Raw genomic sequence first — 230,686 nt, forward strand, 5'->3', positions numbered from 1 at the left:
AAAAGGTGCTGGTCGTTCATAGGCCATGTCATAATGCATCACCCTTTGGTGCGAATTGAAGAAAGAAACAACATCTCCAGTAATCCAAATAAAGGTAAACAAGACCACAGGAATTAAAACATACTTTGCATACCTATAACTGTCCTTAAAATTAACCGCTTCAGCGAAAGGAACAGGTCCTAAATTAGAAGCGCGTTGTTCAATACTGGCCATCAACAAATCGGACTTCTTTTGGTTTTCGGACAACTCCAATAGATTAAGCAACTTGTCATCAACATTCGGAAAATGTTTACCTATTAGTTGCGAAGCAGCTCTATTATCGATTCCGTCACGAATCTTAAATAGATATAACAAAGGAACAGCGATATATCTATATAAGAGATAGAGTTCCACAACAAGAAACAGGATGAAAAGGGTAAGCCTCCAAGACTCATTCAACCACAAAACATATTCAAAGTACGTAATGACCATCCAAAATACCGTTCCCATGGTCAAAAACAGAAAGATCCCCTTTATCAATTGTTTGGTGTAAAACCGTTTGATAAATTGCTCTAGTTTCTCTATTATGTTCTGATATGCGCTCAAAATGGGGTATAATTACCGCCAAATTACCTGATCCGTTGGAAATCAACAGAAAAATTTTGTTAAACCTTGATATATCTACCATTGGCCACTAAACAAAAGACAGTTGAGAAAGACTTTTCAGTTCATTGGCGGCAATGTATCTTTGCGAGATAATCAAACCCTATTATGAGTCAAAAAGTACGTGTTCGATTTGCACCCAGCCCAACAGGCCCCCTACATATTGGTGGTCTCCGAACCGCCCTGTTCAACTATTTGTTTGCCAAGAAAAATGGTGGTGATTTTGTACTTCGCATTGAAGATACGGATCAAAACCGTTTTGTAGAAGGTGCAGAAGAATATATTATCGAAGCCTTGAACTGGTGTGGAATTCCTTTTGATGAAGGACCTGGCAAAGAAGGTGATTTTGGACCATACCGACAAAGTGAGCGCAAACAATTGTACAAATCCTACGCCCTGGACCTTATAGAAAAAGGCAAAGCTTATTACGCTTTTGATTCCGCAGAAACTTTAGACCATCATAGAAAAGATCACGAAGCCAAAGGGAAAACATTTATATACAATTGGCACAACCGATTAAAGTTGACCAACTCCCTCTCACTTTCCAACGAAGAAGTCAAAGAAAAAATAGCTGCGGGCGAAGATTACGTAATTCGTTTTAAATCTCCTGAAAATGAAGAGTTGATTTTAAATGACATCATCCGTGGCGAAATAAAAATAGATACCAATATTCTTGATGACAAGGTTCTCTTTAAAAGTGATGGGATGCCCACTTACCACCTGGCCAATATTGTGGATGACCATCAAATGCAGATTACCCACGTTATCCGTGGTGAAGAATGGTTACCGTCTTTAGCTTTGCACAAATTGCTTTATGATGCATTTGGATGGGATGCGCCCGAATTTGCACACCTACCATTGATAATGAAACCTGTTGGAAAAGGAAAACTGAGCAAACGTGATGGCGAAAGAGGAGGCTTTCCCGTATTTCCGCTCACGTGGAACCAATCCGAAGGCTATCGTGAAGCAGGGTTTTTCCCTGAGGCCGTCGTGAACTTCTTAGCACTATTGGGGTGGAACCCAGGTACGGAACAAGAGATTTTTAGTCTGGAAGAATTGGTGGACACCTTTACCTTGGAACGTGTAAACAAGTCCGGTGCCCGTTTTGACCCAGAAAAAAACAATTGGTATAATCAGCAGTGGCTTCAAAGAAAAAGCGATGTCGAACTTGCCACAATGTTTGCTGCTGAACTCAAAAAGGAAGAGGTTTCTGCAGGGCCTGATTACATAGAAAAGGTAGTGTCGGCCATTAAAGAACGTGCAACTTTCGTAAAAGACTTTTGGGATTTATCCGATTACTTTTTCCAAGCACCTTCGACTTACAACGAAAAGGCTGTAAAAAAACAATGGAAAGAAGGTACTCCCGAAATTATGGAGGAAGTGGCATCAATCCTAACAACTATTGATGACTTTGACTCCGAAAAAATAGAGGAAACGGTAAAGGCGTGGATTGGGGAAAAAGAACTTTCCTTTGGAAAAGTAATGCCTCCGCTCCGTTTGGTCATCGTTGGAGATATGAAGGGTCCCCACCTATTCGATATCATGGGTCTTATCGGTAAAGAAGAAAGTATAAACCGCATTAAAACCGCCATTGCCCAGCTTTAGAAATTTATAGAAGTGTAACATTATTTGACGAATGGCTACTAATACTATGGCCAAGTTTCGTAATTTCCATTTCTAACATAAAATCTAAACACTATGGGCAACTATCTTTTTATACCGATTGCGTTTATAGCACTCGTTATCCTTTTCAAGTTCTTTTTTATTGTAAAACAACAAACGGCTGTTGCGGTTGAACGTTTTGGTCGGTTCCACAGTATTCGAAATTCCGGTCTGCAAATGAAAATTCCGATTGTTGATCGTATCGCTGGTCGATTAAGTCTTAAAATTCAGCAACTTGATGTAATCGTTGAGACCAAAACTTTGGACGATGTATTCGTTAAACTCAAAGTATCTGTGCAATATGTGGTTATTCGCGAGAAGGTTTATGAAGCATTCTACCAATTAGAATATCCGCATGATCAGATTACCTCTTATGTTTTTGATGTGGTCCGTGCCGAAGTCCCAAAAATGAAATTGGATGATGTATTCGTTAAGAAAGATGACATCGCTATTGCCGTTAAGGCAGAGTTACAAGATGCCATGCTAGATTATGGTTTTGATATTATAAAAACATTGGTGACGGATATTGATCCCGACTCCCAGGTAAAAGCCGCCATGAACCGCATTAATGCTTCGGAAAGGGAAAAAATTGCGGCCCAGTTCGAAGGTGATGCACAACGAATCCTAATTGTAGAAAAAGCAAAGGCCGAAGCTGAGAGCAAAAGATTACAAGGACAGGGTATTGCAGATCAGCGTAGGGAAATTGCACGTGGTCTGGAAGAATCTGTAGAGGTTTTGAACAAGGTTGGCATTAATTCCCAAGAAGCTTCGGCCCTGATTGTGGTTACTCAACACTATGACACCTTGCAAGCCATTGGTGAAGAAACTGATACAAATCTAATTTTGCTGCCTAACTCTCCACAAGCTGGTAGCGATATGTTGAACAATATGGTAGCCTCCTTTACGGCAAGTAATCAAATTGGCGAAGCGATGAGGCGCAAACAGAATGAAAAGGATTCTGAGGCTTAGACCAATAATTAATAAAAAAAAGGCTCCTTTTTGAGGAGCCTTTTAACTTTAAATTAGTTTGAAAACAGTGTGCTAATCCAGTTTCTTAATCAATTTTTTTTGCGATTAACGAAATAGCAACTTTTTGAAGCAAAGGCGCCAGACCCCCAAGAATATTGCTTGGATATAGTTCCTCTTTGGTATTCTGGAACGCCAACTTTACCTTTTCCTCTTCAATTTGTCTTTGCAATTTCAAAATTTTGAGGTCGCGGTCAATTTCTTTGAATGATGTGTATTGTGCTTGAATCATAGTTCATCAAAATAAAATTTAGAAAACTTCTTTAAGAGCGGCTTTTCAATTTTGCTCCGTAACAAGAAGAGTGTTATACCCATCGGTACATAAAAGCCTCCTACAATTAAAAAGCCTTCTGCCGTATTGCCCAGCATTGTACCAAACCAAAAAGCGGCGCTTAATGAAAGTAACAGTAGGGTGATAGATACAATTCCACCAATTATAAGAACCTTGGTGGCCATGGTTATGCCCTTCATCATGGATCGAAAACTTTGGAGCTTATAAATATCCAAACTGTTTTTTACGTAGGACCTTACCCCTTCTTCCACATGATATATCTGTTCTTTAATTTCTTCAAAGGCCATATGTTACTTCTGTAGTTGGCCGTTCTTTTCTCTTAAATCTTCAGCCTTGTAGCTCATGTTGGATAATGTATCTTCAAGCTTTTCCTCAAACTCTACTTTTTTGGCATCGGCACTTTTTTTAATTTTCTTTCTTGTTTTCTTTCCCTTATCAGGTGCGTAGAGAATTCCAATTCCAGCCCCTACAACTGCCCCAGTTAATAATGCGGTTAATACGTTTCCAGTGTTATTTGACATAATATTTTGCTTTTGATTAAACTTCAGTTAAAAATCAAACAGGTCACATATTAATCGCTCCGACTGCATAACCTAATTGATTTACTCCAATGTAAGGGAAGGAAAACGCAATGGTCGATTCAATCGCTCTAAACCTTGACGCGTTAGCTAAATTTTGAACAAATATTGCGTTTTAGCCCTTTAAAAGGTGTTTTGTAGTCGAACAGGGCTAACTGGTCCCAAAGAATAAAAAGTGTGGGGATAGCGTCCCTAAAGAACCCTTTCTTAATAAGATTTTCCAATGGTCACAACAATTAAAATAAGAAAATATTATGCTAGCTTTTTTGCTCTAACTTCGCCCAAGTATCCCTTAAAGTCACAGTTCTGTTGAACACAAAATTTTCGGAAGTAGAATCCTTGTCAACATTAAAATAACCCAATCGTTGAAACTGTACTCGATCACCAACTTTGGAATCCTTTAAGCTCGGTTCTAAATAACCAGTAACCTTTTGTAGAGAATCAGGATTAACAAAATCCATAAATTCCTTATCCTTATGACTGTCTGGAGTGGGATCAGAAAACAATCGATCGTACAATCTAACCTCAGCGGTAATGGCGTGTGAAATGGAAACCCAATGTAGCGTTCCTTTTACTTTTCGCAAACTTTCCTCTGTTCCCGAACCACTTTTACTTTTAGGGTCGTACGTACATTGCACTTCTATAATATTCCCCTCATCATCTTTAGTACAGCTTTCTGCCTTGATGATGTACCCGTTTTTCAAACGGACTTCGCCTCCAAGTTTTAGCCTAAAGAACTTTCTATTGGCCTCTTCTCTAAAATCTTCTTGTTCGATATAAAGCTCACGCGAAAATGGAACCTTTCTACTTCCTGCAGACGGGTCTTCAGGATTGTTCTCTGCCTCCAGCCATTCTTCTTCTCCTTCTTCATAATTGGTAAGCACAACCTTCAAAGGATTAAGTACGCCCATTACACGTGGTGCAATTTTATTAAGGTGTTCCCTAACATGGAAATCCAATAAAGAAACATCCACAACATTCTCTCGTTTCGCAATTCCAATTGTATCCGCAAAATTTCTGATAGATTCAGGGGTAAATCCTCTTCTTCGCAATCCAGAGATTGTAGGCATTCTGGGGTCGTCCCAACCATCGACCACATTTTTTTCAACCAATTGAAGCAATTTACGCTTGCTCACAACGGTATGACTAAGGTTCCTGCGAGCGAATTCACGTTGTTTTGGGCGTAATTTATCAGAAGATACCACTTGGTCCAAAAACCAATCATAAAGCTCTCTGTGAGGCAAGAACTCCAATGTACACAAGGAGTGAGAGACTTGTTCTATATAATCACTTTCCCCATGAGTCCAATCGTACATGGGATAAATACACCAATCGGTATTTGTTCTGTGGTGTGCCTTGTGCAATATTCGATACATAACCGGGTCGCGCATCAACATGTTGGATGAAGCCATATCGATCTTGGCCCTCAACACATGTTCCCCGTCCTTAAACTCCCCTTCTTTCATCCCTTTAAAAAGCTTTAAATTCTCCTCAATGGAGCGACCTCTATAGGGGCTTTCCTTTCCTGGTTCTGTTGGTGTACCTTTTTGGCTAGCTATTTCTTCTGAAGATTGGCTATCCACATAGGCTTTGCCATTTTTTATGAGCTTTACCGCCCACTCATATAATTGTTGAAAGTAGTCTGAAGCATAACATTCCGTATCCCACTCAAAACCAAGCCATTCAACATCACTTTTGATGGCCTCAACATACTCCTTTTCCTCTTTTGCCGGGTTGGTATCATCAAAACGAAGATTAACTGGCGCATTATACCGGAGTCCCAGACCAAAATTGAGACATATTGAACTTGCGTGTCCAATATGCAAGTAGCCATTTGGTTCTGGAGGAAAACGGAACCTCAAGTCATTCTGTGTGTAACCCTTTGTAAGGTCCTCCTCAACAATGTGTTCTATAAAATTGAGCGATCTAGCTTCTTCTGACATACCAGTTATTTGATGCGCAAATGTAGTAAAATCCCATGTTGATAGCTATTTTTAGGGCTTCTGTGTATACAAAGTAGGCGATTTCACAACACTTTTCCCTTAGCCTACAACAATATCTTTCCATTCGTCGAAATTAGAGACATATTTGTTATTGGAATACTATATGAAAAAGAGACGCCTGAACAACGTCTTTTGAACGAATTACAATTAAGGGGCACAAACTAACAGGGCTATATGGCCCATAACCTCTTAAAAACTAACGGTGATGAAAAGTAATTCAACGTATAGCATTCTGGTTCTTGCCTTGGCTTTTGTGCTGCTTGGCGCCTTTGGCGTACAAGCTCAAGTACTAAATCAGCCAACGCCAGCAGATAACCCCAACCTTGCGGGAAACTCCGCATGGACCGCAGTATGCGCTTCGGGTGGCTTTAACGAATATTTTGTAAACTTTACGTGGGATCCTCCATTGGTGGCGAGTGATAATGAATTTATCCTTGAACTATCGGATGCTAACGGCTATTTCGCCTCTCCCACCGAACTTGCAAAGGTCAGCGATAAGAATACTGTCTTTGACTTTGAATTTAAGTTTGCTCTTCCCTCAGATATGAGAGGAGATAACTTTAAAATGAGGGTTCGAAGTACGAATCCTGCCAAAACAAGTCCGGCTTCCGAGGCATTCTCGATGTACTTTATCGACTACAATTCACCGTTATTGATCAGCGAAAACGGAAGTGGAACAATTCCGTCTGGGGGCCTAATACAATTGTGTGGCGGAGGTTCTGTAACCCTTAAACCCCACAACATTCCAAATGCCGAAAGTTATATCTATAACTGGTACCGCAGTGGAACATTGCTGGCAACAAAATCAGAAAGCATCACCGTATCTGAGCCAGGCATGTACTATGTGGAATTGGATTATGGGGATTGTTCCGGTTCTGCAAACACCTTGTCCAATACCATAGAAATCTCTACCGGGACCAGCTCTGGCCTAACCATCAATGGTGAAAATAACATTGAGGTCTGTCCAGGAGAAACCTACCAACTGGAAGCCAGCATTACCGGTCTGGGATTGACATACACTTGGTATAAGGATGGAGCCATAATAAGCGGCCCAACCGTGGATGGAAGCACCTATACCGTGGATGCAAGCACTGCTGGATTTGAAGGCTCTTATGAAGTTGAAGTAAGCGGCTCAGGAATTTGTAAGGAATTATCAGCACCCGTAACCGTATCAAGTTCAGGCTCTTTCGAAATTAGCCTAAACAATGCGGAAAATATAGTGCTGCTTCCTTCTCAAACCAAAACCTTATCTGTTAGTACTACCGCAACCAGCGCTACATACCAGTGGTTCAAGGATGGTTCGGTTGTCGCGGAGGCCACAAGCAGCTCCCTAAATATTAATCAGGTAGGAGAGTACCATGTAGAAGTTACCGAAAATGGCGGGCCATGTACCCCCGCCCCTTTAGCTTCAGCAACAACCACAGTTGTTTCCCCAGACTCATTTGGGTTTGTAGTGGATTATGTTGGCAACTATTCCTCCTGTGAGAGTGTTGATGCAACTCTAAGCCTAACAACCATAAATGCGATAAGCAACAACGGAGCCACAACCGATGTGACTGCAGATTTACAAAACTCCTTTAACTATCAATGGAAATTGAATGGTAGTGATGTTTCAGGAGAAACGTCGAAAACCATTACGATATCCAATCAAGAAGATAATGGTGACTATGCTTTATATGGTACTATTGATGCTTTCGAGGCATCATCCATTAGTCTACAAGTAAAGCTTGCATCCAACGAATCGCTTCAAATAACCGCCAATGGTAGTATTTTGTGTGAAGGAGGAGAAGCCATTGTTCTTGAGAGCACTACAGACTTAACCAATGAATCTTTCGAATGGAAGAAAGATGGAACAGTCGTTGATTCATCATCTGAAATCTTATCTATTAGCGAAACAGGTGTTTATCAGCTCGTTATCACTTCCAACGAATGTCCATTGGTATCCAACGAAATAACCATTAGCGACTTCGATGAATCACTATTGGTGCTGGACAAATCCAAAGACCTCATTATTATTGAGGGAGAGACCCAAACTCTTACCGCAAGTGGTGCAGATTCCTATGAATGGTTTGATGCCGGTAACAACCTAATTTCTTCAAGCAGTTATTACGACTTTACAGAAGAAGGGGAGTACCTGTTGATCGCCAGTTTCGGAACGTGTACCGTTAGCAAGGTGATTACTGTTACCTACAGGGATATGTTCGCCATACCTAATGTTATTACCGCCAATGGCGACGGTATCAACGATTTATGGGTATTGCCAAACACATATTCCAGAGATCCAAATGTTCTTATCACCATATTCAATGAGCGGGGAGAACAGGTATTTAGCCAGGCCGGCTATGAAAACAATTGGCCACAATCCACCACATCTTTTAACAAGCAAAGTATGATTTTCTATTACAAGATCACTCGCGGTGGAAAAAGTCTAAAACAAGGAACCATCACTGTTATTAAATAAGCAGCAATGCAGACCACAAAACCTCTACTACTACTTACCATCTTGCTACTTGCCTTCTCCGGAATGAGAGGACAGGAAGAAGGAAACTATGTGCCTTATAATGTGCCTTCACAAAACCTTTTAAAGTTTAACAGGTTTTTATTGAACCCAACGTTTTCCACGGTAAGGGAGGACAAGTCGTACATTAACCTTTTTCATAGAAACCAGTCGGTATCTTTTGATGACAACAATCAGGTTTACTTCTTGAGCTATAGTGGTAGAGTGAGCGATAGAAGTGGAGTTGGTATAAGCTTATTTACCAATCGAGAAGGGTTGTTCAACAACTTTGGTGTACACGCCAACTATGCTTATGGCGTGAGGTTGAGCCCAAAAAGCACCTTCACTTTTGGAGCAAATGTTAGTTACTATCAAAGTGCCTTTAATCAAGACAGGGCAAACTCCGTTGAGGTAGATCCTTTTTTAAACACTTTAGAGAGTAGTTCCCTAGTAAGCTTTCAACCTGGTTTCAACTTATCCATAGGTAAATTCGATATTGGAGGATTTGCAGAAAATCTTTTTGACTACAACTTAAAAACCAGTGAATCGGTTACCGATTTTAACGAAAAAACATATTCTGGACACCTACAATATACCCATCAGTTTGAAAATGGAAGGGGAATCATGGAAAGTGCTCGCTTGATGCCCTTGGCAAGAGTGCGCAAGGTAGGCGAGGAAAATATAACCCTTGGCGGAAATCTTATCCTTGACTTGCCCAAACTAGGCTGGGTTCAAGCCGGCTACGACGACTTCTATGGGGCATCTGCAGGCCTAGGGTTCAACCTTACCAAAAACATCTCCCTGGGATATACTGTGGAAAAGGGCTTGTCCAACGAGTTTGAAAACTTTGGTGTAACCCACGAAATCTCATTGGCATACTCCTTTACACCCAACCTAACCGAAGATCGAGTAATGCTGGAAAAAGAAGGTGAAGAATTGGTTTCGAATGAGGAAGATGTACCACAAGATAGCGTAAACATTACTAAAAAAGACATAGAAATTGCTCAATTAAAAGATAAACTGGCCGAGAACGACGCTATTTTGGATGAATTGTTAATGCGTCAAGATTCCATAGAATCAACCCGCAAACAAGACTTGGAAAGACGCTTTGAAACCGTCATGAAAATGGTTCAGCGTGAAACAAGGGGTCAAAATCCTGCTCTGGAGCAAAAAGCCAAGGAGGTCTACTTTGCCAATATGGATAGTGCCGATATCGTTTCTAGAAGAAAACAGCCTTTGGCCAACCACGGATTGTCCAACAATACATCCACCAAAAAAGTAATTAAGATTAACGAAGCTAAGGACAATACCACAACAACGTATGCATCCAATTCCAAGGTCAAAAAAGATAAGACCTATAGGCCCATAAAAAACAAAAGAGCTCAGTTTAAATCCCATACAGTCCCCAATGTGGAAAGTGGGCATTACCTAATTGCGAATGTGTTCAAAAACCCTGACAATGTAGATGCGTTTATTGAAAAATTGCGCGCTCAGGGCATCGAAGCAAACTACTTTGTAAACCCTAAAAATGGTCTTAATTACGTTTATATAGGCGATTTCAACACTAAAAATGATGCATTAAAGGCCTACCACACCAAAATGGATGGCAAATATCAAGGAGATGCTTGGGTGATGAATGTAAGCGGTAGTGCATCACCTATTGCCGGTTATACGAATACGGCAATCGCATCCAACTCAAAATACAACAACAATATCCTTTCCAAAAATGTGGCAAACAACCTCATGGACAAAGGAAACAAACATGTAGTAATCAGTACCCAATCTGGAAACGGACTGCCAGAAGGATACTACATTATTGCCAACGTATTCGATAACTCGAAAAGCGCAAAAGAGTTTGTTAAAGAACTTAACGCAAGAGGTTTGCACGCAAGCTACTTTATTAGTCCACAAGACAAACACAGGTATGTGTACTTAAAAAAACATGAAACCTGGAACAATGCCTTGACCTCTTATTACACCAAACTAAACGCTTCGTATAACGACGATATGTGGATTATGCGAATTAAATCAAACACAACCATTTAACCACCATGCTTATGAAAACATCACTACTCAGGTGGGGCACAACAATTTGTATATTCTTATTTGCATATACAGGTATATCTCAGATAAAAAACAACTTTGATGTTCGTTACGAGAACAAACTCAAAGGAGATCTCACTTTTATTGCCAACAATATTGTAAATAGGGATGAGGGCGGATATTCGCCAGAAGATCCTTATAACGCAACAGGTTCTTCTTCGGAGTACAATGACAGGTTGAACATGCAGTATATTGACATTGATGGAGATGCTTCTACCTTCAGTTCAAGTAGTGCAACCTTATCAGTACCAGACCCTAGTTGTTCTCAAATTAGATATGCCGGGCTATATTGGTCTGCCGTATATAATGAAAGTGATCGAAGTGACTTCAATCAAGTAAAATTTAGAATGCCCGGCGGTTCTTATGTGGATTTGACCGCTGACGAAATTTTGTTTGATGGCTATAATGACGCTGATTTCGGATATTATAGTCCATATGCTTGCTATAAAGATGTTACGTCCATGGTAACCTCACTTGCCAACCCTGACGGTGAATACTTTGTGGCAAATGTAAGGGCCAGTTCAGGAGAGAGCATCCAAGGTGGTGTTTCCGGTGGTTGGACCATGGTCGTGGTTTATGAAAACCCAACGTATCCAGGTAAGTTCATTACGACCTTTGATGGTTATGCCGGTATTAAGTCGGGACAAACTGTAGATATTCCGTTCAGCGGATTTACAACACTTCCTTCACCATTTCCAGTAAATGCCAAATTAGGCGTTGCAACACTTGAGGGTGATAACAAAATAGAAGGAGATCAATTGTCCATCAAGGCAGATAGTAATGCTTCCTTTACAACACTATCGAATACCGTGAACCCTTCGGATAACTTTTTCAATAGTAATATTACCATTGAGGAAAATATCATAACAACCAGAAACCCAAACAGTACCAACACTTTGGGATGGGATGTGGATCTTTTTACGATTCTTAACCCCAGTAATTCTGTCATTCCCAATGATGAGACTGGGGCTACTTTTAGAGCTTCTTCTACACAAGACAAGTACGATATCTTCTTTACCTCATTGGATGTAGAAATCATAGAACCCAAGATAAACCTAGCTAAAACAATCGAAGATATTGCGGGTAACGACATTACGGGACAAGGAGTACATCTTGGTCAATATTTGGACTATGTGCTTACTTTCGAAAATGTGGGTAACGATGATGCCGTAAACTATACCATTAGGGACGTACTTCCTATTAATGTGACCCTTGATGAATCGAGTATCACCATGCCGGCCGGTGTAACTTATACTTTCGACCCGGCAACCCGTACTATTATATTCACTATACCAGATAGTATTGTAGAAGAGAATGACCCAGCTTCAACCATACGTATGCGGGTACAAGTAGCTGAAAACTGTTTTGATTTTATCGACGCATGTACCGATATCATTCAGAATTTGGCCTATTCTACATACAGCGGTGAATTAAATACTGCTTCAATAACCGACGACCCCAGTGTTTATGATTTTGATGGTTGTGGATTTCCTTCTCCGGGAGCTACTAACTTTCTTTTAGATGACCTTAGCGCCTGTAACTTCTCAAGAACGGTACAATTGTGCGGTGATGACGTATTACTTGACGCCGGAGATAATTTTGACAACTACATTTGGTATAGGGATGTAAACGGAAACAATACTATCGATGTTGGTACCGATACCGTAATCACCGACAGTGATTCCGACAACGACCCAAGTACTATTTTGGTAAGCGAAACAGGAACTTATTTGGTAGACAAGCAAGTGGCCGATCCCTGTAAAGATTTCATGGAAATCATTATAGTTGAGTTGTTTGGTTCTGTACAATCCAACCCGATTACGGCATTGATCAACGACACCTCCAACACCATTGACGGCGCCATAGAAATATGTCCCAACGATGGTAGTGAGCTTCCGGAAATATTCTTGTGCGGACTTAACGATACCGAACTTATCCAAATAAACATCCCAGATGCAACAAGCATCGTTTGGGAACAATTGGATGAAGCAAGTTGCGGTGCAGCCACAGACGGCTGTGCCAATACCAATGCCAGTTGTACATGGAACACGGTGGACACGGGCAACGACTTTTTAGCATCAAATACAGGTCAATACAGATTGGTAATCAACTATCAAAATGGATGTTTTAGTAGGTTCTACTTCAATATCTACAAAAATCCTTTAGATCCCCAATACACCTCTAGGGATATTATTTGTGATACAGATGGTAACATTACCGTAACCAATGTACCCTTAACTTATGAGTTCCAGCTTGTAGATCAAGTTACCGGAAATGTACTTGTTCCTTATGGTCCAAGTCCAAGTTTTGATATTGCCAACAATGGCGCCTACATGGTGGAAATAAGACAACAAGGTGTTACGGACGGTTGTGTCTTTGTATTGGACAATATTGGTATTTTGGAAAGGGATTTTCAAGTGGATATTACCTCCCAAGATTTGTACAACTGTACAGGTTTGGGAGAAATAGCGATCTCTGTTCTAAATGTTGAAGCCCAATACTATTATGAAATATCCTCTGGCGGAGTTGTTGTGGACACTCACGGGCCATCAATCGATAACAACTATACCTTCGAAAATTTAAACGATGGAACTTACGATGTTACGGTTACCACAGACGACGGATGTACTTATACAGAACAAGTTATTATTGAAGACTTAGTGGATTTGGAGCTAACCGCCAGAGTTTCCCAACATATTACCTGTAAAGAAGGTAATATATTAATGGAATCCACAGGTGGTAAAACCCCTCACCTATATGCCATTTGGTCTTACATTGACGAAGATGGTAATACCGTGACGTCCTATCCTTCAGTTACAGATATTCCCGCTTCAGAATTTCAAACTAGTCAAATCTTTGATATTTATGATCCAGGACAGTACACTTTTGCAGTAATCGACAGATACAACTGTTATGACATTTCCAATACAGTTACGATTGAATTTAGACCTGCTGCGGATTTTGATCCAACCACGGTTACCGATGTTTTGTGTAACGGTGATGCTACAGGTTCAATTTCCTTTAACCTAATCAACAGTAACGGTTATCAATTAACCTTTTATCTCTTTGACGCCACAGGATTTGACGAGGAAAATTACGATTATGCTGATGCGCTGGCAACCAACGCCTCAGGAAACTTTCCTTCTTTGGCAGATGGGGATTATGTTGTGGTAATCAACCAACGCAAAGGAAGTGCGTCTTGTGATTACTTTGAATACCACACAGTATCCGCACCGGGCACAACTTTGGATGGCGATGCTGTTTTGGTTCAGGAATACTCCTGTTCAGATGGCGGAATTATAGAAGCACAGAATGTAACGGGAGGAACCGCTCCCTACGAATACAGTATTGATGGGGTAAACTTTGTTAGTTCCCCAAACTTTTCCAACTTAACTGATGGAACATACACTATTACCATAAGAGATGACAATGGTTGTACTTTCACAGATTCAGTTACCATTGATCCGTTGAATCCACCAACGGATATCGATTTTTCAACTACGGACCCGCTTTGTCCAACCTTTACCTCGGATGTTACCTTGACCGTAACAGGAGGAGAGCCTGACTTGGTATACGAAATAGTTTCTCCTGCAGGAAGTGCAGTAAACAATGGAACCAACAACACATTTACCGACTTGGCTCCAGGAACTTATCTCTTCAGGGTAACGGATGATAGTGATTGTTTCTATGAGGAAAGCTTTACCCTTGCGCCAGTAACCGAAATTTCGGTTACCGCTCAAGTAGTGAGCAACATATCTTGTTTTAACGATCCTAATCCAAATGGTGAATTACAATTCAATATAGGTAACTTCAATACAGATTACAATTACACGGTTACCGGTCCAGCGAACTTTTCGGGAACAAACGAAACCAACAATACTATTTCTCTTACTGGATTGGCCGAAGGAACATACACCATTACAGTAACTGACAACCTTACCAATTGTACGGACACCACCGATGTAACTATTGCTGCGCCGACAGCTGCCCTTGATGCAACACCAACAGTTGTACAACCAACTTGTTTAGTTGATGGTTCAGTAAACATAGTAGCTACAGGAGGATGGGGAAGTTATACTTACGAAATTACAGCAGGTCCAGCCACTTTTGGTCCACAAAACAATGGATTGTTCACAGGATTGACCCTTGGCGGAACCTATACATATACCGTTACCGATGCCAATGAATGTGAATTCACGGACACCTTTACCATTATTGAGGCCGTAGCTCCAGAATTGACAATTGATCCCAACAATGTTTGCTATGATGATGCCACAGGCTTGACCTTGACCGCCAATGTTACTGCTGGTGGCGACGGAAACTTTGAATACAGTTTGAATGGAGGCCCATTCGGAACAAGCAATGTGTTTACAGGTCTGGCACCTGGGGATTATACCATTGATGTTAGGGATGGCAACGATTGTACCGATACTGCATCCATTACCATTGACCCAGAGCTTAGTGTTGTGGCTTCTGCCCCGAATATTACCGCCTGTGCTACAGATACCGACGTGACCATTACCGCTGCCGGTGGCGATGGAAATTATGTGTATGCCGTCGTTGCAGATGGTGTAACGCCAATTGATTCAGACTTTGGAGCAACAAACCCAATTACGGTTACAGGTGCAGGTGATTACGATGTGTATGTAAGAGATAATGGTGGTGCTTCCGGATATTGTGAAGCTACTTACGACATTACTATCATTCAAGATGACCCACTGGCCATCACACCAAATATCACCGATGTTAGTTGTAATGGAGGTTCCGATGGAAGCATTGTATTGAATATGACCGGAGGAGAAGCTCCCTATATGTACAGCATTGATAACGGTGCAACGTATCAAACGTCAAATACTTTTGTTAACCTACCAGCTGGCACTTACGATATTAGTGTAACCGATATCAACAATTGTCCGGTTACAACTCAGGTTACTATTACAGAACCGGATCCTATTGTTGCCGAGGCAGAAATTACCCAAGATTACACCTGTACACAATTGGGTGAAATTACTATAGGAAGCATTACACCGACCACAGGTGGTTCAGGAAGTTATGAGTACAGTTTAAATGGAGGTGCATGGACCACTTCTACCGTATTTACCGGCTTGGAAGATGGCACTTATACTATTCGTGTACGGGATGCCAATCAAGTGGATTGTTTTATCACTCTTCCAGATGAAATTATTGTTCCTCTTCCCACAGAACCAACCTTGAGCACAACCGTTGCTTACAATTGTGATGGAACAGCTGACGTTACCGTGCTTCCTTTGGATGCATCGTATACCTATAGTTTAGATGCTGGTGCCCCACAAGCAAGCAATGTTTTCAGTGGAGTTGCTCCAGGAACACACACTGTTGAGGTAGATTATGGAAGCGACTGTACAGTTACAACCACTGTAATTGTTGAACCAGGATATGCTTTTGATGGTGCCATCACATCTTATACAGATTTAACTTGTAACAGTGCCGGTGATGGAAGCATCACTTTTGAAGTTGAAAACTTTGATTCTGGAATTGGATTTACATATCAAGTGAACGGTGGAACCGTTTCTGGTACCCAAACAACCAGTCCAATTACCATTTCTGGTCTTGCAGCAGGTGATTATGAAATTGTCATTGTTGACCTTAGAGATCCTGCATGTTCCGTTACATTGAACCAAACATTGACACAGCCTGATGTGTTGGATGTTATTGCTTCTATTACTAATGAGCTTACATGTACCAATGGAGGAGCAACCATTACTGCTACCGCTACGGGAGGTACACCAGCCTATGAATATCAATTGGAAGATACTATAGGAACAGTTATAACTGCCTACCAATCATCCAATGTGTTTACTGGATTGGCCGATGGTAACTACGTAATCAGGGCAAGGGATGTAAACCTTTGCGAGGATACAACACCTATTACCGTTGATCCTACTGAAATCATTGCGTTTGACTTAACACCAACCGTGTGCTATAGTGGAAACAATGATGGAAGCATTCAAGTGGATGTTACCAGTGGAAACGGTAACTATCAATTCAGTATAAATGGTGGTGCTTGGATTACTCCTTCACCAGTAAATGCAACAACATATACGTTCAACAACCTAACTGCTGGAACATATACCATTGATGTACGCGACCAATATGGTTGTGCAGTTCAGGATACAGCAACAATCAACCCCGCTTTAACAGCTTCAGCTTTCCTTGATAGCGATTTAACTTGTTTGGACGATGCAACAATTACCATTAACGCAAGTGGTGGTAGTGGTTCATATTCCTATGAATGGTCCGATGATGGAGGTGCTACGTACAGTTCAACTGGATTCACAGGAAATGTGTTCAATACTAATACCGATGGAACCTATATCTTCCAAGTAACTGACACGGAAGGTTGTACTATAACCACCAACAGTATTATAGTGACTCCGGCCACTCAACCCGTAATAAGCAGTGTTACACCAACAGATATCTTGTGTAATGGCGAAAGTACCGGTGCATTGGATGTTGTAATTGATACCTCCGTTGGAGTTCCACCTTATACCATTAATGTATACGAGACAATTAGTGGTACAGATTATGGAACACAAACCACAGGATTGCCTGCAGGAAATTATGAGGTAACAGTTACGGATTCCAAAGGTTGTGTGTCGGATCCATTCCCAGTAGTAATTTCTGAGCCAACACCAATAACATACACCACTTCAGATGTTCCAATTACTTGTGATGACGTATTTGGAGTAACCAATCCTGGTTCCATTACGGTGTCAGGAGTGTCAGGGGGTACAGCAGAATACACCTATATTCTAACAGCTAACAATGGTATTGCTCCACAAACATATACTACCACATCTGGTGCTAGAGACCACACATTTACGGTATTGGAGTTTGGTATCTATCAAGTGGATGTAGTGGATGCCAATGGATGTGCTTCATATACAACAGAAATTATTTCATCTCCACCAGATGATTTGGATATTGATGTAAGTACACTTACCGCTGATTGTGTTACGGGAGGTACGGCCATAGTTACTGTGGACGCTGCCGTAGGAAGTGGCAACTACGAGTTTGCCATCCTAGAACAATATACAGCTCCTTATGTAGATGATCCTGCAAATGACTATGTAGGACCCGATATTGTAGGAGGGTATACACGAACTTTTACAGGACTTACGCCAGGTATTACATACACCTTCGTAGTGTATGACACCACAACAAACTGTTATTATTTTGAAGAAGCAGATGCGCCTATAGATACGCCATCTTCCATGACGGCCAACTTGGATGCCATAAACAATGTAAGTTGTACTGGTGCTGATAATGGTAATATATCTTTTACTTTCACAGGATTTGATAGTGGCGCAACTGATGTTCAATATGAAATTTTCAACAGGCAGTCCAATACAAGTACAGGATATTCCGGTAACGCTACCGTAAACCCTCCTACTTCGGTAACCATTGACAATTTTGGTTCTTTGCCTCCTGGTGAATATTATTTGTTGCTCACAGAAATTGGAGGTTCAAACCCAGGATGTTCCGTAAGTGGTGGGGAATTCACCATCCGTGAATCTGCCAATCCTTTGGATTTGGATGTGGCCAGTCCACAAAATGATAACTGTAACCCAGATGCGGGTGTAATTACTGCTTCAGGCCGTTATGGTACAGCTCCCTATACCTATCAATATTTATTGAGCACAGACCCTGCACCAACAGCTTCAAGCGCGGGTTGGACAAGCGATACCAGTGCCAATGTAGAAGCTGGGGATTACATTGTTTATGTGATGGATGCCTATGGATGTATCGTTCAAAAACCTATTACGGTTGATGAAGATCCAAGCCCTGAAATATCCATTGCAATTGTAGATGAGTGTGTAGATGAAGGCTTATTTGAAGTAATGGTAACTTTGGATAATCCAGCCCTTGCCATGGCACCTTTCCAAATCAGTGTAAATGGTTCGGCATTCCAGAATTTTACCTTTGATGGAAGTAATCAATATCTGATTTCTGGATTAAGTTCAGGATTGGGTCAAACTGTTGCCGTAAGAGACCTAAACGGATGTATTGATACCGAAACCTTCGATATTCACCCACCACTAGAATTCAACGTAATTCAAACCGTTGCTTTGGATTGCGAGCCTGGTACTAATGCCTATGCCGAACTAGAAATAGAAGTGATTTCAGGATCAGGAAGTTATGAGTATATAATAGATGGACCGGGAACTGCATATGATGAAACAAGGGCGGTACTTGTTCTGGATGCTGACAACAAATTTGTTTGGACTGGAGCCGGTGTAGCTGGAAGCTACGATGTAATCGTGTTCGATATGGGCACTGCACCACCTAACTGTCCCAAAACAATTACGATAGATGTGCCTGAGGCACCTCAGCCATCCTTTACATCTACTTTCACAGATGTTACATGCTTTGGGGCTGATGACGGAACCATTTCTGTACAAGCAGTGGACAACGGTATCGGACCATATACATTTGAAATCATTGCAGCTTCTGATGGGTCTATTAGCGTGCCAATTGCACCCACTAGTACTACGGCCACTACGGCCACCTTTACAGGTTTAGAAGGTTCCGCTGTAGGTGTTGATTATGATATTCAAGTAACCGCTGCAAATTATTGTACGGATACTGAAACCATAACAATCACAGAACCCGACCCAATTGCTTTAACAGCAGATGTGTTGGAATTCAGTTGTACAGTAGGTAACAACTCCAACAACGCTACCATTACTGTAGATACTGCTACCATAAGTGGAGGCAGCGGAAACTATGTCATTTATGAATTTATCAACGATGCTGGTTCCGTTGTGGTTCAATCAGGAAATAATCCTGTTTATACATCAACCGATACAGCAGGTGGAAATTATACCATCAATGTGTATGATGACAATGGTTGTTTGGGAACAACAACTGCGGTTATTGCACCATATGACCAAATTACCAATGCTGTAGCGGCCATTTCAAATCCTTTGAGCTGTACTCCAGGAATGGATGGTGAAATTACCATTACGGTAACTTCGACCTTAGCCGACCCATCACGCTTTGAATATAGTGTGGATAATGGTACTACTTGGGTAAACTCCAATGTGTTCAGTGGTTTGGATGCCGGAACCTATAATTTCATTGTTCGTCATATAGATACTGGCTGTACAGTTTCTACAAGCCAAACCATTACAGACCCTAATACATTCGATATTGATGTAAATGTAGTAAGTGATGTAATCTGTTATGGTACCGCCACTGGCGAAGTAACATTCGAACTTATAGATGCAACTTATACCGGTGGATTCAATTGGACCGTTTACGATGACGGTGGAAATCCAGTAAATAATGGTACTTCTGCTACTACAGGTCCAACTGCACCAATTTCATTGCCTGCAGGAATCTACACCGTTGAAATTTCACAGGATGCATTCCCAGAATGTACCAATGTGGAAGCCTTCAACATTGCAGGACCTAATGCAGCTATCGCCGGTTCCAGAACTGTTACGGACATTACCTGTGTAGAAGATGGTATTATTGAAGTAATCGCTTCAGGTGGATGGGGAGGATATGCTTACTATGTAAGCACAACACCAAACCCCGATCCAAACGATCCATCCAATTATGTACCCACTTCTAGGTTCGAGAACCTTACCGCAGGTACTTATGAAGTTTGGATTATAGATCAAGAAGGGTGTGCTTTACAATTACCCGATGTTGACTTATCCATTCCAGACCCAATTACGGCCACACTACAAGTCAACCAGTCCAATTGTGTGGATTTGCAAGGCGAAATCCAAGTAATGGGTACAACCGGTGGTCAAGGAAGCAACTATAGCTACCAATTGATTAAGGACGGAACCAACTTTGGAGCTCCTCAAACCAGTACTGTTTTCTCTGGATTGGGCGCAGGTTCTTACACCGTAGAAATTACCGATCAGTGGGGTTGTTCCGTAATACTTCCGGGTATCGTGGAATTGACCGATGCCATGACAGCCAATGCTAACGTGGTAAAACAAATTGATTGTACGGTAGATCCAGGTGGACAAATCACTATCAATGTAACTGGTGGTTCCTCTAATTTGGAATACAGTGTTACCTATCCTATCTCAGGAACAACCGTAACCAATACTGATGGTATTTTTACAGACCTTACCGAAGCGGGAGAATACGTATTTACAATCACAGATTTGGATACTTCCGAGCCATGTATCTATGAAGTACGCCAAACATTGGATGATAGAGTTATTCCAGAATTAGTGGATGCATCTATTGTTGATGTAAGCTGTGCGGGAGGTAGCGATGGTAGTATTTTGGCCCAACTAAATCCTGCCACGGCCGTAAACCCACCATACCGATATGCATTGGTTGGGTTGAGCCCTGGTACCTCAAGCAGACCTCTTCAAGATAGTCCCTTGTTCGAGAATCTTCCGGCCGGAGACTATCAGGTACGTGTGGTTTCTGATAGGGAGTGTGAGGACATCAAAACCGAAACCGTTGATGAACCCAATCCCCTGGGTGCTACGGCTACGGCTACGGCCTTTGAATGTACTCCAAGCAATTCTGTGGATGAATCGACCATTACCGTAACTCCTAGTGGAGGCACACCATTTATAGGTCCAGATTCTTATTTGTACAGTTTTGAAGGTAATGGATTCACTTCTGATGCTACATTTGATATAGTGGACGATGGTACAGTACAGACTATCAACTACATTGTAAGGGATGCCAACGGCTGTGAATATCATGATAGTATTACGGTACAACCATTGAATACCTTTACTTTGGATATTGCACAGGATTTAGCCATAACCTGTAACAACCCCGAAAGAGTAATCTTGACCGTTACAGAAACCACTCCTGGTGATACCTATACCATTGAATTATTGCCTGTTGGTAATCCTTATGGATCAATGACGGCTTCAACAACCACAACAGCAACATTTGAGTTGACCGAAGCTGGTACGTATACATTCCGTGCTACCAACGATGTCACAGGATGCTATGTAGAGGAAATCTATACAATTGTTCCATACGACACAATTGACGTAGACATCATAGCGACATCACCTGCAATATGTTTTGATGATGCAGGCGACTTAACAATCGAAGTTACTGGATATAACGTTCCAGGAGCTTATGACTATGATGTATACAGGACGGATGGTACACTTATCGTATCAGGAAGTGAAAACACTTCATCTGGTTCATTAACCATAACCCATCCTGATTTGGTTGGTGGTAATTATTATGTTCAGGTAGAAGCTACCGAAGCACCTTTCTGTACGGCTACTTCCGGTACAGCAACCATAATATCTCCAAGCAGTGAATTGGCGGTTGTTCCAGAGCAAGTGGCCAGTGTTACCTGTACCGATGATATGGGAGAGGTACTGATTGCCCCAACGGGTGGTTATGCTCCGTACGATATCGTATTGACCAATATGACTACAACTCAGTCGTACACCATGAACGATGTAAATAGCTATGTGTTCACTGGATTGTCCGCTGGATCATATGAGGTAAGGGTAACCGATAGTGAAGGTTGTGAGGTCGTTGATAATACTTCTTTGATCTTAGATCCTGTAGATCCAATCACTGCAGATATTGATGCTGCCCCAATTGACCTATTGTGCTATGGTGCCGAAAGTGCGTCTGTTTGGGCACATTCCGTTAGCGGAGGTAGTGGTTCCTATAACTACCAGTTGAATATTTACGAAGACGATACTCCTAGTGCTAATATTATTTTCACTTCTGGTGAACAAGGAAACCCAAGATTCGATAATCTAGGTGCCGGAACTTATAGCATTACCGTTACCGACGGTTGGAACTGTGGTGTGGAAACCCCTAAAGTGACCATTACCGAACCAACTGAGGTTGAGGCTTCCCTTGTTCAAGTAAGCGGAATGACATGTGTCGATGATGCACAGATTATGTTGACTGCAACTGGTGGAACAGCACCTTACTTCTATAGTGCGGATGGAGTCAATTTCTTTGCCATGAACGGTGGGGATACCCATACATTCAATGTTGGCGCAGGGCCATATCAATATTATGTTCGTGATGCCAATGGTTGTGATGCCATGATATCCAACCAAGTTACTGTAGATGAAGTTCCGGAATTAACACTTAATATAGACGAATCGGCAGCATTGATCAACTGTACAGGTGAATCATCCGCAACCATTATTGCACAGGCAACAGGTGGTTTGGGCAACTATAATTATGAATTGTTCAGCGATGCAGCATTGACCAATTTAGTTGATGGTCCACAAGCCAGTGGAACCTTTAACGGTCTTATGGCCGGTGAGTACTATGTAAGAGTAACCAGTGAAGACTGCGTTGAGGTATCACCCGTGATTACCATAGTCGACCCAGAACCATTGGTGGTTGAAAGAGAAGAGTTTACAGATATTACATGTTCAGGAATGAACGACGGTACTATTACTGTTGAAGTGTCGGGTGGAACAGGTGAGATTCTTTACGCAATTTCACCAAATCTAGATCAGTTTGATACGACGAACACATTTACTGATCTAGAACCCGGCATCTATGATGTAATCGCCCAAGATGTGAATGGATGTTTCATCACTTTCCAATTTGAGATTACCCAACCTGAACCTATTGTGGCTGAAGCGATAAACATTTTGGACGAAGTATGTTATGAAAGTGGTGATGGTTCTTTTGAAGTACAGATCTCCGGGGGTACCGCTCCTTACCAAACAAGCTTAAATTCCAGCGCCGATGCAAACTTTGTTCAAGACCAGTTCTTGTTCCAAGATCTAACCGCAGGAACACATGTGGTATTTGTAAGGGATGCCCAAGGTTGTGAAACCAATGTAATTGTTGAGATAGAGCCAGGAGTGAACCTAGCTGCTACCGTAACACCAATTTATGAGTGTACAGGTAACATTCCAGACAATTACTTGGAAATTATATTGGAGGATGAAACTATTGCAAGTGACCTTATCTATGCCTTGGATTCGACAGATCCAGCAGATATGCAATTAACTGCAGACTTTACCAATATGACACCAGGTGATCATTATCTGACCATTGCACATGCCAATGGATGTATGACCACTTATGACTTTAGTATTGAAGCATACGAACCACTTACATTGACGTTGGAGAACAACAACATTAACCAAATAACAGCAATAGCTGAAGGTGGTGTAGAAGATTATACCTTCTATTTCAATGATATCGACAATGGCACGGACAATGTATTCTACATCAACAGAACTGATACATATATTGTAACAGTGGTTGACCAGAACGGTTGTGAAGCTACTGCTGAAATATTTATGGAGTTTATAGATATTGAATTCCCGAACTTCTTTACTCCAGATGGAGATGGATTGAACGATCGATGGATCCCAGATAACATTGAAGGCTTCCCTGACGTACTAATTAAGATTTATGATCGTTATGGTAGAGTAGTGGAAGAGATGACCCGAAACGTTCAAGGTTGGGATGGAAATTATGATGGAAAACCATTGCCAACTGGAGACTACTGGTACGTTGTTCAACTCCAAGGAGCACAGGACGACAGAGAGTTTGTTGGACACTTTACACTGTATCGACAATAACACTTAACCTACTTTGGCCCCATGTTAAAAAAAGTATACTCAACTATCCTATTTGTTTCCTTGGCACTTTGTGCCAGGGGACAGGAGTTGACAGTGCCCCAGTTATCCCAATACATAGCGGATAATCCATTTTTGATGTCTCCAACCTATGCAGGTATAGGAGACCATATAAAAGTCCGTTTAAACGGCTTAACACAATGGGTGGGGATTGAAGATGCTCCAGATACCCAGACCTTGGCCGCTGATGCTAGGATTGGCAATAGGTCGGGAATAGGTATGCTTCTTTATAACGATAGTAACGGATACACAAGGCAAAGAGGTGCCAGGGTTTCTTTTGCGCACCATTTAACATTGGACAGATACGATGATATTTTCCTTTCCTTTGGTATTTCCTATAACTTTAACCAGTTTAGGATAGATGTAGAACAATTTGAAGCTAATAATGGTCAGTTGCCAACAGATGACAAGGCCACTACAAACCACAACTTCGATTTAGGTGTACTTTATAGATATGATAAATTCTTTTTTAGTTTAAATGCCGGTAACGTATTAAACAAAGATTTATCCAATTTCAATACAGATATCATTCGTATTGAGCCAAATAAACTAAGAAACTACTACGTGTATTCTGGTTATAGTTTTTCCAAGAGCAAGAACAGTAAATTGGAAATAGAGCCCTCAGTATTCTTTCAATGGTTTGAAAGTGATGGCCGTTCTGTGACCGATTTGAATGCCAAATTCCGCTTTCGTGATTTTGAAGACTATTATTACGTAGGTTTAACCTATCGTTTTTTGAACGATCAATTGGGATCACCATTGTATATAGCTCCAATTGCCGGATTCAAAAAAAGCAATTTTTATTTTGGTTACTCTTATCAAGTAATTACCAACGAAATTTTAGGTTATAGTACCGGTACCCACGTACTTACTGTGGGCATGGATCTTTTCCAAGGGATAAGTAACTGTAGATGTATGTACTAATGCCATTTTTTTATAGGCAAACCTCTAAGTAATCAAACAAAAACAACCACAACTCTTTTCGATTCAGAGCATCAGTGAATTAAACCCGTTTAGTGGGATTTAAAAGGTTTTACCCTATTTTTGCCCTTTCTTAATACAAGGGCTTTGGGAAAGATTAGGTTAAAGAACGTTAGGATACATTCCAACCATGGGTGTTTAAAGGAAGAAATGCTCATTGGGAGCGATTACAGAGTTGATCTTGAGGTTACCACTGATCTTTCCAAACCTGCCATTTCCGACCAGCTTAACGAAACCGTGGACTATGTCCAACTCAATAATATCATAAAAGAAGAAATGACGGTACGTTCCAATCTTCTGGAACATGTGGCCAAAAGAATCATTGATCGCATATTTGATGAAATTTCTGAAGTAACTGAAGTAGAAGTGGAAGTTTCTAAAATAAACCCGCCTATCGGTGGTGATGTGGAAAGTGTTTCGGTAAAACTCGGAATTACTCGATAAACCGATAGGTCCAACTAATTGATACTGTTAATCTTTTTATAATTTTGTAGACAACAATTTAAACGGCATTGTGGTCGAATTGGATAGACAAAGTCCCGCAAGGATTTTTATGGTGGTTCGAGTCCACCCGATGCCTCTAAGATATACTTATCACAAAAATTACACTCAATTCCATTTAGATTATTTTTCAATCTAAATATTCATAAAATATTTTTAGCTTTGCGATCCAATTGGCATCGTGGCCGAGTGGCTAGGCAGAGCTCTGCAAAAGCTTGTACAGCGGTTCGAATCCGCTCGATGCCTCAAAACCCAGTACTTAGTGCTGGGTTTTTTGTTTACAGCTTCTCAATTTTTTCTATTTCTTCTTGAATATCAAACTTATCCTTGGGTAAAAATCCTTTGGTAATCAATACTATACCACAAATAATCAATACAATACCCAATCCCTTTTTTATTAGTACAATACGTTCCTGGGTTAAATAGCGCTTCAATTGTTTGGCTAAAATTATCTTGAGGAGATCAGTTCCAAAATAAACAAGTAAAACGGTACTAAAGAAAACTAGCATCCTATTGGGATTGTTCTCCAAACTGGGACCTACCACAATAATCAACCCCAACCAAAAAGCAAGTACACCAATATTTATAAAGTTTAAAAGAAAACCTTTTACCGCTAAACCTAGATAAGTTCCTTTTGAAGCCTTTACATTGGCTTTCTTTTTGGCCTTTTTTACAAATAGAACAATACCATAAACTAAAAGAATCATTCCCCCGAACACAAAAAGCCCCGGTTCGTTGCTTAAATTCTCCAATAGCTGAAAACTACTGAAGTACGCTATCAACAAGAAAACAATATCGGCAATAATAACACCTATATCCAAGCATACACCAGCCCTAAAGCCTTTAGTGGCACTGGTTTCCAATAAAACAAAGAAAACAGGACCAATCATAAAGCTCAACAAAAATCCCAAAGGGATCGCTGCTTGGATATCCTCAATCATTTTAATTACATTCTTTTTATTTTTCCACCAAAAAGGGTGTGCTCATCCATTTTTTTTGGATCGCCATACACTAGCACTTCACCTCCTGCCTTTACATTGGCCTTTACATAATCTGCCGCATAAATTTCGGCATTTCCACCTGCATTAACGCTTATAGTGGTGAATTTTGTTTTAAAAGTTCCTCCATTATAGGTGCCTCCAGTATTGATAATAACATCCTGGGTATTGGAAAATCCGCCGGTAAAGATTTTCCCTCCGGAAACAGCCTTTATTAACAATTGGTCCACTTCGCAATTAATTTCCAGTTCTCCACCTTCTTGCGCTTTAAGTTCCAAAACTTCTTGCACATAGATATCATCCGATGATATTCTTGCATCTTCGTTAACATCAATGACTACCAACTCTTCAGAATGATATAAATCCACATACGTTCTATATCCGCTAAAGATTTTAACGATTTCCATCCTAATCTTCAATACGCCATTATTATTAACAATGGCGACATTATCGGTATTGGCTCCGGTAATCACCGCTTTGTTTTGGTTGGACTTGATTAAATTAATAGAAATGCCATCAAACCCTTTTATTTCGGTAAACTTTTGTAGGTCTTGGGTTATGGCTCCATCCTGGGCTTCAATAAATTGAAGGGACAGGAACAAAATAACAATCGTAATTATTCTCATGTTATAAAAATTTGGTTCTCAATAGGATAACAAATTTTATTCCAAAATAGTATTATTTCTTTTTACCGATCAACGAAAAGTCCAAATGTCGTTTGACCAAATCCGTGCTCTTTACCATCACATAAACCTCGTCACCCAACTGATACATTCGCTTGGTTCTTTCCCCTATTATAGCATATTGGCGTTCATCAAAAATGTAATAATCATCTTTGATATCACGGATACGAATCATCCCCTCACATTTGTTTTCCACAATCTCCACGTAAATTCCCCATTCTGTAACCCCAGATATTACGCCCAAAAACTCTTGGTCCTTATGGTCTTCCATAAACTTGATCTGCATGTACTTAATAGAATCACGTTCTGCATTGGCAGCTAACAGTTCCATATCAGATGAGTGTTTACACTTTTCCTCGAACGGTTCAGCTTTTGGTGTCTTCTCCTTATCCAAATAATGTTGCAGCAAACGATGCACCATCACATCGGGATAACGTCTAATAGGCGAAGTAAAATGGGTGTAATATTCAAATCCCAGTCCGTAATGTCCAATGTTTTCGGTAGTATAAATGGCCTTGCTCATACTTCGAATAGCCAAAGTATCCACAAGGTTTTGTTCTTTTTTACCTTTTACATCTTCCAATAACTTATTCAGAGATTGATTAATGGTCTTACTATCCTTTAGATTGATACTATGTCCAAATCTGGAAATAACCCCGTTCAAGGCCATTAATTTATCCTCATCGGGCTTGTCATGGACCCTATACACAAATGTTTTCTTTTGTTTACCAATATACTCTGCCACTTTTCTATTGGCCAACAACATAAATTCCTCAATCAACTTATTGGCGTCCTTGGCTTCTTTAAAATATACACCTACAGGTTCGTTGTCTTCAGATAGATGGAACTTTACTTCAATTTTATCAAAAGAAATAGCTCCGGCATCCATTCGGGCCTGACGCATAATCTTGGCCAATCTATCAAATGTTAAAACCGCTTCCACAACTTCGTCCGACACTGAATAAGCTTTTTCCCTAATAGAGATTTCCTTGGGTATATCGTTTTGTTCGGTCTCAATAATGTGCTGCGCTTCTTCGTAGGCAAAACGTTCATTGGAATTAATAGCAGTTCTTCCAAACCACTGTTTTACCAATCGAGCGTTGTCGTCTATTTCAAAAACAGCGGAAAAGGTATATTTTTCTTCATTGGGTCTTAGTGAACATGCCTTATTGGACAGTACTTCCGGCAACATGGGAACTACGCGGTCCACCAAATACACCGAAGTAGCTCTATCATATGCTTCCTCTTCCAAAATTGTATTAGGCTGCACGTAATGCGACACATCAGCAATATGTATCCCTATTTCATAGTTTCCATTTTCCAATTTTTGAAAGGAAAGGGCATCATCAAAATCTTTGGCATCCTTGGGATCGATTGTAAAAGTAAGTACATCGCGCATATCCCTACGCCTGGCAATCTCGGATTCTTTTATACTGGTATCCAAGGTTTTGGCAAACTGTTCCACTTCATATGGAAACTCATATGGGAGACCGTATTCGGCTAAAATCGCATGGATTTCAGTATTATGTTCCCCTGGTCTTCCCAGTACTTCCACAATTTCTCCATATGGTGAATCGGTATCATCTGGCCAATCGCCAAGATTTACCAATACCTTGTCCCCATCGTTAGCTTTCTTTAATTTTTCAGGTGGAATAAAAATATCGGTGTACATCCTGGAATCGGTTGGGCGAACAAAAGCAAAGCTTTTCTGCTTGTCAACAATCCCTACATAAGATGTCTTTTTTCTTTCGAGTACCTTGGAAATCTCACCTTCCATTTTCTTGCTCTTACGTCTCGGTTTTATAAAAACCTCAACAGTATCGCCATGGAAAGCCCTGTTCAAATTATTGTTTTGTACAAATATGTCATCATCCAGCTCATCTACCACAATATAGGCGTTCCCACTTGTGGTAAGATCCACTCTTCCAGTAAAATAAGTATGGAGTGATGGTTTCTTTTGATACTTACCCCTCTCTGGCTCAACAATTCGTTCGCTGGCCTTTAACTGACCTAAACGTTTGATTAACAGATTTCTATCTTGAGTATCGGAAATACCTAACTTTGAAGCTATTTGCTTGTAATTGAAGGCTTTGGATGGTTCTTTTTCAAGTACGGTAAAAATGCCCTTCGTTATCTCACTCTTTCGCTGACTACCAGCTCTCTTCTTTTTCTTCGACATTAACGTCCTTATTTTTTTGAAAAATACGAATTATAATCCTTGAGCCATAAGGAAAGAAAGAGTAATCGCAAACAAAGTCAACTTTATCAACAATAATCAATATTATACTTTTTCTTCTTTTTTAAATTAAATTAAAATGATGGTTATGATAGATCGTTGAAATGTGGAATAAAATTTTCATAAAAAAGTTGCTTTGAACGACTAAAACATTTTGTTCACAACTTGTCAGACAACAAGAAAATTAAGAATCAAGCATTTATATTTTTTATAAACGGATATTAATAACCGTTGTCAACATCAATTTATTGAAAAGTTAATATGTTTTTAATGTTAATTACCCACAAGAAAAAGTTCATATCGGTTGATTAATTTTTAATGGAATATCACCCCAACATTAAATAATTATTTCTACTGATCGATTTTATGGAAAAACAAAATTTGGTTACCATTAGTTTTCTATAAATAGTTAACAAAAACACAATATTGTTAATTGGTTGTTTTTTAAACAAATGCAAAAAGCCTCCTCGCTTTTATGAACAGTGTAACATTAAAAGATATTGTACCTTTGTTTAGCATCCATTTTAATACAAAACCATGAAAATTGCGATAGGAAACGACCACGCCGGAACCGATTACAAACTTGCCATTATTGGGCTATTAAAATCTAAAGGAATTGAAGTCATAAATTATGGCACTGATGGCACTGATAGTGTGGATTATCCCGACTTTACCCATCCCGTGGCCACCGATGTATCTGAAGGAAATGTTGATTTAGGTATTGTATTGTGTGGTAGTGGCAATGGAGCCACAATGACGATAAATAAACACCAAAATGTAAGGGGAGCCCTTTGTTGGAACAAAGAAATTACCTATTTGGCCAGAGAACACAATGATGCCAATATTTTAAGTTTGCCAGCTCGTTTTATATCTCTTCCACAAGCGTTAGAAATGGTGGAAACTTTTTTGAATACAGAGTTTGAGGGAGGTCGGCACGAACGAAGAATAGAAAAAATTCCTTGTAGATAAACCCCATGGGCCATCATCACCATCATCACCACGGACACTCGCATGCACATCCTGATTTAAAAGGGAGAAATCTTCTTATCTCAATTTTTCTGAATATAGCGATTACCTTGGCTCAAGTTATCGGAGGTTTCCTTTCAGGAAGTTTGGCATTATTGTCTGATGCACTCCACAATTTTAGCGACGTACTAAGTTTAATGATAAGCTACGGGGCGAGAAGATTGGGTAAAAAGAAAGCCAGTAAACATAGAACTTTTGGGTATAAACGTGCTGAAATTTTGGCCGCATTTATAAATGCGGCAACCCTTGTTGTGGTAGCCATTATTCTAATGAAGGAAGCTGTTGAAAGGTTGATGGATCCTCAAGAAATTGAATCCAATCTAGTAATTTGGCTTGCACTGATAGCCATTGCCGGAAATGGTTTTAGTGTGTTGTTGTTGAAGAAAGATGCCGACCACAATATGAATATGAGATCTGCCTATTTGCATTTACTTACCGATATGATGGCCTCCGTAGCAGTATTGATAGGTGGTATTTTAATGAAATATTTCCAGATTTATTGGGTAGATGCCCTACTTACGATGATTATTGGGATTTATCTGATTTATATGGGATATGATTTGTTGAAGGAATCCACCAAGGTTTTGATGCTTTTTACCCCAAAATCAGTGGTCATTCAGGAGATAGTAGATTCCATTTGTACCATTGATCAGGTTAAAAACGTCCACCATGTGCATATTTGGCAACTTAATGAAGAAGAAATGCACATGGAAGCCCATGTAGATTTTAAAGATGATATAAAACTTTCCCAGTTTGATGAAATTTTGGAAGAAATTGAAGAACATGTCTACCACGAGCACGGAATCAACCATGTGAATATCCAGCCAGAGTTTGATAAATGCGATTCCAAAAGCGTAATAGTCCAAGATTAATGGAAGTATCAGTTAAAACATTTGATGAACTCATCACTAAAGAACTTTACCAAATTTTGCGCCTCCGTAGCGCAGTTTTTGTGGTAGAACAAGACTGTGTATACCAAGATGTGGATAACAAGGACCAAAAAGCCCTTCATGTTATAGGCGTAAAGGAAGGTGAAATAGTGGCTTACACACGAATTTTTAAACCTGGCGATTATTTTGATAATGTAAGTATTGGTCGGGTGGTTGTTGCACAAGACCAACGTAAATATGGTTTGGGCAAACAGATTATGCAAGCTTCTTTAACCGCGATTAAGGAAAGATTCCCCAATAAACCCATCGAAATTTCCGCACAATCCTACTTATTAAAATTTTATACGGAATTGGGTTTTAATGTGTTTGGAGAAGAATATTTGGAAGATGGTATTCCGCATAGGAGAATGCTAAAAGCGTAAAGCTTCGATGTTATACTGCAAGAATGATAAGCATTAATTGTTATTTAGAACTTGAATTAAGATTAATAACTTCCACCAATTCCATAATTGTTCTGCTTTCATCAATATTATGATAATCTAAACGGACGAAACCATACTTTTTATGGAAATAGGATATTAATTTTGTTTCTCCCAAACGGCTTGTAGCCTTTGACTTTATTACGAAACAATTTAAATTTCCTAGAGCAGTTTTTAATCTGGCCTTTTCAATTATTTCATAGTCATAATTGTTTTCTACAAGGCCATTCCATGACATCCATCTAGGGTCTGACCAAGGGTCACCAATTGTTAGTTTCCAGTCCCAATGGTTTCCAATCTTATAAGGGGCTTTTATATAGGGAAAAGGGTTCAACTCCAAGATTTTAAAGTATTTATCCCGGGGTGGGTGCATCCAAACATTTTTCTCATTTTCAATTACACCCGATGTACTTCCAAAAGGAGCAATGTTATTAGTGTGATTTAAATATAAATAAGATATAACTGTTTGGTTGTAATCCGAGTTAAATCTTGTTGAGTGACCCAAACCCTTCATAACCGTAATCCTCACTTTTTCAAATAGGCTATCTTTTTTACTGGAATAAGGTTGAAATTTCCAATCGGAAAGACTATCAATATATTTAAATGAAAGCCTTTGATTATTTTTTGTGAGGTGTTTAAAAGAATAAATAAAAGAGGTACGCTCCTTAAAAATAGTGTTGTTGTGGTTATATCTACTATCATCAACATTCGTACTGTCAAATTGTTCCACCCAAATGTTATCGTCATCTAGAATTAAAGCATAGTCATAACCATTTTTATTCAAGGATTTACAAGCAAATAATACTAAAAAAATAATCAATACCAATAAGATAAATGAATGTAAAATCTTCATATTTCGAAAGATAACTATTATAAATTCAAACCAACCTTTTCGCCACACCAATCCGCATCAAATAATCCAGTTTTAGGATTAGATTTACAGGTTTTTCCACTTTATTTTTTTTAGAAAAGAAGAGATATCCTTCGGACTTTGAATCAAGCTCTTTCAGCACCAACTTTCCGTGTAGTTTTTTATGGACATAGACCAATTGTTCCAAAAAATTTTGGTTTAATCCCAATTGCTGCAAATGAGAAATAAGCTTTTTACGGTTTACCAAAGTGATGTTACAAGAAGTAAAGACATCTTTTTCATCCGAATAAATGCTAGTGACCAAAGCATAAAATTGCGTCTTTTTCGCGATATCGAACAGCCATCCCTTTTTTTGAGCGTCATTCTTATGGTAAAAAAGTTCAAAGGCAAATGTGGGCAAACTTTCATTTATATAATCCAGTTGTGCCTTTTCATCCACAAAAAACTGCTTTTTTGAACGGTTGTCCTTTAGGATAATATCAATGCCCTGCAATTGTTTGTTAAGATTGGAAACACGCTCAAAACGGTAATGCGTCAAGTGTTTTCTATAATAATGATCCAGTAAGGGGGTTAATTGTTTTTCTTTTGATAGATCAGTTTTGAACTTGCTTTTCAAATTCGGTTATTTTCCGGAACAGGGAAGCACCTACTTTTTCCACAATACCTACCACAAGAGCGTTGCCCATAAAAAAGGCCCGTTTGGCATCCGAGATGCCATTTAATTGGGTATGATTATCCGGAAACATGTTCAACCGTTCCAATTCAACAGGTAAAAGTCTTCGCAGTCCCTTGGAGGTTTGGACCACGTGCTTAAACCGGGATGGGGATTTACCGCCCTCACCGGTTATTATTGTTCTGGAAGGTTGATCAAGAGCATCGGGAAACACCATGCTTCCCTCGCTGTAATTGTATTCAAAACCAGCTTTGGTCTTGCGTATTTCTTTTTTTGAGCCCTTTAAATATTCCCATTTGGGCAAATCCGATTCATCGATATAATATTCGGATGGAATCGAATCTTTTTCTAAAATATCGGAGAGCAATGTTCTTTTTCCATCGAAAGAAGGAGCGGTTTTTAACGTGGTTACTTTTCCGTCAACGCAAATACCCGTGTTTAAAAACGAGGAAAGACCCTTTTCTTTGTTGAAATTTTCGGACAAAGTCACTAAATCCTTGTCCAAATCAAAAGAAACCGGCTTTTGAGCAGATACCGAAACAGGAAAAGCATCACAGAAGGCACCCTCTTTCAACATCCAATCGACCGGATTGTTTTTTTTGAGCTTTTGATATATCTCGGCACCCTTTAAATATGCCAGAAAAAAAATCCGCCTTCGGCGCTGTGGCATGCCATATTCGGCCGCATTTATCACACGCCATTCCACGGCATAACCCAAATCGGATAAACTACGGAGCATAACGGCAAAATCTCTTCCGCGCTGATTGGATGGGGATTTTAAAAGACGGTCAACATTTTCAAAGAAGAGATACTTCGGTTTATTCTTTTTTTCTGAAAGTATCCGGTAGATGGACCACCAAAGCACCCCTTTTTTACCGATGAGCCCTTTGGAATTTTTCAAAGATGTGGCTACGGAATAATCTTGGCAGGGAAAGCCGCCCACAAGTATGTCGTGGTCAGGAATTTCAGAGGTCTTTACGGTTTCAATATTAAAATTGGAATGGTTTTCAGGGCCAAACCGCGCCTCGTAAACCAAGGAAGCGTGTTGCATTTTAGTAGAGGGTTCCCATTGGTTGCTCCACACTACTTTGTAGTGATGGGTGTTTTCCAAACCCAAACGAAATCCACCTACTCCGGCAAAAAGTTCGCAGACCTTTAGTTGTTGCATGCCCAAAAATAGGATTTATTCCTTCTTTTTTGACTCCAAAACACAGTTTGGTAAAAAGAAAGTACGAACACTCCCAAGAAAATAAACCACGCGTATGGATGTTTAATGCATCCAACCCAATTTAGGTTGATGCTATTTTAAAATACTGGAATATTTGTTGCTATCCGCCAACAATTCCTTAGCCGTAAGAATGGCCTCATCGTGGTTTAAGTAGTATTTGTAAAGCCCTTTGCGATAAAAATATCGGGTTATGATTTCGTCTTCCAGATTTTTTTGAATTTCCTTTTGAAAAGTATCCAAGGCGGTTATTTTTCCTCTATTCACAGCGAGAAGCAAGTCTTTGTACTTTTCCTGTACCTCGGCCCCCAATAAGGTATCATCACCATTGACAGACTCTTCTAGTAGTTTTTCTGTTTTGGTTTGGTAGGAGAAGTTTTGCCCTTTGGCGTATGATTTAAACAATGCATAATCAGCATCCGAAAAATTAAAATTTTCTACTGTATCAAAACTGTGATCATAGAAATATTCCGTTGCAAAATCAAAAACAATATTATTGGCTTCCAAAGCGTCAATAAGTGAGTTGGTTTTCAAAGATTCAATCGTAACATCGGGCATTACGCCCCCACCATCCCATACTTTTCTTCCATTTCGGGTGGTAAACTCTTTAAAATTGGTGTTCCTAACAGCGTTCCCCTGCGCATCTCGGTTCCAATAATCCAGGGATTGAATACATCGTCCTGAAGGGGTATAATACCTTGAAATGGTTACCTTTAATTGTGTTCCGTATGTAAGTTTTAGCGGACGTTGCACCAGCCCTTTACCAAAACTACGGGCACCTACGATAACAGCCCGATCTAAGTCTTGCAGTCCTCCAGAAACGATTTCGCTGGCAGAAGCACTTTTCCCGTTTACGAGAACCACCAAAGGAATTTCCTCATCTTCGGGTTTGTTCTTGGTTCTATATTCTTGGTTAAACTTTTTTACTTTGGATTTTGTCGTTACGATTAACTCTCCTTTGGGCACAAAAAGGTTGGTTACATTAATGGCCTCTGATAATAAACCTCCGGGATTTCCTCTTAAATCCAACACCAATTTTTCAGCTCCTTGGCCTTTGAGATCCTGTATGGCCGATTGTGTCTGTTTAGAGGCTTTTCTATTGAATCGGGACAACACAATATATCCTGTTTTGTCGTCAATCATATCGTAAAACGGAACAGCATCCACCTCGACACCCTCGCGAGTGATTGTGGCCGTTTTAGTTGTTCCCCGTCTTAAAAAAGTGACCTCAACAGAAGAGTTATTGGCCCCTTTTAGTAGTTCTCCGGCATTATCGTCGAAGTCGGCAACCAAGGTTTCTCCAATCTTGATAATCTCATCTCCGGCCTTTAGGCCCGCTTTGTCTGCGGCATAACCTTGGTAAGGTTCTACAACAACCAACTTGTTTTCATAAGAACGAACAAGAGCTCCAATACCTGAATACTCTCCCGAATTGTTGATTTTGTAAGATTCAACGTCCTGTTCGTTCAAAAACTGGGTATATGGATCAAGTTCGCCCAACATATTTTTTATGGCGGAATCCATCAACTCTGCTGGATTGGTCTCGTCCACATAGTTCATGTTGAGTTCCTTAAAAAGGGTGGTAAAGATTTCTATTTGTTTGGCAATCTCAAAAAAGTCGCTTTTAAAACTACTGGCCCCGACCAAAACGGTAAGTGCCAAAAGAGGGATAAAAACCTGCTTTTTAATCAATCTTTTCATGGAATTCTTTTTTTACAAAGGCCTCTAACAGTTTTTTCATGGCCGTATCAACTTCGTTAAAACTTGGGGTCTTCTTGCCAAGGTATAAAAATATGAACGCAAAGTTTCCCTCAATGTTGTTAAAAATGAGGGGCTTATTTAGCCTGTATGCTTCTCGTAAAAGGCGTTTTATCCGATTACGTTGCACAGAAGTCTTAAACTTTTTCTTAGGCGCCACTACAGCGGCTTTTACGAGTGCCTCTTCTTTGGAATTGATGTTGAGGTAAATCAATTTAATGGGAAATTCGCGTAAATTTTTGCCTTCGGTAAAAAGCGCTTCGAACACCTTTTTGTTCGTCAGCTTTTCTTTTTTGGGAAAGGCAATGTCCCCTTGAAGAGATTTTAGTGGGGTTTCTGACTTATTTGAATTGGTATTTTTTTCTAGCATTTTACCGGCAACTCCGTTTAAAGGGTAAATTACTTAAATAAATCTTACATAAAATAAGAAAGGGCGGCACAATCGGCCACCCTTAATTATCATTACAAAGAAAGAGGCACTTATTCCTCTGCCTGATATACGTTGTTTTCACCATCTACATCGGCCATTAATTGTGATGGGTCGATCATAATGGCCTGAACGTTATCCAAAGGCATGTCCAAGGTAAACTCGTATGTTGGGTAAGCCCAAGGCCAGTCTTTCAAAACCGTACGTTTTAGATTGGGGTAAGGATTTTCTTTTTCACCATACATCATGCGCAATGGAACATAATAGGTTTCTTGTGTTCCATCTTTACCTACTACCAAAATATCCAAAGGCATTGGCATTTCGCCAATTCTTTCCATGCTTACTTTAGTTTTGTCCCCATCCGCTTCTACACTTTTAATCCCATAATCGATGGTGTTGGTGGTCTGTGTCCAATCGGTCAAGTACCAATTCAGCTCCATTCCAGATACTTTCTCCGCTGTTCTTTTAATATCGTTCGGTACAGGATGCTTAAACTTGAAGTCTTCAAAATATTTCTGAATAGTCTCCATCAGTTTGTCCTGTCCGATTATGTAACCAAGTTGAGAAAGGAATATGGAACCTTTACTGTAGGCGGCAACACCATAGGCAAAATTTGTGGTGTATCTATCGGCATGTGTGGCTTGTGGCATTTCCAGACCAGAATTTACCAATGCATAATAGTTTCTGTAAGACCCTTCGAACGGGTTTTGTTTGTTCTGTTCCATAATTTGGTTCATGCAAAGGCTACTGATAAAGGAGGTGAATCCTTCATCCATCCATTCGTGCTCGGACTCGTTGGTGGCGAGTACATGCTGGAACCAAGAGTGGGCCATTTCGTGCACCATAACCCCGACCAGGCTACCGTATTCGCGATTTCCAGTAACCAACGTGCTCATGGCGTATTCCATTCCACCGTCACCACCTTGTACAACAGAATATTGCTCATATGGATATTTCCCTACATTCTTGCTGAAGAAAGACATGGCTTCGGCGGTTTTAGGTTGTAATTTTTTCCAGTTTTCATTGAATTCCGGATTGTCTTTGTAGAAAAAATGAAGTGTTGGTCCATCTTCCATCTCATAAGTATCGTGGATGTATTCTGGGTCGGCCGCCCACATAAAATCGTGCACTTGCGGCGCTTTAAAATGCCATGTAAGAGTTTTTCCCTTCGTTTTTACTTTAGTGCCCGGGGTTTCGTATCCGTGACCAATTTCTTGTGGGTTTTGAAGATATCCAGTGCCTCCTACGGTATAATCTTTGTCCAAGGTTATTTTTACGTCAAAATCCCCCCAAACACCGTGGAATTCACGGGCAATGTATGGATTTGGATGCCAACCTTCAAAATCGTATTCTGAAAGTTTTGGGTACCATTGGCTCATGGAAAGCGCGACACCTTCTTTACTGTTTCTTCCGGAACGTCTTATTTGCAAAGGAATTTGTCCTTCAAAGGTCATTTCCAATGTAGTTTTCCCACCAGCTGGAATCGGTTTGGCCAAATCTACTACAAGAATGGTTCCCTCCTCGGTAAAAGTAACGGGCTGACCATCTTGGGTAAGTGTTTTGGCGTGCAAATACCCCATTTCATCTTCAGAGAGAGGGGCAATTCGACTTTTTCCGTCTTCCATCATCCTTTTATCGGGATCTTTAATGTTTTGGAGCCTAATATCCATTTCACTACCGGGCTGAAAAGCATTGTAATACAAATGATAGAAAACCCGATTCAAATCATCGGGAGAGTTATTGGTATAGACCAATTTTTGGGTGCCGGTGTACTGGTATGTTTTCACATCCATTTGTACATCCATGGTATAATCCACATGTTGTTGCCAGCTACTTGAGTTTTGTGCACTTAAAAAAAGAGTAGCCCCGAAAAAGGCTAAAAAAAAGAAACGCTTCATATGTTATTTTGAATTACTTTCTAAGGTCATTTTACCGTTTGAAATGTTGTTTGCCAAAATTAAGGCATTATATGCATTGACCATTTTACCAGACTTAGAAATTTTGTCGAAAGTGGTGGCTTTTGTCTCGTCACCGGCCACAATTACAGATGCTTTTGTTCTTAATCCAGATTGCATTATGATATTTTTCACCTGTGATGCGGATAAATCTGGATGAAAAGATCGTATCAATGCGGCTACACCGGCGACCGCAGGAGCAGCCATCGAAGTTCCTCCTTGAAATTCATAATCATTGTCCGGCATGGTAGAGTAAATTTCGGCACCGGGAGCGAATACGTCAACCCGTTGATTTCCATAATTGGAAAAAGAGGCCACCATTTCAGAACCATAGTTGCTGGAAAGCGCACCAACAGTAATCATATTATCTACAAACTCTCGGTCTTCATCCATATCATCGTTTGGATAATTTCTGTTTTTAGGATCTTCCAAGTCCTCCCCATCGTTACCTGCAGCATGAACAATAAGAACATCTTTGGAGGCAGCATATTTTATGGCATCGTAAACCCACTCTGCTTTAGGAGAAAAGGACTTTCCAAAACTACAGTTGATGATAGATGCGCCGTTATCCACAGCATAGCGAATGCCAAGAGCAATATCTTTATCGTATTCATCTCCATTGGGAACTGCCCTAATACTCATTATTTCTACATTATTGGCAACACCATCGACCCCAATTCCATTATTTCGTGTTGCAGCAATAATGCCAGCAACATGGGTTCCATGGCTTTCGGTATCCACTTGGTTTTTTGGGTTTCCGTTTCCATAAGGAACATCGGTAATATCATATGGGTCGTCACCTACAGGAGCTCGACCGTTAAACTCTTTGTTGAGGTTATAATTGGCTTGTTCGGAAAAATACTTGATGCCTTCCTCCAATTCTTCCAAAACTTCTGGGATACTGTCACCATAGGTGAACATTTGCGATAAAACAGCAACACTTTGCTCCATTTGAGCGGTTTTTGGTTCAATGGAAAGCAAATCTTTTTTAGTATAGGCTTCTTTGCCCAATTCGGATTTAACCAACTGGTCCGCTCCTTGTACCACTTGAAATATTTGCTCGTACTGTTGCTTGTTCTGGACGGCCTCGGGATATTCCTTGTCCAACAAAAGTCTAGCCTCCGCCCTTTCGGAAGCATCACCAATGTTCAAACGCAGCATACGAACATATTCGAGTTGCTCATTATAGGAATCTCCCAAAAAATTATAACCATGAACATCATCTACATAACCATTGCCATCATCATCTTTGCCATTATTTGGGACTTCGTCAGTATTGGTCCAAAGCACATCTTTTAAATCTTCGTGCCCTAAATCCATACCCGAATCCAAAACGGCCACTACTACGGTTTTCCCCTTTTTGTTCTTTATGATTTCGTTGTAGGCTTTGTCCACGCTCATACCAGGAATGGTGTCTGCAACAAGATCCAGATGACCCCAATGTTTTTTCTCGGCATCGGTAAGCTCAGCAACTTTTAAAGGGACCGTATCAATATTCTGAACCGGGGTTGAAACCAATGTTGTTGATCCACAACCCATTAAAAATAGGGCGGCGGTAATTGAAAGGAATGATAGTTTGTTATATGTGCGATTCATAAAATGTGTTTGTAAAAAATAAGAAGTTATTGTGCTTTGAATAGTTCGTCATAGGAAAACAGTTCATCTAAACGCGCCCCTTTTTCTGTCTGCTTAAGTGAGCAGATTTGGTTGTGGGCATCGTGTTCAAATAATAGCAGCCAATTGTTTTCTACAGCTTTATTTAAAAATGATTGCTTCTCTTTAAGGGTCAATAAAGGACGTGTGTCATACCCCATTACATAAGGCAGGGGAATATGGCCTACCGTTGGAATTAGGTCGGCCACAAAAACCATGGTTTTGCCTTTGTAATTTAAATGAGGAAGCATTTGTTTATCGGTATGTCCATCTACAAAATGGATGCCAAAACCAAGTTCAGATTTTTCCAGAAAGGAATCGTTTTCTCGGTCCACAAAATGGAGTTGTCCGCTTTCTTGCATGGGCAAAAGGTTTTCTTTTAAAAAGGAGGCCCTTTCCCGGGCATTGGGCCGTGTTGCCCAATCCCAGTGATCTTTGTTGGTCCAAAAGCGGGCATTTTTAAAAGCTGGCTCGTATCCGGTTCGGTCCTTGTTCCATTGTATACTACCCCCACAATGGTCAAAATGTAGGTGTGTTAAAAAAACATCAGTGATATCATCACGGTGAAATCCGGCCTTTTTCAAGGACCTGTCCAAGGTGTGGTCGCCCCAGAGAAAGTAGAAGCTAAAAAACTTTTCGGATTGTTTGTTGCCCAGGCCATTATCTATCAAAATAAGCCTGTCACCATCTTCAATCAAAAGGCAACGGGCAGCCAGGTCAATCATGTTATTGCCATCTGCAGGGTTGGTTCTGTTCCAAATGGATTTTGGAACCACACCGAACATGGCCCCTCCATCTAACTTAAAATTACCGGTCTCTATGGGATAAATTGTCATTCTGAAAGTAAAATGGGATGCAAAATAAGAAAAGCACTACCCAAATGGCGAAAAAATATAAATATATTGGCCGTATTTTAACATAAACAGGATAAGCGTAAGATATCGGACATAGTTTTTGCTAATATGTGGTATGAAGGTAGAACAAAAACATTTGGAGCTTCTGTGTAGAACGATTATCTAAAAGAAAAACAGTAAATTTCCGCAAAACTTAGACCATGCTCGAACTTGCTGGAATTATAATTCTTGGCATTATTGCTCAATGGGTGGCTTGGCGGTTTAAATTGCCGGCCATTTTACCTTTGATATTGATCGGTTTGCTGGTGGGTCCCATCGCAACGCTGTATACGGAAGATGGATCAAAAATTATTGAACCCATCTGGAATGGAGAAAAAGGCCTGTTCCCCGGGGAAGGGCTTTATTATTTTGTGTCGCTTGCCATTAGTGTAATCCTTTTTGAAGGAGGCCTTACCCTTAAGAGGGCAGAAATATCCAACGTAGGACCCGTAATAACAAAGCTGATAACCATAGGTACGATTGTTACCTTTTTTGGGGCGGGTGTATCGGCCCATTATATTTTTGGCCTTTCATGGCAGATTTCTTTCCTGTTTTCCGCACTGATAATTGTTACTGGGCCTACTGTGATAACTCCTATTTTAAGAAACATTCCACTTAAAAAGGATGTTTCAGCAGTTTTAAAATGGGAAGGAATTTTGATCGATCCCATTGGAGCTCTTGTTGCTGTATTGGTGTTTGAATTCATCAGTGTAGGTGAAGGACACACATTTACACAAACTGCTTTGGTAGAGTTCGGTAAAATTATTCTGTTTGGAACCACTTTTGGTTTCACCTTCGCTCATGCGTTGGCATTTGCCATTAAAAAAGATTTTATTCCGCATTATTTATTGAACGTAGTTTCCTTGTCCACCGTGCTTTTGGTTTATGTGGAGTCAGACCTTTTTGCCCATGAATCTGGCTTATTGGCCGTTGTGGTGATGGGAATGGTGTTGGGAAATATGAAGCTGCCCAACATAAAGGAATTGCTTTATTTTAAGGAGTCGCTCAGTGTTTTGTTGATTTCCATATTATTTATACTCTTGGCCGCTAATATAAATATTAGCGATATGGAGTTAATTTATAACTGGAGGACACTTGCCCTTTTTGCTGTGATTGTTTTTATAATCCGGCCAATTGGGGTATTTCTCAGTTCTCAGGGATCAAATCTAAAACTTAACGAAAAGCTGTTTATTGGCTGGGTGGGACCAAGGGGTATCGTGGCCGCAGGTATTGCATCTCTTTTTGGCTCAAAATTGATGATAAGAGGAGAAGCCGGGGCAGAATACATCACCCCTTTGGTTTTTATGATCGTTTTGGGCACGGTATTGTTAAATGCCACCACGGCACGTTTGTTTGCTAAACTTGTTGGGGTCTTTTTGAAAAAATCCGAGGGTATTTTGATTATTGGCGCATCCAAATTGTCCAGACTCATTGGTAATTATTTGAAAAAGAACAACAGACACGTTGTTCTGATAGACAATAACCAAAACAATGTGGAAAAAGCAAAGAGATTGGGTCTTGAAGCCATTACGGCCAATATTTTTTCCGATACCCTAACGGATAATATCGAACTTAACGATATGGGCTATTTAATGGCTTTGACCGGCAACTCTGATATTAACAAATTTGCAATCAATAAGTTCCAAAAACAATTTGGAGAAAATGGAGCGTTCCGTTTGGTAAATACTGAGGAGGTAAAGGATCCAGAAAACAACCCAAAGGAAGGTCTCTTCTCCCATACAGACGATTTTATTCAATTAATGGACACCGTTCGTAAACACCCTACCATCCATGAAATAGACCTTAAGAACAAGGAACACTACGATGGATTGATAGACATTACCCAAAAAGGGAAGGACATGGTTCCGCTGTTTACCAAATCACCTAGCGGAAGTATTGATATTATTCCGGCCAACAGTAAGGATTTTACTCCCAAAGGTGAGGGCTATAAACTGGTTTACCTTGGTAAATTATTAGAAATGAAAACAGAGGATTAATCATTCAATTTTAATACGGCCATAAAAGCTTGCTGTGGAATTTCTACATTCCCTACTTGGCGCATCCGCTTTTTACCTTTTTTCTGTTTTTCCAATAACTTACGCTTACGGGAAATATCACCACCGTAACATTTGGCGGTAACATCTTTTCTAAGGGCCTTTATAGTCTCTCTCGAAATAATTTTCGAACCAATGGCTGCCTGAATTGGAATATCGAATTGCTGTCTTGGAATCAGCTCTTTCAATTTCTCACACATCTTTTTCCCAATGTGATAGGCATTGTCAAAGTGTACAAGAGCCGAAAGGGCATCAACAGGTTGTGCATTCAATAAAATGTCCACACGAACCAATTTTGAGGGCCGCATTCCGATTGGGGAATAATCAAAAGAAGCATACCCTTTGGAAACGGTTTTTAAACGATCGTAAAAATCAAAAACGATTTCCGCCAAAGGCATATCAAAAATAAGCTCAACACGCTCGGTGGTCAAATACGTCTGGTTAACAATTTGTCCTCTCTTTTCAATACAGAGAGACATTACGTTGCCGACAAAATCAGCCTTTGTAATGATAGTTGCTTTGATATAGGGTTCTTCAACCCGATCAATAGTAGATGGGTCCGGCAAATCGGTAGGATTGTTGACTATAATAGGGTCTGGATCACCTTTGGTGGTATACGCATGGTAGCTCACGTTGGGCACTGTGGTAATCACGGTCATGTCAAATTCACGCTCCAAACGCTCTTGAATGATCTCCATGTGCAACATTCCCAGGAACCCACATCGAAACCCAAAACCTAGGGCCGCACTACTTTCTGGGGTAAATACCAAAGAAGCATCATTTAACTGCAACTTTTCCATGGAAGAGCGTAAGTCTTCAAAATCTTCGGTGTCTACAGGATAAATTCCGGCAAAAACCATAGGTTTTACATCTTCAAAACCTCCAATGGGATTTTTGGTTGGTTCCGCAGAATCTGTAATGGTATCCCCCACTTTTACTTCACGGGCATCTTTAATTCCAGTGATCAAATAGCCCACATCACCCGTAGAAATCTTGTTTTTAGGGAGCTGGGTCAATTTTAAAGTGCCAATTTCGTCAGCATAGTAAGACTTGCCTGTGGCCACAAATTTTATCTTTTGACCTTTGGTAATTTCGCCGTTTACGACCCTAAAATAGGTTTCGACACCTCTAAACGGGTTGTAAACAGAATCAAAAACAAGGGCTTGGAGTGACTCGTCTGGATTGCCTTTTGGGGCGGGAACACGTTCAATAATTGCGGTAAGAATCTCTTCAATTCCGATACCTGTTTTGGCACTTGCTTGGATTACCTCTTCGGGCTTGCAGCCCAAAAGGTCAACAATATCGTCAGTAACTTCTTCGGGGTTCGCACTCGGCAAATCAACTTTGTTGAGCACCGGAATAATTTCCAAATCGTTTTCTAGGGCCAAATATAGATTGGATATGGTCTGGGCCTGAATGCTCTGTGCGGCATCAACCACCAAAAGCGCACCCTCACAGGCTGCTATGGAACGGGATACTTCATATGAAAAATCGACGTGCCCAGGGGTGTCAATCAGGTTGAGCACATATTTCTCGCCATTATGAACATAGTCCATTTGAATAGCATGACTCTTTATCGTAATCCCGCGTTCGCGTTCCAAATCCATATTGTCCAACAACTGGTCCTGTTTTTCGCGTTCGGTAACCGAACCAGTAAAATCCAACAATCGGTCTGCCAAGGTGCTTTTGCCGTGGTCTATATGTGCAATGATGCAAAAATTCCTGATCTTCTCCATATCAACAATAACATACCCTAAAAAAGGGACATAATCAACTGCAAATATAATTGTTTTAAATGCCCGCAAATGGTTTTTTGTAAATAAGAAAATAACCTCTTATTCCGCTCAAAAATAATTTCTTAGATTTGAGGTTCAACCCAAACCTCTAATGAAGAACCTCACCTCTATTGTTTTATTGGTGCTTTATACAATATGTGGCGCATACGCCCAGACCTTTACGATTACCGGAAAGGTTGTGGACGAACAAAATCAGATAATTCCTTACGCCAACATTTTGCTTCTTCAGGCAACCGACTCCACTTTTGTTAAAGGAACCTCGGCAAACGAGGAAGGCTTTTTTGAGCTTTCTGAAGTGGAACCCAACCTATACTTACTACAGGCAAGTTATGTAGGCAGAGGATCAGAACCCAGAGCTTTGGACATTGCTACAAATGTCTCTTTGGGCGCATTGATTATCCCATTGGAAAACAACGAATTGGACGAGGTTGTAGTTACAGCACAACGCCCCAAGCTTCAACGACTACCGGACAGACTGGTCTTTTCGGTGGAAAACACTGTGGTTTCCCAGGGAACTTCATGGGATATCCTGAAAAGCACACCCGGGGTTATCGTAAATCAGAATGATTTATTGATTCGAGGTCAAAATGCCACGGTCTATCTTAATGATAGGAAGGTGCAGCTATCAGGCCAGGAAGTTCAAGATTTGCTCCAGGGACTTTCGGGGACCAATATTAAATCTGTGGAAGTCATCGCAAATCCTCCCGCAAGCTATGATGCCGAAGGAGGCCCAATTTTGAATATTATTACCAGTAAAAACATTGTTCCAGGATATAAAGGAAGTGTCAATGGAACGGTTACCCAAGCCGTTTTCCCCAAATACAGTATTGGTACAAGCCACTATTACAAAACGGACAAGCTCAATTTGTTTGCGAATTATACCATCAACCCCAAGAAAGAGATCAATAAAACTAAAAAGGGTATCAATTTCATGGATGATTTGAATACTATTTTCTCGGTTTGGGACACGGATTACAAACAAACGGATAAGTCACAATCCCAGAATGCAAGCTTTATATTGGATTATGATTTTGATGCCCGAAACAGCTTGAACCTGACATCAAATCTACTTTTCAATCTAGACCAAGAGCAGGAGACCCTTTTGGATAACGAAATTAGAAATGCACAGGCACAGTTGGATTCTACATTTACCACTCAAAACAATGCCAATATGGACAACACCAATTTGGCTTTCGACCTTACTTATGTTCACAAATTAAAGAAGGAAGGAGCCCAAATTAAGGCGAATGGTCATTATACCTACTTTCAACGGGAAATGTTCCAGCGCCTATCATCCAATTATTTTGATGCGGACGGTGCGTTTTTGAGGGATTTTGGGTTTGATACCGACTCGGATCAAGAAATAAAGATTTTCACGGGACAATTGGACTATTCAACTCCTATCGGAAGCGCCTCTTTTGAAACGGGAGCAAAAATGTCATCGATTATCTCTGAAAACAACATGGACTTTTTCAATTTTAACGGATCCAGCAATACGGTGGATGCATCGCAATCGGACCGATATATTTATGATGAGGATGTTTACGCAGCTTACATGAGTTTTGTAAAAAATTGGGAAAAATGGTCCATGAAGTTGGGGGTTCGTGGAGAGTTGACCAAGGCCGAGGGGCGTTCTTTGACTTTAGATCAGGTCAATACCCAAGACTTTTTTGAGCCGTTCCCATCGTTTTATTTGCTTTATTCGCCATCGGATAAGCATAGCTTTTCTTTTGACTATGGAAGAAACATTAACCGACCTAAGTACAATGACCTGAATCCTTTTAGGTTTTTTTATAACGAAAACGATTATGAAGAGGGAAATCCAAGTTTGAGACCTAGCTTCAGTAACAATTTTAATTTCAACTATACGCTCAACAGCGAATATTTCTTCGATGTCTACTACAGAGACAATGGCAGCAACATTGCTTATTTGGTGTTCCAGGATAACCAAAACCAAACCTTGGTGGAGCTAAAACAGAATGTGTTGGAAAGTAAATCTTATGGGTTGGACTTCACCTTGAGCAAATCCATTTTACCTCCTTGGTATATGTATGCCTACACTTCGGTTTTCCATGAAGAAGAAACTTTTTTGGCGGAGCAAAGTGGAAACGTGCCTTATACCAACGAGGTTAACGGGGTCTATGCCTATGTGGGTAATTATTTAACCTTGTCTGGCGACGGAACCTTCACTGGAGAGATTGCCGCCACCTATATTTCAAAGTTCTTGTTCGGCTCTTATGTGTCCGATGAGCAGTTTAATTTGACGATTGGTTTGCGAAAGACCTTGTTCGATAACAAAATTACCTTATCCCTTACGGCAGAGGATCTTTTGGAAAAATATGTACCTACCTACCGCTCACAGTACCTCAACCAAGACAATTTTTATCGTAGACGGCCAGAAACACAATTTATCCGCTTTGGATTCACCTATAATTTTGGAAATTTCCGATTGGAAGATAACCAGCGTGGAATTGATAAAAAAGAACGCGAAAGACTTCAATCTCAAGACTAGCTTTTAGGTTATCACCTATTTTGTACTTTTGCAGTCCAAAAAACTATAGGATTTTGCCAAAAATTGGAAACATAGAACTCCCTGATTTTCCGCTTCTTCTAGCCCCAATGGAAGATGTGAGCGACCCACCTTTCCGTAAATTGTGCAAGGAGCAAGGTGCGGATGTGGTATATACCGAGTTTATTTCTTCCGAAGGATTGATCAGGGATGCCGCCAAAAGTGTCATCAAACTGGACATTTACGAAAAAGAACGCCCTGTGGGCATTCAGATTTTTGGTGCCGAATTGGATTCTATGCTTCAGGCGGTGGATATCGTTGAAAAATCCAATCCAGACATTATCGATATCAATTTTGGCTGTCCCGTAAAAAAGGTGGTCTGCAAAAATGCAGGAGCAGGTATTTTGCGCGACATTCCGTTGATGGTGAAATTGACCGAAGAAATTGTAAAACGCACGAAGTTGCCCGTAACCGTAAAAACCCGTTTGGGTTGGGACACCAGTTCCATCAAAATTATTGAGGTGGCAGAACGATTGCAGGATGTTGGGATTGATGCCATTTCCATTCACGGGCGTACCCGTGTACAGATGTACAAGGGGGAAGCCGATTGGAAGCCCATTGCGGAAGTAAAGAATAACCAACGAATGCACATTCCTGTATTTGGGAACGGTGATGTGGACACACCCGAAGCCGCAGTAAAAATGCGAGACGAATACGGTCTTGATGGTGCCATGATCGGCAGGGCCAGTATAGGTTACCCTTGGTTTTTTAAGGAAGTAAAACACTACTTTAAAACGGGAGAGCATTTAGCTCCGCCAACAATGCATGAGCGTGTAGAGGCAGCTCGTAGGCATTTGCAAATGGCCATTGATTGGAAAGGTGAAAAATTGGGCGTTTTTGAAACCCGAAGACATTACACTAATTACTTCAAGGGTATTCCGCATTTTAAGGAATACCGAATGAAAATGGTGACCAGTGATGAGGCTGCCGATGTTTTTGCTGCTTTTGATGAGGTACAGGAAAAATTTGGCGATTTTCAATTCGCTTAAGCGGAAATTAATTTTTCGGAAATACGGCTGCTTGCAATTTTTGAAGAGATAAAGCCCAAAACCACAATTGTTCCGATTACAATCAACAAGTTGATGACATCGAATTCTACCGGATAGGCCAATGATGGTGTAATCTTCAGCCATCCGAAGGCTAGTTGAGAACCGATTAACAGAGAACCGATCAAAACGCCTATCAATCCACCAAAAGAGGTAACCAATAAGCCTTGGATAAAATAAATGCGACGCAATTCTTTGATGGTCGTACCCAAACTGTAAAGCGTTTTGGAATTCTGTTGCTTGTCCAAAATCATCATGATAATGGCCCCGACAACATTGAATAGGGCGATGATCAACACGAGTGTGAAAATCAAATAGGTTGCCAAATTTTCAGTATTCAGCATACGGTAGAGCGAAGTATTTTGCTCTCTGCGCGTCAAAACGTAAACCTTATCACCCAAAACCTCCGAAATGGAGTTGCGAACTGCATCGGGAGAGGCACCATCCGTCAATTTAAAATTGATGCCGGAGACTTCGGTACTATCTTTTTGCAACAGCTCTTGAACCAATGGAAGACGGGAAAACACGTATTTTTTGTCCAGACTTTCCTCCACTGCATAAACGCCACTTACCACCAAAGCAAGGTCATCATAAGGTTTGGAATTAAAGCCTTGTTGGGAAAAAGAGCCCTCGCCGGGTTTAGGCACCAAAACTTCCATAGCGGTCCTGTTGTTAATTGGTACGCCCAACAAATTATAGATGCCAATTCCAATGACTCCGTTGTACACATCGGAGCCCCAGTTTCCAAAAATCAGGGTACTGTCCACCCCTGTAACGGCGCGGTAGTTTTCATCCACTCCTTTTATGTAGGCGATGGTGCTTTTCTCTTTATAGGTAAGGTAAGCCCGCTCTTCAAGTTCTTTGGAGAAATTCGCCAATCCTTCAATTTGACCAAGCTCAGATTCTTCATCTGGAGAGATGGTAAAATGCTTCCCAATGGAGGGCGAAGCCTTCAAATCGGGGTCAAACGTATTGGAAAAAGAAAGGCTGAACGTCTTTAAACCGGCAAAAGCGGAAAGCACGATAAAAAGGGCGGCTGAACCTATCACAATCACTAAAAAAGTGATGAAATTGATAATATTTACCGCATTTTGGCTGCTTTTGGACCGTAAATAACGTTTTGCGATATAAAGGGGAAAGTTCAAAATCAGGATTTCTTACGTTTGTCGAGCAAGTCTCTATTTTCGATAGGGTTTTCTTCTCCTTTCAATGATTTTTCAATCCCTTCGATGTATTCTAAGGAATCATCTAGATAAAAATTAAGCTCAGGCACTCGCCTTAACTGGTGTTTGGTACGTTGGGCCAATTCGTAGCGGATGGCCACTTGGTTCTCTTTGATACCTTCCAACAACTCTTTGGCACCTTTGTTCGGAAAAATGCTCACATACACTTTGGCCAAGGAGAGATCTACGGTCACGGAAACCTTGGAGACGGAAATCAAAGTTCCTTTAAGGCCACCATCGGTAGCGGCACGTTGTAAGATATCGGCCAGGTCTTTTTGAATGATTCCTGCAATTTTTTTCTGTCTTTGTGTTTCCTCCATACTGCAAAAATAAGCGAATAAATGACTAACCTCACGCTATTAACCATTTACAGTCCGTAATTTTGGGAAAAGGTGAACATTTTAACGCCTATTATAGCTACTATGGATAAAATTGAACACATCGGTATTGCGGTAAAAGATCTGGAGGCGTCCAATGCTTTGTTTGAAAAGCTTTTGGGCGTGCCGCACTATAAAATTGAGGAAGTGGTCTCAGAAGGGGTAAAGACCTCGTTCTTTCAATCGGGCCCGAATAAGATTGAATTGCTGGAAGCCACAAAGCACGACAGTCCCATTGCCAAATATTTGGAAAAAAAGGGCGAGGGCATTCATCATATAGCTTTTGCCGTGGAAGATATTGTTTCGGAAATAGAACGATTAAAGGGCGAGGGCTTTGTTGTTTTGAACGAAACACCTAAAAAAGGAGCGGACAACAAACTGGTTGCATTTTTGCATCCAAAGGGCACCAATGGTGTGCTGGTAGAGCTTTGCCAAGAAATAAAAGAAAGGTAGAAGTAGCAAAACCTTGCGCTGAAGAAAAATAAACACTAATATTGCATCCGCAAAATGCGGGTCCTATAGCTCAGCTGGTTAGAGCACCTGACTCATAATCAGGGGGTCCCTGGTTCGAGCCCAGGTGGGACCACTTAAAACCCCCAATCATTGGGGGTTTTGTTATTTTTTGTGGTCACGTTTGACGACCACATCGTTGAAGGAAATTTCTTATGTACCGGCTTGATTTGCACTGAGAATGTTCTATCTTTATTCATAGTGTTCCGTATTAAAAACATAATTGTATTCCCTTTCTTTTTGATTCTGTTCATTGTTGCACTTGGACAAGAGGCGGCAACAATGAGCACAGAAGTCCCCCCGTTGCTTGAAAATATACATCTACACCTAAACAAAACGACTTTTTTCAAAGGAGAGCATCTTTGGTTCAAAGCCTATGTTCAGGATCAGAATCAGCGTTTGCCATCCTCAACTACCACCAATCTACATGTTGGTATTTTTTCAAAAGAAGGAAAGGCATTTGCAGAAAAAATGTTTTTCGTCAACAATGGCATCTGCTACGGCGATTTCAAGATTGATTCGACTTTTGTTGAGGATTCATATACCGTTATGGCATGGACCAACTACATGAAAAACTTTGAGGTTGCCACTCCCTTTCTTCAAAAGATTAAAATAATTGGAGCTGACAAGAAAACCGTTACAAAAGCAAAAGGCGGCTTGACCGTATTGATTCACCCTGAGGGACAGCAAATTGTAGCGGACACATACAATAGCGTGGGCCTTATGCTTTATGACGAGGCTCTGCACCCAATAAAGACCGATGGGATTCAGCTTGCTACTGAAGACGGCGCTCAAATTCAGTCAAACATTCAAACAAACGAATTAGGGCAAGGTAGATTTGGATTTTTTGCCGACCCCTCCAAATCATACTTTCTAAAAATCAAAGATGCGAACGGTCTTTGGATAACCAAAAAACTAGAAATTAACCTTAAGCAGGGAATAGGAATGAGTGTGGACAACACTGCAAAAGATATTGTTGTCCTAAGCCCTAAACTGTCAAAAACCGCCTTAAAATCAAAAGAGGGCACAAAATTTTCAATGGCAATTTTTAACCATAACAACCTTTCATTCATTCAACATTATAAGCTCGATAGAGACAACAACGCTATTTCAGTTAACCGCAATCAAATCTCCAACGGAATCAATACTGCGGTGATTTTAGATGAAGAAATGCGTCCCATCTCACAACGCATTTTTTTTAACAAACAAACATCGGGTGAAAAGGTACATTCAGTAAATATTAGCTACTGCCTGACCAAAAATCAAGATTCCCTACAGATAGACTTGATACTCCCTGAAGGAAACCCAATGGCCAGCTTAAGTATGTCAGTGCTGCCTGTTGAATCAAGCGCATACTTCCCAAATAACTCTATAGAATCATCTTTTTTAGTGCAGCCTTACCTTAAGCAGCAGGTTGTGGATGGCAGCTATTTTTTTGAGGGGACAAAGCGTTCAAGGGATTATCAAATGGATACCAGATTGCTCATGGAAGGAACCGAAAAGTTCAACTGGCACCTTAGGACCATCGATACCCAGAACAATCCATTCGAAATGGAAAAAAACATTGCCTTTAACGGTAAGATTTTAGATGCAGATACCAAAAATGAAAAACAGGTTTCCGTAATGTCCCAATCATTTGGTACCGTAGATCTTTTAGATCTTTCATCCAATAAGCGCTTCAAGGGGAGCCTTCCACTATTCGAGGGTGACTCCGTCTTGATCAGTATTCTGGACCACAAAGGAAAACTCAGAAAGCCAAAGGCCGAACTCTATTTTAAGAATTATGATGGGGATACTTTTGATTATATAAAATGGTTAGGGAATATGAGCCAGGTTGAACTAGAGCACGGTTATTTAGAAATAGATGAAGACCTGAACCTATCTGAAAGGATTATATCACTTGACGAAGTTGTGGTTTCGGAAAGAGCAAAGGAGGCCACAAAATTTCAAATAAACGCTAACATAGAAAAACGAATTATTGATAAAAGGGCCATAAAACGATACAATTTTGAAAGTTATATCCGGAGGTTGGGCTTTCAGATATATCCAAATTTTGAGGGGGTATTAGTGTTTACGTTTTTGACCCTCCGGGCCTTAAATTAGTTCCTGTATTAATTGAGGGTATGTTAGCCAGCCCAGGTGAACTTATTTCCAGGCCGCTTTCTTCTGTAAAATCAATGGTTTACAGCAAGAATAGACTAAATCCTTTTATTTCATTGTCATTAAGGTATGATTACGATGAATTGTATGGCAGAAAGGGGCAGTTTGCAGCGGTTCCCATACCTAAAGGATTCAGCCGCACAAAAGCCTATTTTACACCAAACTACCCTGATTATAGCTCCTTTTTATATAAAAAATATGGTGCTATTTGGTGGGAAGGTCAACTTAAGGTCAACTCAGAAGTACCATATTCAATCACCGTTCCTCTAAATAATCAGAAAGAGATAAAGGTTATTATTGAGGGTATGTCGGCCAATGGTCTTTTGTACCGTGCTGAACAAACCTGCAGTCCTTTTGAAAACAATTATTCCGCTAACTAAATAGACAAATTCAGAAAAACCTTGATTTAAGTTATGTAAAAACTTTCTTTTCGCGGGATCCAATAAAAACGATTATTTAAACCCCTAACACTTTAATGTTTTATAATGCGGCTGTTTTTTTGATAAGCTGAGATTTTCTGGTGATGGCGGTATAATAGATCAGTTTTTTGCATTTTGAAAGATAATTGCCAAACACCAAGAATTCACTAATTTGCTACAAAGGAGAACAACATGCTCACCGCCGAACAAAAGCTCAAGGAACGCATCAAGGAACTTACTTGTTTGTACGAGGTAACCTCCTTGATCGTCAACTGCGATTACGACGACATGGAAACTGCATTGCTAGGTATTGTGCAATGTTTGGAGCGCGCTTGGCAGTTCGATGAGGAAACTTATGTGGCTCTTTCCACCCTAGATTATTGTATAAAGACTGAGGAAAAAGGTGAGGATTATGTTTTTTTGGAGTCGGTCATTACCGTGTTCAACAAACCTAAGGGCGAGATAAAAGTGGGTTATCCGTCTCCCAAGTACAAACTCAAGGATTTTTTGGAGGAAGAGCAACAACTATTGGACAATGTGTGCCTTAAAGTGGGCAATCTGTTGGAGCGTAAGGAAATCAAGGAAAAGGAAGAGCATATCCGCCGACAGGTGGAACAATCCGATAGGCTTCGCATTTTGGGAGAGATTACGGCAGGTATTGCTCACGAGCTCAATACACCTTTAGCCAACATCTTGGGGTTTACCGAGCTTTTACAGGAACATATCAGTGATGACCCACAAGCCCTCAAGGACTTGGATAAAATTATCACCAACACGATTTTTTCACGCGAAGTGGTTAAAAAACTGATGTTCTTTGCCTGCGAAATGCCAGAAACTCGGGAAGTTATCAATGTGGTGGAAGTGATAAAGGAGGCCATCAATATGTTGCGTACTACCTTGCGCCAGAATGATGTCTCTTGCGAATTTGAACACTCCGAAGACACCATCGAACTTCGTATTGATAAAATCCAACTGACCCAAGTGGTCTTCAACCTAATTGTAAACGCCATCTATTTTGCGCCGCCCAAAAGCACCATTTCCGTTTCCCTTGGCGTGGAAAGTGACAATGTCATCCTCAAAGTTGCCGATCAAGGTCCAGGCATCCCAGAGGAATCGATTTCGCACATTTTTGACCCGTTTTTTACCACCAAACCTGTGGGTGAGGGGTCAGGATTGGGACTTAGCGTAGTGCACGGCATTATGCAAAGCCACCAAGGAAGCATCATGGTTACGCCAAATACCCCGACAGGCACTATCTTTACATTGCAATTCCCAAAAAAGTAAGCGTTTTGTTGAAAAAGGAGAACATATTGCTGGTCGATGATGATATCGATATTCTTGAATTGCTGCAACGGCACTTAAAATCGATGGATTATCACACCTACAAGGCCGTTTCTGTCAAGGAAGCCCTATATATTTTAAAGGATACCGAGATAGATTTGTTGGTGACGGACATTAATATGCCCGAGATTGATGGGTTGGAATTGATAAAATATGTGGCCGAACATTATCCCAATATGCCCAAATTGGTGGTGACGGGCTTTCCATCGGTAGAAGATGCGTCGAGCGTTATTAAACACGGTGCAACGGATTATTTGACAAAACCTTTTACCAAGGCAGAGCTGGAAGCAGCCGTTAAAAAAGCCTTGGCAAGTAAAGAGGCGAAAGAGACCTTTAAAACACCACCCGTAAAATCTGTTGCCAACAATGCGTATTCCGATATGATTGGGAATTCAGAAGCCTTCCAAAAAGTCACGGAGATCATTGATCGCGTAAAAGATAATCGGGCTACGGTTTTGGTACGCGGGGAAAGTGGAACAGGAAAGGAGTTAGTGGCAAGAGCAATTCATTATTCGGGAAAGTTTGCACGCGCGCCTTTTATTGCTGTAAACTGTGGCGCCATTCCCGAGAACTTATTGGAAGCAGAGCTTTTTGGGTACACCAAAGGAGCTTTTACGGGTGCCAACGAAAACCGCAACGGATTTTTCCAAGCGGCACATAAGGGGACCATTTTTTTGGATGAAATTGGAAACGCCCCATTGCCCGTTCAAAATAGATTGTTACGGGTGCTTCAGGAGAAGGAAGTAACCAAAATTGGCTCCCAAAAACCTGAAAAATTGGACGTTCGCGTCATTGCCGCTACCAATAGTGATTTGGAAGAGCTGATTCAAAATAAGATTTTTAGGGAGGACCTTTTTTATCGCCTTTCCGTGGTTACTGTTAATGTACCACCGCTCAGGGAACGCCCCTCCGACATTCCTTTGTTGGTGGATAAGTTTATGCAGAAGTACGGCATTGAGTACAAAGACCGTTTTGTCCGCATTGCTGATGACGCCCTTGAAGTTTTACAACGATATTCTTGGCCAGGCAATATACGCGAGCTTGAAAATGTGGTTCAGCGTGCCGTAATCATGTGCGATGGTACCATTAAGCTGGAACACTTGCCTGATGAATTAAAGTACAAAATCGACTTCCCACAAGAGGGCTTTAAAACACTTCAGGAAAAAGAAAAAGAATACATTCAAGAAGTGCTACTTTCCACCCAGGGCAACAAGACCAAAGCTGCCGAGATTTTGGGCATCAATCGCAAAACACTGCGCGAAAAACTTAAATAATCGCTGGGGTATTTTGCCCCGACCGGGTAAAAATTACCCAAATCCGTTTTCTTTTATTTAATTCAAACATATTTTTAAAATACTGACTATTAACACTTTATAAATTTTGTTTGATGGTGGTATGTTCTAATGGCACAGGCTTTGTCTTTTCATGGATAAAATGCTGGGATGCTGTTTTTTTAGTGTCCCTTCCGTTAAGAATAGGAAATGAAATACGGAAGCCTGATCATGGAAAAAAAGGATTACCTAACGCTGAAAAGAATACTGAACTTCCATAGGTTCTATGAGGATTATGCCCATAAGGATGCATTGGAACAGTTGGGCGATAGAATTGAAAAGGCTTTGGTGGAAGACGAATCTGATATGCCTGACGATGTGGTTCGGTTAAACTCCAAGGTTACGGTGGAATTTGTCCATGGAGCACGGCAAACATTTCAGCTGGTCCCATCAACCCGCGACAATCTTAAAAAAAGCATGATCTCTGTGGTAAGTACCATGGGAGCCAGCTTGGTTGGACTAGCAGTGGATGACCATATCCAACTCGGATTCCCCTCGGATGTTCAATCCCTCAAGATTGTAGGAGTGGAACATTTCCAACATTTATCATCCAGTTTTGATGTATAAAAAAGGCATGCGAAAATTGATTGTAAACCCTAATAAATATAGTTATGAGAATAATAGTTCTAGCAATTCTGCTCGTGGTCGCAACCACAAATATTAATGCACAAAGCGTAGATCCCCAAGATGTAAAAGTTGGTGATGTATTGGAGATTGGTCGTCCCGATACTCCCCAGTTCAAACATATTGATTTTCCAAGAGCCAACTTCATCATTAAAAAAGGAGGTATAGCCAATTATAAAAGAGTAGTGGGCCGCAAAGTTGTGGTAACAGACCTCAAACAAAGAAAAGATGGTACGGTGGTAGTAAAAATCAAGAAAACCGATGGTAAAAGGTTTTTTAACAGTCACCCTGTTGTTAAGGCAGATTTAAAAAATGCACTTGATTCTGGTGAGTTAAGTGTACTGTAGTTGATTGATGATTTCCGCTCAGCCCACAACGTTTTTGCTCGGACTGGTTGTTTAATGGCTGGGCGGATTTATTTAAATAAAGGAAACAATGCCAAAGAAAATGTCTATTAAGCAGCGGATAAATGCAGGTTTCATATTAGCCGCGGCATTTTTATTGGTGCTAGCCTCCAACCGATTGAACCAGAGAAACTTCTCTACAGTAGAACAAAGTGTAAACTCGGTTTTTGAAGACCGTTTGGTAGTCCAAGGATACATTTACAGGCTTAACAATCTATTTCACAAGATGGAATTGGCGTTTGTCAATAATGAGCTGAATGAAAGTTTCCTTACTGAATCTTCCAATATCGAAAGAATACTTTCAGATTTCGAAAAAACAGAATTAACAATTAAGGAGTCTGAATATTTATCGGACTTAAGGGATAGTTATGTCGATCTTCAGTTAATGGAGAAAAGCCTATTGGCCAAAAATGAACTCGGCAGAGCAGAGGTGAAGAACGAAATCTCATCAAAGCTAGCTAGAATCAACAATGATCTTGATGAACTTTCGGAGGTCCAACTTTCAGAGGGGAGACAATTGACGCAACGTTCCCAAAGATCTCTCGGAATGAACCAATTATTATCCAGTTTGGAAATAGTGTTCTTGGTTATTATCGGTATACTTTTTCTTCTTATTGTCTTTCATCGCGAAAAACCAAGTATGCAAATGGTGGATGAAGATTCCTAGAAGTTTCCTGCTCTAAACTACCCCCAAGATAGATTGGGCATTTCCATTAAAAACAAAGTTTTCCCCCTTCTCTTTTCCAATAAGCAGTTTGGCAATGGGAGCATTTGCAGAAATACAGTAGACAATCCCTTGATCATACATAAACGCTCCTGCGGATATGGCAATAAAATAATCGGCCATACTCGTTTTTACCAAGGAGCCCAAGCGTATCTTGTCCGACGGTTTTTCAATGTTAATTTTATTCAGAATGCTTCGAGTGGTATCGAGCTCTTGTAATTGTTGTCCCAGTTTTTCCTGTTCCAACTGCACCATGGCCCGCCCTGTTTCGTGCTTGTCCCCAGCTGAACTTTTGGTTTCGGAACCCAAAGATTCTTGGAGTTCATCACTCTGTTTTTTGAGGCGGTCGGTTCTTTCGTTTACATGCTTCCAGCAAAATTCTAAAAGAGCTTTTTTCATAATTTGATTACGCAAAGGTAAGTCGGAAAACGGTTTCTTTTTGAGGAATGGAGCGCACCTGAATACCTCCTCCATGAAGCTGCATTACTCTTTTGGAAAGACTGAGCCCAATACCCGTACCCTCACTTTTTGTGGTGAAAAAGGGCACAAAGATTTCGTCCATTACCTCGGGAGGAATGCCCGGTCCGTTATCTCGGATTTCAATGTATTTTGAGCCATTTTCATCGACTCCCGCAACCATTTGTACTTTCCCATCTTTGATGGACTCCACAGATTGCAGGCCATTTTTCGCCAAGTTGATCAACACTTGGGAAATTTGTTTTTCATCAATATAGAATTCCAAATCTTCCGGGTTGCAACGTGTGGCGAACTCACTTTCGCCCTCAATAAGCCTTGCAGACATCAACACATCAATTTTTTCCAGTAAATCTTTACCTTTCACAAGGGTTTTGTTCGGTTCCGGGACATGCAGCAAGCTACGGTAGGACTGTACAAAATCCATAAGATCGCCACCTTGATCTTTAATAACTTCTAACCCTTTTAATGTGTTTTTTATCTGGATTTCCTCCAACTCTTCCATTGGGGTGATTTTGTCCCCTTTACGGTAGTATTTAATAATGGAATCCGATATGGAGGCAATCGGAGTGATAGTATTCATAATTTCATGGGTGAGCACGCGGATAAGCCGCACCCAAGACTCCGTTTCTTTTTCATCCAGCTCCTTATGAATATCCTGAACCACTACCAATTGTAAAGACTGGCCATCCAATGTCAACGGAGTTGACTTTAAGGCCAATTGTATTTGCTCACGTTCGTTGGACAGCTGAAACAACTTGCGCTGAAAAGGTTTAAAATTTTTGAAGATTTCATACAAATTTTCATCAACCTGCTTTAGTTGTTTGATGTGGTTTAGCGGCGTGTAATCCAATAAATGCTCAAGCGTAGGATTGGCAAAAAGAATGTGTCCTTTCTCGTTATAAGTCATAATGCCAATACTGGCCTGCTTTAGAATTTCTTGGTAATACTGTTCCCTCACCTGAAGCTGCATATGTACTTCTTGAATAAGCCCGTTAACGCGGTTTAGGCTTTTATTTAGTTCTTTAAAAGATTCAATGGTAACCCCTTCAGGGAAACGCAGGGTAAAATCTTCATTTTTGATTGCATCAAAAAAATACGAGATTTTTCTGTTGGTACGATTTATAAAAGTAATCAGAGAAAATATCTGGGCGACCATCAGAACAACACAGAGCCCTGTTGTAAAATACCATTTGTATGATAATGAAAAGGCCATTGCAATGGCTGTTAGGGTGAGAAAGGTTACCCGAAGAATAAGCTGAATGTAAAAGTTTCTACTTGCCATCAGTGGTTCTTTTTCTTCAACTTGTTGTAAAGTGTTTGGCGCGATATGCCCAATTGTTCCGCCGCTGCACTATAATTTCCCTCATTCTGCTCCAAAGCCCTAAAAATCATCTGCTGTTCCATTTCATTGAGGGTCATGGGTTCGTTGTCGATAGATTGCATGGGTTTGGCATGCAATAAAAAATCGGAGGGTTTTAAAACATTGCCATCAGCAAGAATAACGGCACGCTCCATGGTATGCTGAAGTTCTCTTATATTGCCAGGCCATGGGTATTCCATTAGCCTTTCTTGTGCCAATTGATTGATGCGCAATCCACTCTTATCGTATTTATGGGCAAACTTTTTCAAGTAAAAATCAGCTAGTACCAAAACATCATCATCGCGGTCCCGTAATGGAGGCACTTCTATATGTATGGTGTTAATTCGGTACAACAAATCCTCACGGAACAATCCATCCGAGACCATTTGCTCCAAGTTGCAATTGGTAGCGCAAATGAGCCGAATATCTACATTGATGTGCTTATTGGAACCCACTCTCACAACGGATTTATTTTGGATGGAGGACAATAGCTTGGCCTGCATCTGTAGCGAAAGGTTTCCTATTTCATCCAAAAATAGACTGCCTTGGTGTGCGGCCTCAAACTTACCGGCCCTATCTTCTTTCGCGTCGGTAAAAGAACCTTTGGTGTGCCCGAAAAGTTCACTTTCGAACAAGTTTTCAGCAATGGAACCCATGTCCACCCCAATAAAAACCTCATCCTTTCTTGAAGACAAACGATGCAATTCTCTTGCAATCAATTCTTTTCCTGTACCATTTTCACCTGTGATAAGCACATTAACGTCGGTTTTGGCCACTTTGGCCACGAGGTTAAGTACAGAGGTCAATGCCTTGGACTGACCAATGATATAATTTCGTCCTTCGTTTATGACCTGTTTTAGGTTGTTCTCTTTTTTCTTTAGGTTATGTATTTCCTGTTTGGATCTTCTCAGCTCATAGGCCGATTTTACGGTGGTCATCAAGCGCTCGTTGTTCCAAGGTTTCAGCACAAAATCGGAAGCTCCTTGTTTAAGTGCCCTAACGGCAAGGTCTACAGCACCGTAGGCCGTCATCATGATTACCGATGTGTTGGGCGACTTCTTTTTGATTTCGTTGAGCCAATACAAACCCTCGTTGCCCGTGTTTACTCCAGCGGAGAAATTCATATCCAAGAGCACGATATCAATGTCTTCCAAATTCGGAAAAGAGGAAATCTGGTTGGGATTAAAAATGGTTTGAACGCTTTTGTATTCAAACTGCAATAGAATTTCCAAAGCACTTAACACGCTCTTATTATCGTCAACAACTAAAATTCTGGCATCAACCATGTGGCTTTGGATTCATTTTCAGAGTTAAAACTAGTAATTGCTTCGATATGTTTTAATTTAGTGTAAAATATTTTGACATTTTTTGTACAAAATTTTTACATCTAATTCGCTCTTGTTGTATATTCAATATTGTAATTAATTGATAATCAAATCATAATGAATTTGGCACAAGAATGGACAGTAGTTTGGCACAGGATAAAATTATGAGCCTAAAAACATACATAACAACCTTATTATTATTTACTGCATTCATTGGGGTCTCCCAAGAGGTTTGGACCTTGGAAGAATGTGTGGACTATGCCATTGAGCACAACCTTCAGGTAAAGAATACTTCGTATAACAACGAATCTAGCCGGGAATCTTATAGACAGTCTGTCAGGGATTTGTTGCCTTCGATAAACGGATCCACCGATTACAGTATTAGATATGGTAGATCTGCAGATCCGCAGACCAACGATTTTGTGAATACGCAGTTCTTCAGTAATAATTATTCCCTTAACGCCAACTTGGACTTGTTTCGTGGATTTCAAAAATTAAACACCATAAGAGCCTCCAAGTTTATTTACAAGGCAACGCAAGAAGATATTCTACAAGAGAAATTTCTACTGGCTTTTAGGGTAATGAGTGCCTATTACGATATTAAATTTTTCGAAGGTTTGGTGGCCAATTCCTTGGAGCAACTGGAAATTTCCCAAGGAAACTATGATTTGGTCAAGAAACAAGTGGAACTTGGCCTAATGGCCGGTGCCGAGCTTTATGAAGCAGAGTCCAATCTTTTGGGAGATAAACTTTTGTTGACACAGAATAGAAACCAACTTACAAATGCCAAGCTAGCATTGATTCAAGAAATGAATTTGACAGAGGCGTCGGATATAAAACTTCAAGAAAGCTTGGAGGAAACTATGGTAAATGAAGATGTTGCTTTGGATTCCCTGTACCAATCCGCTAGAGGATTTGTGCCTTTAGTTAAATCGCAAGAATATCGAGTCACAGCAGCAAAAAAACAATTGCAGGCCACAAGAGGGGGGTTGTTTCCTTCTTTATCACTTTTTGCAGGTTACGGAACCAGCTATTTTGAGACCAATGTAGATGAAAATGGTAATGTTATACCTTTTAGAACACAGTTTAGTGATAACACGTCCAAGTTTGTTGGGGCACAATTGAATATTCCTATAAGTAATGGATGGTCCAACCATTCCAGAGTTAAGCAGCGTAAGATAGCGTATATGCAGGCCAAGAATAATTTGGAAATTCAGGAGCAGGAACTTTTTCAGTTGTTGCAACAACTTGTTCAAGATAATAGGGCCCTTATTGCAGAATACGAACAGAGTGCAAAACAAGTAGAATCACAACAAATCGCTTTTACCATAGCGCAAAAGAGATACGAAAAAGGACTGATAAATGCCCTGGAACTTTTTCAGGCAAAGAATCTTTACGGTGTTGCACAGAACCAAAACCTACAAGTAAGTCTAAGGTTAAAAGTCAACCAAAGCACTATTGACTTTTATAACGGTCTACCAATTTTTAATATCAACTAAAAAATACGATGGATATACAATTAGAAAAAAAGAAAGGACTTAAGCTCAAGCACTATGGTTATATAGCCTTGGGAATATTGCTCTTGTTTGTTGGCTACAAATTTATTTTCGCCACTTCCATGTCCACTTTTAGAACGGAAAAGGAGCGTTTGTCCATTTCTTCCGTTACCGACGGCAAGTTCGATGATTATATTACCATAAATGGTAACGTGGCCCCAATTGCCACTATTTATATGGATGCATACGAAGGTGGAAGGGTATCCGAAAAGTTGATTGAAGAAGGTTCCATGGTTAAAAAAGGGGACATTATTCTAAAACTAGAGAATATGGCCCTGTACGAGCAAATATTGGCCAGCGAAAGTAACCTGGCACTAAAGCAGAACGATCTTCGCTCTACCAAACTTACTTTTGATTCACGACAAGTTGAAGGAAAAAAATCCTTGGCAACAGCACAATACGATGTCCAAAGACTAAAACGTGCCCATGAGCAGAACAAAGAGTTGTATGAAGAACAATTGATTTCCAAGGAAACGTATTTAAAATCTAAGGAAGATTACGAATTGGCACAAAAGCAATACGAAATCGTAAAGCTACAGACCGAGCAAGATGATGAATTGAGGAAAACCTCCCTAAAAGGATTGGACACCGACTTGGCGCGTATGCAAAAAACTTTATCCATGGTCTACGAACGTTTGGACCATTTAAATGTTCGTGCGCCCGCTGATGGGCAGCTTGGGTTTTTGGATGCCGAAATCGGTCAGAATATTTCACAGGGGCAACGTATTGGACAGATTAACGTGCTCACCGACTTTAAAATTGAAGCCGATATTGACGAGCATTACATTGATCGTGTAAAAAGAGACCTTTCCGCCACTTTGGAACGTAATGGCAACGAGTTCAAATTGCGCTTGCGCAAGGTATATCCAGAAGTTCGAAACGGCAGGTTCCGCGTAGACTTGGTTTTTGTGGACGAAAAACCGGAAACCATTCGCGCTGGGCAGAGTTACAACATACGATTGCAATTGGGCGAATCCAACAATGCCCTTTTGTTGCCGAAAGGCGGCTTTTTCCAAAGTACAGGCGGCCAATGGGTTTTTGTGATTAGTCCCGATGGAAACGAAGCCATTAAGCGCAATGTGCGATTGGGAAAACAAAATTCAAGATATTATGAAGTCCTCGAAGGACTTCAACCAGGAGAACAGGTCATTACCAGCAACTATGATAGTTTCGGTGATGCAGAACGGATTGTGTTGAAATAATTCGTAGAAATGTAACATCAATCAAAAAAGTGTAGTCTTTAAACAAAACATAAAACAACCATCGAAAAAATGATACAGATAACAGATCTTAAAAAAAGTTTCCGAACGGAGGAGGTAGAAACCTTGGCTTTGAACGGTGTAAACCTAAAAGTTGAAGAGGGTGAATTCGTAGCAATCATGGGTCCGTCCGGATGTGGAAAATCTACTTTGCTGAATATTATTGGCATGCTGGACAACCCTACGGAGGGCAGCTACAATTTTGCAGGGCACGAAGTGGGCGGACTAAAAGAAAGCCAACGAACCCAGCTTAGAAAAGGTAACCTTGGCTTTGTATTCCAGAGTTTTAACCTTATTGATGAGCTTACTGTTTTTGAAAATGTGGAACTTCCCTTGATCTACCTTAAAATGAATAAGGCTGAAAGAAAGGAAAAAGTTATGAAAGTATTGGAGCGCATGAAGATTGCACATAGGGAAAAGCACTTTCCACAGCAACTTTCCGGAGGGCAACAACAAAGGGTGGCCATTGCCCGTGCAGTGGTGACCAATCCAAAACTGATCTTGGCGGATGAGCCAACAGGTAACTTGGATTCCAAAAACGGTATTGAAGTGATGAACCTATTGACGGAGCTAAACCAAGAAGGAACTACCATTGTTATGGTAACTCACTCCGATCGCGATTCGCACTACGCACACAGGGTCATTAACCTATTCGACGGTCAAATTGTGACTGAAAGCCAAAACAAACCCATGAAAACAATGGTGTAGGAGTTTAATCATCAATCATAAATGAACATTATGTTCAGGAACTATCTTAAAATCGCTTGGCGGAATCTTTGGAAAAATAAAGGGTACAGTGCCTTAAACATTTTTGGGCTGGCCATTGGGATTACCTGTGCTGGCTTGATATTGCTTTGGGTTGAGGACGAAGTAAACTTCAACAACGTTTTTCCCAAAAGAGACCAAGTATATTATGTGCCCACAAATAACCTGTTTGAAGGTGAGTGGCGTACATTCTATCAATCTGCACCTGGACCTCTGGCAGAAGCAATAAAAGATGAAATTCCTGGCGTTATTGGTAGTGCAAGAACAGTAGGGGAGAATCTTTTGTTTACTGTTAATGACAAAGGCATTAATAATTATGGCAGGTATGTAGACCCTGATTTTTTAAGCATGTTCAGTCTTTCTTTTGTTGAGGGAAATATGGCTAGTGCCTTTAAGGATTTTGACGCCATTGTTATTTCTAGAAAGATGGCAACCCAATTATACGGCAAAGACACAAAGGCCTTGGGTAAAGTAATTAAGGTCAATAATGAATCAAATTATCGAATCACCGGGGTTTTTGAAGACTTGCCCAATAACGTTACTTACAATTTCAATTGGGTTGCTCCCTTTGAAAGGTTTGCCGTTGGAAAAGATTGGATCAATGAATACCAAAATGGATTTGCTGACACGTTCGTTGAGCTTACACCAGAAGCTGATTTTGAAACCGTAAACGAAAAAGTGCAAAAACTTATTCCTTCTAAAACAGGAAAAGAAGGCAAGTATGCCTTTCTGCACCCAATGAAAGACTGGCATTTGAGATCTGGTTTTGAGAACGGAATAAAAGTTGGCGGTCAGATTAAATATGTGCGTTTATTTTCCCTTATAGCAATAATAATTTTGCTTATCGCTTGCATTAACTTCATGAATCTTTCCACAGCAAGCAGTGAAAAAAGAGCTAAGGAAGTGGGAGTGCGCAAAGTGTTGGGTTCCAGCAAAAAAAGATTGGTCATACAATTTATGACAGAAGCTTTCCTTACAGCAACTATGGCTACAATAGTGAGTGTCCTATTGCTGGCACTTCTTCTACCCATGTTCAACATTCTTGTTCAAAAACAAATTGAGCTTCATCTTTTTAATTATATCCATTTGTCCTCACTTTTTGGGATTAATCTTATTTGTGGTGTACTTGCCGGATGGTACCCGGCCCTTTATTTATCCTCTTTCAGGCCAATAAAAATAATTAAGGGAATAAAGGTCAAAGAGGGCAGTGCCCCTATAATTCGAAAGGGTCTGGTCGTCGCGCAATTCACGGTCTCCATTGTGTTTATAATCAGCACCATTATTGTTTACCAACAGATTGAGCATGTAAAGAGCCGCGATATGGGATATGATAGAGAAAATCTTATACAACTTCCAGTAAACGGCAATGTATTAAAGGACTTTGTGCCCATAAAGCAGGAAATGATTGCTTCTGGCACTATTGAAAATGTAGCGCTTTTAAACACCTCCATACTTTCAGGAGGCAGCAATAGTTCTGGTTGGGAATGGCAAGGAGGTAAAAACACCAAGGATGTGCTCATTTCCCATAGATTTATTAGTCCTGAATTTTTTGAAACCACAGGTCTGGAAATTACTGAAGGACATGGTTTCAGAGATAACACCGCATTGGACAGCACAAATGTGATGATAACACAATCCCTTGCCAAATTAATGGGCGGTGAAAGTGCCATTGGAAAAACAATTCGCCGCGGTGAAGACGTGTATACGGTAATCGGTGTGGTCAAAGATTTTTTATATGGCAATATGTATGATACTAGTGATCCGGTGATGTTCTTTAACTACCCACAGTATACCTATAACATGTATGTAAGGGCTAAGTCTGGGTATACAATGACATCCATTCTTGCCTCAATGGAAAAAGTGATGAAAAAATACAATCCTGCTTTTCCCTTTGAGTACGAGTTTATTGATGATGCATTTAGTTCGAAGTTCAAAAGCGAAAAACTTGTGGGCAGCCTTTCACAGATTTTTGCACTGCTTGCCATTGTTATTTCTTGTTTAGGGCTATTTGGCCTTTCCACATTTACGGCAGAACAGCGAAGAAAGGAAATTGGTATTAGAAAAGTACTGGGAGCCTCTGTACGCAAAATCAGTCAAATGCTTTCTATGGATTTTGCCAAATTGGTACTGGTAGGTTTACTCATAGGTTTTCCGCTGGCTTATTTTTCTATGGAAAATTGGCTTGAAGGGTTTGCCTATAGAATTGAAATCCAATGGTGGGTATTTGTTGTGGCTGGAGCAATGGCATTGGGCATAGCCCTTTTTACCGTCAGTTTTCAATCAATTAGGGCAGCATTGGCCAATCCGACTAAAAGTCTGAGATCAGAATAAATCAAAAAAAGAAAAAGACATGTTCAAAAACCACCTAAATATCGCCTGGAGAACTATCAAAAAAGACAAGCTCTTCACTTTTATAAAAATTGGAGGTTTTGCCGTGGGTATCGCCGCCTGTCTTTTAATTACGCTTTTTATTCGCAATGAGGTCAGTTACGACCAGCACTATACCAAAAAGAATCAAATTTATCGGGTGGTGATGCAGGGAGTACTCCAAGGCGAGGTATTGAAAAGTACTCATTTTCAGTTGCCTTTTGCCGATGCAGTCCAATCGGATTTTCCAGAAATAATTAAAGCGGGAAAAGTAAACAACATTGAGATTTTTGGTGCAGGCAAGCATGGAATTCGGGTGAATGGTAAACAGGAAAACACCTTTGAGGAGAACTTTGTTCTGGCCGACCAAGAAGCATTCGATATTTTGGAAATCAATCTGAAACAAGGTAATCCAGAAACCGCTTTAACAGAGCCCAAAAGCATCGTTCTTTCCAAATCTAAGGCGGATAAGTATTTTCCCAATGGCAATGCACTGGAACAGACCATATTTTTGGACAATGATGCTTCAACTCCTTATACCGTAACAGGTGTAATGGAAGATTTACCCGCGAACTCCCATCTTTATTTTGATTTTCTTCTTCCGGTAGAAGATACCAACATGAGTTGGACAAACCAGAATTATTTCACCTACGTATTGGTCAATCCCAACACCAACATTCAGGAATTGGAGCAAAAAATGTCTTCAATTGTCGAAAATTATATTATTCCGGCCCAAATAAAGCGAGGTCGCTCAGCTGATTTTATAGATGTGTTAAGAACGATTGAATATAAACTGCAACCAGTAACGGACATCTACCTAAGGTCCGATATTAAAATGCAGGACGGTCTAAAGCACGGTGATATCAAGTTTATATGGTTGTTTGCTGCAATCGCTGCCTTTGTATTGCTCTTGGCCATGATCAATTTTATTAACCTTTCCACGGCCAAGTCGGCCAATAGGGCCAAAGAGGTAGGGCTTAGAAAAACTATTGGTGCTTTTAGGAATAATCTTGTGAACCAGTTTCTTACGGAATCGGTGGTTTTCAGTATCATTTCTTTTGTATTGGGGATTGCACTGGCATGGGCACTGCTACCTATGTTTAATGAGATTGCTTCGAAAAACATGGAATTGCCATGGTCCACATGGTGGTTTCTTCCAGCCTTATTGATAGCCGCTCTATTGATCGGGGTTTTGGCAGGTTTGTACCCGGCCTTCTATTTATCTGCATTTAGGCCAGTGAACGTTTTAAAAGGTACGCTGAGTGTTGGAAGTAAAAGTGGAAGATTAAGGAGTGGTTTAGTGGTTTTTCAGTTTACCACTTCGGTAATATTGATTATTGGAACATTGATTATTTACCGTCAAATGGACTTTATAATCAGTAAGGAGTTAGGATATGATAAAGAGCGGGTTGTGGTTCTCGAGGGAACCAATATTCTTGGGAACAAAATTGAATCTTTTAAAGAGCAACTATCTTCATTATCACAAGTAAAAAATGTAACATCTACCAATTACCTACCTGTTGATGGGGGAAGTAGAAACGGGAACACCTTTATGGTGGAAGGCCAGGATGATGGAGGTAGAGGTATTCCCGCCCAAATTTGGAGAGTGGATTACGACTACATTAAAACTTTGGGCATTCAACTGACAAAAGGGAGGGATTTCTCCAGGGAATTTGCCTATGATTCGATTAATTCCATTGTCATCAATACTAAAATGGCCTCTGATTTAGGTTTAAAAGACCCAATTGGCAAAAAAGTGGACAATGGTGGTCAAACTTTTGAGATAATTGGAGTTATAGAAAGCTTCCATTTTAAATCCCTGAAGGAGGATATCTCCGCACTATCCTTGGTGATAGGAAAAGATGTTGGTGCCGTTTCCATAAAACTGGAAAAAGGGAATCCATCAGAAGCTTTATCATCCATAGAAAAGGTGTGGAACAGGAATATACCGAACCAAGCACTCAATTATACTTTTTTGGAACAAGAATTTGCACAAATGCATGATGACGTCCAACGAATGGGTAAAATATTCAACAGCTTCGCCCTATTCGCCTTACTTGTAGCTTGTTTGGGATTATTTGCCCTCTCTGCCTTTATGGTGGAACAACGACGAAAGGAAATAAGTATCCGACGTGTTTTGGGAGCCCCGTTCAAGAATATTTACCAGCTGCTTACACTCGATTTTTTAAAGCTGATCGTTATTTCCATTTGCATTGCAATTCCAATTGGGTGGTACTTTATGAATCGATGGTTGGAGGGGTTTGCTTATCACATAACCATTGGTTGGGAAATATTTGCAACCGCAGCACTTATAGCACTTGGCATAGCAATACTTACAATTAGTTATCAATCGATAGGAGCGGCATTTTTGCAGCCTACTAAAGGATTACGTACAGAATAAATCAATCAAAAACCATCAATCATGTTTAAGAATTATCTAAAAATTGCCTGGAGGAATTTGACCAAACACAAGGCCTATACCATTATCAATGTGGGAGGTCTTGCTTTGGGAATGGCCGTGACACTCATTATTGGTCTTTGGATCAAAGATGAATTGAGCCATAACAATTACTTCACGTATAAAGAGCAGATTGCCCAAATCTACCAATCACAGACCATGAATGGACAAACGGGTACCGGGCCTGCCATCCCACGTCCTTTGGAAAAAGCTTTTAAGGAGGGCTATATGGATAATTTTAAGCATGTAGTGATGTCGTCCTGGACCACCCCACAGTATCTTAAATACAAAGAAACCAGTATTTCACGGGAGGGAAACTTTATGCAAAAAGAAGCTCCTGAAATGCTGGACCTCAATATTTTAAAAGGAGAAAAAGATGGAATCAGAGAAGTCAATTCCATCATGATTTCGGAATCAACGGCCAATGCCTTGTTTGGCGATGAGGAACCCATCGGAAAAGTCCTCGAAGTGAACAGCCAATATGATATGATGGTTACCGCTGTATACGAGGACCTTCCATTCAATACCTCCTTTAGCGATACCGATTATTTAATGCCATGGGATAAGTACATAACAATTTTTGAATGGGTCAAAAAATCTGAAGACTATTGGGGCAACAACTCTTTTCAGATGTTTGTCCAGATTGCGGATAACACTTCTATGGAGGTGGTCACTGACAAAATCAAGAACGTAAAAAAAGACATTAGCGAAGATACCGCGGAATTCAATCCTCAATTGTTTTTGCTCCCCATGGAAGATTGGCACCTACGCTCCAATTTTGAAAATGGCAAACAAGTTGGCGGCCGAATCAAGTATGTTTGGCTGTTTGGCATCATCGGTGCTTTTGTGCTACTGTTGGCCTGCATCAATTTTATGAACCTGAGTACCGCCAGATCTGAAAAAAGAGCAAAAGAAGTTGGCATCAGAAAATCAATTGGATCACAACGCAGGCAATTGATCAACCAGTTTATGGGCGAATCCTTTTTAGTTGTATTTCTTGCTTTTATAATTGCTGTCTTAATCGTGGTAATTTCCTTAAATGGCTTTAATAACCTTGCCAGAAAAGAAATGGAATTTCCATGGACATCTACTGCTTTTTGGGGTGCTTCGTTGGTGTTTATTCTTTTCACGGCCGTACTGGCAGGTAGCTATCCTGCACTTTATTTGTCTTCGTTCAAACCAGTTGATGTACTAAAGGGCACCTTTAAAACAGGAAAACATTCAGGATTGCCACGAAAAATTTTGGTAGTGGTACAGTTTACGGTATCTGTAGCTTTCATTATAGGCACTGTAATTGTGATGCAACAGATCAACTATGCAAAAAGCCGCCCGATAGGGTATGACAAGGAAGGTTTGGTTCAAATCCCAACTATGAGCCAAGACTTTGATGGGAAGTTTGAATTGATGCGGAATGAGTTCATCAATTCAGGAGCGGTTACAGAAATGTCAACCTCTAGTGCACCTACTACACGAATCTGGTCCAATAGGAGCGGGTTTGATTGGGAAGGTAAACCTGAGGGTTTCCAGGAAGATTTGGCTTGGACCGAAGTTTCGCCTGAATATGCAAAAAGCCTAAACTTAAAAATTGTGGCCGGCCGGGATTTCTCCAGAGAATTCCCTTCTGATTCCAATGCCATACTAATAAACGAAACTGCCGTCAAATATATGGGCCTAAATAATCCGGTAGGGAAATTTATAAAAGATTCCGATACCGAGGATCCTTTTGAACCCATGAAAATTATAGGCGTAGTACAGGACATGATTGCCCAATCCCCATATGAACCGGTAAAGCAGGGGTGGTATGTTTTTGACAAAAATGGCAACGGTTCATATTACAATATTCGCTTGAACCCTAACCAAAGCACGAGCCAAAACTTGGCCATTGTAGAGCGTGTTTTTAAAGAGCATTTCCCAAATATTCCTTTTCAATATGATTTTGTTGATGAAGAATATGGTAAAAAATTCGCATCGGAAGTACGTATTGGCACGCTGTCGGGCATCTTTACGGCATTGGCCATTTTAATTAGTTGTTTGGGTCTATTTGGGTTGACCTCTTTTGTTGCGGAGCAACGCACCAAGGAAATCGGGGTACGAAAAGTACTGGGCGCTTCAATTTTCAACGTTTGGAACATGTTGTCCAAAGACTTTTTAAAACTGGTAATTATCTCCTGTTTTATAGCAGTTCCCATAGCCTATTATGTAATGAACGGTTGGCTACAAGAGTATCCATATCGTGTGATCTTGAAATGGTGGATTTTTGCTCTTGCCATGATCGGAGCTTTTGCGGTTACCATTATAACGGTAAGCTTTCAGGCCATTAAAGCAGCAAAATCCAATCCAGCACGAAGCCTAAGAACAGAATAACAGGTATCATCAAAAAACGAAAATCATGTTTAAGAACAACATTAAAATAGCATGGAGGAGCCTTAAAAAGCAGCCATTCTTCACATTTCTCAACATATTTGGATTAGCTATTGGAATGGCTGGTGGGCTTTTGCTAGGGCTTTACATTTATGATGAATTAAGTCACGATACCATGTTCACCGATGCAGACCGGATATATCGCATTAATGCAGATATGAAGTTCGGAGGCAAGGCGGAGCAAATGGCCGAGGTCTCTGCACCTATGGCCGGTGCAATGATGAATGATTATCCCGAGGTGGAACTCACCACACGTTTCAGGGGTGTCGGAAGTGTTTTTATCAAAGAAGAAGGCACGCGTAGCAATGTACGCGAGCCAGGGGTCACCTACGCCGACTCCACCTTCTTTAAAATGCTGGGGATAAAACTCCTTTATGGTGATGAAAATACTGCTTTGACAGAGCCCAATACTTTGGTCATGACCAAAACTGCTGCGGTAAAACACTTTCCAATAGACCAAGCCGTCGGAAAGACCGTTTTGCTGAACGATAGAGAGGTATATACAGTCTCTGGTATTGTGGATGATATGCCCGAGAATTCCTTTTTAAGAGACAGGGACTTGTTCTTGGCCATGTCGGGATATGAAGATTCACGGATGGCAGAATGGGGAAGCCATAATTATTATACTCTCATAAAATTGATTCCCGGAGCTTCAGTGGCAGATTTGGAGGTCGAAATGCAGTCCATGGTAGGGAAATACCTTATTCCTTATGCCCAAAGGTTTTTTCCTGGAATTACCGAACAACAGTTTTTGGATTCTGGAAATTATATGAAATACTCCACCATCGCCCTTACGGATATACACCTATATTCTGGAAGAGGACCAGAATTTAGTCCGGTAAGTGATATTAAAAATGTCTACATCCTAGGAGCCATAGCACTGATTCTTCTCATATTGGCCAGTGTCAACTTTATGAATCTCACTACTGCACATTCCCTAAAACGATCCAAAGAAGTGGGTATCCGAAAAACATTGGGATCTCAAAGAAGTAGTTTGATCGGGCAGTTTTTAACCGAATCCGGATTGATTGCGATGGGATCCCTTGTGTTTGCGGTAATCATTGCCGCCGTTACAATGCCATTGTATAATGATCTCAGTGGTAAGGAACTGTCCATTCCATTTGCAAATCCCTTGTTCTGGGTGGTTTTGTTGATCGCTTCCTTGGCCTTGGGCATTCTGTCCGGTAGTTATCCGGCCTTTTTTATGTCCCGTTTTGTTGCGGCCAAAGTACTTAAAGGTCAGGGAGACAATTCCATTGGTGGGGGACGTGTCAGGAACATTCTGGTAGTGCTCCAGTTTTCCATTTCCGTATTCCTTATCATGGGCACATTGACGGTTTTCCAACAATTGCATTACATTCAAGGAAAAGATCTTGGCTATGCAAAAGATCAAGTTTTGGTGATTCAAGGGGTTAATTCATTGGAAGGAAACAAAAAGGCTTTCAAAAATGAAGTGGGGCAATTAAGTCAGGTAAATACGGCCACATTAAGCAGCTATTTGCCCACACCATCTTCTCGAAGCGATAGTTCATTTATGCGAAAGGAAGATCGAAGCCAGGAAAAAGCCATCAATATGCAACAATGGCGCGTGGATGAAAATTATATTTCCACTATTGGGCTATCGTTGATCTCAGGTAGAAATTTTGATGTTACTCGATACGCCAGCGATTCCACGGCAATTATCCTTAATGAAAAAGCGGTGGCTATTTTGGGGGAAACCCCCGAAACTGTATTGGGCCAACAATTTCTGGATAATTTTGACGAAGAATCACTGATTACAGTAATCGGGGTTGTAAAGGATTTTAATTTTGAATCCCTACGGGATGAGGTTGAGGCACTTGCCCTATTTTATGGAACTGATAGGGCCAGTAATTTGATTATTAAACTGGCCCAAGGTGACGTTACCCGAACCATTGGGGACATTGAGAATATCTGGATGGATATTGCCCCCACTCAACCATTCGAATATTATTTTATGGACGACTCCTTCAATACTAGTTATGAAGCGGAGCAACGTTTGGGGCAAATTTTCATGATTTTCACCGTTTTGTCCATAATAATTGCCTGTTTAGGACTTCTTGGGCTTGCCGCTTTCAATGCGCAAAAACGGGTAAAGGAAATAGGTGTGCGAAAAGTGCTAGGTGCAGGAGTTGGCCAAATTGTGTATCGTCTCTCCATGGATTTCCTAAAACTCGTTGGGCTCTCGGTAATCATTGCACTTCCTTTGGGATGGTTTGCCATGGATAGGTGGCTACAAGACTTCTCTTACCGAATAAACATTCCATGGTGGATATTTGCATTGTCAGCATTAATGGCTGTGGGCGTAGCCCTGTTGACAGTAAGTTATCAAAGTATTAAAGCGGCCATTGTGAACCCTGTAAAAAGTTTAAGGAGCGAATAAACAATTTAAAACACCAACCATGTTTTTAAACAACTTAAAAATAGCCTGGCGCAGTATATTAAAGAATAAACTGTTTTCACTTATTAATGTATTGGGCCTGTCCATTGGGATTTGTGCTGCTATGGTGATTGGTGCCATTGTTTATTACGATTTTTCATTTGACACTTTTCACAAGGATAAGGAGAAGATTTACAGGATAACCACAGAGTTTAAGTCCATGGGCAATACATTTTCTAATAGAGGTGTTGCCCTTCCCTTAATGCGTACTTTTCAAGAAGGAGTTCCAGGTGTTCAAATTGCAGCACCTTTCAGAAACACAAGTTTTTCAAAAGTGGAAAACAAAAGGCAAGATCTTAGTTTTAAAAATGTTGAAAATGCCATTATAGCAGACGATGCCTATTTTGAACTTTTTGATTACGATTGGTTGGCCGGAGACAGGGAATCTGCCCTTTCCGAAGTAGCACAGGTGGTTCTCTCCGAAAAGAAGGCGGAAAGGTACTTTCCACATACCGAAATAGGTAATATTATTGGAAGAACCCTGATTTACAACGATTCCATTCCTGTAAAAGTAACAGGTGTTGTGGCCGACTTTAAACAAAACAGCGATCTAAGGTTTACCGAATTTATGTCCATGGCCTCGGCCAAAATGTTTGGTATATCGGATTTAAAAACGAGTGACGCTTGGAACAGTACCAATTCTGGAGATCAATTATTTTTTAAAATAAAGGACCAAGCTAGCGTTGCAGTAATCCAGTCCCGTTTGGATGCTTTAGAAGAAGAACACAAAAACAAGGCTCCTTGGGCCGAAAATCAAAAACGCTTATTCGTGATGCAACCGTTTACCGATATTCATTTTGGTGGGGAATATTCCGAATATCCGTTTAACAATTCCGACCATGTGGCCAGCATAAAAGTTTTAAAAAGCTTGACTTTTGTGGCCTTGTTCCTATTGTTATTGGGTTGTGCGAATTTTGTCAATCTAAATTCTGCCCAGGCACTTACGCGAGCTAAAGAAATAGGAATTCGAAAAACCCTGGGGAGTTCCAAAAAGCACGTTATACGTCAGTTTTTGGTAGAAACCTTGATTTTAACCTCTGTTGCGGCTGTTTTGTCTCTTGTATTGGCTCCATTGCTATTGCGCCAATTTGCGGATTTTTTACCGGACGATATTTCACTTACCGTTCTCTACACCTTAAAAGGCGTATTGGGCATTTTCGCACTTATTATTTTGGTAAGCGTGCTGTCCGGTTTTTACCCAGCGTTTGTCCTTTCCGGGTTCCGACCGGTATCCGTGCTTAAAGGTCAATTTTCCAAAGGCGACCGGGGGGTGCGATTGCGTAAAACATTGACCGTTTTTCAATTTGTGGTGGCACAGGTTTTTGTAATTGGGACGCTTTTGGTGGCAAAACAACTCAATTATGTAATGAACAAGGACATGGGGATTAAAACCACGGCAATAGCTTATGTTTCTGCTCCATGGAACGATAATTCTAAGATTAAAAAAGAAAGGCTCTTCAACCAAATAAAAGAAATAAAGGAGCTGTCCAATGTCAGTTTTGGTGATGGTCCTCCTGCATCCAACAATTATACATCGACAGTACTGACTTATTACAAGGATAATGTTGAGATGCACCAACAAACCCAATTGTTGTGGGGAGATGTAAACTATCTGGATACTTATAATATTCCAATTATTTCTGGGCGGGAACGACTTAATGACAGCATAGAAGAGTATGTCGTAAATGAAGCTTTTGCCAAGGAAATTGGATTTGAAAACCCTGAGGATGTGGTTGGCCAATTCATTAAAATGGATACGATGAACATTCAAATTGTAGGCTTGATGCGGGATTTTAATCAGCAATCATTAAAATCAACCATTGGCCCAATGGCGATTACAGGTGATTGGGGCCGTGGCAATTATTCAAGCTTTAGAAGCATCCATTTTGATTTAGGTGAAAATTCTGAGCAGTGGACCAACTCCATTAAACAAATAGAGAAAACTTGGGCTTCGATTTATCCCGATGAAGAAATAAACCTTCAATTTATGGATGAGGTCGTTGAAAGCTTCTATCGTACTGAAAGAAGCACTGTACAGCTCCTAAAGTGGGCCACAGGCCTGGCCATTTTGATAAGCTGCATGGGGCTCATGGGATTAGTGGTCTATACTACAGAACGTAGAATAAAGGAAATTGGAGTCCGCAAAGTCTTGGGAGCAAATCTGGCCCAATTGAATCTATTGCTTTGCAAGGAGTTTTTGATTTTGGTAGGTGTAGCTTTTGTGATTTCTGTTCCCATTTCGTGGTACCTTATTCAAGAATGGATTCAGGAATTTGCCTACAAAACAAACTTGAGCTGGTGGGTCTTTATGGCCAGTGGCCTGGGAATGGTACTGGTGGCCTTGGCCGTAATTGGTACAAGAACCTATAGAACGGCAAATATTAATCCTGTTGAAAGTTTGCGAAACGAATAAACTTTAAGTTATGATGAACTTTTTAAAACTGGCATTTCGCAGATTGTTCCGAAAAGGCGAACATGCCCTTACTAGAATCATATCATTAACAGCAGGTTTGGCTTTCGGAATACTGCTACTTTCCGAAGTGCTCTACTACTTTAGTTACGATAGTTTTTATCCAGATTCCGATCGTATCCATGTAGTTCACGAAAATTTTAAAATGGATAAGTCTTCCGATCAATTGGAAAGCTATCCAAGAGTCAGCGGGGCCATTGCGCCGGGTTTAAAGGCAGAAGTACCTGGCATTGAGGCAGCCACCCGCCTCAATGCCTTGGGAGATCATATGATCTATACAAATGACTTCAACAGCTATAGTGCCACCATTTCATTGGCAGACGAACATCTGTTTGATGTGCTTCCTGTTCCTATGGTTAGTGGCAATCCCCGGGAAATTTTAAAAAGCCCCATGACCTGTATGGTCTCTCAGGAAATTGCGGATAATATAGGGGGCAATGTTATTGGAAAGGTTGTTGAAATAAAGAATTATCCGGGCAAAAAGCTCACCATAGGCGGTGTATTCGAAACCTTGCCAGAGAACACCAACTATACATATGATGTTTTGATTTCCATGGTGTCCACCGAACAGTTTACTTGGGATGGTACGGAAAACTGGATGGGCAATGACCGGTATTATGCCTGTGTAAAGTTGAGTCCGGGCGTTAGTCCTGCAGACTTGGCTCCAGGTGTTCGGGCCATGCAGGTAAAACATCAAGATATTGAAAAGCTGGAAGAAGAACATCAAGGAGTCGTGTTACAATATTCATTTATGCCCATTACAGAAATGCATATGGACAATGTAAAGGATATGATCATTATTCTGGTCACCATTGCCCTTTCGGTATTGTTCGTTTCCTTGATGAACTACATTCTCTTGACCATGGGAACACTGATTACAAGAGCAAAGAGCTCTGCCATTCACAAAACCTGTGGGGCGGAGAGCAAGAACTTACAACAGATGATCTTTTCCGAGACTGTGGTCATTTTCTCTGTTTCAATATTGGGCGCATTGCTTTTGATCTGGGCATTGAAGCCCGTGGCAGAGGCACAATGGGGACATAATCTAACCTCTGTGCTGAACCCATACGTTATTATCCCTTTGACCTTGTTAATGGTTCTTTTAGTGCTTATTACCAGTTATTTCCCCGGACGTTTTTTTTCGCGTATCCCTGTGGCAACAGCTTTTCGCGATTATCAACAGAAAAAAGGCAAATGGAAACTGTTCCTGCTATCCTTTCAATTTATAGGAGCAACATTTATACTCACCGTTTTGGTGATTGTGACCCTTCAATATAATAGCATGAAAAATGCCGATCACGGTTATCTTACTGAAGGGGTCTATTACGGCTCTACCGAAGGTATGGCCGGGAACAAAGTTGATATGGTCCTGAACGAGCTAAGGGCCATGCCCGAAATAGAGACTGTCGGTTTAGGGTATGACGTCCCTATAAATGGCGCAGCGGGAAATAATATTCTTTCGCCCGACGGTAAACAGGAGTTGTTCAATATAGCTGATTTTTATGAGGCTGATGGCAATTATTTATCCATATTGGGCATTAAAGTATCTGAAGGCGAGAACTTTATAAGTGGTCAAACAGCGGCCAACGATGTCATTATTAGTAAAAAAGGCGCGGAATTGCTTAAACTGAACAATGGTTGGACAGATGGTGTCGTGGGAAAACAGGTTACCGTCACTGAACATGGAAATACAACAATACAGGGCGTTTACCCAGATTTTGTAGTACGATCAATTTCAAACCCAGATGTTCGTCCATCCGTATTTTTTTATCAGCCAGAAGAAAAGTTTGAACAACTCAAAATAGAAGACCCTTCCACGTCATTCAATATCATGGTAAAGGTTCATGAAGGTGCCCAAGATGGAATTATCGATAAAATCACCGATATTTTTAACTTAGGTTTCCCTCGCGAAGATGCGGAGATAAAAAGTCTCGAAGCAGAACAATTGAATGCCTACAAAGGTCAAAAAGGATTCCGCAATGCCATGCTGATAGGAAACATCATTATTCTTTTGGTTACCATAATCGGGTTGCTCGGTTATACCTTCAACGAATCTGCCCGACGAAGAAAAGAACTGGCCATTAGAAGAATAAGCGGAGCGACGCTTTCAGATATATTAAAATCGTTTATTTCCGATTTGGAATTTGTCGCCGTTCCTGCTGTGTTGCTGGGGTTGATAGGCGCTTGGCTTACGGTGGACAAATGGATGCAAAACTTTGCTTTTAAAGTGCCGCTGCATTGGGGGATATTTGCCGTATGTAGCCTCTCCATCTTATTGCTGGTGGCATTGATCGCTGCTATAAACTATACACGGACCGCCAATCAAAACCCTGTAGATTCATTGCGTCAGGAATAAGTATAACCCATCATAAAACAAGAACAATGCTAAAGAACTATTTAAAAATCGCTTGGCGAAACCTGATCAAGAACAAAATTTTCAGTATTGCCAATATTGTAGGACTTACCTGTGCTTTTGCAGTAGCTATCTTATTGTCCATGACAGCATTGTTCGAACTCTCTTTTGATCAATTCCATGAAAATAAAGATTCCGCATATCAAATTTACCTGTCCAATCAAACCCCAAGGGGAACAGAGATCAGTGTATCGAACCCTGTCCCGCTGGCCCCTGCATTAAAAGAAGAGGTTGCGGGCATTAAACATGTTGCGCGATCGGTTAGCGAAGATGTTTTGGTGACCTACAATTCCAAGGAATTGAGTTTGGATGCTGAATTCGCAGATCCAGAATTTTTTAAAATATTCACCTATCCCACACTTTTGGGCAATTCAAGAAATCCTTTACCTGAAAAAAATGCTGTGGGAATTACCAAAAAAACTGCTCGAAAAATTTTCGGGAATACCGATAACGTAATCGGAAAGACCCTTATACTAAAAATAGGTAGAGAAGAAAAACCGTTTACCGTTGCCTCAATCCTTCAGGATGTTCCAGCCAATAGCAGTATCGATTTTGAAATTGTGATTCCGTTTGAAAACCATCCCGAATACCTATCCAGCAAAGATCGATGGGATTCCCAGTTCCACCCTGTTTATGTACAACTTGCAAAAGGAGTTTCCGCAGAACAATTTGAAAAAAGCACTTTGGCATTTACCGAATTACATTATAGGGGCGGTATTGAAAGTGATATCCGCGATGGGGCCGTGCCAGATGCCAATGGTAAATACAAACAATTTCATTTGACTCCGATCACCGACAGACACTTTGTGTCGTACACCTCAGGGATTGCCAAGGTAATCCGTATTTTTCCTTACATGATTTTGGGAATCGCATTGGTGATCATTTTCATCGTAAGCGCCAATTTTATCAATATGAGCATAGCTCTCAGTGAAAAACGCTTAAAGGAAATCGGGATGCGAAAAACCCTGGGAGCTATAAAAAAACAACTGTTTTTCCAGTTTTGGTTGGAAAGCCTTTTTGTATTCGCATTCTCCATTATTTTGGGAGTCGTGACAAGCAATATGCTCTTGAACCCATTCAAGACCTTGTTCAATACAAAAGCTTCTTTTACTGATGTTACCCAACCCTCTGTTATTCTTCTATTTGCATTGGCTGTCTTTGCCATTACACTCATTGCAGGAGGTTATCCCGCATTGTTGATGAGCAAATTGAGCACACTCCGAGCCTTGAAAGGAAAGTTGGATTTGGGCAAAAACCGATTGCGAAACGGTTTGATCGTACTCCAGTTTACAATTGCCATCATTTTGATCAGTGGCACCTTGGTCCTGCACGGTCAAATTGAGTTCATGCGCAACAAGGATTTGGGGTTTAATAAGGAACAGGTGATCTCCATTCCATTAAACGGGAAAAAGAACAGCTATAGTGTAGTGAACCTTTTAAGGGAAGAGCTAAAAGGCAATCCGGATGTGTTGAGCGTAACGGGGGCCGACAATAATTTGGGCCTGGGACGGGACGGAAGCCTTTCCAACAGCATGATGGGTTTTGATTATAAAGGACGAGGTGTTGTCACTAGTGCCATTACCGTTGATTATGATTATACCAAGACTTTGGACTTGGAAGTTTTAAAGGGACGCACATTCGACAGGGATTTTGCTGTTGACAGTTTAAGTTTGGTGATCAATGAAACCATGGCCAAACAACTCGGAGAAGAAGATCCGCTCTCAATCACTATCCCCATGGACGACAATGTAACCTATTCCGTTGTTGGGGTGATCAAAGATTTTAATTTTCAGGAAATTAGCAAGGAAATAAAGCCCTTGACCTTGTTTATGGACAAAAATTGGGATCTCTACTATGCCTACGTGAAAATTGCCCCAAAAAATGTGGCCAAATCCTTTGATGCTATAAAGGATGCATGGCAGAAAATAGAACCCCAGGCAGAATTTTTGGGGTCATTTTTGGATGAGAACATGGACCGAACCTTTAAACGTGAAAAAACCATGGCCACCATTGTGACCAGCGGAAGTTTGTTGGGGATTCTGTTGAGCTGTATCGGTCTTTTTGCCATTTCCATGTTAGTGGTGGCCCAGCGTACCAAGGAGATCGGAGTACGAAAAGTGGTTGGTGCAAGTGTATCTTCTGTGGCACTTTTGCTGACCAAGGATTTTTTAAAGTTGGTGGGTCTTGCATTTATCATTGCAACACCGATAGCTTGGTATTTTTTAAATGAATGGTTACAGAACTATGCTTCGCATGTTTCCCTTAGCCCCTTGTTTTTTATGGCTGCAGGCTTAACGGCTTGTTTGATTGCTTTTGTTACGGTGGGCACACGTACTGTTAAGGCCGCGGCGGCCAACCCCGTAAAAAGTTTGAGAACAGAATAAACCCAACTATCATGTTCAAAAAATACCTGATAACAACCCTCCGACATTTGCAACGAAAACAATTGTTCACAGCATTGAACATTTTTGGACTGGCGATTGGGATCAGTGTATGCTGGAGTATCTATAGGATTGTTTCATATGAATACAGTTATGATCAAAATCTTGCCCAAAAGAAAAATATCTATCGCGTTGTTTCAGGTTTCATTTTTGATGAAAAAGAAGATTATAATGGGGGGGCCTCCAAGCCATTATACCAAGGTATCCGGGAACAAATGGACGGCTTGGAGCACGTAGTTCCCGTATTCGAAAAATCCTACCAGAATGTTGAGGTCAAGAACCCTTCAGGCAGTATATTGAATTTTGGGGAACAGCGAGATATTGCTGCAATTGATTCGGCCTACTTTCAAATGCTTAACTACCATTGGTTGGCAGGGACCGAATCCACTTTTTTTGACAACCCCAATAGTGTGGTATTAACAGAAAGCAGAGCAAAACAATACTTCCCTGGAAAGGCTCCAAATGAGATTTTGGACAGGACCATTCTCTATTACGGGTATCGGGACACCATTCCCAAAACAGTGGCTGGTATTGTGGCTGATTTTGAACAGCCCTCTGAGTTCACGACAAAGGAATTTTTTCCTCTGGAACACATTGCATATAATTTGAACACATGGACCAATACCAATGATTCAGATAGGCTTTATCTTCAGTTGGATGTAGCTTCCAATCCTGAAATCATCGCCAAGCAGGTCGATGCCATCATCCAACAAAAAACCAAAGAGTGGAGGGTCGAATCTGAAAGCACATTTGAATTTAATCGCTGGATGGAATTGTTGCCCTTGAGCGAATCACATTTTGCCACGCATCTTGGTGAGAGAAAGATCAGGAAAGCCAGCAAACCCATCCTTTATGGGTTAATGGGTATTGCCCTCTTTTTGCTGCTCTTGGCATGTATCAACTATATAAACATGAGCGTTGCCGGTATTCCCCAACGAGCCAAGGAAATTGGGGTGCGAAAGACCTTGGGGGGGAACAAGTCCCAGTTGATAAGCCAATTTTTGCTGGAAACCTTGGTGACCACCCTTCTGGCCACAATCTTGTCCATTGTCTTAATCAAATTGCTTTTTGGATTGTTGAGAGATATTATTCCGGCAGAAATTTCACCCTTTTCAGATATCTTGGAGTTTGTCCTTTTTATATCCGCCATAAGCATTTTGATTGCATTTTTGGCCGGTTTGTACCCCGGTTGGTTAATCACCCGGGTCAACGCCATCAATGTATTCAGGAACACTTCCCTACGCGCTAAAAACAGCAACGGTTTCAACCTGCAAAAAGCACTTATTGTCTTTCAGTTTGTGATTGCTTTGGTGTTTATTACCTCCTCCTTGATTATAGGGAAACAACTGCATTACTCCCTTACTTCGGATATGGGTTTTGATAAGGACGCCGTCGTTTTGGTGCCCATTCACTTTAAATATTTTTTGGACGATAATTATAAGGGTAAGCAATTTGCCTTATCTGAAGAGTTCAAGGCAATATCGGGCATCCAGAATGTTTCCTTGGGTGTTGCACCATTGGAAGGTGGGTATTCCTCAACCCAATACGAATATGTTGAAGATGGAAAACCTGCCATCAATCGTCAAGTGTTCAGAAAGTGGGTAGATACTTCATACATTCATTTATACGACCTGAAGGTATTGGCAGGGAGAAATCTCCATCCATCCGAAAAGTCCCAAGAGTGTGTAATCAATGAAACTGCTGTCAAGGCATTTGGTTTTGACTCTCCAGAAGACGCTTTGGGCAAGTATATTGGCCAAAAAGATGAAAAATTTCCTATTGTGGGGGTTGTCAATGATTTTCACATGCTGGATTTCTATTCCACGATTGACCCCATGGCATTTCACATGGAAAAGGGGAATCTGGACAATTTCAACATTAAATTGACGGGCAATAGTGCCGAATGGTCTACCACTTTGAAGAAAATTGAACAAAAATGGTATCAATTTTATCCTCCAGATAGTTTTTCCTATACCTTTTATGACGAATCCATAGCACAGTTGTACCAACAGGAGCAACAGTTGTCCACCTTGGTGAACTTGGCCACTATGATTGCCATATTCATAAGTTGTTTGGGATTGTTTGGACTGGCGGTCCTCACGGCATTTCAACGAACCAAGGAGATAGGTATCCGAAAAGTGATGGGAGCCTCCGTAAAGGGTATTGTTGGATTGCTTTCCAAAGAGTACGTCTTTTTAGTAACTCTTGCACTGGTGATTGCATCGCCTATTGCTTGGGTTTTTATGGACAAATGGCTTCAAAAATTTGCATATCGAATCGAAATCGAATGGTGGATGTTTGCAATTGCCGGCATAGTGGCTGTAGCCATTGCTTTGCTAACTGTATGTGGCCAAGCAATTAAGACGGCAAAGACCAACCCCGTAAAAAGTTTGAGAACTGAATAAGATACTTTAAAATGAAAACCCTTTTGTTGAAAGCTTTGAGCTTGACACTCTTTTTTAATTATACCATCCTTGCGCAAAAAAGTCTGGATGACAATACGCTTGAATTTAAAATTGACAATTATTTGGGCAAAAGCGTTGCCAATGGTTATTCGGGTAGCGTTCTTGTTGCCAAAAATGGCGAAATCATTTTATCCAAAGGATATGGTTGGGCCGATAGATCTCAAAAAATTGGGAACACGGAAGCAACCGTATTCAATATTGGGTCTGTTACTAAACAATTTACGGCCGCTGCTATTTTGAAGCTTATGGAAGATCAACAACTGGCTGTTTCGGATAACATTGAAAAGTATTTTCCACAAGTACCTGCCGATAAAAGGGACATTACGATACATCAATTGCTTACCCATACTTCTGGTGTATCACCAAGAACAGGAGGCTTCAGATATGATGAAGCGAGCAAAGAAGTTTTTTTAAAGGACTTTTTTGAAGCAGAATTAATGTATGCGCCGGGAACAAAACATACATATGCCAATGCCAACTATATTTTGTTGTCAGCAATAATTGAACAAGTCTCCCAACAAGATTATGAAACATTTTTAAGGGAAAACTTTTGGACTCCTTTGCAAATGAACCATACAGGTTATAAGGAGATACATTTTAACAGCGAGCAGCTTGCGCATGGATACTATTTCCATTATACAGATGGTGAGTGGAGAGATTGGGGAATAACACAGGAATATCTACCCTATAACAATGAGCATTGGTACAGTATCGGAAAAGGAGACATATATTCTACCGTCGAAGATTTGTACAAATGGCACCTTGCTTTGGAAAACAATAAAGTGCTGTCTGCCGAGACAAAAAAGTTAATGGAAAAGGCCCATGTCCCAGAGAATGAAACTAGAACATCATTTTATGGGTATGGTTGGGCCATATTCAATTCACGGAACAACACAAAAATTGTTGCACATAACGGTAGTAATGGAATTTACTTTGCGGATTTTCTCAGGTTTGTAGAAGATGATTTAGTGGTAATTGCTTTGTCTAACATCATTTTAAACCACCAATCAGAAAATGTAGCATGGGATATTGCCTCAATGGCGATGGATGAAGAATACAGTTCCAAAATAATTCCAAAAAACAAGTATGAGCTGGTTTTTGATTTTATTAGGTCGAACTCTCCTGATAAAGTGAGTCTATTACCTCAATTTATTGAAAGCAAAACTGAAACACCAATAAATGATAAGGCGCTCTTGAACCGAATCGGCTTTAAACAAGTATCAGAGAACAAGAATGTTGAATGGGGCGTTGCACTGTTAAAACTGAACACGGATCTTTTCCCAGAAGATGGAAATCTTTGGGATTCTTTAGGTGAAGGATATTATTTGCTTAAAGACCGGCCCAACGCTATTAAAAGTTTTAAAAAGGCGATAGAGCTTAAACCTGAGACCAATTGCTATTGGTGCGAAAATTCTAGAAAAAAATTAGACGAAATAAAAAACAAATAAGATGCTATTACAACTCAACAACATATTTAAATGGGTACATTCAGGAGGTCAACGCTTCTTTTTGCTGAAAGACATCAATCTTGAAGTAGAAGAAGGAGAATTTATCTCTGTAATGGGACCATCGGGCTCGGGAAAATCGACTTTGCTCAACGTTATCGGGATGCTGGATACCTTTGATGAGGGAGAATATAATTTTTTAGATGAATCTGTTCATTCCCTAAAAGAAAAACACCGATCTAATCTGTACAAACAATACATTGGCTTTGTATTTCAGTCCTATCATTTGTTGGATGACCTCACCGTAAAGGAAAACTTGGAAATGCCCTTGATCTATAAAAAAATCAAAGGTTCCGAGCGTAAGGCCATGGTAGCCGATATGCTGGACCGCTTTAATATTGTGGGAAAAAAGGATCTTTTTCCCGCCCAATTAAGTGGGGGACAGCAACAATTGGTCGGGGTGGCCAGAGCATTGATATCAAATCCTAAACTGATATTGGCGGATGAGCCCACCGGCAACCTAAATTCCAAGCAGGGAGAGGAAATCATGGAACTGTTTAAACAATTGAATGATGAAGGGGTAACCATAATTCAGGTGACGCACTCCGAGAAAAATGCTGAATACGGTTCCAGGACTATCAATTTATTGGACGGAAGAATGGTTTAATCGGCCAAATCAGCCAATTCCTTACCAACTAGGCTGCCCAGGGCAACGCCCATGCCTCCTAGCCGAACACCGCAAAATATGGAATTGGAAACCTGTTTTACGACAGGCGATTTTTGTTTGCCCACGCCCATAATGCCACTCCATCTTCGCTCAATTTTGACAGGATGATTTGGTAAAATCACATTTCGTAGTAAGGCTTCCAGTTTGTCTTGAATGATTTTAGTCTCTCCGAATTCTGTGGTTTCCTCTGTTTCAAAATCGAGGTTTCTACCACCTCCAAACAAGATTCTGTTATCAATGTTCCGGAAATAATAATAGCCTTCATCAAAATGAAAGGTGCCTTTTATTTCCAAGTTTTTGACGGGTTCCGTAACCAAAACCTGTGCTCGTGCGGGTTTCACAGTTTCTGATTTCAACAGTTTGGGCGCAAAACCATTAGTGGCCACAAATACTTTTTTGGACGAAAATTCGAAGTTGGTTGTTTTGATTTTGGCTCCCAAATTCGATTCAGCGATATCCTCCACCATAACTCCATTTAATATAGGAATTCCCATGGACAAACATTTTTGAATCAATGAACGCATCATTTTTCCAGTATCCAATTGCCCTTCCAGCCGGTGTGTGATATATTTTTCTTGAATATTGGCAAAACCGAACAGATTACTGTTGGTTACAAAAGGTTTTTGACCAAAAATGGGTTCCATCAAACCGTTGAGGAAAGGAATGGATTCCAAACAGTTTTCGTAGAACTGAGGTTTTTCTAACGGGAAAAGTTCGTGACTGCCGTGCAATTGAAAACCGATGGCTTCATCGCCCAACAGACTTCGCAGTCGTTGAATGCCATCCCAACGTTTTTGAACCAATTGCACCACATCTTCCTCTGTATGATGCTTCAGGTCCGACAAAATTTCGGAAACGCTTCCAAAACAGGCGAAACCTGCATTTTTGGTGCTTGCTCCTTGGGGTAAACTGCCTTTTTCAAGGATTAAAATATTGCTGTGAGGATATTTTTCCTTTAGGCTGATGGCACAGTTAATGCCTACGATACCGCTGCCGATAACGGTAAAATCCACATTTGAAAACCAGCTTTTATGCTCCCAATAACTTAGTTCCATAAATGAAAAACCCCGATTTTATCGGGGCTTTATTTAATGATGATCTTTATACTTTGGATCCATTTCAAAATCCTCCATGAATTTGGTGGTATAATTACCGGCCAAATAATCTGGATGGTCCATCAATTGACGATGGAAAGGAATGGTTGTTTTAACTCCCTCGATTACAAATTCGTCCAAGGCCCTTCTCATTTTGTTGATGGCCTCTTCTCGTGTTTGGGCGGTGGTTATCAACTTGGCGATCATGGAATCATAATTCGGAGGAATCATGTAACCACTGTACACATGCGTGTCCAAACGAACCCCGTGTCCACCTGGCGTATGCAGCGTGGTAATTTTTCCAGGCGAAGGCCTAAAGTCGTTATAAGGGTCTTCCGCATTAATTCTACACTCAATGGAGTGTAATTTTGGGAAGTAGTTTTTTCCAGAAATTGGAACCCCACCGGCGACCAAAATTTGCTCACGAATCAAATCGTAGTCCACTACTTGTTCTGTAATCGGGTGCTCTACCTGGATACGGGTGTTCATCTCCATAAAGTAGAAGTTTCGGTGTTTGTCCACCAAAAATTCAATGGTACCCGCTCCTTCGTATTTGATATATTCAGCTGCTTTTACCGCCGCTTTCCCCATGTCTTCGCGGAGTTTGTCCGTCATAAATGGAGAAGGTGTTTCTTCGGTAAGCTTCTGGTGCCTACGTTGCACGGAGCAGTCCCTTTCGGATAAGTGGCAGGCCTTTCCATACTGGTCACCTACAATTTGGATTTCGATATGGCGAGGTTCTTCAATCAACTTTTCCATGTACATACCACCATTGCCAAAGGCGGCGGTAGCTTCGTTTACGGCACTGTTGAAGTTTTTCTCCATTTGATCTTCGGACCAAATAGCACGCATTCCTTTTCCACCACCACCGGCAGTTGCCTTGATCATTACCGGATAGCCCATTTTTTTTGCCTCTTTTCTGGCATGGTCAACATCTTTCAACAATCCTTCGGAACCTGGCACGGTAGGAACACCAGCTTTCTTCATGGTTTCTTTGGCGGTTGCCTTATCTCCCATTTTATCGATTTGATCACCAGAGGCACCAATAAATTTGATGTCGTGCTCTGCACAAATCTTAGAGAATTTGGCATTCTCGGAAAGGAATCCGTATCCTGGGTGAATGGCATCGGCGTTGGTGATTTCCGCTGCGGCTATGATATTAGGAATCTTTAAATAGGATTCACTACTGGGTGCTGGACCTATACAAACGGCCTCATCAGCAAACCGAACATGAAGGCTTTCCTCATCGGCCTTGGAGTAAACGGCCACGGTTTTAATGCCCATTTCCTTGCAGGTTCTTATAATCCGCAAGGCTATTTCTCCCCTATTTGCAATCAATATTTTTTTAAACATAGAACACAATCTTAATTTCTGAATTCTAAATTTTAAATGGTTTTAAGCAACAGGAATTGCGGCTTAAAATTTATCACTTAAAATTCACTACGATGGGTCTACTAAGAATAACGGTTGGTCAAACTCAACAGGCGAGGAATCATCAACCAATATCTTAACTATTTTTCCTGAAACTTCTGATTCAATATCGTTGAAAAGTTTCATTGCCTCAATCACACAAAGAACATCGCCTTGGTTGATGGTTGTACCAACCTCAACAAAAGGTGGTTTGTCCGGAGATGGTTTTCTGTAGAATGTTCCTATGATGGGGGATTTGATGGTTATATATTTCGAATCATCATCAGCCTTTTTGGAGTCAGATGGTGATGCGGCGGCTTCTTGGGTTGCTGCTGGTACCGGTGCTGGTGCAGCAGTTGTTGGCGCTTGAGCTACAGGTATTTGCTGAACAATTGTAGTTTCTGGCGCGTTGGAGTCATTGCTTCCCGTTCGAATGGTGATCTTAATGTCCTCCATTTCCAACTTCACCTCGCTGGCACCCGATTTGGCTACAAACTTGATTAAACTTTGAATTTCCTTAATGTCCATGGAATATAATTTAGTTAGTTGTGTGATTAAGAATTATAGGCCCATTTTAAATATATGGAACCCCATGTAAAACCTCCTCCAAAGGCGGCAAATATGATATTATCTCCTTTCCTTAATTGCTTTTCGTAATCATAAAGCAACAAGGGTAATGTCGCAGAGGTAGTGTTTCCGTATCGGTCTATATTGATCATAACCTTTTCGGGTTCGACACCCATTCTATTGGCCGTGGCATCGATTATTCGTTTGTTGGCTTGATGCGGCGCCAACCATTGTACTTCGTCCTTTGTTAGGTTGTTCCGCTCCATAATCAATGCGGATACATCTGCCATATTAGAGACTGCAAACTTAAAAACGGATTTACCATCTTGAAAGACGTAATGTTGTTTGTTCTTTACAGTTTCTTCGGATGCTGGCAAAATTGAACCTCCGGCATCAATTTTTAAAAATTGTCGGCCAATTCCATCTGAACGTAAATACTCATCCTGTAATCCTAACCCTTCTTCATTTGGCTCAAAAAGAACCGCTCCGGCACCATCGCCAAAAATAATGCAAGTGGTTCTGTCGGTATAGTCTATAATGGACGACATTTTATCGGCTCCAATGACCAATACTTTTTTGTATCTACCTGATTCAATATAACTGGCCGCAGTGGACATTCCATATAAAAAACTGGAACACGCTGCTTGTAAGTCATAAGCAAAAGCGTTTACCGCACCAATTTCCGAAGCTACATAGGCAGCTGTTGATGCGACTGGCATATCTGGGGTGGCAGTAGCAACAAGGACAAAATCTATTTCGGAAGCTTCAATGCCCCTTTTTTGAAGCAAGTCTTCCGCAGCTTTGATTGCCATAAAAGATGTTCCCGCGTTCTCTTCTTTTAAGATTCTTCGCTCTTTGATTCCTGTTCTGGTAGTAATCCATTCATCGTTGGTATCCACCATGGTTTCCAATACTTTATTGGATAGAACAAAATCTGGCACGTACCCTCCTACAGCTGTTATTGCTGCTGTTGTTTTCTTCATTTTTAGCCTCTCTTTATTGTCAAAAACATTCAAATTTGACCCAAAAGCGGTGAAAATTAGTCATTTTATATGACTTTATGGTCAAAATTAACCGATTTTGGGTGTTAACATGGGCCCATAAAAAAACTCCCGTTAAAAATTGAACGGGAGTTGCTTTATTTTAAGGGATTTGCGGTTATGCCGCAGCTTCCTCTTCTGTTTTGTCAATCAAAACCTGACCTCTGTAATACAATTTACCTTCGTGCCAGTGTGCTCTGTGGAACAAGTGCATTTCACCTGTAGTTGAGTCCTTGGCGATTGTTGGCGCAACTGCTTTGTAGTGGGTCCTTCTTTTGTCCCTTCTGGTTTTTGATGTTTTTCTTTTAGGATGTGCCATTATAAACCTATTTATCCGTTAGTAACTTTTTTAAATCGTCCCATCTGGGATCTGTTTTTTCTAATGATTTCGTATTCTCTTTTGGCTGTAACTCTTCAAGTTTGTCCAAAATTTCTGATTGTAACGTGCCATCCTCAACTCCAGGGTGAACCCTTTTTTGTGGAACGGCCAGCACTAACATTTCATAAATGTATTGTGCAATATTGAATTGGTGCTCTCCATGTGGAATGATCAAGATTTCATCATCTTCATCATTATACTCTTCGCCAAACTTGACGACTAGTTTTAAATTGGAATCGATAGGCTGGTCAAAAGGCTCACCTGTCAAATCACAATCCACATTTACTGTACCTTTCGCTTCAATCTGAAGTTCCATCATTGTGCTCATTTTTTCCAAAACAGCGTCAATTCGAACGGAAGCTCCGTTAAATTCTTGGTAGTCAAAAGATTCAAAGAACGCATCATCAATCTCGTACACAAATTTATGTTTTCCCAACTTCAGACCTGAAAAAGGGATAAAAAACTCTTTCAGCTTCATCATTTCTACACTTAAGGTTTGTGTACCAGCCTTTAAAGGCGGGTGCAAAGATACTACTAATTTACAAAACTGCAATTCTTGCCACAACAAATATCCAAAAAGCGGTTAACTTTTTAGCCCCCTCGCTTAATTTTCTGCTTCTGAAGGGGATTTTTGGTCAGTTCCAAATACTCGGTTCTGTTTCTGAATATTTGCATTGCAGTAAATACGGCTTCTTTAAAAGAACTTTCGTCCGCCTTGCCTTTTCCAGCAATTTCATAGGCGGTTCCATGGTCTGGGGATGTCCGTACCTTGTTTAATCCTGCCGTATAGTTCACCCCTTTTCCAAAGGAAAGGGTCTTAAAAGGTATCAATCCCTGATCGTGATAGGCCGCTAAAATGGCATCAAAGTTCTCATGGCTGTTGGAGCCGAAGAAACTATCTGCAGAATACGGTCCGTACACCAAGGTGCCTTTTGTAAACAATTCACTAATGGTCGGTTTCATAATTTTATCGTCCTCTTCACCAATAGTTCCATTGTCACCACTGTGTGGATTAATGCCAAGCATAGCAATTTTGGGTCTGCGAATACCAAAATCCATTTTTAGGGACTTCTCCATTATGGCCACCTTGTTCCGAATTAAGGCGGGAGTAATGGCTTTGGCCACATCCTTTACTGCAATATGGTCGGTGAGCAAACCAACACGCAACGAATTCGTGACCATAAACATAAGGCTTTCGCCCTCAAGTTCTTGGGCAAGAAAGTCTGTATGTCCTGGAAATTTAAAATCTTCCGACTGTATGTTGTTTTTGTTGATGGGCGCCGTGACCAGCACATCTATCTTATCTTCTTTTAGTGCAGCAACAGCAGCTTTTAAGGAGCGAATAGCAAAATCACCTCCCTCTTTGGTGGCTTGGCCGTATTCTATTTTAGGAACTTCTCTCCAAACATTGACAATATTTACCTTGCCTTCCAAAGCTTGTTCGGCATCCCTAACACCATTAAACTTAATGTCGATTCCCAAATCTTTGATTTGTTGGGAGATGGTTTTATTGGATGCAAATATAATTGGGGTACAAAACTCCAACATTCGTGGGTCTTCAAATGTTTTGAGTGCTACCTCGCACCCAATGCCGTTAATGTCCCCTATGGAAATCCCTAACTTTATTTTTTGCTTTTCCTTCATAAAATCAATGCCGTTATGGCTACTTTTGCATTACAAAACTAGTCAATTAATAAGACACATGTTCACAGGGATCATAGAGACTTTAGGTAAAGTCGAAAAGCTGGAAAAAGATGGTGGAAATCTGCACATTACCATCGCTTCGGATATTACTTCGGAATTGAAAATAGATCAGAGTGTGGCCCACAATGGGGTATGCCTTACTGTGGTTTCTTTAAATGGTGATAGTTATACCGTGACAGCTATTGAAGAGACCCTAAACAAAACCAATTTGGATAATTTAGAGTTGGGGGGTGAGGTAAACTTGGAGCGCGCCATGGTACTCGGTGCCCGTTTGGACGGACACATTGTCCAAGGGCATGTGGACCAGACCGCGGTTTGTAAATCCGTTGAGGAGAAAGACGGCAGCTGGATCTATAGTTTTGAATATGACCCCAAACTAAATAATGTGACCATTGAAAAAGGGTCCATCACCGTAGATGGGGTGAGTTTAACCGTGGTAGATTCTCAAAAGACCAGTTTTAGCGTAGCGATTATTCCCTACACTCACGAACATACCCGTTTCCATACCTACAAAGCAGGTACAAAGGTGAATTTGGAGTTTGATGTGATTGGGAAATATGTTTCCCGCTTATTGGAGTTGAGAGGGTAAGGACCCGCTAGAACACATTCCGCATACCACGCCATACTTTTAAAAGGACGAAGGCGGCTACTACCACCAAAACGGTAAGTCCTAGGGCCAAAGGATAATTACCATAAATCCAGTTTCCAGTAGCGAAAAGGCAGCCATACACCAAAATACAGCCTACAATCATGGCCAAAACCCCCGAGGGAACGCTCCATTTGGCATTTTCATCTTCCAAAGAAACCCCTTCGGCCTTCGCTTCCGCATGAATCTTGTTCCACCCTGGACCTCCTGGTTTTGTGATTTTGTAGAATCGGTACAACACTTTATTTTCTTCTGGTTTGGTCAAAAATGTGGTTGCCAACCAAAGTATGGTGGTTATAAGTACGACCAATGGAAATTTGCTCCAAGTGGGAAAAGGTGCTCCTTCTGCCAAAAAGAGGACATCTTCATACTGCCAAAACAAAATGGAGATAATACCGGATGAGAACATGGCAACAATTTCGCTCCATGCATTGATACGCCACCAGAACCAACGCAACAAAAAGATGAGTCCTGTTCCCGCTCCAAACATGATGATTATATCGAACAACTGGGTAGCATTATTGAGCTCTAGAGCGAACAAGCTGCTTAAAATCATCAGCACTACGGTGGAAATCCTTCCCACATTAACCAACTCTTTCTCAGAAGCATTTTTGTTGACCTGTTGTTTATAAAAATCATTTACAATATAAGAGGAACCCCAGTTGAGGTGGGTTGAAATGGTTGACATATAGGCCGCTCCCAAGGAAGCCATCACAAGACCCAACAAACCTGTTGGCAATTTGGTCAACATGGCGGAATAGGCCAAATCATTTTTAAGGATGTTTTCGGGCACGTTGGGAAAGGCCTGACGAATACTCTCCAAATCCGGAAAGACCACGATGGAGGCCAATGCTACCAAAATCCATGGCCAAGGCCTTAGCGCGTAGTGCAATATGTTGAAGAAAAACGTTGCACCAATAGCGTGATTTTCATTTTTTGCAGCCAGCATTCGTTGAGCAATATAGCCACCACCACCCGGTTCCCCACCAGGATACCAAGCACTCCACCATTGCACTGCCAAAGGAATGATCAACAGACCAATTAAAGCATCAGTATCGGAGAAATCAGGAAGAATGGACATTTTTTCCTGTACTTGGGCATTGGCAAAAATACTATCCAGACCACCTACTTCGGGTATATTCACTAAATAGACTGCAGCTCCAATGGCACCGCCCATGGCAACGAAAAACAAAAGAAAATCTGTATAGACTACCCCCCGAAAACCACCGACTGCACTAAATATCACTGTGATGGTACCTCCCAGCAGCACGGTTTCGACGGGTTCCAGACCTAGCATTACCTGTCCAATTTTGATGGCCGCCAAAGTAACTGCCGACATGGCCATTACATTAAAGACCACACCTAAGTATAACGAACGAAACCCTCTTAAAAAATGGGCAGGTTTTCCACCATATCGCAGGTCATAAAACTCCATATCGGTGGAGACGTTCGATTTTCTCCAAAGTTTGGCATACACAAAAACCGTAAGTAGACCTGTGAGCAAAAAGGCCCACCATCCCCAGTTTCCCGATACCCCGTCGGTACGAACAAAATCGGTTACCAAATTGGGAGTATCCGTAGAGAATGTAGTGGCTACCATGGAAAACCCTAAAAGCCACCAAGGCATGCTACGACCGGATAAAAAGTATTCTGCTGTGTTTTTCCCTGATTTTTTGGAGACATAGATTCCGATAAAAAGGACTATGGCAAAAAACCCAAAAATGATGATGTAATCTAAAAGTTCTAGTTTCATTTGTTTAGTTTGGCTGGAGTTAAAGATAGGTTTTTTGGGTTACTTTTGTGAATTAGTAAAAAGTCTTCATGTTTCTTTCCACTTTCTCAGATATTTCTGTTGCCGCATGGACCATGGCAGCTACTGCCGCCTTTTTAATGGGGGTTTCCAAAGCAGGTCTGAAAGGAATGTCCATTTTTAATGTGACGCTAATGGCATTGGCTTTTGGCTCTAGGGCTTCTACCGGTCTTTTTATTCCCTTGCTTATTGTGGGTGATATTTTTGCGGTACTCTATTACAACCGGCATACCCAATGGAAGTACATTATTAAGTTTCTTCCTTGGATGATTCTCGGGATTCTTGTGGGAGTTTTAATCGGAAAAGATCTTCCAGAACGTGAGTTTAAATGGGGAATGGTGGTAGTTATATTTATTAGTTTGGGAATGCTGATTTGGTGGGACCGAAGAAAATCCAAAAAAGTGCCCACCCATTGGTTGTTTTCCGGTTCTATGGGAATTTTTGCAGGTATATGCACCATGATCGGAAATCTCGCCGGAGCTTTCACCAATATTTTCTTTTTGGCAATGCGGTTGCCCAAGAATGAATTTGTAGGTACGGCGGCTTGGCTATTTTTTATCACCAATCTGTTTAAGCTTCCCTTTCATGTTTTTGTCTGGAAGACAATTTCTGTGGAAAGCCTTCTGATCAACCTACGATTATTGCCAGCCATTTTTGTTGGTTTGGTTTTCGGTGTTTTCTTGGTGAAGAAAATCAACGAAAAAAATTACAAACGCTTTATTTTGATTGTGACTGCAATCGGAGCGGTGGCAATTTTGTTTAGGTAATTTTCAGAATAGCTGTTGATAAAACTCGAAGTCAAATTTGTTCATATTTGTGATAAAATGAGGTCATAGATTAAAAATTCTTTTCTCTATCTTTATAAATAGAAAAAGGGAGGAAAACTTTCCTCCCTTTTGTCGCGGCTCCGGTAAGATTCGAACTTACAACCTGTGTCTACGTTTGCACACTGCTCTATCCATTGAGCTACGGAGCTTTTAAGGACTGTGGCGGCAGTCCTTTTATTTTAGGTAAAATTATGGTTTTGTGACGGTTAAATCATGAAAACGTACTTATGGGTTATCCACAGATACTCAACAATTTAATTGTTGACAATAAAAAAAATCGGTTAATAACTTCAAAAGATTCAGGGGGATTCTCCAAATATTGGTGAAAACCATCGGACATCTCTGTTTTTGACATGCGATATCCATAATGGAATGATTAATAACTTTTTGAAATGAACCAATGTCCCCTATAAAAAAGCCGCATCAACTTGATACGGCTTTCCTTTTATACACTAATAATATGTTTTCTGCTATTCCGAAGCGCCTTCGTAAATCGCATTAAAGATCAATTTATAGGTACCACGAGGTTGCGCTCTAAACTGTGGACGGAACGCAAACAAGATGGCAGAACCTTTTCCGTATTTTGCTTTTACCATTGCTGGTTTTTTGGCAATATATTTGTCTTCTCCCATGGCCCAACCACTCATCAACAAGTTTTTGGCGGCATAGTTGGCAATCACTTCAACTTCTGGAACAGGAGCATCCTTAATGTCCTCTTTTCCACCTTCACCTGTTTTTCTTTGTTTGTCAATTGTGAAGGCTCTACTCCTGTTAAAAGATACCGCTACAGTATCTTTCATACCAAATGCCAATGGGTGTGACGTATCAATGCCTGCCTTGATCAAGGACCCCGGGATAAAGAAGTCCTTGCTATCCGCTCCTTCAACAGCATCGCGCAATGGCAGCCCAAATTGTTCTATTACGTAGTCGCTTGCTTCATCAAAGGCAATTAAAGTACCACCTTCGTCCACATAATCGCTCAATGCAAGAGAACCTTTTAAGCCAATACCTCCTGTGAATTTTTCTGGCATGTTCAAATTGCTGTGTCCATGTAATATGGAACTTGGTCGTTGTGATGGAATAATGATGGCATCATATTGGGATAAATCCTTTGTTTTGATGTCGGCATCATGAAGGGTATCCATGTCAAACTCATATTCGTCCATTACAAAACGGGTCCACCCTTCATCCATATTGGCCACCCAAGATTTGTACAATCCCACTTTGGGCAAATGGATTTTCCTCAACTGTACTTCCGGCTTGGCTGCAAGTCCTGTGAAATCAAGACCATATTCATCGGCCAAGGACTCCATCATTTCTTTATCACCAGAAACAATATAAGACCCTGCAGGGAAGGTTATTTTTCCAGCTTTGAATTCAGCCATACTTTTGTGCGCAGTTCCTCCGGCTTTCAAAATTTTGTTTGTGGCAACCACAGAGGCGTTTGTGTTTACGTTCAAGGCGTAACCAAAAGAACCATTTCTATTTACATCACCTTCGTAGTATTTTACAGGGCCTGAAACTTTTTCTGTTGGGGCTTTGAATGATTCTGCTATTTTATCCACATCTATTCCCATCTGCATTGGCAATGTCCATCCGGCTAAATCGTATGGTGTGTCCGGAGGTCCACCCGGATATTGAAAACGGGTTGGATAATTTTGTTTTTCCATAAGGTCCAACAAGTAAGGTCTAAAAGCTTGTGAAGTATAAATCACATACGAACCTTCTTCGTATTCTTTTCCGTTTACAGAGAAATCTTTGGTTGCTTTTTCAACTTCAATACCACCTTGAAGTAAAACGTTCACCAAGTTTACTGCTTCAAATGAATCCCATTGTTCTTTGCTGATGATGTAGGCGAACAAGTCTTCGGTCTTTCCTTTTTCAACAGCAGATTTACCCATTTTGTAAATGTTGTGAAGGTAGTTGCTCTTGCGGTCAGCTGCTAGGTCCAAGGTTGCCCAAGTGGCTGTCAACATATAATCAACTGCATCCCTAAAATGGGATTCGCCACCTTTCCACGGGTCTGGGTACATAATGTCCGTACCATCTGTTGGCGTACCTCCCGCCACTGTTTTTGGGAGTTTTTCTGGGTCATAGAATCTTGGGGTTGGTGTGGTATGACCTGTCTCTGTTAAAATACCGATCATATTATGATAGTAAGGCACGGTACGGCCACCACCGTTCCAGAACATAGTATAAAAGTTGTCCGCGATGGCACCGGGCATATTTTCCAGAGAAAAACGCTTCGTCATGGCAGAACCTACTTCACTTACACCTGCCGTAATTGCTGGATGGATTCTTGGGTTTACCGGATCTGCATATGGAGGAAGTGAAATCTTCGTCCAAGATGGTGAGGATTGATGATGATTGTAAACAATCTGCGGATACCATTCGTTGTACAATATGTTGGTAACATTATAGGTTTCCGGCATATTGTTCATAAACCAGTCCCTATTGTTGTCGTGGCCCATATAATAATGGTACAAAATCGGGGGGCGAGACGTCTCGTAAGGTGTACCCAAGTTTTTACGGTACCAGTCCACTACTATGTCCAACCCATCCGGATTCATAACGGGCATTAAAAGTGTAATTACATTTTCCCTGATTTTTTGCATTTCTGCCGTTTCCGATGTGGCAAGGGTGTAAGCTAGTTCAGAGGTCATCTGTCCGTGGGCCAACTCTGTGGAGTGCATACCACCATCCACCCAAACAATGGCCTTGCCTTCTTGTGAAAGTTTAACGGCTTCTTCGTCATCTACCTGTACGCGGGCAAGTTTGGTACTGATGCCTTTCCATTTATCGAGTTGCGCTAAGTTCTCTTCTGTGGAGATGAACATTAGATACATTTTTCGACCTAGAACGGTCTCTCCAATCTCAATTTTTTTAACCCTATTGGAAGCCGCATCCAATTTGGACAGGTAATTTTCAATTTGGGAGTAATCGGCTAATTTGTAATCGTCGCCTACCCTAAATCCATAAACGTCTTCGGGGGAGGGAACATTTTGTGCTACGGAAAACGCAGCGCAAGACAAGGACATCACTACGGAGAGCAGCAATGTTTTGAGGTTTGCTGTTTTAGAAATCATTTTTTGAATTAGTTATAATTTGACTGAAAATTAAGCATTTGTGATGAGGTAATTAAACTCGGGGGTGTTAATAGCAAACCTTTCCCTGCTTTTTGAAAGGTTTTTGATAAATCCCTCCAATTATCATCAATATACCAATGGTGTTCATGCGTTTTTTTTGATTTGGACGTTTTGGTCAATTTGTTGACCCTTACAGACTGCTCCGTGCGTACTTTCCACTATTTCTTTGCATCATTATTAATCAACAAATTAAAAAGTCATGAGTACAAAAAAGAAAGTAGTGGTGTTGATCACCAAAGGATTGGATGACGAAAGAGCATCCGTAGCATGGAGCATTGCCAATGGAGGCATTAAAACCGGACTTGATGTTAGCATCTTCCTTGTAAGTTCGGGTGTGGATTGGGTAAGAAAAGGGGCATTTGAGTATGCGCACCTCAACCCAAAAGATCCCACCATGAAAGCTATGATCGAAACGGTTCTGGAGAACAAAAGTAGGATTATGGTGTGTCCACCTTGTTCGGTAGTAAGAGGCTATACTCCGGAAGACCTTATTGATGGAATTGAATTGGTAGGGTCCCCAGCATTGCACAAGTTGATTCTTGAGGGAGCGGAAACCATTTCTATTTAATCTAATTTATTAATCAAAAAATGATTTGATCATGAGCAATACAGTATCAAAAGTCCATTACTCCAAAGAAGTTATAGAACAGATCAAGGTAGATCAACTGGATGGAATCCTTGAGGAAGGCAACTTTACCATAATCGATGTTAGATCTCCACAGGGCATTGAGAGTCAAGGAAGCATTCCAAAAGCCGTCAATATTCCTTTGGATGAGGTTAAAAGCCAGATTGACAAAAGGAACGAAAATCCTGATTCCGTTTTGAACGGCAAAGGTCCTTTCCTTTTTTGCTGCACCGGAGGAGTTATGTCCTATATGGCAGCCATACATGCCCAAGAAAGTGGTATGCAAGGGGTGTATAATCTAGAAGGAGGCCATTCGGCTTGGAAAAACCTAAAAACAGCTTAGCCGGTCCAATAAATTAAGGCAGTGAACGTATCCATCAGCAGTGAAAACAGTGTTGGTGGATTTTACTGTTCTTGGTTACTGCCCTACAGCTTGTGATTTAGTGGTTCGCCAATTGTTGGGTGTTGTTCCGTAGGCGGATTTAAAGCTTCTGATAAAATGGGAATCGCTTTCAAACCCACAATCGTAACAGATTTGCTGAATGGTAAAATCTGTGTTGAGCATAAGTTTTCGTGCTAAATTGAGTCGTTTGGCCATTAACCATTTTGCCGGGGTAGTGCCATATTCCTTTTTAAAATATCTTTTGAAAGTTGAAACACTCTGTCCACATAGTCGGGCATATTCATCAACCTTTAGGTTGTAGATGTATTGCTCTTCCATGATTTGTTCTACCGTAAAACCGGAATTTTGGCCTAAGGTGTACAACAGATTTTTGATATCTCTGTTTTTGGGGTTCATGCAAATGTTCATCAGCATTTCCCGGAATTTAAGCTCAATGATTTTCTGGGGAGTTTTTTCGGGTTGTTTTAGGTAAGAAAAAAAGGATTGGTAAAGAACTTTTAGACTATCGGAGACATCGATTCGATATACAAAATTGGGGTGTTCCAATTTTTGCATTCCAGTGGATTCTTCCCCAATGTCGTTTTCCATGCATCTTTTTATGAAGTCGTCCTTCATAAAAAACATCAATACGCAAAAACTCTCCTCAAAATATTGTTGATTCTTAAAAGCTCCTTTGCGCACAAAAATGGACTGATTTTCTTTGACCAGATATTCGTCGGAGGGCATGATCCATTTTTTCTGACCGTTCAGAACATACACAATGCTATGACACTCGGACCAAGCATCGAAAAGCTCTTCTTTTATAGGACACTTAAATTCTACGATGAGATAATCTTCACCGATTATTTTATGGTACCCAGGAGTTTCCAAAAAGTGTTTATAAGAATCAAACATTTGTTCTTCAGTGTGTTATCACCTTTCAAGTTACAAAAAATTATGACTCGTTTTTGTGTGTTGACCTCGAATTAATTCCCTTGTTTGAATATTAAGGTGTCATACTTTTGTTTTGAACTATTCAAACCGCATCTTTTTCTAGCTGCAATATTGTAGGGTTAAAATGATGGTTCTGAACATTTAATGTTTAACCTAAATCCGGTTTTTGACGAGATGCTTTTCGTTCTGCATTCTTTTTTTTCGACTTTAGTCGCTTTTCCTTGGAAGATTTCGTTGGCTTTGTCGGTTTTCGCTTTTTGGGAATGGTAACGGCTTTTTTGAGCATCTCAAAAAAACGTTTTACGACCAAGTCCTTGTTTCGGTGCTGACTTCGGGCCTCATCACATTGAAGAACTAAAGCACCTTCATTGGTTAGTCGGGATTTTAACTTTAATTGAATCCGATGCTTTTCTCTATCTGAAAGGCCTTCAGAGGCTGGGATGTTAAAAGTAAGTTCTACTTTGGAGGAGACCTTGTTCACATGCTGTCCTCCGGCACCGCTGCTTCGCATGGCCTTAAACTGAAGTTCCCTATGTATTTGTTTTTTGTCCAACTTGAAGCCTTCTGTTGATAGTTTCTAAAGATACATTAAGAAAAATAGTAACCCCTTTTTCCTGTTTTTTATCAGAATTAAAAAAGATGATGGTTCCGTCTTCTGCAACTCCTTCATTTAAGTGATGGTTGCCTTTGAAAAAAGAGTGAATTACCTCAACTTTTAGACCAGAGGAATCGGAAAATTTAAACTCATGTGGGTATACCAATACCGACTTATCAATTTGGGAATAGGATTTTAAAAGTTTCATGGGAACTTGGTTTACCTGTCCAAACAAGGATGCCGTGTAGTAGTTGGGAGGGTTGTTGTATAGATCTCGTGTATTTTGATTGGCGATTATTTTTCCTTCTTCCAAAATCAAGGTGCGTTCCGCAAACGGAAGTACATCACTTGGGTCGTGGCTTGCGGTAAGTACCGTAATACTCTGTTTTTTGAGGTACAAAAAGAGATTTCTTCGGAGAGAATTGCGCTTAAAATTATCGATATGACCAAAAGGCTCGTCCAATAATAGGATTTCCGGTTCTTGGGCCAAAACCCGAGCGAGAGCCACACGTTGCTGCTGACCACCGCTGAGGTTTTTAACCTTGGTCTTCGCATAGGGTTTCATCTCTATCAATTCCAGCAGTTCATCGATTCGTTCTTGATGCGTTTCCCGTTCAAAAACAGATAGGAACTGACCAATGTTTTCTTCCACGGATATGAAAGGCATCAAATCAAAATCTTGGGCCAAATATTTCATGTAGGGCTCACCAGGAACCAAATTAAAGTTGGGTCCAAGGGCTTCAAGATCTCCCCAAAAAATGGAACCTTCTTCTACATGGAGCAGACCGTAGATGATTTTTAGCAAGGTACTTTTTCCCGAGCCGCTTTCTCCCATCAGGGCCACATGTTCCCCAGGGGCCACTTCAAAAGAAACATCTTTTAAAATGGATTGGTCTTGATAACCGAAAGAATCTATTTGAACCTTTAGCATATAAAAAACAAGGGCTGTTTAATTTAAACAGCCCTAAACATTTTAATCTTTAAATTCTTTGAGCACAGCTTGGTTGGGCAGTTCATCATAGCCCATATTAAAAAAGGTAAACCCAAAAATGTCAGCATATTGCTCAATGGTTTTACTAACCGGGGTCCCTGCTCCGTGACCTGCATTGGTCTCAATTCGAATTAGGGTAGGTTGTTCGCCAGCTTGTTTTTCTTGCAATTCGGCCGCAAACTTAAAGCTGTGTGCAGGAACCACACGGTCATCGTGGTCTCCTGTGGTTACCAAAGTAGCAGGATATGCCGTTCCTTCTTTTACGTTGTGTACGGGCGAGTATCCTTTAATGTATTTGAACATTTCCTCACTGTCTTCGGAAGTTCCGTAATCGTAGGCCCATCCAGCTCCGGCCGTAAAGGTATGGTAACGCAACATGTCCATTACGCCTACCGCAGGCAATGCCACTTGCATTAAATCTGGTCTCTGCGTCATGGTAGCACCTACCAAGAGGCCACCGTTGGAACCACCGCGGATGGCAAGATATTCTTTGGAGGTGTACTTATTGTCAATCAGGTATTCTGCCGCTGCGATAAAGTCATCAAATACATTCTGCTTTTGAAGCTTGGTACCCGCAATGTGCCATTTTTTACCATATTCTCCACCACCTCTCAGGTTGGGAACGGCATATACACCACCTTGCTCCATCCAAACGGCATTAACTATGCTGAAAGAGGGCGTTAAACTAATGTTGAACCCGCCATAACCATACAGAATGGTCGGGTTTTTGCCATTGAGCTCTGTTCCTTTTTTATACGTGATGATCATGGGCACTTTGGTGCCATCTTTTGAATTGTAGAACACCTGTTTTGACTCATAATCACCAGGATTGAAATCAATTTGTGGTTTCCAATATTGCTCGTACTCGCCAGTCTCCACATTGTATTTGTACAACGAACCGGGCGTGTTGTAATTGGTGAAGGAAAAGTAAAATTCCTTATCATCTTTTTTACCGCCAAAACCTCCTGCGCTTCCTACGCCGGGAAGTTCTACTTCGCGGATCAACTTTCCGTCATAATCATACTGAAGTACTTTGGAAATGGCATCCACCATATATTCGGTAAAGAAATAGCCTCCGCCGATTCCTGCTGTCAATACATTTTCAGTTTCTGGAATCAGGTCTTGCCAATTATCTGGTGTAGGGTTGGAAGCATCCACAACCACTACTTTTTTATTGGGAGCTTCTCGGTCGGTCACCAAAAAGAGTTTTGAACCTTCATTATCGATAACGTAGGTGTCAGAATCCGTATCATCCAAAATAGTGATTAGCTCTGGATTGGTTTCAGAAAGGTCCATCATAAACAATTTGTTTCCTGATGTGGAAACGGATGCTGAAATGAACAGATATTTTTGATCTTCGGAAACGGAACCGCCTACATAACGGTGTTTTTCTTCTGGCGTACCCCCAAAGATGATTTTGTCCTCGGATTGGGGCGTGCCCAATTTATGATAGTACAGTTTGTGCTGGTCCGTTTTTGCGGAAAGTTCGCTTCCCTCTGGTTTGTCGTAGCTGGAGTAAAAGAAACCATCGTTTCCCTTCCAAGAGATACCGCTAAACTTGATATCGACCAAAGTGTCCTCCACAATTTCCTTGGATTCTGCATCAATGGTAATGGCTTTTCGCCAATCGCTTCCGCCTTCAGAAATAAGATAAGCGGCTTTGGAACCATCCTTGGTAAAGCTAAGTCCCATTAAAGATGTAGTACCGTCTTCGGAAAAAGTGTTGGGATCCAAAAAGACCTCTTCTTCGCCATCATCCTTTTTACGGTAAACCACATATTGATTCTGTAACCCATTGTTTTTGTAATAATAAGTGTAGTCACCTTCTTTGAATGGAGAACCTACTTTTTCATAGTTCCAGAGTTTTTCCAATCGGTTTTTTAAATCTTCACGGAAGGGAATTTTATCCAAATAGCCAAAAGTGACTGCGTTTTGCTTTTTTACCCAAGCTTCGGTCTCTTCGCTACGGTCATCTTCCAACCAACGGAAGGGGTCGGGAACTTCGGTTCCAAAATAATTATCAATGGTGTCAACTTTTTTGGTAGTGGGGTAGTTCACAGTTATGGGATCTCTTTTTTTAGTTTCTTCTTGGCAGGCTGCAAATAAAACCAACGCAGCCAACAGACTTATGTTTTTCATGTTTTCTTGGATTGATTCCGATAAAAATACCATAAAACAAAGAAACCTGTAAGAAGCAAACAGGCTTTAACGAATTTTATGAGATTGGTGCTATCTGGTTTTGGGTGAGTCCTTTTTTTATCGGAGTTTAAAAAAATAAAAAACAAGATAAAATATGGGCCGGAAAGCGTAATCCACACAGAAAGGTTAAGGTAATGTTAAAAAATATTTAACGATATAAGATAATTTTGTGAGGAAAATTATTACATTCAGCCAAGCTAAAACTAAAAACTATTAACATTATGAAAAAACCTCTTTTAAAAAGTATGGCCTTTTTGGCTAGTACTGGGTTGATTTTATTCTCTTGTTCGGATGAGAGTCAAACTGAAATGGAAAACCTCGAAAATTCAATTGCAGTTCCTGAAATAGAGGAATCTGTGATTTTCAATCAGGGCAGTTACGAAATTGACGGTTCGTATATTATTGTTTTTGATCAAAAGGTGACTGGTGATGTTGGCGCTAAATTTGGAACTGATTATAAATCGGCCAAAGGAGCCGTGAAACAATTGGCAAATGAAGTTTTGGGAAGTCTACAAATGAAAGGAGAAATTATTGACCACGTGTATAGCAAAACCTTAATGGGTGTATCGGCTCGCATGAGTTCTGCAGATGCTGCAAAGCTTTCTGGGGATAATCGTGTGGCCTATATTGAAAAAGATCAAATGTTCACCTTGGCACCACCACCCGGAAAAGGTCCAGGCGGCGGTGGCGGTGGATCTGCTGCTCAAGAAATTCCATGGGGGATTACCAGAGTTAATGGAGGGTCTTCTTATACGGGCAATAATGTAGCGTGGATTATTGATTCGGGTATAGAATCCACTCATGAAGATTTGAATGTGGATGTAAGCCGAGGCTACAATGCTTTTACCAATGGACCTGATTCTGACTTGACAGTGGATAACAATGGTCACGGAACCCACGTGGCAGGTACTGTAGCTGCCATTGATAACGAGATTGGTGTTGTGGGTGTTGCTGCTGGTGCTACTGTTATTCCAGTGAAGGTTTTAGACCGTCGCGGTAGTGGTTCTTACTCTGGAGTTATTGCAGGAATTGATTTTGTGGCCGCCAATGCTTCTAATGGAGATGTGGCCAACATGAGTTTGGGCGGTGGATTTTCCCAAGCTGTTAACGATGCAGTAATAAATGCTTCATCAGTGGTAAAATTTGCCATTGCTGCAGGTAATGAAAGTGCGGATGCCAATGGGTCTTCTCCTGCTTCTGCCAACGGAAATAACATCTATACCATTTCTGCAATGTCAGAAGGAGATATTTGGGCTTCGTTCTCAAACTATGGAAATCCGCCTGTTGATTTTTGTGAGCCTGGTGTAGCTATTAAGTCTACTTGGCCAGGAGGATACAATACTATAAGTGGTACTTCCATGGCTTCTCCACATGCATGTGGTCTGTTGCTTTTGGGTAATATTGGCAATGGAGGAACTGTAAGCGGCGACCCTGATGGAAATGCTGATACAATCGGTGTAAACTAACCCTATCACTATAAAAGAAGAAGGGGGCCAATTGGCCCCTTTTTTTATTTTAAATAAGCAATGACTTCTTAAGAAATTGCCTCTGACGTATTCGAAACCAAATTATTTTTCACCAAGTATTCCGCAATCTGCACAGCATTGGTAGCTGCCCCTTTTCTAAGGTTGTCCGCCACTATCCACATATTTAAAGTGTTGGGTTGGGTTTCATCTCTACGAATTCTTCCAACGAAAACATCATCTTTTCCATTGGCGTACACCGGCATTGGGTATGTGTTGGTGTCCGGATTGTCCTGAACCACAATACCAGGGGTTTCACTAAGAAGTTTCCGAACTTCAGCCAAATCAAAATCGTTGTGGAATTCCACATTCACGGATTCTGAGTGCCCGCCAGCGGTTGGGATTCTAACTGCGGTTGCAGTAACCGAAAACGTACGGTCGTCCAATATTTTTTGTGGCTCACGGGCCAACTTCATCTCTTCTTTGGTGTACCCATTTTCCAAGAATACATCGCAATGTGGTAATGCATTTCGGTTGATGGGGTAAGGATATGCCATTTCGCCCTTAATTCCAGCAGCTTCGTTTTCCATTTGTTCTACTGCTTTAACCCCAGTTCCAGAAACAGATTGATAGGTGGAGACGACTACACGTTTCATTTGATATTTTTTGTGCAAAGGGTCCAAGGCCAATACCATTTGGATGGTAGAGCAGTTAGGGTTTGCTATGATTTTATCCTCAGTAGTCAATTCATTGGCATTGATTTCCGGTACGACCAATTTTTTGGTCGGATCCATACGCCAAGCAGATGAGTTATCGATTACCGTGGTCCCTACTTCGGCAAATTTAGGTGCCCACTCCAAAGAAGTGTCGCCCCCTGCAGAGAATATGGCAATGTCCGGTTGGGCAGCAACAGCGTCTGCCAATCCGATTACGGTGTACTCTTCATTTTTATAAGTGAGTTTTTTACCTACGGAACGCTCCGAGGCAACCAACAACAATTCTGTAATGGGAAAGTTACGTTCTTCCAACACTTTCAACATGACTTCGCCTACCATTCCAGTGGCGCCAACTACTGCTACTTTCATCGTAAAATTATTTCTTGTCGCAAAGGTAGTTCAGTCAGCGATTTAAACAAGCTTTTTTGTAACCAATCAATAAAAAATAACAAAATGTTATAAATAAAACAACCATCAACATGTTAGCGAAACACATTGATGGTTTTTAAAGGTTATTGTGATGTAGCGGCGATACCGAAAAAATCGGCACCAACGATTCTTATTTCTTCAATAAATCGCGAATTTCTGCCAACAGTTCTTCTTGGGTCGGTCCCTTTGGAGGTTCTGGAGCAGGCTCTTCTTTTTTCTTCATTTTGTTCACTCCTTTTACAATGAGGAACATAACAAAGGCCACAATAATAAAGTCGATAACATTGGTAAGGAATGCACCATACATTACGGCTATTTCCCCGACAATTTCTCCAGCATCATTGGGAGTACCCTCGGTAATTACATATTTCAAATCGTTGAAATCTGCGTTGAACAATAATCCGATCAAAGGAGAAACGATGCCTCCTGTAAATGATGAAACCACTTCTTTAAAAGCGGCACCCATAACGAAACCTACGGCGATATCCACCAGGTTTCCTTTCATCGCAAAGTCTTTAAACTCTTTTAAAAATCCCATTTTTATAGTTGAGTATTGGTTAATCAAAGACAAATTAAGCAAAAAAGCGGTTTGCTCCTCTGTCTAGAGCAAAAATCATTGGTTAATCACCTCTCTTTTTACGCGTTGTGATATGGCGGTTAGGATTTCATAAGAAATGGTATTTGCCCTAGAAGCAAATTTTTCGGCTGAGTTTGCTGGTCCAAAAACAATGGCTTCATCTCCTTCTTTGCAATTAATTTCAGTAACATCTACCATAATCATATCCATGCAAACATTGCCGAGTATGGGTGCTTTTTGTCCTTTAATGACCACCGAACCTTTGCCTTTTCCGTATAGTCGGCCAATACCATCGGCATGTCCTATGGGCAAGGTGGCACTTTTTATAAGCCTTTTGGATTTAAAAGCTCGGTTGTAGCCTACAGATTCGTTTGCCCCGATTATATGGATTTGTGAAATAATGGTCTTTAAAGTGGCCACTGGCTTTAATTGTGCATCAATTTCGTCTTGATTGCCATAACCGTAGAGCCCGATTCCACTCCGCACCATTTCAAACTGCGCTTCGGGGTAGTTGATGATGCCAGAAGTATTCAACATGTGCCTCATAGGTGTATAGCCTAATTTTTTCTTGAGTACATCACTTAATATTTTGAAGGATTTGATTTGATTTAAACTGAAATCACGTTCGTTGATATCTTCCGACGCAGCCAAATGTGAAAAGCAAGAAACTATTTTGACGTTTCCGTTGCCCTTGGTTTCCTCAGCAATTAAATTAATATCGCTTTCTGAAAAGCCCAAACGATTCAATCCGGTATTGAATTTAATGTGGACAGGATAATCCGTTTGATTCTTTGTTTTAACAGCTTCAAGAAATTGATTCAAAATATTTCTGGAATAGATGCTGGGCTCCAAATGGTGAGAAATCAAATCATCAAAATTGGAAGCTAGGGGGTGCAACACCAAAACAGGAAGATTAATACCGGCTTCTCTGAGGAGCACACCTTCACGTACATAAGCTACGGCCAAATAATCGGCACCCAATTGTTCCAGTTTTTGGGCAATGGTCACCATATCGCTCCCATAAGCGAAGGCTTTTACAACACCTAAAAATTTGGTTTCAGGGTTTATTTTGGATTGCAAGTAATTGTAATTGTGTCCCAATGCCGAAAGGTCTAAAACCAATGTAGTTTCCCCGACCTTACTCATTGGATTTTTCTTTTTTGGTGCTCACTTCTTCCGAATCCACATCCATTTCCCTTACTTTTTCTCGCAACATGGCCTTATAAAATGAGGCTCTGCTCAATGGCTCGTATTCTTCAGTTTCACCTAAAAGCACCAAATTATCATTAAGGGATTTTCTAAAACTGTAGTTGGCCAAATTACCAGTGCGGGTGCATACGGCGTGCACTTTGGTCACATACTCCGCGGTGGCCATTAAAGAGGGCATGGGCCCGAATGGATTGCCCTTAAAATCCATATCCAGACCAGCGACTACTACGCGAACCCCTCGGTTGGCCAAATCGTTGCAGACGGTCACAATTTCATCATCAAAAAATTGGGCCTCGTCGATTCCGACAACATCACAATCATCTGCCAAGAGGCGAATATTGGCTGCGGCGGGCACAGGAGTGGACCTAATTTCGTTGGAATCGTGGGAGACTACCATCTCCTCATGATATCGCGTATCCACAATGGGTTTAAAGATTTCCACTTTTTGTCTGGCAAATTGAGCTCGTTTTAGACGTCGAATGAGCTCTTCTGTCTTCCCGGAAAACATGGAGCCGCAGATAACCTCAATCCATCCAAACTGTTCTTTATGATTGACCGTGTTTTCGAGAAACATACCGTATTTTTGAAAGAAATTGTTTGTTTTCCCGTTATATTGGGACAAGCACAAAGCTACTAAAAAATTGCACCCCTGTTTTCAATAAGATTTTAACCTTTTGTTGATAGGGTATTGGCAAAATCATTATATTTTTATAGTAAAGAAAAAAGCTATGATACGGAAATTGAGGGAAGAGTTGATTAAGTTGTCCACCGAAATAATTACGGCAAGAGAGGACACGGATCTTACGGCACTTTATGAGAAGTCCAAAGAGATTTATGAGAAGTTGGCCGTACTGAAATTCATAGACGAGAAATTGAGCGATGTTGAGGTTGACACTAGCAAAAATGTGATTGCCACAAGGTTTGAGAAAATGGCAAACGCGGTTTTGAGCGGAAACATTTCTGTGCCTGAAAGCAATCCGCACCAAGAAGATATTATGACCCCGGGTATGGACACCATTAAGGACATGGTTTCCGAAATGCCCTCCAATGCTGATTTGGAAAAGGTGTTTGCCGAATTTGTGGCCAAGCCTGATTTTATGAAAAATGATAAGGAAAACTTGGCTCCGACCGATGATAGCGCTGTTTCCACCCAGCAGAAAAAAGTTAAATCTTTGAACGACAGATTGGCCAAGGACCTTCAAGTGGGGCTCAATGATAAACTTGCCTTTGTAAAGCACCTTTTTAACAATAGTATGGAAGATTACACAAGGGTACTTTCCCAACTCAATACTATCGACACCGAGGAACGTTCCATTGCATTTATCAACAATATGGTAAAACCGGAGTACAACAATTGGGAGGGTAAAGAAGAATACGAAGCTCGCTTTACCGCTTTAATTGAACGCAGGTTCGCATAAATTTATTTTTCCAATTTCATTTTAACTGGAAGATCTTAACTTTGGTCCATGGGAAAGCTATATCTGGTTCCAACACCAATCGGAAATCTTGAGGACATGACACTTCGCGGCATCAAAGTTTTAAATGATGTTGATGTTGTATTGGCCGAGGATACACGCACCAGTGGGAAACTCCTAAAGCATTTCGAAATTAGGACCCCTTTGCAGAGTCACCATATGCACAACGAGCATAAGCAGGTGGATTCCTTGGTGCAAAAGATGAAAGATGGTTCCACATATGCCCTAATCTCCGATGCCGGTACCCCAGCTATCTCCGATCCTGGGTTTTTATTAACGCGCGCTTGTGTTGAGAACGATATTGAAGTGGAATGTCTACCAGGTGCCACTGCTTTTGTACCCGCTTTGGTGAATAGCGGTTTGCCGAATGACCGATTTGTTTTTGAAGGATTTTTGCCCGTTAAAAAAGGTCGCCAGACACGACTTTTGGAACTTGCCGAAGAAACCCGGACCATGGTTTTTTATGAATCGCCCCACAAGCTCATTAAAACTTTGACCCATTTTGCCGAGTATTTTGGAGAGGACCGACCTGTTTCAGTATCTAGGGAATTGACCAAATTGTACGAGGAAACGGTTAGGGGCACCCTCGTTGAAGTGATAGAACACTTCACATCGAAACCGCCTAAGGGAGAATTCGTTATCGTTGTGGGCGGAAAGAAATAGGTGTTAGTTAATTAGTTGAGTTCCGACCAAATTGACATAAACATTAGCCAAAAATGGTCCACAAGTTTAGCCCTGAAATAAATAAGGTGTACTTCATCAACCAGTACACACTTTTTCACATACTTTCTGGTTCAGGCTGTATTCAAGTTGATTTTAAAAACTACGAAGACTGGAGGGACAAGGCCATTTATTTGGAGAAAGGGCAGTATATAAAATTCCTGTCCGATGATTTTCTAGTGCGCACTATTGAATTTCCCAGCAAGCAGGTTTTTGACAACAAAGATGTTAGGGTACTTTTCAAACATTTAATTTCTCTGGGATACATCAACTTTAAGGAGTGTGCCGAATGCCAGAAGTATCTTTCCGAAACAATTTTTGAGGACAGCACCAAGGAGATCATTGATGTCTCCCTTAAACAATGGTTTTGGCAAAACCCTTTCAACGCCAGTAAAAATGAGTATCAGGTTATTTTTGACATCAAAGAGGTGATAGATCAAGAGTATCCCAACCATTTGACAAGTAAGGACTTGGAGGCTTTATTTCGAGCAAATGGGTATAGGGCCCATAGTCTGGTAAAGGATAAATTGGGGATTACGCTCAAAACCATGTTGGAAGAGAAACGATTGGTGGAATGCAAAAAAGAAGTGGCCTTTACCGATAAAAACATTCAAGAAGTTTCTTACGATATGGGCTTTAAGGACCCCGCCTATTTTAATCGGGTGTTCAAAAAACGAACAGGACATAGTCCAACACAATTTCGAGAAAACTTCGACTACAAGCGGAAGGATCCCTTTGTTGAAGATTTGATTCACCTATTGAGGGAACACCATACCCAAAATCGCTCTTTGGCTTTTTATGCCGATAAAATGAACCTTTCCATAAAGACCCTAGAAAAAAAGACCAGGAATAAGATGAATCAATCCTTAGGCCGTTTGATTAGGAGTGAATTGGTGCATACTTCCAAAAAACTATTGTACAATGACTTGCCCATAAAAGAAATCTCCATTCAGCTTGGCTTTGAAGAACCCAATCACTTTTCCATGTTCTTTAAGCACTACACGGGTATCAACCCATCAGAATTTAAACACCAAAAAGTACAAGGAAACACTCCTTTTTTGTAGCAAACTTCGCCCCAGGTCATCAGACATTTGCCATGTAATTACAACAAATAAAGTTTAATCACTAAAAACATAGCAAATGGATATTAGAACCTTAGCTACAGAAATGGACAGCATTGTTGCACAAGGTGCAATAGTTGAAGCTGTGGAGAAGTACTTTGCAGAAGATGCGAACACTTCAGACTACAACCAGGTGACCACCGCTGGGAAAGCACAAATGGTGGAAAAAATGGAGGGCTTTGCAGGTGCCATTGCCAAGGTAAATGGCATTGAACTGCACGGAACCTTTGTGGACGGGAATGTTACCACATCGGAATTTACTTTTGATTTTCTGATGAAGGATGACAGTAAAGTGTACTGGCATGAAATCATTAAACGAGTATGGAATGATCAGGGTCAGGTAATCCACGAGGAATACTTTAACGCTTAAACCAAGACCATGAAACTTAGGTTTATTACACCAACCCTTCATGGGGTAGCGGATTATACCGCAGGACTTGGCCTTGTTGTGGCGCCCTTTCTTTTGGGTTTGGGCAAAACATCGCAAGTGGCCATTTGGTTCTCGGTGATTAGCGGGCTTGCGGTTTTTGCCGCCAGTTTGCTCACCGATTACAAACTGAGCCTGCTCAAGGCAATTCCATTCCAAGGACATTTGGCCATAGACCTTTTGGTGGCCGTAACCTTTATGATCGTACCGTTTGCCTTTGACTTTTCCGGATTGGATGCCATATACTATTGGTTCAATGCAACGGTCGTTTTTTTAGTAGTCTCGCTAAGTGCGAGTAAATAATCACATATTTTTTTAATACATAAACAATGAAAACATTAAAGAACATTTCAATTTTACTGATTGCGGTCGTTACCGTAAACACTTCTTTTGCCCAAGATAAACAGGCGAATAATATTGACAACAGCAATATTGCTTTGCAAGGCTATAGCCCGGTTTCCTATTTGGATTTGGGAATTGCCCAACGCGGAGTAAAGGATTTCAAGTCGGAGCACAATAAGATCGTCTATTACTTTACAGATGCAGACCAAAAGAAGAAGTTTGACAAGAATCCTAGCAAATACTTACCACAATACGGAGGATATTGCGCCTTTGGGGTATATGCAGGAGCAAAGTTTAGACCAGACCCCAACAAGTTTATTGTAAAGGACGGAAAGTACTTTTTGTACCTATATAATCTTGAATTGGATGCCCAACAATTGTGGCTTGCCGAAAACAACCACAACAAACTGGTTCAAAAGGCCAATGAGAATTGGAGAAAGTTGAAAAACACCTATAACTAGACTTTTCTTGATTGATTGTTGAAATACCTCGGCGGTAAAATGCTGGGGTATTTTTTCCATTTACACTAAATTCATTGATTGAAAACATGGACCATCTTCTTTCACAAATCCGAAACTGCTCAATTTGCACGGAACACCTACCCTTGGGCCCCAGGCCTATTGTGGTTGGCCATCCTAAATCCAAAATTGCCATTATTGGTCAGGCACCCGGTACCAAGGTGCATAAAACGGGTATACCATGGGACGATCCTAGTGGAAAACAATTACGAAAATGGCTAAATGTAACGGACGAACAATTTTATAATGAACAGCTTTTCGCCTTAATTCCTATGGGTTTTTGTTACCCTGGAAAGGGAAAATCCGGGGATTTGCCCCCAAGGCCAGAATGTGCTCCGTTATGGCATAAAGCTTTGGTAAATCAAATGTCGGATCTAAAACTCACCATTCTAATAGGTCAATACGCTCAAAAATATTATTTGGGCGATACGATGAAAAGGAATCTTACCGAAACAGTAAGGAATTACAAAGAATATTTACCCCATTATATTGTGCTGCCACACCCATCTCCAAGAAACCGATTTTGGTTGAGCAAAAACCCTTGGTTTGATAAAATGGTATTGCCCGATTTAAGAGAAAGAGTATTGATGAGTCTTAATTCCTAAATCTATCATCTAGTATTTAGACCCATCATGCTTCCCTTTTTCCCAACCCACTTCACCTAAATATTTTTCCGCACTTTCCACGGCGCCATCTTCTATGTTGGTCCCCATGGAATCGTTCCAGCGGTTCAGGTAGCCAAAAAGTGAGATTACCCCCATCATTTCTACAATTTCACCATCATTCCAGTGCTTATGCAACTGCTTTTTAATATTAGCATTAACCGTATTTGGAACTTGCGATGCAGCTAAGGCAAAATCCAGCGCAGCTTTTTCAGATGCAGAAAAAGCACTATGCGTTCTGTACTCCCAAATGTTGTCCAGTTGTTCCTGTTCGGCTCCATATCGCTCTGCGGCCCTTATGGCATGTGCTTGGCAATAACGGCACCCGGTAGCATTACTGCTCACCCAGGCGATCATCCGTTTCAAGGCAGAAGTCACTCTGCCCTCATTGGCCATTACCGCTTTGTTAAGGTTGATGAATGCTTTGGAAATTGCCGGCCTATGCTGCATGGTGAGTACAGAATTGGGACAAAACCCAAGCGTTTCGTTGAAGAACTCCGCTAGTTCTTTTGTTTCCTGGTCATGATCGGGGGAAAGGGGGTCTACTAAAGCCATGGATGATATTTAATATTGTATTTTTGAATTCTACAAGTAACAAAAATTATATTTCATGACAAATCACGTCACTACCACATGGTTGGGTGGAACTACTTTTGAGAGCACAAATCCTTCTGGACACACGATTAAAATTGATACATCTCCAGAGCATGGAGGGAGTAATGAAGGGCTACGTCCCAAGGCATTGATGCTTACTTCATTGGCGGGGTGTTCAGGATTGGATGTGGCATCATTAATGAAAAAAATGAAACTTGAAGTGGAAGAATTCAAGATTGAAACCATCGCCAACCTTACGGATGAGCACCCAAAATACTACGATTCCGCGGTAATTGAGTATCATTTTACGGGCCCCAACCTAAAGGAAGACAAACTTAAAAAAGCAGTAGATCTTTCCGTGGAAAAATATTGTGGTGTGATGGAAATGTTCAGAAAATTCGCCAAATTGGACATTAAGATTTTTTATCATAACAAATAGGCCGAACACAAAGGACAATAACCTCTAGTTCCTTTTTGATGATATGGGTTTTTTTGAAGCCTATATTGTTCGCTGTCAACATTAAAATTGAAACAAAATGTGGCTAAAAAAGAATGGGTTATATGTATTATTGGGTGTTTCTGTCATCCTTGCGATTTTAGGAGTTTCCACTGCAAATTTTATTTTTAAGTCCGGCACAGCCGGGATGGGGATTCTCATAATTCTGATACTCTACGCACAGTTAAAGAAAAATGCCAAGGATACATGGTGGATTCTTGGAGCCTTTTTGTTTTCCATTATCGGGGATTGGTTTTTGTCCCATATGAATGGGGACAGTCTTATGTTTGTAAAGGGAATCGCCCTCTTCTTTTTGGCACATGTGGGATATTTGCTCTACGCTTTGTTCAATGGACGTATCAAAGGAATGTTCACTGGAATTTTATTGGCTGCATATTTGGTATTTTTCTTTTTGGTACTGTATCCCAACTTTACAGATGTAGCTTTAATGATAGCCTCTTTGGTGTATTTGCTTATATCCTGCTTTTCGTTGGGAGCGGCAATGGGCATGGAAAGAAATTCCACAGAAAAATGGAGCTATGTTTTTGGTATTGTTCTTATTATTTTCTCTGATACCATTATAGCCTTTAAGGAGTTTGTGGATTATCATACGTTTGATTTTCTCATAACCCCGACCTATTATCTTGCCCACATTTTTATTACATTTTCATTGATTAAAAGATTTGAAAATAAAGTCCCAACAACAAAATAACACCTACTATGCGTTGGACCATAAAACCAAAACCTACACAAGAATCCATTGACCATCTTTCCAACAAATTAGGGGTAGATGATTTAGTTGCGCAACTGTTGATTCAGCGGGGAATTACTAATTATGAAGAAGCCAAAGCATTTTTTCGCCCCGAATTGAGCCATTTACACGACCCTTTTTTAATGAAGGATATGCATAAGGCCGTTGAGCGTATTGAACAGGCTTTGGCAAACGAAGAAAATATATTGGTCTATGGCGATTACGATGTGGACGGAACTACTTCTGTGGCTTTGATGAGTTCCTTTTTGATGGAATCTTACCCTAATGTGGCCACCTATATTCCCGATCGCTATTTGGAAGGCTATGGCATATCGTTTCAAGGAATAGATTTTGCTGCGGATAACGATATTAGTTTGATGATTGCATTGGATTGCGGAATCAAGGCCATCGACCAGATTGCATACGCCAAGGAAAAAGGAATTGATGTCATAGTTTGTGATCACCACCGACCGGGTAAGGAACTGCCCGATGCTGTTGCCGTATTGGACCCTAAACAAGAAGATTGTCCCTACCCGTACAAAGAACTTTGCGGATGCGGGGTCGGCTTTAAACTGATTCAAGCTTTGGGGTCTAAACAAGGTGAGACCATAGAAGATTTAATGCTGTATTTGGATTTGGTAGCGACCGCCATAGCGGCAGATATTGTTCCTATTACGGGTGAAAACCGAGTTTTGGCTTATTATGGCCTCATGATAATCAATGAAAATCCAAGAACAGGAATAAAAGCTTTAATAGATCAAACAAAAAAACGAGAACTAACCATTACCGATGTGGTGTTCATTGTTGCACCACGAATCAATGCTGCGGGACGTATGAAGCATGGCCAACATGCAGTTACGCTTCTTACGGAAACCGATTTTGCCACAGCGAAACAGTATGCTTCAGAAATTGAACAGTTCAATACGGAGCGAAGAAGTTTGGATAAAGAAATCACGGAAGAAGCTTTGATCCAAATTCAGGAAAACCAAGAAGAAGATAGGTTTACATCCGTTGTATATAATGAAAACTGGCACAAAGGGGTGATAGGGATTGTAGCTTCTCGGTTAACGGAAACCTATTACAGGCCAACTTTGGTCTTCACCAAAAGTGGGGATAAATTGGCAGCTTCTGCCCGTTCGGTTAAAGGGTTTGATATTTATAACGCTTTGGAAGGCTGTTCCGATTGTTTGGAACAGTTTGGCGGGCATATGTACGCGGCGGGACTCACACTATTGGAAGAACAGTACGAAGCCTTTAAAATTCAGTTCGAGAAAGTAGTTTCGGAATCCATTGATCCAGAACTACTAAAGCCCGAAATATCTGTAGATGCCAAAATAGAAATCAATCAAATCACGCCAAAATTGATGCGGATTCTTAAACAATTTGCTCCCTTTGGTCCTGGGAACATGACCCCTATTTTTATGGCGGAAGGGTTAAAGGATACAGGCTACGCTCGCGGAGTAGGTGAGGGCGAGAAACATTTAAAATGTAGCCTATATCAAACAGGTTCCAATCCCATTGGGGGCATTGGGTTTAATTTGGGCGACAAATTAGCTATAGTTAAGGGCGTAAAACCTTTTGATGCCGTATTTTCGTTGGATGAAAATGAATGGAACGGAACGGTGAGCCTTCAACTAAAACTAAGAGATATTCGCTAGCATTTTATGGACCCCTACGCAGCACTCCGTTATAAGGAATTCAACATTTTTTTAATTGTACGTTTTGCCATGGTATTTGCATGGTCTATGCAATTTATCGTAATTGAGTGGCAGGTGTATTCGTTGACCAAAGACCCACTTTCTCTTGGAATTATTGGGTTGATGGAAGTGATTCCCGCCGTGAGCATGGCACTTTTTGCCGGGCATATTGTTGATCAGCGTGAAAAGCGAAACCTTTTGGTTACCTGTATTGTAGGGTTCTCGGTGATAAGTCTTGGACTGTTCTTGTTAAGTTGGCCCGGCCTTGAAGGATCTTGGGATTCCAAAACCATACTGTATTCCATTTATGCCTTGGTGTTTTTGGGTGGGTTTGTTCGCTCATTTCTCGGCCCGACTATTTTTTCGTTGATTGCTTTGATAGTTCCCAAAAAGATATATCCGAATGCAGCTACTTGGAGCAGCTCAACCTGGCAATTGGCATCGGTTTTAGGTCCTGCCTTGGCAGGATTTTCCATTAGCTGGATAGGTGTGCATTGGAGCATGTGCGTCATTTTTGGTTTCTCTTTGTTTGCCTTGATTTTCCTTTTTCAGATTCCAAAAAAACCTATTCTAAACCCCAAAATTGGAGAACCGGTTTTTCAAAGTTTACGAGACGGACTCAAATTTGTTTTTGGCAACAAGGCGATTTTTGGAGCGTTGACCTTGGATATGATTGCAGTACTTTTTGGAGGTGCTGTAGCACTTTTGCCCATTTATGCGCAAGATATTTTGCACGTGGGTTCCGAAGGATTCGGAATTTTGAGGGCGGCTCCTGCCGTGGGAGCCTCCATTACGATGTTGGGCTCCACACGATTTCCGTTGCACAAAAATGCAGGTAAAAAATTGTTGTGGGCTGTGTTTGCCTTTGGGGTCTGCATCATTGTGTTTGGACTGTCCGAACTATTTTGGTTATCGGTAATAGCCTTGTTCCTCAGTGGTTCAGTGGATGGCGTTTCCATGATCATACGGCAAACCATTTTACAATTAAAAACGCCGGACAATATGCGGGGCAGGGTAGCTTCGGTTAATTCCATGTTCGTGGGGTCTTCCAACGAGTTGGGCGCTTTTGAAAGTGGTTTGGCCGCCAAATTATTGGGAACGGTTACGGCGGTGGTGTTCGGTGGATGTATGACGCTTTTGACTGCAGGGACAACGGCGATTGCTTCACCTACGTTTAGGAAATTGGACCTTCAAGATGATATTGATCTACACGAAAAGGAAGGTTAGCCTTCCAGTTTCTCCAAGGTCAATTTCTCACCATCAAAAACGGCATAGGTAAAATAGGAAATCCAATCCCCTAGATTGGTATAGGTCGATTTATCGTTGAGTTTGATTTCCAAAGGTAAATGACGGTGACCAAAAATAAAATGGTCGTAATGTTGCTCTTCCAGCTTGCGCTTGGCATATAAAATAAGCCATTCCTTATTCTCTCCCAAGAATTTGGCATCGGCCTCACCTGAAATAATTTTGTTGTTCACGGATAGATGCTGTCCCAAGCGAACGCCCAAATCAGGGTGCAGCCATTTAAAAAACCATTGGGCAACAGGATTGGTAAATACCTTTTTCATCCGTTTGAAACCTTTGTCGTGAGGACCCAATCCATCACCATGGCCGATAAAAAAAGAGGTGTTGTTGATTAAAAACTGCTGGGGTTTATGGTAAACAGGAATATTGAGCTCTTCTTCAAAATAGCCATTCATCCAAAGATCGTGGTTGCCCACAAAATAGGTGATGGGTATGCCCATGTCCGACAGCTCGGCCAATTTGCCAAGGGTGCGCGTAAAGCCTTTGGGTACCACGGTTTTGTACTCGAACCAAAAGTCAAAAAGGTCGCCCATTAGAAAAATAGCGGCGGCATCATCTTTTATGGAATCCAGCCAGGCCACAAATTTTTTCTCACGGGGCAAACTGTCCTTTCGGGTAGGTGCCCCAAGGTGGTTATCGCTTGCGAAATAGACTTTTTTGCCTTTAGGCAGGGCAATGTTCTTCATTTATTTTTTATAACGTCTGTTGCTACGTATTCTGTTGACCACATACACCACAATTACGAAAAGAGCCAATATGGGGAAAAATAAATCGGGCATAACTACTTTTATTTTTTAAACTTTTTCAATGCATTTTTAGTATTCGGCGACAGTGCCAATCTTCCGGAAGCTTTGGCACGTTCCAACAATAAGTCGTCCCAATGCTCGGTTCCTTCCCAAAGTACTTTTTTCATTTCGGCCAAGGCTTCGGGATTGTAGGTTGCAAGTTTTTGAACGTGGATATCCAATTCCTTGTCCATTTCGGAAATGGAATCGTATACTTTGGCATACAAGCCTTGCTCTTTGGCCCAATAGGCATTTTTCCATTCTGTGGGATATAAAGTGAGCTCTGCCAAGGCCGCTTTTCCCATTTTGCGTTCCACGGCGGGAGCAATCACGAACGGACCGATTCCTATGGAAATCTCGGAGAGTTTAATGGCTGCTTCGACCGTTGCATGCACATAATCACAGGCAGAAGCCAATCCCACACCGCCACCAACGGTTTTACCCTGAACCCGACCGATAATCGGCTTGGGACATTTACGCATGGCATTGATTACGTTGGCGAACCCGCTGAAAAACTGTTTTCCTTCTTCCAAGTTGGAAACGGCCACCAATTCATCAAAAGAGGCACCGGCACAAAAGGCCCGTTCTCCTTCAGATTTTAAAACGATGACGGAAACCTCGTCATTTTCACCAAGCTTGTCAAATTCCTTGGCAAGGCGGGTCAAAAGTTCGGAAACAAAGGAATTACTGGCAGGGTGACCAAATTCGACGGTCGCCACCTTGTTTTCTATTTTGGTATATAAACTTCCGTTGGTTCTATCTGTTGTCATTAAAATCGATTGTCAGATGTCAGACTTATGTGAGCACTAAATTAAGGGTTTTGCACCAAGGGTCTGAACTTTCTTCTAAATTTCCAAACCAGGGAGAATCCGCGAATCATCATCCAGACCACAAAAGCAATCCAAATGGCATAAAAACCGAGCCCCAAATACATGCCCAAATACAGACATGGGATAAACCCTAAAAAAGTGGCGGCCAATAGCACATTTCGAAGATATTTCATTTCGCCCATTCCCTTAAATAGTCCATCAAAAATAAAGGCCAAAGTATTCATGGGCAGTCCCAGGATCACGATGTAAAAAATACTGTAAAAAGTGTTGAGCACAATTTCTTCATTTGAAAAAAGATGACCAATGGGTCGGTAAAAAACGAACCCAAGGCACATGAGGGCGAGGCTTACGACCATCCCATATTTAAATATGGTTTTGGCCAGTTTCCATAGGCCATCGTAATCGGCGGCGCCCAAAAGTTTTCCGCCCATACTATTGCCCGCGGCGGCATAACCATCAATAAAAAATGCAGCAAACAACCACAGGTTTACGGCAATGGTATGGGCTCCGATAAAACGGTCTCCCAAGGTGGTGGCCTCACGAACGGCAAGCATCAAAGCGGCATTGAGTGCCAAAGTCCTTACAAAAAGGTTAAGGCTCATGAAAATTAACCGTTTGATTTCTTTGTTCAGCGGAAGGGTCAATTTCATACTGATATCCGTCTTTTTCACCAATAAAATAAGAGCCAATATGGCCATGATGGCTTGGGCAATCAAACTTGCCCATGCAGCACCTTCCAAATAAAGTGCGGGAATCAATCCATCAATCCCATAAACCAAGGCAAAATCCAATAAGATGTTGAGGCCAGCACCCAGCATAGCGATTATCATGGGGTAGAAGGTGTTTTGCAGTCCTCTAAATATGCCAAATACGGCAAAGGTGAAAAGGGTAAGCGGGAATCCCCAAACCCGAATGGAATAGTAGGAAACACAATATTCCAAGATTTTTCCCGATGCATTGAAGAGTTCAAAAATTTCTTCAATTACAAAGATGGTGGTGAGCAGTACCACAATGCTCAAAAGGATGTTGAGGAAAATAGCCTGCGCGGGCAGGTTTTTTACTTCGTCCAGCCTTCTAGCTCCCAGATACTGGGAAATGATAGCGGAAATGGAGCTTCGGGTTTGGCCGAGCACCCAAATAAGCATGGACAAAAATGATCCCACTATACCTGCGGCTGCTAAGGATTCCAATCCGTCCATAGGAATATTGCCCACAATAGCTGTATCGGTAATGGAGAGTATGGGTTCCGCAATTCCCGAAATGGTTGCGGGAATCGCCAATTGGTTGATGCTCTTAAAATTTACCTGTGTGCTCAAATCGGCCGCAAGTTACAGCACTAATTCATAACAATGAAAAGGATGGTCGCTTTGTTTTGGAAAGTAGATGTCTCCCAGTTTTTGGTAGCCCCGTTGCTCGTAAAAATGCTGGTTTCTTTTGTTTTGGGAAAAGGTGTCCAACCGTACCGACACAAAACTGTTTTCTTTGGAATAATTTTCTGCAAAATCCATCATTTGTTGGGCCAATCCCTTGCCTTGAAGGTTTGGATGAACGGAAAGACGATGGATGTAAGTGCTGTTTCCATTTGGGGTCAACCACTCAATGGGTTTGTACTCTTCATCCATCAATGTTGATATCACAATAGTACCTTGAACGGCATTGTTTTCTTCAATAACAAAAAGTTCTTCGCGCTCTATGTCTTTTATAAAGGCTTCTTTGGAAGGGTAGTGCTCGTTCCATTGAAAAATACCGTTTGCCTGCATTTTTTTGGCACAGGCCTGGGTTATGATCAAGATATCAGGGATTTCAGATATCTTTGCGCGTCTTATCATTGATTCGTTTTAATATAATTGTAAATTTAAGGTTTAATCGTAATCACCAAACCATGAATAACATACTTGTACCCATTGGGACTTCTCCAGACTCTTCTCAAACATTGCAATACGCTGTTGACTTTGCCTTAAATTTTGGAGCTAAGGTCTATGTGATGGATGTATTTAATGTAACTACGGCCGTAGGAAGCTTGGCCAATGTAGAAGAAAAGGTAGCCAAGAGCAGCAAGGAGCACTTAAAAGAGGTGATACATCGGGTTGACACCAAAGGTGTTGATATAAAAATGACCACCTATAATGGAGATATTATAGATGGTTTAAAGAGCATCAACAAAGAATTAGGCATCGACCTGATCATTATCGCACCAAGGAGTAACGATATCCAGGAAGAACTTTACCTGGGGAATACTTCTGGTAGAATAATTAAACAAACAGAGATACCTACGCTGATTGTTCCAAAAGGGTCCACATTTATACCGGTGAAAAAGATATTGACCGCGTTTGGATCAGGTATCTTAAAAAGAAACAGTATTCTGACTCCATTGATCATGATTAAAAACAAATTTAGATCAGAGGTCAGTTTGTTATTAGTGAAAAGGCCAGGTTATACGGAAGATGATTTGAAGGTAAACACCGCTTTGATGGATTTAAGTTCACATTTGTCCATCACTGAAAATGGCACCACTTATTTGGGGGTAACGGAATACTTTCAGAAGGAGCATCCGGACATGTTGTGCGTGTTTAGAAGAAAACGAGGATTCTTTAAAAAGCTATGGGAAAAGAACACGATTCAAAAATCGGAATTCTTTGTTAAGATACCCGTACTGGTACTCAGCGTTAAAAAAGATTAAGGAAGCGGCGCAATTTTTGATACTTTCGGAAAAAAGTATTTCCTTTGCGCTCTCTTTGGGGGATTAGCTCAGTTGGCTAGAGCGCTTGCCTGGCAGGCAAGAGGTCACCGGTTCGAATCCGGTATTCTCCACCAGTTTTTATAAGGCTTCAAGAGTTTATGACTTTTGAAGCTTTTTTTATTTGCACGCAATTTGCACGCAATTTTGGTTTCAAATTAAACTGGGTATTATTTTATAAAAACTGCTCTGTTTTGATGTTTTTTCACTCTTTGCAGTATATTTTGAAAGAGTATCACATCTATTAAATGCGTTAACTTCAGTATTTGATTTAGGAATATAAGTCTTATAAAAGGTCAATTGACGAAACAACTAAAAGAGAACAAGAATTGGACTTTTAAAAATACTATTTCTCTTTTTTTAATTTGTACTATTAAACTGCTGCTTTAAAGAAAACATTTTAATATTACTCCAATCGATTTCTGTACTCCGTTGGCGTAGCACCCAAAACCTTTTTCACATACCGCGTGAAAAACGATCGGCTTGAAAACATCATTTTATCCGCAATTTCTGCAATGTTCAGATTTTTATTCTGCAAAAGGAGTATAATACGTTCCTTGGAGTATCGTTGGATCCATTCGGAAGCCGTGGTGCCTGAGTTCTGCTTGCAAACGTAATTCAAATATTTAGGGGTCACGTTAAGTTTATCGGCATAGAACCGTACTTCCCTTTCTCCGATACAGTGTTCTTGGATCAAATGATTGAAACGCTCGTATAATGAACCCGTTTGCAAGGTGCGTTTTCTGCGTTCGTATTCGTTCGCAAAGGTGTGCCACATTTCAAGAATGAACAAGCGCATTTGTAGCTTTAATACCTCTTCATAAAAGCGATGTTCTTTGTATTGGAATCTTTCATACAGCCATTTAAAATTTGATAAGACCCTCTTCCTGTCATTCTTTTCGTTCAACTGTTTTATGGGATACTGACGTGAATGTAGGATGGCATCGATACTCCAGCTTTGATCAGGGATATTATCGTATAAAAAATGCTTCTCCACTAGCAAAACTGTTGCCTTAAAGGCTTTAGAAAAAACCAAATCCTTCAACTGGCTTTCAGCGAACCAAAACAAAAATTCATTGCCTTTACATTGCATCGCTACGTTATTGAACAAAAAAGAAATGCTTCCTTGATGGCAAAACAAATGGGTATGGTAATAGGTATTGAAATCTATTGGAAATCTCGTTTCCTTCGATAATTCCAGAAGCACTATACGTGGCTTATTTTGATCTGTCTCCTTCAATTAATTATTGTTTTTACTAAAATAAGTGATATTTGACATTAAAGACGTAATTCGTGTTACAAATGTAAAAAATTGGTTTTTACCTTTGATTGTAAAAAAAATGAAAATTACTGCTCAGAACATGATAAATCTGATAGCACTTCTAATTGTTTTTTTCAGTGGATCTAGCGCAATGGCGCAAAAAGAAACTGAACCTGTTCTAGATGATTTCAATGGAACAGTAAGCATAACCAATAACGGATTTGCGTTAGTGCCTTCTTTTTCTTTGGGAGACCCGGCACTCCTATTTGATCTAAAATTTACCAAGGGAAAAGTTAGTTTTGAACCGGACATGCGATTCTCACTGGAAGGCAAGCCTTGGTCCTTTATTTTCTGGTTACGACATAAGGCGATAGAAAATGAGCGGTTTTCGTTGCGTCTTGGGGCACACCCGGCCTTGAACTTCAGGACGATAAATATTGTTAGAAATGGGCAACCGGAGGAGCTTTTGGAATCAAGGCGTTACCTTGCCGGCGAAATTGCGCCCACCTATAAGGTTTCGGACAATATTGGGATTGGATTGTACTATCTCTATGGCAGAGGTTTTGATGAAGGGGTCAGAAATAACCACTTTATGGTTTTGAATTCATATTTCAACAACCTCCATATTTCCGAAAAGTTGTATTTTAAAATATCTCCGCAGGCCTATTATTTACTTTCGGACGATTTGAAGGGTCTTTACGTTGTGAGCTTTATTTCCTTATTAAAAAAAGATTTCCCCGTTTCTGTTTCGGCCATCCTCAATAAGGCTATCGATACAGAGATAGTTCCAGAAGATGATTTCACATGGAATGTTTCCTTGATGTACAGCTTTGGTGGTACTAACAGGCGAATGTCGAAACTAAAAATATGATGGCCATCATAAATAGTTTAATTTGTAAAAATGGATACAGAAGAAGAGCAAAAAAAACAAAATAGTTCCAGTCCGGCGGATAAAGACATTTTTGAGCGGTTAAGGAAAGGAGAAAACATTCCGCCCAACGACCAGCAAGCCCATAGAATGCGTGAGGCTTCATTCGAAACCAAAAAATTATTGGTTCGAATGAACAATGCCACAGAATCTAAGGAGGTCAGGGATTTACTTAGCCAAATTACAGGGTGTGAAATTGACGAAAGTGTTGCCGTTTTTACCCCTCTGTATATCAATTACGGCAAGCATACAAAAATTGGCAAAAACGTCTTCATCAATTTTGATTGTGTTTTTTTGGACCTGGGAGGGATTACCATTGAAGATGGTGTACTGATAGCGCCCAAAGTCAGCTTGCTGACGGAAGGACACCCTATTTCTCCAGATAATAGACATACGCTCGTGCCGAAGCCAATCCACATTAAGAAGAATGCGTGGATCGGTGCCAATGCCACCATTTTGTATGGCGTTACCATTGGCGAAAACTCGGTAGTAGCTGCAGGTTCGGTCGTCTCCAAAGACGTTCCCGACAATGTTGTCGTAGGCGGTACTCCTGCAAAAATCATTAAGAAAATTTAAAACAGATAAAATGAAAACAAAGATGACACTCGCAGTTGCCCTACTATTATTAATAGGTCAGGCCTGCAACACAAAAGCTGAAAAACAGGAAAATGTGGAATCGGACAAATACGAATTGAATGCCATTTTCCCAAAGGGCGAAAAAGGTTCGGAAGAATTTTTTACGGGTAACGCTTATGCTATTCGCTTGGTGGACGCAGATTCAATACATACAACACTTGCTGGTAACGTTTATTTTGAACCGGGAGCAAGAAGCAACTGGCATACCCATCCTTCCGGACAGATCCTGATCATTACAGATGGTGTTGGCTATCATAAGATCGAAGGGCAACCCATGGAAGTCATCAAAAAAGGGGATGTAATAAAATGCCCGCCCAATGTTCGGCACTGGCACGGTGCAAGCCCTGATGTGGGGTTACAGCAGCTTTATATTATTCCTAATACGGAAAAGGGAATAGTAGAATGGCTTGAGCCTGTGACGGATGAGCAGTATACATCTAACAACTGAAAAAAATGGAGATTGTCAGTTAGGTGCTCAACCATCAGTTAAAGGGCCGTAAGGCACAAGTTATACCCAAGCTGGAGAAAGGTCTACTGGGCGATAAGGAATTTTAAAAACAAAATAAATTTCATGAAATCTATACTTTTGATGGTTTTGCTATTTACTTCAGCTATAATAGGCAATCCATCACCTTGCGAAGAGGCAAATATTCCCATGAAAATCGAAAATAAAGGCGCAATGGCATACGCTACAATCAAGATAACGGTAAATTCCAAAACCTTTACCGCTACGCTTTTGGACCATAAGTTGGCGAAAGCATTCAAGGATCTATTGCCCATGACCATTACTATGAACGAGCTGAACGGTAACGAAAAATATTATGATTTGCCAAACAGTCTCCCAACAGATTCGTATAACCCTAAATCGATTAAAAATGGGAACTTAATGCTATATGGCTCAAAAACCCTGGTCCTGTTTTACAAAACCTTTCCTACTCCATACAGTTATACAAAGCTGGGAATCATAGACGACCCCACCGGATTAAAAGAAGCACTTGGCACTGGCAATGTTGGGGTCACATTTAGTAATAATTAAAGTAATGTTCTGAAGATTAATAGATTATAATCTATTCAAATCCATAAGATGAAAACACCTAAAAAAATGAAAATAGCAAAACCATTATTTCTCGCAATGGCCATTCTGGTATTCCAATCAGCATTGGGCCAAACCGGCAATTCGGTGATTTCTTTTTTTCCTGAGGGTACCATTTTGCATGGCAATATAGCCTACAACAATGATACCTTACCGAAGCATCTTTTGGATATTTATTTGCCGCCCAAGGTAAAGGGCAAAGTTCCTTTGATCGTATTTATCCACGGCGGTGGGTGGATCGGTAACGACAAGTATGCCGATATCGGCTATATGAAAAATACGGTGGCAGAAATCCTAAACAAGGGATACGCTCTGGCTTCAATAGATTACCGATTTGCAACACAGGCCATTTTTCCGGCCCAGATTAAAGACTGTAATCGGGCAGTTTCCTTTTTATACGATAAGGCCGAACAATATGGGTTTGACAAAGAACGAATTGCACTAATGGGTTTTTCCGCAGGAGGTCATTTGGCTTCGTTTCAAGGCCTATCGAACAATGACAAAGTTGATGACTTCTTTATGCCCGGCACATCTCATGATTTTTCTTTTAAAGCGGTTGTAGATTTTTACGGACCATCGGAACTGATCCTATTTCCCGGAGCAAATGATCCCAAATCACCTGAGGCATTACTGATAGGAGCAGCGCCGCTTGAGCGTCCAGACCTTGCAAAGATCGCTAGCCCCACTTCCTATGTGGATGAGAACAATCCTCCATTTCTAATCATACATGGTGAAAAGGACGATCTGGTTTCCCCTAGACAATCTCAATTGTTAAGTGCTTGGTTGACCGTAAAAGGTGTGGAAAACGAATTAATAATCGTCCCTGAAGCTCCGCATTTCGGAGAAATGTTCGATGTAGAAAACATTCGTACTAAAGTCATTGGGTTTCTGGAAAAACATTTGAAATGAAAATTGCAAAAATGAAAATTCTTTTGAATTCAAATTGTTCCATTATACATTACCCAGAACAAATCATATATTTTTCGTAATTTAAATCTAATCATCCACGTACACTAAAATCATGGCAAAATTCAATCTAAAAATAAACGGGCTAACACAAGAAGTTGATGTGGACCCAACAACACCAATGCTTTGGGTACTAAGGGACCACGTAAAATTGGTCGGCACCAAATACGGTTGTGGTATCTCACAATGTGGGGCGTGCACGGTGCATTTAGGTGAAAACGCCGTGCGTTCCTGCCAACTTCCTGTATCAGCGGTGGGTGAGCAAGAAATTACAACTATCGAAGGTTTGTCCGAGAATGGCGATCATCCTGTTCAAAAAGCTTGGCTGGAAATCGATGTGCCCCAATGTGGGTATTGCCAAGCAGGACAGATTATGACCGCTTCGGCCTTATTGAAACGGAACCCAAATCCCTCAGATGAAGAAATTGAATCTGCTATGAACGGTAACATTTGTCGCTGCGGAACGTACATAAGAATAAAAAAGGCAATTAAAACAGCCGCAAATGCCGAAAGCGTTTAACTGTAAAGATTAAAAGATGACGAAGATAAACACACATATAGGACGTAGGGCTTTTATCAGGAATACAAGTTTGGCAAGTGGGGGGTTGGTACTCGGATTCAGTTTTTTAAATTCCTGTAAGCCAGAACGGGCAAAGGAGATGGCCGGCAGGGAGATGCCCGAGGAATGGTTCGAGATGAATTCGTATCTGAAAATTGGCGATAACGGTGTCGTGACCATTTATACGCCCAATCCAGAATTCGGTCAGAACATCAGAACATCGATGCCCATGTTGGTGGCAGAAGAGTTGGATGTAGACTGGAAAAACGTGGTGGTAGAACAGGCACCCTATCATGCAGAAAAATATGGCTTTCAACTTACAGGGGGCAGTACGGGAATAAAGGCTAGATGGACACCCCTTCGAATGGCCGGTGCCACCGCAAAACAGATGTTGATGGCTGCGGCTGCAAAAACATGGCAGGTTCCCGTAGAAGAAATTACTGTCGAAGGAGGAGTATTGCAACACGAGGCAACCAAAAAATCGGCGGGTTACGGGGAATTGGCTTCTGTTGCGGCAACGCTTGACGTACCTGTAGAAGTCCAACTTAAAGAAGTACTAGATTTTAAACTGATCAGCCGTTCCCAAAAAAATGTAGATGCAAAGAGTATCGTTATCGGCGAACCAATGTTCGGGTTGGATTACCAAAAAGAGGGTATGTTGATTGCAATGATCGTACATCCTCCAGCATTTGGAATGACCTTAAAATCGGTTGATGGAGAAGCAGCCAAGACCATGCCGGGCATCAAGGATGTGATAACGATCAAAAGTTTTAAGGAGGGATTTCAAAAACACGGTTTTGACACTAACGCTTTTCCTGAATTGGTCGCGATAGTCGGTAATTCCACCTGGGAGGTTATGCAGGCCAAAAAGAAAATTAATGTCGACTGGAAACCCATCACGGCAACTACTGAAATTGTCAATGGATTTTTTGGAAAGGAAACAAGAAATACCCCTGCGGGATTGGAATCCACACAGCGTCACAAGGCACAAATGGAAGCGCTTAGTGCCATTCCGGGAAATGTTGTACGAAAGGACGGGAATCCTGAGGCAGCCTTCAAAAAAGCGGCAAAGATTTTGGAAAGAAGTTATTCGGCCCCTTTTCTTGCCCACAATAGCATGGAACCTATTAATGCTTTCGCGCATGTGGAAGGCGATAAGGTGAAAATTGCGGCACCCATCCAGATTCCATCGTTTATCATTCCTACGTTAGAAAGCAGTTTGGGAATACCCAAGGAAAATATTGAGATGGAAATGCCACGAATGGGTGGTGGTTTTGGTCGAAAAAGCTATGCGCACTTTGTGGTTGAAGCGGCCCTCATATCCCAAAAAGTAAATGCCCCCATAAAATTGGTATATAGCCGTGAGGATGATATGACCACCGGTATTTATCGTCCGACCTATCATGCCACCTACCGCGCCGCATTTGATGAAAACAACGATTTAACGGCCTTACACATAAAGGCGGGGGGTGTTCCTGAAAGTCCTTTGTTCGCCAATCGTTTTCCTGCGGGAGCCATTGATAATTACCTAGCGGAAGAGTGGTCCATTGATTCCAATATTACGGTTGGTGCCTTTCGCGCTCCCCGGTCTAATTTTATGGCCGGTGCCGAACAGGCATTCTTGGATGAAGTGGCGGAAGCTATGGACAAAGACCCTATCCAATTTCGACTGGACCTGCTAAAACGCGCAAAGGAGAATCCTGTTGGAGAAAAGAACGACTATGATGCCGAGCGATATGCCGGTGTTTTGGAATTGGTACGGGAAAAATCGGCATGGAAACAAAATGATGAAACGAAACATCGTGGGGTTGCAGCCTATTTTTGTCATAACTCCTATGCAGCGCATGTACTGGACCTAAAGATGGAGAATGGCAAACCCGTGGTGGAAAAAGTAGTTTGTGCCATCGATTGTGGGGTTGTGGTAAATCCTGATGCGGCCACTAATATGGCAGAAGGTGCAATAACCGATGGTGTAGGGAATGCCCTTTTTGGTGAATTGACCTTTGAGGACGGAGTTCCCCAGAAGAATAATTTCCACCAATATCAAATGATACGGATGAAAGAGGCGCCAAAAGCAATCGATGTGCATTTTGTGCAGAATGAAATTGACCCAACAGGTATGGGAGAACCTCCGTTTCCCCCTGTGTTTGGAGCGGTAGCCAATGCACTATTTAAAGCTACGGGGCAACGGTATTATAGTCAGCCATTTATAACAAAAAAGCAAGTGGTAGGATAATTGGGTACATCACACTTAGGGGTTGACCTTTTAAAAGCATCAATTGTAAGGCCTCTATTTATTAGTGGGTTTAATTTTCGAAAGATGGTCTTAAGAATCGAATGATTTTTAGGACAGTTTTTTCCAAAAAATGTTTGGCTTTCTGCTAGAGGCATTAAAAACTTGAAACATCCAAACACAAAAATCTACCTTTTTTAAAGCACCCGTATTCGAATTCCCCTAGTCTTAATTGTTGATAACCCCGATTTCTTCCATTAAACCACTTATTTGCCCATATTAAAAATAGCTTGATTTGGTATCAAATAAAACCAAAAAAATCTTAGCGTTCATCAATGCTATTTAATTTGAACTGTTTTGTTTTAAAAAACTGTTTATCAGATATTTGTGAATAAAACTATCTATTCCATCATACTTTCCCTCCCCCTTCTTTTTATCTTTATCCAAAGAATTCTTCAAAAGAAAACAAAAGCGCTTTTGTTCATTTCCAATCTTTAAAAAGAAACAAAATGGACAATTTTTTAATACTTGAACGGCTCGACCGTTTGGAGCGGCTTATGATAGCCAACAAAGAGGTACTCACCTTTGATGAGGCCTGTGACTACACTGGTATATCAAGAAGCTACCTGTACAAGCTTACCGCTGCGGGGCATATCCCGCACTCCAAGCCCAATGGGAAACTGATTTTCTTCGAAAGGAAAAATTTGGTGCGTTGGCTGCTCCAAAACGAACGTAAACCATTGCCTGAAAGCGAAACGATTGGGGATTCGAATCCTTAGCCGCAGATTCATCTTTTATTTGTGGATTCGCCAAAAGTGGAAGTAATCACAAAATTTCAAAAAGTACCAATATGAAAACCATTCCATATATAAGGGTCGGGACCACTTTTTACAAGCTGGTTAGGATTCCGACCATATCGGGGCATTTCAGCGAGCAGTTGGTCCCGTGGAACGAGCATATCATCAAGCAGGACCATGGCAAGGACTATTTGGGCAAGGTGCCCAAGTATGACGGCTTCGCCTGCATTCCCTGCCATGTCGATTTTAAAAAGGAGCACCACGGTTTTTATAATACCTACTCCCCTTTGGCGCACGAACCGAAAGAGGGGAGTATTAAAACAACACGCGCCTTTTTGGGGCATATCTTCGGTAATCAATTGGAATTGGGACTGGACTATCTGAAACTCCTTTACCAAAGGCCCGTGCAGGTGCTCCCCATCCTATGTCTGGTCTCTACTGAAAGGAACACCGGTAAAAGCACTTTTCTCAAATGGCTTAAGGAAATCTTTGGCAACAACCTGACCTATCTGACCAACGACAGCTTTGCAAGCCAGTTCAATGCGGACTGGGCCAACAAGCTGCTGATATGTGTGGACGAAGTACTGTTCAATAAAGAGGAGCTTACTGAACGCATTAAATATCTGAGCACCACCAACCGGAACAAACTGGAGGCCAAGGGCAAGGACAAACGGGAAGTTGAGTTCTTTGGTAAATTTATTCTCTGTAGCAACAACGAGGACAGTTTTATCAAGATCGATGCCCATGAGACCAGGTTCTGGGTACGGAAAATCCCACCCTTAAAAAAGGAGGACACCGATTTCTTGGATAAGTTGGCCCAGGAGGTTCCCGCCTTTTTGGATTTCCTTTCAAAAAGAGGGTACAGCACAGAACAAAGAACACGGATGTGGTTCACCGCCAAACAGGTGTATACACCAGCGTTGAAGAAACTCGTGAACAATAACCGGAACAGGGTGGAGAAGGAACTGGCCAGTCTATTGCTGAGCGCCATGGAAAAGTTCGAGATGGACTCGGTGGACCTTTGTCCCATCGATGCCCTGCACATGCTCAACCGTACACGGGTCAAGACCGACCTGACCCAATTGAGGCGGTTGCTGAAAAAGGATTGGAAACTGGACAACCAGCCCAATTCCAACAAGTACCAAAAGATCACCATCTGGAATAACGGTGAGATCAACACCGAGGACGCCAAGGGAAGGTACTTTACTATAAAAAAGAATTTTTTGGTCCAAAATTTTGATGATTTGATGACAGATTGATATAAGCCTTGTGTTTATAAGGGTTCAGGCTGTCATCACTTTGTCATCATTCTGTCATCAAAATAAAAAATGATGACAGGGACAATGAAGAAAAAAACAAAAATGATGAAACGATGACAAAATGATGACGGGGAAACCATCAGTTTTTACAGGGTCTCCCAGAGGTTTGTCATCAAATCATCAAAAATCTATTAAAAACAGAACCATGAAAGAAAAAAGATTGGACTGCGAAAAAGCCCGCAATATTGACATCGTTTCCACGCTGGCCAATTTGGGGCACTTTCCAGTCCGGAAAACGGAAAAAGAAGCTTGGTTCCTTAGCCCGTTCCGGAGCGAGACCCAAGCCTCTTTCAAGGTATCGTTGAAAAAGAACTACTGGATAGACTTCGGGACCTTCGAGGGAGGCAGTACCATAGACCTGATCATGAAAATGGAGAACTGTTCGATAAAGGAGGCATTGGATCAATTGTCCGGGAACATGGGCCATTTTTCTTTTCACCGGCGACCGAATCCAACCAAGAAGGAACACAGGGCCAACCCTATTGAAATCATCGAGGTAAAGGAAATCGAACACCAGGCCCTTCAAAACTATCTGAGCTCCAGAAAGATTTCGACCAAGACCGTAAGAAAACTTTGCAAGGAGGTCCACTATACAATAGGTGATCGAAAATACTTTGCCATCGGACTCCAGAACAGGTCTGGAGGCTGGGAACTGCGAAACAGATATTGGAAAGGCTCTACCTCACCAAAGGATGTCTCATTGACGGGGAATAGATCAAAGAAATTGGCGATTACGGAAGGCATGTTCGATATGCTCACCCTTTTGGAACTTAGACCAGAGATTCTTAATACCCATGACCTTTTGGTATTGAACACCACGGCCTTTGTAAAGCGGATGATTTTTGAAATAGGGGATTATGAAAATGTAGAGCTGTTTCTTGATAGGGACAAAACGGGACTGGGGATGACGGAACTTTTATTGGAAAAGTGCCCGAACAGTAGGGATATGTCCTCTCTCTATGGAGGATTCAAGGATATCAACGAATGGAATGCAAAAAGCGCGAAGGATGAAGTTCGGCAACGAATTCAAGATGTGTCATTGTCATGACAAATCTTGCTTTTGCTCCCGAAGGTCGCAAAAGATGATGTGAAAATGAAGAAAGAGTTCGTCCAGTTCCGGTGCTCGGTCTACGAGAAGAAACTGCTGAAGGTCAAGGCCCGGAAGAGCGGTCTTTCCGTCAGTGAGTACTGCAGACGGGCAGCTTTCGATGATCGTATCGTGGAACGGATGACGGACGAACAGATAGAGGCCTATAAGTTATTGGTCAAATACCAAAGGAACTTTAAACTGATTACCAACATGTTCCGAAAACGGAACCCCAGATTGGCCGAGGAAACTGCCCAGCTGGCCAAAGAGATACGACAACACCTTTTAAACTTCAAGAAATGATAGGCATGGGAAAGTCCATATCGCACATCGCAGCCTCTATGAGCTACGGGATGAACCAGGAGAAAGAATCGGAGATCATCCACAGCCAATATCTGGCCGGGGAGACCCCACGGGAGATCACCGAGGAGTTCAAGGTCATCCAAGAGCAGAATGAACTGTGCAGGAAGAACACGCTCAGCTTTGTTCTCAGTCCCACCATCGAGGACGGGAGGAAACTGGAAAGGGAGCAGCTCAAGGAAATGACCGAAAGGTTTCTTAAGGAAATGAACCTTAAGCAGCACCAGGCCATTGCCTTTGTCCACCGGGACAAGGAACATGTGCACGTCCATCTGTACGCCAACCGGATAAACTTTCAGGGAAAGGCCTACAATGACAGTTTCATCGGAAAACGTAGCCAGCAAGTGGCGGAACGGGTGGCCAAACAGATGGACCTGACCACGGTAAGGGAGGTACAGCAGGAAAAACTGTACCAGATGCAACATGTCCGCTCTGAAATACAGAAAATCCATGAAAAGGTCGTGGCCAGGGACCGGCCAAGGGACTTTGACCAGTATATCAAATCCATGGAGCAGAACAATGTTAAGGTCATCCCTAGCATCAACAGGCAGAACCAACTGCAGGGATTTAGGTTCGAGTACAAGGGAACCAACCTAAAGGGAAGCGAAGTGCACCGTTCCATGTCCATGGGGAGGATTGCCCGTCAAATGAACTTTGAAAAGAACATGGCACAACGGATTGCCAAGGACAAGAGCATGCAGCTTTTGGGCAGGACAGTGAATGTCCCAACAAGTCTGACCCAGACACTCATAAAGAAAACCATCAAATTGGCCATAAAAGTGGTCAGGGACACTGGAATAGGAATCTAAACACAACAACATGGCAAAACTTGATGAAATAGCGGAACTGTTGACCGAAGAGATCAATGGATTTGAGAAGAGCATCGGCCGATTGGAGAAGGCACATGAAAATTTGCAGAATCTTCCATTAAGGCCCGACACCACTGAGATCAAGGTGCTTCTAAATGATTATGGGAACAATCAAAAAAAGACCATTGAGGAACAACAAAGACTGATGGAAAGGATTCTTCATAAAGTAGAGCGGTCCATTCTCTTGCCCAGTTGGGCCATTAAACTTTCATGGGGATTGTTGGTGTGTGTTCTTTTTGTGCTAGGGTTTTCAATCTATCAGGTATCAAGGATATCAAAGAAAGAACAGGTTGCATATATAGAAGGTCAGGATGATGCCATTGAACACTACGGGACATTCCTCGACGATAGCCCAGAGGCAAAGGACCTCTATCAAAAATGGCTGGAGGGAAAAGGCAAAAAGTAGGACAGCGCCCTATCCTATTTTTGATAAACACTTTTCTTCCCGAACGCTACAAAAATAGGCCAGGATCCATGCGCCGAAGTTGGGGGTAAGATTTGGGACGAGGGAGGGTTAAGGCTACAGTTTAACCAACTTCTGATTATAATTGTCTAGTATATTATTCGGCAGGGACTTCAGATATATTTGAGTAGTTGATAGTCGATTATGGCCAAGCATTGAAGAAATAGCTTGTAAAGGAACGTCCTGCAGCATAGCTTGGGTTGCAAAACTATGACGAGATACATATGAAGTCAACCGCTGCTCTATCTTGCATTTTTTTGCAATTTCTTTAAGTCCTTTATTATATCTCTTTCGTGCCCATAAGACGTCTTTATATTGAAGTTCAAATGTGGCTCTTTTAATGATTGGAAATATAAATTCAGACCTCTCTTTATCCTTAAGATAAAACGAGAGGATTTCCTTTAACTGAGGCGTGATGTTAATATCATACGGCTTTGACGTTTTTTTTCTTTGGAATTTAATTCGGTTGTCAATGATATTTTGAACCCTTAAAAAAGCCAAGTCCATAAAGGAAATACCATAAAGCATATAAGAGGCAAGGAAGTAATTTCTATAGTGAAACAGACTATCCGTTTCTTCCAGTTTTAAAAGCATAATTGATTTGATGCTTTTAATGTCAAGCGCTCTTTTTTCCGTAGGAGTAGTTTTAATCTTATAATGTGTAAAAGGATAAGCATCTCTAGAAACAACATCAGACTTGATGGCCTTGTTAAAGACTGCTTTGATTGTTCTCATATACGTCGATAGGCTGTTAACAGAATTGCCTTTGGAAAAGTGCCAGTTCTCAAATCTTTTGAGAAAATCATAATTGATTTCGTTGAATTTGATATCATTTCCATCAGCGAATTTCTCCAACACCTTAATTACCGCGTAGTATGTGTTTGCATTACCATAACGTTCAGCTGCCTTTAACTCATCGACAATATCCTCGCTAAACTTAAAAAATGAATCCAATGATGCGGTTTTTACAATCTTCTTCTTAAGCTGCAAAATGGATAAAAAGTTAAGCTCGTCCTTTTCGTTCAGGTCATTAATTATGTCGACCGCTCTGGTCTTTTCTTTTAAGAGTTGATTATTTAGTTTACTAACTGATGAAGTGCCTTTGAATGCTCTTTTAACTTTCTCGTTTTTATTATCCCAAAATTCCTTTTTTATTGATTGACCTAAGCTTATGGAAGTTGTTTTTCGAAAATGAGTTAATCGCAAAATTATAGGGTAGGAGGCATCTTTTTTCTTCCTACGCGTATCCAAAGAGAGTTTTATATTGGTATTCATCCTAATCAAAGATAAAAAAATTTGCACGCAATTTGCACGCAAATAGATGATTTTAATTGAAATCAAACAAATACAAAATTTTTTAAATAACTGAAAAACAAATGAATATGTATTTTTTTGATTCGATATAGTGTAGTAATCCTCTTTCTGGCAGGCAAGAGGTCACCGGTTCGAATCCGGTATTCTCCACCATAATGATAAAAGCACCTCATTGACGGGGTGCTTTTTTTGTGGTATATTCTAAGGAAATATCTTCCTAAACTTCTCAGGAAGCTCATCTGTAATGCGTATGTTTTCGTTGGTAAACGGATGCTTAAACTCCAAAGAAAAAGCATGTAAATACAGGCCCTTGCCCTTTAAAATTAAGTTTTCGAAAGCGTATTCTTTATCTCCGAGTATGGGATGACCCAAACCAAACAAATGCTTGCGCAATTGGTGTCTTCTGCCCGTTTTGGGATGTAACTCCAACAAATTGAGGGTGCCGAACCGTTGCGAGGGAACGGATTCCATTACTATATAATCCGATTCCGATGGTTTCCCGTCTATTTCGGATGTTATGGTTCCTTCACTCTTCATTTTACCAATAGTGACAGCATAATAGGTTTTTGCAATGGTTTTGTCCTCGAACATTTTGTTCAGGGTTCGTATGCTACTGCTCGTCTTCCCAACTAAAACAATGCCAGTAGTGGCATAATCCAATCGGTGTACGGGTTGGGGCGTGGCAGCATCCGATAGCTTGCTGTGTTGCAGGTTTTGTGGCAAGGCATTGGCGATGGTTTTGAACTTGTTGCCACTCACTTCGATGCCTGCTGGTTTATGGATGATGGCCAAATGATCATCTTCAAACAAAACTTGTAACGGAAAAACGAGTTGCCTATTTGGTAGGATTTTCTTTGGAAGGGATAAGGCAATGTGTTCTCCTCCGGTAATCATTGTTGCCGTGGTGGCGATGGCACCATTTACGGTAATGTACTTTTTCTTTATGGCTTTTTTAAGGGCTGATTTTGTTGGTATTGCCTCAAAAATACCTACGCCATATTCCTGTATCCGTTGGGGAATGTGAATCTCGGGGACGGTATGGGTTTCGTTTGCTTCGATTTAAGAGTTGATAATTACATAAAACTACCATTTTCTACAGTTAAAGCTATTAGGTCGATTTATTCCTTAAACATTAACCTTCCTTTAGGATGGATTTTTTGTATTTGGCCTGTGCTTTTTTGAACTTTACTTCAAAACAAATCAACATGAAACTAGAAGGAAAAGTAGCATACATCACAGGAGGAACCAAAGGTATAGGTTACGGTATTGCCGAATGCTTGTTGGAACAAGGCATGAAGGTGGCCGTTAGCGGAAGAAGCCAAGAAAGTGCAGATGCCGCAGTAAAAGGCTTAAACAACCCGGACAATGTGTTGGGCTTGGTGTCCGATGTGTCCAAATTGGAAGATGAGAAAAAGGCTGTGGCGGCTATTCTCGACAAATGGGGGCAATTGGATGTAGTGATGGCCAACGCAGGGGTGGGACATTTTGCACCCATTGACCAATTGGAAGATGAGAAATGGCATCAGATGATCGACACCAACCTAAACGGGGTGTACCACACGCTAAAAGCTTCGGTGGAAGCTTTGAAAAAGTCGGAAGGCTATTATATGACCTTGGCCAGTTTGGCGGGAACCAATTTTTTCCCAACTGCAGCGGGTTATAACGCTACCAAGTTTGGCGTTGTCGGTTTTACGCAGGCAGCTATGTTGGATTTAAGGCAATATAACATCAAGGTCACCACCATTATGCCAGGTTCCGTAGCGAGTCATTTTAACGACCATGAACCATCGGAAAAAGATGCTTGGAAGATTCAACCGGAAGACATTGGTAAATTGGTGGTCGATTTGCTCACCATGCACCCACGTACCTTGCCGAGCAAAATTGAAGTACGTCCTACACGTCCCGATTTAAAATAATTAATCCACCTTTTCGGTTAGGGGAATCTCGGAATTACAGATTTCGCGGATAAGTTGGTACAGGTAATTTTCGAAGGTCGCGAGGGTATCGGCATTAATTTGGGTGTTCTTGTCCTCTGAAAAGCGGAACAATCCTTGACTCAGTTTTTTAAAGGATATGATTCCCGCCTGTACGTCGCTTATGCCATGTTTTTTGGAATATAGGTAGGCGTAACAGAGCAATTGGAATGCCTTGCTCTTGTCGTAATCTGTAATCAGCGTTTCCCAGTCCGTTATTTTCACATTTTTGGCCTCTACCTTGCCTGTTTTATAATCTATGATTCTCACGGTACCGTCAAATTCATCCACACGGTCCAAAGTTCCCTTTAGTTTGATAGGAAAATCAAGCCCAGGAATAGTGATGAATTCTTCGTAGCGTTCCTCAAGCGCCAATATTTTAATTTCGTGTCGTTTTAGCTGTTTGAGTTCATCATCCAAAAAGTTGTGCAGGTATTTTATGATGACATTGTACACCAGCAGAAACTTTCCTTTGGAAACATCCACCCCAGAAAGATTCTTTTCAAAATGATGCTGCACCACATTGGCAACTTTAGTTTTTAGGGCCTTCACATTTTCTTCTGTCAATAGTTGATTAATGAGCGGCGTATAGAGTTGTTCCAAACTATCGTGAATAATGGTTCCGAAGGTATTGGCAGCAATATTTTCTTCAACCTCTTCCAAATCATTGATTTTAAGAATATTTCTTGTGTAAAAATCAATAGGGTTTCTTATGTAATTGGTCAACGAGGTCGGCGAAAAACCGTTTTGGGCAAAAGCCTTGAGATCTTCCATAAACTCACCCTGTTTGTTGATTTGGATCAGAGGCTTTGCCTCTATGCTGATTTTAGGGGTGGCAATGGTGTGGGTAATATGTAATTTTAGATTTTCATCCGTCAGCAATTGTGTGATCAATCTGCTTTTTTCTCCACCTTCCAATACATCGGGTTCGGTGTTGTAGGTGATATAAATGTTCTTTGCCCGTTGAATCAATCGGTAGAAGTGATACACGTAAATGGCGTCCTTTTCTTTGTAGGTGGGCAGGCCATAATCCCGTTTTACATCAAAAGGAATAAAAGAGTTGTTGGATTTGCCCGAAGGGAGAATACCCTCGTTCACCGAAGTGATGATAACGGTTTCAAAATCTAGGTTTCTACTCTCCAACATTCCCATTATTTGAAAACCCGTCAATGGCTGACCAATAAAATCCAAGGTTTCCATATTGGCCAATTGTTTGAAGAGGTTTTTGATGGATTTGAGCTCACCCATAAAATCAACCTTGTCCAAATACTGTCCCAATTGGTTGAAGAGCGCATAGAACCGATACAGATATTCCAGTTCCAAGGCATTTTTCTCATTTTGATAAATCAATTTCAACCGTTCGATGAAGAGCAAACAGTTGTTGATCCAATCCATTGGCGAGATAGTACCCGAGGGAAATATAATCGATAACAGATTTTTTGCTTTGGGATATTTGGCGAGAATCTCCGAGTTGATGTAAAGTAGGTTTCCTTCTTTGATATCCTTGGTCATGCGTTGCGCAAAATTCCCTTGTTCTTCAGAAGAAAGGGTCAAGGTATAGGGGTTGGAGATAAATTCCAATACTCGTTTATAGAACCAACCTCGTTCGGAAACGTTGAGGTGGAGTTCCAAATAATTTATAAAAAAGGAATAGAGTACCGTTTTGTTCAGTGGCATCCCCATGGTAATGTTCACCTCTGGGATATTGCTGGGAAGGGCATTCAGTATTGGGTTGAGCAAAGTTTCATCTGCCAGAACCAAAGCGGTTTTGGTGAGGTCGATATCTTCTTGTTGGCCAATGCTCTCCAATAATTGACCCACATATTTGGTTTGTGATATGCTTTTGGGAACCCCGGTTATAGTGATGTTTTTTTTTACGAGAAAATTGTGCTGCGGTTCTATTTTATGCCCATGCTTGTAGTAGGGCCAGTTGTATTGATAATCTCGCACAAATAAACCTGCATCGTGAATGGGGTCGTTTAAAAAATAGGTATCGATGTCCCAATAGATATGTGCATTGCCTTGTTCCAGATAGTGTTGAATAACGGTTGATTCTGCGGCGTTCAATGCATTGAAGCCAACAAAAATGATCGGTCTGTTATTCGTTTCTTGATGAATTCCATTTTGAATAGCTTTCACCGCTTCACGTTGAATCAAGCCTTGATACCCTCTTTTTTGTTCTAGCAGAGTATCATAAAAATTTTTGTAGATGGTTTCCAGATTCTTCCAAAGTTGTAAATAATTCTCAACGAGTTCCGTTTTTTCCTTACTCGCGGACCAATGGTTGATTTCCTTGATGGCAGAGAGGTAATTTAATATGTCGTGAGCAGGAATTAGATAACCATCGATCTCATTGAAATCCTGCAATAATGTTTGTCCCCAATTGATAAAGGATACAAAATCATCTGATTCTTCTATTTGGGATTGCTTGTAGACTTTAAAAAGAAGCAGCAGCAAATCGATATTTGAGGCTTGGTTTAAGTTTGATAGCTTTCCAATGAACTCTTGAATGGATAGTACGTCTGGACTGAATATGTTTTTTTTCAGTTGGTTGGAGATATGTTTTTTTAAAAACGTACCTGATCGTTTACTGGGAAGTACAAAGGTACACTGCGTAAAATCCAACTGTTTGTGGTGGAGGTCGTCCAGTACATATTCTAGAAAAGTATCATGCATGGATTAAAAATAAAAAAGGCCCCGCATTTGCGGAGCCTTTTTCAAGAAAACTTTGTTTCTTATTATTTTACCAAGTTGATTTCAACTCGTCTGTTTTGTGCTCTACCAGCTCTTGTGTTGTTAGTAGCGATTGGCTTAGCTTCACCGTAACCGATTGCAGTCAATCTATCAGAACTGATTCCTTTGTCAATCAAGAAGTCTCTAACAGAGTTAGCTCTCTTTTCTGAAAGGCTTTGGTTGGTTTTTTCACTACCAACGCTATCAGTATGGCCTTCTACAGTAAACTTAGCGTTAGGATACTCGTTCAAGATTTGGATAATGTCAACCATTACTGAAGTAGACTCAGCTTTGATAGAAGATTTACCGGTATCGAACAAGATAGTTCTAGCGTAATCATTCAATTGCTTTTGAACTTCTTCAGTTACTTCTGGACAACCGTTGTTAGCGACAGTACCAGCGATTTCTGGACACTGATCGTCTTTGTCAAGAACTCCGTCACCATCAGCATCAGGCCAAGGGCATCCGTTGTTTGCTGCTGGACCAGCTTCGTTAGGACACTCATCATCTTTATCAGCAACACCGTCACCATCAGCATCAGGACAACCGGCTAGTGCAGGAAGACCTGGAGTACTTGGACAAGCATCATCTTTATCGGCAACACCGTCACCGTCAGAATCAGGACATCCGTTCATTTCTTTAGAACCAGCTTCGTTAGGACAAGCGTCTTTGGCATCTTCGATACCGTCGCCGTCAGAATCAGGACATCCGTTGAATGCTTCTAGACCAGCAACTTCTGGACAAGCATCGTCTTTGTCGTAGATACCGTCACCATCAGTGTCAGTACCACCAAACTTGATGCTGATACCAGCCATATGTTGGAAGTGAGAAACCAAGTAATCTTCAAATGCGTGCTTGTACTGTGTTTGAAGGGTGAAACCTAGGTTGTCAGAGAACCAAAAGTTAACACCAACACCTCCGTTTACGGTTCCAGCTCCGATTTCATCAATCCAAGTGTAACCACCACCTACTTCTACGAAAGGATCTACGGTAGTGTTTTTAAGAATGTTGTATTTAATGGTACCATCGATAGCGTAGTGAGAAAGGTCATCAACTTCGAAATCTCCAATATTTTCAATCCTGTTCAGAGATCCTTTAGCTCCTACAGAGAAACCATCCCCAACATACTTGGAAACAGATATGTAAGATACCGATGGTAAAATGTTCCAGTGGTCTGTAACATTAAAGTACTCATCGAACAATGTGGAACTTGAATAAGGATTGTTACTATCGTTAGTAGGATAAGCGTCTATCGCATTCACCCCAATGCTAACTTGCCAGGGATTATTTTCGTCTTGCGCTTGTATGCTGTTGATCCCTACAAATACAAGAGCAACAACCAATAATTTGCTAAGATGTTTCATGCTCAAAATTTTAAGTTTAAGTGTTTATCAGCAGCAAATGTAAGTTGTTAAGACTTATTAACAAAATCTAAATTTCATTTTTTTTAACTCTTTTACCAGAAGAATTGCTGCATTTCATCGAATTTAGATGATCTTTAACGATTTTCCTACCTTAATGAAGGCATTAATAGCCTGGTCCAAGTGTTCTTTTTCGTGTGCAGCGGATAATTGAACTCTAATCCTAGCTTTGTCTTTGGGAACCACTGGATAAAAGAAGCCAATCACATAAATCCCCTCTTCCAAGAGCATATCCGCCATGTTTTGTGACAGTTTGGCATCGTAGAGCATTACTGGTACTATGGCAGAATCTCCATCAATAATGTCAAAGCCAGCTTCTTTCATTCCTTTTTTAAAGTATTCCGTGTTGCTTTGGAGTTTATCTCTTAAAGAAGTGTCTTTGTCCAACATTTCAAAAACTTTAATGGATGCACCAACTATGGCAGGAGCCAATGAATTGGAGAACAAATAGGGTCTTGAACGCTGACGAAGTAATTCAATAATTTCTTTTTTTCCTGTAGTATAACCTCCCATGGCCCCACCCAAGGCTTTACCGAGTGTGCCTGTAATGATGTCAATACGATCCATAACTCCTTTTTCTTCCAAAGTTCCGCGGCCTGTTTCCCCTATAAATCCTGCTGCATGGCATTCATCAATCATTACCATGGCATCATATTTATCCGCTAGGTCACAGATTTTGTCCAAAGGAGCCAAAAGTCCGTCCATAGAGAAAACCCCATCAGTTACGATAACCTTAAAACGGGCTCCGTCAGCGTTACTTTGTTTAAGTTTTTCCTCAAGGTCGGCCATATCATTATTGGCATATCGATATCTCATGGCCTTGCACAAACGAACCCCATCAATAATAGAGGCGTGGTTCAGGGAATCTGAAATAATCGCATCTTCCGCTGTGAGCAACGGTTCAAATACACCACCGTTGGCATCAAAAGCAGCGGCATATAATATGGTATCCTCGGTACCATAGAAATCGGCAATTTTCTGTTCCAACTCTTTGTGGATATCCTGCGTTCCGCAAATAAATCGAACCGAAGACATTCCAAAGCCGTGGGTGTCCATGGTATCTTTTGCGGCTTGAATCACATCAGGATGTGAGGAAAGGCCCAAATAGTTGTTCGCACAAAAATTGATGACCTCTTCCCCTGTGGAAATTTTTATCACTGCCCCTTGCGGAGAGGTGATGATTCGTTCTTTTTTAAATAGGCCAGCTTCTTCTATTTCTTTCAACTCTTTGGCCAAATGTTCTTTTATTTTCCCGTACATATCTTTACTTAACTTTATACAAAAATAGGTTCTATTTGCTGGTCAATATAAACAATAATGGATTGTTTGATTTTATAATCCATTGCTTTTAAAATATCGGCATAGTTTGCAATTTGCTCTTTGTGCCTGGGTGATGGTTTACCCGTTTTATAATCAATGATGGTAGCTTGGTTCCCATCAATTATAATTCTGTCAGGTCGAAGGGAATGTCCATCCGTAGTCAGTATTTCTTGCTCGTTCAATATATGAAAGTTGTCCAAGAACAAGTCTTTCAACTTTGGATGATTCACGACGGCCATTATTTTTTGTTTGATGTCGCTCGCTGCCTCTTTGGGAAAATGTCCCTCAATTTCCAACCGTTCCAAAACTAGATCAACATCCTTTACAGTTTTGATTTGGCTCAACGCAAAGTGAATCAAGTTCCCCATCTCAATAGCTTCCATACGTTCATCATCCCACATACGGCCCGATTTGGTAGAAATAGTGAATCCAGCATCATCTTTTGGGCGGGTTACATAGGAGATATAATTTTCGGTGGATTCCAAAGGTGAAGTTGCAATTTCTTTTGATGGGAATGTTCCGATGGTATAAACACCACTTTTACTTTCAAGAATATTCTTCAGCTGAATATACAATTGAAACAAATCAGAGTAGGATGAAGCAGCATCAACTGAAGCAATATCTTTTTTACTGGTCTCGGTAATTACAAACAGCCCTTTTACCGGACGGGTGAGTGCTACATAAAGCACGTTCATGGAATCCAACAAGGTTTTTTGTTCTTCGACCACATATTTTTGTTGGGCCACCTCGTTGTATTCCAACATGTCCTTATTGTTGTTGATGAGGAATTCGTCCAACCCTAAAGCTTCATCATTGGTAGTGGCTGGCACCCAAGATTTCTTTTTCTTTCTTTTATCATCCAGAATCGCGTTGGCAAACGGGAAAATCACAAATGGGAATTCAAGACCTTTGGCCTTGTGGATGGTCATAATTTTTACGGCATCCACGCCATCGGGCGCGGCAATGGACAGGGATTGTTTTTTTATCTCCCAATAATTAAGAAAGGCATAAACGCTCGGTCCTTCACTTTTTTCCAAATCCAGTACTTCGTCCATCAAAAACGAAATGTGCGCAATGGAACCCTCATAAAGCTCGAACTGCACTATGGCGGTTTCCAAAATGGTGAGCACAGGTTTACCCTTTAATTCATAAATATTGAAGTTGTACGCTGTAGCCAAGAACGCTTCAATAGCATCTAAGTTTTTGCTGATGAAGTCATGTTTGCCATTTTCATCGGGAGACAGATACATTAATATATGGTACGCCGCCTCTCTGTCCTTTACGTTTTCAAAAATCCTAAGTATGGAAACCAAAAAAATGACCTTTTCATTTTTGCTCAACAGCAACGCATCCGAAGAAACAATGGGGATGTTGTTTTGCGCCAAAAAATTCGCCAGTAGCATCCCTTTGTTATTGTCGCGAACCAAAACACAGATATCGGCATACGCATGGTTTTCCGAAATGATGCGTTGAATGGAATTTAATGTTTTATCGCAATAGGCCTTATCCTTCTCTTCCACATCTTTGTCCAAAAAGGACATTTGGATGTAGCCCCCTGATTTGTTGTTGGTTTTTTGATGGGAGTCGTTCAAAAATAGGTTCCGATAATCTTCATTGGCGAGCACAGGGGCCACTTCGGTAAAAAAACTGTTGTTGAAGTTCACGATTTCATCATAGCTCCTCCAGTTGGTATCCAACGAATGAATGCTTGGTTCTATCACAAATGGATGAGATTTTCTGTTGATTAGATTGAGAAACTGCTCCGCTCTACCGCCTCGCCAGCGATAAATGGCCTGCTTTACATCACCGACCAAAAAAAGTGAGCCTCGTTCGTGTTTTTCATCTTCACTTTCCAAAGCATTGCCAATGAGTGGCACCAGATTTTCCCATTGCATTTTTGAGGTATCCTGAAACTCATCAATAAAATAATGACGGTATTTTTCGCCCATCCGTTCATAAATGAAAGGGACGGGTTGATTTTTGATTTCTTTAGAGAGAATTGCGTTCAAAGAAGAAATTGGAACAATGTCTCGATCTAGTTCAATATTCTTGATTTCCTTGGCGATTTCGTTCAAAACGGTCATTGGTACGATGTTGCCATAAATGTTTTGTAAATAACTATGCCGATAAATAAGTTGTTTAACGGTCAAATAGTGCTCTAAGGTGGTGATGGCTAAATGGGTGACGTCCCTTTTGTCGCTGGCCTTGAGCAATTTTCCTTCAACCAGATTGGGCTCCAAAGTTTTGGCGGCGTACAATTTTTTAGGGTCGAGCTCGCCATCAATCATCTTTTTAAAATGATTGGGGAGGGTCTGTCTGGGAAAATCAGTAAAATCAAACCCTTGATGCTCCATTTCTTGAAGTACAATTTCAGCCAATTGCTTTACCTTTTCTTCAATGTTCTTGCTTTCTGATGCAATCCTTTTTTGTATGTCCTGAAAATTACCAATGGATTTTTCGCGCAGCGGATTTATATGCTCGGAGTGATTTTCCTGAAAAAGGAGTTTTCCGATTTCTACCAAATCATAAGTGATGTTCCAGCTTTTGTCATCATCAATTTTTTCCAAGGAAAAAGTAATCAGGACTTCGGTAAGTTTTTCATCATTGCCGGCACGTTCCAGCAACCTTCCCACTGCTTCTTCCAACAGTAAATCCAAATTGAGCTCCACTTCAAAATTTTGGGATAGATGCAAATCGCGGGCAAATGTTTTTATGATTTTGTGGTTGAACTTGTCTATGGTGGAAATCTCAAAAAAGGAGTAATTGTGAAGAATTCGCTTTAGGATAAGTTGGGACCTTTTTCGCAATTCTTCCCCGGTCAAAGAAAGTTCGCCACAAAGCGATTGGAAAAGGCCTTTCTGTTTTTCGGGGACAACATCTTGACCAAAGGCATAAAGGTTGTCCAATATCCTGGTTTTCATTTCATCCACCGCTTTGTTGGTAAATGTAATGGCCAAAATCTGACGGAATTTTACCGTAGCATCGTTGGACAGTAATAATTTAAGGTATGCTTTGGCAAGGGCATAGGTCTTGCCAGAGCCTGCTGATGCGCTATATATTTTAAAATTAGACCCCTCCAAGGATGTTTTTTCTGCAAAATAAGGATTCCTTGCCCGATGTTAACATGGTTTTAGCGGAATATAAATGTTAAAACTTGTATTTTTACGTGAGTAAAGTAATAACTTAAAAAAACAGAATATTATGGCTTTTGAATTACCTAAATTACCTTATGCATACGATGCATTGGAACCACATATAGATGCTAGGACCATGGAAATACACCATACTAAGCATCACAATGGCTATACTACTAAATTGAACGCTGCCATAGAGGGAACAGATTTAGCCGGAAAAGGAATTGAAGATATCCTTACTGGTTTGGATATGTCCAACACTGCAGTTAGAAACAATGGAGGAGGGTTTTTTAACCACAGCCTGTTTTGGGAAGTAATGTCTCCGAACGGTGGTGGAGCTCCATCCGGAGAGTTGGCCTCTGCCATTGATGAAGCTTTTGGTTCTTTTGATGCATTCAAAGAAAAATTCAGTGCTGCTGCTGGGTCAAGATTTGGATCGGGATGGGCTTGGTTGTGCGTGCATAAAGGAGGAAAAGTTGAAATTTGTTCTACTCCAAACCAAGATAATCCCATTATGCCAGGAGTAGGTTGTGGTGGTTACCCAATCTTGGGCTTGGATGTATGGGAACATGCATACTATTTGCACTATCAAAATAGAAGACCAGAATACATATCAGAATTTTTCAGTGTTATCAACTGGGATAAAGTTTCTGAGAACTACGCAGCTGGCAAATAAGAACTAGTTCGTTATTAAATATAAAAGCCGTGCAGTTGGTGCATGGCTTTTTTTGTTTCTATTTTTTTAAAATAGAAAAGGGCGAGGAAGTCCTCGCCCTTTTCGTCCCAAATCTTACCATAAACTTAACCTACTTATGCTATGGCGAGACTAAAATACTGGTATTGTGAGAAATAACAAAGACTTTTAAAAAATATTTTGCTTTTTGGAAGAAAAAGAAAAGGTGCAGTTCATCGATAAAAATGTTAAAACCTTGGTAGTCAAATATAAAGAAGGCGGAGCACGCTCCGCCTTCTTTCCCCAAATCTTACCATGAACTTAACCTACTTATGCTATGGTCCTCCAAATGTAAGCCAAGCGATGTTTTTGTGCCCAAGCTTTTAGATGAAACTCCCTTTAATTGGTTAAAGTGTACAACTTGGCCTCCAGAGCATTATTAATGAAGAAAAGGATTACGAAGATTTCCAGTTGGGAAAGTGTAGAAAATAAAAAAGGTGGAATAGCTTCCACCTTTTTTGCCCCAAATCTTACCATGAACTTAACCTACTTATGCTATGGCAGATACTAAAGTAGGATTGAGGGTTTCTAATTGTATAAAAACCCGCTATACTGCTAGTTTCATCGATAAAACGCACACTTTTTGTGCATTTTGTACATGACTGTTAATAAGCTCTTTCGTTCTTGCCCTCGAAAAAGTTGACAAATGCCTTATTGACCACCCTATTGCCACCAGGTGTTGGATAATTTCCAGTAAAATACCAATCACCTAAGTTTTTAGGACAAGCGCTATGCAGACCTTCAATGGTCTGGTAAATGATTTCAACCTCTGCATTGATACCTTCCGGACTTAATATCTCCCCAATTTTCTTTGAAATCTGTTTGGCAGAGAACGGCGCATAAAATTCTTTAACATAGTTGACGGCGTCCTTGTTGGATGTGTCTGTCTGAGTGAGACACTTTTCATAAATCTCCTTTATCAAATGGGTTGTGCCGTGATCCTCGTGCAAAGCTTTTGCTGCTTTAAAAGCCACAAAATCTTCCAGCTTGGCCATATCGATACCGTAGCAATCAGGGTAGCGTATTTGAGGGGCGGAGGAAACCACAACGATTTTTTTAGGAGAAAGTCTGTCCAATATTTTTAGGATACTTCGCTTCAAAGTGGTTCCTCGAACAATACTATCATCTATAATAACAAGGTTGTCCGTGCTTTTTACGGAACCATAAGAAATGTCATAAACGTGGGTGACTAAATCATCCCTGCTACTATCTTGGGTGATAAAGGTTCTCAGCTTTGCATCCTTAATGGCCACTTTCTCAATTCGTGGTCTTACGGCCAATATCTTGTGAAGCTCTTCTCCAGTCATATTGGGACCTAGTGCCAAAATTTGCTCCTCTTTTTTCTTGTTGAGGTAATTCTGGGCCTCTTTTACCATGCCAAAGAAAGAAGTTTCCGCCGTGTTCGGGATATAGGAGAAAACCGTATTTTTTAAATCGTTGTCTATGGATTTCAATATTTCGGGAAACACCAGTTTTCCCAATTTTTTTCTTTCCTGATAGATTTCTTTATCGCTACCTCGAGAGAAGTAAATGCGTTCAAAAGAACAAGCCTTTCGCTCAGTGGGTTCCAAAATCCTTTTCAAGGCCATGGAGCCACTTTTCTTGATAATTACGGCATGCCCAGGATCTAGCTCTTTTACATCTTCAAAATCAACATTGAAAACCGTTTGGATCACAGGACGTTCCGACGCCACTACCACAACTTCATCATCTTGGTAGTAATAAGCGGGTCGTATTCCCGCAGGATCCCTCATCACAAAGGCGTCACCATGACCAACAAGTCCGCTCATGGCATAACCTCCATCCCAGTTTTTGGAAGCTTTTCTCAAAATCTTGGCAACATTCAAACGTTCTGCAATAAGGGCAGAAGCTTCTCTTTTGGTATATCCTTCTTTTTTGATTTGCTTGTAGAGCTTGGCAACGGCATCATCCAAAAAGTGGCCGATTTTTTCCATTACGGTAACGGTATCGGCTTTTTCTTTGGGGTGCTGTCCCAATTCCACCAAGTTTCCGAAAAGCTCATCAACATTTGTCATGTTAAAGTTTCCGGCAACGATAAGGTTACGGTGCATCCAGTTGTTCTGTCTCAAAAAGGGATGAACACTTTCAATGCTGTTTTTACCAAAGGTGCCATAACGAACGTGCCCCATTAGAAGTTCTCCGATATAGGGAATGTTCTTTTTTTGCCAGGCAACATCGTCTTCATGTTCTGGATGCTCGGTCAAGGCCGTATTGATACGATTGTTTATTTGGGCAAAAATATCCTGAATGGGCTGTTGTTGGGCCGACCTTACACGACTCATGTACCGTTCACCAGGCTCCATGTCCATTTTAATACTTGCAAAACCAGCCCCGTCTTGTCCACGGTTGTGCTGTTTCTCCATCATTAGGTACATCTTATTTACACCGTAAAAAGCGGTACCGTACTTTTCTTTGTAGTACTCCAGGGGTTTAAGCAAACGGATCAACGATATGCCACATTCGTGCTTAATGGGATCACTCATAACAAATCAAATAAAAAAGCCCCGAAATTTTCAGGGCAAACATTTACGTTAATTCAATATTGAACTGTGTCAGTTCTTTAAACTGTACCAAGCGGGCATCGACCTCGCTCTTTTCTAAATTCACCATCCGTTCGGTTCCAAAGCGTTCCACACAGAACGATGCCAAATTGGATCCGTGAATAATGGCGTTCTTCATACTTTCAAAAGATATGTTTCCTACTTCGGTCAAGTATCCGGCAAAACCACCGGCAAAAGTGTCTCCTGCACCGGTTGGGTCAAAAACTTCTTCCAAAGGCAGGGCAGGGGCAAAGAAAATATTGTCTTTATGGAACAAGAGTGCGCCGTGCTCTCCCTTTTTAATCACCACATATTTAGGTCCCATTTCCTGAATTTTAGCTGCAGCCCTGACCAAGGAATATTCGTTGGTCATTTGTCTTGCTTCTTCATCGTTAATTGTAATGACATCAATTTTGGAGATTACCCCCATCAACTCATCCCATGTATTGTCCATCCAAAAATTCATGGTATCCAAGACTATAAGTTTTGGTCGTTTTTCCATCTGATTAATTACGCTCAACTGGATGTTTGGGTGAAGATTGCCAAGCATTACAATATCAGCATAGGTATAATCACTTGGTACCACTGGATTAAAATCGGCCAAGGTGTTTAATTCGGTGGCCAAAGTATCTCTGGAATTTAAGTCGTTGTGATATTTTCCTTCCCAAAAGAAAGTTTTACCGCCTTTCACTACTTCAACACCAGAAAGGTCAATGTCTTTATTTTTTAAAATATCCATGTAAGATTGAGGGAAGTCATCTCCCACCACAGATACGATTGCGGAGTCTATTTTAAATTGTGACGCTGCCAAGCCGATAAAGGTGCCGGCACCACCCAAAATTCTTCCTGTTTTCCCGAACGGTGTTTCAATGGCATCAAAAGCCATGGTTCCCACGATCAGTAATTTGCCCATTCCCTAATTTTTGCTGCAAATATACGGCATGGATGTTCCAATTATCAAAAAATGGCGTGTTTGTTCGCGAAACAGATTATTTTCTTCCGAAATCCGCAGGAATTTCACCCCAAGCTTTGGTTTCCCACTTCACAATTGGAGTATTGAACCTGTTTTTTGTTAACCACTCCTCTGCACGTTTTATCAGTTCAAAAAGTTGGGCGTTTTTGGTAGTTTTTTTCAATTTAGTGCCACACTTTTTCTTGCGCACCCACCCAATGGCGATTCTAGAATCTGAATAAAGGATTCGTTCACTTTTTTGCTGCTTTAAAAAGGCGAGACCGTGCACTAAGGCTAAAAACTCACCAACATTACTGGTTCCCTGTTCAAAAGGACCTTGGTGGAAAAGAACTCGCTTGGTTTTTGTATCTACTCCACGGTACTCCATTTTTCCAGGGTTGCCACTGGATGCAGCATCCACGGCAATGGAGTTGTAATTGGGGTCGCCAATTTTCAATAACTCTTCTGGGGTGAGTTCTGTTTTGCTCTTGGATTTGCCTTTATATTCCAAATAATTGCCATTGAAAGCTTTTTTGGCCTCTTCAAAAGTGGTGAACGATTTGTATTGGGCCCCTTTTGCACCATCAATTTGGGCTTTGCAATCGGCCCAGGATTCAAAAATACCGGGGCGCTTGCCTTTCCAGACTACATAAAACTTCTTTTTCTTCGCCATTTAGGATAAGAGTTTTTCTATCACCTGAGGAAAATGTTCGTATTCCAATTGATGCACTTTTTGGGCAATGGAATTTGCATCGTCTGAAGGAATCACATCTGTTTTTGCTTGAAAAATGATGGCACCCTCATCATAATTTTCGTTTACATAATGAATTGTAATACCAGTTTCAGTCTCTTTATTGTCCTTAACAGCTTGATGAACTTTATCCCCGTACATACCTTTTCCGCCATATTTAGGTAGCAAAGCTGGGTGAATATTGATGATTTTATTCGGGAAAGCATCAATAAGGTGTGATGGAATCTTCCAGAGAAAACCTGCAAGTACAATTAAATCCGTGTTAAGTCCTTTTAAAAAATTTACGACCGCATCAGAATTTTTAAAAGCGGGCTTATTAAAATAAAAGGCAGGGATCCCCAGGCGGTCACAACGTTCTAGGACTTTGGCCGAACTCTTATTGGTAAGTACCGCAGCTACTGCTACATCTGGTTTTTCACGAAAAAAGGAAATAATATTTTCTGCATTGGACCCACTGCCCGATGCGAAGATTACAATTCGTTTCATTCGTTAGGAATTGATATGTTTTTGGACTAAATTACGTCGGCTAAAGTAATGTACAGTATTTTAAGATGATTAATTTGGAGCACATTTTATCGACAAATGGTGTATTTAATCCAAAGTTTTATATTTTTGCCAACGATTTAAATTTTTAAAACCACAATAATTATGTCAGACATTGCATCAAGAGTAAAGGCTATCATCGTTGATAAACTGGGTGTAGATGAAAATGAAGTTGTAGCAGAAGCTAGCTTTACCAACGACTTAGGAGCGGATTCCTTGGACACTGTTGAACTTATCATGGAGTTTGAGAAAGAATTTGATATTCAAATACCAGATGACCAAGCAGAGAACATTGCCACTGTAGGTCAAGCAATTAGCTATATAGAAGAAGCTAAGTAATTATATGATATATCGCTAAAGATTATAAATTATCCATGTGGTTATTATCACATGGATAATTTTTTTTATAATTTACGTCTAAAGGGTAAAAAAATAGTTCAATGCAGTTAAAGCGAGTTGTGGTTACCGGAATGGGAGCGTTAACACCCATAGGTAACAATTTGGAAGCTTATTGGGAAGGACTACGGACCGGTAAGAGCGGTTCTGCCCCCATTACTTATTTCGATACCGAAAAATTTAAAACAAAGTTTGCTTGCGAGCTTAAGGGTTATGATCCTTCAGACTTTTTTGATCGCAAGGAGGCCAGAAAACTGGACAGGTTTGCCCAGTATGCTTTGGTATCTTCAGATGAAGCCATTGCGGACTCTGGAATAGACTTGAACGTTGTTGACAAGTTTAAGGTAGGTGTTATATGGGGAGCAGGAATAGGCGGATTGGAAACTTTTCAAAATGAGGTAATCAATTACGCCAATGGTGATGGTACACCACGTTTTAATCCATTCTTTATTCCCAAAATGATTGCAGATATCGCACCGGGTAACATTTCCATCAAACATGGATTTATGGGGCCAAACTATACCACGGTTTCTGCCTGTGCTTCATCGGCCAATGCCATGATCGATGCGCTTAACTATATTAGATTGGGACACTGCGATGTTGTTGTTACCGGCGGTAGTGAGGCAGCTGTAACTATGGCGGGTATGGGCGGATTCAATGCAATGCATGCACTTTCCACCAGAAATGAAAGCCCAGAAACTGCTTCCAGACCATTTGATGCCACTAGAGACGGTTTTGTATTGGGAGAAGGTGGGGGAGCACTCATTCTTGAAGAGTATGAGCATGCCAAAGCTAGAGGAGCCAAGATATACGCAGAAGTTTTGGGTGGTGGACTATCTAGTGATGCTTACCACATGACCGCACCACATCCAGAAGGTATTGGAGTAGTTCAAGTAATGAAAAACTGCTTAGAAAATGCTGGACTAAAACCAGAAGATGTAGATGCCATTAACACGCATGGAACTTCTACACCACTTGGAGATGTTGCAGAGTTAAAGGCTATTTCCAAAGTATTTGGAGATCATGCCAAAGACATTAATATTAACTCTACGAAGTCCATGACCGGACACTTGTTGGGTGCTGCAGGAGCCATTGAGGCCATAGCATCCATTTTGGCCATGGAGCATAATTTAGTACCTCCTACGATTAACCATAGCGTGGTTGATGAGGGAATAGACCCATCGCTAAACTTGACCTTGAACAAGGCACAGGAGCGAGAGGTAAAGGTTGCCATGAGCAATACGTTCGGCTTTGGAGGACACAATGCTTGTGTGTTATTCAAAAAATTAGGGTAGTTTTGTAGCATGAAACTTACTTCCAAAATATTCAATTCCCATCCGAGCACGGATGGGGATTTTTTTTTGGGAATCAAAAAAATACTTGGGTTTAAGCCCAAGAACCTGGAAATTTATAAAACGGCATTCCTTCACAGGTCCATGAACAAAAAGGACGCCAAAGGAAATCCAATTAACTATGAGCGATTGGAATTCTTGGGAGATTCAATGCTAGGAACCATCATCTCTAAATATTTATACAACGAAGTTCCTGAAGGAGATGAAGGCTACTTAACGAAAATGCGCTCCAAAGTAGTTAGTAGAAAGCACCTTAATGAATTAGGCAAGGATTTGGGGCTGTTGGAATTTGTGGAGAGTAGGATTCCCAAATCGCATTTTGGCGAAAATATCCATGGCAATGTTTTTGAAGCACTTGTAGGAGCCATTTACTTGGACAGGGGCTACAATTACTGTGAAAAGTTCATTGATGATAGGGTAATAGATCCCTATGTGGACATTGAGCAGTTGGAAGGAAAGGTGATTAGTTATAAGAGTTTGGTAATTGAGTGGTGCCAAAAAGAAAAGAAACCTTTTAATTACCATGTATATGAGGATACGGGGAATGATGAGCTTAAGCACTTTGCGGTCAAACTGACCATCGGGGACAGAATGCTTGCCAAAGCTAGGGCCACATCAAAGAAAAAAGCTGAAGAGAAAGCTTCCAAAAGAGCCTATTTTGCATTGCAAAGCAAGATAGAAAACCACTAACTTTAAATAAAGGCAAACTCAAACGTTTTCGCTTTATTTATAAGTGTATAGTTTTGTATTAACTAGGCATTCATAAGGATTAAGCCTATATTTACCGTTCGTGTTATGGGCATGTTAACGACGCATAAGATATCGGCAGACCTATATGATGATAGTTTTTCTCTCATCGCCATACATAGTGATTTAGAAGATTATGCTATCACCTATGCCATAAATTCCATCTGTGGCCTATTTTTAAAACGGATGACAAAAGACCTTCATCTAGATGAAAATATGTCTTTCTCCGTATTCGATTGGGACGATGTAATAAACGACGTGTATTGGACACTGATTTCAAACAAATGCGAAGTTGAGGTGGAGACACCATCGGTAGGATTATTTGGAAACAATATTTCCATTAAAACCGATTATTTGGTAAAAGAACGGAAAGAAGTTGATTATTTTTTAAAAGTTGATTCAGCAGATGCAACAATCTTTTTACAAAAGATAAAATCCATAAATCAAATAGCCAAAGTGATAACAGCATATCCATTGGATACACAAAACTTAAAATCAAAAAGAAATTTAATCTTTTAACAATGCCAACGAGAAAGAAGACTAAAATTGTAGCAACCTTGGGTCCAGCCACCAGTAAGAAGGAAACCCTTAAGGAAATGATCCTGGCAGGAGTGGATGTTTTTAGAATAAACTTTTCCCACGCTGCCTACGAAGATGTTGCGGAACGAATTAAAATGATAAGGGAACTTAATGAAGAGTTGGAAATCAACACCGCCATACTTGCCGACCTACAAGGACCTAAATTAAGAGTTGGGGTCATGGGAGGTGAGGTCATTGTTGCTCCAGGTGATGAAGTCACTTTTGTTACAGGTGAACCTTTTGAAGGAACTGCAGAGAGGGTGTACATGAACTACCAAAGCTTTCCTAGGGATGTAAAAGCGGGAGAGCGCATTCTATTGGATGATGGTAAACTTATTTTTGAAGTAAAATCCACCAATGGAGATAATGAAGTAGTAGCGACCGTAATACAAGGTGGCCCATTAAAATCCAAAAAAGGGGTGAATCTGCCTAACACCAACATCTCTTTGCCAGCACTTACAGAGAAGGATATTAAGGATGCAATTTTTGCAATTGGCCAAAATGTGGATTGGATAGCTTTGTCCTTTGTACGTCATGCGCAAGATTTATATGACCTTCATAATTTGATCAAGGAACACACCGAACATAAAATCCCGGTTATTTCCAAAATAGAAAAGCCAGAAGCACTTGAAAACATTGAGGAGATTGTGAAGGCTTCCGATGGACTTATGGTGGCCCGTGGAGATTTGGGTGTAGAGGTTCCAGCACAAGAGGTTCCATTGATTCAGAAAAAATTGGTGCTCAGCGCCAAAAAAGGAAGAATTCCGGTGATCATTGCGACCCAAATGATGGAAACCATGATTACCAGTTTAACCCCAACACGTGCAGAAGTAAACGATGTGGCCAACTCCGTGATGGATGGAGCGGATGCCGTGATGCTCTCGGGAGAAACATCGGTAGGTAATTATCCTGTTCAGGTTATTGAAAAAATGTCGAGCATTGTATCCAGTGTCGAAGGTTCCAGCTTGATTCAAGTACCACAGACACCTCCACATATCAGAACAAATAGATACATTACAAAATCAGTTTGTTACCATGCGGCATTAATGGCCAACGAAATTGAAGCAAGAGCTATTTCCACATTAACAAATAGTGGTTATACTGCATTTCAAATTTCGGCATGGAGGCCCGCTGCGCACATTCTTGTGTTTACATCCAATAAAAGAATTTTGACTCAGTTGAATCTATTGTGGGGTGTAAAAGCATTTTACTATGATAAATTTGTATCTACGGACCAAACCATTGAAGATGTAAACCAAATAGCCTGCGAAAAAGGATTTTTGAACGTTGGCGATATGCTTGTCAGCTTGGCGGCAATGCCGATAAAAGAAAAAGGCATGGTGAACACCTTACGTGTAACCGAGATAGAGAGTTGTAATTTTTAAAAGCTCCAATAAATAAGTTTATATAAGGGTGTGCATTGAAAAAATGCACACCTTTTTTGTTTGCCTACTATTTATCATTTCAGCTACTAATGACAAGTTCGTACACTGTAAGTATGAACAAGAATATTGGACTAATTGTTCTGTAACGGAACGATCAAACCAATGAAACACGAATACAAAGATTCCAGATTAGGGGCCATTTTAGGCTTTACGGATGACATCAAAAGAGATCGAGAACGATTTTCCATTACATCAAAGACCATTAAATTTTTATGGAACAGAAATAACTGTCCATTGACTATTCAGATAGATGGAATGGATTTGGAATTGTTGCCCGATCAGATTATAACGGTTACCTATCTGCAACATGTCTCCTATTCAGAGACAAAGCTCCCTCTTTCCGCTATCCTTTTCAACAGGGAATTTTATTGTATATCCGATCATGATAGTGAGGTATCTTGCAACGGCATTTTGTTTTTTGGAACTCAGGACATCCCTATTATTACAATTCCCAAAGGCCAGTTGAACAAGTTCAATTTGTTGCACGATATGTTCATCGAGGAGTTTTCTACCCCGGACAATATTCAAGGCGATATGCTACAAATGCTCCTTAAAAGAATGATTATTATGAGTACACGTTTGGCAAAGGAGCAGCTCATTGTTAAAACACTAGGGAACGATCAAATAGATACCATCCGAAGATTCAATTTTTTAGTGGACCTGCATTATAAGACTAAGAGAAAGGTCAGTGATTATGCTGAAATGTTGTACAAATCACCGAAGACACTCTCCAATCTTTTTTCCATTTACAACCAAAAATCACCCCAACAGATCATTCTGGAACGAATTGCGTTGGAAGCAAAGCGACTCATCAATTTCACCGATAAGCAAAATCAGGAAATTGCCTTTGAACTAGGCTTTAACGACCCCGCCCATTTTAGTCGATTTTTCAAAAAAATGACCCAGATGACCCCATCGGAATACCGGGAAAACCTTCTTTTGGTAGCCTAAGGGAAAATTGGTCAAGCCATCGGGAAACCCTTCCTAACACCCACCCTCCTTTTGGAAGCATCTTTGCCCTGAAATTAAAAAACAGATAAAAGATGAAACCCACGGAAAAATCTATTTTCAATCTCATTGAGATTTTTAGAACATCACAGAAAACCCAAGCGCAGACCGTAAAGGTTTCGAAACACTGTGAGGAGAAATATCATCACGATTTCTACTGTGATGTGGAAAAACCTTTTGTACAGACGTATTAATCTATTTATAGCAATTCAATAAAAAGATTACAATTATGAGCACAATCAATGTACCTAAAAGAGAAGAAGTAAGTGCGGCCAATCAGGCCATTTTTGACAATCTGGAAAAAGCAGTGGGTTTTGTACCCAACCTTTTCGCCACCTATGCACACTCAGAAAATGCGTTGGCTAACTATCTTAACTTTTCTAATGCCAATACCTCATTAAAGGCCAAAGAAAAAGAGGTGGTTAATTTGGCCGTGAGTCAGGTAAACAACTGTATTTACTGTTTGTCCGCACACACGGCAATTGGTAAAATGAACGGTTTTACGGATGAGCAAATTTTAGAGCTAAGGGCAGGTAAAGCCTCTTTTGACGAAAAACTGGATGCTTTGGCACGTTTGGCCAAAAACATCACCGAAAATAGAGGAGCAACAGATAGCCAGGTGTTGGATAATTTCTTTGCAGCCGGATGGACCAAGGAAAATTTAATTGACACGATTGCCTTGGTGGGAGATAAAACCATCTCAAACTATCTCCATAGCACTACAAAAGTTCCTGTTGATTTTCCAGTAGCGCAGCCTTTGGAAACCGTAGAAGCTTAGAAAGTAAAAATTGCTATTTTAAAAGCTCCTCCAATACTGGCGGGGCTTTTTTATGTCAGTTCAGATTCAATGAAAAGTGAGGAAGCTATACTTTTGGCCATAAAAATCGGCCAATCATTTTTAAACAAGTGACTTTCCGTAACCGCACTTTCATATAAAAGATAAAGACCTCCCGATATTTTTTCTATTTCCGCCCTGGAAAGATTGGATATATTATCACCGACAACCTCTCCCAAATATAAAAGCAACTCCTTTTTCTGCTGTTGAATTACGCTAAGAATGGTGGTTTGATCGGGTGAAAGTTCGCCAAGTGTTTTAAGACCCCAACAACCCTGGAAATTTTCTTCAAGATACATATCCCGTAACAAATCAAAAATGGCCAGTAGCTGGGTTTTACTTTCATTTCTTTGCCCAACATAGCTTTTAAGGCTATTCATGAAGATATCGTGCCGCTGATTGAGATAAGCAACGCAAATATCCTCTTTAGACTTAAAGTGACTGTAAAGCGTAGCTTTTGCAATATCGCACTTGATTATAATTTCGTTGACCCCTGTTGAGTTATATCCTTGGGAATAGAAAAGATTCCCCGCAGAGGATATAATATGCTCGTGCAATTCATTTCGTTGCATAAGATGAGAAAGAATATAGTTAATGGCGGTCGATGGTGCTACAAAGTAATAAAGAAAATATGGGTGAGACAACATAGTGCAGGGCAAAATTTTGAAATTATAAGATGATTTAATTTCTATAGCTAAAAAGGCAGGAAAAGTAATTCTTAAAATCTAGGGGCTTTCTTATGAATGCGGTAACTAATTAAAATCGTGTTGATTGTAAACTATTTCTTATATTGTAGAGAGCAATTTTATCAATCAAAATAATTAAAACACTACCAAAATGAAAAAAGTACTTCTGGCCTTGTTTATGGGCCTTTTATGTTTTCCCATTGGTTATGGGCAAGAATTTCAGTTTAAAGCGGATGACATAGACATCGATTACAAAACGTACACTTTAAAAAATGGTCTTACCCTTTTAGTTTATGAAGACCATAAAGCACCTATTGCCGCCGTCAATGTTTGGTATCACGTTGGATCTAAAAATGAGAAACCCGGGAAAAGTGGATTTGCACACTTATTTGAGCATTTAATGTTCAATGGAAGTGAAAACTACAATACCGATTATTTCCAAGCTTTGGAAAGTATAGGGGGAACCGATTTAAATGGAACCACCAACACAGACCGGACCAACTACTTTCAAAATGTTCCTGTTTCGGCCTTGGATCAAGTTTTGTTTTTAGAGTCCGACCGAATGGGGCACTTGTTAGGTGCCATTGACCAAGAAAGATTGGACGAGCAACGAGGTGTTGTGCAAAATGAAAAAAGACAGGGTGAAAATCAACCATACGGAATGCAGTGGGATTATTTGACCAAGGCCATGTATCCCAAAGGACACCCTTATTCATGGACCGTGATTGGTGAGATGGAAGATTTGAACGCCGCCTCTTTGGAAGATGTACAGGATTGGTTTAAATCCTATTATGGGGCAGCCAATGCCGTTGTTGCCATTGCGGGAGATGTGGATGCTGAGGAAGCACATCAAAAGGTAATCAAGTATTTTGGAGATATTCCTTCGGGTCCTACCGTGGAGCGTCAAGAAGTTAATATCCCCAATAAAATTTATGATTCCCGTCAAGAATACCAAGATCGTGTTCCTGAGACAAGAGTATTATTTGCTTGGAATTCCCCTCCATTTGGGTTTAAAGAGGACTTACACTTTGACCTAATCTCGGCTATTCTTACCAGTGGCAAGAACTCAAGGTTATATCAAAAATTTATATACCAAGATCAGTCGGCCAGTGCTGCTGTTTCTTTTCAGGCATCAAGTGAGATTGCGAGTCGATTCATCACCTATTTAAATGTAAAAGCGGGAGAAGATCCTGAAAAGTTAGAGAGGGAACTTCAGGCAGAGATTGATAAATTTATCAAAGAAGGCCCAACAGAAGAAGAACTTAAAAGAGTAAAGGCGAATTACTTTGCCAATTTCATCAAGGGTATGGAGCGAATAGGAGGCTTCGGTGGAGTTTCGGATATTCTCGCATCCAATCAAACGTATCATGGAGATGCATCTTACTACAAAACAAAATTGGAATATGTTGAAGAAGCCACTATAGCAGATCTACAGAAAACCGCTGCTAAATGGCTCACCAAAGGGAAGCACATTTTGGTTTGCAAACCGTTTCCAGAATATGATATTGTAGAATCTTCCGTGGATAGGAGCAAGTTGCCTGAGCTTGGAGCGCCAAAAAGTTCCAAATTTCCAGAACTCCAGCGCACACAATTATCCAATGGACTTAATGTAGTTTTGGCCCAGCGCGAAGGAGTTCCCACGGTAGTTATCAATTTAGTTGCCGATGCAGGTTACAAAACCGATTACTTGTCCAGTCCTGGGACGGCGAATTTGGCCATGAATTTAATGGATGAGGGAACCAAAGACAAAACTTCCCTTGAAATCAATGAGCAGCTTCAACTCCTAGGGGCATCTTTAAGCACCTTTTCAAGTCAGGATCAATCTAACGTGTACATGAGTACTTTAAAGCCAAGTTTGGATGCCAGTCTGGATTTATTTATGGACGTGGTCCTAAACCCTGTTTTCCCCGAGAAGGAATTCGAGAGACTTCAAAAAGAACAGATCAATAACATAAAACAAGAAAAATCGCAACCCATAACCATGGCTTTGCGGGTCATGAACAAGTACCTTTATGGAGAAGATCATCCATACAGTAGTCCTTATACGGGAACTGGATATGAGGATACCGTTTCAAAATTGACCAGGGAAGATGTTGTGGAATTTTATAATACATGGTTCAAACCCAATAATTCTACCTTAATTGTTACGGGGGATGTTGATATGAACGAGTTGAAATCCAAATTGGAAAAAACACTGGGTAAATGGAAGAAGGGTGATGTTCCGACCATTGCGTTCAACGAGCCCAAAACCAATTCAAAGAATACACTGTATTTGATGAACAGGCCAGAATCCCAACAATCTGTAATTCTTGCTGGACATTTGACTGAAAAATACGGTGATGTAAACGAAATAGCCCTAGAGCAAATGGTGAATATTCTTGGAGGTGATTTTACTTCCCGAATCAATATGAACTTAAGGGAAGACAAACACTGGTCCTACGGAGCGGGAGGTTTTGTTATGGGCTCCAAGGAAGAGCGTCCGTTTATTGTTTATGCACCGGTGCAAACTGATAAGACTGCTGAATCCGTTACCGAAATCAGAAAGGAAATTTCGGAATTCACTTCTACACGTCCAGCAACCAGCAAAGAACTGGAGAAGGTAAAAACCAATCAAGTACTGAAACTTCCTGGCCAATGGGAGACCAACAGCTCGGTGAACAGTTCGGTTAGGAACTTGATTCGATACGATTTACCTGACGATTATTATCAAAAATATGATCAGAATGTAAGAAACCTTTCTGTGGATGATATCGGAAAAGTGAGCAATGAAGTGGTACAGCCAGAAAAGGTAAACTGGTTTATGGTAGGGGATAGAGCTGAAATAATAGATAAACTGGATGAACTTGATTTTGACAACATCATAGAAATCGATGCCGATGGTAATCCAAAAAAGCCAGTAGTAGAACCTGTTAAGACAGATATCAAAAATTAAAAAAATGAAGCCTCCCAATCGGGAGGCTTTTTCTTTTAAAAATCAAATTTGAGCTGAACAAGCACCGTTTCTTTTTCTTCGCTCTTTTTCTCTTTTTCAGTATTGAGATTGGCCAAGGAAATGCCCAACAAACGTACCGAATTTTCCAAAGAAGATTGATACAACAGTTCTTTGGCGGTTTCCAAGATCAAATCCTTGCTTGCAATAAAATAGGGAAGGGTCTTGCTGCGTGTCTGCAGGGTAAAATCGCTGTATTTGATTTTTAAAGTGACTGTTTTTCCTGCAATTTCCGATTTTTGAAGCCTTCTTTCCAATTCGGCGGCAATATTTTCCAGTTTCTCCAACATAAATATCTCGCTGCTCAGGTTCTCAAAAAACGTTCGCTCCGCACCTACAGATTTGGGAATTCGATGAGGTTTTACGCTACTCAAGTGAATTCCGCGGACTACATTGTAATAGTAGCTACCACTTTTTCCAAAATGGTCCTCCAAAAATTCAAGGGATTTTTTCTTTAAATCGAGTCCGGTAAAAATACCCAAGCGATACATTTTTTCGGCGGTTACTTTGCCCACACCGTAGAATTTTCGAACGTCCAGTTCCTCCAAAAATTCAAGGACTTCTTCGGGGTTTACCGTTTTTTGTCCGTTGGGTTTGTTGCAATCGCTGGCGACCTTGGCTATAAACTTGTTTATGGAGATTCCAGCCGAAGCCGTCATCCCAGTTTTATCAAATATTTTTTGCCGAATTTCTCGGGCAATCAAAGTAGCGGACGGATTTCCTTTTTTATTCTCGGTCACATCCAAATAAGCCTCGTCCAAGGAAAGCGGTTCCACCAAATCCGTGTATTCAAAAAAGACACTCCGGATCTGCATGGAAACCTCTTTGTAACGATCAAATCGGGGCTTTACAAAAATGAGGTCAGGGCAATTTCTTCTCGCAATAGATCCAGCCATGGCACTTCGCACTCCAAATTTTCTTGCCTCATAACTAGCGGCCGAAACCACACCTCTTTTGGAGCCTCCACCTACGGCAATAGGTTTACCTTTAAGTTCGGGGTTGTCATGCTGTTCTACGGACGCATAAAAGGCATCCATATCCACATGAATAATTTTTCTTAAAGGAAAATCAAAGTCCATTTTCAAATTTAGGGTATATTTAGTTTGATGGAACATTTGGAAATAGAACGTAAATTTTTAGTCAGGTCTGATGGGTTTAAACAGAAATTCACATCCCAAACGCGAATAGTACAGGGATTCCTGAACACGGACCCCGATCGAACAGTTAGGGTTAGAATAAAGGGTGATAAGGGTTTTTTGACCGTTAAGGGAGCCAGTAACGAATCAGGAACCACCCGATTTGAATGGGAAACGGAAATTACTGCTGCAGAAGCGGCCAATCTTATTGACCTTTGTGAAGCAGGTATTTTGGAAAAAATAAGGTTTGAAGTGCCTTTTGGCAACCATTTGTATGAAGTAGATGAGTTTTTAGGGGAGAATAAAGGTCTCGTTTTGGCAGAAATTGAATTGAACCATGAGGACGAACGTTTTGAAAAACCAGATTGGTTGGGCGAGGAAGTAACAGGTCAAATACAATACTATAATTCCCAGTTAAGTAAAAAACCGTTTAAGCAATGGTGAGTAAAGCACCGCGTGCAGCGAGAACAATCAACCTATTGATTGTTTTAAGCGCCATTTTGGGCGTTTTGATGGAGGTCTTGGGTAATAGAACAGTATATATGATCTTAAAGCCATTGACCACTATTCTGGTGACTTCTTTATTATTTTTTCTGCCCAAACAAAAGTCTTCCAAGTTTAAAAAGTTAATGATTTCTGCGTTGTTGTTTTGCTTGTTGGGGGATATACTTTTGTTGTTTTCAGCTTATTTTGTGTTCGGACTCGCCGCTTTTTTGGTAGCACATATCCTATTTACAATTGGGTTTATAAACCTTAAAGGATTTCACCCGCATTGGATTTCTTTTTTGATTCTGTATGCCATTGGGATCTCATTGTTCTTTTGGTTGAAACCTGGGTTGGGAGACTTTATGATTCCTGTCGGTGGTTACGTGGTGGTTATTTGTTTTATGGCATGGCAAGGTATTGGGCTTTTCCTTAAGGAAAAGAGAAAAGAATTTCTTTGGATAGCCATAGCTGTCTTGCTCTTTATGTTTTCCGATACTATGATTGCCATATCAAAATTCAAAACAGATTTTGATTATTCCAGCATTGTGATTTTAAGCACCTATTGGTTAAGTATTGGTTTGATTGCGAATGCTGCTAGAAAGATTATTTTGGCAAGTAACCCTGAATAATCAATCCAACTTTTTATCTAACGACAAAATAGTGCGCAAAAGCACATTGGCACCGTTTGCCATATCTTCTGCTGAAGTAAACTCTTTGGGTGAATGACTAATTCCTCCTTTGCTCGGCACAAAAATCATCCCCACAGGCGCAAATCTTGATATATCTTGAGCATCATGGCCGGCACCGCTGGGCATATATTGATAGCTTAACCCAAGTGCTTTGGCAGATGATTCGATTTCTGTTTGGATGCTTGTATCGGTCAAGGCTGGTTCCGCAGTTGTGTCCAACGGTAAAAATTCTACAGACACATTGGACGCTTCGGCTATTTCTTCTGTTTTTTTCTTGATGGCCTGATACACTTTTTGAATCACCTCCAAAGACAAATCACGGATTTCCAGACTAGCGGTTACCTTTCCTGGAATTACATTGGGTGCACCTGGTTCCGCCTTGATTCTACCCACAGTACCCACTTGAGTTCCTTCAAAACTATTGGTGATCTCATTTACCGCTACAATATATTTGGCAGCAGCCAACAACGCATCTTGTCTGGCGTTCATGGGGGTGGTGCCTGCGTGATTGGCGAAGCCTGTAAAGACTACATCCCACCAATTAAGGCCAACAATGCCTTCTACCACACCAATATCCAGATTTTCTTTTTCAAGCTTACCTCCTTGTTCAATATGAAGCTCTAAAAAAGCGGCCAAGCTCCCTTTTTCGCGTTTGGCATCAGCAAGTTTTGTGGTATCACCACCAATTCTCATGATACCTTCACCCATGGAATATCCTGTCGAGTTAACAACCGAAAGGGCAGATTTACCTAAGTTTCCCGCCATGGCCCTGCTACCCATTACCCCACCTTCTTCATTCGGAAAAATGATGACTTCCAATGGATGTTTGGTTTTGATATTGTTCTCGTTCAGGATTTCAATCACTTCCAGGGCTGCCATGGAACCTACACAGCCATCATAATTGCCTCCATTGGGTACCCTATCAATATGGGAACCAAAAGCTATTGGTTTTTTTGATGAATCTGTTCCTTGCCTTGTTCCAATAATGTTTCCTGCAGCATCAACCTTTACCTCCATGCCAAAACCTTTTAGGGTTTTGATCACCCAATTTCGGGCATCGATATCCGCATCACTAAAGGCAACACGTTCCGTTTCTCCATTTTCCTGCAGACCAAATTCGGCAAGATCAAATATCCGATCTTCAAGTCGGGCTTGATTGACTTTTGGTTGTTGAGCAGATAGCGCTCCAACAAAAAAAAGGGTCAAAACAGTAGGGAGTAGTTGTTTCATGATTTCATGATTTTTTGAAAGTTAGGAATTTAAAAACAACTTTTCTTCGGAAACCTAGGCAGCTTTTTCTGTGGCAGCAGAATTTATTTCATGATCGATTAATTTTTGTCCTGACCACTTTTTTTTGCTGACACCACTGATCAATGGAATGGCAAAACCAACTGTTAAGAGCACAACGGCCATCATGAAAATATTGAAAGGGTTCACAAAGAACGAACCGCTGTTTAAAGTTGCCAAGATCAAGATAGTGGACAATGGGAATGACAATGCCAATATGGCCACACCAAAGTCACTACTGAATGTTTTTTTCTTGGATTTTTTGTCCATCTCCATACTATCTACCGCTGCGATATGGGCGTAGGGCCAAAAACTACAGGCGCTTAGGCCAAAGGCCAGGATTAATAATATCTCATTTCGTGCCTCAATTCCTGATAGCACCACAAAAACACCTGAAATCAATAAAACCAAACCTGCACGGGTGCACAACAATGAGAAAATTTGAAAGAATTGTTTCCTTTTGATTTTCACGGCCAATCCGATGAATAATAACACCAAAGGCGTCATGATCAAACTTAGCTTCTCCAAGGTTTCGCTCATAAAAAATGGAAGTGAATCCATGCTAAGGCCAAACGCCAGTAAAACCAAAGCAGCGCCGATAAAAACGTTTACGGGCTCTGATACCATGGCTTTGATCAAGGGCTTTAACTTGGTACCACCATTTCTCTTTTCATTGGACTGAAGGCTGTAGTGCCAGTTCATGGCCACCAAATACAAGAAGAACAGTACAAAGACCTTGTTTCCAAGATCAGACATGGCTGCCTTTGCGAGATATTCGTCTCCTAAAAACTCTAATATAAAAGGAAAGGAAGATAATCCCGGGGCCAAGGAAGGCACCAATAATTTGGCGGTTCTGTACTCGGAAGTTCCTTTGCCAATACCCATGAGGGGCAAAATAAAGGGCATGGCAAAAAACAACAATAGGTTAAGCCCAAGCGCTAACAGGGGCAATATTAATAGGTGTAATTCCACCTTTACCCCTAACAACGCAATAAAAATGGTCGCGGGCAATGCTAGGTTAAGAATTACCTTTTTTATTCCCGTAATTTCCTCCTTGGATTTAAATTTTACCTTGAGTAAAACCCCAATGAAGATGAAAAAAAGAAATACAATGGTTTTTTGAATGCCTACATCCACTATACCAACACTTTATTGAGTGCGGCGGTAAATGTTTTCATTTCGTCCATGGTTCCCATACTTACACGGCACCAGTTTTGATCCATAAATTCGAAAGCACGGACTCCCACCTTTAACTCGGTCATTTGCTCTAAGAACGCCTGGCCCTCCATTTCAATAGGGAAAATGATAAAACTTGTTGAAGAAGGAACATAAGAAGTGATGCCCATTTTTTCTAGACTCTTATAGACGTAATCTCGGCACTCGGCATTGAGGTTACGGGATTTTTCAATGAAAGCATCATCATCCATGGCAGCCATTGCGGCATATACAGAGGGTAAGGAGATTCCCATACCTCCTCTTGTTATTTTTTGTATTCTTCCCAAAGTTTCTTCTTGGGCGACAGCGTATCCAACACGCATCCCCGCCATACCGTGGATTTTGGAGAAGGTTCGGGCAATGATTACATCTTTACCTTCATTTACCAAGGAAACCATGCTCTTTTTGGCTCCTTCGTCCAAGAACCATAGGTAGGCTTCATCCACAAATACGGGAACTTTTTCAGATACTCGAGAACAGAAATCGACCAATTCCTCATGGTCCGTCATGGATCCAGTTGGGTTGTTTGGGTTACAGATGTAGACCAATTTGGTGTCATCATCAATTGCTTCCTCCATGGCCTTTAGATCATGTGACCAGTCATCTTTTAAAGGAATAGGTTTCCATGAAGCACCAACGGATTCCGCTACTCTAATAAGAGACATATAAGCTGGGTCAGCGGAAACTACATTACCTCCGTTCATAAAGAAAACCATGGCTGTTTTTTCCAACAAGTCGGAAGAACCGGGGCCCATCATAACATTTTTGCTCTCAACTCCTTCAAAATCTGCAATTTTGTCCACTAATTGGAACAATTCCTTCCATGCATATCTGTTTCCTCCGGAAGCTGAATTTTTAAAGGCTTCCAAGGCCATTGGTGATGGACCATAGGGATTCTCGTTGGCATTCAATTTTGCAGCCAATTCTGGAAAGATTGTATCAGGCTTTGGTAAATACTCTTTAAAGAAAGGACTATAGATTGCATTGCCCTCGGCATCCAAGGTTAATGGAACTTTTGGCGTTTCGGCCAATCCAATATATGGTAAGGCCATTGCACCCCCTGCAGTGAGCACACTTTTTCTTATCCAATCGCGTCTGTTGATTTTAGTTGTAGTTCCCATTGGTTTTTAGTTTTTTAGAAGAAATTAAAAATATGTGATCATTTTGCCAAAAACAACGATAAAACGATAAAAATCAACGATTTATAAGAGAATGTATTAAAATTAAAGGAAGTTTTTTAAAGAATTGTTAACTGGAACTACTATTGAAGGGGGCTTTTTTGAAGATATGAAAACGTTAATATGCCCCGTAGGTTATTGATAATGATATGGTCTAGCAGTTCATGAAGGTTATATTCATCGAACAAATTGGCCTTGGAATAGACAATTTCTTCCATTCGGGACAAAAAAAGTGTGCAAACCAACTCAATATTAACATTGGTTCTGACCTGTCCCAATTCCTGTGCTTTTTTTAAAAGCGGACATACAATATCCCAGACAATGTCATGCTTTAGCTGGGAATATATCTTATAGGCCTTGGGATAATATTTGCTGAGCCCATATAAAAAAGAAGGGTTGAGTTCCTGAAAGGCCATCAACCCTCGCTTATATATATAAATTATGGTGGTAAGAGGTTGTTCTTCATTTGGGTTTTCGAGCATATATTCATCCATGTCACCACGGATTTTGTTTAAATATAACTGAAAACTTTCCTTTACCAGTTTTTCCTTACTGTTAAAATGTTTATAGAGGGTTTTTTTCGAAATGCCCAGGTTCGTGGCCAATTCATCCATGGAGAATCGTTTGCTTCCGAATTTGGTAAAGTTCTCAATGGCATAGGCTAATATGTAGGCTTTATCTCCCACGATTATTATTTCCAGCCTCCACCAAGTGCTCTATACAATTCCACAATGGAACTCAATTGCGCATATTGCGAATCCACATAGTTAAGCTCGGAGTTCAAGGCGTTTTGCCTAGCAGTCAACACTTCCAAATAGTTGGCAAGACCATTATTGAGCAACTCTTCGGAATAATTCTCTGCTGTGGCATAAGCACCAAACTCTTTGGAACGAGCTTCCAATTTTTTTGTTTCAGCATCGTAAGTATACAGGGCATCGCTCACTTCTCGTCCAGCTGTAAGCAAAGCTTGTTTGTAACTCAACAAAGCTTGTTCCTGTTGTGTTTTGACCACTTCCATTTGAGTGCGTAGTCGTCTTCCGTTAAAAATGGGTTGTGTCAAGGATCCCACCAAACTGGAAAATAGAGAGCTGGCATCCAGCCAATTTTCAAACTGCAAACTTTGAAATCCTCCGTTAGCAGATAAACTTAAAGAAGGATACAGACTGCTCTTTGCTACATTGGTCAGTTCAAAAGCGTTGATGAGACCGTATTCTGCCTGCATTACATCTGGGCGATTGGCGAGCAATAAATAAGGTACTCCTGTACTCAATTCAGTATCGATCGTTTGATTGTCCAAACTACCCCGTTGAATTTCCTGAGGAGCTTCACCAAGAAGAATGCTAAATGCATTTTCCAATAGCTTGATGTTGTTCTCAAGGTCAATCACTATAATTTCGGTGGTGTGTACTTGGGCTTCGGTTTGTTTTACTGCAACCTCTGTTACCTGTCCTGCATCTTTAAGGGCGATTGTGGTCTCCAAACTGTGCTTTCTGGATTCCAAGGTTTGTTTGGAAACTTCCAGCTGTTTATCCAAGGCCAGCAATTGATAATAGGTTGAGGCAATGCTGGCAATCAAGTTGGTTTTTACCGCTTGATGGGCTGAAACACTTTTCAGATAAGCAGCACCAAAAGCTCTTTTGTTGCTTCTTATCTTGCCCCAAATATCAGCTTCCCATGAAAGGGCACCAGATAACTCATATTGCTCCAAGGGACGGGTGAAAAAACTACCAAACTGACTGTTTTGCGAGTTTTTTGTTCTTGTAAAACTAGCTGTTCCAGATAAAGTTGGATAATACCCTGCCTTTCCTTGTTTTACATAAGCTTCCGCGGCTAAAACATTCTGAAGGGCGATCCTGATATCGATGTTGTTCTCCAAACCTTCTTCAATGTAGGATTTCAATTGTTGGTCTTTGAACAAGTCCCTCCATGATACATCTGCCATAGAAATACTGTCCTGTGGCAAATTATCGGTTCGGTAAAGGTTTTCGGTTTCTATTTCCGGTCTTGAATAGTTTTTGGCCACGAAGCAAGATTGCAGTAATAACGGAGCCGTTAATATCAAGAGTAGTTTATATGTGGATCTAATTTTCATGGATGATATACTTTGTTTGGTCAAAGAATAATTAGGCATTGCTTTCATTTTGAATTACTTCAGGCTTTCCGGAAATACGCTCCTGAAGCGCTTGGAAGACTACAAAGAGCACAGGAATAATGAACACCCCCAAAATGGTACCAACGAGCATTCCTCCAACAGCACTGAGTCCAATGGATTGATTGCCAATTGCCCCAATGCCTGACGAAAGGGCGAGTGGCAATAGACCAAAGATGAAGGCAAATGATGTCATAAGAATTGGACGCAGCCTGGCGCGAGCACCATCCGCAGCCGCATCGAACAAAGATAGCCCTGCCTTCCTTCGCTGTAATGAAAACTCAACAATCAGAATAGCGTTCTTGGCCAAAAGACCAATAAGCATGATTATAGCAATCTGAAAGTAAATGTTGTTTTCCAATCCTCCCAGATTTACAAATAGAATGGCTCCCGCAATCCCTACAGGTAAGGAAAGTAAAATTGCAAACGGCAAAATATAACTTTCGTACTGGGCGCTCAACAAGAAATACACGAACACCAAACTTAAAATAAATATGATAATGGTCTGGGAACCAGAATTGCTCTCTTCTCGGGTAAGGCCAGAATAATCATAAGTATAAGAGGTTGGTAACACTTGGGCGGTCACTTCTTCAATTGCCGTAATGGCATCACCGGTACTATATCCTGGATTGGGAACCCCTGTTATTTTTACAGAACTCAAAAGGTTGAATCGTTGCACAACTTCTGGACCATAAATCTTTTTGAGGGTAACAAATTGACTTACGGCAACAGATTCCCCATTGTTGTTCCTAACAAAAATGTGGTTTAAGGAATTTTCATTGGCACGATCTTCGGGCTTGGCCTGGATCATTACACGGTATTGCTTACCGAACTTATTAAAGTCAGTTGAGTAAATACCACCATAATATCCTTGAAGGGCATTAAAAATGTCGGTAGCAGAGAATCCAGCCATTTTAACTTTCTCTATATCAATATCAAGGTTATATTGGGGAAACCCAGGATCAAATTGGGAAATGGCATACTGTATTTCCGGTCTCGCATTAAGGGCTCCCAAAAATTGGTTCTTCACATCATTGATGGAATTCCAGTCTTCACCAGTCTTGCTCTGCAGTTGCACTTCAAAACCGGAACTGGTACCAAACCCTTGAATACTCGGAGGGGTAAAATAGATGATTTCCGCATCTTTAAATTGAGCCGACATCGCAAACAATCGCTGTATGGTAGCATTTACGGATAATGAGTCTGCTTTCCTTTCATCCCAGTGCTTCAATTTCATAATAGAGAATGCGTAGGAACCGGCACTTACCCTGTTCAGCAAACTAAACCCGGCTACGCTCATCCTGGCATCAATTATATCCATAGAAGCATAAATGGAATCCAGCTGCATAATAGTTTCCTCTGTTTTTTCAATGGTAGTTCCAGGGGGCATACTTACGTTGGCGAAAATAATCCCACGGTCCTCATTGGGTACGAAACCGGCCGGTGTGGTCTTGAACAAATAAATGGCCAAACCTGTGAACGCTGCCAACATAAATACGGTTAACCACTTTCGCTTTACCAGATTTCCAACGGTATTGGTGTATTTGTTGGTGATAGCTGTAAACCCAACATTGAATGCTCTAAAGAACTTGCTCGATAGATTTTCCTTTTTCCCTTTTTCATTATTGTGTGGCTTAAGGAAAAGTGCGGCCAAAGCAGGGCTCAGGGTCAAGGCATTAATGGCAGATATCAAAATTGCCACGGCCAGGGTAATACCAAATTGCTGGTAGAACACACCAGATGATCCTTGGATAAAGGAAACAGGGATAAATACAGCTGACATTACCAAAGTAATGGAGATGATGGCACCTGAAATTTCTCCCATAGCTTTTTTAGTGGCTGTTTTTGCGGAGTCTGCCCCTTCTTCAAGTTTGGCGTGAACTGCTTCTACTACCACAATGGCATCATCCACCACAATACCAATCGCTAAGATCATCGCGAATAGGGTTAGCATATTTATGGAATACCCGAACAATTGCAGGAAGAAAAATGTACCTACAATGGCCACGGGAACGGCAATGGCGGGAATAAGTGTTGACCTAAAATCTTGAAGGAACAGGAATACAACAATAAATACCAGGATAAATGCCTCGATTAATGTTTGTACTACATGATCAATGGATGCATCTAAAAAATCCTTGGAGTTGAAAGGGATAACATAATCCATTCCTTTAGGGAATTCTCCCTGACTTTCGATCAAGATATCCTCAATCTGATCAATAATCTCTTTTGCATTGGATCCTGAGGTTTGGTATACCCCCACCGCAACACCGGGGTTGCCCATTCCAGAGTTCTTTCTTACGTAACTCAATGCTCCAAGCTCTATTTCAGCAACATCTTTTAGTCGAAGAAAACCTCCATCATCGGTAGTTTTAAGAATAATGTTTTCATATTCCTTTACCTCAGATAGACGGCCTTTGTATTTCATCACATATTCAAAAATACCATCGGCGTTTTCACCAATTTTACCTGTTGCAGCTTCTCTGTTTTGCTCCCTCAGTGCAGCTTGAATGTCCGCAGGCACCAAATTGTAGGCAGCCATTTTATCTGGGGAAATCCAAATTCGCATGGAGTAGTCCTTGGAACCAAATACGTTTACATTACCAACACCCTTAACCCTTTGTAGTTTCGGCACCAAGTTGATCTTGGCATAGTTTTCTACAAATGTGGCGTCGTAATCTTCGTTCTTGCTAAATAGGGAGAAAAACATTAGGGCACTGTTCTGTGCCTTCTGAGTGGTTACTCCAGTTTGTATAACTTCTTGGGGCAAGAGACTGTTGGCTCTGGCAACCCTATTTTGAACGTTTACGGCTGCAATGTCCGGGTCAACACCAAGTTCAAAGAAAACACTAATATTGGCCGCACCATCGTTACTGGCAGATGAGGTCATGTAGGTCATTCCCTCCACACCATTGATTTGTTCTTCCAAGGGAATCACGACACTTTTAAGCACCGTTTCGGCGTTGGCACCGGTATAATTGGCGTTAACCTGAACAGTGGGTGGTGCAATCTCTGGATATTGTTCTACGGGCAATGTACTTAGTCCCAGAATACCTAATATCAAAATGATAACGGATATTACCGTGGAGAGTACAGGACGATCTATAAATTTTTGGAACATATATAATTTGTTCTATAAATGATTGATACGATTATTGTTTTACCGGATTGATGGTTTGGCCATCTTTTAACTTGGACACTCCTTCGGTTACGATGGACTTTCCTTCTTCCAGACCTTCGTTCACAATAAATTGGGTATCGGTTTGGGCAACGATTTTCAATGGTTTCGTGTTTACCGTATTATCATCGTTAAGTACATACACCATTTTGGTACCTTGAAGGTCAATGGTGGCAAATTGCGGAATCACAAAAGTAGCCTCGTAAGTGGATGGAACCTTTATAGTGCCCGTGCTACCGGAGCTCAACAATAGGTTAGGGTTGTCAAAATCTGCCCTAAGCGTCACACTTCCTGTAGAAGGGTTGATGATGTTATTGACCATTGCAATTTTACCTTTCTGCGGATAAGTTTCTCCATTGATCATAACCAATTCTACATCTGGAGTATTCTCGTAAGAAGCAGTAGTACCATTGTTGGTCATTTCTGTTTTCATTTGCAATAGCTCTTTCTCTGTCATGGAGAAATAGGCTCGAATACCGCTGATATCTGAAACCATTGTCAAAGGCTCCCCCATTGTGCTACTCACCAAGGCGCCAACTTTGTATGGAATTTCACCAATGTACCCATTTACTGGGCTTAGAATATTGGAGTAGCCAATGTTTGCTGTAATACTGCTATAGTTACTTTTTGCTCGTTCCAATTGGGCTTTGGCAGTTTCTAATTGTACTTCGCTGATTATGTTTTTCTCAACTAATGGGACCAGCTTGTTTACCTCCACTTGGGCGACATTTACAGCCGCTTTGGCCGCTTGGGCATCTTGGGAAAGTGTTTGGGTTTCCAGTTTAAAGAGCAATTGTCCCTTTTTTACTTGCTGACCTTCTTCCACATGAATTTTTTGAACAAACCCAGAAACTTTAGGCCAGATTTCAACATTCTGTATCCCTTGAATGTTAGTGGAGTAGGAATTGTATAGGGTGATATCCTGCTTTTTCAGTGTGCTTACTTTAAGTGAGGGTGTTTGGAGTGAAGCAGCTTGCTGCTGATTTTTCCCTCCACAGGATATGATCAAAAGTGCAACTGCTGATACTAAGATTGATTTGATTGTTTTCATTTAAGAATTTACTTTGCTGTGTTTATGGTTGTTGGAGTGGTTACTCATTTAATATTGATTCAAGCTTTTTGATTGATTTCTTTAAAATCTTTTCGTTTTCGTTGGCATAATCAAGGTATACCTGGGTTCTCACCTGGCCTTCTTCATACTTTTTTGGACTATGCTTTTTATGGTAGTCCAAAACCAAGGTGATGATATTTTTTTCAGTCTCTACTCGGTTCAAGTTTTCCTGAAGTTTGGAAAGAAAAAATGTTTTTTTCTTCGCAGTGATGAAATACCTTCTTCTATCACCGGGTTTGGTAAAATAGGTGACCAAGCCCATGTTTTGCAACAGATTTAAAGAGGTGGAGGTGGAACTTTTGCTGGCGCCTCTTTTCATCAAACAATCTTCAAAAGTAATTCCATCCTCATCGGTCAATATAAGTATTGCGTATATGCGGGCAGCCAAAGGAGGTAGGTTGTACTCTTTTTCTAAATGGAGCCCTAAAGTTTCAATTATTTCTTCTTTCGTCTTTTCCATAAGTGGATTTTAAAGAGACAAAAGTAATGTTGGTTCGGAACAAACCGAACTAACAAGAACTAAATTTTTGTTAAAAGAACGTTTTAGTTCGTAAAACACCCATCAACCCTCAGGAAGAATCCCTTCCTTATCTATGATTGGGATTGTGGTAAGGTTGTCTTCTGCAATAGTATGTTTAGGAAATAGAAACCTTTTTTCAAATAGTTTGTTTTCGGCAAAAAAGGTAACAAAGAATTCATTATTGAGTGCTAGCACCTCTTCTTGTAGCAATTCAATTTTTTTAAAGGATTTTGGTTCAAGAACCCCAATACCGTGGCGTATGGTAGAGGTTTTTGTATCCCCGTCGAAGCCTTTGGAAACCACAATGGTCATTTCAATGGCATCCGTTCTGTTATTAATGAGGTAGGCATTCCAATCTTTGGATAGAAATTCATCGTTCCACTCACGAATTACTGCAACATGGACATCCTTGGCTACGGGAATTTCAATATCCTTTTTCATAAAATGTTTTACAGAGCGCTTTTGAACTGTTCCAAGAAACGAACATCATTTTCGCTGAGCAATCGAATATCGGAAATTTGATGAAGCAAGAGTGCGATACGGTCTATTCCCATACCAAAGGCAAAACCAGAATATACTTCGGGATCTATACCGCAATTTTTAAGCACATTGGGGTCCACCATACCACAGCCCATAATTTCCAGCCAACCGGTACCTTTGGTCATCCGATAATCTGTCTCGGTCTCCAAGCCCCAGTAAACATCAACTTCCGCGCTGGGTTCCGTAAACGGAAAATAAGAAGGGCGTAATCTAATTTTTGACTTGCCGAACATTTCGGAGGTGAAATATTGCAAGGTCTGTTTTAAATCGGCAAAGGATACATTCTTGTCCACATACAAACCTTCCACCTGATGGAAAAAGCAATGGGAACGAGCTGAAATTGCTTCGTTTCTATAAACCCTTCCAGGGGAAATGGTCCTAATAGGAGGTTTGTTGCCTTCCATATATCTTACCTGTACGGATGAGGTGTGGGTGCGCAATAGGATATCCGGATCCGTTTGGATAAAAAAAGTATCCTGCATATCTCGGGCAGGGTGGTATTCCGGAAGATTTAGTGCTGTAAAGTTGTGCCAATCATCTTCTACTTCTGGCCCTTCAGAAACATTGAACCCGATTCTTGAAAAAATGTCAATAATTTGATTCTTTACAATGCTGATAGGATGACGGGAACCTATTTCAACAGGCTCGCCGGGACGTGTCAAGTCACCATATTTTCCAGTAGCCTCAGATTGGTTTTCCAAGGTCTCCTTAAGTTCGTTGACCTTTTCGGTAGCGGCGGTTTTCAATTCGTTGACAACCTTGCCAAAATCTTTTTTCTGCTCGTTGGGTACATTTTTAAATTCGGCAAAGAAACTGTTCAAAAGTCCTTTTTTCCCCAAATACTTAATTCGGAAAGCTTCAATTTCTTGAATTGAGGTCGAAGTAAATTCTTTTACTTCGGCGATGTGTTCCTTAATGGTATCAATCATGATTGCTTGCGCTATTGGCGGACAAATTTAGCAAATTGTCATTGAATATATAAGCAATAAGAAAATGTACTGCAATTCCACCCAAAAGATGCCACAACCAATGTGTGCCCATGGGGAAGAAATTTTGATGCAGATCAATGCTTCTAAAGAAAATGGCGATAGCAAAAATTAAGAAGGCTGTCACGACCAAACTTATGTTTTTGCCTTTTGTTTTTATCAAATACCACGTAATTGGAATGAGAATAGTGGCAGCTGTAATCACATATCCCAAAGAAATTCTCCATCCCGCTGGAAGCGGAAGAATCCGAAGCAAAAATGATGCGCTGAGCAATACGGTGATCCAAAGCAGCCTTTTCCACCAAGAGTTTACGAGCTTAAATATAAAGTATATGACCAAGGCGGCACAGAGCAACATGATGGGCATCCAATCCAATCGGAGCCAAAATTCATGGCTGCGCGTGGCATGATACACCGTGCCTCCAACATAGCTAATCCCTATAATGGGAAGCATCCAAGCCAAAAATTGATGCTGTCTTGGGTTTCGATATACCTTGATGCCCCAGTAAACGATCAACACCAGAAAAATGAGATTGCTATAAGTATTAAACGGTTCTACGGGAAACCTGCCATCAATTGTTTCTAGATATATGGGACCTGAATCTTGTGGAAAATCCTGTATTGGCATTAAAATCGTATGTTATACCTTGGAATTTAAATTTTGATCCACCCATTCCAAGCAGGCGTTAAAGTTTTCGAAGATGTTTTCTTTTGGAATCAGGTCTGGAATAATATCTATTCGCTCCAACATATACTTGGGCTGATCCAATATATTGACCAAAAGAATAGTAACATCTTTTCGCTTTAAATCCTGCAATACATCCTCCATGGCATATAGCCCGGTTTGGTCCATATACTGCATTCTGCCCATTCGTATAATCACGGTGGAGGCATTTTCAGGTATTTTGGAGGCCAATTGTTGAAACTCATTTGTGGAACCAAAAAACAAGGGTCCTTTGATGTGCTTTATAAAAACGTCATCTTTGATTTTTTGAGGAATATTTTTCTCATCGGACCAGGATTCTTCACGCAATGCCCTTACATTCGAGTGCAATGCGGTAAGGTCTCCAATTTTCTTCATGAACATCAGGGAAGCGATAACCAAGCCGATGCCAACAGCATAAACCAAGTTCCAAACGGATGAAAGCACCATGACCACCAGCATGACTATGACCTCTGAACTCAACTTTAGGGGGCCTAATTTTATGTCTTTTGGCAAGTGTGGAATGGCTTTCAAACCTCTGTAATCCATCACACCAATACCTACGGTTACCAAAATGCCTGCCAGTACAGCAGCTGGTATTTGGGATGCCACGGGACCCAATGCGAGTAGAACAATGAGTAAAAGCACACCAGCGACCATACCGGAAAGTTTTGTTTTCCCTCCGGAGTTGATGTTCACCACAGTTCTTATGGTGGCCCCTGCGCCTGGAATGCCTCCGAAAATGGCCGCTATACTGTTCCCTATACCTTGACCTATCAACTCTTTGTTAGGTTTGTGCTTGGTCTGGGTCATATTGTCGGCAACAACGGATGTAAGCAAAGAATCTATGGCACCAAGGAGGGCCAAAGTAAAAGCAGTAAAAATATATGGAGTAATACTATCTAAGTTAAATGTTGTAAAAACCTCAAGATTGGGAATTGGCAAACCACTGGGAATCTGTTCAATGGGCCTGTAATCCATTTTAAACCCAAAGGCCACACCCGAAACAACAATCAATGCCACTAGCGTGCTGGGAATAGCCGTGGTTATCCGTTTAAAACCATAAATAATGATAATGGTAGCCAGGGCCAGAGCCAGTTCCAACCAATTAATATTTTTCAAGGCTCTGGGAAGCACTTTAAAAGTTCCAATAACTCCTGATGCTTCTTTGGAGGCTAGGATGCCAGCTTCTTTTAGCATATCTGCAGGGGTAATTTTGTCAGCACGTTTTATGGTCTCTGTAAAATCTTCCAAAACCAAAATACCCTCACCAGCTTCTTCCTGAAGGATATTTTCCAAAATTTGTTCCTCAGCTTCCGGCATAAATTGATTTACATAAGCTTCGTCTTTCTCAGGATAGTACCCAACGGCAGGCAATAGTTGAGTCACTAGAATAATAATGCCAATAGCTGTCATAAAGCCTGAAACTACGGGGTATGGAATGTATTTGATATATTTTCCCATTCCCAAAAGCCCCAAACCTACCTGCATGATTCCTGCCAATAAAAAAACAGTAAGAATAGCAGGGAGCGCCTTGTTGATGTCGCCATCGTTCATGGCTATAATACCTGCAACGGCAACCATACTTACGGCGGTCATTGGAGCGGTTGGGCCGGAAATTTGTGTGTCGGTGCCCCCAAAAAGCGCGGCAAAAAAACTAATGAAAATAGCACCGTACAGCCCAGCACTTGGTCCCAGTCCGGAGCTCACCCCAAAGGCAAGAGCCAAGGGCAGGGCAACAATGCCTGCAGTGATACCTCCGAACAAATCTCCCTTTAGGTGTTTAAACATGGTATGGTTATTAATATGTAGTTTGAATATAGCAATATTACAAATACAAAATGCCAATGGATACAATCCACTGGCATTTGTTGCTAAAAGGATTCTTTGTGTTACATAAAAGTGACCTTTCCATCTGAGATGTCGCACATGGCACCCACAATGGCAATTTCTTTATTTTCTTCCATCTCTTTTAAAATGACACTTTGGTTTCTTATGTTTTCCAAGGTCATTTCAACATTCTTGACAGAAACAGCATCAACAAAATCTAAGTTTTCGGAATTCCGCTGGGATTCTTCTTTTGGTTCCTTAACGGCATATACAGCAGGTTCTATTTTATTTATAAGGGCAGTTAGATTGCCTAGACGTGCATGGTCGCAAGCTCCTTTTATGGCTCCACAACTGGTATGCCCTAAGACAACTATGGTCTTAGTTCCTGCTAATTTACAGGCAAACTCCATACTGCCCAGAATATCTTGGTTAACAAAATTTCCTGCTATTCGAATACTGAAAATATCACCTAAGCCTTGGTCAAAAACAAGTTCTGCCGAAACCCTGGAGTCTATGCAGCTCAAAACAGTGGCAAATGGAAATTGCCCATCTTTGGTATCATTGACTTGCTCCAAAAGGTTTCGGTTTGCTTTTAAATTTTGTTGAAAACGCTGATTGCCTTCCTTTAAAAATTGAATGGCTTTTTCAGGCGTCATCGTCGATTGTGTTTCTCTTGTATGTGCTTTCATATGTATATTTTATGCCGATTTTTTCGGTGTTAGATTAAAAAATTCTATATAACTGTCAGGATTTTCAACCTCACCTTTTTCGGATATAATTTTTATGTCGATGTTTCTATTCTTTGCTTTATCGGAGAAATCCTCTAAGATTTCTACAATATCATTATCAAGAAAACGGGTTTTTCTAACGTCTAATTCAAGGTATGAATTTTCAGGTAGACTATCCAGTTCTTTTAAGATTGCTCCTTTATTGAAAAAGGTTACTTCTTCTGCCAATGTCATTTTAATTTTATGAACTCCATTACTTTTATCCTCAATATGAAGGAAGTGGGAGTTTTGGTAACTTTTTATTAGAACAACTACGATTCCAACTCCAAGACCTAAGCTTATTCCCACTAAAAGGTCTGTAAAAACAATACCTACCACGGTTACCACAAAGGGAACGAATTGTTTCCAACCTGCTTGGTACATGGTTTTGAACAGGCTGGGCTTCGCAAGTTTATATCCTACAATAAATAGTATGGCTGCCAAAACAGATAGTGGAATCATGTTGAGCAGGGTTGGGATTATAATAACCGAACCCAAAAGCAAAAATCCATGAATGATGGCGGACGCTTTTGTTTTACCTCCGGATTGAATATTGGCGGAGCTACGGACGATAACCTGAGTCACTGGAAGACCTCCAACCAGACCCGAAAGCATGTTTCCGACTCCTTGGGCCCTAAGTTCACGGTTGGTGGGCGTTGTTCTTTTATCGGGATCTAATTTATCCGTTGCTTCCACACAGAGCAAGGTCTCCAAGCTGGCCACCAAAGCAATGGTGAAACCTGTTACCCATACATCAGGGTTGGTTATGGCGGAAAAGTTTGGGAAACTAAAAAATCCCAAGAACGATTCAATACTATCAGGAACGGGAACTTTCACCAAATGTTCAGCAGAGATACCCCAAGTGTCATCGCCTTGCGTCAATGTAAAATAAACGATCCCAATTACTACGGCGACCAATGGACCTTGAATAAGCTCAAAGATTTTGGATTTTTTTGTCAAAACCTGCCCCCACAAGATTAGTATGGCCAAGGCAATAACCGCAATTAGGGTTGCACCTGGACTTATAAAGTTGACGGTATTAATAATTTCACTAAATGTGTTTTCACCATCTACCTGAAAGAATGACCAATCACCTTCCGGGTCGGCATCATAACCGAAAAAATGCGGTATTTGTTTTAGAATGATAATGATACCAATACCGGTAAGCATTCCTTTAATTACCGAGGATGGAAAATAATAAGCAATAACTCCCGCTTTTAAGAATCCGAAAATAAGTTGAATGATGCCGCCTAAAACCACAGCGACCAGAAAATTTTGATAACCCCCCAAGGTTCCAATAGCAGTAAGAACAATGGCGGCGAGTCCCGCAGCAGGACCGCTCACCCCAATTTGCGAACCACTAAGGCCCCCAACTACGATACCGCCGATAATACCTGCAATGAGTCCCGAAAATAAAGGGGCCCCACTGGCCAGTGCAATACCTAAGCAAAGGGGTAGTGCTACAAAAAAGACGACAATACTGGCAGGTAAGTCATTTTTAATATACTTGAACATAATAAGTAAGATTAGTCCTCTGCATCAGATGAATTTTGATGGAGGACGATTAAAAATTGATTTGAATGTGAATTTTATGGTTAAACCAATTTTCGGGGAGGGGGGTCTAGGGTTTCAAGGGTAAACTCTAATATAACGAATACGTACCCTGATGTATTATCGTTCTTTTCCTGATTTAGCGATGGATCTGTAGAAAAGAAACTTTTTGACATAAAGTATTTGGCGTCAAAAGTGTTACTGGTCGAAGAGTCATGGGTATTATTCTCTTCTTCGGAAGAGCCAAGAACAATGGCAGTACTGTATTCCTTTCCCAAAAGGGGAATAAAAGATGATGTCAATAAAATTGATACCATCATGATAGAAATAAAAGGTATGGCCAGTATTCGCATTATCAAATGATTATCGCAAAATTAAGGTACGATTCAGATATATTTGTTAATAATGTCTAAAAATCTTTCAATGATTTAATATTGTCACTCAATAACCATCCTGTTTGCCCATCTGCAATGCGTATTCTCTTCCAATCGTCCAGTTCGTCCAAAATATTCACCTTTGTCCCTTCGTGGATGGTAAATACGCTATTGCTGTTGACATTGGGTTCGGAGTTTACGTTTACTTCTTTCGCAAAAACTATGGCGGGATCGTTATTTTTAAACTGCTGATAGTTGAGATAGGCCATCAAAATACAAACCACTCCAACAATCAACGAAAAGATACTCGAAATAAAAGCAGCCCTTTTTTGGTTGGCCGGTCTTAAAAAGTAATAGGCCATATAAGCCAAAACAAACAAAAATACCAAAGCAACTGCCAAATAGGCCCATCCATCATAGGAGAACAATCCCACAGCTGATTTATAGATTTTTGATATCTCGGTTGTTGGCACCTCTTCTATGGCATCCAACCTCATATTTTGTGCAAACCTTAAGTTGTCTTTTATTTCTTGGTTGTTGGGTGATAGCAATAACGCTTTTTCGTAGTAATAAATGCTTGGGCCAATGGAATTGAGCTTGTAATAACTATTCCCCAGATTAAAATATAACGATGCGGAATGTTTTCCATTTTCGAGGATTTGCTTGTAGTTTTCTATTGCTTTGGAGTATTCACCATTGTTGTAAAGCTCGGTAGCTTCATTAAACAGGGTTTCGTTTTGGGAATATCCAAGGGTAAACGAAAGGAGACATAATAAAAAAATAATCTTCTTCATGCTCATAGGTGCTTATCCAAATTAGAGATTACTTCACTTGCCTTTTCATAATCCTGTTGCATCTGAACATTGGAAAATGGACTATAGCGTGCCATTTCGCAATTGGTCAACAAACCAACGAAACCTTCAATATCAGATTTCTCGACACCTTTTTCGAAAAGAATATCGGTTATTTTGTCCTTGCTGAACTCGGAAGTCTCTATATGCAATTTAGCCTTTAAGTAATTGTGGAGTCCTTTTTCAAGTGCTACATAAAAGGCTTCTTTGTTCCCTAGTTCTTTTTTTGCTGTAGACAGATATTTCCGAGCTAATTTGTTGGCCTGTTTTATTCTGTTCCCGATTACATCGCTGGCAATAGCCTCTCTTTTTTTGAAAACCAAAATTGCTACTGGAATCAGTAAAAGAGGAGCAAGCAACAGAATAAAAAAGAGTCTTGAGCCAAAAAAGTGATTTACTCCTATAGGACCAAGGTTAGCATTGATATTGATAAAATGAAATTGTTCTCCCGTGGGTACCACTAATTGTTTATTGGCAGAAGGGCTTGCTGCATTGTCCGTGTTGCCTGCTGGTCCTTCAACAACCTCAATATTGATTTCATCGGAATTGATGCTTTCATATTTGCCATTACTAGGATTAAAATAGCTAAAAGAAATACTAGGTATTGGATATTTGCCCCTAAAGGACGGTACAATGGTGTAGTTGTTGGCCACTTTTCCTTCCATGCCAGTGCTGTATGTGCGAATATCTTCATCGTACTCAGGGTCATATACTTCCAATGAACTTGGAAGTTCAGGTTCAGGAAGTTGGAATAGCTTTAAGTTCCCTTTTCCGGAGACTTCAACTTTGGCTTGGAGCGATTCCGATGCATTCAGTTGCGTTTTACTTGTTGTCACGGAAAAATCAAAATCCCCGACTGCTCCGCTAAAATTGGCTGGCTTTCCTGCTTCTGGCAGGGGTTTTACGTTGATTGTTCTACTGCCTGCGGATACTGTTTTACTTGTTTGGGTGTAAATTCGACCACCAAAAAAGTCCCTTCTATTTGTAGGTACGTCCACAAAAATTTCCAGAGAAAGCGGCTCAATGTCCAACTTCCCTGATTTTTGAGGATAGAGGACAACTCGTTTTAAAACCACAAATCGGTAAGGTTTACCTTGGTAAGTGCCATTTTGTGCAGTGTGCTTGGTAACGGGAATGTCCTGGCTCCAAAAATTGTTGTACGTTGGATTGTCCAGCGGGCGATAATTGGTTACGCTTATGTTTGGACTGACGTATAGTTTATAGATAACGGTGACAGCTTCATTGAGATAGGGGTTTCCTTTGGAAACCTCGGCCACCAAATGAAGACTTTCATCGGCGACATCATCCACCGTTTTTTGGGAATTTGGCTTGTCGACCGCAGCGGTTACTTCAACTTTTTTAGGTGTTGTTTTATAGGTTTGCCCACCAATGTCTATGGTAGCTTGGTTTATGGTAAAATTACCTCTGGCGGTGGGCACCAAAATATAAGTGTAAGTTTTGGAAAAGCTACGTTTACCATTTACCCAAGAGGAACTAATAGACTGGGAGGGACCCATAACCACTTTGAAACCTTCAAACTGGGGTGGCTTAAAATTGTCGCCGTCTTTGTTCATTGTAAAATCTACGCGAAGACGTTCGTTTAGCCCCAATTCCTCTTTGCTCAAGTTCATGGTAAACGTAATTTCTTCGGCATTGTCTTGGGCATATGAATGTAGTCCTGTTAAAAGGAACATTCCCAAAATAAATAATATGTAGCCCTTTAGCACTTGCATTACCAGTCCTTTTCGTTTTTAACTTTTTTGCCTCGAACTTTACGGGCCTCCATTTTTTCCTGTACTTTTTTCTCTTCGTTTTGCATGGCCTCTAACAGATTTTGAATCTGTTGCTTGGAAAGTTGATTAGGCTTGGGCTGTTGTTTTTGGTCTTGGGGCTGATCTCCTTCATTAGGCTTTTTCTCTTGTTCTTTCTTTTCATCCCCATCGCCTTTTTGGTTTTCTTCAGGCTTGTCTTCTCCATTCTCCCCTTGGTCACCTTTGTCCTTGTTTTCATCTTCTTTCTGCTCGCCTTCGTCCTTTTTCTCGTTGTCTCCCCCTTCGTTGTTCTGGTCCTGGTTTTTATCCTTATCCTCGTTTTCCTGATCTTTTTTGTCTTGGTTGTCCTTGTTTTGGTCGTTCTTTTGCTCGTCTTGTTGTTTTTCCAACATCTTTTTGGCCAAAGCAAGATTATATCGCGTTTCGTCGTCTTCAGGATTGGCACGTAACGCCTGTTTGTAGGCTTCCACCGCCTTTTCGTATTCTTTGTTTTTCATGAACACGTTGCCCATGTTATGAAAAGCCTTATGTTTTTCTCTTTTGTCCGCTGCAGCATCACTAGCTTCCTTGTATCTGCCAAAGGCTTCGCCAAAACTATTCCTGTTGTAATAAGCGTTACCTAGATTAAATCGGGCAGCGGCATTTTTATCGCTTTTGGATATCGCTTTTCTGTAATCCGCTTCAGCAGTGATAAAATTGTTGGAGGTCAGTTGCTCATTGGCCTCATAGGTAAGGTTAGTGGAGGCCTGTAATGCTTTTTCCGCTTCTTTGTTCGCTTGTTCGGTGAGGTCATCCTGTGCTTGTACAATCCCGAAACATAGCAATAGTCCGAATGTCAACTTTATCTTATTCATCATGTTCATTAAAAAGATTCAGTTTTTTCAACCATTGTGTTTTTCTATCCAAAACGAAGATGTCCAAAAATAGAAATAAAAAGCCTGCGGCAAGAAACCATTGAAATTGGTCTTTGTACTCCGCAAATTGCTTAGCGTCAAATTCCGTTTTGTCCATTCGGTTCAGTTCTTCTTTGATGTATTCCACAGCGTTTTCCGTGTTGGAACCATCAATATATTCGCCATTGCCCCTATCTGCAATCTCTGTCAATACGTTTTCGTTCAATTTGGTAATGACAACTTCCCCTTGATTGTCCTTTTTCAAACTTTCAACAATTCCATTTCTTTTAATGGGAATTGGGGCTCCTTTAGGTTTACCAACACCTATGGTGTACAAACGAATCCCATTTTGTGTGGCTTTTTCAACAGCATTGATAGTGGAGCTTTCGGAGTGATCCTCTCCATCAGAAACAATAAAGAGTACTCTATTCGTTTGCTGGGAATCATCGTAGTAGGTACTTGCCAAATCTATGGCGGCGTTGATAGCGGTCCCCTGGGATGAAAGCATATCGGTGTTCATGCTCTGCAAAAACATCTTAGCGGCACCATAGTCCGTGGTAATGGGCAGTTGTGGATAAGCCTGTCCTGCGTATGCGATGATTCCGATTCGGTCACTGGCCAATTGGTTGATGATTTCCGAAACAATGCGTTTGGCTTTTTCCAATCGGTTGGGGGCAATATCCTCTGCCAACATACTTTTGGAAACATCAATGGCGAATACAATGTCCACACCTTCACGCTTTACGGTTTCTAGTTTTGTCCCGATTTTGGGGTTTACCAATCCTAAAACTAGAAATACGAGCCCGGCCAATAGAAAGGTCAATTTTACTGTCGATTTAAAACTGGACCTGTTCGGGGCCAATCGCTTTAAAAGGGACGAGTCTGCAAAACGTTTTTGTGTTTTTTTCTTCCAGATTTGAAGAAAAAAGAACGTCAGGGCCATAATTGGAATTATGGCCAAGAGGTAGAAATATATTTTTTCGTCAAACTGAATCATTCTCTAAATAAAGCTTTTAAATATGGAATTTCGCAATCCCCATTCCAACAACAATAAAATCCCGGCCAAGAAAATCAAAGGCCTAAATTTTTCCTCGTACTTGTAATATTTGAATTCCTCTATTTCTGTTTTTTCCAATTTATTGATCTCATCATAAATCTCTTCCAAAGATTCATTGTCGGTAGCACGGAAATATTTTCCTCCGGTTACTTCTGCAATTTCTTTGAGCAATTCTTCATCAATTTCCACTTGTCGCATACCGTATCTGAAAGAACCATCCCTGTTGTAAGCGATGGGAGATAATGCATTTCCGTTGGTTCCCAGACCAATAGTGTATGTTTTAATCCCAAACTCCACCGCCAAGTCAGCAGCAGTTCTGGGTTCAATAAAGCCAGAATTATTGACACCATCCGTTAAAAGAATGATAACTTTACTTACTGCTTTGCTTTCTTTTAATCGATTTACCGATGTTGCAAGACCCATTCCAATGGCAGTACCATCTTCAAGCTCACCATAGGTAATGTCTTCAAGGGCATTTAAAACAATCGTCTTGTCACTTGTAATAGGTGTCTTGGTATAGCTTTCCCCGGCATAACCGACCAAACCAATGCGATCGTTCGGGCGTTCTTCTATAAAATTTGCCGCCACATCCTTAAGTGCGGACAAGCGGTTAGGCTTTAGGTCACGGGCCAACATACTGGAAGAAACATCAATGGCCATTACAATATCGATACCCTTTGTGGTTTTGGTCCGTGTTGAGATATCTTCGGTCTGAGGTCGGGCCAAAGCGGTTATAATTGCAGCTAAGGCCAACAACCGAATACCAAAGAGAACAGGTTTTAATTTTGAGGCCCAACCGGTCACTGTAAATCCTTTGATACTTGAAATGCGCAGAGACGCCATTTCATTTTTCCGTTTGAAAAAATACCATAGCAAAGCCAATGGCAGCAAAAGAAGCAGCCAGAAAAATTCAGGATTTGCAAATTCTATATTCTCAAACATCTATGCTTGTGTTTTTACGTCTAAACTGTTCAAAATTCGGTCTACGATCTGCTCTGCATATTCATCGCCTTCTTCCCAGGTAATCACCACTTGTTGGATAAAACCTTTGCCACCAAAAGAAAGAATACTGTACTTCGCTTTTTTGGAATCGCCATTAGGTCTTTCCAAAGTTCCGGTGCCAAAGGTTTTCATTCCCTTTACACCAGATTGGGTGACGTACTCTTCTTGTTTGGTGATGATATTTTTCAGCCCCAGTTGTTCAAAATTGTTAAGGGTTGAACCAATTACAGTATCAAATTGGGGATCTTCTTTTTGTTCTTTAAAAGTGATGGAGCTGGTACTTACCGAAAATATTCCCACATAACTTCCATATGAGAAAGCCTGAAGCTCTTTGATCAACTCTTGAGTTTCCTTGGGAAGCTCCACATCTCGACGCACCAAAACATCGGGTGTTTCCAATTGAATGGGTGGGAAGCCATAGGAGCTAGCTACCCATTCGCCTTCCAAAAGTTCTTTGGTGGGGTAACCGAACACGGTATCCTTAACTTGTTTGAAACCAAAATAGGCTACAGAAAACACACTGCTCAAAACAATGATTCCTGCAAAAATTGCAGCGGCCAAGTAAATTCTTTTTCGTTGTTTTTTCTTGGCCAGCTCTTCCAGATATTCTTCATCCAGGAGTAAATCCTCCTCAGTGGGTTCTGGCAAAGCTTCGTGGGTTTTGGTCACGATTTGCTCAACTACCATTCTGTCTTGCTCGGCAACGGATGTAGCGGGTTTGGATTTGGCAAATTTCACCAAATCCGCTGTCTGTAATATTTTTTGGAATTGTTGCAACGTATCATCTTCCAATTTAAGTTCGCCTGCATCCCGCAACATTTCCAGTTTAGTGATGAGTTCGGAAGTAGTACTTTCCATAGCCGAGACGTGTACATCTTCTTCCAAATAAGACCTTACAATATCAGTAAGTTCCGAATAGTATTGTTTGTACTCGTCCTGGATAAGGTACTTTGAGTTCTCCAACTTTTTTAGCTCCATAAGGGCTCGGTCATATGGCGGTAGCAAAGCCACTTTTTCCTCTTCGGTCAAAGGTTTCTTCCTTAAAAAGAACCAATAGACCAATCCTCCGATTACAACCAATCCTAAAAGTATCCAAAGTGCGGTTAGCCACATATCGGCAGTACTTCGCTCTACCTCTATCAGGGGTTTGATATCGTACATCTTCTGTTTGGTGGTATCCACCACCACATCGGCAACCTTAACTTGAAAAGAGTCCGTAAAAAATGGTTGTTCGTTGATAGCGATTCGTTGTGGGGGAATCGTGTACGCACCACTATCAAATTGGGTTAAGGAATATATTTTTTGAAGAATAACCTTCTCATCATTTTTTAGGGTATCGGCCATAATGGCTTCTACAGTTTCCAACGGGGAAAAGGTTTGTCCTTCGGGAAAGAAAACTACATCGGTAGAGTCTGCCTCGACCGTTATTTTGTATTGGATTTGCTCCCCAATTTTAATGGTAAGTGTATCCACTTCGGCATCAACTTTGGGACCAGTTTGGGAAAAACCAACCGTGGGCATCAGCAATAGAAACATCAAAACACCCCAGATGGATAGGAGGCTTTTGGCGATTCTTATTTTATGTAGACCATCTATTCGCATTATCCTCTTCGTTTAAAATACCCCAATAGTTTTTTTACATAGCTTTCATCCGCTCGACAATTGATTACCCCGCACCCTGATTTATTAAAGGCATTGGTGAAATAGGCCACTTTGTCTTTGTAATGTTGTCCGTAGGCCAATCTCACTTGTTTGGATTGGGTGTTCACCAACTGAATTTCCCCTGTTTCGGCATCCTGCATTTGCACCATGCCCAGATTTGGGATGGTTTCTTCACGTTCATCATAAACTCGGATACCCGTTACATCGTGTTTGTTGCCCACAATGCGCAAAGTGTTGTCGTAGTTGTCGGCAATAAAATCTGAAAGCACAAAAACAATAGCTTTTTTCTTCATTACGTTGGTAAGGAACTTTAAAGCTTCTGCAAGATTTGTTTCGCTACTTTTTGGGTGGAATTCCAACAACTCCCTGATGATTCGAAGTACGTGGCTTTTTCCTTTTTTTGGTGGAATGAAAAGTTCTACTTCATCAGAAAAAAGTATTAACCCTACCTTATCGTTATTCTGAAGCGCCGAAAAGGCAAGAGTGGCCGATATCTCGGTGATGATTTCTTTTTTGAACTGGTTGGACGTACCAAAAAGTTCCGACCCGCTCACATCTACCATGAGCATCATCGTAAGTTCGCGCTCTTCTTCAAAAACCTTTACGTAGGGTTCGTTGTAACGTGCGGTAACGTTCCAGTCAATACTGCGGACATCATCCCCAAACTGATACTGGCGTACTTCGCTGAACGTCATCCCCCGACCTTTGAACGTAGAATGGTATTCCCCACCAAAAATATGGTCGGAAAGACGCCGGGTCTTTATTTCAATTTTACGTACTTTTTTTAGTAGTTCCTTTGTATCCATTTGGTTCAAAAAAATAGGTTTTCGGGTTGGTTAAAAGTATTGCTACTTATATTCCGATAAACATTGAACCGCTAAGGCACCTCTACCTCGTTTACAATCTTGTTGATGATTTCTTCGGAAGTAATATTTTCTGCCTCGGCCTCGTAGGTGATTCCGATTCGGTGACGCAGCACATCGTGCACCACGGCCCTTACATCTTCAGGAACCACATAACCTCTTCTCTTAATAAATGCGTAGCACTTGGATGCTTTGGCCAAGTTGATACTACCCCTTGGAGAAGCACCAAAACTGATAAGTGGCTTCAGGCTTTCCAAATTGTATTTTTCAGGGTAACGCGTAGCAAAGATGAGGTCGAGAATATATTTTTCAATTTTTTCATCCATGTAAACCTCACCAACTGTAGCTTGGGCTCTTAAAATTTGCTCCAAGGATACTACGGGCTTTATAGGCTCGGTTTCACCTTTAAGGTTTTGTCGGATAATGAGTTGCTCCTCGTTCAATTTTGGATAGTCAATCACGGTTTTCAGCATAAACCTATCCACTTGTGCTTCAGGTAATGGGTAAGTACCTTCTTGTTCTACCGGGTTTTGTGTTGCCATTACCAAAAAGGGGGCATCCAATATAAATGTTTCGTCACCAATGGTTACCTGCTTTTCCTGCATGGCCTCCAAAAGTGCTGATTGTACTTTTGCGGGAGCCCTGTTAATCTCATCGGCCAAAACAAAGTTGGCGAAGATAGGCCCTTTTTTAATGGAGAAATCGTTCTCTTTTATATTGTAGATCAGTGTACCGATAACGTCGGCAGGTAAAAGATCCGGAGTAAACTGAATTCTGCTAAAACTTCCCTTTACCGCTTTGGCCAAAGTATTAATCGCCAATGTTTTTGCCAATCCGGGAACACCTTCGAGCAGAATATGGCCTTTACCTAAAAGACCAATCAACAGACGTTCCACCATGTGTGTCTGACCCACAATGGCTTTGTTCATCTCAACCGTTAAAAGGTCAATAAAAGCGCTTTCCTGGGCGATTTTTTCATTCACAGCACTAATATCAATAGTAGTGTTTTCTTCCATTATATACTTTTATTGTTTGGTGTTAATGTCGGGGTTTTTACTAAGGTGTGCAAAATGAAAATTTATTTAAAACCTGCCTGTTAATTAATGGTTAAAAAAAACGCTAAACCCCTAGTTTTATGAAGGATTTAAGGGTTTAATTTTATACTTTCAGCACATATGGAACAGACAACGAATTTTTCCCGCATTATATCGGGAGCGATGACATGGGGCAGTTGGGGAAAAAAACTTTCCAAAAAAGAAATGGTGGCGTTGATGCGCCATGGTATAGAATGTGGGCTTACAACTTTTGATCATGCCGACATTTACGGAAGCTACTCCACCGAAGTAGATTTTGGTGAGGCGTTCGTGGATAGTGGAATAAAAAGAGAGGATATTCAGCTTATCACCAAATGTGGTATCCAAATGACGCGTGGTAGGGGTAATCGAATCAATCATTATCAATACGACAAGGACTACATCATTTGGTCGGCTGAAGAGTCTTTGAAAAAGTTGAAAACCGATTATTTGGACTTCTTTTTGATGCACAGGCCAAGTCCGTTAATGGAACCCGAAGAGATGGCAGAAGCTGCACAGCAATTGTTTCAAAGCGGAAAAATAAAACAGTTTGGGGTGTCCAATTTCACACCATCCCAAGTGGCTATGTTGGAAACTGCCATTCCCGTTGAAGGGAACCAGGTCGAATTTTCTCTGACACATCGAGACCCAATGTATGATGGAACTTTTGATGACTGCATAGCCAATAAAAGAATGGCCATGGCCTGGAGCCCTTTGGGGTCATTTTTTAGGGAAACGGATGAACAAGCGACTCGTATAAAAGAAGCGATTGGCCCGTTGATGGAGAAGTACCATGCAGACGAGAGCCAGTTGCTTTTGGCATGGATTTTAAAACATCCTGCTAAAGTGCATCCGGTCATAGGCACGACAAATAAAAAAAGAATGGAATTGGCCGCAGAGGCCAGCAAAATAGAATTGGAACTTCAAGATTGGTTCACCCTTTTGGTGGCAGGCCAAGGACATGATGTTCCATAAAAAATATAAAAAATGAAAAAAACAGCACTAATAACTGGAGCTACAAGTGGAATAGGTAAAGCAACAGCAGAACTTTTTGCAAAGCAAGGATTCAATTTAATTCTATGTGGGCGTAGACAAGAACGTTTGGAAGAACTCAAAAATGAACTGAGGAGAGATACTGCAATTTTCACGCTTAATTTTGATGTAAGAAATCGAGAAGATGTGTTTTCAGCTATTGAAAATTTACCCAAGGAGTTTTCAGAAATTGATATTTTAGTGAACAATGCTGGGAATGCACATGGACTGGATCCTATCGACAAGGGCAATCCGGATGATTGGGATGCTATGTTGGATATTAACGTAAAAGGATTGTTGTACATGTCCAAAGCTATTATTCCAAAAATGGTGGAACGCAAATCTGGACATATCATCAACATAGGTTCTACGGCGGGCAAGGAAGTTTACCCGAACGGAAACGTGTACTGTGCCAGTAAGCATGCTGTAGATGCCATTAACCAAGGCATGCGGATAGATTTAAATGCTTACGGAATACGCGTAGGTGCCGTTAATCCTGGATTGGTGGAAACAGAATTCAGCGATGTTCGTTTTAAGGGGGATTCGGAAAAAGCCTCTAAAGTGTATAAAGGTTTTCAACCCTTAAAACCTGAAGATATTGCGGATATCATCCTTTTTGTGGTCACGCGTCCTTATCATGTTAATATTGCTGACCTTGTGGTAATGCCTACCGCGCAAGCGAGCAGCACAATCGTCAACAAAAATGGTTGATAGTTAGAAGTTCATTTAAAAAGAGCAAAATTAATGATGGCCAAAAGCTAAAACGGTCAGTTCGAGTTTTTTCCAAAGTAAAAAGTATCGAGAACAAGGTTTGTGCTTATAAAAATTCTTTTCTCGATACAATTTTTTGACCTTCGGTTCAAAAACCACTCGAAATGATGAATTTTTATCAAAACACATTACGGTTTAATGAACATGTTTTTTATCCGCAACTCGAATCACGAAACCTTAAATTATGATCAATAAACGCCTACTCGTAAAAAACCTGTTAGCCCACAACGACGAAAATAGTTTTTACGACAAAAAGCGTTTTATATCCATTGGTGAAAAAGAAGGAAAGGCCAAGTTTTTAAAACATGTCTGTGCCTTGGCCAACAGCAATCCAAAGAACAATTCTTTTATTGTAATAGGGGTAGAGGACGAAGATAATACGATTGTAGGTGTCGATTTTTTTGATGACAGTAAAATCCAGAACCTTGTAAATGCCTATTTGGATAATCCGCCTTTAATTTCCTATGAAAACATTCCTTTTCCCCATTTGCCCGAAGGGAAGGTGGTCGGTCTGGTCACCATTAGATCCAACGGAAAAGTCTGCGCTTTGCGCAAAAATATTTGGAAGTATTATGGTGGTGCTGTTTTCTTTAGGGAAGGGAGCATCAGCCTACCGAAAGCCTTTGATGTTGAGCTGAAGAACATTAATGCCGATAAGGTAGCCACCATAGAGCAGCATGCCCGGAACAATATCGAATACACTTTGGACGCCGTTCTAAATTTTTTTAATACACGGCACCCGGACTTAACTAGTGATTACAAAGTTTTCAAAGAACAATTCGTGGTCTGTTGGGCAGGGAACAAGAAAAAAGTAAAGGGTAAAACCTACTATTCCAGAGTAGACATAGAACTCATCAACGAACAAGTAAAACTTTTCTATTCCGCTTTGGACGAAATAACCATAGACTATGATGATGATTCGTTCAAAACCTTGGAGTATGTTCAACTGGGGTTGGGTTCACAACAAAAATATTATCCATTGGAAGAAATGGTAATCACATTTTCGGACAATGGTAAGTACACCATTAACAGTAAATTGCTATTTGAACCGCCGCAGTTTGACAAAAAAACGCTTTACCACGTGTACAATACCAACAATGCACTGCTCAAAAAGTTAGAAAACCATATTCCATTGACAGATTCGGAACATACAGATATGACTCATCTGCCGGCAACCTATCTTATTTGTTATTTGAATGGTTTTGAAGAAGCCAAGGATAAAATGAATAATTCACGGGCATTAATAAAAGCTTATGATAGCCATGTGTATCAATCGTTAAAGGAGTCACAGCGAATTTTAAGGAAGGTACATTACGCCTAATCTCTTTTTAACCAGATCATTTGATAAGGAGCAATTTCCAAAAGTCCACTGTTTAACTCTATTTTTTCGTCGGACACCATGTCCAAAGGTTCTCCTTTGCTGAAATAGCCGAGTTTTTTTATCCAACTACTATCTATGACCTGTGGGTTTTCATCAAAATTGCATATAACAAGCAACCCCTCTTGGTCTTGAGTTCTTTCAAATGATAAAATATGGTCATTGCCCGTGTGGTACAATTCCAGATTGTTGTTGTCGGCAAAAACCATGTTATTTTTTCTGATTTTGATGAGTTTTTGCAAGGTTTGGAATATTTTGGACTGGGGTAGGTTCTGATTGTCCAGTTTTGAAATGGTTTCCCAATCCTGCATGGGGCGATTTACCCAGCGACTATCCCCTTTTTTGGATGCATCATTTTGGAAGGAATAATCGTTTAAAGAGCCAATTTCATCACCGGCGTAAATCAGGGGAATTCCACCAAAAGCCAAAGTAATTCCGTGCAACATAATGATTTTATTCACCGATTCCTCCAGTAAACTTTCATCTTTGGTTGCCAAAGCCTTTTCCAGTCCCAATAACGATGCTGCACTTCCAGTGATGCGCCCATCGCCTGTTTTTGGGTTGTACATAAAAAGCATTCCTGTTGATGGGGACCAATCCAATCGTTGGCAATAGTAATCCAATAAAAATTTACGGTGCATCCCGGGATTCCAACCCAATTCTTCAATGAGGTGGTTTTCGTATCCCAGTCCAATATCATCGTGGCAACGGATATAGTTGATCCAAGTACAATCTTTGGGTTTTGGCGGCACATGCATCAAACTTTTATAGAGTAATTGAGTTTTTTTGGTAGCAATGGAATTCCATAATAGTGCCATTAGCGAGGCATTATAGGCGACTTCACATTCGTTGCCCCGTTTTTCTTCTTCTCCAAAATATTTTACAATGTCCATTGGGGCCACAATGGCCTCTGCCAAAAGAATGGTGCCCGGGGCCACCACTTGTAAACACATTCGGAATAGGGAAATCAGGTTGTGTGCTTCGGGTAGGTTTTGTGAAATTGTCCCGATTTTTTTCCAAAGAAAGGCGAGGGCATCAAAACGGACCACATCCACGCCCATGTCCGTTAACTTTACCAAATTGGTGAGCATCTCCAAAAAAACTTCGGGATTGGTATAGTTTAGGTCCCATTGATAACTGTTGAATACCGTCATCACCCATTTTTCCATTTCGGGGATATAGGTAAAATTGCCTGGTGAGGTTTCTGGGAAGACTTCTGGCAAGGTTTTTTCAAATTCCTGTGGAATAGTGTAATCCTCAAAAGTGTAGTAATAGCCCTGGTATTTTTTATCGCCCTTTATGGCTTTTTTGGCCCAAGAAAATTCATTGGAGGTATGGTTCACTACGAAATCGAGCATCAAATAAATACCATTGTTACGGAACGCTATGGTCAATTCAAGCAGATCTTCCTTGGAGCCATATTTTTTATCCACCTGAAGGTAGCTGTTCACGGCGTACCCACCATCACTTTCCCCTTTGGGTCTGGTAGTGATGGGCATTAGGTGTAAAAAGTTTATCCCTAATTTTTTAAAGTAGGGTATTTTTTCTTCCAACCCTTTTAGGTCTTTGTTGAAATGCTCCACATACAATTGCATGCCAACAAGATTTTCTGACTGGTACCAATTTCCAGATTTCAATCTCTCCAAATCTTGATTCCTTAACTCTTCCGGTCTGTCCAAAAACAACTTGGGAAGAAGTTTCAATAGCTTCTGAAAGTGTTTTCTGTGACGATCTTCGGAGTAGAGGGAAAAGAACTGTTTTTGAATCAAGGTAAGGTTGGTGGCCAACCGAAGGTCAAAAAGTTCTTTAGTGTCTCTCCCTTTTTGAGAAAGTAATCTATGTAGTTTGGCTTGGTTCATCTACTTTTCGAGCTGATCTTTTGTAGGCAAGGCCACAATGGCTCCGTAATTTGTCGTGGTTATTGCCCCGGCTTTATTGGCTTTGACCACCATATTTTCAACTAAAGAAAAATCCTCAAAGATAGGTTCAAAATTACCCAAATCGGAAATTTGATAGAGCAAACATCCTATAAATGCATCTCCTGCACCTGTAGTGTCAATAGGATTCACTGGAACACTTGGAATTATTTTTTTAGAGCCATTCATACTTAAAAGAGTTCCATCTTTTCCTAAGGTAACGGTAATGATTTTTGTTCCCGCTTTATGCAGTACATCACAGGCTTCATGTAAATCTTCTTTGCCCGAAATTAATTGTGCTTCTTCAAGACTGAATTTGCACAGGTGCGATTTCTCCACAAAGGGCATGCATTTTTTTATGAAGGTTTCTTCATTATCTTTCCAAAGATCTCCTCTAAAATTGGGATCAAAACATATGAACATTTCCTTGGTAAGTCCATCAAAAAGATATTTGGTGTACGTTTTTTCCAAGGGTCCTCCCAAAAGAGCTGTTGCAGCACCCAAGTGAAGAATGTTTCCGGGGAGATTTTTTCTTAGGTCAGGGTTGTATTTAAGTTCCTTATCCGCACCCCTACTAAAAACAAAATCACGCTCCCCGTCTTCGGAAAGTGAAACAAAGGCAAGTGTGGTAAATGTTTTAGAAAGTTGGGCCAGTGAAATATCGACTCCTTCATTTTTAAGGGTTTCCAAAAGGAATTTTCCAAATGGATCTTCCCCAACGCATCCGATAAAGATTCCATTTCCCCCCAATTTGGATATGGCACAAGCCACATTGGCCGGGGCACCACCTGCTTTTTTTGTGAATTCAGTGGCTTTGGAAAGGTCACTTCCTTGCCGTTCAGCGACAAAATCAATTAACAATTCACCAATGCAGTATACTTTCTTCATATTGTTTCGAAATATTCTAAGGTACATAGAAAATTATACCACCTCCAAAAATCAGTTAGGTTTATTTGAATTGTTGGTTAAATACGTGATAAAGCCACTATGATTTTTCATCAGCCAACCATTTGTGTGTAATATTGCGAAAAACTTTTCTATGCGGACACTTGTAGTGGGCGACATCCATTCTGGGGTGAGAGCTTTGGAACAACTTATGGTCAAGGCAAAGGTTACCTCTAATGATCATATCATTTTTTTGGGTGATTATGTGGATGCTTGGAGTACAGCAGTTGAAACGGTTGATTTTTTGATTCAGTTACAAAGTGAATACACTTGCACGTTCATTCGCGGAAATCATGATGAACTTTGCAGGGCTTGGTTGGTAGATCAAAAAGAAAACCCACAATGGTTGGCCCATGGGGGAACAGCTACTAGAAACAGTTATTTAAATGCCGATAGGGACAAATGGGATGTGCACCTCAAGTTTTATGAAGAGTTGAAAAACCACTATCTGGCTGAGGACAACCGCTTGTATTTGCATGCTGGATATACCAACCTAAAAGGAATAGATTACGAGTATTTTGAACAGTCTTTTTATTGGGATAGAACCTTATGGGAACTTGCTACCGCGCTAAACCCGGATTTAAAGCCTTCCGATCCTAAATTTCCAAAACGCTTGTCGCATTATAAAGAAGTGTTTATAGGTCACACACCTTTGTCCAAAAACGAATTTGTTCAGCCACAAAACAAGGCCAATGTCTGGAATGTGGATACCGGTGCCGCATTTATGGGTGGACTGACAATGATGGATGTAGAAACCAAGGAATATTGGCAAAGTGACCCAGTGCATACGTTTTATCCCGGTGAAAGAGGAAGAAATTAACGTTTATTCATTAAATTATGAAGACCTTTGTAAAAAACCCCATGTATGTCGATTAAAAATGTAAGATTGGAAGTAATGCAGGCGATTGAACCCAAAGTTGAAGGGTTTATTGATGAATTTCTTATACCAACGGAAAAAATATGGCAACCTACTGATTTCTTGCCAGATTCACAAAGCGATAATTTTTTTGATGAAATAGAGCAGATTAGAGGCGAAGCCAAGGAATTGGGCTATGATTTTTGGGTTACTCTTGTAGCTGACACTATTACAGAAGAAGCACTCCCAACCTATGAATCTTGGTTAATGGATGTTGAAGGGATTGACCAACATAATGGTAAGGATAATGGGTGGAGCAAATGGGTGCGTGCTTGGACCGCCGAGGAGAATAGGCACGGAGACGTTTTAAACAAATATTTATATCTCTCAGGTCGTGTAAATATGCGCGAGATTGAAATTACCACGCAACATTTAATTTCTGATGGGTTTGATATTGGAACAGATAGAGACCCATACAAAAACTTTGTATATACTTCCTTTCAGGAGCTTGCTACCAATATCTCGCACAAAAGAGTGGGAAAAATGGCCAGAAAGAAGGGGAATGCTCTTCTAGCTAAAATGTGTACCATTATTGCCGGGGATGAGATGAGACATCATTTAGCATATCGGGAATTTGTAAAGACCATTATGGGACAAGATCCGGATGGAATGGTGTTGGCATTTGCCGATATGATGAAGAAAAAGATTGTAATGCCAGCCCATTTTTTAAGGGAATCTGGAGGAAGTATTGGCGAGGCGTTCGAGCAGTTTTCCAACTGTGCCCAACGTTTGGGGGTTTATACTGCACAGGACTATATTGATATTTTGAAGAAGCTGAATGATTACTGGGATATAGGAAACCTAAGAGGACTTTCGGAACAGGCTGAAAAAGCTAGGGTTTATTTAATGAAACTTCCGGAAAGGCTGGAGCGTATCTCCCAGCGTATGCAATTTTCTCAACAGCAGTATACTTTTAAATGGGTAGAAGCAAACGGAATGTTATAAAGAAAAGTCAGCTTAAGAACCTGTCTTTGCTTAGAAACTCATTTGTGCTAATATTTACCGGCGCGATGCTTTTCTTGCCACTCAAATAATTGTTCCCAATGACCCTCATAGGCCATTTTTGCCTGCATGGGCCATGAGGCAGGATCATGGATACGGTAACTTTTTCCTCCGGAATGGAGCACCTCTTGACATTTGTCTGCCGAGGTTTCGGCCAAATCCTTCCACGTTTTAATGTCAAAGTTGTGGAAGAGGCCTTCAATTTTTGGACCGATACCCTCCACAAGCTTTAGATCGTTTTCCTTAATGGTTTTGCCAAAAGCCGCCTTGGCTTCCTTTGCATCAAAGAAAAAGGATTTCTTCTTGGAGGGGTTTATGGCACTGTCAAAATTAAGTTGCTTTGTTTTGGTGGTGTAAGTATCCAGTCTTTTTTTACAAGTTTCCAGATCGGACTTTAACTTGGCATTCTGTATTTCAAGGGAATTGATTTCAATTGATTTTTCTGGTGCCAATGGCGTGTCCGATTTGCCAAAAAAGTAACCAAGGACCCCAGAAATGATTCCCGTACAAGCCAAAATAATCCAATACCATATGGTTGAACTTTCCCATTCCATAATTTAGTTGTTTGAACAGTAAAGAACTGCTCACTTAAAATATTAAAAAAATCTTAAAATTCTAAATTAAAATCTCAGGAATTCAGCTAATTGAAAAAAATGGGCATTTGTAGGAAAAATCAAAAACAGAAAATGGAATAAAAGATACCAACCATACAGTTTTTATAACCACTGGTAAGATACCGTTTAATATCTCGCTGAAATATTATGAAATTTAGGCCAAATATTAGGTAAAGAACCCTGTTTCTCCCGACAAAGTTCCGGCATTGGAACGGGGTTTTTAAGTTAAGTTTGAGTTAGTTAAGTTGGTTTTAAAGACTGCCCACTTAGGTTTAATCCTAAATGGGCGGCTTTTCTTTTTTTATAGATCAAACTTAATACCTTGTGCCAATGGCAACTCTGTAGTATAGTTAATGGTGTTGGTTTGTCTGCGCATGTACACTTTCCAAGCATCGGAACCACTTTCTCTACCGCCTCCAGTTTCTTTTTCACCTCCAAAGGCTCCACCAATTTCAGCTCCAGATGTACCAATGTTCACGTTGGCGATACCGCAATCTGAACCTTCAACGGAAAGGAATCGTTCGGCTTCTCTTAAATTATTGGTCATTATAGCAGATGATAGGCCTTGTCTCACACCGTTTTGCATTTCTAGGGCATTTTCAAGGTCACCTTTATATTTCAAAATATATAACACAGGGCCAAAGGTCTCATGTTGAACAATTTCAAAGTGATTTTGAGCTTCGGCAATGGCTGGTTTTACATAGCAACCACTTTCATAGCCCTCACCTTCCAATACACCGCCTTCGACCAAAATGTTTCCGCCTTCGGTTTCAACCTTTTCTAGGGCGTTCAAATAATTTTTGACAGCGTCTTTATCGATTAGTGGTCCAACATGGTTGTTTTCGTCCAAGGGGTTGCCAATTCGAATTTGCTTATAGGCATCTACAATGGCATTTTTCACCTTATCGTACACATCTTCGTGAACAATCAATCGGCGCGTTGAGGTACAACGTTGTCCGCAAGTACCAACAGCACCGAATACGGCACCGATTACGGTGTTTTTAATGTTGGCATCGGGAGTTACGATAATGGCGTTGTTACCACCAAGCTCCAATAATGTTTTACCAAGACGTCCAGCTACTGTCTGTGCGACTATCTTTCCCATACGGGTGGAACCAGTAGCCGAAATCAACGGAACGCGTTCATCCTTTGTCATAATTTCACCTACGGTATAATCCCCGGTAATCAAACAAGAAATACCTTCGGGAACACCATTTTTGGCAAACACACGGGCAGCGATGTTTTGGCAAGCCACGGATGTCATTGGAGTTTTTTCAGAGCCTTTCCAAATACAGGCATCACCACAAACCCAAGCTAGGGCAGTGTTCCATGACCAAACTGCAACAGGGAAGTTGAAGGCCGAAATTATACCTACAACACCAAGCGGATGATATTGTTCGTACATGCGGTGACCAGGGCGTTCACTGTGCATGGTAAGTCCGTGCAATTGCCTTGATAAGCCTACGGCAAAGTCACAGATATCAATCATTTCTTGTACTTCGCCCAATCCTTCCTGGTAGCTTTTTCCCATTTCGTAGGATACCAGTTTGCCCAATGGTTCTTTCAATCTCCGAAGCTCATCATTAAACTGTCGAACCACTTCACCGCGTTGTGGGGCCGGCATGGTTCTCCATTTTTTAAAACCTTCTTGAGCCGTACTAATTACTTTTTCGTAATCCTCTGGAGTTGTTGCTTTAACTTTTCCGATTAGAGCACCATCTACAGGTGAGTAGGACTCAATGATATCTCCATTGGAAAACCAATTCTCTCCTGTGGAAGTACCATTATTTATTTCGTTTAAGCCAAGTTCTTTTAAGGCTTCTTCTATTCCAAAAGCAGTTGCAATTTTTGACATTTATAACTTTTTAGTGATGTATTGTTATATTTTTACAATATTACGAATATTCTCCAAGAGGATAAACGGTTTAGAGGAATTGCTGGACCAGGAGAAGAATTATTCCTATAATAGCTGGAAGCCCCTGAACCATAAATATTTTTTTTGACGCTGTTAATGCACCATAAATACCGGCAATCGCAACACATCCCAAAAAGAAGAATCCCACATAAACTTGCCACGTAGCATCTTGTATTACCAAGGACCAAATAAGCCCTGCAGCCAAAAAACCATTATAAAGGCCTTGATTGGCTGCTAATGTTTTTGTGGGTTCGAATAAGTCTTCCCGGAAGTTACGGAACACTTTTTTGGCCTTGGTGGTCCATGCGAACATTTCCAACCACAGGAAATAAATGTGGAGCAAGGCCACAATCAAAATGATGATTTTTGCTAAAAGGAGTATCATTCTTCTTTGGCTGTAAAACGTTCATCAACCGGCATAACGGTTCCACAATTATCACAAGTGCGCAATTCTTCCGAACCGTAAAAGTGCTTAAAATGACCTAGAAAATCCTTCTCAATATCATTCAATTTAAAATAGACCTCGTACAATTTATGATTGCAGTTGTCACAGAACCAAAGCAATCCATCTTCCGCATCAAAATCTACACGTTTTCGCTCCACTACTAGCCCAATGGAACCTTCTTGCCGCGCAGGGGAATGAGGGACTTTGGCGGGGTGAAGGTACATATCGCCAGGTCCCAATTTCATGGTCTTTTTTTGGCCATCTTCTTGTATGTGTACTTCTATATGCCCTTCGAGCTGAAAAAACAGCTCTTCTGTTTCATTGTAGTGATAATCCTTTCTTGCGTTGGGTCCGGCCACGATCATAACTATATAATCGCCGGACTCTTTGTAAAGGTTTTTATTACCGACTGGGGGTTTCAGCGTATCACGATTTTCCTCAATCCATTTATTAAGGTTAAAAGGTGCCTGTATTGCCATGTTCAAAGATTTTACGAAAGGTAAAAAAAACCTTGCTGGCAACATAGTAATTAACAAAAAAGACCTGCCACTTGGCAGGTCTTTCATACTTTATATTCTTACTTGGTTACTCAATTTTAATAAATATCTGTGTAAAATAAGGTCTTCCATTTTTATCCAGTTGAACACTCAATGTGGTGTGGGTAAAATCGCCCTCCATGGCTTCCTTATGTGTAGCACTTTCCACCCATGCCTCCAAGGTTTTTTCTGCTGAGGTATAATATCTGGCCACATTTTCCGAAATACTTACGGCATTGGTCTCTTCAGCAATTTTAGTTGCCCGTGAATCAAAATTGTCATGACTCAGCACATTGTGTGAAATCATGTAATCCGTATGCTCTTCTGCATATTTGTATGCAGGGACACTATTTTCCAAGGTATTTAACCCTATAGAGGTTCGGTGTTGGTTTACCAAATTTACGAGCTCTTCCTCCATAGCTGCAGGGTCTACTATAATTTTTTCATTACCTAAATTGGTTTCGGTATATAGTTGTTCAAATTCTTCTGTCGAGGATTCGCTACAACTACCAAATAGCACTAAAAAGACCATTACCAGCGTAATGCCAGAAAATTTTTTCATTTTTCGGGGTATTTTTTTGGGAGTGTTCTAAATTCCCTAGTGTTCTCGTTGCTAAACTAATGGAGATACTACCCTATTCCATGAAATTTCCATGTTTGGCATATTATCACGTTGAAATACAGGAAGCTGGGTTTAACCGCACTAAATAAAAAATGCAGAACTCCTTTTATCGGGAAAAGTAGGCCGTTTATATAATTTCCTCAGTAGCCTCTATTTGGTCTGAAGGAGTCTTTTCCTCATCATCAAAAACATAGGAAAAAACCAAATCTCCTATTTCCTTGATAGGTTCATAGAAAACGGATTCTTCTTTGGTTTCATCACTGAGGAAACCTAGAGGAGAAGCAAGCTTTTCGAAGAAAATAAGAAATGCACCCAAAATCACTGCAACTTTTAAGGCACCGAAAATACCCCCAGCGATTTTGTTCAAAAGTCCGAGCATGGCAAAATCAGCAATCTTGGTCAAGAATTTGCCCGCCAAGTTCACCACAATGATGATGGCAAAAAAAGTAATTAAAAATGCAGCAATTTTTAGGTATTGGTCGCTCCAGTCAAAGCGTTCGGCGAGGTAGTTGCCCGTGATGTACGAAAAATGGATAGCACCGTAAATTCCTGCAATGAGAGCGATCAAAGAGGCCAACTCTACAAAAAGACCATTTTTGAGACCTTTGTAAAGGCCCCAAACCAAAAGAATTCCGATGATAATATCCAAAAAGCTCATACGCGGGTTTTAACAAATATAGAATATTGATTTGTACCTTTGGTACTCATATCAAAACACATGTCAAGAGACGAACAATTAAAGAAACGATGGGAATTTTTGGTGAAAAAACTATCAGCACAATTTTCTGATGGTGACCCGCTGGAATTGGATGGGATTGTTTATTTGGTAGGAGTTCAGGAACTCGGCAATTTTCACCGTAAGTTCAAAAAGGATGAAAAAGTCAATTTGATGCATATTGCCATCTGCAGACTATTGGAACCTTATGGCTACTACGATTTTGATTTTTTCGATGATGATGGATGGCCTCATTATAAAGTAAAAGAACAGTTACCACCATTAAAAGCTGGGGAACAATCTGTTTTAATGAAGGAAGCCTTGGTCAATTACTTCATAGAAAAAGAATACATCACCTAAATGGAGCTAAAAAAACCTTACTACGCCGTAATTTTCACCAATCTTAGAACTTCTGGTGATGATGGTTATGCGAAAATGGCCGAAGAAATGGAAGAATTGGCCAGTAAACAACCCGGTTTTCTGGATTTTGAAAGCGCCCGCGACGGTCTGGGAATTTCTATCAGTTATTGGGAGAGTTTAGAGGCAATTGCTAACTGGAAAGCCCAGTTAGATCATAAAGAAGCCCAAAAGAAAGGAATCCAAAAATGGTACTCTTGGTATAAAGTTAGAGTATGCCGAGTAGAACGGGAATACGAATTCAACAAATAGACCCATGAGCGAGAACATTGCTTTTTCAAACGTAGATAGAAAAGAAAACCTGCAAAAAGTTGCCAAAGAGGCGTATGACCTTGTGGTAATCGGAGGCGGAATCACAGGAGCGGGTATTGCTTTGGATGCTTCTTCTCGCGGCATGAAGGTTTTGTTGCTCGAAAAAGGTGATTTTGCCTCGGGCACTAGTAGCAAATCTACCAAGCTCATACACGGCGGACTCCGTTATTTAAAGCAATTCGATTTTTGGTTGGTGAAGGAAGTGGGTTCAGAAAGAGCCATCGTACATAAATTGGCTCCTCATTTGGTATTGCCCGAAAAAATGTTGCTCCCGCTCATCGAGGGTGGTTCCTATGGAAAATGGCTAACCTCCATCGGCTTGAAGGTCTACGATATTTTAGCCCAAGTTTCAGGGGATGATAAACGGCAGATGCTGGAAAAAAAAGAGGCCATGAAACTGGAGCCGCTTTTGCCCAAAAAGATTTTAAACGGGGCAGGATATTATGCTGAGTACCGAACCGATGATGCTCGACTCACTTTGGAAAATTTAAAGACCAGTCTTCAATTTGGTACACAGATATTCAATTATACCAAGGTCACCGATTTCATCTACGAGGATGAGCAAGTAGCAGGCGTAAAATTTACCGATGAAGTCTTTGGAGATGACTATAGTGTTTCATCAAAATATGTAATTAATGCCGCTGGGCCCTGGGTGGATGAACTCAGAAGTGTAAACCGGTCCAAAAAAGGCAAGCGATTGCATTTGACCAAAGGAGTCCATTTGGTGTTTCCAAAGGAAAAACTTCCCGTAAAACAATCCGTTTATTTTGATATTCCTGATGGCAGGATGATGTTCGCTATTCCCCGTGGTAAAGTGACATACATTGGTACTACCGACACCAATTTTAATTTGGACAAGGATCATGTCACAACAGATATTGCAGATGCCATCTATTTGGTATCGGCGGTGAACAATATGTTCCCGGATATTGAATTGGAACTGGACGACATTATTTCCTCGTGGGCGGGCTTGCGTCCTTTGATTCACGAAGAGGGTAAATCGGCCTCAGAACTATCACGAAAAGATGAAATTTTTACTTCCGATACAGGTTTGGTGAGCATTGCGGGAGGGAAGCTCACGGGATACCGAAAAATGGCCGAGCGAACGGTAAATCGCATCGCTAAAAAGATGGAGGAGGACCACGATTTGGAGCTGGAGCATTGCACTACTGATAAAATTCCGCTTTGTGGAAACGACTTTAAAAAGTTTAAGCACGTAAAAAAATACATTGGTAAGGTACAAGAGCAATTGCAAGATGATGGATTCGCTAAATACGATGCTTGGTACTTGGTGACCACTTATGGGAAACAAACCGAATCCATTTTAGAGTTGTATGCCAAAATCAAAGGCGACAAACCCAAGGAAAGGATGATCAGGGCCGAAGCACAATTTACCATAGCCTATGAAATGGCGTTGAATCCCTTGGACTTTTTTATAAGAAGAACGGGCCGACTTTATTTTGATATTGACAGCGTTCGAAAATACAAGGAACCTGTTTTTGAAGAATTCCAGCAGGCTTACAATTATTCAGCAGAAAAAATGGAGGCTTTTTCCAGGGAATTGGATGCGGAATTAAAGGAGCATTCCGATTTTTCTTTGGAGCGGGATTAATCCAACTTCTCCGTCAACTTCTCAAACACCTTTTTCGGGTTCTTGTTTTTATAAAGCACTTGGTACACGGCATTGATGATTGGTGTTTTGGATTTCTTTTGCAGTTTATCCATAAGGTCATGGGCACTTTTGGTGGCGTAATACCCTTCGGCTACCATGTTCATTTCCATCATGGCACTTTTTACGGTGTAGCCCTTACCTATCATATTCCCGAACATGCGGTTTCGACTAAAAACGGAGTAGCCTGTCACCAATAAGTCGCCCAAATAGGCCGATGCATTGATGTTCCTCTTCATTTTGTACACGCGATCTATAAACCGTTTCATCTCACGGATGGCGTTGCTCATCAGCACGCTTTGGAAATTATCCCCGTAGCCGAGTCCGTGCGCGATACCCGCAGCGATGGCATAAATGTTTTTTAGCATGGCAGCGTATTCGGTACCGATAATATCATCCGATATTTTGGTACGGATATAGTCACTCTTTAGGTGTTTGGCCACCATTTTGGCCTTGTCAGCATCCGCGCAGGCAATGGTAAGGTAAGATAGTCGCTCCAAGGCGACCTCTTCCGCATGACAGGGACCAGTTAAAACCCCAATGTTCTCAAAAGGAATATCATATTTCTCATTAAAATGCTCCCCAACGATCAATCCACTTTCCGGAACAATTCCTTTAATGGCGGAAAAGATGATTTTATCCTTAAGTGTGGCCGTCAAATTCTGAAGTTCCCGATCCAAAAAAGCAGATGGGATGGCAAAAATGAGCACATCGGACGCTTCCACCACTTTATTGATGTCATGGCTCATGGCAAGTTGGTTTACATCAAACTCTACGGAACTCAAATAGTTGGGATTGTGCCATTCCTTTTTAATGTGCCGAATAGCGGAATCGCTTCGCATGTACCAGTTTACTTGGTCCAAATTTTCGGTTAACATTTTAACAATGGCCGTTCCCCAACTTCCACCTCCAAATACTCCAAACGTAGGTTTGTCTTTCATGCATCCAAATTAGGGTGTAAATCTAAAAAATAAATTCATCAGACTGTTTTAGTTTGATTATCAAATAGTTAAAAAATTTGGCACAGTGCTTGGTTTATGTAAGGAGAACTTTAAAACCTCGATTATGAAAAATGGAAAACTACTCTTTGGAATTTTGTTCATTGGTCTTTTGGCCAGTTCTTGCTATACCGAGGTTATTGTGGAAGATGATTTAATAGAAGAATCACCGATCAATACCGCTTTGGTTTTGGAATCGCACGACCTTTGGTATGTGGATATCAATGAAACCCGTGGAAATGGCGAAGTACCATTTTTACAACGAGCGTTCACCATTTCTTTTGATAGAGGAATCATTTACGCAAACAACAACCTTTCAGGATTGGGTAAAACGGGCAATGGATTTGGAATTGATGTGGGAACTTACGCCACTTATAGCGGACAAGTGGAAATAGACCATGATTTGGATGGTCTTTGGTTGATGGAAGTGTTCGCCTTGGACAACAACACATTGGAATTGTACGACCCACGTTCGGATACCTCTTATATTTTGGAGGGATACCAGAAAAGCAATTTTGATTTCGATATGGTGTTCTACGACAACATCCACTATTTTTTACAGGAATACCAGGTTTGGGAGAAAACCTATACCAGTGAGGTGGGTGCATTGAACGAGTTTGATGAGGAAAACTATCTACAGTTTTTTGAGGCCGGAGGTGGATATTTTAGATCGTCTGTGGATGCAACAAGCATTCCACTCAACAATATACAATGGGATTATGAAGGGGATTATGAAGTGTATGATGTGGCAAATGATGCGTCATTAAAAACTTTAACACTCGATTATGACTTCTTGGACAATGATTATTTTGAGCTATACGTTATTAATGATAGTACCATAGAGTTGTACCATGTATCCAGCGGAACGGTTTATGAATTCACGGGAAGAGGATATATTCAATATTTAAAATCAAGCGGCGGAACAGGTAAAAAACGTTCAAAGACCAACAATCCTGTAATGGATGTTACCCGTCAACGAAATATGTAAGGAAGAACAATTTTGTTCGACTATACAAACAGTTTTTTGGTTGGTTATTTAGTTAAGAATCGCCCTGGGCACACTTGCTCGGGGCGGTTCTTTTTTCATTGGTTTCTCTTTTTGTAATCCGAAGGATTTTCGCCGCTGATTTTTTTAAAGGTCCGATTAAAATAGGACAAGCTCTCAAAGCCACATTCGTAACAAGTCTCGCCAATATTCCTGCCCGTCAACAACAAACGTTTGGCTTGGGTAATGCGATATTGATTCAAGAAATTGGTAAATGTGCTCCCCGTATTCTTCTTGAAATACCTGCAAAAAGCCTCTTTTCCAAGGTTGATGTATGCCGCAATATCGTTCAAAGCTATTTTCTTGGAATAGTTCTCATCAATATAAGAGTAGACTTTTTGCAAACGTTCCTGTTGTTTGTTGGCCTTATCGTTTATGATGGGATTGGTGTGCAAGAGCTCAAACTCATCACTCTTTGCCAAAAGTTTGAGCAATCGTAAAATTTTAAGGAACTGTTCAAATCGATTCATTCCTTGTAACTGCTTCATAGTGGTTCCAACCGTTTTTTTGGTTTCACCGTAAAAAGCGATGCCGTGCTGCGACCTTTCCAACAGTTCGTGCACATCTTCCAGTTCTTCGATTTCAGTAAAAACTTTCTCTTTAAAAGAAGAACTTATGTGCAAAACCTCTTTGTGATATTCTGTTTTGATCCCATGATCAAAATTCAAATGGGGAATGTTGGAACCAATCAGAACGAGGTCGCTCCCTTTAAAATTGGAGATGTGCCGCCCAACATGACGCTTACCATTTGCACCTTCAATATAGACCAGTTCAAATTCAGGATGAAAGTGCCAAAAAAAGAGATCGTTCAACTTGGGATTGTGCAATAAGTGAAAAGAACTCTTATCGTTTGGTTGGATGTTTTCAAGCTGAATTTTCATTGTATTGCTCAAATAAAACTAAAAATAAACATTATAAATCAAAATAGTTCAAATATTGGTCAATGATAGGGTGGAAACCGCTGAGTAGCTCCCATAGTTTTGGGGTATAGATTATTTAACTAAAAAAACTAAAATAGAATGCAGCAAAAAGTAGAAATGGCCAATAAAGCTCACGAAGCGATACCGGGAAATCCATCCACTGCAACTAGCAGTAAAACAAAACTCAACGATAGGTCGAATAGTGAACCTTTAAGAGTGCTGTCCGAAGAAGACTGGGCATTTTGGATAAAGAACGGATACATTGTAATAAAAAATGCCGTTCCAAAGGAACAAGCCAAAGCTACCGCCTATTTTTTATGGGAGTTTGATGAAAAAGACCCGAACGATCAAGAAACTTGGTATGCCCCTCCCCGTGCTGAAATGAAAATGAAAGAGCTTACGGGAACTGGAATGGTGGAAGTGTACAATCACCAGCATTTGTGGAACAATAGACAGACCCAAAAGGTATATGATGCCTTTGTTGACATTTGGGGCACGGAAAAGCTTTGGGTGACCATTGATCGTGCCAATTTAAATATGCCGAAACGTCCAGGGGAGAACAAAAAAGGATTTATTCATTGGGATTACGATCCTGAGACAAAACCTCAAAATGTTCAGGGGGTGTTGGCCTTGGCCGACCAAACCGATGAAAACATGGGAGGGTTTCAATGTATTCCATGGTTATATCGTAGTTATGATACGTGGAAATTGACCCAACCCGAAGACCGTGACCATTTTCAGCCTGATATAACAGGATTAGAGGACAAAATTGTGAAGGTGAAATTGGAAGCTGGTGACCTTTTGATTTTCAACAGTACCCAGCCACACGGAATCCGCCCAAATAAATCTGGCGACAAGGTGCGGATTGCACAATACATTTCCATGATGCCCGCCGAAGAGGACAATAAAGAAATGAGGGAATGGAGGATCAATTCATGGAAAAACAGGATTGCTCCAGAAGGCTATGCCTTTCCGGGAGATCCAAGAAAATGGGAACAAACCAAATACGAAACCGCAAAATTAAGTCCACTTGGTGAAAAGTTATTAGGGTTATCTAACTGGTAGATTATCAAATCCTTAAAAATTTCCAGTCGATTAGGGTCTTGCATTTAATAATACTACTTTTGCGCGCTTCAAGAAAGAAGCCATGAAAAAGTATCTCAACCTTTTTGATTTTTCCCAGAAAGTAAACTATCGTACAGAAATTTTATCGGGCTTAACCGTTGCACTTGCCTTGGTGCCCGAGGCCATTGCCTTTGCCTTTATTGCAGGCCTGTCTCCCTTAACCGGTTTATATGCCGCTTTTGTTATGGGATTGGTCACTTCAATATTGGGTGGCCGACCAGGAATGATTTCTGGTGCTACTGGCGCCGTTGCGGTGGTCATCGTGAGTTTGGCCCGGCAGTATGGGGTAGAATATGTTTTTGCAACGGTAATTCTTGCAGGAATTATGCAGATGCTGGCCGGTTTTCTTCGACTTGGCAAATTGATGCGTTTGGTACCGCACCCCGTAATATTTGGATTTGTGAACGGTTTGGCCGTAATCATTTTTATGTCGCAGATGAGCCAGTTTCAAACTGTGGATGGTGAATGGTTGAGTGGAAGTACTTTGTATATTTTCTTGGGATTGGTACTATTGACCATGATAGTGATTTGGGGGCTCCCTAAATTGACCAAAGTGGTTCCGGCATCTTTGGCCGCCATTCTATTGGTGTTCGGGATTGTGTTTTTCCTTGGATTGGAGACACGAACCATTGGTGATATCGCTTCCATTCAAGGAACATTTCCTCCTTTTCATATTCCCGACCTACCTTTTACTTGGGAAACTTTGCAGATTATATTTCCCTTTGCCGCAATTGTGGCAGGGGTTGGTTTGATTGAAAGCCTTTTGACCCTAAATATTATTGATGAGATTACAGAAACGCGTGGTCGTGGAAACAAAGAAGCTGTAGCTCAAGGAACGGCAAATATCCTTTCAGGACTTTTCTCTGGAATGGGGGGGTGTGCCATGATCGGGCAGAGTTTGATCAACACCTCCAACGGTGCCAGAGCAAGACTTTCCGGGATTGTCGCCGCTTTGATGCTTTTAGTCTTCATTATGTTTGGTTCCGGATTAATTGAAAGGGTACCAATGGCCGCACTTACGGGTCTGATGATTATGGTGGCCTTGGGAACCTTTGAATGGGCTAGTTTGAAAACTTTCCGTAGAATGCCAAAATCTGATGTTTTGGTCATGGTACTGGTAACTTTGGTGACTATTTTCCTTCACAATTTGGCCCTGGCCGTTTTGGTCGGCGTTATTATTTCCGCTTTGGTATTTGCTTGGGACAATGCAAAACGTATCCGTGCCCGAAAAAGCATTGATGATGAAGGCGTGAAACATTACGAAATCTATGGGCCGTTGTTTTTTGGAAGCACCACATTATTTGCCGAAAAGTTTGATGTGCTCAACGATCCTGATGAGGTAGTTATCGACTTTAAAGAAAGTAGGTTGGTGGATATGTCCGCCATAGAAGCTGTCAACAAGATGACCGAGCGCTACCGTAAAGTGGGCAAAAAAGTACATTTGAAGCATTTGAGCGGAGACTGTAGACGATTGTTGGCCAATGCCGACGATATTATCGAAGTAAACGTTTTGGAAGACCCAACCTATAAGGTCGTGGTGGACAATTAAAAGGGACTTGTTTAATCTCTAGTCTTACCCAAAAAGACATTTACATTCGGATTCTGTGGGTTTCCACTTGCTCGGCGCATCAATACAATTTGGCCCGTATGATGAATGCAATCTGAAATCATACCATTGATCATATTCCAATAGGGAAATTCGGATGTTCTGTCTCCTTGTTTAAAAACCACTTTAAACTGTTCCATTTCTTGAGAGCTTTTACCTAAGATTTTTAGGGTCGCAGCCTTTAAGTTTTGCAATGTTAGTGCACGGAGCTCTTCGTATGAATATTTTGGTGGATTTTTCGGTCTCTCATATGGCTTAGCATCTGGAGCCAATAAAATATTGTTGGACATCACATGGATATGTTCCAAAGTTTCCAAGATGGTTCGCCCATCTTCTGAAGGTTTGTACGTCAAGTCCTTTTCGGTCAATCCTTCGGTGGCCCAATAGTACCGATACCCTAACCCATCAATCATTCTGGATACTAAATTGCCTGAGGAATAATCAGAAGGATAGGCAGGTATTTCTTTATAGGGGAGTTCCATTTCTTGTGCTTGAATGTTTGGTTGTACCGTCAAAATAAAGAGAATAACTGCAAATTGAAAGGGGAAACTGTTTTTCATGAAATAATTGAATTGAAAAGTAAATTTAGGTCTAATCACATTCGGATTTGGTCAACGGCATGGAAGAACTAAAGTTAAGGGTTTCTTTATCTTTAAATGTTGTTCCAGTTTCATCCAATTCCCCAAAACCTTCAATGAGTTGTTCATCATCTAGCAAAAAAGCAACCTCTCGAGAACTCTCAATTCCTTCGGAGATAAAAGTGTAACTTCCGATGAGAACACTATCCTTTAAGATACCTGAAAATATACCTGAATTGGCGTCTTTCTCTTTGAGGGAATAATTAAGATTGCCCATTACGGAATCGCTGATTTGGGTAATTTCCATAACAATCTTGCTTCCGTTGGCATTGTATGTGTAGCAACCAACTTCCAAATTTTTAATGCTGGGCACTTCAATAAATTCTTCTTCAGTTTCCACCATAGTTTCAACTTCTTCTTTCTTTTCTTTGGTCTTACAGCTTACCAAGGCGAGCGTTAATACTAACACGAATATTGTCTTTTTCATTTTAGTCTATTTTTCTTAACACTAAGAGGTTTTCTTTTGACCCATTGGATAGGTATAGTCTATTATTCTCTACTTTATAATTTGTACTTGCCTGTAGAGCGGTCAAGAACTCGGATTCTTTTTCCATGTTGGGGCATGCCATTCTTGTAGAGGCTACTTGAGTAAAGCGAAGTACATCTTTTTCGTAAAAAAGGCTTCCTGTCATTCGGTTACAGCCCGAAAAACCGAAAAACCTATTGCTATTGATGTTGACTTCCATATTGGGAACATCTTTTCCGTTGAAATCTTCTTTGGATACGGTTGCACCTTTCATTTCCTCCAATACCCAAATATCGTGAAGCCTATAATCAGTGATGTAAGAGCCACAGCCTTCAAAAACCTGGGCTTCGTCCTCTCCTGTAGTTTTATAGGAAACAGTTACCGTATAAGGCGAAACTTCGCCAGACATGGCATTGGTACATTCCTTATGTGCGATAATAATGTCTAACAAAGTGGCCTCGGTTTGAATTCGGTACATGGCAATGTTGGAATCCTGAGCTTTAATGGGTTCCGTAGGTGGTGTTTGTATCGTGTCCTCCATTGTCTTGAGCTCAACTTTGTTGTCGTAGATTTTGAGTCCCCAAAACGGTTCTGTCCCCGTTGCTTTAAAATAACTACCATCAATTTTCATGGCAATCGGTTCCAATTTCCTTTCTTTTTCTTCTACTTGAACAGTATCTGTTATTGACTCTTTTTCTATTGCCTCTGGTTCAGAAGATTCTTGTTTTTTCTTTTCCACACAACCGAAAAACAAAAAGAAGGCACAACTTAGGATGAGTATATTTTTCATGGTTCCACTTTTTTGAAACGCATCATAGGTATTTCCCTAATCAATAGATTGAGTTTGCCATCTTCTACGGCATAGCCGTCAATTTTCTTCATCATTTCCAAGAATTGACGTTCGCTGCCTCCACAGAACATCATGGTAGTTGGGCCTGGGTCTCCAAAAGAAATGGAATTGCCCTCTAGCTTATAACCTGCTGTATATCCGTTGCAGCTATCTGTTCCAAATACTTCGCCGGATTCTTTGTTGAAAGCGATTTGTGGTTTTTTATTGGGGAATAGACCATGAAAAGCAATACGGGGACCAGAAATATATTCCAGTTCCCACGTGGGGCCGAAAAGCATTTCTTCGCTGGATTTTGGTCCGTCACAGGATTCTGCTAGTAATACGGCAGAGAAAAGTAATATGACTGAGATTCTCATTTTACAGAAATTTATGGTTAATGTATCAGAAAATTACTAAAAATATGGTTGTGATACACTAATTCATAGAGTTAACAAACGAGTAAATATGCCATTTTTAATCCTTTCGTTTACTCCAAACCTCGTAAATGGGCTTTCCTTTGCTGCTTAGCCCAGAATGATGCCAATCTCCATCTTTTAGTTCATATTTAAACTGTAAACTGGCACCAACCCTCGAATCATCCCGGGAAAAGAAACCTATGTTTTCGGTGTATTTGCCATCAATTGTGGTATAGGTTCCACCTCCTGTACCCATGAACTCCTTGGTCTCGGTATTATAGGCAATCCATTGAAATCGGGTTCCAGATAATATTTTCATTGTTTTTCTGGGTCCCGAAGTATCTCGCTGTACAATTTTACCATCCCGTTTTCTTCCAGAAATCAGCCATGCACCAAAAAGGTCGCCCGGAGTTCCGTCATCTATTTGGACCCATGTCATTTCGCCTAATTCAAGGTTGTCATTATTAATGCTATACGACTTGGATTTGGTCTCCCCGACCAATTCAGGGTTTTGGGTAGAAAACTCGTATAAGAAGTCAATTGTTTCACTATTTGATGCGTAACTGCCTCCATTTGTTCCCACAAACTTTCCGTTGGCCTTTTCAAAAATAGCTTCGGAAAAGAAACCATTTGTAAATGTAAGGGTATGCTCCACTTGGACCCCGTCATCATTGGATTCTACGGTGGCCCATGAGCCATGCAGGTCTTGTGCATATATAAGAGGGGCTAATAGTAAACAAAGTGCCGATAATATTATTTTTTTCATTGCCTAAAGTTTCTATTAAGATAAAAAAAGCTGCTGTTTTATGGTAAAACAGCAGCTTTCAATATAATAGAGTTGGATTGTTAGAATGTTCTCAAGTACTCGGCAACATCTCTGGCCTCGTCTTCTGTCAAATTTTGGTTAAGCATTATTGCATTGTTGTATTCTTTCAATAAAGCTTTGGCAATGGGATCTTCTTTTAGCATCCCATCAGGATTCAAGATCATGTTCATTACCCATTCTGGGCTTCTTCTATCATAAACTCCTTTTAATGCGGGACCGATCATACGTTGGTCTATCATATGGCATGCAACGCAAATGGCATCAAATTTAGCTTTACCACGTGCAGCCATTTCATCATTGATGTCTGCAGGAAAATCCACACTGGTTATAGGTCCCACACCTTTGTTGTCCAAATCAACGGGAACACCTTCTTTGGCTTGCGTTTTGTTATCTTCAGTTTTGGTGCGGCTCACCTCAAAACCATCTTTCTTTTCTTCTTTTTTTCCACCGCAACTTGCTATCAAGGCACCTAGAGCCAAGACCATTACCATTTTTTTCATTCTGAATTCTATTGAAGTTTGTTTGTGTAAATGTAGGCACTAAGATAAGTAATTAGGGACTAATAATAGGAGTGTATTTTGTTTTGTACCTCACAATTAGTCCATCAACACCTTATTTAATAGAATCAAAAAAATCCAAAGCCCTCTTTTCCGTATAGGTTATATTGTTCTTTCCCCAGAAGCCAACATGCCCGCCATAGCTGGGAGTTTCCAGATATAGTTTAGCATTGTCGTCAGTTTCTTTTACAGGATAACATTCAGGGCCTAAAAAGGAATCATCTTTGGCATTTATGATTAAACTAGGCACCTTGATATTTGGTAAAAATTGTAACGAGCTGGATTGCTCGTAATAATCCAAGGCATCTTTAAAATGATGCGCCCTGCTGGTATAGATATCATCAAAATCCTTTAAGGTTTTAATCCTTTTGATATCGGCATCGCTGATTTTTTCAGGAAACAGCTGCTGTTTTTCCCGTAACTTGCCCAATAAATTTCCTTTGAACCGTATGGCGTACATTATGTTCTTTGTGCTGAGCAGTTGTTTGCAGGAATCGTGAAGGTTGCAAGGTACCGATACTGCAACGGCCCCCTTCAGTTCCTTGGGAACATCGTTGCCTTCGCCCAAATATTTAAGCAATAAATTGCCGCCCAAACTAAACCCTTTCAAATAAATATCGGAGTAATTTCTTGTGTTCAGAATGTGGTCGAGCACTTCAATTAAATCCTCTGTGGCCCCGGAATGGTAGGAACGGTACATTTTATTGGGTTCGCCACTGCAACCTCGGTAGTTTACAGCACAAGTATCGTATCCATTTTGGTTGAGTATTTTAGCACTTCCGGTTATGTACGGGCGTTGGGCATCCCCCTCTAATCCATGTAGTAGAACCACTAATTTTTGGGTCGGGGTTGATGAATCGCTCCAATCCAAATCCAAAAAATCCCCATCAGAAAGGTTCAGCCTTTCCCTTTTTTGAACCACACCATTCACCGAACGGATAATGCCTGAGTAAATGGTGGCAAAATAACCATTTCTGAAAAGAAAAGGAGGGGTATAGTTGGAATTGACTTGAGGCATTGGTTAATCCTTTGGATAGGTTTTTAATAGGTTGGCCTGCTCTTCTATGGCTATTTTAAATTCACCTTTTAGGTTATTGACGAGATTTGATACTGGCAGCACATTGTCTATGGTGGTTACTCCTTGACCGGCCGACCAAATCGTCTTCCATGCTTTGGCTTCGGTATCGAGTTCTTTCCCAAAATCTATTTTCCTGCCTTTTTTTAAATCTTCTTCAGAAATTCCAGCTGCATTGAGACTTGCAGCCAAGAAGTTGGCGGGAACACCCGAAATAGCCGCTGTGTAGATTACATCACTAGCTCCGGCATCCATAATCATTTTACGATATTCTTCCGTGGCCTTACTTTCTTCCGTGTTGATAAAACGGGTGCCCATGTAAGCAAGGTCGGCTCCCATTTGCAGGGCAGAAGCAACATCTCTTCCAGTACTGATGCATCCCGAAAGAAGTATCGTTTTATTGAAGAATTTTTTCACTTCGGCAATCAAACTCATCGGGTTTATGGTACCTCCGTGCCCACCTGCTCCAGCGGACACTAAAATAAGTCCATCTACTCCAGCTTCAGCCGCTTTTTCGGCATGTCGTTTTTTAATAATGTCGTGAAAAACCAACCCTCCGTAACTGTGAATCGCATCCACAACTTGGCTCACAGCACCCAAGGAAGTAATTACAAGAGGTACTTTGTGTTTTATACAAAGTTTTACATCGGCCTCTAGTCTTGGATTAGTGGGGTGGACCACTAAGTTTACACCAAAAGGAGCTGCTTTTTTTCCAGTTTTCTCCTCAAACGCTTTTAATTCTGATTTTATTTGAATGAGCCATTCCTCAAAACCTTCACTAGTACGTTGATTTAATGCAGGAAAGGTGCCCACAATTCCATTTTTGCAACATTCCACTACCAGTTTTGGTCCAGAAATCAAGAACATGGGAGCAGCAATAACGGGAAGTGATAGATTTTTGATGAATTCAGCTTTTTGGCTCATGGGTTTCGTGTTAAACTATGTTTAAAAATAGGAACAATTCTTCATCCTTATTGGAATCAGTTATCAAAACTATGGTATTTTTACAATTATTATGCATGCATAACAAAATAACCCACTATGTTTTTCAAAGAATTTGAGATTAGATGGAGCGATATAGACGCTAATAGACACTTGGCGAATTCCGCCTATATTAATTTTATGAGCCATACTCGAATGGCCTACCTGGGACTGCTTGGCTTTAACCACAAAAGCATGGCGGCTAACAATATTGGTCCAGTAGTATTCTATGAGCACGTGTATTATTTTAAAGAGGCATTTCCCGGCAGACCGGTAAAAGTTTCATTGGAATTTGTTGGGATGAGCGAAGACGGAATGTTTTTCGAGTTCAGACACAACTTTTACGATCACAAAGGCAAAAATTTTGCACGTTGCGAAATGATGGGCGCCTGGATTGATTTGAAAGAAAGGAAATTAACGGGATTGCCCAAAGAATTCTTGGAAGCTTTTGAATCCATGGAAAAATCAGAGGACTTTAAAATTTTGACCAAGGCCGATACTAGAAAGCATGTTCAAACCCCAAAGGATTTGGATTAAGTTTATCAACCTTTGTTTATTCTGGGTTTTGCCTTTTTACTGGCCAAATAAACCCCGACGAACACAAAGGTCATGGCTGCAATTTTAACTAAGGTTAAATGGTCTTTACCCGAAAAAAGTGCAAAAAGAATGCCTACTAAGGGCTGCATGTACATAAATGCTCCAATAGTTGAGGCCTTTAGCTGGGTTAGGGCAAAAACATTGAACAAATAGGTCAAAAATGTGGTTCCGATAACCACAAAAGCCACAGAGCCATATGCCCAAAGAGGTATAGTGGACCATTTTATCTCCAAAACCTGTGGTAGGGTAATGGGCAGATTAATGACGACGGCAATTGAAAAAAGCCATTTCATCATTGTAAATGGATGATATTTTTCGACTAGTTTTTTTACTACAACTAGGTAAGAACCGTATGAAATTGCATTAATGATGAACAAAAAGTTACCCAAAGGTATATTTGGGGCATCTTGACGCGTTTCTGCACCAAATAGAATGAGTCCGACCGCTCCTACAAAACCCATAAAAATTCCTAGCCCCTTGTTCAGGGTGATTCTTTCACTCAAAAATAGAGCTGAAATAACCACCACAATTATGGGAGAAATAGTTACCAAAACAGCACTGTTAATGGGTGTGGAAAGTTCTAGACCTTTAAAAAAAGAAAGCATATTAATTGACATTCCCAAAATAGCGCAAATCAATACCCTGCCCCAATCCCGTTTCTCTATTTTTTCTTTGGGACCAAAAAAAGAAATTAACCAAAACAGAAGGGCGGCTCCTACAACTCTTAAAAAAATAAACCCAAAAGGTTTAACGTGTGCGGGCATGACACCTTTGGCCACGGTATGGTTTATGCCATAAATAACCGTGGCACCAATCGCAGCCAATATGGCCAGGGTTCTTTTACTCATCAATGAAGGGCTTCCTTGGTGGCTTGGACCGTTTTCTTGGAGTTGCCAACAAAAATTTGGTCATCTACAAGAACAACCGGCCGTTTTAAAAAGGTATAGTGTTCCAGAATCAAATCTTTATAATCGTTCTCTGAAAGCTCTTTCTCATGGAGGCCCTTTTGTCTAAAAAGCATGGCCCTACGACTAAAAAGTGATTCATAACTTCCGCTTAGTTTTGCCATTTGCTCCAATTGTTCGGGAGTAATGGCTTCGGATTTTATTTCTTGAAGCGCTACTCCGTCCAATGGCTCCAATTCTTTTAGGATACGTTTACAGGTAGAGCAACTGCCCAAATGGTATATTTTTTTCATGAGTACAAAGTTGGATGGACAAAGGAAGGCAAAAATCCATCAAATCAAATTACTTACATGTAAATTCAACAGCTTTTTGGAGAGGTGTTTGTTTTTATTAATGCATTGGAATACTTTTTCAGATTTTAGGCATAGTTTTGCGTCAACCAATTACCAACTTATGGAAAAGATATTTGACATTCTTCTTAAAAACAGAAAAATACTTCACGATTTTTTGCAGAACACTCCCAAGGAGGAGCTATTTAAAGTTCCCGAGGGATTCAACAATAATATTTGGTGGAACATTGCCCATGTGGTGGTAACTCCCCAATTGTTGATGTATAAATTGAGCGGTCTGGATTTTACTATTGAGGAAGAGTTGGTCAACAAGTATAAAAAAGGAACTTCGCCCGATGGTGAACCGTCAAAAGAGGAAATGGAAAAAATATCAGCCTATCTCTTCAGTACCGTTAAGCATATCGAGTTGGATTACCAACACGGCAAGTTCAAGAATTTCCAAGAATATATGACCTCGCCAAAAATTGGATTAAATAGTCCAGAGGATGCTTTGTCTTTCAATGTATTCCACGAAGGGCTTCACTTGGGTGCGATATTGGCTTTAAAAAAAGCTTTGGCGCAAGCTTAGGATTTCATCTTTCTTTTTAAGTACAGATTGATTTCATCATAAGGCAAAATCAACACAATAGGTCCATCTGCATAGGAGGCTACTTCGTATTGGTTGTAAATTAACTGCACCCCATCTTTTGTATACCCTATATTGTTTGGTAAGTGAAACGAATCGCCTTCGAACATAAAACCTGTAGCATTGATGTTTGTATCCTGGGGTATTTTTTCTTGGATTCGAAACTTGGTTTCCGCAAAATCCTCGAATCCATCCAAATCATCAAAAAGCTCCCAATTTTCCAGTTCAGTACCTTGCTTTTTGTCAAAATTTAAAAAAGATGTGGAAGCGTAACCATGTGCACCGCCGGTAAAAGAATATGAATTCAACTTTAAGGTAACCACATTTTCATCCTCGTAAACTACTTCGCCATCTATTGTGGCCTCCCATTGAACTTCGTCCGGAAATTTTGTCTTAAGTTCTTTGTAGCTACTTGTGAATGATTTTATCGCTTTGTCCGCACTGTCAATTGTTTTGTCTTCGGTAAAAGATAGAATACTGATGATTTCCTCACTAAGCGACCTGTTTATGGCTTCGGAAACTGGTGAATCGTCCAGTGCATTGGGAATATTGATTTCTATTTTTGGACAGCCATCACATTCTTCGCTTTGTAGTTTTATGGGTTCAAAAGTAAGTTTGCTCTCAGATTGGCAACTTATCAATATGAATAAAAAAAGGATGGAGCCAAGGTGTTTTTTCATGGATTGAGGTTTTGGGGTCATCAAAAATAAGACTTAGTTGATTAGGCCGAAAGATAGCAATACATTTGTATGAAGATACTTTCAGTATGGGTAAAAAAGAGTTAAAATTCAATAGTAAGACCATTCATGGTGGGCAGCGCCCCGATGAAGCTTATGGCGCCGTAATGCCTCCCATTTATCAAACCTCTACGTATGCACAGCCAACTCCGGGAGGGCATAAAGGTTACGAATATTCCAGAGGAGCAAACCCCACCAGAACCGCTTTGGAAAATGCCGTGGCCAGTTTGGAAAATGGAAGTTTTGGGATGGCTTTTGGCAGTGGTATGGCCGCTATTGACGCTGTGATGAAACTTTTGGGCCCTGGCGATGAGGTGATTTGTACGAGTGACCTTTATGGGGGAAGCTACCGCCTTTTTAAAGGGGTATTTGAAAAATATGGGGTCAAATTTTTGTTTTCCGATATGGTGGACATGGGAGAATTGGCTTCACATATAACGAATAACACCAAATTGGTGTGGGTGGAAACGCCTACCAATCCCATGATGAACATTATAGATATTAAAGAAGTATCAAAAATCACGAAAGAACATAAGCTGCTATTAGCGGTGGATAATACTTTTGCAACACCGTATCTACAGCAACCGTTGGAATTAGGTGCTGATATTGTAATGCATTCCGCTACAAAATATTTGGCTGGCCATAGCGATGTAGTGGTGGGGGCGTTGGCGGTAAAGGATGAAATATTGGCCGAACAGCTTTATTTTATTCAAAAATCGAGTGGAGGAATCTGTGGGCCTATGGACAGTTTTTTAACGCTACGTGGCATAAAAACACTCCATGTGCGTATGCAACGACATTGCGAAAATGGAGAAGCCATTGCAAAATATTTGGCAAATCACCCTAAAATCGATACCGTATACTGGCCTGGGTTTGAAAATCACCCCAACCATGATGTGGCAAAAAAACAAATGAAAGGTTTTGGCGGGATGATTTCCTTTGTGCCGAAAGGCGGAAATTATGGAGAAGCCATTAAAATTGTGGAGAAACTTCAACTATTCACCCTTGCCGAATCGTTAGGTGGTGTTGAAAGTTTGGCGGGACATCCGGCGAGCATGTCGCACGGGAGTATTCCCAAAGAAGAAAGAGAGAAAAATGGTGTTGTTGATGCCTTAATCAGGTTGAGTGTGGGTATTGAGGATGTAGAAGATTTGATTGCCGATTTGGAGCAAGCCCTTAATTAATATTTTTTGAAAAATTTATAAAAAATAAATGTTCAAATTATTGAAATAATATAATTTTGCCCTCAAATTCATAATTCAATAAAAAATACCTTTCACAATGCGAAGGGATAAATAATTTTAACCATATATGGAAGATAAAATAAAAGTGTTTATGGACGAGGTGATTGACAGAAATGGTCATGAGCCTGAATTCATACAAGCAGTACAAGAGGTAGCGGAAACCGTGATACCTTATATTGTACAGCACGACATTTATCATGGGAAGAACATTCTCTTAAGAATGGTAGAGCCAGAACGATTGATTTCATTCCGTGTGGCATGGATAGATGATGATGGGGAAATTCATGTAAACCGCGGGTACCGTGTACAAATGAACTCTGCCATTGGCCCATACAAAGGAGGTCTTCGTTTTCACCCGACCGTAAACGCCAGTGTACTTAAATTCTTGGCTTTTGAACAAGTATTTAAAAATAGTTTGACAACGCTACCTATGGGTGGTGGTAAAGGTGGTTCCGATTTTGACCCAAAAGGTAAATCCGACGATGAAATCATGCGTTTTTGCCACGCTTTTATGACAGAGCTTTGTAGGCACATTGGCCCATATACAGATATCCCGGCAGGTGATATTGGTGTTGGTGCCCGTGAAATTGGTTTCCTCTTCGGTATGTACAAAAAGATTCGCAATGAGTTCTCCGGTGTATTGACGGGTAAAGGACTTTCTTGGGGAGGTTCTTTGATACGTCCAGAAGCAACCGGTTATGGTACCGTTTACTTTGCAGATAGTATGCTAAAGACCATAAATGAGACTTTTGAAGGTAAAAAAGTGGTGATTTCAGGTTCTGGTAACGTGGCCCAATATGCAGCAGAAAAGGTATTGCATCTTGGAGGTAAAGTATTGACACTTTCTGATTCTGGAGGATTCATATACGATAAGGACGGTATCGATGAAGAAAAACTGGCCTTTGTAATGGATTTGAAGAATAACAAAAGAGGAAGAATCTCCGAGTATGCAGATAAATATCCATCCGCAGAATATCACAAAGGAGAAACACCTTGGAAAGTTGCCTGTGATATCGCATTGCCATGTGCCACCCAAAACGAATTGAACGGTGACGATGCTACCACATTGATTAAAAATGGATGTATTGCCGTGGCAGAAGGTGCTAACATGCCTTCAACACCGGAAGCAATCCATGCTTTCCATGATGCAAAGATTTTGTTTGCACCCGGCAAAGCCTCAAATGCAGGTGGTGTTGCTACTTCTGGATTGGAGATGAGCCAGAATTCTCTTCGTATTAGCTGGACCAGGGAAGAGGTGGACAAAAGATTGAAAGGGATTATGGCCGATATCCATGATTCTTGTGTGGAGTATGGAAATGAGGACGGCTATTGCAACTATGTAAAAGGAGCCAATATTGCTGGCTTTGTTAAGGTTGCAGACGCTATGTTGGCCCAAGGGGTGATATAATATAAACCATCTAGAATGGTTTTTGATTGGCAGTTACCAGAAGTAGTGGTTACATTTACACTTCTGGTAACTGCTTTTTTTAGTTCATGCAAATCACAACAAAGGCCATAGTACTCTCTTCCATAAAATATGGAGACACCAGTCTTATTGTTAGGGCTTTCACACAATCCGATGGGATAAAGTCGTATTTGCTCAAAGGAGTGCTGTCCTCAAAAAAAGCAAAAGTCAGGCCCGCTTATTTTCTTCCACTCATGCAATTGGAGATTGTGGCGAACCATAAGAATAAAGGGACTTTGGAGAGCATCCGTGATGTTAAAGTGGCTATTCCTTACCAAACCATGCATACCGATATTGTGAAGAATAGCGTAGTGCTTTTTTTGGCTGAAATGTTGGGCAACAGTATTCAAGAACAAGAGCAGGATGAAAGTCTTTTTAATTATTTGGAATATGCATTTCAATGGATGGACGTTAATCAGTATTCACCCAATTTTCATGCTCTGTTTTTACTGAATCTTACCAAATACTTGGGCTTCTATCCGGACACTTCCAATCAGAATTTACCATTTTTTGACCTTTTGGAAGGTGGCTTCTGCAAAACACCTTCTCTTAACCCCTTGATTCAGAATGAGGATCTGGATAATTTCCGCAAATTTTTGGGCACGGATTTTGAGGCTTTACAGGCGATGCAACTAACAAAGTCTAACAGGCGAGAACTCTTAAAAACGGTAATTCAGTATTTCCGATTACATGTGCATGGATTTCGTGAACCAAAGTCTCTCGCAGTATTAAATGCAGTATTTACTTAAAATGCAAAACCTAAAACCAACCTTAACCCTAATTTTTCTATTATTTACCCTCATATTTTATGCTCAGGAAGTAACCGTTTTAGATGCTGATACAGGAATACCTGTAGATAACATTGCCATTTATAACAAGGACCAGTCCAAAACAACACTCACAGACACCAATGGTAAAAGTGAACTTGACATTTTTTCATCTAATGAGAGAATCACCTTCAAACACATCAGTTACGAAACCTACACCACAACAAAAGACCACATTGCCAGAAGGGGAAATCGCGTTTATCTTTATTTGAAAACGGAAGAGCTTCAAGAAGTGGTGATGTCTGTATCTAAATGGGAGCAACAGAAAAAGCATATTCCCCAAAAGATTGAAACCTTTGATGCCCGTAGCATTGCCTTTACTGCACCGCAAACCTCTGCAGACCTCTTACAGAGTAGCGGGAAAGTTTTTGTGCAAAAGAGTCAATTGGGTGGAGGAAGTCCAATGATCAGAGGATTTGCCACCAATCGTATTTTGTTGTCCGTAGATGGGGTTCGAATGAACAATGCCATATTTCGGGGAGGAAACCTCCAAAATGTGATATCGGTAGATCCGTTTACCATTAAAAAAACAGAAGTGACTTTTGGACCAGGCTCTGTAATCTACGGAAGTGATGCCATTGGAGGAGTGATGAATTTTTATACCCAAAACCCCCACTTTTCTTATGCGGATAGCTTGGCATTCTCAGGAAATGTAAATTACAGATATGCATCCGCGAACAATGAGAACACAGCACATGTAGATTTTAATTTTGGAAAACAGAATTGGGCGTCTTACACAAGTTTTACCTACAACAATTTTGACGATTTGAAAATGGGTAAGCACGGTCCCGAATCCTATTTACGAAACAATTATGTGATCCGTGAGGACGGAACCGATGTTTTGGTCCAAAATAATGACCCCAAAAAACAAGTAAGTACAGGTTACGATCAGGTAAACTTCCTTCAAAAGTTTACTTACAAGCCCAACAATACATGGAAGTACGATTTGGGACTGTATTATTCCGAAACCTCCGATTATCCCAGATATGATAGATTGATTAGACCAAGTAAGGAAGGCGATGGACTCCGTTCTGCAGAATGGTACTACGGACCACAAAAATGGTTCATGGGAAACTTGCAAGTCACCCAAAAAGGAAAAAACAAGTTTTACGATGGGGTTAAATTGACCACGGCCTATCAGTTTTTTGAAGAAAGTAGACACGATAGAGGGTTTCAGGATATGGAACTATACTCAACCCGCGAAAAGGTGGATGCCTTATCCGTAAACTTGGATTTTGAGAATAAGAAAATAGGTAATCTGCACTTGTATTATGGGGGGGAATATGTGTTCAATAAAGTAGATTCCAAAGGAAGTATGCGAAATATTGAAACTGATGAAATGGAAAAAACAGCATCCAGATATCCTGATGGAGCAACTTGGCAGACCTTGGCAGGTTATATTAACGGGGAATATCAGTTAAAGCCAAACCTTTCCTTATTGTCCGGTATTCGTTATAGCCAAGTGTGGGTGGATGCCACTTTTGAGACCACCTATTATCCTTTTCCTTTTGATAAAGCGGATATTGTAACGGGTGCGCTTACGGGAAGTTTGGGACTAAGCTGGTTTCCAAGGTCCGATTTACAAATCACGTTGAATGGTTCAACTGGATTTAGAGCGCCTAATATTGATGATATCGGAAAAATATTTGATTCTGAACCAGGTTCCGTGGTAGTGCCCAATCCCGATTTGGAACCTGAATATGCTTATAACGGTGAGTTAGGTCTCAGAAAAAACTTCAATGATGTTGTAGTGCTAAAAAGTGCTGCCTACTATACTTATTTGGTGGATGCGCTGGTACGAAGGGATTTCTCTTTTGGTGGACAAACAGAAATTGAATACAACGGTGAGCCAAGTAATGTTCAGGCGATTCAGAATGCAGCCAAAGCCTATGTTTATGGCTTTGAATTTGGTTTGGAAGCATATTTTGGCGAACATTTTTCCTTAAACACCAATCTAACTTTAACGGAAGGAATTGAGGAGGACGATAATGGCACTGACAGTCCATCACGGCATGCCGCTCCAACTTTTGGGGATGTGCACCTGATTTGGGAAAACCAAAAATTGAAAGCAGATGTGTTTCTAAATTACAACGGGGAAGTAAGTAATGATGACTTGGCACTTTCCGAACAGGGCAAAACCTATATGTATGCAAGTGATGTTAATGGAAATCCATATTCTCCTTCGTGGTATACTTTAAATTTTAGGTCGCAATACCAAATTACAAATGCCCTAAAGGCATCTGTGAGTTTGGAGAATATGACGAACCAGCGTTATCGAATGTATTCTTCGGGCATAGTTGCCCCAGGAACAAATTTAGTTTTGGGTGTAGGATACGCATTTTAAAAAAACAGAGGCTCGGAATTTCCGAGCCTTCTTTTTCTTGACATATTTTGCTATGACCTAGTTCTAGGACTATATGCTATCTATAGCTTTTTTAGCGGCTTCTTTCATGTCTTCGCCAGCTTTTTCCATAGCTTCGGCGGCATTTTCTGCAGCCTCTTCTAAATCTTCACCCGCTTCTTCCAAGCTTTTGGCAGCTTCTTCAGTGGCTTCTTCGGTCTTGTCTTTGGTATCCCTGCAAGATGTCATAACGGTCATGGACAAAGTCAATACCATTGCGGCAATCAGTACTCTTTTCATAGTTAAAATGGTTAAGTGTTAATAATGAAGTAAGATAGGGAAATTAATGTAAACAGGTGATAGGCTGCTTATCATATTTAGGTTAAGGGAATTATGTGAATTCTAATATCAAAAGGAAGGGTATAATTCCATCTAAATTTATAATTTTGCAAACTTGGAATTCTAGTAGAAGAAGAAGTATATGAAGTTTGCGGAATATAAGGGATTGGATTTACCAAAAGTGTCTGAAGAAATTCTTGACTTTTGGAAGGACAAGCAGATTTTTGAAAAGAGCGTTTCCTCAAGGGAAGGCAAGGAGAGCTATGTATTTTATGAAGGCCCTCCATCTGCAAACGGAATGCCGGGGATTCACCATGTAATGGCACGTACGATCAAGGATATATTTCCACGGTACAAAACCATGAAAGGTTTTCAGGTAAAAAGAAAGGCTGGATGGGATACCCATGGCCTGCCTGTTGAGATTGGCGTGGAAAAGGAACTTGGCATCACCAAAGAGGATATCGGAAAGAAAATATCGGTTGAGGAATACAATGCAGCCTGTAAAAAAGCGGTAATGCGCTACACGGACGTTTGGAACGAAATGACCGAGAAAGTTGGGTATTGGGTGGATATGGACGACCCATACATCACCTACAAGCCCAAGTACATGGAATCCGTTTGGTGGCTACTTAAACAGATTTACGACAAAGGACTTATATACAAGGGCTACACCATTCAACCTTACTCGCCAAAAGCGGGTACTGGATTAAGCTCCCATGAGTTGAATCAGCCAGGGACCTATCAAGATGTAACTGATACCACGGTTACGGCACAGTTCAAGGCTAAAACGGATTCCCTCCCAGAATTTTTGAAGAAAACTGATGGTGACATTTACTTTTTGGCATGGACGACCACACCTTGGACACTTCCATCGAACACGGCTTTGACCGTTGGACCAAAAATTGAGTATGTACTTGTAAAATCATTCAATCAATACACATTTGAGCCTATAAATGTAGTGGTGGCCAAAAACTTGGTCAGTTACAATTTTTCCGGGAAGTTCTCCAAAGTTGAGACAGAGGAAGAGCTAAAATCATTTAAAGAAGGCGATAAAAAGATTCCATTTTTGGTGGGAGAAACTTTTGTGGGCAAGGATTTGGTCGGTATTCAATACGAGCAGCTGATTGATTATGTGCAGCCCTACCAAAATCCGGAGAACGCTTTTCGAGTCATTTCAGGTGATTTTGTGACTACCGAAGACGGTACGGGAATCGTGCATACAGCACCCACCTTTGGTGCGGACGATGCCTTGGTAGCAAAACAGGCCACTCCGGAGGTGCCTCCAATGTTGGTTCTGGATGAAAACGATAATCCAGTACCTTTGGTCGACCTTCAGGGGAAGTTTAGACCGGAAATGAAAGAGTTTGGTGGCAAGTATGTAAAGATTGAATATTACGATGAGGGTGAAGCACCCGAAAAGTCAATCGATGTAGAGATTGCCATCAAACTAAAAATAGAGAACAAGGCCTTTAAGGTCGAAAAATATTTGCACAGCTACCCTAACTGTTGGCGTACGGACAAACCTATTCTGTATTATCCTTTGAACTCTTGGTTCATCAAGGTGACCGATGTTAAGGATCGTATGTTCGAGCTGAACCAGACCATTAACTGGAAACCAAAATCCACTGGTGAGGGACGTTTTGGCAATTGGTTGGCCAATGCTAACGATTGGAACTTATCTAGGTCAAGATATTGGGGTATTCCATTGCCTATTTGGCGGACCGAAGATGGTAAAGAGGAATTGATGATCGGTTCCGTGGAAGAATTA

The 230,686-nt window shown here is 40.7% G+C and carries 197 protein-coding genes and 5 tRNA genes (2 of these 202 cut by a window edge); 99 read left to right on the forward strand and 103 right to left on the reverse strand.

The window, feature by feature from the left end:
* Positions 1–585: the start of a hypothetical protein gene (locus tag ACQQ5U_RS06025; RefSeq protein WP_437396078.1), read on the reverse strand. It extends 2,841 nt beyond the left edge of the window; 585 of the gene's 3,426 nt are visible here — the first part of the coding sequence; it begins with the start codon at positions 583–585; its stop codon lies off the left edge, out of view.
* A gap of 165 nt (positions 586–750) precedes the next feature.
* Between ACQQ5U_RS06025 and gltX the strand changes: the two genes are divergently transcribed.
* The gene (gene gltX, locus ACQQ5U_RS06030) at positions 751–2,247 is read left to right on the forward strand and encodes a glutamate--tRNA ligase (RefSeq protein WP_437396079.1); all 1,497 of its coding nucleotides are present in this window, start codon (positions 751–753) and stop codon (positions 2,245–2,247) included.
* Positions 2,248–2,340: 93 nt separating this feature from the next.
* Positions 2,341–3,273 (forward strand): SPFH domain-containing protein, encoded by a 933-nt coding sequence (locus ACQQ5U_RS06035; protein ID WP_437396080.1) that lies wholly within the window; start codon positions 2,341–2,343, stop codon positions 3,271–3,273.
* 85 nt (positions 3,274–3,358) lie between these two features.
* Here ACQQ5U_RS06035 and ACQQ5U_RS06040 read toward each other — a convergent pair whose 3' ends face one another.
* From ACQQ5U_RS06040 to ACQQ5U_RS06055, 4 genes are all read right to left on the reverse strand, one after another.
* Positions 3,359–3,562 (reverse strand): DUF6327 family protein, encoded by a 204-nt coding sequence (locus tag ACQQ5U_RS06040; protein ID WP_437396081.1) that lies wholly within the window; start codon positions 3,560–3,562, stop codon positions 3,359–3,361.
* Positions 3,559–3,909, reverse strand: a complete 351-nt coding sequence (locus tag ACQQ5U_RS06045; RefSeq protein WP_437396082.1) for a hypothetical protein — start codon at positions 3,907–3,909, stop codon at positions 3,559–3,561. Before ACQQ5U_RS06045 ends, ACQQ5U_RS06040 begins: the two co-directional genes overlap by 4 nt.
* 3 nt (positions 3,910–3,912) lie before the next feature.
* Positions 3,913–4,143, reverse strand: a complete 231-nt coding sequence (locus ACQQ5U_RS06050) for a YtxH domain-containing protein (RefSeq protein ID WP_437396083.1) — start codon at positions 4,141–4,143, stop codon at positions 3,913–3,915.
* 314 nt (positions 4,144–4,457) lie between these two features.
* Positions 4,458–6,143, reverse strand: a complete 1,686-nt coding sequence (locus ACQQ5U_RS06055) for a glutamine--tRNA ligase/YqeY domain fusion protein (protein WP_437396084.1) — start codon at positions 6,141–6,143, stop codon at positions 4,458–4,460.
* Positions 6,144–6,408: 265 nt separating this feature from the next.
* Between ACQQ5U_RS06055 and ACQQ5U_RS06060 the strand changes: the two genes are divergently transcribed.
* From ACQQ5U_RS06060 to ACQQ5U_RS06090, 7 genes are all read left to right on the forward strand, one after another.
* Complete coding sequence (locus ACQQ5U_RS06060; protein WP_437396085.1) at positions 6,409–8,664, forward strand: gliding motility-associated C-terminal domain-containing protein; 2,256 nt, start codon at positions 6,409–6,411, stop codon at positions 8,662–8,664.
* A 6-nt stretch (positions 8,665–8,670) separates the two neighbouring features.
* Positions 8,671–10,746, forward strand: a complete 2,076-nt coding sequence (locus ACQQ5U_RS06065) for a PorP/SprF family type IX secretion system membrane protein (RefSeq protein WP_437396086.1) — start codon at positions 8,671–8,673, stop codon at positions 10,744–10,746.
* Positions 10,747–10,757: 11 nt separating this feature from the next.
* A complete protein-coding gene (locus ACQQ5U_RS06070) occupies positions 10,758–24,371 on the forward strand; it encodes a T9SS type B sorting domain-containing protein (protein WP_437396087.1) in 13,614 nt (4,537 codons plus the stop codon).
* A gap of 21 nt (positions 24,372–24,392) precedes the next feature.
* Entirely contained in the window at positions 24,393–25,352 is a 960-nt protein-coding gene (locus ACQQ5U_RS06075; protein WP_437396088.1) for a PorP/SprF family type IX secretion system membrane protein, read from the forward strand.
* A 144-nt stretch (positions 25,353–25,496) separates the two neighbouring features.
* Complete coding sequence (gene folB / locus ACQQ5U_RS06080) at positions 25,497–25,853, forward strand: dihydroneopterin aldolase (RefSeq protein WP_437396089.1); 357 nt, start codon at positions 25,497–25,499, stop codon at positions 25,851–25,853.
* A 64-nt stretch (positions 25,854–25,917) separates the two neighbouring features.
* Positions 25,918–25,989, forward strand: a tRNA-Cys gene (locus ACQQ5U_RS06085).
* Positions 25,990–26,085: 96 nt separating this feature from the next.
* Positions 26,086–26,156, forward strand: a tRNA-Cys gene (locus tag ACQQ5U_RS06090).
* Between the two features lie 32 nt (positions 26,157–26,188).
* Here ACQQ5U_RS06090 and ACQQ5U_RS06095 read toward each other — a convergent pair.
* The 3 genes from ACQQ5U_RS06095 to rnr are packed head-to-tail and all read right to left on the reverse strand — an operon-like array spanning position 26,189 to position 29,770.
* Positions 26,189–26,851: a LysE family translocator gene (locus ACQQ5U_RS06095; protein WP_437396090.1), complete on the reverse strand. Its 663-nt coding sequence runs from the start codon at positions 26,849–26,851 to the stop codon at positions 26,189–26,191.
* Positions 26,852–26,856: 5 nt separating this feature from the next.
* Positions 26,857–27,534: a head GIN domain-containing protein gene (locus ACQQ5U_RS06100; RefSeq protein ID WP_437396091.1), complete on the reverse strand. Its 678-nt coding sequence runs from the start codon at positions 27,532–27,534 to the stop codon at positions 26,857–26,859.
* 52 nt (positions 27,535–27,586) lie between these two features.
* Positions 27,587–29,770, reverse strand: coding sequence for a ribonuclease R (rnr, locus tag ACQQ5U_RS06105; RefSeq protein WP_437396092.1), 2,184 nt, complete (start codon positions 29,768–29,770; stop codon positions 27,587–27,589).
* Between the two features lie 594 nt (positions 29,771–30,364).
* Here rnr and ACQQ5U_RS06110 point away from each other — a divergent pair.
* Genes ACQQ5U_RS06110 through ACQQ5U_RS06120 form a run of 3 tightly spaced genes read left to right on the forward strand, consistent with a single transcriptional unit; the run spans position 30,365 to position 32,165 of the window.
* A complete protein-coding gene (locus tag ACQQ5U_RS06110) occupies positions 30,365–30,796 on the forward strand; it encodes an RpiB/LacA/LacB family sugar-phosphate isomerase (protein ID WP_437396093.1) in 432 nt (143 codons plus the stop codon).
* A 5-nt stretch (positions 30,797–30,801) separates the two neighbouring features.
* Complete coding sequence (locus ACQQ5U_RS06115) at positions 30,802–31,725, forward strand: cation diffusion facilitator family transporter (protein WP_437396094.1); 924 nt, start codon at positions 30,802–30,804, stop codon at positions 31,723–31,725.
* On the forward strand, positions 31,725–32,165 hold the full coding sequence (locus ACQQ5U_RS06120) for a GNAT family N-acetyltransferase (protein ID WP_437396095.1): 441 nt from the start codon (positions 31,725–31,727) through the stop codon (positions 32,163–32,165). Before ACQQ5U_RS06115 ends, ACQQ5U_RS06120 begins: the two co-directional genes overlap by 1 nt.
* Before the next feature lie 40 nt (positions 32,166–32,205).
* On the opposite strand, the gene ACQQ5U_RS06125 is transcribed toward ACQQ5U_RS06120, so the two are convergent.
* From ACQQ5U_RS06125 to ACQQ5U_RS06160, 8 genes are all read right to left on the reverse strand, one after another.
* Positions 32,206–33,075: a hypothetical protein gene (locus tag ACQQ5U_RS06125; RefSeq protein ID WP_437396096.1), complete on the reverse strand. Its 870-nt coding sequence runs from the start codon at positions 33,073–33,075 to the stop codon at positions 32,206–32,208.
* A 25-nt stretch (positions 33,076–33,100) separates the two neighbouring features.
* Positions 33,101–33,709 carry a hypothetical protein gene (locus ACQQ5U_RS06130; RefSeq protein WP_437396097.1) on the reverse strand — a complete coding sequence of 203 codons (609 nt, stop codon included), beginning with the start codon at positions 33,707–33,709 and terminating at the stop codon, positions 33,101–33,103.
* On the reverse strand, positions 33,687–34,934 hold the full coding sequence (gene dcm / locus ACQQ5U_RS06135; protein ID WP_437396098.1) for a DNA (cytosine-5-)-methyltransferase: 1,248 nt from the start codon (positions 34,932–34,934) through the stop codon (positions 33,687–33,689). The genes ACQQ5U_RS06130 and dcm overlap by 23 nt, the downstream gene beginning before the upstream one ends.
* Positions 34,935–35,066: 132 nt before the next feature.
* Positions 35,067–36,692 carry a S41 family peptidase gene (locus ACQQ5U_RS06140; RefSeq protein WP_437396099.1) on the reverse strand — a complete coding sequence of 542 codons (1,626 nt, stop codon included), beginning with the start codon at positions 36,690–36,692 and terminating at the stop codon, positions 35,067–35,069.
* On the reverse strand, positions 36,676–37,119 hold the full coding sequence (gene rnpA / locus ACQQ5U_RS06145) for a ribonuclease P protein component (protein ID WP_437396100.1): 444 nt from the start codon (positions 37,117–37,119) through the stop codon (positions 36,676–36,678). The genes ACQQ5U_RS06140 and rnpA overlap by 17 nt, the downstream gene beginning before the upstream one ends.
* A gap of 110 nt (positions 37,120–37,229) precedes the next feature.
* Positions 37,230–39,074, reverse strand: coding sequence for a M1 family metallopeptidase (locus ACQQ5U_RS06150; RefSeq protein ID WP_437396101.1), 1,845 nt, complete (start codon positions 39,072–39,074; stop codon positions 37,230–37,232).
* A gap of 3 nt (positions 39,075–39,077) precedes the next feature.
* A complete protein-coding gene (locus ACQQ5U_RS06155) occupies positions 39,078–40,727 on the reverse strand; it encodes a S8 family peptidase (protein ID WP_437396102.1) in 1,650 nt (549 codons plus the stop codon).
* A gap of 26 nt (positions 40,728–40,753) precedes the next feature.
* Complete coding sequence (locus ACQQ5U_RS06160) at positions 40,754–41,620, reverse strand: MBL fold metallo-hydrolase (protein ID WP_437396103.1); 867 nt, start codon at positions 41,618–41,620, stop codon at positions 40,754–40,756.
* A 218-nt stretch (positions 41,621–41,838) separates the two neighbouring features.
* On the opposite strand from ACQQ5U_RS06160, the gene ACQQ5U_RS06165 reads away from it, so the two are divergent.
* On the forward strand, positions 41,839–43,674 hold the full coding sequence (locus tag ACQQ5U_RS06165; RefSeq protein WP_437396104.1) for a cation:proton antiporter: 1,836 nt from the start codon (positions 41,839–41,841) through the stop codon (positions 43,672–43,674).
* Here the strand turns inward: ACQQ5U_RS06165 and lepA are convergent.
* Positions 43,671–45,467, reverse strand: a complete 1,797-nt coding sequence (gene lepA / locus ACQQ5U_RS06170) for a translation elongation factor 4 (protein WP_437396105.1) — start codon at positions 45,465–45,467, stop codon at positions 43,671–43,673. The two genes, ACQQ5U_RS06165 and lepA, sit on opposite strands and share 4 nt — an antisense overlap.
* A gap of 151 nt (positions 45,468–45,618) precedes the next feature.
* Here lepA and ACQQ5U_RS06175 point away from each other — a divergent pair, with 151 nt between their 5' ends.
* Together ACQQ5U_RS06175 and dusB are read left to right on the forward strand one after the other, a co-directional pair.
* On the forward strand, positions 45,619–48,039 hold the full coding sequence (locus ACQQ5U_RS06175; protein WP_437396106.1) for an outer membrane beta-barrel protein: 2,421 nt from the start codon (positions 45,619–45,621) through the stop codon (positions 48,037–48,039).
* Between the two features lie 53 nt (positions 48,040–48,092).
* A complete protein-coding gene (gene dusB / locus ACQQ5U_RS06180) occupies positions 48,093–49,085 on the forward strand; it encodes a tRNA dihydrouridine synthase DusB (RefSeq protein WP_437396107.1) in 993 nt (330 codons plus the stop codon).
* Here dusB and ACQQ5U_RS06185 read toward each other — a convergent pair.
* Positions 49,082–50,287, reverse strand: a complete 1,206-nt coding sequence (locus ACQQ5U_RS06185) for an ABC transporter permease (RefSeq protein WP_437396108.1) — start codon at positions 50,285–50,287, stop codon at positions 49,082–49,084. The two genes, dusB and ACQQ5U_RS06185, sit on opposite strands and share 4 nt — an antisense overlap.
* A 2-nt stretch (positions 50,288–50,289) precedes the next feature.
* Positions 50,290–50,685: a 30S ribosome-binding factor RbfA gene (gene rbfA / locus ACQQ5U_RS06190; protein WP_437396109.1), complete on the reverse strand. Its 396-nt coding sequence runs from the start codon at positions 50,683–50,685 to the stop codon at positions 50,290–50,292.
* Positions 50,686–50,787: 102 nt separating this feature from the next.
* On the opposite strand from rbfA, the gene mce reads away from it, so the two are divergent.
* The 9 genes from mce to ACQQ5U_RS06235 all read left to right on the forward strand — a co-directional run bounded on the left by mce (position 50,788) and on the right by ACQQ5U_RS06235 (position 58,198).
* Positions 50,788–51,195 (forward strand): methylmalonyl-CoA epimerase, encoded by a 408-nt coding sequence (mce, locus tag ACQQ5U_RS06195; protein WP_437396110.1) that lies wholly within the window; start codon positions 50,788–50,790, stop codon positions 51,193–51,195.
* 59 nt (positions 51,196–51,254) lie between these two features.
* Positions 51,255–51,328 (forward strand) — tRNA-Ile (locus tag ACQQ5U_RS06200).
* 206 nt (positions 51,329–51,534) lie between these two features.
* Positions 51,535–53,355: a hypothetical protein gene (locus ACQQ5U_RS06205; protein WP_437396111.1), complete on the forward strand. Its 1,821-nt coding sequence runs from the start codon at positions 51,535–51,537 to the stop codon at positions 53,353–53,355.
* A 20-nt stretch (positions 53,356–53,375) separates the two neighbouring features.
* A complete protein-coding gene (locus ACQQ5U_RS06210) occupies positions 53,376–53,792 on the forward strand; it encodes a hypothetical protein (RefSeq protein ID WP_437396112.1) in 417 nt (138 codons plus the stop codon).
* Between the two features lie 231 nt (positions 53,793–54,023).
* Complete coding sequence (locus tag ACQQ5U_RS06215) at positions 54,024–55,115, forward strand: sensor histidine kinase (RefSeq protein WP_437396113.1); 1,092 nt, start codon at positions 54,024–54,026, stop codon at positions 55,113–55,115.
* A 5-nt stretch (positions 55,116–55,120) separates the two neighbouring features.
* Complete coding sequence (locus ACQQ5U_RS06220) at positions 55,121–56,446, forward strand: sigma-54-dependent transcriptional regulator (protein ID WP_437396114.1); 1,326 nt, start codon at positions 55,121–55,123, stop codon at positions 56,444–56,446.
* 207 nt (positions 56,447–56,653) lie between these two features.
* Entirely contained in the window at positions 56,654–57,070 is a 417-nt protein-coding gene (locus ACQQ5U_RS06225) for a GreA/GreB family elongation factor (protein ID WP_437396115.1), read from the forward strand.
* Positions 57,071–57,114: 44 nt separating this feature from the next.
* The gene (locus ACQQ5U_RS06230) at positions 57,115–57,474 is read left to right on the forward strand and encodes a hypothetical protein (RefSeq protein WP_437396116.1); all 360 of its coding nucleotides are present in this window, start codon (positions 57,115–57,117) and stop codon (positions 57,472–57,474) included.
* An 88-nt stretch (positions 57,475–57,562) separates the two neighbouring features.
* Positions 57,563–58,198 carry an MCP four helix bundle domain-containing protein gene (locus tag ACQQ5U_RS06235; protein ID WP_437396117.1) on the forward strand — a complete coding sequence of 212 codons (636 nt, stop codon included), beginning with the start codon at positions 57,563–57,565 and terminating at the stop codon, positions 58,196–58,198.
* 12 nt (positions 58,199–58,210) lie between these two features.
* Here ACQQ5U_RS06235 and ACQQ5U_RS06240 read toward each other — a convergent pair whose 3' ends face one another.
* From ACQQ5U_RS06240 to ACQQ5U_RS06250, 3 genes are read right to left on the reverse strand one after another with little or no spacing between them, the layout of a single operon-like run.
* Complete coding sequence (locus tag ACQQ5U_RS06240) at positions 58,211–58,654, reverse strand: 3-oxoacyl-ACP synthase (RefSeq protein WP_437396118.1); 444 nt, start codon at positions 58,652–58,654, stop codon at positions 58,211–58,213.
* A 7-nt stretch (positions 58,655–58,661) separates the two neighbouring features.
* Positions 58,662–60,014 carry a sensor histidine kinase gene (locus ACQQ5U_RS06245; protein WP_437396119.1) on the reverse strand — a complete coding sequence of 451 codons (1,353 nt, stop codon included), beginning with the start codon at positions 60,012–60,014 and terminating at the stop codon, positions 58,662–58,664.
* The gene (locus ACQQ5U_RS06250; RefSeq protein WP_437396120.1) at positions 60,014–61,378 is read right to left on the reverse strand and encodes a sigma-54-dependent transcriptional regulator; all 1,365 of its coding nucleotides are present in this window, start codon (positions 61,376–61,378) and stop codon (positions 60,014–60,016) included. The genes ACQQ5U_RS06245 and ACQQ5U_RS06250 overlap by 1 nt, the downstream gene beginning before the upstream one ends.
* A 173-nt stretch (positions 61,379–61,551) precedes the next feature.
* Here ACQQ5U_RS06250 and ACQQ5U_RS06255 point away from each other — a divergent pair, with 173 nt between their 5' ends.
* The 13 genes from ACQQ5U_RS06255 to ACQQ5U_RS06315 all read left to right on the forward strand — a co-directional run bounded on the left by ACQQ5U_RS06255 (position 61,552) and on the right by ACQQ5U_RS06315 (position 86,602).
* The gene (locus ACQQ5U_RS06255) at positions 61,552–62,916 is read left to right on the forward strand and encodes a TolC family protein (RefSeq protein ID WP_437396121.1); all 1,365 of its coding nucleotides are present in this window, start codon (positions 61,552–61,554) and stop codon (positions 62,914–62,916) included.
* Positions 62,917–62,924: 8 nt separating this feature from the next.
* Positions 62,925–64,175, forward strand: coding sequence for an efflux RND transporter periplasmic adaptor subunit (locus tag ACQQ5U_RS06260; protein WP_437396122.1), 1,251 nt, complete (start codon positions 62,925–62,927; stop codon positions 64,173–64,175).
* A gap of 69 nt (positions 64,176–64,244) precedes the next feature.
* Positions 64,245–64,940: an ABC transporter ATP-binding protein gene (locus ACQQ5U_RS06265; protein ID WP_437396123.1), complete on the forward strand. Its 696-nt coding sequence runs from the start codon at positions 64,245–64,247 to the stop codon at positions 64,938–64,940.
* A gap of 30 nt (positions 64,941–64,970) precedes the next feature.
* Positions 64,971–67,328: an ABC transporter permease gene (locus ACQQ5U_RS06270; RefSeq protein ID WP_437396124.1), complete on the forward strand. Its 2,358-nt coding sequence runs from the start codon at positions 64,971–64,973 to the stop codon at positions 67,326–67,328.
* Positions 67,329–67,347: 19 nt separating this feature from the next.
* Positions 67,348–69,765, forward strand: a complete 2,418-nt coding sequence (locus tag ACQQ5U_RS06275; RefSeq protein WP_437396125.1) for an FtsX-like permease family protein — start codon at positions 67,348–67,350, stop codon at positions 69,763–69,765.
* A 21-nt stretch (positions 69,766–69,786) separates the two neighbouring features.
* On the forward strand, positions 69,787–72,186 hold the full coding sequence (locus ACQQ5U_RS06280; protein ID WP_437396126.1) for an ABC transporter permease: 2,400 nt from the start codon (positions 69,787–69,789) through the stop codon (positions 72,184–72,186).
* A 25-nt stretch (positions 72,187–72,211) separates the two neighbouring features.
* Entirely contained in the window at positions 72,212–74,644 is a 2,433-nt protein-coding gene (locus ACQQ5U_RS06285; RefSeq protein ID WP_437396127.1) for an ABC transporter permease, read from the forward strand.
* A gap of 19 nt (positions 74,645–74,663) precedes the next feature.
* The gene (locus tag ACQQ5U_RS06290) at positions 74,664–77,114 is read left to right on the forward strand and encodes an ABC transporter permease (RefSeq protein WP_437396128.1); all 2,451 of its coding nucleotides are present in this window, start codon (positions 74,664–74,666) and stop codon (positions 77,112–77,114) included.
* Between the two features lie 10 nt (positions 77,115–77,124).
* Positions 77,125–79,527, forward strand: coding sequence for an ABC transporter permease (locus ACQQ5U_RS06295; protein ID WP_437396129.1), 2,403 nt, complete (start codon positions 77,125–77,127; stop codon positions 79,525–79,527).
* 26 nt (positions 79,528–79,553) lie between these two features.
* Positions 79,554–81,968 (forward strand): ABC transporter permease, encoded by a 2,415-nt coding sequence (locus ACQQ5U_RS06300; protein ID WP_437396130.1) that lies wholly within the window; start codon positions 79,554–79,556, stop codon positions 81,966–81,968.
* A gap of 11 nt (positions 81,969–81,979) precedes the next feature.
* Positions 81,980–84,430 (forward strand): ABC transporter permease, encoded by a 2,451-nt coding sequence (locus ACQQ5U_RS06305; RefSeq protein WP_437396131.1) that lies wholly within the window; start codon positions 81,980–81,982, stop codon positions 84,428–84,430.
* Positions 84,431–84,441: 11 nt separating this feature from the next.
* On the forward strand, positions 84,442–85,938 hold the full coding sequence (locus ACQQ5U_RS06310; protein ID WP_437396132.1) for a serine hydrolase: 1,497 nt from the start codon (positions 84,442–84,444) through the stop codon (positions 85,936–85,938).
* A 1-nt stretch (position 85,939) separates the two neighbouring features.
* Complete coding sequence (locus tag ACQQ5U_RS06315; protein WP_437396133.1) at positions 85,940–86,602, forward strand: ABC transporter ATP-binding protein; 663 nt, start codon at positions 85,940–85,942, stop codon at positions 86,600–86,602.
* Here ACQQ5U_RS06315 and ACQQ5U_RS06320 read toward each other — a convergent pair.
* From ACQQ5U_RS06320 to pdxA, 7 genes are all read right to left on the reverse strand, one after another.
* The gene (locus tag ACQQ5U_RS06320) at positions 86,599–87,717 is read right to left on the reverse strand and encodes an NAD(P)/FAD-dependent oxidoreductase (RefSeq protein WP_437396134.1); all 1,119 of its coding nucleotides are present in this window, start codon (positions 87,715–87,717) and stop codon (positions 86,599–86,601) included. The genes ACQQ5U_RS06315 and ACQQ5U_RS06320 overlap by 4 nt on opposite strands.
* 33 nt (positions 87,718–87,750) lie before the next feature.
* On the reverse strand, positions 87,751–89,109 hold the full coding sequence (gene accC, locus ACQQ5U_RS06325) for an acetyl-CoA carboxylase biotin carboxylase subunit (RefSeq protein WP_437396135.1): 1,359 nt from the start codon (positions 89,107–89,109) through the stop codon (positions 87,751–87,753).
* An 87-nt stretch (positions 89,110–89,196) separates the two neighbouring features.
* Positions 89,197–89,694 (reverse strand): acetyl-CoA carboxylase biotin carboxyl carrier protein, encoded by a 498-nt coding sequence (gene accB / locus ACQQ5U_RS06330; protein WP_437396136.1) that lies wholly within the window; start codon positions 89,692–89,694, stop codon positions 89,197–89,199.
* Between the two features lie 26 nt (positions 89,695–89,720).
* Positions 89,721–90,716 carry a beta-ketoacyl-ACP synthase III gene (locus tag ACQQ5U_RS06335; RefSeq protein ID WP_437396137.1) on the reverse strand — a complete coding sequence of 332 codons (996 nt, stop codon included), beginning with the start codon at positions 90,714–90,716 and terminating at the stop codon, positions 89,721–89,723.
* A 175-nt stretch (positions 90,717–90,891) separates the two neighbouring features.
* Entirely contained in the window at positions 90,892–91,092 is a 201-nt protein-coding gene (gene rpmF / locus ACQQ5U_RS06340) for a 50S ribosomal protein L32 (protein ID WP_119607137.1), read from the reverse strand.
* Between the two features lie 7 nt (positions 91,093–91,099).
* Positions 91,100–91,633, reverse strand: coding sequence for a YceD family protein (locus tag ACQQ5U_RS06345; protein ID WP_437396138.1), 534 nt, complete (start codon positions 91,631–91,633; stop codon positions 91,100–91,102).
* Between the two features lie 110 nt (positions 91,634–91,743).
* Positions 91,744–92,796, reverse strand: coding sequence for a 4-hydroxythreonine-4-phosphate dehydrogenase PdxA (gene pdxA, locus ACQQ5U_RS06350; RefSeq protein ID WP_437396139.1), 1,053 nt, complete (start codon positions 92,794–92,796; stop codon positions 91,744–91,746).
* Positions 92,797–92,854: 58 nt separating this feature from the next.
* Here pdxA and ACQQ5U_RS06355 point away from each other — a divergent pair, with 58 nt between their 5' ends.
* Positions 92,855–93,445, forward strand: a complete 591-nt coding sequence (locus ACQQ5U_RS06355; RefSeq protein WP_437396140.1) for a riboflavin synthase — start codon at positions 92,855–92,857, stop codon at positions 93,443–93,445.
* A 7-nt stretch (positions 93,446–93,452) separates the two neighbouring features.
* Here the strand turns inward: ACQQ5U_RS06355 and ACQQ5U_RS06360 are convergent, their stop codons facing one another.
* Positions 93,453–95,255, reverse strand: a complete 1,803-nt coding sequence (locus ACQQ5U_RS06360) for a sodium:solute symporter family protein (RefSeq protein WP_437396141.1) — start codon at positions 95,253–95,255, stop codon at positions 93,453–93,455.
* A gap of 68 nt (positions 95,256–95,323) precedes the next feature.
* Here ACQQ5U_RS06360 and ACQQ5U_RS06365 point away from each other — a divergent pair, with 68 nt between their 5' ends.
* Positions 95,324–96,079, forward strand: coding sequence for a sulfite exporter TauE/SafE family protein (locus ACQQ5U_RS06365; RefSeq protein ID WP_437396142.1), 756 nt, complete (start codon positions 95,324–95,326; stop codon positions 96,077–96,079).
* 135 nt (positions 96,080–96,214) lie between these two features.
* On the opposite strand, the gene ACQQ5U_RS06370 is transcribed toward ACQQ5U_RS06365, so the two are convergent.
* Both ACQQ5U_RS06370 and ACQQ5U_RS06375 read right to left on the reverse strand, forming a co-directional pair.
* A tRNA-OTHER gene (locus ACQQ5U_RS06370) sits at positions 96,215–96,287 on the reverse strand.
* 322 nt (positions 96,288–96,609) lie between these two features.
* The gene (locus ACQQ5U_RS06375) at positions 96,610–99,225 is read right to left on the reverse strand and encodes a M14 family metallopeptidase (RefSeq protein WP_437396143.1); all 2,616 of its coding nucleotides are present in this window, start codon (positions 99,223–99,225) and stop codon (positions 96,610–96,612) included.
* Between the two features lie 259 nt (positions 99,226–99,484).
* Here ACQQ5U_RS06375 and ACQQ5U_RS06380 point away from each other — a divergent pair, with 259 nt between their 5' ends.
* Positions 99,485–99,853: a DsrE family protein gene (locus ACQQ5U_RS06380; RefSeq protein ID WP_414458981.1), complete on the forward strand. Its 369-nt coding sequence runs from the start codon at positions 99,485–99,487 to the stop codon at positions 99,851–99,853.
* A gap of 31 nt (positions 99,854–99,884) precedes the next feature.
* On the forward strand, positions 99,885–100,253 hold the full coding sequence (locus ACQQ5U_RS06385) for a rhodanese-like domain-containing protein (RefSeq protein ID WP_437396144.1): 369 nt from the start codon (positions 99,885–99,887) through the stop codon (positions 100,251–100,253).
* Between the two features lie 75 nt (positions 100,254–100,328).
* Here ACQQ5U_RS06385 and ACQQ5U_RS06390 read toward each other — a convergent pair whose 3' ends face one another.
* The 4 genes from ACQQ5U_RS06390 to ACQQ5U_RS06405 form a co-directional block, all read right to left on the reverse strand.
* Positions 100,329–101,207 (reverse strand): helix-turn-helix domain-containing protein, encoded by an 879-nt coding sequence (locus ACQQ5U_RS06390; RefSeq protein WP_437396145.1) that lies wholly within the window; start codon positions 101,205–101,207, stop codon positions 100,329–100,331.
* A 187-nt stretch (positions 101,208–101,394) separates the two neighbouring features.
* The gene (arfB, locus tag ACQQ5U_RS06395; protein ID WP_437396146.1) at positions 101,395–101,799 is read right to left on the reverse strand and encodes an alternative ribosome rescue aminoacyl-tRNA hydrolase ArfB; all 405 of its coding nucleotides are present in this window, start codon (positions 101,797–101,799) and stop codon (positions 101,395–101,397) included.
* Positions 101,777–102,772, reverse strand: a complete 996-nt coding sequence (locus ACQQ5U_RS06400; RefSeq protein ID WP_437396147.1) for a sulfate/molybdate ABC transporter ATP-binding protein — start codon at positions 102,770–102,772, stop codon at positions 101,777–101,779. Before ACQQ5U_RS06400 ends, arfB begins: the two co-directional genes overlap by 23 nt.
* A gap of 42 nt (positions 102,773–102,814) precedes the next feature.
* Positions 102,815–104,971, reverse strand: coding sequence for a prolyl oligopeptidase family serine peptidase (locus tag ACQQ5U_RS06405; protein ID WP_437396148.1), 2,157 nt, complete (start codon positions 104,969–104,971; stop codon positions 102,815–102,817).
* A 281-nt stretch (positions 104,972–105,252) separates the two neighbouring features.
* On the opposite strand from ACQQ5U_RS06405, the gene ACQQ5U_RS06410 reads away from it, so the two are divergent.
* Positions 105,253–106,497 carry a S8 family serine peptidase gene (locus tag ACQQ5U_RS06410; RefSeq protein ID WP_437396149.1) on the forward strand — a complete coding sequence of 415 codons (1,245 nt, stop codon included), beginning with the start codon at positions 105,253–105,255 and terminating at the stop codon, positions 106,495–106,497.
* 68 nt (positions 106,498–106,565) lie between these two features.
* Here ACQQ5U_RS06410 and ACQQ5U_RS06415 read toward each other — a convergent pair whose 3' ends face one another.
* The 4 genes from ACQQ5U_RS06415 to ACQQ5U_RS06430 form a co-directional block, all read right to left on the reverse strand.
* Positions 106,566–107,579 (reverse strand): aspartate-semialdehyde dehydrogenase, encoded by a 1,014-nt coding sequence (locus tag ACQQ5U_RS06415; protein ID WP_437396150.1) that lies wholly within the window; start codon positions 107,577–107,579, stop codon positions 106,566–106,568.
* Between the two features lie 190 nt (positions 107,580–107,769).
* Complete coding sequence (gene mscL, locus ACQQ5U_RS06420) at positions 107,770–108,177, reverse strand: large-conductance mechanosensitive channel protein MscL (RefSeq protein WP_437396151.1); 408 nt, start codon at positions 108,175–108,177, stop codon at positions 107,770–107,772.
* A 75-nt stretch (positions 108,178–108,252) separates the two neighbouring features.
* On the reverse strand, positions 108,253–109,362 hold the full coding sequence (gene alr / locus ACQQ5U_RS06425; protein ID WP_437396152.1) for an alanine racemase: 1,110 nt from the start codon (positions 109,360–109,362) through the stop codon (positions 108,253–108,255).
* A complete protein-coding gene (locus ACQQ5U_RS06430) occupies positions 109,355–109,999 on the reverse strand; it encodes a thymidine kinase (protein ID WP_437396153.1) in 645 nt (214 codons plus the stop codon). The genes alr and ACQQ5U_RS06430 overlap by 8 nt, the downstream gene beginning before the upstream one ends.
* A 154-nt stretch (positions 110,000–110,153) precedes the next feature.
* On the opposite strand from ACQQ5U_RS06430, the gene ACQQ5U_RS06435 reads away from it, so the two are divergent.
* From ACQQ5U_RS06435 to ACQQ5U_RS06465, 7 genes are all read left to right on the forward strand, one after another.
* On the forward strand, positions 110,154–110,843 hold the full coding sequence (locus ACQQ5U_RS06435) for a hypothetical protein (protein ID WP_437396154.1): 690 nt from the start codon (positions 110,154–110,156) through the stop codon (positions 110,841–110,843).
* 48 nt (positions 110,844–110,891) lie between these two features.
* The gene (gene rsmI / locus ACQQ5U_RS06440) at positions 110,892–111,563 is read left to right on the forward strand and encodes a 16S rRNA (cytidine(1402)-2'-O)-methyltransferase (protein ID WP_437396155.1); all 672 of its coding nucleotides are present in this window, start codon (positions 110,892–110,894) and stop codon (positions 111,561–111,563) included.
* 53 nt (positions 111,564–111,616) lie between these two features.
* Positions 111,617–112,684: a helix-turn-helix domain-containing protein gene (locus ACQQ5U_RS06445; RefSeq protein WP_437396156.1), complete on the forward strand. Its 1,068-nt coding sequence runs from the start codon at positions 111,617–111,619 to the stop codon at positions 112,682–112,684.
* Between the two features lie 76 nt (positions 112,685–112,760).
* On the forward strand, positions 112,761–113,111 hold the full coding sequence (locus tag ACQQ5U_RS06450; RefSeq protein WP_437396157.1) for a hypothetical protein: 351 nt from the start codon (positions 112,761–112,763) through the stop codon (positions 113,109–113,111).
* Between the two features lie 9 nt (positions 113,112–113,120).
* Complete coding sequence (locus tag ACQQ5U_RS06455; RefSeq protein ID WP_437396158.1) at positions 113,121–113,471, forward strand: SPW repeat domain-containing protein; 351 nt, start codon at positions 113,121–113,123, stop codon at positions 113,469–113,471.
* A gap of 26 nt (positions 113,472–113,497) precedes the next feature.
* The gene (locus ACQQ5U_RS06460) at positions 113,498–113,971 is read left to right on the forward strand and encodes a YHS domain-containing (seleno)protein (RefSeq protein WP_437396159.1); all 474 of its coding nucleotides are present in this window, start codon (positions 113,498–113,500) and stop codon (positions 113,969–113,971) included.
* Positions 113,972–114,057: 86 nt separating this feature from the next.
* Positions 114,058–114,633 carry a uracil-DNA glycosylase family protein gene (locus tag ACQQ5U_RS06465; RefSeq protein WP_437396160.1) on the forward strand — a complete coding sequence of 192 codons (576 nt, stop codon included), beginning with the start codon at positions 114,058–114,060 and terminating at the stop codon, positions 114,631–114,633.
* A gap of 9 nt (positions 114,634–114,642) precedes the next feature.
* Here ACQQ5U_RS06465 and ACQQ5U_RS06470 read toward each other — a convergent pair whose 3' ends face one another.
* Entirely contained in the window at positions 114,643–115,245 is a 603-nt protein-coding gene (locus ACQQ5U_RS06470) for a carboxymuconolactone decarboxylase family protein (RefSeq protein WP_437396161.1), read from the reverse strand.
* Positions 115,246–115,300: 55 nt separating this feature from the next.
* Between ACQQ5U_RS06470 and ACQQ5U_RS06475 the strand changes: the two genes are divergently transcribed.
* From ACQQ5U_RS06475 to ACQQ5U_RS06490, 4 genes are all read left to right on the forward strand, one after another.
* A complete protein-coding gene (locus ACQQ5U_RS06475) occupies positions 115,301–115,723 on the forward strand; it encodes an OsmC family protein (RefSeq protein WP_437396162.1) in 423 nt (140 codons plus the stop codon).
* A 97-nt stretch (positions 115,724–115,820) separates the two neighbouring features.
* Positions 115,821–116,492, forward strand: coding sequence for a lysoplasmalogenase (locus ACQQ5U_RS06480; protein ID WP_437396163.1), 672 nt, complete (start codon positions 115,821–115,823; stop codon positions 116,490–116,492).
* Between the two features lie 8 nt (positions 116,493–116,500).
* Positions 116,501–118,189: a single-stranded-DNA-specific exonuclease RecJ gene (recJ, locus tag ACQQ5U_RS06485; RefSeq protein ID WP_437396164.1), complete on the forward strand. Its 1,689-nt coding sequence runs from the start codon at positions 116,501–116,503 to the stop codon at positions 118,187–118,189.
* A gap of 6 nt (positions 118,190–118,195) precedes the next feature.
* A complete protein-coding gene (locus ACQQ5U_RS06490) occupies positions 118,196–119,455 on the forward strand; it encodes an MFS transporter (RefSeq protein WP_437396165.1) in 1,260 nt (419 codons plus the stop codon).
* Here the strand turns inward: ACQQ5U_RS06490 and ACQQ5U_RS06495 are convergent.
* The 4 genes from ACQQ5U_RS06495 to ACQQ5U_RS06510 all read right to left on the reverse strand — a co-directional run bounded on the left by ACQQ5U_RS06495 (position 119,452) and on the right by ACQQ5U_RS06510 (position 122,977).
* Entirely contained in the window at positions 119,452–120,219 is a 768-nt protein-coding gene (locus ACQQ5U_RS06495; RefSeq protein ID WP_437396166.1) for a UDP-2,3-diacylglucosamine diphosphatase, read from the reverse strand. The genes ACQQ5U_RS06490 and ACQQ5U_RS06495 overlap by 4 nt on opposite strands.
* Positions 120,220–120,320: 101 nt before the next feature.
* Positions 120,321–121,088 (reverse strand): enoyl-CoA hydratase/isomerase family protein, encoded by a 768-nt coding sequence (locus tag ACQQ5U_RS06500; RefSeq protein ID WP_437396167.1) that lies wholly within the window; start codon positions 121,086–121,088, stop codon positions 120,321–120,323.
* 41 nt (positions 121,089–121,129) lie between these two features.
* Positions 121,130–122,464, reverse strand: a complete 1,335-nt coding sequence (locus ACQQ5U_RS06505; protein WP_437396168.1) for an MATE family efflux transporter — start codon at positions 122,462–122,464, stop codon at positions 121,130–121,132.
* Between the two features lie 12 nt (positions 122,465–122,476).
* Positions 122,477–122,977 (reverse strand): GNAT family N-acetyltransferase, encoded by a 501-nt coding sequence (locus tag ACQQ5U_RS06510; protein ID WP_437396169.1) that lies wholly within the window; start codon positions 122,975–122,977, stop codon positions 122,477–122,479.
* A 53-nt stretch (positions 122,978–123,030) separates the two neighbouring features.
* Between ACQQ5U_RS06510 and ACQQ5U_RS06515 the strand changes: the two genes are divergently transcribed.
* A complete protein-coding gene (locus tag ACQQ5U_RS06515; RefSeq protein ID WP_437396170.1) occupies positions 123,031–123,828 on the forward strand; it encodes a universal stress protein in 798 nt (265 codons plus the stop codon).
* A gap of 57 nt (positions 123,829–123,885) precedes the next feature.
* A tRNA-Ala gene (locus tag ACQQ5U_RS06520) sits at positions 123,886–123,962 on the forward strand.
* A gap of 329 nt (positions 123,963–124,291) precedes the next feature.
* Here ACQQ5U_RS06520 and ACQQ5U_RS06525 read toward each other — a convergent pair.
* Positions 124,292–125,125: a helix-turn-helix domain-containing protein gene (locus ACQQ5U_RS06525; protein WP_437396171.1), complete on the reverse strand. Its 834-nt coding sequence runs from the start codon at positions 125,123–125,125 to the stop codon at positions 124,292–124,294.
* A 100-nt stretch (positions 125,126–125,225) separates the two neighbouring features.
* Between ACQQ5U_RS06525 and ACQQ5U_RS06530 the strand changes: the two genes are divergently transcribed.
* The 13 genes from ACQQ5U_RS06530 to ACQQ5U_RS06590 all read left to right on the forward strand — a co-directional run bounded on the left by ACQQ5U_RS06530 (position 125,226) and on the right by ACQQ5U_RS06590 (position 136,399).
* Positions 125,226–126,017, forward strand: a complete 792-nt coding sequence (locus ACQQ5U_RS06530) for a hypothetical protein (RefSeq protein ID WP_437396172.1) — start codon at positions 125,226–125,228, stop codon at positions 126,015–126,017.
* Between the two features lie 30 nt (positions 126,018–126,047).
* Complete coding sequence (locus ACQQ5U_RS06535; RefSeq protein ID WP_437396173.1) at positions 126,048–126,650, forward strand: sugar O-acetyltransferase; 603 nt, start codon at positions 126,048–126,050, stop codon at positions 126,648–126,650.
* Positions 126,651–126,672: 22 nt separating this feature from the next.
* Positions 126,673–127,158 carry a cupin domain-containing protein gene (locus ACQQ5U_RS06540; RefSeq protein ID WP_437396174.1) on the forward strand — a complete coding sequence of 162 codons (486 nt, stop codon included), beginning with the start codon at positions 126,673–126,675 and terminating at the stop codon, positions 127,156–127,158.
* Positions 127,159–127,281: 123 nt separating this feature from the next.
* The gene (locus ACQQ5U_RS06545) at positions 127,282–127,746 is read left to right on the forward strand and encodes a cyclophilin-like fold protein (RefSeq protein ID WP_437396175.1); all 465 of its coding nucleotides are present in this window, start codon (positions 127,282–127,284) and stop codon (positions 127,744–127,746) included.
* A gap of 48 nt (positions 127,747–127,794) precedes the next feature.
* Positions 127,795–128,712: an alpha/beta hydrolase fold domain-containing protein gene (locus ACQQ5U_RS06550; protein ID WP_437396176.1), complete on the forward strand. Its 918-nt coding sequence runs from the start codon at positions 127,795–127,797 to the stop codon at positions 128,710–128,712.
* Between the two features lie 112 nt (positions 128,713–128,824).
* Positions 128,825–129,289 carry a (2Fe-2S)-binding protein gene (locus tag ACQQ5U_RS06555; RefSeq protein WP_437396177.1) on the forward strand — a complete coding sequence of 155 codons (465 nt, stop codon included), beginning with the start codon at positions 128,825–128,827 and terminating at the stop codon, positions 129,287–129,289.
* Positions 129,290–129,305: 16 nt separating this feature from the next.
* The gene (locus ACQQ5U_RS06560) at positions 129,306–131,564 is read left to right on the forward strand and encodes a molybdopterin cofactor-binding domain-containing protein (protein ID WP_437396178.1); all 2,259 of its coding nucleotides are present in this window, start codon (positions 129,306–129,308) and stop codon (positions 131,562–131,564) included.
* Between the two features lie 506 nt (positions 131,565–132,070).
* On the forward strand, positions 132,071–132,340 hold the full coding sequence (locus tag ACQQ5U_RS06565; RefSeq protein WP_437396179.1) for a helix-turn-helix domain-containing protein: 270 nt from the start codon (positions 132,071–132,073) through the stop codon (positions 132,338–132,340).
* Between the two features lie 71 nt (positions 132,341–132,411).
* Entirely contained in the window at positions 132,412–133,617 is a 1,206-nt protein-coding gene (locus ACQQ5U_RS06570) for a primase-helicase family protein (protein WP_437396180.1), read from the forward strand.
* A 205-nt stretch (positions 133,618–133,822) separates the two neighbouring features.
* On the forward strand, positions 133,823–134,725 hold the full coding sequence (locus tag ACQQ5U_RS06575; RefSeq protein WP_437396181.1) for a CHC2 zinc finger domain-containing protein: 903 nt from the start codon (positions 133,823–133,825) through the stop codon (positions 134,723–134,725).
* Positions 134,726–134,770: 45 nt separating this feature from the next.
* A complete protein-coding gene (mbpA, locus tag ACQQ5U_RS06580) occupies positions 134,771–135,067 on the forward strand; it encodes a mobilization protein MbpA (RefSeq protein WP_437396182.1) in 297 nt (98 codons plus the stop codon).
* Between the two features lie 5 nt (positions 135,068–135,072).
* The gene (locus ACQQ5U_RS06585; RefSeq protein WP_437396183.1) at positions 135,073–135,933 is read left to right on the forward strand and encodes a relaxase/mobilization nuclease domain-containing protein; all 861 of its coding nucleotides are present in this window, start codon (positions 135,073–135,075) and stop codon (positions 135,931–135,933) included.
* A 10-nt stretch (positions 135,934–135,943) separates the two neighbouring features.
* Positions 135,944–136,399, forward strand: coding sequence for a DUF6730 family protein (locus ACQQ5U_RS06590; RefSeq protein WP_437396184.1), 456 nt, complete (start codon positions 135,944–135,946; stop codon positions 136,397–136,399).
* Between the two features lie 114 nt (positions 136,400–136,513).
* Here the strand turns inward: ACQQ5U_RS06590 and ACQQ5U_RS06595 are convergent, their stop codons facing one another.
* Positions 136,514–137,731: a phage integrase SAM-like domain-containing protein gene (locus ACQQ5U_RS06595; protein WP_437396185.1), complete on the reverse strand. Its 1,218-nt coding sequence runs from the start codon at positions 137,729–137,731 to the stop codon at positions 136,514–136,516.
* A gap of 240 nt (positions 137,732–137,971) precedes the next feature.
* On the reverse strand, positions 137,972–138,829 hold the full coding sequence (locus ACQQ5U_RS06600; protein ID WP_437396679.1) for an RluA family pseudouridine synthase: 858 nt from the start codon (positions 138,827–138,829) through the stop codon (positions 137,972–137,974).
* A gap of 146 nt (positions 138,830–138,975) precedes the next feature.
* On the opposite strand from ACQQ5U_RS06600, the gene ACQQ5U_RS06605 reads away from it, so the two are divergent.
* Positions 138,976–139,686, forward strand: a complete 711-nt coding sequence (locus ACQQ5U_RS06605; protein ID WP_437396186.1) for an SDR family oxidoreductase — start codon at positions 138,976–138,978, stop codon at positions 139,684–139,686.
* On the opposite strand, the gene ACQQ5U_RS06610 is transcribed toward ACQQ5U_RS06605, so the two are convergent.
* From ACQQ5U_RS06610 to ACQQ5U_RS06625, 4 genes are all read right to left on the reverse strand, one after another.
* On the reverse strand, positions 139,687–142,419 hold the full coding sequence (locus tag ACQQ5U_RS06610) for a PD-(D/E)XK nuclease family protein (RefSeq protein ID WP_437396187.1): 2,733 nt from the start codon (positions 142,417–142,419) through the stop codon (positions 139,687–139,689).
* 62 nt (positions 142,420–142,481) lie between these two features.
* Complete coding sequence (locus ACQQ5U_RS06615) at positions 142,482–143,840, reverse strand: OmpA family protein (RefSeq protein WP_437396188.1); 1,359 nt, start codon at positions 143,838–143,840, stop codon at positions 142,482–142,484.
* A 123-nt stretch (positions 143,841–143,963) separates the two neighbouring features.
* Positions 143,964–145,157: a glycine C-acetyltransferase gene (kbl, locus tag ACQQ5U_RS06620; protein WP_437396189.1), complete on the reverse strand. Its 1,194-nt coding sequence runs from the start codon at positions 145,155–145,157 to the stop codon at positions 143,964–143,966.
* 14 nt (positions 145,158–145,171) lie between these two features.
* Positions 145,172–148,297 (reverse strand): UvrD-helicase domain-containing protein, encoded by a 3,126-nt coding sequence (locus ACQQ5U_RS06625; RefSeq protein WP_437396190.1) that lies wholly within the window; start codon positions 148,295–148,297, stop codon positions 145,172–145,174.
* Between the two features lie 121 nt (positions 148,298–148,418).
* On the opposite strand from ACQQ5U_RS06625, the gene ACQQ5U_RS06630 reads away from it, so the two are divergent.
* Positions 148,419–149,027: a superoxide dismutase gene (locus ACQQ5U_RS06630; protein WP_437396191.1), complete on the forward strand. Its 609-nt coding sequence runs from the start codon at positions 148,419–148,421 to the stop codon at positions 149,025–149,027.
* Positions 149,028–149,689: 662 nt separating this feature from the next.
* On the opposite strand, the gene ACQQ5U_RS06635 is transcribed toward ACQQ5U_RS06630, so the two are convergent.
* The 4 genes from ACQQ5U_RS06635 to purN form a co-directional block, all read right to left on the reverse strand.
* On the reverse strand, positions 149,690–151,588 hold the full coding sequence (locus ACQQ5U_RS06635; protein ID WP_437396192.1) for an amidophosphoribosyltransferase: 1,899 nt from the start codon (positions 151,586–151,588) through the stop codon (positions 149,690–149,692).
* A 43-nt stretch (positions 151,589–151,631) separates the two neighbouring features.
* On the reverse strand, positions 151,632–152,558 hold the full coding sequence (locus tag ACQQ5U_RS06640) for a PfkB family carbohydrate kinase (RefSeq protein WP_437396193.1): 927 nt from the start codon (positions 152,556–152,558) through the stop codon (positions 151,632–151,634).
* 76 nt (positions 152,559–152,634) lie between these two features.
* A complete protein-coding gene (locus ACQQ5U_RS06645; protein ID WP_437396194.1) occupies positions 152,635–153,270 on the reverse strand; it encodes a ribonuclease H1 domain-containing protein in 636 nt (211 codons plus the stop codon).
* The gene (gene purN, locus ACQQ5U_RS06650; RefSeq protein ID WP_437396195.1) at positions 153,271–153,834 is read right to left on the reverse strand and encodes a phosphoribosylglycinamide formyltransferase; all 564 of its coding nucleotides are present in this window, start codon (positions 153,832–153,834) and stop codon (positions 153,271–153,273) included.
* 162 nt (positions 153,835–153,996) lie between these two features.
* Here purN and ACQQ5U_RS06655 point away from each other — a divergent pair, with 162 nt between their 5' ends.
* From ACQQ5U_RS06655 to ACQQ5U_RS06690, 8 genes are all read left to right on the forward strand, one after another.
* Entirely contained in the window at positions 153,997–154,230 is a 234-nt protein-coding gene (locus ACQQ5U_RS06655; protein ID WP_009778413.1) for an acyl carrier protein, read from the forward strand.
* Positions 154,231–154,331: 101 nt separating this feature from the next.
* Positions 154,332–155,582: a beta-ketoacyl-ACP synthase II gene (gene fabF / locus ACQQ5U_RS06660; protein WP_437396196.1), complete on the forward strand. Its 1,251-nt coding sequence runs from the start codon at positions 154,332–154,334 to the stop codon at positions 155,580–155,582.
* 9 nt (positions 155,583–155,591) lie between these two features.
* Positions 155,592–156,329: a ribonuclease III gene (gene rnc / locus ACQQ5U_RS06665; RefSeq protein ID WP_437396197.1), complete on the forward strand. Its 738-nt coding sequence runs from the start codon at positions 155,592–155,594 to the stop codon at positions 156,327–156,329.
* Between the two features lie 105 nt (positions 156,330–156,434).
* Positions 156,435–156,905: an IPExxxVDY family protein gene (locus tag ACQQ5U_RS06670; RefSeq protein WP_437396198.1), complete on the forward strand. Its 471-nt coding sequence runs from the start codon at positions 156,435–156,437 to the stop codon at positions 156,903–156,905.
* 2 nt (positions 156,906–156,907) lie between these two features.
* Positions 156,908–158,350, forward strand: coding sequence for a pyruvate kinase (gene pyk / locus ACQQ5U_RS06675; RefSeq protein WP_437396199.1), 1,443 nt, complete (start codon positions 156,908–156,910; stop codon positions 158,348–158,350).
* A gap of 162 nt (positions 158,351–158,512) precedes the next feature.
* On the forward strand, positions 158,513–159,361 hold the full coding sequence (locus tag ACQQ5U_RS06680) for a helix-turn-helix domain-containing protein (RefSeq protein ID WP_437396200.1): 849 nt from the start codon (positions 158,513–158,515) through the stop codon (positions 159,359–159,361).
* Between the two features lie 92 nt (positions 159,362–159,453).
* Positions 159,454–159,612: a hypothetical protein gene (locus tag ACQQ5U_RS06685; RefSeq protein ID WP_437396201.1), complete on the forward strand. Its 159-nt coding sequence runs from the start codon at positions 159,454–159,456 to the stop codon at positions 159,610–159,612.
* A 35-nt stretch (positions 159,613–159,647) separates the two neighbouring features.
* Positions 159,648–160,196, forward strand: coding sequence for a carboxymuconolactone decarboxylase family protein (locus ACQQ5U_RS06690; RefSeq protein ID WP_437396202.1), 549 nt, complete (start codon positions 159,648–159,650; stop codon positions 160,194–160,196).
* Between the two features lie 50 nt (positions 160,197–160,246).
* On the opposite strand, the gene ACQQ5U_RS06695 is transcribed toward ACQQ5U_RS06690, so the two are convergent.
* A complete protein-coding gene (locus tag ACQQ5U_RS06695) occupies positions 160,247–160,900 on the reverse strand; it encodes a TetR/AcrR family transcriptional regulator (protein ID WP_437396203.1) in 654 nt (217 codons plus the stop codon).
* Between the two features lie 190 nt (positions 160,901–161,090).
* On the opposite strand from ACQQ5U_RS06695, the gene ACQQ5U_RS06700 reads away from it, so the two are divergent.
* The gene (locus ACQQ5U_RS06700) at positions 161,091–163,871 is read left to right on the forward strand and encodes a M16 family metallopeptidase (RefSeq protein WP_437396204.1); all 2,781 of its coding nucleotides are present in this window, start codon (positions 161,091–161,093) and stop codon (positions 163,869–163,871) included.
* Positions 163,872–163,906: 35 nt separating this feature from the next.
* Here the strand turns inward: ACQQ5U_RS06700 and dinB are convergent, their stop codons facing one another.
* Positions 163,907–165,007 carry a DNA polymerase IV gene (dinB, locus tag ACQQ5U_RS06705; RefSeq protein WP_437396205.1) on the reverse strand — a complete coding sequence of 367 codons (1,101 nt, stop codon included), beginning with the start codon at positions 165,005–165,007 and terminating at the stop codon, positions 163,907–163,909.
* A gap of 27 nt (positions 165,008–165,034) precedes the next feature.
* On the opposite strand from dinB, the gene ACQQ5U_RS06710 reads away from it, so the two are divergent.
* Positions 165,035–165,508: a CYTH domain-containing protein gene (locus ACQQ5U_RS06710; protein ID WP_437396206.1), complete on the forward strand. Its 474-nt coding sequence runs from the start codon at positions 165,035–165,037 to the stop codon at positions 165,506–165,508.
* On the forward strand, positions 165,502–166,179 hold the full coding sequence (locus ACQQ5U_RS06715) for a lysoplasmalogenase (RefSeq protein WP_437396207.1): 678 nt from the start codon (positions 165,502–165,504) through the stop codon (positions 166,177–166,179). The genes ACQQ5U_RS06710 and ACQQ5U_RS06715 overlap by 7 nt, the downstream gene beginning before the upstream one ends.
* On the opposite strand, the gene ACQQ5U_RS06720 is transcribed toward ACQQ5U_RS06715, so the two are convergent.
* The 23 genes from ACQQ5U_RS06720 to ACQQ5U_RS06830 form a co-directional block, all read right to left on the reverse strand.
* Positions 166,180–167,469 (reverse strand): Zn-dependent hydrolase, encoded by a 1,290-nt coding sequence (locus ACQQ5U_RS06720; protein ID WP_437396208.1) that lies wholly within the window; start codon positions 167,467–167,469, stop codon positions 166,180–166,182.
* Positions 167,470–167,523: 54 nt separating this feature from the next.
* A complete protein-coding gene (locus ACQQ5U_RS06725; RefSeq protein WP_437396209.1) occupies positions 167,524–168,663 on the reverse strand; it encodes a permease in 1,140 nt (379 codons plus the stop codon).
* The gene (locus ACQQ5U_RS06730) at positions 168,663–169,862 is read right to left on the reverse strand and encodes a pyridoxal phosphate-dependent aminotransferase (RefSeq protein ID WP_437396210.1); all 1,200 of its coding nucleotides are present in this window, start codon (positions 169,860–169,862) and stop codon (positions 168,663–168,665) included. Before ACQQ5U_RS06730 ends, ACQQ5U_RS06725 begins: the two co-directional genes overlap by 1 nt.
* Before the next feature lie 140 nt (positions 169,863–170,002).
* The gene (locus tag ACQQ5U_RS06735) at positions 170,003–170,605 is read right to left on the reverse strand and encodes a TetR/AcrR family transcriptional regulator (protein ID WP_437396211.1); all 603 of its coding nucleotides are present in this window, start codon (positions 170,603–170,605) and stop codon (positions 170,003–170,005) included.
* Positions 170,606–170,610: 5 nt separating this feature from the next.
* Entirely contained in the window at positions 170,611–172,011 is a 1,401-nt protein-coding gene (locus tag ACQQ5U_RS06740) for an efflux transporter outer membrane subunit (RefSeq protein WP_437396212.1), read from the reverse strand.
* A 31-nt stretch (positions 172,012–172,042) separates the two neighbouring features.
* Positions 172,043–175,189: an efflux RND transporter permease subunit gene (locus tag ACQQ5U_RS06745; protein WP_437396213.1), complete on the reverse strand. Its 3,147-nt coding sequence runs from the start codon at positions 175,187–175,189 to the stop codon at positions 172,043–172,045.
* Between the two features lie 31 nt (positions 175,190–175,220).
* Positions 175,221–176,297 carry an efflux RND transporter periplasmic adaptor subunit gene (locus tag ACQQ5U_RS06750; protein WP_437396214.1) on the reverse strand — a complete coding sequence of 359 codons (1,077 nt, stop codon included), beginning with the start codon at positions 176,295–176,297 and terminating at the stop codon, positions 175,221–175,223.
* Positions 176,298–176,337: 40 nt separating this feature from the next.
* Positions 176,338–176,817 (reverse strand): GbsR/MarR family transcriptional regulator, encoded by a 480-nt coding sequence (locus ACQQ5U_RS06755; protein ID WP_437396215.1) that lies wholly within the window; start codon positions 176,815–176,817, stop codon positions 176,338–176,340.
* A gap of 102 nt (positions 176,818–176,919) precedes the next feature.
* The gene (locus ACQQ5U_RS06760) at positions 176,920–177,318 is read right to left on the reverse strand and encodes a hypothetical protein (protein WP_437396216.1); all 399 of its coding nucleotides are present in this window, start codon (positions 177,316–177,318) and stop codon (positions 176,920–176,922) included.
* Between the two features lie 8 nt (positions 177,319–177,326).
* Positions 177,327–178,346 (reverse strand): phenylalanine--tRNA ligase subunit alpha, encoded by a 1,020-nt coding sequence (gene pheS, locus ACQQ5U_RS06765; RefSeq protein WP_437396217.1) that lies wholly within the window; start codon positions 178,344–178,346, stop codon positions 177,327–177,329.
* Positions 178,339–179,031, reverse strand: a complete 693-nt coding sequence (locus ACQQ5U_RS06770; RefSeq protein ID WP_437396218.1) for a hypothetical protein — start codon at positions 179,029–179,031, stop codon at positions 178,339–178,341. The genes pheS and ACQQ5U_RS06770 overlap by 8 nt, the downstream gene beginning before the upstream one ends.
* A 12-nt stretch (positions 179,032–179,043) precedes the next feature.
* Positions 179,044–180,897 (reverse strand): SulP family inorganic anion transporter, encoded by a 1,854-nt coding sequence (locus tag ACQQ5U_RS06775; protein ID WP_437396219.1) that lies wholly within the window; start codon positions 180,895–180,897, stop codon positions 179,044–179,046.
* Between the two features lie 101 nt (positions 180,898–180,998).
* A complete protein-coding gene (locus ACQQ5U_RS06780) occupies positions 180,999–181,625 on the reverse strand; it encodes a carbonic anhydrase family protein (RefSeq protein WP_437396220.1) in 627 nt (208 codons plus the stop codon).
* Between the two features lie 9 nt (positions 181,626–181,634).
* Positions 181,635–183,218 (reverse strand): SulP family inorganic anion transporter, encoded by a 1,584-nt coding sequence (locus ACQQ5U_RS06785; RefSeq protein ID WP_437396221.1) that lies wholly within the window; start codon positions 183,216–183,218, stop codon positions 181,635–181,637.
* An 80-nt stretch (positions 183,219–183,298) separates the two neighbouring features.
* Entirely contained in the window at positions 183,299–183,607 is a 309-nt protein-coding gene (locus ACQQ5U_RS06790; protein WP_437396222.1) for a hypothetical protein, read from the reverse strand.
* Between the two features lie 56 nt (positions 183,608–183,663).
* Entirely contained in the window at positions 183,664–184,422 is a 759-nt protein-coding gene (locus ACQQ5U_RS06795) for a tetratricopeptide repeat protein (RefSeq protein ID WP_437396223.1), read from the reverse strand.
* Positions 184,423–184,424: 2 nt separating this feature from the next.
* The gene (locus ACQQ5U_RS06800) at positions 184,425–186,212 is read right to left on the reverse strand and encodes a BatD family protein (RefSeq protein WP_437396224.1); all 1,788 of its coding nucleotides are present in this window, start codon (positions 186,210–186,212) and stop codon (positions 184,425–184,427) included.
* On the reverse strand, positions 186,212–187,105 hold the full coding sequence (locus ACQQ5U_RS06805; protein WP_437396680.1) for a tetratricopeptide repeat protein: 894 nt from the start codon (positions 187,103–187,105) through the stop codon (positions 186,212–186,214). The genes ACQQ5U_RS06800 and ACQQ5U_RS06805 overlap by 1 nt, the downstream gene beginning before the upstream one ends.
* On the reverse strand, positions 187,098–188,141 hold the full coding sequence (locus ACQQ5U_RS06810; protein WP_437396225.1) for a VWA domain-containing protein: 1,044 nt from the start codon (positions 188,139–188,141) through the stop codon (positions 187,098–187,100). Before ACQQ5U_RS06810 ends, ACQQ5U_RS06805 begins: the two co-directional genes overlap by 8 nt.
* A gap of 3 nt (positions 188,142–188,144) precedes the next feature.
* On the reverse strand, positions 188,145–189,143 hold the full coding sequence (locus ACQQ5U_RS06815) for a vWA domain-containing protein (protein ID WP_437396226.1): 999 nt from the start codon (positions 189,141–189,143) through the stop codon (positions 188,145–188,147).
* Positions 189,144–190,805 carry a hypothetical protein gene (locus tag ACQQ5U_RS06820; protein ID WP_437396227.1) on the reverse strand — a complete coding sequence of 554 codons (1,662 nt, stop codon included), beginning with the start codon at positions 190,803–190,805 and terminating at the stop codon, positions 189,144–189,146.
* The gene (locus tag ACQQ5U_RS06825; RefSeq protein WP_437396228.1) at positions 190,805–191,671 is read right to left on the reverse strand and encodes a DUF58 domain-containing protein; all 867 of its coding nucleotides are present in this window, start codon (positions 191,669–191,671) and stop codon (positions 190,805–190,807) included. The genes ACQQ5U_RS06820 and ACQQ5U_RS06825 overlap by 1 nt, the downstream gene beginning before the upstream one ends.
* A gap of 71 nt (positions 191,672–191,742) precedes the next feature.
* Positions 191,743–192,744, reverse strand: a complete 1,002-nt coding sequence (locus ACQQ5U_RS06830; protein ID WP_437396229.1) for an AAA family ATPase — start codon at positions 192,742–192,744, stop codon at positions 191,743–191,745.
* Positions 192,745–192,903: 159 nt separating this feature from the next.
* On the opposite strand from ACQQ5U_RS06830, the gene ACQQ5U_RS06835 reads away from it, so the two are divergent.
* From ACQQ5U_RS06835 to ACQQ5U_RS06845, 3 genes are all read left to right on the forward strand, one after another.
* Positions 192,904–193,776, forward strand: a complete 873-nt coding sequence (locus tag ACQQ5U_RS06835; protein ID WP_437396230.1) for an aldo/keto reductase — start codon at positions 192,904–192,906, stop codon at positions 193,774–193,776.
* Positions 193,777–193,788: 12 nt separating this feature from the next.
* Entirely contained in the window at positions 193,789–194,544 is a 756-nt protein-coding gene (locus tag ACQQ5U_RS06840; protein WP_437396231.1) for an SDR family NAD(P)-dependent oxidoreductase, read from the forward strand.
* A 244-nt stretch (positions 194,545–194,788) separates the two neighbouring features.
* Positions 194,789–195,925, forward strand: coding sequence for an ATP-binding protein (locus ACQQ5U_RS06845; RefSeq protein ID WP_437396232.1), 1,137 nt, complete (start codon positions 194,789–194,791; stop codon positions 195,923–195,925).
* Here ACQQ5U_RS06845 and ACQQ5U_RS06850 read toward each other — a convergent pair.
* Together ACQQ5U_RS06850 and ACQQ5U_RS06855 are read right to left on the reverse strand one after the other, a co-directional pair.
* Positions 195,922–197,841 carry an alpha-amylase family glycosyl hydrolase gene (locus ACQQ5U_RS06850; RefSeq protein ID WP_437396233.1) on the reverse strand — a complete coding sequence of 640 codons (1,920 nt, stop codon included), beginning with the start codon at positions 197,839–197,841 and terminating at the stop codon, positions 195,922–195,924. The genes ACQQ5U_RS06845 and ACQQ5U_RS06850 overlap by 4 nt on opposite strands.
* Entirely contained in the window at positions 197,842–198,786 is a 945-nt protein-coding gene (locus ACQQ5U_RS06855; RefSeq protein ID WP_437396234.1) for a carbohydrate kinase family protein, read from the reverse strand. It lies immediately after the preceding gene.
* A 151-nt stretch (positions 198,787–198,937) separates the two neighbouring features.
* Here ACQQ5U_RS06855 and ACQQ5U_RS06860 point away from each other — a divergent pair, with 151 nt between their 5' ends.
* Together ACQQ5U_RS06860 and ACQQ5U_RS06865 are read left to right on the forward strand one after the other, a co-directional pair.
* Positions 198,938–199,663 carry a metallophosphoesterase gene (locus tag ACQQ5U_RS06860; protein WP_437396235.1) on the forward strand — a complete coding sequence of 242 codons (726 nt, stop codon included), beginning with the start codon at positions 198,938–198,940 and terminating at the stop codon, positions 199,661–199,663.
* 45 nt (positions 199,664–199,708) lie between these two features.
* Positions 199,709–200,704, forward strand: coding sequence for an acyl-ACP desaturase (locus tag ACQQ5U_RS06865; protein WP_437396236.1), 996 nt, complete (start codon positions 199,709–199,711; stop codon positions 200,702–200,704).
* Between the two features lie 47 nt (positions 200,705–200,751).
* Here the strand turns inward: ACQQ5U_RS06865 and ACQQ5U_RS06870 are convergent, their stop codons facing one another.
* The 6 genes from ACQQ5U_RS06870 to ACQQ5U_RS06895 form a co-directional block, all read right to left on the reverse strand.
* Positions 200,752–201,315 carry a hypothetical protein gene (locus ACQQ5U_RS06870; protein ID WP_437396237.1) on the reverse strand — a complete coding sequence of 188 codons (564 nt, stop codon included), beginning with the start codon at positions 201,313–201,315 and terminating at the stop codon, positions 200,752–200,754.
* Positions 201,316–201,676: 361 nt separating this feature from the next.
* A complete protein-coding gene (amaB, locus tag ACQQ5U_RS06875) occupies positions 201,677–203,230 on the reverse strand; it encodes an L-piperidine-6-carboxylate dehydrogenase (protein WP_437396238.1) in 1,554 nt (517 codons plus the stop codon).
* 70 nt (positions 203,231–203,300) lie between these two features.
* Positions 203,301–203,675, reverse strand: coding sequence for a DUF1304 domain-containing protein (locus tag ACQQ5U_RS06880; RefSeq protein WP_437396239.1), 375 nt, complete (start codon positions 203,673–203,675; stop codon positions 203,301–203,303).
* Positions 203,672–204,214 carry a 3-hydroxyanthranilate 3,4-dioxygenase gene (locus ACQQ5U_RS06885; protein WP_437396240.1) on the reverse strand — a complete coding sequence of 181 codons (543 nt, stop codon included), beginning with the start codon at positions 204,212–204,214 and terminating at the stop codon, positions 203,672–203,674. Before ACQQ5U_RS06885 ends, ACQQ5U_RS06880 begins: the two co-directional genes overlap by 4 nt.
* A gap of 106 nt (positions 204,215–204,320) precedes the next feature.
* Positions 204,321–204,833: a CAP domain-containing protein gene (locus ACQQ5U_RS06890; protein ID WP_437396241.1), complete on the reverse strand. Its 513-nt coding sequence runs from the start codon at positions 204,831–204,833 to the stop codon at positions 204,321–204,323.
* Between the two features lie 187 nt (positions 204,834–205,020).
* Positions 205,021–205,551: a CvpA family protein gene (locus ACQQ5U_RS06895; protein WP_437396242.1), complete on the reverse strand. Its 531-nt coding sequence runs from the start codon at positions 205,549–205,551 to the stop codon at positions 205,021–205,023.
* 60 nt (positions 205,552–205,611) lie between these two features.
* On the opposite strand from ACQQ5U_RS06895, the gene ACQQ5U_RS06900 reads away from it, so the two are divergent.
* From ACQQ5U_RS06900 to ACQQ5U_RS06910, 3 genes are read left to right on the forward strand one after another with little or no spacing between them, the layout of a single operon-like run.
* On the forward strand, positions 205,612–205,968 hold the full coding sequence (locus ACQQ5U_RS06900; protein WP_437396243.1) for a hypothetical protein: 357 nt from the start codon (positions 205,612–205,614) through the stop codon (positions 205,966–205,968).
* Positions 205,969–206,277: an antibiotic biosynthesis monooxygenase family protein gene (locus ACQQ5U_RS06905; protein WP_437396244.1), complete on the forward strand. Its 309-nt coding sequence runs from the start codon at positions 205,969–205,971 to the stop codon at positions 206,275–206,277.
* Between the two features lie 4 nt (positions 206,278–206,281).
* Complete coding sequence (locus ACQQ5U_RS06910) at positions 206,282–207,949, forward strand: glycerol-3-phosphate dehydrogenase/oxidase (RefSeq protein ID WP_437396245.1); 1,668 nt, start codon at positions 206,282–206,284, stop codon at positions 207,947–207,949.
* Here ACQQ5U_RS06910 and ACQQ5U_RS06915 read toward each other — a convergent pair.
* Positions 207,946–208,947, reverse strand: a complete 1,002-nt coding sequence (locus tag ACQQ5U_RS06915) for an NAD(P)H-dependent glycerol-3-phosphate dehydrogenase (RefSeq protein WP_437396246.1) — start codon at positions 208,945–208,947, stop codon at positions 207,946–207,948. The two genes, ACQQ5U_RS06910 and ACQQ5U_RS06915, sit on opposite strands and share 4 nt — an antisense overlap.
* Positions 208,948–209,071: 124 nt before the next feature.
* Here ACQQ5U_RS06915 and ACQQ5U_RS06920 point away from each other — a divergent pair, with 124 nt between their 5' ends.
* Positions 209,072–209,992, forward strand: coding sequence for a nicotinic acid mononucleotide adenyltransferase (locus ACQQ5U_RS06920; RefSeq protein WP_437396247.1), 921 nt, complete (start codon positions 209,072–209,074; stop codon positions 209,990–209,992).
* 95 nt (positions 209,993–210,087) lie between these two features.
* Here ACQQ5U_RS06920 and ACQQ5U_RS06925 read toward each other — a convergent pair whose 3' ends face one another.
* Complete coding sequence (locus tag ACQQ5U_RS06925; RefSeq protein WP_437396248.1) at positions 210,088–210,930, reverse strand: AraC family transcriptional regulator; 843 nt, start codon at positions 210,928–210,930, stop codon at positions 210,088–210,090.
* A 138-nt stretch (positions 210,931–211,068) separates the two neighbouring features.
* On the opposite strand from ACQQ5U_RS06925, the gene ACQQ5U_RS06930 reads away from it, so the two are divergent.
* Positions 211,069–212,034 carry a phytanoyl-CoA dioxygenase family protein gene (locus tag ACQQ5U_RS06930; protein WP_437396249.1) on the forward strand — a complete coding sequence of 322 codons (966 nt, stop codon included), beginning with the start codon at positions 211,069–211,071 and terminating at the stop codon, positions 212,032–212,034.
* 82 nt (positions 212,035–212,116) lie between these two features.
* Positions 212,117–213,643, forward strand: a complete 1,527-nt coding sequence (locus ACQQ5U_RS06935) for a SulP family inorganic anion transporter (RefSeq protein WP_437396250.1) — start codon at positions 212,117–212,119, stop codon at positions 213,641–213,643.
* An 11-nt stretch (positions 213,644–213,654) separates the two neighbouring features.
* Here the strand turns inward: ACQQ5U_RS06935 and ACQQ5U_RS06940 are convergent, their stop codons facing one another.
* The 8 genes from ACQQ5U_RS06940 to ACQQ5U_RS06975 form a co-directional block, all read right to left on the reverse strand.
* Positions 213,655–214,260 (reverse strand): DinB family protein, encoded by a 606-nt coding sequence (locus ACQQ5U_RS06940; protein WP_437396251.1) that lies wholly within the window; start codon positions 214,258–214,260, stop codon positions 213,655–213,657.
* A 31-nt stretch (positions 214,261–214,291) separates the two neighbouring features.
* On the reverse strand, positions 214,292–214,765 hold the full coding sequence (locus tag ACQQ5U_RS06945) for a hypothetical protein (protein ID WP_437396252.1): 474 nt from the start codon (positions 214,763–214,765) through the stop codon (positions 214,292–214,294).
* 1 nt (position 214,766) lies between these two features.
* Positions 214,767–215,594, reverse strand: a complete 828-nt coding sequence (locus ACQQ5U_RS06950; protein WP_437396253.1) for an META domain-containing protein — start codon at positions 215,592–215,594, stop codon at positions 214,767–214,769.
* Entirely contained in the window at positions 215,591–216,010 is a 420-nt protein-coding gene (locus ACQQ5U_RS06955) for an META domain-containing protein (protein ID WP_437396254.1), read from the reverse strand. Before ACQQ5U_RS06955 ends, ACQQ5U_RS06950 begins: the two co-directional genes overlap by 4 nt.
* Before the next feature lie 97 nt (positions 216,011–216,107).
* Entirely contained in the window at positions 216,108–216,815 is a 708-nt protein-coding gene (locus ACQQ5U_RS06960; RefSeq protein ID WP_437396255.1) for a membrane or secreted protein, read from the reverse strand.
* Between the two features lie 80 nt (positions 216,816–216,895).
* Positions 216,896–217,375, reverse strand: a complete 480-nt coding sequence (locus tag ACQQ5U_RS06965) for a c-type cytochrome (protein ID WP_437396256.1) — start codon at positions 217,373–217,375, stop codon at positions 216,896–216,898.
* 112 nt (positions 217,376–217,487) lie between these two features.
* Positions 217,488–218,450 (reverse strand): YheT family hydrolase, encoded by a 963-nt coding sequence (locus ACQQ5U_RS06970; protein WP_437396257.1) that lies wholly within the window; start codon positions 218,448–218,450, stop codon positions 217,488–217,490.
* A 3-nt stretch (positions 218,451–218,453) separates the two neighbouring features.
* Positions 218,454–219,431 carry an NAD(P)H-dependent flavin oxidoreductase gene (locus ACQQ5U_RS06975; protein WP_437396259.1) on the reverse strand — a complete coding sequence of 326 codons (978 nt, stop codon included), beginning with the start codon at positions 219,429–219,431 and terminating at the stop codon, positions 218,454–218,456.
* A gap of 117 nt (positions 219,432–219,548) precedes the next feature.
* Between ACQQ5U_RS06975 and ACQQ5U_RS06980 the strand changes: the two genes are divergently transcribed.
* A complete protein-coding gene (locus ACQQ5U_RS06980) occupies positions 219,549–220,025 on the forward strand; it encodes an acyl-CoA thioesterase (protein ID WP_437396261.1) in 477 nt (158 codons plus the stop codon).
* Positions 220,026–220,030: 5 nt separating this feature from the next.
* Here the strand turns inward: ACQQ5U_RS06980 and ACQQ5U_RS06985 are convergent, their stop codons facing one another.
* Both ACQQ5U_RS06985 and ACQQ5U_RS06990 read right to left on the reverse strand, forming a co-directional pair.
* The gene (locus ACQQ5U_RS06985) at positions 220,031–220,933 is read right to left on the reverse strand and encodes a DMT family transporter (protein ID WP_437396263.1); all 903 of its coding nucleotides are present in this window, start codon (positions 220,931–220,933) and stop codon (positions 220,031–220,033) included.
* A complete protein-coding gene (locus ACQQ5U_RS06990) occupies positions 220,933–221,283 on the reverse strand; it encodes an arsenate reductase family protein (RefSeq protein ID WP_437396264.1) in 351 nt (116 codons plus the stop codon). Before ACQQ5U_RS06990 ends, ACQQ5U_RS06985 begins: the two co-directional genes overlap by 1 nt.
* Before the next feature lie 160 nt (positions 221,284–221,443).
* On the opposite strand from ACQQ5U_RS06990, the gene ACQQ5U_RS06995 reads away from it, so the two are divergent.
* On the forward strand, positions 221,444–221,908 hold the full coding sequence (locus tag ACQQ5U_RS06995) for a DinB family protein (protein ID WP_437396266.1): 465 nt from the start codon (positions 221,444–221,446) through the stop codon (positions 221,906–221,908).
* Here the strand turns inward: ACQQ5U_RS06995 and ACQQ5U_RS07000 are convergent.
* Entirely contained in the window at positions 221,905–222,645 is a 741-nt protein-coding gene (locus ACQQ5U_RS07000; RefSeq protein WP_437396267.1) for a DUF3298 and DUF4163 domain-containing protein, read from the reverse strand. The genes ACQQ5U_RS06995 and ACQQ5U_RS07000 overlap by 4 nt on opposite strands.
* Before the next feature lie 86 nt (positions 222,646–222,731).
* Between ACQQ5U_RS07000 and ACQQ5U_RS07005 the strand changes: the two genes are divergently transcribed.
* The 4 genes from ACQQ5U_RS07005 to ACQQ5U_RS07020 all read left to right on the forward strand — a co-directional run bounded on the left by ACQQ5U_RS07005 (position 222,732) and on the right by ACQQ5U_RS07020 (position 228,582).
* Positions 222,732–223,886 (forward strand): cystathionine gamma-synthase, encoded by a 1,155-nt coding sequence (locus ACQQ5U_RS07005; protein ID WP_437396269.1) that lies wholly within the window; start codon positions 222,732–222,734, stop codon positions 223,884–223,886.
* A gap of 127 nt (positions 223,887–224,013) precedes the next feature.
* Positions 224,014–225,354, forward strand: coding sequence for an NADP-specific glutamate dehydrogenase (gdhA, locus tag ACQQ5U_RS07010; RefSeq protein WP_437396271.1), 1,341 nt, complete (start codon positions 224,014–224,016; stop codon positions 225,352–225,354).
* An 86-nt stretch (positions 225,355–225,440) separates the two neighbouring features.
* Positions 225,441–226,160, forward strand: a complete 720-nt coding sequence (gene recO, locus ACQQ5U_RS07015) for a DNA repair protein RecO (protein ID WP_437396272.1) — start codon at positions 225,441–225,443, stop codon at positions 226,158–226,160.
* 1 nt (position 226,161) lies between these two features.
* Complete coding sequence (locus tag ACQQ5U_RS07020) at positions 226,162–228,582, forward strand: TonB-dependent receptor (RefSeq protein WP_437396274.1); 2,421 nt, start codon at positions 226,162–226,164, stop codon at positions 228,580–228,582.
* Between the two features lie 69 nt (positions 228,583–228,651).
* Here the strand turns inward: ACQQ5U_RS07020 and ACQQ5U_RS07025 are convergent, their stop codons facing one another.
* On the reverse strand, positions 228,652–228,879 hold the full coding sequence (locus ACQQ5U_RS07025; protein WP_437396275.1) for a hypothetical protein: 228 nt from the start codon (positions 228,877–228,879) through the stop codon (positions 228,652–228,654).
* Between the two features lie 181 nt (positions 228,880–229,060).
* Between ACQQ5U_RS07025 and ileS the strand changes: the two genes are divergently transcribed.
* Positions 229,061–230,686, forward strand: partial view of an isoleucine--tRNA ligase gene (gene ileS, locus ACQQ5U_RS07030; RefSeq protein ID WP_437396277.1) — the 5' end (the start) only. It continues 1,776 nt past the right edge of the window; only the first 1,626 of its 3,402 coding nucleotides appear in the window; the start codon lies at positions 229,061–229,063; its stop codon lies off the right edge, out of view.

This window comes from Flagellimonas lutimaris, from assembly GCF_051494225.1.
Taxonomy (GTDB): domain Bacteria; phylum Bacteroidota; class Bacteroidia; order Flavobacteriales; family Flavobacteriaceae; genus Flagellimonas; species Flagellimonas lutimaris_A.

Excerpts from the sequence above, each read along its gene's own strand:
- ACQQ5U_RS06275 (WP_437396125.1), top strand. The coding sequence starts at position 67,348 with ATGTTCAAAAACCACCTAAATATCGCCTGGAGAACTATCAAAAAAGAC.
- ACQQ5U_RS06645 (WP_437396194.1), bottom strand. The coding sequence starts at position 153,270 with ATGGCGAAGAAAAAGAAGTTTTATGTAGTCTGGAAAGGCAAGCGCCCC.
- rbfA (WP_437396109.1), bottom strand. The coding sequence starts at position 50,685 with ATGGAGGAAACACAAAGACAGAAAAAAATTGCAGGAATCATTCAAAAA.
- recJ (WP_437396164.1), top strand. The coding sequence starts at position 116,501 with ATGCGTTGGACCATAAAACCAAAACCTACACAAGAATCCATTGACCAT.
- ACQQ5U_RS06690 (WP_437396202.1), top strand. The coding sequence starts at position 159,648 with ATGAGCACAATCAATGTACCTAAAAGAGAAGAAGTAAGTGCGGCCAAT.
- ACQQ5U_RS06230 (WP_437396116.1), top strand. The coding sequence starts at position 57,115 with ATGAGAATAATAGTTCTAGCAATTCTGCTCGTGGTCGCAACCACAAAT.
- ACQQ5U_RS06815 (WP_437396226.1), bottom strand. The coding sequence starts at position 189,143 with ATGTTTGAGAATATAGAATTTGCAAATCCTGAATTTTTCTGGCTGCTT.
- accC (WP_437396135.1), bottom strand. The coding sequence starts at position 89,109 with ATGTTTAAAAAAATATTGATTGCAAATAGGGGAGAAATAGCCTTGCGG.
- ACQQ5U_RS06770 (WP_437396218.1), bottom strand. The coding sequence starts at position 179,031 with ATGCCAATACAGGATTTTCCACAAGATTCAGGTCCCATATATCTAGAA.
- gdhA (WP_437396271.1), top strand. The coding sequence starts at position 224,014 with ATGGAAGATAAAATAAAAGTGTTTATGGACGAGGTGATTGACAGAAAT.
- ACQQ5U_RS06955 (WP_437396254.1), bottom strand. The coding sequence starts at position 216,010 with ATGAGAATCTCAGTCATATTACTTTTCTCTGCCGTATTACTAGCAGAA.
- ACQQ5U_RS06800 (WP_437396224.1), bottom strand. The coding sequence starts at position 186,212 with ATGCAAGTGCTAAAGGGCTACATATTATTTATTTTGGGAATGTTCCTT.
- fabF (WP_437396196.1), top strand. The coding sequence starts at position 154,332 with ATGCAGTTAAAGCGAGTTGTGGTTACCGGAATGGGAGCGTTAACACCC.
- ACQQ5U_RS06790 (WP_437396222.1), bottom strand. The coding sequence starts at position 183,607 with ATGCGAATACTGGCCATACCTTTTATTTCTATCATGATGGTATCAATT.
- recO (WP_437396272.1), top strand. The coding sequence starts at position 225,441 with ATGCAAATCACAACAAAGGCCATAGTACTCTCTTCCATAAAATATGGA.
- ACQQ5U_RS06605 (WP_437396186.1), top strand. The coding sequence starts at position 138,976 with ATGAAACTAGAAGGAAAAGTAGCATACATCACAGGAGGAACCAAAGGT.
- ACQQ5U_RS06210 (WP_437396112.1), top strand. The coding sequence starts at position 53,376 with ATGTTAGCCAGCCCAGGTGAACTTATTTCCAGGCCGCTTTCTTCTGTA.
- ACQQ5U_RS06510 (WP_437396169.1), bottom strand. The coding sequence starts at position 122,977 with ATGATAAGACGCGCAAAGATATCTGAAATCCCTGATATCTTGATCATA.
- ACQQ5U_RS06985 (WP_437396263.1), bottom strand. The coding sequence starts at position 220,933 with ATGAGTAAAAGAACCCTGGCCATATTGGCTGCGATTGGTGCCACGGTT.
- ACQQ5U_RS06435 (WP_437396154.1), top strand. The coding sequence starts at position 110,154 with ATGATACGGAAATTGAGGGAAGAGTTGATTAAGTTGTCCACCGAAATA.
- ACQQ5U_RS06730 (WP_437396210.1), bottom strand. The coding sequence starts at position 169,862 with ATGGGAACTACAACTAAAATCAACAGACGCGATTGGATAAGAAAAAGT.
- mscL (WP_437396151.1), bottom strand. The coding sequence starts at position 108,177 with ATGGGATTTTTAAAAGAGTTTAAAGACTTTGCGATGAAAGGAAACCTG.
- ACQQ5U_RS06885 (WP_437396240.1), bottom strand. The coding sequence starts at position 204,214 with ATGGCAATACAGGCACCTTTTAACCTTAATAAATGGATTGAGGAAAAT.
- ACQQ5U_RS06830 (WP_437396229.1), bottom strand. The coding sequence starts at position 192,744 with ATGGAAGAAAACACTACTATTGATATTAGTGCTGTGAATGAAAAAATC.
- ACQQ5U_RS06570 (WP_437396180.1), top strand. The coding sequence starts at position 132,412 with ATGAAAACCATTCCATATATAAGGGTCGGGACCACTTTTTACAAGCTG.
- ACQQ5U_RS06500 (WP_437396167.1), bottom strand. The coding sequence starts at position 121,088 with ATGACAACAGATAGAACCAACGGAAGTTTATATACCAAAATAGAAAAC.
- ACQQ5U_RS06865 (WP_437396236.1), top strand. The coding sequence starts at position 199,709 with ATGTCGATTAAAAATGTAAGATTGGAAGTAATGCAGGCGATTGAACCC.
- ACQQ5U_RS06100 (WP_437396091.1), bottom strand. The coding sequence starts at position 27,534 with ATGAGAATAATTACGATTGTTATTTTGTTCCTGTCCCTTCAATTTATT.
- ACQQ5U_RS06255 (WP_437396121.1), top strand. The coding sequence starts at position 61,552 with ATGGACAGTAGTTTGGCACAGGATAAAATTATGAGCCTAAAAACATAC.
- ACQQ5U_RS06355 (WP_437396140.1), top strand. The coding sequence starts at position 92,855 with ATGTTCACAGGGATCATAGAGACTTTAGGTAAAGTCGAAAAGCTGGAA.
- ACQQ5U_RS06895 (WP_437396242.1), bottom strand. The coding sequence starts at position 205,551 with ATGAGCTTTTTGGATATTATCATCGGAATTCTTTTGGTTTGGGGCCTT.
- ACQQ5U_RS06150 (WP_437396101.1), bottom strand. The coding sequence starts at position 39,074 with ATGAAGCGTTTCTTTTTTTTAGCCTTTTTCGGGGCTACTCTTTTTTTA.
- alr (WP_437396152.1), bottom strand. The coding sequence starts at position 109,362 with ATGAGTAAGGTCGGGGAAACTACATTGGTTTTAGACCTTTCGGCATTG.
- ACQQ5U_RS06905 (WP_437396244.1), top strand. The coding sequence starts at position 205,969 with ATGGAGCTAAAAAAACCTTACTACGCCGTAATTTTCACCAATCTTAGA.
- kbl (WP_437396189.1), bottom strand. The coding sequence starts at position 145,157 with ATGTACGGGAAAATAAAAGAACATTTGGCCAAAGAGTTGAAAGAAATA.
- ACQQ5U_RS06375 (WP_437396143.1), bottom strand. The coding sequence starts at position 99,225 with ATGATTTCTAAAACAGCAAACCTCAAAACATTGCTGCTCTCCGTAGTG.
- ACQQ5U_RS06585 (WP_437396183.1), top strand. The coding sequence starts at position 135,073 with ATGGGAAAGTCCATATCGCACATCGCAGCCTCTATGAGCTACGGGATG.
- ACQQ5U_RS06245 (WP_437396119.1), bottom strand. The coding sequence starts at position 60,014 with ATGGCAAGTAGAAACTTTTACATTCAGCTTATTCTTCGGGTAACCTTT.
- ACQQ5U_RS06715 (WP_437396207.1), top strand. The coding sequence starts at position 165,502 with ATGGTGAGTAAAGCACCGCGTGCAGCGAGAACAATCAACCTATTGATT.
- ACQQ5U_RS06050 (WP_437396083.1), bottom strand. The coding sequence starts at position 4,143 with ATGTCAAATAACACTGGAAACGTATTAACCGCATTATTAACTGGGGCA.
- dinB (WP_437396205.1), bottom strand. The coding sequence starts at position 165,007 with ATGGACTTTGATTTTCCTTTAAGAAAAATTATTCATGTGGATATGGAT.
- ACQQ5U_RS06285 (WP_437396127.1), top strand. The coding sequence starts at position 72,212 with ATGTTTAAGAACAACATTAAAATAGCATGGAGGAGCCTTAAAAAGCAG.
- ACQQ5U_RS06950 (WP_437396253.1), bottom strand. The coding sequence starts at position 215,594 with ATGAAAAATATACTCATCCTAAGTTGTGCCTTCTTTTTGTTTTTCGGT.
- rnc (WP_437396197.1), top strand. The coding sequence starts at position 155,592 with ATGAAACTTACTTCCAAAATATTCAATTCCCATCCGAGCACGGATGGG.
- ACQQ5U_RS06710 (WP_437396206.1), top strand. The coding sequence starts at position 165,035 with ATGGAACATTTGGAAATAGAACGTAAATTTTTAGTCAGGTCTGATGGG.
- ACQQ5U_RS06400 (WP_437396147.1), bottom strand. The coding sequence starts at position 102,772 with ATGCTAAAGGTTCAAATAGATTCTTTCGGTTATCAAGACCAATCCATT.
- ACQQ5U_RS06475 (WP_437396162.1), top strand. The coding sequence starts at position 115,301 with ATGACAAATCACGTCACTACCACATGGTTGGGTGGAACTACTTTTGAG.
- gltX (WP_437396079.1), top strand. The coding sequence starts at position 751 with ATGAGTCAAAAAGTACGTGTTCGATTTGCACCCAGCCCAACAGGCCCC.
- ACQQ5U_RS06780 (WP_437396220.1), bottom strand. The coding sequence starts at position 181,625 with ATGAAAGCACATACAAGAGAAACACAATCGACGATGACGCCTGAAAAA.
- ACQQ5U_RS06175 (WP_437396106.1), top strand. The coding sequence starts at position 45,619 with ATGAAGAACCTCACCTCTATTGTTTTATTGGTGCTTTATACAATATGT.
- ACQQ5U_RS06480 (WP_437396163.1), top strand. The coding sequence starts at position 115,821 with ATGTGGCTAAAAAAGAATGGGTTATATGTATTATTGGGTGTTTCTGTC.
- ACQQ5U_RS06295 (WP_437396129.1), top strand. The coding sequence starts at position 77,125 with ATGATGAACTTTTTAAAACTGGCATTTCGCAGATTGTTCCGAAAAGGC.
- ACQQ5U_RS06680 (WP_437396200.1), top strand. The coding sequence starts at position 158,513 with ATGAAACACGAATACAAAGATTCCAGATTAGGGGCCATTTTAGGCTTT.
- ACQQ5U_RS06305 (WP_437396131.1), top strand. The coding sequence starts at position 81,980 with ATGTTCAAAAAATACCTGATAACAACCCTCCGACATTTGCAACGAAAA.
- ACQQ5U_RS06825 (WP_437396228.1), bottom strand. The coding sequence starts at position 191,671 with ATGGATACAAAGGAACTACTAAAAAAAGTACGTAAAATTGAAATAAAG.
- ACQQ5U_RS06155 (WP_437396102.1), bottom strand. The coding sequence starts at position 40,727 with ATGAATCGCACATATAACAAACTATCATTCCTTTCAATTACCGCCGCC.
- ACQQ5U_RS06415 (WP_437396150.1), bottom strand. The coding sequence starts at position 107,579 with ATGAAAGTAGCAGTAGTTGGCGCCACTGGAATGGTAGGCGAAGTCATG.
- ACQQ5U_RS06515 (WP_437396170.1), top strand. The coding sequence starts at position 123,031 with ATGAATAACATACTTGTACCCATTGGGACTTCTCCAGACTCTTCTCAA.
- ACQQ5U_RS06035 (WP_437396080.1), top strand. The coding sequence starts at position 2,341 with ATGGGCAACTATCTTTTTATACCGATTGCGTTTATAGCACTCGTTATC.
- ACQQ5U_RS06995 (WP_437396266.1), top strand. The coding sequence starts at position 221,444 with ATGGAAAAGATATTTGACATTCTTCTTAAAAACAGAAAAATACTTCAC.
- ACQQ5U_RS06940 (WP_437396251.1), bottom strand. The coding sequence starts at position 214,260 with ATGAAAAACAGTTTCCCCTTTCAATTTGCAGTTATTCTCTTTATTTTG.
- ACQQ5U_RS06990 (WP_437396264.1), bottom strand. The coding sequence starts at position 221,283 with ATGAAAAAAATATACCATTTGGGCAGTTGCTCTACCTGTAAACGTATC.
- ACQQ5U_RS06300 (WP_437396130.1), top strand. The coding sequence starts at position 79,554 with ATGCTAAAGAACTATTTAAAAATCGCTTGGCGAAACCTGATCAAGAAC.
- ACQQ5U_RS06320 (WP_437396134.1), bottom strand. The coding sequence starts at position 87,717 with ATGGAACTAAGTTATTGGGAGCATAAAAGCTGGTTTTCAAATGTGGAT.
- ACQQ5U_RS06840 (WP_437396231.1), top strand. The coding sequence starts at position 193,789 with ATGAAAAAAACAGCACTAATAACTGGAGCTACAAGTGGAATAGGTAAA.
- ACQQ5U_RS06540 (WP_437396174.1), top strand. The coding sequence starts at position 126,673 with ATGACACTCGCAGTTGCCCTACTATTATTAATAGGTCAGGCCTGCAAC.
- ACQQ5U_RS06360 (WP_437396141.1), bottom strand. The coding sequence starts at position 95,255 with ATGAAACTAGAACTTTTAGATTACATCATCATTTTTGGGTTTTTTGCC.
- ACQQ5U_RS06745 (WP_437396213.1), bottom strand. The coding sequence starts at position 175,189 with ATGTTCCAAAAATTTATAGATCGTCCTGTACTCTCCACGGTAATATCC.
- ACQQ5U_RS06655 (WP_009778413.1), top strand. The coding sequence starts at position 153,997 with ATGTCAGACATTGCATCAAGAGTAAAGGCTATCATCGTTGATAAACTG.
- ACQQ5U_RS06805 (WP_437396680.1), bottom strand. The coding sequence starts at position 187,105 with ATGAATAAGATAAAGTTGACATTCGGACTATTGCTATGTTTCGGGATT.
- ACQQ5U_RS06975 (WP_437396259.1), bottom strand. The coding sequence starts at position 219,431 with ATGAGCCAAAAAGCTGAATTCATCAAAAATCTATCACTTCCCGTTATT.
- ACQQ5U_RS06455 (WP_437396158.1), top strand. The coding sequence starts at position 113,121 with ATGAAACTTAGGTTTATTACACCAACCCTTCATGGGGTAGCGGATTAT.
- ACQQ5U_RS06760 (WP_437396216.1), bottom strand. The coding sequence starts at position 177,318 with ATGAAAAAGGATATTGAAATTCCCGTAGCCAAGGATGTCCATGTTGCA.
- amaB (WP_437396238.1), bottom strand. The coding sequence starts at position 203,230 with ATGTCAAAAATTGCAACTGCTTTTGGAATAGAAGAAGCCTTAAAAGAA.
- ACQQ5U_RS06845 (WP_437396232.1), top strand. The coding sequence starts at position 194,789 with ATGATCAATAAACGCCTACTCGTAAAAAACCTGTTAGCCCACAACGAC.
- ACQQ5U_RS06560 (WP_437396178.1), top strand. The coding sequence starts at position 129,306 with ATGACGAAGATAAACACACATATAGGACGTAGGGCTTTTATCAGGAAT.
- ACQQ5U_RS06595 (WP_437396185.1), bottom strand. The coding sequence starts at position 137,731 with ATGAATACCAATATAAAACTCTCTTTGGATACGCGTAGGAAGAAAAAA.
- ACQQ5U_RS07025 (WP_437396275.1), bottom strand. The coding sequence starts at position 228,879 with ATGAAAAGAGTACTGATTGCCGCAATGGTATTGACTTTGTCCATGACC.
- ACQQ5U_RS06835 (WP_437396230.1), top strand. The coding sequence starts at position 192,904 with ATGGAACAGACAACGAATTTTTCCCGCATTATATCGGGAGCGATGACA.
- ACQQ5U_RS06550 (WP_437396176.1), top strand. The coding sequence starts at position 127,795 with ATGAAAACACCTAAAAAAATGAAAATAGCAAAACCATTATTTCTCGCA.
- ACQQ5U_RS06870 (WP_437396237.1), bottom strand. The coding sequence starts at position 201,315 with ATGGAATGGGAAAGTTCAACCATATGGTATTGGATTATTTTGGCTTGT.
- mce (WP_437396110.1), top strand. The coding sequence starts at position 50,788 with ATGGATAAAATTGAACACATCGGTATTGCGGTAAAAGATCTGGAGGCG.
- accB (WP_437396136.1), bottom strand. The coding sequence starts at position 89,694 with ATGGACATTAAGGAAATTCAAAGTTTAATCAAGTTTGTAGCCAAATCG.
- ACQQ5U_RS06920 (WP_437396247.1), top strand. The coding sequence starts at position 209,072 with ATGAAAAATGGAAAACTACTCTTTGGAATTTTGTTCATTGGTCTTTTG.
- ACQQ5U_RS06755 (WP_437396215.1), bottom strand. The coding sequence starts at position 176,817 with ATGGAAAAGACGAAAGAAGAAATAATTGAAACTTTAGGGCTCCATTTA.
- ACQQ5U_RS07000 (WP_437396267.1), bottom strand. The coding sequence starts at position 222,645 with ATGAAAAAACACCTTGGCTCCATCCTTTTTTTATTCATATTGATAAGT.
- ACQQ5U_RS06740 (WP_437396212.1), bottom strand. The coding sequence starts at position 172,011 with ATGAAAATTAGATCCACATATAAACTACTCTTGATATTAACGGCTCCG.
- ACQQ5U_RS06810 (WP_437396225.1), bottom strand. The coding sequence starts at position 188,141 with ATGATTCAGTTTGACGAAAAAATATATTTCTACCTCTTGGCCATAATT.
- ACQQ5U_RS06365 (WP_437396142.1), top strand. The coding sequence starts at position 95,324 with ATGTTTCTTTCCACTTTCTCAGATATTTCTGTTGCCGCATGGACCATG.
- ACQQ5U_RS06470 (WP_437396161.1), bottom strand. The coding sequence starts at position 115,245 with ATGGCTTTAGTAGACCCCCTTTCCCCCGATCATGACCAGGAAACAAAA.
- ACQQ5U_RS06860 (WP_437396235.1), top strand. The coding sequence starts at position 198,938 with ATGCGGACACTTGTAGTGGGCGACATCCATTCTGGGGTGAGAGCTTTG.
- ACQQ5U_RS06685 (WP_437396201.1), top strand. The coding sequence starts at position 159,454 with ATGAAACCCACGGAAAAATCTATTTTCAATCTCATTGAGATTTTTAGA.
- ACQQ5U_RS06775 (WP_437396219.1), bottom strand. The coding sequence starts at position 180,897 with ATGTTTAAACACCTAAAGGGAGATTTGTTCGGAGGTATCACTGCAGGC.
- ACQQ5U_RS06890 (WP_437396241.1), bottom strand. The coding sequence starts at position 204,833 with ATGAAAAAATTTTCTGGCATTACGCTGGTAATGGTCTTTTTAGTGCTA.
- ACQQ5U_RS06925 (WP_437396248.1), bottom strand. The coding sequence starts at position 210,930 with ATGAAAATTCAGCTTGAAAACATCCAACCAAACGATAAGAGTTCTTTT.
- ACQQ5U_RS06235 (WP_437396117.1), top strand. The coding sequence starts at position 57,563 with ATGCCAAAGAAAATGTCTATTAAGCAGCGGATAAATGCAGGTTTCATA.
- ACQQ5U_RS06935 (WP_437396250.1), top strand. The coding sequence starts at position 212,117 with ATGAAAAAGTATCTCAACCTTTTTGATTTTTCCCAGAAAGTAAACTAT.
- ACQQ5U_RS06915 (WP_437396246.1), bottom strand. The coding sequence starts at position 208,947 with ATGAAAGACAAACCTACGTTTGGAGTATTTGGAGGTGGAAGTTGGGGA.
- ACQQ5U_RS06630 (WP_437396191.1), top strand. The coding sequence starts at position 148,419 with ATGGCTTTTGAATTACCTAAATTACCTTATGCATACGATGCATTGGAA.
- ACQQ5U_RS07005 (WP_437396269.1), top strand. The coding sequence starts at position 222,732 with ATGGGTAAAAAAGAGTTAAAATTCAATAGTAAGACCATTCATGGTGGG.
- rpmF (WP_119607137.1), bottom strand. The coding sequence starts at position 91,092 with ATGGCACATCCTAAAAGAAAAACATCAAAAACCAGAAGGGACAAAAGA.
- ACQQ5U_RS06450 (WP_437396157.1), top strand. The coding sequence starts at position 112,761 with ATGGATATTAGAACCTTAGCTACAGAAATGGACAGCATTGTTGCACAA.
- ACQQ5U_RS06750 (WP_437396214.1), bottom strand. The coding sequence starts at position 176,297 with ATGAAAACAATCAAATCAATCTTAGTATCAGCAGTTGCACTTTTGATC.
- ACQQ5U_RS06820 (WP_437396227.1), bottom strand. The coding sequence starts at position 190,805 with ATGCGAATAGATGGTCTACATAAAATAAGAATCGCCAAAAGCCTCCTA.
- ACQQ5U_RS06565 (WP_437396179.1), top strand. The coding sequence starts at position 132,071 with ATGGACAATTTTTTAATACTTGAACGGCTCGACCGTTTGGAGCGGCTT.
- ACQQ5U_RS06430 (WP_437396153.1), bottom strand. The coding sequence starts at position 109,999 with ATGTTTCTCGAAAACACGGTCAATCATAAAGAACAGTTTGGATGGATT.
- ACQQ5U_RS06110 (WP_437396093.1), top strand. The coding sequence starts at position 30,365 with ATGAAAATTGCGATAGGAAACGACCACGCCGGAACCGATTACAAACTT.
- ACQQ5U_RS06930 (WP_437396249.1), top strand. The coding sequence starts at position 211,069 with ATGCAGCAAAAAGTAGAAATGGCCAATAAAGCTCACGAAGCGATACCG.
- ACQQ5U_RS06215 (WP_437396113.1), top strand. The coding sequence starts at position 54,024 with ATGCTCACCGCCGAACAAAAGCTCAAGGAACGCATCAAGGAACTTACT.
- ACQQ5U_RS06070 (WP_437396087.1), top strand. The coding sequence starts at position 10,758 with ATGAAAACATCACTACTCAGGTGGGGCACAACAATTTGTATATTCTTA.
- ACQQ5U_RS06795 (WP_437396223.1), bottom strand. The coding sequence starts at position 184,422 with ATGAAGAAGATTATTTTTTTATTATGTCTCCTTTCGTTTACCCTTGGA.
- ACQQ5U_RS06700 (WP_437396204.1), top strand. The coding sequence starts at position 161,091 with ATGAAAAAAGTACTTCTGGCCTTGTTTATGGGCCTTTTATGTTTTCCC.
- lepA (WP_437396105.1), bottom strand. The coding sequence starts at position 45,467 with ATGGAGAAGATCAGGAATTTTTGCATCATTGCACATATAGACCACGGC.
- pdxA (WP_437396139.1), bottom strand. The coding sequence starts at position 92,796 with ATGAAGGAAAAGCAAAAAATAAAGTTAGGGATTTCCATAGGGGACATT.
- ACQQ5U_RS06545 (WP_437396175.1), top strand. The coding sequence starts at position 127,282 with ATGAAATCTATACTTTTGATGGTTTTGCTATTTACTTCAGCTATAATA.
- ACQQ5U_RS06575 (WP_437396181.1), top strand. The coding sequence starts at position 133,823 with ATGAAAGAAAAAAGATTGGACTGCGAAAAAGCCCGCAATATTGACATC.
- ACQQ5U_RS06965 (WP_437396256.1), bottom strand. The coding sequence starts at position 217,375 with ATGAAAAAAATGGTAATGGTCTTGGCTCTAGGTGCCTTGATAGCAAGT.
- ACQQ5U_RS06855 (WP_437396234.1), bottom strand. The coding sequence starts at position 198,786 with ATGAAGAAAGTATACTGCATTGGTGAATTGTTAATTGATTTTGTCGCT.
- rnr (WP_437396092.1), bottom strand. The coding sequence starts at position 29,770 with ATGTCGAAGAAAAAGAAGAGAGCTGGTAGTCAGCGAAAGAGTGAGATA.
- ACQQ5U_RS06270 (WP_437396124.1), top strand. The coding sequence starts at position 64,971 with ATGTTCAGGAACTATCTTAAAATCGCTTGGCGGAATCTTTGGAAAAAT.
- ACQQ5U_RS06900 (WP_437396243.1), top strand. The coding sequence starts at position 205,612 with ATGTCAAGAGACGAACAATTAAAGAAACGATGGGAATTTTTGGTGAAA.
- ACQQ5U_RS06240 (WP_437396118.1), bottom strand. The coding sequence starts at position 58,654 with ATGAAAAAAGCTCTTTTAGAATTTTGCTGGAAGCATGTAAACGAAAGA.
- ACQQ5U_RS06310 (WP_437396132.1), top strand. The coding sequence starts at position 84,442 with ATGAAAACCCTTTTGTTGAAAGCTTTGAGCTTGACACTCTTTTTTAAT.
- ACQQ5U_RS06290 (WP_437396128.1), top strand. The coding sequence starts at position 74,664 with ATGTTTTTAAACAACTTAAAAATAGCCTGGCGCAGTATATTAAAGAAT.
- ACQQ5U_RS06535 (WP_437396173.1), top strand. The coding sequence starts at position 126,048 with ATGGATACAGAAGAAGAGCAAAAAAAACAAAATAGTTCCAGTCCGGCG.
- ACQQ5U_RS06060 (WP_437396085.1), top strand. The coding sequence starts at position 6,409 with ATGAAAAGTAATTCAACGTATAGCATTCTGGTTCTTGCCTTGGCTTTT.
- ACQQ5U_RS06335 (WP_437396137.1), bottom strand. The coding sequence starts at position 90,716 with ATGAAGAAAACAACAGCAGCAATAACAGCTGTAGGAGGGTACGTGCCA.
- ACQQ5U_RS06265 (WP_437396123.1), top strand. The coding sequence starts at position 64,245 with ATGATACAGATAACAGATCTTAAAAAAAGTTTCCGAACGGAGGAGGTA.
- ACQQ5U_RS06260 (WP_437396122.1), top strand. The coding sequence starts at position 62,925 with ATGGATATACAATTAGAAAAAAAGAAAGGACTTAAGCTCAAGCACTAT.
- ACQQ5U_RS06850 (WP_437396233.1), bottom strand. The coding sequence starts at position 197,841 with ATGAACCAAGCCAAACTACATAGATTACTTTCTCAAAAAGGGAGAGAC.
- ACQQ5U_RS06410 (WP_437396149.1), top strand. The coding sequence starts at position 105,253 with ATGAAAAAACCTCTTTTAAAAAGTATGGCCTTTTTGGCTAGTACTGGG.
- ACQQ5U_RS06970 (WP_437396257.1), bottom strand. The coding sequence starts at position 218,450 with ATGCCTCAAGTCAATTCCAACTATACCCCTCCTTTTCTTTTCAGAAAT.
- mbpA (WP_437396182.1), top strand. The coding sequence starts at position 134,771 with ATGAAGAAAGAGTTCGTCCAGTTCCGGTGCTCGGTCTACGAGAAGAAA.
- ACQQ5U_RS06980 (WP_437396261.1), top strand. The coding sequence starts at position 219,549 with ATGTTTTTCAAAGAATTTGAGATTAGATGGAGCGATATAGACGCTAAT.
- ACQQ5U_RS06115 (WP_437396094.1), top strand. The coding sequence starts at position 30,802 with ATGGGCCATCATCACCATCATCACCACGGACACTCGCATGCACATCCT.
- ACQQ5U_RS06910 (WP_437396245.1), top strand. The coding sequence starts at position 206,282 with ATGAGCGAGAACATTGCTTTTTCAAACGTAGATAGAAAAGAAAACCTG.
- purN (WP_437396195.1), bottom strand. The coding sequence starts at position 153,834 with ATGAAACGAATTGTAATCTTCGCATCGGGCAGTGGGTCCAATGCAGAA.
- ACQQ5U_RS06040 (WP_437396081.1), bottom strand. The coding sequence starts at position 3,562 with ATGATTCAAGCACAATACACATCATTCAAAGAAATTGACCGCGACCTC.
- ACQQ5U_RS06140 (WP_437396099.1), bottom strand. The coding sequence starts at position 36,692 with ATGAAAAGATTGATTAAAAAGCAGGTTTTTATCCCTCTTTTGGCACTT.
- ACQQ5U_RS06125 (WP_437396096.1), bottom strand. The coding sequence starts at position 33,075 with ATGAAGATTTTACATTCATTTATCTTATTGGTATTGATTATTTTTTTA.
- ACQQ5U_RS06785 (WP_437396221.1), bottom strand. The coding sequence starts at position 183,218 with ATGTTCAAGTATATTAAAAATGACTTACCTGCCAGTATTGTCGTCTTT.
- ACQQ5U_RS06445 (WP_437396156.1), top strand. The coding sequence starts at position 111,617 with ATGGTCCACAAGTTTAGCCCTGAAATAAATAAGGTGTACTTCATCAAC.
- pyk (WP_437396199.1), top strand. The coding sequence starts at position 156,908 with ATGCCAACGAGAAAGAAGACTAAAATTGTAGCAACCTTGGGTCCAGCC.
- ACQQ5U_RS07020 (WP_437396274.1), top strand. The coding sequence starts at position 226,162 with ATGCAAAACCTAAAACCAACCTTAACCCTAATTTTTCTATTATTTACC.
- ACQQ5U_RS06945 (WP_437396252.1), bottom strand. The coding sequence starts at position 214,765 with ATGAAAAAGACAATATTCGTGTTAGTATTAACGCTCGCCTTGGTAAGC.
- ACQQ5U_RS06055 (WP_437396084.1), bottom strand. The coding sequence starts at position 6,143 with ATGTCAGAAGAAGCTAGATCGCTCAATTTTATAGAACACATTGTTGAG.
- ACQQ5U_RS06635 (WP_437396192.1), bottom strand. The coding sequence starts at position 151,588 with ATGAGTGATCCCATTAAGCACGAATGTGGCATATCGTTGATCCGTTTG.
- ACQQ5U_RS06465 (WP_437396160.1), top strand. The coding sequence starts at position 114,058 with ATGGACCATCTTCTTTCACAAATCCGAAACTGCTCAATTTGCACGGAA.
- ACQQ5U_RS06390 (WP_437396145.1), bottom strand. The coding sequence starts at position 101,207 with ATGTTTGATTCTTATAAACACTTTTTGGAAACTCCTGGGTACCATAAA.
- ACQQ5U_RS06205 (WP_437396111.1), top strand. The coding sequence starts at position 51,535 with ATGAGCACAGAAGTCCCCCCGTTGCTTGAAAATATACATCTACACCTA.
- ACQQ5U_RS06385 (WP_437396144.1), top strand. The coding sequence starts at position 99,885 with ATGAGCAATACAGTATCAAAAGTCCATTACTCCAAAGAAGTTATAGAA.
- ACQQ5U_RS06345 (WP_437396138.1), bottom strand. The coding sequence starts at position 91,633 with ATGATGAAGCTGAAAGAGTTTTTTATCCCTTTTTCAGGTCTGAAGTTG.
- ACQQ5U_RS06590 (WP_437396184.1), top strand. The coding sequence starts at position 135,944 with ATGGCAAAACTTGATGAAATAGCGGAACTGTTGACCGAAGAGATCAAT.
- dcm (WP_437396098.1), bottom strand. The coding sequence starts at position 34,934 with ATGCAACAACTAAAGGTCTGCGAACTTTTTGCCGGAGTAGGTGGATTT.
- ACQQ5U_RS06095 (WP_437396090.1), bottom strand. The coding sequence starts at position 26,851 with ATGATTGAGGATATCCAAGCAGCGATCCCTTTGGGATTTTTGTTGAGC.
- ACQQ5U_RS06490 (WP_437396165.1), top strand. The coding sequence starts at position 118,196 with ATGGACCCCTACGCAGCACTCCGTTATAAGGAATTCAACATTTTTTTA.
- ACQQ5U_RS06045 (WP_437396082.1), bottom strand. The coding sequence starts at position 3,909 with ATGGCCTTTGAAGAAATTAAAGAACAGATATATCATGTGGAAGAAGGG.
- ACQQ5U_RS06315 (WP_437396133.1), top strand. The coding sequence starts at position 85,940 with ATGCTATTACAACTCAACAACATATTTAAATGGGTACATTCAGGAGGT.
- ACQQ5U_RS06165 (WP_437396104.1), top strand. The coding sequence starts at position 41,839 with ATGCTCGAACTTGCTGGAATTATAATTCTTGGCATTATTGCTCAATGG.
- ACQQ5U_RS06720 (WP_437396208.1), bottom strand. The coding sequence starts at position 167,469 with ATGAAACAACTACTCCCTACTGTTTTGACCCTTTTTTTTGTTGGAGCG.
- ACQQ5U_RS06555 (WP_437396177.1), top strand. The coding sequence starts at position 128,825 with ATGGCAAAATTCAATCTAAAAATAAACGGGCTAACACAAGAAGTTGAT.
- ACQQ5U_RS06160 (WP_437396103.1), bottom strand. The coding sequence starts at position 41,620 with ATGACAATTTATCCCATAGAGACCGGTAATTTTAAGTTAGATGGAGGG.
- ACQQ5U_RS06880 (WP_437396239.1), bottom strand. The coding sequence starts at position 203,675 with ATGATACTCCTTTTAGCAAAAATCATCATTTTGATTGTGGCCTTGCTC.
- ACQQ5U_RS06065 (WP_437396086.1), top strand. The coding sequence starts at position 8,671 with ATGCAGACCACAAAACCTCTACTACTACTTACCATCTTGCTACTTGCC.
- ACQQ5U_RS06615 (WP_437396188.1), bottom strand. The coding sequence starts at position 143,840 with ATGAAACATCTTAGCAAATTATTGGTTGTTGCTCTTGTATTTGTAGGG.
- ACQQ5U_RS06610 (WP_437396187.1), bottom strand. The coding sequence starts at position 142,419 with ATGCATGATACTTTTCTAGAATATGTACTGGACGACCTCCACCACAAA.
- ACQQ5U_RS06250 (WP_437396120.1), bottom strand. The coding sequence starts at position 61,378 with ATGGTTGATGCCAGAATTTTAGTTGTTGACGATAATAAGAGCGTGTTA.
- ACQQ5U_RS06640 (WP_437396193.1), bottom strand. The coding sequence starts at position 152,558 with ATGGGCAAATTACTGATCGTGGGAACCATGGCTTTTGATGCCATTGAA.
- pheS (WP_437396217.1), bottom strand. The coding sequence starts at position 178,346 with ATGATTGATACCATTAAGGAACACATCGCCGAAGTAAAAGAATTTACT.
- ACQQ5U_RS06225 (WP_437396115.1), top strand. The coding sequence starts at position 56,654 with ATGAAATACGGAAGCCTGATCATGGAAAAAAAGGATTACCTAACGCTG.
- ACQQ5U_RS06530 (WP_437396172.1), top strand. The coding sequence starts at position 125,226 with ATGAAAATTACTGCTCAGAACATGATAAATCTGATAGCACTTCTAATT.
- ACQQ5U_RS06960 (WP_437396255.1), bottom strand. The coding sequence starts at position 216,815 with ATGAAAAAAATAATATTATCGGCACTTTGTTTACTATTAGCCCCTCTT.
- rsmI (WP_437396155.1), top strand. The coding sequence starts at position 110,892 with ATGGGAAAGCTATATCTGGTTCCAACACCAATCGGAAATCTTGAGGAC.
- ACQQ5U_RS06495 (WP_437396166.1), bottom strand. The coding sequence starts at position 120,219 with ATGAAGAACATTGCCCTGCCTAAAGGCAAAAAAGTCTATTTCGCAAGC.
- ACQQ5U_RS06380 (WP_414458981.1), top strand. The coding sequence starts at position 99,485 with ATGAGTACAAAAAAGAAAGTAGTGGTGTTGATCACCAAAGGATTGGAT.
- ACQQ5U_RS06075 (WP_437396088.1), top strand. The coding sequence starts at position 24,393 with ATGTTAAAAAAAGTATACTCAACTATCCTATTTGTTTCCTTGGCACTT.
- ACQQ5U_RS06405 (WP_437396148.1), bottom strand. The coding sequence starts at position 104,971 with ATGAAAAACATAAGTCTGTTGGCTGCGTTGGTTTTATTTGCAGCCTGC.
- ACQQ5U_RS06280 (WP_437396126.1), top strand. The coding sequence starts at position 69,787 with ATGTTTAAGAATTATCTAAAAATTGCCTGGAGGAATTTGACCAAACAC.
- ACQQ5U_RS06460 (WP_437396159.1), top strand. The coding sequence starts at position 113,498 with ATGAAAACATTAAAGAACATTTCAATTTTACTGATTGCGGTCGTTACC.
- rnpA (WP_437396100.1), bottom strand. The coding sequence starts at position 37,119 with ATGCTAGAAAAAAATACCAATTCAAATAAGTCAGAAACCCCACTAAAA.
- ACQQ5U_RS06670 (WP_437396198.1), top strand. The coding sequence starts at position 156,435 with ATGGGCATGTTAACGACGCATAAGATATCGGCAGACCTATATGATGAT.
- ACQQ5U_RS06695 (WP_437396203.1), bottom strand. The coding sequence starts at position 160,900 with ATGTTGTCTCACCCATATTTTCTTTATTACTTTGTAGCACCATCGACC.
- ACQQ5U_RS06120 (WP_437396095.1), top strand. The coding sequence starts at position 31,725 with ATGGAAGTATCAGTTAAAACATTTGATGAACTCATCACTAAAGAACTT.